At 63.5% G+C, this 229,510-nt stretch carries 204 protein-coding genes, 5 tRNA genes and 3 pseudogenes (1 of these 212 only partly in view); 85 read left to right on the plus strand and 127 right to left on the minus strand.

Going from position 1 to position 229,510, the window contains the following annotated elements:
• Positions 1–191: 191 nt before the first annotated feature.
• The 13 genes from LOY42_RS19025 to mtnA all read right to left on the minus strand — a co-directional run bounded on the left by LOY42_RS19025 (position 192) and on the right by mtnA (position 17,266).
• Positions 192–1,271: a DegT/DnrJ/EryC1/StrS aminotransferase family protein gene (locus LOY42_RS19025; protein WP_258598825.1), complete on the minus strand. Its 1,080-nt coding sequence runs from the start codon at positions 1,269–1,271 to the stop codon at positions 192–194.
• Positions 1,268–1,852 carry a UDP-2-acetamido-3-amino-2,3-dideoxy-D-glucuronate N-acetyltransferase gene (gene wbpD, locus LOY42_RS19030; protein WP_258598827.1) on the minus strand — a complete coding sequence of 195 codons (585 nt, stop codon included), beginning with the start codon at positions 1,850–1,852 and terminating at the stop codon, positions 1,268–1,270. The genes LOY42_RS19025 and wbpD overlap by 4 nt, the downstream gene beginning before the upstream one ends.
• Before the next feature lie 3 nt (positions 1,853–1,855).
• The gene (locus LOY42_RS19035; protein WP_028690818.1) at positions 1,856–2,806 is read right to left on the minus strand and encodes a Gfo/Idh/MocA family protein; all 951 of its coding nucleotides are present in this window, start codon (positions 2,804–2,806) and stop codon (positions 1,856–1,858) included.
• Positions 2,807–2,875: 69 nt separating this feature from the next.
• Positions 2,876–4,189, minus strand: coding sequence for a UDP-N-acetyl-D-glucosamine 6-dehydrogenase (wbpA, locus tag LOY42_RS19040; RefSeq protein ID WP_258598830.1), 1,314 nt, complete (start codon positions 4,187–4,189; stop codon positions 2,876–2,878).
• 953 nt (positions 4,190–5,142) lie between these two features.
• Positions 5,143–5,406: a lipopolysaccharide assembly protein LapA domain-containing protein gene (locus LOY42_RS19045; protein WP_258598832.1), complete on the minus strand. Its 264-nt coding sequence runs from the start codon at positions 5,404–5,406 to the stop codon at positions 5,143–5,145.
• 16 nt (positions 5,407–5,422) lie between these two features.
• Positions 5,423–5,719: an integration host factor subunit beta gene (ihfB, locus tag LOY42_RS19050; protein ID WP_258598833.1), complete on the minus strand. Its 297-nt coding sequence runs from the start codon at positions 5,717–5,719 to the stop codon at positions 5,423–5,425.
• 238 nt (positions 5,720–5,957) lie between these two features.
• Positions 5,958–7,634 carry a 30S ribosomal protein S1 gene (gene rpsA / locus LOY42_RS19055; RefSeq protein ID WP_046856619.1) on the minus strand — a complete coding sequence of 559 codons (1,677 nt, stop codon included), beginning with the start codon at positions 7,632–7,634 and terminating at the stop codon, positions 5,958–5,960.
• Positions 7,635–7,757: 123 nt separating this feature from the next.
• Positions 7,758–8,444: a (d)CMP kinase gene (gene cmk / locus LOY42_RS19060; protein WP_258598834.1), complete on the minus strand. Its 687-nt coding sequence runs from the start codon at positions 8,442–8,444 to the stop codon at positions 7,758–7,760.
• Entirely contained in the window at positions 8,441–10,681 is a 2,241-nt protein-coding gene (locus tag LOY42_RS19065; RefSeq protein ID WP_258598835.1) for a bifunctional prephenate dehydrogenase/3-phosphoshikimate 1-carboxyvinyltransferase, read from the minus strand. Before LOY42_RS19065 ends, cmk begins: the two co-directional genes overlap by 4 nt.
• A gap of 163 nt (positions 10,682–10,844) precedes the next feature.
• Positions 10,845–11,939 (minus strand): prephenate dehydratase, encoded by a 1,095-nt coding sequence (gene pheA / locus LOY42_RS19070; protein ID WP_110698041.1) that lies wholly within the window; start codon positions 11,937–11,939, stop codon positions 10,845–10,847.
• The gene (gene serC, locus LOY42_RS19075; RefSeq protein WP_094010761.1) at positions 11,939–13,024 is read right to left on the minus strand and encodes a 3-phosphoserine/phosphohydroxythreonine transaminase; all 1,086 of its coding nucleotides are present in this window, start codon (positions 13,022–13,024) and stop codon (positions 11,939–11,941) included. Before serC ends, pheA begins: the two co-directional genes overlap by 1 nt.
• A gap of 157 nt (positions 13,025–13,181) precedes the next feature.
• The gene (gyrA, locus tag LOY42_RS19080) at positions 13,182–15,941 is read right to left on the minus strand and encodes a DNA gyrase subunit A (protein ID WP_139672870.1); all 2,760 of its coding nucleotides are present in this window, start codon (positions 15,939–15,941) and stop codon (positions 13,182–13,184) included.
• A 248-nt stretch (positions 15,942–16,189) separates the two neighbouring features.
• On the minus strand, positions 16,190–17,266 hold the full coding sequence (gene mtnA / locus LOY42_RS19085; RefSeq protein WP_139672873.1) for an S-methyl-5-thioribose-1-phosphate isomerase: 1,077 nt from the start codon (positions 17,264–17,266) through the stop codon (positions 16,190–16,192).
• A 111-nt stretch (positions 17,267–17,377) separates the two neighbouring features.
• Between mtnA and LOY42_RS19090 the strand changes: the two genes are divergently transcribed.
• The 4 genes from LOY42_RS19090 to LOY42_RS19105 all read left to right on the plus strand — a co-directional run bounded on the left by LOY42_RS19090 (position 17,378) and on the right by LOY42_RS19105 (position 20,996).
• Complete coding sequence (locus LOY42_RS19090; RefSeq protein ID WP_258598839.1) at positions 17,378–18,703, plus strand: TRZ/ATZ family hydrolase; 1,326 nt, start codon at positions 17,378–17,380, stop codon at positions 18,701–18,703.
• 64 nt (positions 18,704–18,767) lie between these two features.
• Positions 18,768–19,466, plus strand: a complete 699-nt coding sequence (gene ubiG, locus LOY42_RS19095; RefSeq protein WP_139672879.1) for a bifunctional 2-polyprenyl-6-hydroxyphenol methylase/3-demethylubiquinol 3-O-methyltransferase UbiG — start codon at positions 18,768–18,770, stop codon at positions 19,464–19,466.
• A 2-nt stretch (positions 19,467–19,468) separates the two neighbouring features.
• On the plus strand, positions 19,469–20,140 hold the full coding sequence (gene mupP / locus LOY42_RS19100; RefSeq protein WP_102684341.1) for an N-acetylmuramic acid 6-phosphate phosphatase MupP: 672 nt from the start codon (positions 19,469–19,471) through the stop codon (positions 20,138–20,140).
• A 115-nt stretch (positions 20,141–20,255) separates the two neighbouring features.
• On the plus strand, positions 20,256–20,996 hold the full coding sequence (locus tag LOY42_RS19105; protein WP_258598843.1) for a YciK family oxidoreductase: 741 nt from the start codon (positions 20,256–20,258) through the stop codon (positions 20,994–20,996).
• An 89-nt stretch (positions 20,997–21,085) separates the two neighbouring features.
• Here LOY42_RS19105 and LOY42_RS19110 read toward each other — a convergent pair whose 3' ends face one another.
• The 7 genes from LOY42_RS19110 to LOY42_RS19140 form a co-directional block, all read right to left on the minus strand.
• Positions 21,086–21,871: a TenA family transcriptional regulator gene (locus LOY42_RS19110; RefSeq protein ID WP_258598845.1), complete on the minus strand. Its 786-nt coding sequence runs from the start codon at positions 21,869–21,871 to the stop codon at positions 21,086–21,088.
• Positions 21,872–21,909: 38 nt separating this feature from the next.
• On the minus strand, positions 21,910–24,366 hold the full coding sequence (locus tag LOY42_RS19115) for an EAL domain-containing protein (RefSeq protein WP_110698035.1): 2,457 nt from the start codon (positions 24,364–24,366) through the stop codon (positions 21,910–21,912).
• A gap of 159 nt (positions 24,367–24,525) precedes the next feature.
• The gene (locus LOY42_RS19120) at positions 24,526–26,358 is read right to left on the minus strand and encodes an ABC transporter ATP-binding protein (protein ID WP_102684344.1); all 1,833 of its coding nucleotides are present in this window, start codon (positions 26,356–26,358) and stop codon (positions 24,526–24,528) included.
• Positions 26,351–26,983, minus strand: a complete 633-nt coding sequence (locus LOY42_RS19125; protein ID WP_198755262.1) for a DsbA family protein — start codon at positions 26,981–26,983, stop codon at positions 26,351–26,353. The genes LOY42_RS19120 and LOY42_RS19125 overlap by 8 nt, the downstream gene beginning before the upstream one ends.
• Before the next feature lie 3 nt (positions 26,984–26,986).
• On the minus strand, positions 26,987–27,919 hold the full coding sequence (locus LOY42_RS19130) for a rhodanese-related sulfurtransferase (protein WP_139672885.1): 933 nt from the start codon (positions 27,917–27,919) through the stop codon (positions 26,987–26,989).
• A gap of 217 nt (positions 27,920–28,136) precedes the next feature.
• On the minus strand, positions 28,137–28,436 hold the full coding sequence (locus LOY42_RS19135) for a BolA family transcriptional regulator (RefSeq protein WP_102684346.1): 300 nt from the start codon (positions 28,434–28,436) through the stop codon (positions 28,137–28,139).
• A gap of 10 nt (positions 28,437–28,446) precedes the next feature.
• Entirely contained in the window at positions 28,447–28,965 is a 519-nt protein-coding gene (locus tag LOY42_RS19140) for a DUF2059 domain-containing protein (RefSeq protein ID WP_102684347.1), read from the minus strand.
• A gap of 153 nt (positions 28,966–29,118) precedes the next feature.
• Between LOY42_RS19140 and LOY42_RS19145 the strand changes: the two genes are divergently transcribed.
• Positions 29,119–30,513 carry a class II fumarate hydratase gene (locus LOY42_RS19145; RefSeq protein ID WP_102684348.1) on the plus strand — a complete coding sequence of 465 codons (1,395 nt, stop codon included), beginning with the start codon at positions 29,119–29,121 and terminating at the stop codon, positions 30,511–30,513.
• 105 nt (positions 30,514–30,618) lie between these two features.
• Here LOY42_RS19145 and LOY42_RS19150 read toward each other — a convergent pair whose 3' ends face one another.
• From LOY42_RS19150 to pap, 3 genes are all read right to left on the minus strand, one after another.
• Positions 30,619–31,581: a DMT family transporter gene (locus LOY42_RS19150; RefSeq protein ID WP_258598852.1), complete on the minus strand. Its 963-nt coding sequence runs from the start codon at positions 31,579–31,581 to the stop codon at positions 30,619–30,621.
• A 147-nt stretch (positions 31,582–31,728) separates the two neighbouring features.
• On the minus strand, positions 31,729–32,958 hold the full coding sequence (locus LOY42_RS19155) for an alginate lyase family protein (RefSeq protein WP_258598854.1): 1,230 nt from the start codon (positions 32,956–32,958) through the stop codon (positions 31,729–31,731).
• A 122-nt stretch (positions 32,959–33,080) separates the two neighbouring features.
• Positions 33,081–34,571 carry a polyphosphate:AMP phosphotransferase gene (gene pap, locus LOY42_RS19160; protein WP_258598856.1) on the minus strand — a complete coding sequence of 497 codons (1,491 nt, stop codon included), beginning with the start codon at positions 34,569–34,571 and terminating at the stop codon, positions 33,081–33,083.
• A gap of 153 nt (positions 34,572–34,724) precedes the next feature.
• On the opposite strand from pap, the gene mnmC reads away from it, so the two are divergent.
• Entirely contained in the window at positions 34,725–36,695 is a 1,971-nt protein-coding gene (mnmC, locus tag LOY42_RS19165) for a bifunctional tRNA (5-methylaminomethyl-2-thiouridine)(34)-methyltransferase MnmD/FAD-dependent 5-carboxymethylaminomethyl-2-thiouridine(34) oxidoreductase MnmC (RefSeq protein ID WP_139672894.1), read from the plus strand.
• Positions 36,696–36,757: 62 nt separating this feature from the next.
• Here mnmC and LOY42_RS19170 read toward each other — a convergent pair whose 3' ends face one another.
• Complete coding sequence (locus LOY42_RS19170) at positions 36,758–36,886, minus strand: PA1414 family protein (RefSeq protein ID WP_256206021.1); 129 nt, start codon at positions 36,884–36,886, stop codon at positions 36,758–36,760.
• Positions 36,887–37,010: 124 nt separating this feature from the next.
• The gene (ptrR, locus tag LOY42_RS19175) at positions 37,011–37,904 is read right to left on the minus strand and encodes a putrescine utilization regulator PtrR (RefSeq protein WP_110698023.1); all 894 of its coding nucleotides are present in this window, start codon (positions 37,902–37,904) and stop codon (positions 37,011–37,013) included.
• Positions 37,905–38,011: 107 nt separating this feature from the next.
• On the opposite strand from ptrR, the gene LOY42_RS19180 reads away from it, so the two are divergent.
• The gene (locus LOY42_RS19180; protein WP_258598860.1) at positions 38,012–39,172 is read left to right on the plus strand and encodes an MFS transporter; all 1,161 of its coding nucleotides are present in this window, start codon (positions 38,012–38,014) and stop codon (positions 39,170–39,172) included.
• A gap of 67 nt (positions 39,173–39,239) precedes the next feature.
• Here LOY42_RS19180 and LOY42_RS19185 read toward each other — a convergent pair whose 3' ends face one another.
• From LOY42_RS19185 to LOY42_RS19200, 4 genes are all read right to left on the minus strand, one after another.
• Positions 39,240–40,166 (minus strand): DMT family transporter, encoded by a 927-nt coding sequence (locus LOY42_RS19185; RefSeq protein WP_139672900.1) that lies wholly within the window; start codon positions 40,164–40,166, stop codon positions 39,240–39,242.
• 91 nt (positions 40,167–40,257) lie between these two features.
• A complete protein-coding gene (locus tag LOY42_RS19190; protein ID WP_258598862.1) occupies positions 40,258–40,662 on the minus strand; it encodes a transcriptional regulator in 405 nt (134 codons plus the stop codon).
• A 116-nt stretch (positions 40,663–40,778) separates the two neighbouring features.
• Positions 40,779–41,171 carry an SMI1/KNR4 family protein gene (locus LOY42_RS19195; protein ID WP_139672906.1) on the minus strand — a complete coding sequence of 131 codons (393 nt, stop codon included), beginning with the start codon at positions 41,169–41,171 and terminating at the stop codon, positions 40,779–40,781.
• Between the two features lie 19 nt (positions 41,172–41,190).
• A complete protein-coding gene (locus LOY42_RS19200; protein ID WP_258598864.1) occupies positions 41,191–54,987 on the minus strand; it encodes a hemagglutinin repeat-containing protein in 13,797 nt (4,598 codons plus the stop codon).
• A 227-nt stretch (positions 54,988–55,214) separates the two neighbouring features.
• Here LOY42_RS19200 and LOY42_RS19205 point away from each other — a divergent pair, with 227 nt between their 5' ends.
• On the plus strand, positions 55,215–55,484 hold the full coding sequence (locus tag LOY42_RS19205; RefSeq protein WP_139672912.1) for a hypothetical protein: 270 nt from the start codon (positions 55,215–55,217) through the stop codon (positions 55,482–55,484).
• Positions 55,485–55,495: 11 nt separating this feature from the next.
• Here LOY42_RS19205 and LOY42_RS19210 read toward each other — a convergent pair whose 3' ends face one another.
• The 3 genes from LOY42_RS19210 to LOY42_RS19220 form a co-directional block, all read right to left on the minus strand.
• Entirely contained in the window at positions 55,496–55,732 is a 237-nt protein-coding gene (locus LOY42_RS19210) for a BrnA antitoxin family protein (RefSeq protein ID WP_069016961.1), read from the minus strand.
• Positions 55,707–55,988 carry a BrnT family toxin gene (locus LOY42_RS19215; RefSeq protein WP_139673221.1) on the minus strand — a complete coding sequence of 94 codons (282 nt, stop codon included), beginning with the start codon at positions 55,986–55,988 and terminating at the stop codon, positions 55,707–55,709. The genes LOY42_RS19210 and LOY42_RS19215 overlap by 26 nt, the downstream gene beginning before the upstream one ends.
• Positions 55,989–56,173: 185 nt before the next feature.
• A complete protein-coding gene (locus LOY42_RS19220) occupies positions 56,174–57,499 on the minus strand; it encodes a DEAD/DEAH box helicase (protein WP_023631179.1) in 1,326 nt (441 codons plus the stop codon).
• 142 nt (positions 57,500–57,641) lie between these two features.
• Between LOY42_RS19220 and LOY42_RS19225 the strand changes: the two genes are divergently transcribed.
• The 5 genes from LOY42_RS19225 to aepX all read left to right on the plus strand — a co-directional run bounded on the left by LOY42_RS19225 (position 57,642) and on the right by aepX (position 63,464).
• Positions 57,642–58,934 (plus strand): mechanosensitive ion channel family protein, encoded by a 1,293-nt coding sequence (locus LOY42_RS19225; RefSeq protein ID WP_139672915.1) that lies wholly within the window; start codon positions 57,642–57,644, stop codon positions 58,932–58,934.
• Positions 58,935–59,217: 283 nt separating this feature from the next.
• Positions 59,218–60,438 (plus strand): MFS transporter, encoded by a 1,221-nt coding sequence (locus tag LOY42_RS19230; protein ID WP_139672918.1) that lies wholly within the window; start codon positions 59,218–59,220, stop codon positions 60,436–60,438.
• A gap of 43 nt (positions 60,439–60,481) precedes the next feature.
• Positions 60,482–61,684, plus strand: a complete 1,203-nt coding sequence (locus tag LOY42_RS19235) for a pyridoxal phosphate-dependent aminotransferase (RefSeq protein WP_258598868.1) — start codon at positions 60,482–60,484, stop codon at positions 61,682–61,684.
• 33 nt (positions 61,685–61,717) lie between these two features.
• Positions 61,718–62,545 carry a hypothetical protein gene (locus LOY42_RS19240; RefSeq protein WP_139672924.1) on the plus strand — a complete coding sequence of 276 codons (828 nt, stop codon included), beginning with the start codon at positions 61,718–61,720 and terminating at the stop codon, positions 62,543–62,545.
• A gap of 28 nt (positions 62,546–62,573) precedes the next feature.
• Positions 62,574–63,464, plus strand: coding sequence for a phosphoenolpyruvate mutase (aepX, locus tag LOY42_RS19245; protein ID WP_139672927.1), 891 nt, complete (start codon positions 62,574–62,576; stop codon positions 63,462–63,464).
• Positions 63,465–63,507: 43 nt separating this feature from the next.
• Here the strand turns inward: aepX and LOY42_RS19250 are convergent, their stop codons facing one another.
• The 4 genes from LOY42_RS19250 to LOY42_RS19265 all read right to left on the minus strand — a co-directional run bounded on the left by LOY42_RS19250 (position 63,508) and on the right by LOY42_RS19265 (position 66,748).
• Positions 63,508–64,392: a LysR family transcriptional regulator gene (locus LOY42_RS19250; protein ID WP_139672930.1), complete on the minus strand. Its 885-nt coding sequence runs from the start codon at positions 64,390–64,392 to the stop codon at positions 63,508–63,510.
• Between the two features lie 166 nt (positions 64,393–64,558).
• Positions 64,559–65,440 carry a carboxylate/amino acid/amine transporter gene (locus LOY42_RS19255; RefSeq protein WP_139672933.1) on the minus strand — a complete coding sequence of 294 codons (882 nt, stop codon included), beginning with the start codon at positions 65,438–65,440 and terminating at the stop codon, positions 64,559–64,561.
• A 283-nt stretch (positions 65,441–65,723) separates the two neighbouring features.
• A complete protein-coding gene (locus tag LOY42_RS19260; protein ID WP_139672937.1) occupies positions 65,724–66,323 on the minus strand; it encodes an FMN-dependent NADH-azoreductase in 600 nt (199 codons plus the stop codon).
• A 110-nt stretch (positions 66,324–66,433) separates the two neighbouring features.
• Entirely contained in the window at positions 66,434–66,748 is a 315-nt protein-coding gene (locus LOY42_RS19265) for a 3-phosphoglycerate kinase (RefSeq protein WP_139672940.1), read from the minus strand.
• Positions 66,749–66,798: 50 nt separating this feature from the next.
• Here LOY42_RS19265 and LOY42_RS19270 point away from each other — a divergent pair, with 50 nt between their 5' ends.
• The 4 genes from LOY42_RS19270 to LOY42_RS19285 are packed head-to-tail and all read left to right on the plus strand — an operon-like array spanning position 66,799 to position 70,983.
• Positions 66,799–67,722 (plus strand): LysR family transcriptional regulator, encoded by a 924-nt coding sequence (locus tag LOY42_RS19270; RefSeq protein ID WP_028693074.1) that lies wholly within the window; start codon positions 66,799–66,801, stop codon positions 67,720–67,722.
• A 13-nt stretch (positions 67,723–67,735) separates the two neighbouring features.
• A complete protein-coding gene (locus LOY42_RS19275; protein WP_139672943.1) occupies positions 67,736–68,548 on the plus strand; it encodes an alpha/beta fold hydrolase in 813 nt (270 codons plus the stop codon).
• Positions 68,542–69,099 carry a peptidylprolyl isomerase gene (locus LOY42_RS19280; RefSeq protein ID WP_102684413.1) on the plus strand — a complete coding sequence of 186 codons (558 nt, stop codon included), beginning with the start codon at positions 68,542–68,544 and terminating at the stop codon, positions 69,097–69,099. Before LOY42_RS19275 ends, LOY42_RS19280 begins: the two co-directional genes overlap by 7 nt.
• A 51-nt stretch (positions 69,100–69,150) precedes the next feature.
• On the plus strand, positions 69,151–70,983 hold the full coding sequence (locus LOY42_RS19285) for an ABC transporter ATP-binding protein (protein ID WP_139672949.1): 1,833 nt from the start codon (positions 69,151–69,153) through the stop codon (positions 70,981–70,983).
• Positions 70,984–71,111: 128 nt separating this feature from the next.
• On the opposite strand, the gene LOY42_RS19290 is transcribed toward LOY42_RS19285, so the two are convergent.
• Entirely contained in the window at positions 71,112–72,239 is a 1,128-nt protein-coding gene (locus tag LOY42_RS19290) for a GNAT family N-acetyltransferase (protein WP_258598872.1), read from the minus strand.
• 239 nt (positions 72,240–72,478) lie between these two features.
• Between LOY42_RS19290 and LOY42_RS19295 the strand changes: the two genes are divergently transcribed.
• Positions 72,479–73,723: a putative porin gene (locus tag LOY42_RS19295; RefSeq protein WP_139672955.1), complete on the plus strand. Its 1,245-nt coding sequence runs from the start codon at positions 72,479–72,481 to the stop codon at positions 73,721–73,723.
• Between the two features lie 182 nt (positions 73,724–73,905).
• Here LOY42_RS19295 and LOY42_RS19300 read toward each other — a convergent pair whose 3' ends face one another.
• Together LOY42_RS19300 and hrpA are read right to left on the minus strand one after the other, a co-directional pair.
• A complete protein-coding gene (locus tag LOY42_RS19300) occupies positions 73,906–75,027 on the minus strand; it encodes a beta-ketoacyl-ACP synthase III (RefSeq protein WP_102684409.1) in 1,122 nt (373 codons plus the stop codon).
• A gap of 217 nt (positions 75,028–75,244) precedes the next feature.
• The gene (hrpA, locus tag LOY42_RS19305) at positions 75,245–79,150 is read right to left on the minus strand and encodes an ATP-dependent RNA helicase HrpA (RefSeq protein WP_139672958.1); all 3,906 of its coding nucleotides are present in this window, start codon (positions 79,148–79,150) and stop codon (positions 75,245–75,247) included.
• Positions 79,151–79,614: 464 nt separating this feature from the next.
• Here hrpA and LOY42_RS19310 point away from each other — a divergent pair, with 464 nt between their 5' ends.
• Together LOY42_RS19310 and LOY42_RS19315 are read left to right on the plus strand one after the other, a co-directional pair.
• Complete coding sequence (locus tag LOY42_RS19310) at positions 79,615–80,979, plus strand: glutamine synthetase family protein (RefSeq protein WP_258598875.1); 1,365 nt, start codon at positions 79,615–79,617, stop codon at positions 80,977–80,979.
• A gap of 26 nt (positions 80,980–81,005) precedes the next feature.
• Positions 81,006–82,313, plus strand: coding sequence for an FAD-binding oxidoreductase (locus tag LOY42_RS19315; protein WP_258598877.1), 1,308 nt, complete (start codon positions 81,006–81,008; stop codon positions 82,311–82,313).
• 69 nt (positions 82,314–82,382) lie between these two features.
• Here the strand turns inward: LOY42_RS19315 and fadD1 are convergent, their stop codons facing one another.
• Both fadD1 and fadD2 read right to left on the minus strand, forming a co-directional pair.
• A complete protein-coding gene (gene fadD1, locus LOY42_RS19320) occupies positions 82,383–84,080 on the minus strand; it encodes a long-chain-fatty-acid--CoA ligase FadD1 (protein WP_102684403.1) in 1,698 nt (565 codons plus the stop codon).
• A gap of 342 nt (positions 84,081–84,422) precedes the next feature.
• Positions 84,423–86,111: a long-chain-fatty-acid--CoA ligase FadD2 gene (gene fadD2 / locus LOY42_RS19325; protein ID WP_139672967.1), complete on the minus strand. Its 1,689-nt coding sequence runs from the start codon at positions 86,109–86,111 to the stop codon at positions 84,423–84,425.
• Positions 86,112–86,312: 201 nt separating this feature from the next.
• On the opposite strand from fadD2, the gene LOY42_RS19330 reads away from it, so the two are divergent.
• A complete protein-coding gene (locus LOY42_RS19330) occupies positions 86,313–87,257 on the plus strand; it encodes an alpha/beta hydrolase (protein WP_139672970.1) in 945 nt (314 codons plus the stop codon).
• A gap of 34 nt (positions 87,258–87,291) precedes the next feature.
• Positions 87,292–87,762, plus strand: a complete 471-nt coding sequence (locus LOY42_RS19335) for a MaoC family dehydratase (RefSeq protein ID WP_023631542.1) — start codon at positions 87,292–87,294, stop codon at positions 87,760–87,762.
• Between the two features lie 38 nt (positions 87,763–87,800).
• On the opposite strand, the gene LOY42_RS19340 is transcribed toward LOY42_RS19335, so the two are convergent.
• The 5 genes from LOY42_RS19340 to LOY42_RS19360 all read right to left on the minus strand — a co-directional run bounded on the left by LOY42_RS19340 (position 87,801) and on the right by LOY42_RS19360 (position 91,740).
• Complete coding sequence (locus LOY42_RS19340) at positions 87,801–89,039, minus strand: RNA polymerase sigma factor (protein ID WP_139672973.1); 1,239 nt, start codon at positions 89,037–89,039, stop codon at positions 87,801–87,803.
• Between the two features lie 46 nt (positions 89,040–89,085).
• Complete coding sequence (locus LOY42_RS19345; protein WP_023631072.1) at positions 89,086–89,430, minus strand: YciI family protein; 345 nt, start codon at positions 89,428–89,430, stop codon at positions 89,086–89,088.
• 46 nt (positions 89,431–89,476) lie between these two features.
• Complete coding sequence (locus LOY42_RS19350; protein ID WP_139672976.1) at positions 89,477–89,902, minus strand: nuclear transport factor 2 family protein; 426 nt, start codon at positions 89,900–89,902, stop codon at positions 89,477–89,479.
• A gap of 135 nt (positions 89,903–90,037) precedes the next feature.
• The gene (locus LOY42_RS19355; RefSeq protein ID WP_102684399.1) at positions 90,038–90,679 is read right to left on the minus strand and encodes a LysE family translocator; all 642 of its coding nucleotides are present in this window, start codon (positions 90,677–90,679) and stop codon (positions 90,038–90,040) included.
• A 92-nt stretch (positions 90,680–90,771) separates the two neighbouring features.
• On the minus strand, positions 90,772–91,740 hold the full coding sequence (locus tag LOY42_RS19360) for a threonine dehydratase (RefSeq protein ID WP_258598882.1): 969 nt from the start codon (positions 91,738–91,740) through the stop codon (positions 90,772–90,774).
• Between the two features lie 76 nt (positions 91,741–91,816).
• Here LOY42_RS19360 and LOY42_RS19365 point away from each other — a divergent pair, with 76 nt between their 5' ends.
• Complete coding sequence (locus LOY42_RS19365) at positions 91,817–93,184, plus strand: PLP-dependent aminotransferase family protein (RefSeq protein ID WP_258598884.1); 1,368 nt, start codon at positions 91,817–91,819, stop codon at positions 93,182–93,184.
• Between the two features lie 63 nt (positions 93,185–93,247).
• Here LOY42_RS19365 and LOY42_RS19370 read toward each other — a convergent pair whose 3' ends face one another.
• On the minus strand, positions 93,248–93,505 hold the full coding sequence (locus LOY42_RS19370; protein WP_023629531.1) for a DUF2790 domain-containing protein: 258 nt from the start codon (positions 93,503–93,505) through the stop codon (positions 93,248–93,250).
• Positions 93,506–93,768: 263 nt separating this feature from the next.
• Here LOY42_RS19370 and LOY42_RS19375 point away from each other — a divergent pair, with 263 nt between their 5' ends.
• Positions 93,769–94,218 (plus strand): GNAT family N-acetyltransferase, encoded by a 450-nt coding sequence (locus LOY42_RS19375; protein WP_256659325.1) that lies wholly within the window; start codon positions 93,769–93,771, stop codon positions 94,216–94,218.
• Here the strand turns inward: LOY42_RS19375 and def are convergent.
• The 3 genes from def to LOY42_RS19390 form a co-directional block, all read right to left on the minus strand.
• The gene (gene def / locus LOY42_RS19380) at positions 94,173–94,709 is read right to left on the minus strand and encodes a peptide deformylase (RefSeq protein ID WP_139672982.1); all 537 of its coding nucleotides are present in this window, start codon (positions 94,707–94,709) and stop codon (positions 94,173–94,175) included. The two genes, LOY42_RS19375 and def, sit on opposite strands and share 46 nt — an antisense overlap.
• Entirely contained in the window at positions 94,709–95,665 is a 957-nt protein-coding gene (locus tag LOY42_RS19385; protein ID WP_102684395.1) for a YihY/virulence factor BrkB family protein, read from the minus strand. The genes def and LOY42_RS19385 overlap by 1 nt, the downstream gene beginning before the upstream one ends.
• Positions 95,666–95,831: 166 nt before the next feature.
• Positions 95,832–96,011, minus strand: a complete 180-nt coding sequence (locus tag LOY42_RS19390) for a CsbD family protein (protein WP_023629533.1) — start codon at positions 96,009–96,011, stop codon at positions 95,832–95,834.
• Between the two features lie 230 nt (positions 96,012–96,241).
• On the opposite strand from LOY42_RS19390, the gene LOY42_RS19395 reads away from it, so the two are divergent.
• Positions 96,242–96,622, plus strand: a complete 381-nt coding sequence (locus LOY42_RS19395; protein ID WP_102684394.1) for a hypothetical protein — start codon at positions 96,242–96,244, stop codon at positions 96,620–96,622.
• Here the strand turns inward: LOY42_RS19395 and LOY42_RS19400 are convergent, their stop codons facing one another.
• Positions 96,623–97,459: a S1 RNA-binding domain-containing protein gene (locus tag LOY42_RS19400; protein ID WP_139672985.1), complete on the minus strand. Its 837-nt coding sequence runs from the start codon at positions 97,457–97,459 to the stop codon at positions 96,623–96,625.
• A 129-nt stretch (positions 97,460–97,588) separates the two neighbouring features.
• Here LOY42_RS19400 and LOY42_RS19405 point away from each other — a divergent pair, with 129 nt between their 5' ends.
• Positions 97,589–98,449 (plus strand): DUF6279 family lipoprotein, encoded by an 861-nt coding sequence (locus LOY42_RS19405; protein ID WP_258598889.1) that lies wholly within the window; start codon positions 97,589–97,591, stop codon positions 98,447–98,449.
• A gap of 153 nt (positions 98,450–98,602) precedes the next feature.
• Here the strand turns inward: LOY42_RS19405 and aceK are convergent, their stop codons facing one another.
• Positions 98,603–100,318, minus strand: coding sequence for a bifunctional isocitrate dehydrogenase kinase/phosphatase (gene aceK / locus LOY42_RS19410; RefSeq protein WP_139672991.1), 1,716 nt, complete (start codon positions 100,316–100,318; stop codon positions 98,603–98,605).
• A 178-nt stretch (positions 100,319–100,496) separates the two neighbouring features.
• Between aceK and LOY42_RS19415 the strand changes: the two genes are divergently transcribed.
• Positions 100,497–101,372: a DMT family transporter gene (locus LOY42_RS19415; protein ID WP_139672996.1), complete on the plus strand. Its 876-nt coding sequence runs from the start codon at positions 100,497–100,499 to the stop codon at positions 101,370–101,372.
• Between the two features lie 40 nt (positions 101,373–101,412).
• Here LOY42_RS19415 and LOY42_RS19420 read toward each other — a convergent pair whose 3' ends face one another.
• From LOY42_RS19420 to cysK, 3 genes are all read right to left on the minus strand, one after another.
• Positions 101,413–102,294 (minus strand): DMT family transporter, encoded by an 882-nt coding sequence (locus tag LOY42_RS19420; RefSeq protein ID WP_139673000.1) that lies wholly within the window; start codon positions 102,292–102,294, stop codon positions 101,413–101,415.
• 382 nt (positions 102,295–102,676) lie between these two features.
• Positions 102,677–103,612, minus strand: coding sequence for an aspartyl/asparaginyl beta-hydroxylase domain-containing protein (locus LOY42_RS19425; protein WP_046856670.1), 936 nt, complete (start codon positions 103,610–103,612; stop codon positions 102,677–102,679).
• A 156-nt stretch (positions 103,613–103,768) separates the two neighbouring features.
• Positions 103,769–104,743: a cysteine synthase A gene (cysK, locus tag LOY42_RS19430; protein ID WP_258598892.1), complete on the minus strand. Its 975-nt coding sequence runs from the start codon at positions 104,741–104,743 to the stop codon at positions 103,769–103,771.
• A 134-nt stretch (positions 104,744–104,877) separates the two neighbouring features.
• Between cysK and LOY42_RS19435 the strand changes: the two genes are divergently transcribed.
• The 3 genes from LOY42_RS19435 (at position 104,878) to LOY42_RS19445 (ending at position 108,180) form a co-directional block, all read left to right on the plus strand.
• Positions 104,878–105,951, plus strand: coding sequence for a DUF748 domain-containing protein (locus LOY42_RS19435; RefSeq protein WP_139673003.1), 1,074 nt, complete (start codon positions 104,878–104,880; stop codon positions 105,949–105,951).
• A 191-nt stretch (positions 105,952–106,142) separates the two neighbouring features.
• Entirely contained in the window at positions 106,143–106,988 is an 846-nt protein-coding gene (locus tag LOY42_RS19440) for a MoxR family ATPase (RefSeq protein WP_023629931.1), read from the plus strand.
• A 13-nt stretch (positions 106,989–107,001) separates the two neighbouring features.
• Positions 107,002–108,180, plus strand: a complete 1,179-nt coding sequence (locus LOY42_RS19445; RefSeq protein ID WP_139673006.1) for a VWA domain-containing protein — start codon at positions 107,002–107,004, stop codon at positions 108,178–108,180.
• A gap of 106 nt (positions 108,181–108,286) precedes the next feature.
• Here LOY42_RS19445 and LOY42_RS19450 read toward each other — a convergent pair whose 3' ends face one another.
• The 4 genes from LOY42_RS19450 to LOY42_RS19465 are packed head-to-tail and all read right to left on the minus strand — an operon-like array spanning position 108,287 to position 111,990.
• Positions 108,287–109,225, minus strand: a complete 939-nt coding sequence (locus LOY42_RS19450; RefSeq protein WP_139673009.1) for a biotin-dependent carboxyltransferase family protein — start codon at positions 109,223–109,225, stop codon at positions 108,287–108,289.
• Positions 109,222–109,917: a 5-oxoprolinase subunit PxpB gene (gene pxpB, locus LOY42_RS19455; protein ID WP_111531794.1), complete on the minus strand. Its 696-nt coding sequence runs from the start codon at positions 109,915–109,917 to the stop codon at positions 109,222–109,224. Before pxpB ends, LOY42_RS19450 begins: the two co-directional genes overlap by 4 nt.
• Complete coding sequence (locus LOY42_RS19460) at positions 109,914–110,693, minus strand: 5-oxoprolinase subunit PxpA (RefSeq protein WP_110697951.1); 780 nt, start codon at positions 110,691–110,693, stop codon at positions 109,914–109,916. The genes pxpB and LOY42_RS19460 overlap by 4 nt, the downstream gene beginning before the upstream one ends.
• 10 nt (positions 110,694–110,703) lie before the next feature.
• Positions 110,704–111,990 carry an MFS transporter gene (locus tag LOY42_RS19465; protein WP_102684381.1) on the minus strand — a complete coding sequence of 429 codons (1,287 nt, stop codon included), beginning with the start codon at positions 111,988–111,990 and terminating at the stop codon, positions 110,704–110,706.
• A 129-nt stretch (positions 111,991–112,119) separates the two neighbouring features.
• Between LOY42_RS19465 and LOY42_RS19470 the strand changes: the two genes are divergently transcribed.
• Complete coding sequence (locus tag LOY42_RS19470) at positions 112,120–113,031, plus strand: LysR family transcriptional regulator (protein WP_139673012.1); 912 nt, start codon at positions 112,120–112,122, stop codon at positions 113,029–113,031.
• Positions 113,032–113,068: 37 nt separating this feature from the next.
• Here the strand turns inward: LOY42_RS19470 and LOY42_RS19475 are convergent, their stop codons facing one another.
• The 3 genes from LOY42_RS19475 to LOY42_RS19485 are packed head-to-tail and all read right to left on the minus strand — an operon-like array spanning position 113,069 to position 114,899.
• A complete protein-coding gene (locus LOY42_RS19475; protein ID WP_102684379.1) occupies positions 113,069–113,590 on the minus strand; it encodes a DUF2937 family protein in 522 nt (173 codons plus the stop codon).
• A gap of 9 nt (positions 113,591–113,599) precedes the next feature.
• Positions 113,600–114,373 carry a class II glutamine amidotransferase gene (locus LOY42_RS19480; RefSeq protein ID WP_038705609.1) on the minus strand — a complete coding sequence of 258 codons (774 nt, stop codon included), beginning with the start codon at positions 114,371–114,373 and terminating at the stop codon, positions 113,600–113,602.
• Positions 114,374–114,389: 16 nt separating this feature from the next.
• Positions 114,390–114,899, minus strand: a complete 510-nt coding sequence (locus tag LOY42_RS19485) for a hypothetical protein (protein WP_038705608.1) — start codon at positions 114,897–114,899, stop codon at positions 114,390–114,392.
• 185 nt (positions 114,900–115,084) lie between these two features.
• Between LOY42_RS19485 and LOY42_RS19490 the strand changes: the two genes are divergently transcribed.
• Together LOY42_RS19490 and LOY42_RS19495 are read left to right on the plus strand one after the other, a co-directional pair.
• Positions 115,085–117,127: a S9 family peptidase gene (locus LOY42_RS19490; RefSeq protein WP_139673015.1), complete on the plus strand. Its 2,043-nt coding sequence runs from the start codon at positions 115,085–115,087 to the stop codon at positions 117,125–117,127.
• An 85-nt stretch (positions 117,128–117,212) separates the two neighbouring features.
• Positions 117,213–117,686 (plus strand): cyclic nucleotide-binding domain-containing protein, encoded by a 474-nt coding sequence (locus LOY42_RS19495; RefSeq protein WP_102681723.1) that lies wholly within the window; start codon positions 117,213–117,215, stop codon positions 117,684–117,686.
• Here the strand turns inward: LOY42_RS19495 and LOY42_RS19500 are convergent.
• Entirely contained in the window at positions 117,683–117,958 is a 276-nt protein-coding gene (locus LOY42_RS19500; RefSeq protein ID WP_139673018.1) for a hypothetical protein, read from the minus strand. The genes LOY42_RS19495 and LOY42_RS19500 overlap by 4 nt on opposite strands.
• 132 nt (positions 117,959–118,090) lie before the next feature.
• Between LOY42_RS19500 and LOY42_RS19505 the strand changes: the two genes are divergently transcribed.
• The 3 genes from LOY42_RS19505 to LOY42_RS19515 all read left to right on the plus strand — a co-directional run bounded on the left by LOY42_RS19505 (position 118,091) and on the right by LOY42_RS19515 (position 119,416).
• Positions 118,091–118,456 carry a YajD family HNH nuclease gene (locus LOY42_RS19505; protein WP_023632486.1) on the plus strand — a complete coding sequence of 122 codons (366 nt, stop codon included), beginning with the start codon at positions 118,091–118,093 and terminating at the stop codon, positions 118,454–118,456.
• 73 nt (positions 118,457–118,529) lie between these two features.
• Entirely contained in the window at positions 118,530–119,000 is a 471-nt protein-coding gene (locus LOY42_RS19510; RefSeq protein WP_046856681.1) for an RNA methyltransferase, read from the plus strand.
• A 98-nt stretch (positions 119,001–119,098) separates the two neighbouring features.
• On the plus strand, positions 119,099–119,416 hold the full coding sequence (locus LOY42_RS19515; RefSeq protein ID WP_139673021.1) for a YgaP-like transmembrane domain: 318 nt from the start codon (positions 119,099–119,101) through the stop codon (positions 119,414–119,416).
• A gap of 92 nt (positions 119,417–119,508) precedes the next feature.
• On the opposite strand, the gene LOY42_RS19520 is transcribed toward LOY42_RS19515, so the two are convergent.
• Together LOY42_RS19520 and LOY42_RS19525 are read right to left on the minus strand one after the other, a co-directional pair.
• The gene (locus tag LOY42_RS19520; protein WP_139673024.1) at positions 119,509–120,717 is read right to left on the minus strand and encodes a hypothetical protein; all 1,209 of its coding nucleotides are present in this window, start codon (positions 120,715–120,717) and stop codon (positions 119,509–119,511) included.
• A gap of 26 nt (positions 120,718–120,743) precedes the next feature.
• Positions 120,744–121,193 carry a YcgN family cysteine cluster protein gene (locus tag LOY42_RS19525; protein ID WP_110697939.1) on the minus strand — a complete coding sequence of 150 codons (450 nt, stop codon included), beginning with the start codon at positions 121,191–121,193 and terminating at the stop codon, positions 120,744–120,746.
• Positions 121,194–121,338: 145 nt separating this feature from the next.
• Between LOY42_RS19525 and LOY42_RS19530 the strand changes: the two genes are divergently transcribed.
• Positions 121,339–121,932 (plus strand): nitroreductase family protein, encoded by a 594-nt coding sequence (locus LOY42_RS19530; protein ID WP_111531788.1) that lies wholly within the window; start codon positions 121,339–121,341, stop codon positions 121,930–121,932.
• Between the two features lie 111 nt (positions 121,933–122,043).
• Here the strand turns inward: LOY42_RS19530 and LOY42_RS19535 are convergent, their stop codons facing one another.
• The 5 genes from LOY42_RS19535 to LOY42_RS19555 all read right to left on the minus strand — a co-directional run bounded on the left by LOY42_RS19535 (position 122,044) and on the right by LOY42_RS19555 (position 126,743).
• The gene (locus LOY42_RS19535) at positions 122,044–122,976 is read right to left on the minus strand and encodes a D-2-hydroxyacid dehydrogenase (RefSeq protein WP_139673027.1); all 933 of its coding nucleotides are present in this window, start codon (positions 122,974–122,976) and stop codon (positions 122,044–122,046) included.
• A gap of 75 nt (positions 122,977–123,051) precedes the next feature.
• A complete protein-coding gene (locus LOY42_RS19540) occupies positions 123,052–123,345 on the minus strand; it encodes a YcgL domain-containing protein (RefSeq protein WP_102681716.1) in 294 nt (97 codons plus the stop codon).
• The gene (rnd, locus tag LOY42_RS19545) at positions 123,342–124,475 is read right to left on the minus strand and encodes a ribonuclease D (protein ID WP_102681715.1); all 1,134 of its coding nucleotides are present in this window, start codon (positions 124,473–124,475) and stop codon (positions 123,342–123,344) included. Before rnd ends, LOY42_RS19540 begins: the two co-directional genes overlap by 4 nt.
• A gap of 100 nt (positions 124,476–124,575) precedes the next feature.
• The gene (locus LOY42_RS19550; protein ID WP_258598899.1) at positions 124,576–126,213 is read right to left on the minus strand and encodes a phosphoethanolamine transferase; all 1,638 of its coding nucleotides are present in this window, start codon (positions 126,211–126,213) and stop codon (positions 124,576–124,578) included.
• Positions 126,214–126,377: 164 nt separating this feature from the next.
• Positions 126,378–126,743, minus strand: coding sequence for a 5-carboxymethyl-2-hydroxymuconate Delta-isomerase (locus LOY42_RS19555; protein WP_102681713.1), 366 nt, complete (start codon positions 126,741–126,743; stop codon positions 126,378–126,380).
• Positions 126,744–126,860: 117 nt separating this feature from the next.
• On the opposite strand from LOY42_RS19555, the gene LOY42_RS19560 reads away from it, so the two are divergent.
• A complete protein-coding gene (locus tag LOY42_RS19560) occupies positions 126,861–127,100 on the plus strand; it encodes a YdcH family protein (protein ID WP_139673036.1) in 240 nt (79 codons plus the stop codon).
• 78 nt (positions 127,101–127,178) lie between these two features.
• Here the strand turns inward: LOY42_RS19560 and LOY42_RS19565 are convergent, their stop codons facing one another.
• Positions 127,179–128,354, minus strand: a complete 1,176-nt coding sequence (locus LOY42_RS19565) for a PLP-dependent aspartate aminotransferase family protein (RefSeq protein ID WP_139673230.1) — start codon at positions 128,352–128,354, stop codon at positions 127,179–127,181.
• A gap of 152 nt (positions 128,355–128,506) precedes the next feature.
• Between LOY42_RS19565 and LOY42_RS19570 the strand changes: the two genes are divergently transcribed.
• On the plus strand, positions 128,507–128,965 hold the full coding sequence (locus LOY42_RS19570) for an Lrp/AsnC family transcriptional regulator (protein ID WP_046856697.1): 459 nt from the start codon (positions 128,507–128,509) through the stop codon (positions 128,963–128,965).
• A gap of 118 nt (positions 128,966–129,083) precedes the next feature.
• Here LOY42_RS19570 and LOY42_RS19575 read toward each other — a convergent pair whose 3' ends face one another.
• The gene (locus LOY42_RS19575; RefSeq protein ID WP_258598902.1) at positions 129,084–131,411 is read right to left on the minus strand and encodes an FdhF/YdeP family oxidoreductase; all 2,328 of its coding nucleotides are present in this window, start codon (positions 131,409–131,411) and stop codon (positions 129,084–129,086) included.
• A gap of 254 nt (positions 131,412–131,665) precedes the next feature.
• On the opposite strand from LOY42_RS19575, the gene moaA reads away from it, so the two are divergent.
• Both moaA and LOY42_RS19585 read left to right on the plus strand, forming a co-directional pair.
• Positions 131,666–132,670: a GTP 3',8-cyclase MoaA gene (moaA, locus tag LOY42_RS19580; protein WP_102681711.1), complete on the plus strand. Its 1,005-nt coding sequence runs from the start codon at positions 131,666–131,668 to the stop codon at positions 132,668–132,670.
• Positions 132,671–132,691: 21 nt separating this feature from the next.
• Positions 132,692–133,591, plus strand: coding sequence for a bestrophin family protein (locus LOY42_RS19585; protein ID WP_258598904.1), 900 nt, complete (start codon positions 132,692–132,694; stop codon positions 133,589–133,591).
• A 158-nt stretch (positions 133,592–133,749) separates the two neighbouring features.
• Here the strand turns inward: LOY42_RS19585 and moaB are convergent, their stop codons facing one another.
• Positions 133,750–134,289, minus strand: a complete 540-nt coding sequence (gene moaB, locus LOY42_RS19590) for a molybdenum cofactor biosynthesis protein B (RefSeq protein ID WP_139673042.1) — start codon at positions 134,287–134,289, stop codon at positions 133,750–133,752.
• A 193-nt stretch (positions 134,290–134,482) separates the two neighbouring features.
• Here moaB and LOY42_RS19595 point away from each other — a divergent pair, with 193 nt between their 5' ends.
• Positions 134,483–135,370, plus strand: coding sequence for a LysR family transcriptional regulator (locus tag LOY42_RS19595; RefSeq protein ID WP_139673045.1), 888 nt, complete (start codon positions 134,483–134,485; stop codon positions 135,368–135,370).
• On the opposite strand, the gene LOY42_RS19600 is transcribed toward LOY42_RS19595, so the two are convergent.
• Positions 135,358–136,137: an AraC family transcriptional regulator gene (locus LOY42_RS19600; RefSeq protein WP_139673048.1), complete on the minus strand. Its 780-nt coding sequence runs from the start codon at positions 136,135–136,137 to the stop codon at positions 135,358–135,360. The two genes, LOY42_RS19595 and LOY42_RS19600, sit on opposite strands and share 13 nt — an antisense overlap.
• A 245-nt stretch (positions 136,138–136,382) precedes the next feature.
• On the opposite strand from LOY42_RS19600, the gene LOY42_RS19605 reads away from it, so the two are divergent.
• The 5 genes and pseudogenes from LOY42_RS19605 (at position 136,383) to LOY42_RS19625 (ending at position 142,907) form a co-directional block, all read left to right on the plus strand.
• Positions 136,383–137,999, plus strand: a complete 1,617-nt coding sequence (locus LOY42_RS19605; protein WP_111531782.1) for an APC family permease — start codon at positions 136,383–136,385, stop codon at positions 137,997–137,999.
• 23 nt (positions 138,000–138,022) lie between these two features.
• Positions 138,023–138,948 (plus strand): annotated as a pseudogene (locus tag LOY42_RS19610) (4-hydroxyproline epimerase).
• A 41-nt stretch (positions 138,949–138,989) separates the two neighbouring features.
• A complete protein-coding gene (locus LOY42_RS19615; RefSeq protein ID WP_139673056.1) occupies positions 138,990–139,937 on the plus strand; it encodes a dihydrodipicolinate synthase family protein in 948 nt (315 codons plus the stop codon).
• A gap of 144 nt (positions 139,938–140,081) precedes the next feature.
• Positions 140,082–141,659 carry an aldehyde dehydrogenase (NADP(+)) gene (locus tag LOY42_RS19620; RefSeq protein WP_258598908.1) on the plus strand — a complete coding sequence of 526 codons (1,578 nt, stop codon included), beginning with the start codon at positions 140,082–140,084 and terminating at the stop codon, positions 141,657–141,659.
• A 3-nt stretch (positions 141,660–141,662) separates the two neighbouring features.
• On the plus strand, positions 141,663–142,907 hold the full coding sequence (locus LOY42_RS19625) for an FAD-binding oxidoreductase (protein WP_258598910.1): 1,245 nt from the start codon (positions 141,663–141,665) through the stop codon (positions 142,905–142,907).
• A gap of 162 nt (positions 142,908–143,069) precedes the next feature.
• On the opposite strand, the gene xenA is transcribed toward LOY42_RS19625, so the two are convergent.
• Positions 143,070–144,161 carry a xenobiotic reductase XenA gene (gene xenA / locus LOY42_RS19630; RefSeq protein WP_258598912.1) on the minus strand — a complete coding sequence of 364 codons (1,092 nt, stop codon included), beginning with the start codon at positions 144,159–144,161 and terminating at the stop codon, positions 143,070–143,072.
• A 52-nt stretch (positions 144,162–144,213) separates the two neighbouring features.
• Between xenA and LOY42_RS19635 the strand changes: the two genes are divergently transcribed.
• Positions 144,214–144,549 carry a helix-turn-helix transcriptional regulator gene (locus tag LOY42_RS19635; RefSeq protein WP_102681700.1) on the plus strand — a complete coding sequence of 112 codons (336 nt, stop codon included), beginning with the start codon at positions 144,214–144,216 and terminating at the stop codon, positions 144,547–144,549.
• 121 nt (positions 144,550–144,670) lie between these two features.
• On the opposite strand, the gene mqo is transcribed toward LOY42_RS19635, so the two are convergent.
• Together mqo and LOY42_RS19645 are read right to left on the minus strand one after the other, a co-directional pair.
• The gene (gene mqo / locus LOY42_RS19640) at positions 144,671–146,308 is read right to left on the minus strand and encodes a malate dehydrogenase (quinone) (protein ID WP_139673070.1); all 1,638 of its coding nucleotides are present in this window, start codon (positions 146,306–146,308) and stop codon (positions 144,671–144,673) included.
• Positions 146,309–146,635: 327 nt separating this feature from the next.
• Positions 146,636–146,827, minus strand: a complete 192-nt coding sequence (locus tag LOY42_RS19645) for a DUF4223 family protein (RefSeq protein ID WP_023630554.1) — start codon at positions 146,825–146,827, stop codon at positions 146,636–146,638.
• Between the two features lie 435 nt (positions 146,828–147,262).
• Between LOY42_RS19645 and LOY42_RS19650 the strand changes: the two genes are divergently transcribed.
• Positions 147,263–147,496 carry a type II toxin-antitoxin system RelE/ParE family toxin gene (locus LOY42_RS19650; RefSeq protein ID WP_139673073.1) on the plus strand — a complete coding sequence of 78 codons (234 nt, stop codon included), beginning with the start codon at positions 147,263–147,265 and terminating at the stop codon, positions 147,494–147,496.
• A gap of 2 nt (positions 147,497–147,498) precedes the next feature.
• Positions 147,499–147,861, plus strand: coding sequence for an addiction module antidote protein (locus LOY42_RS19655; RefSeq protein WP_139673076.1), 363 nt, complete (start codon positions 147,499–147,501; stop codon positions 147,859–147,861).
• A gap of 180 nt (positions 147,862–148,041) precedes the next feature.
• Here LOY42_RS19655 and LOY42_RS19660 read toward each other — a convergent pair whose 3' ends face one another.
• Both LOY42_RS19660 and LOY42_RS19665 read right to left on the minus strand, forming a co-directional pair.
• Positions 148,042–148,284 (minus strand): hypothetical protein, encoded by a 243-nt coding sequence (locus tag LOY42_RS19660; protein WP_139673079.1) that lies wholly within the window; start codon positions 148,282–148,284, stop codon positions 148,042–148,044.
• Between the two features lie 11 nt (positions 148,285–148,295).
• Positions 148,296–148,775 (minus strand): hypothetical protein, encoded by a 480-nt coding sequence (locus LOY42_RS19665; RefSeq protein WP_028692998.1) that lies wholly within the window; start codon positions 148,773–148,775, stop codon positions 148,296–148,298.
• A 543-nt stretch (positions 148,776–149,318) separates the two neighbouring features.
• On the opposite strand from LOY42_RS19665, the gene LOY42_RS19670 reads away from it, so the two are divergent.
• Positions 149,319–149,543, plus strand: coding sequence for a hypothetical protein (locus LOY42_RS19670; protein ID WP_094010063.1), 225 nt, complete (start codon positions 149,319–149,321; stop codon positions 149,541–149,543).
• 220 nt (positions 149,544–149,763) lie between these two features.
• Here LOY42_RS19670 and LOY42_RS19675 read toward each other — a convergent pair whose 3' ends face one another.
• Positions 149,764–150,108 carry a hypothetical protein gene (locus LOY42_RS19675; protein WP_256591397.1) on the minus strand — a complete coding sequence of 115 codons (345 nt, stop codon included), beginning with the start codon at positions 150,106–150,108 and terminating at the stop codon, positions 149,764–149,766.
• A gap of 206 nt (positions 150,109–150,314) precedes the next feature.
• On the opposite strand from LOY42_RS19675, the gene LOY42_RS19680 reads away from it, so the two are divergent.
• The 9 genes from LOY42_RS19680 to LOY42_RS19720 all read left to right on the plus strand — a co-directional run bounded on the left by LOY42_RS19680 (position 150,315) and on the right by LOY42_RS19720 (position 164,308).
• On the plus strand, positions 150,315–151,025 hold the full coding sequence (locus LOY42_RS19680) for a molecular chaperone (protein ID WP_232968077.1): 711 nt from the start codon (positions 150,315–150,317) through the stop codon (positions 151,023–151,025).
• Between the two features lie 24 nt (positions 151,026–151,049).
• A complete protein-coding gene (locus LOY42_RS19685) occupies positions 151,050–152,039 on the plus strand; it encodes a fimbrial protein (protein ID WP_258598917.1) in 990 nt (329 codons plus the stop codon).
• 57 nt (positions 152,040–152,096) lie between these two features.
• Entirely contained in the window at positions 152,097–154,925 is a 2,829-nt protein-coding gene (locus LOY42_RS19690; RefSeq protein WP_139673087.1) for an ATP-binding protein, read from the plus strand.
• On the plus strand, positions 154,912–156,105 hold the full coding sequence (locus tag LOY42_RS19695; RefSeq protein ID WP_139673090.1) for an EAL domain-containing protein: 1,194 nt from the start codon (positions 154,912–154,914) through the stop codon (positions 156,103–156,105). The genes LOY42_RS19690 and LOY42_RS19695 overlap by 14 nt, the downstream gene beginning before the upstream one ends.
• An 88-nt stretch (positions 156,106–156,193) precedes the next feature.
• Positions 156,194–159,409: a hybrid sensor histidine kinase/response regulator gene (locus LOY42_RS19700; protein ID WP_258598920.1), complete on the plus strand. Its 3,216-nt coding sequence runs from the start codon at positions 156,194–156,196 to the stop codon at positions 159,407–159,409.
• A gap of 68 nt (positions 159,410–159,477) precedes the next feature.
• A complete protein-coding gene (locus tag LOY42_RS19705) occupies positions 159,478–160,125 on the plus strand; it encodes a response regulator (RefSeq protein WP_198754980.1) in 648 nt (215 codons plus the stop codon).
• 115 nt (positions 160,126–160,240) lie between these two features.
• On the plus strand, positions 160,241–160,840 hold the full coding sequence (locus tag LOY42_RS19710; RefSeq protein WP_258598923.1) for a fimbrial protein: 600 nt from the start codon (positions 160,241–160,243) through the stop codon (positions 160,838–160,840).
• 72 nt (positions 160,841–160,912) lie between these two features.
• On the plus strand, positions 160,913–161,665 hold the full coding sequence (locus LOY42_RS19715; protein WP_258601288.1) for a molecular chaperone: 753 nt from the start codon (positions 160,913–160,915) through the stop codon (positions 161,663–161,665).
• Positions 161,666–161,752: 87 nt separating this feature from the next.
• Entirely contained in the window at positions 161,753–164,308 is a 2,556-nt protein-coding gene (locus LOY42_RS19720; RefSeq protein WP_258598925.1) for a fimbria/pilus outer membrane usher protein, read from the plus strand.
• Positions 164,309–164,489: 181 nt separating this feature from the next.
• Here the strand turns inward: LOY42_RS19720 and LOY42_RS19725 are convergent, their stop codons facing one another.
• From LOY42_RS19725 to dapA, 6 genes are all read right to left on the minus strand, one after another.
• Complete coding sequence (locus tag LOY42_RS19725; RefSeq protein ID WP_258598927.1) at positions 164,490–164,783, minus strand: hypothetical protein; 294 nt, start codon at positions 164,781–164,783, stop codon at positions 164,490–164,492.
• A gap of 245 nt (positions 164,784–165,028) precedes the next feature.
• A tRNA-Ser gene (locus tag LOY42_RS19730) sits at positions 165,029–165,118 on the minus strand.
• A gap of 91 nt (positions 165,119–165,209) precedes the next feature.
• Positions 165,210–165,920: a phosphoribosylaminoimidazolesuccinocarboxamide synthase gene (gene purC, locus LOY42_RS19735; protein WP_258598929.1), complete on the minus strand. Its 711-nt coding sequence runs from the start codon at positions 165,918–165,920 to the stop codon at positions 165,210–165,212.
• 29 nt (positions 165,921–165,949) lie between these two features.
• Entirely contained in the window at positions 165,950–166,708 is a 759-nt protein-coding gene (locus tag LOY42_RS19740) for an MBL fold metallo-hydrolase (RefSeq protein WP_046856745.1), read from the minus strand.
• Positions 166,709–167,824, minus strand: a complete 1,116-nt coding sequence (bamC, locus tag LOY42_RS19745; RefSeq protein ID WP_028692996.1) for an outer membrane protein assembly factor BamC — start codon at positions 167,822–167,824, stop codon at positions 166,709–166,711. It abuts the gene before it with no gap.
• A 17-nt stretch (positions 167,825–167,841) separates the two neighbouring features.
• Complete coding sequence (dapA, locus tag LOY42_RS19750) at positions 167,842–168,729, minus strand: 4-hydroxy-tetrahydrodipicolinate synthase (RefSeq protein WP_258598932.1); 888 nt, start codon at positions 168,727–168,729, stop codon at positions 167,842–167,844.
• A gap of 260 nt (positions 168,730–168,989) precedes the next feature.
• Here dapA and LOY42_RS19755 point away from each other — a divergent pair, with 260 nt between their 5' ends.
• Positions 168,990–169,550 carry a glycine cleavage system protein R gene (locus tag LOY42_RS19755; protein ID WP_038705592.1) on the plus strand — a complete coding sequence of 187 codons (561 nt, stop codon included), beginning with the start codon at positions 168,990–168,992 and terminating at the stop codon, positions 169,548–169,550.
• A gap of 10 nt (positions 169,551–169,560) precedes the next feature.
• Positions 169,561–170,034: a peroxiredoxin gene (locus LOY42_RS19760; RefSeq protein ID WP_102681687.1), complete on the plus strand. Its 474-nt coding sequence runs from the start codon at positions 169,561–169,563 to the stop codon at positions 170,032–170,034.
• Between the two features lie 124 nt (positions 170,035–170,158).
• On the opposite strand, the gene LOY42_RS19765 is transcribed toward LOY42_RS19760, so the two are convergent.
• Together LOY42_RS19765 and LOY42_RS19770 are read right to left on the minus strand one after the other, a co-directional pair.
• Positions 170,159–171,229 carry an AI-2E family transporter gene (locus LOY42_RS19765; protein ID WP_102681686.1) on the minus strand — a complete coding sequence of 357 codons (1,071 nt, stop codon included), beginning with the start codon at positions 171,227–171,229 and terminating at the stop codon, positions 170,159–170,161.
• 163 nt (positions 171,230–171,392) lie between these two features.
• Positions 171,393–171,632 (minus strand): sulfurtransferase TusA family protein, encoded by a 240-nt coding sequence (locus LOY42_RS19770; protein WP_023630920.1) that lies wholly within the window; start codon positions 171,630–171,632, stop codon positions 171,393–171,395.
• Positions 171,633–171,738: 106 nt separating this feature from the next.
• Here LOY42_RS19770 and LOY42_RS19775 point away from each other — a divergent pair, with 106 nt between their 5' ends.
• Positions 171,739–173,175, plus strand: coding sequence for a M48 family metalloprotease (locus tag LOY42_RS19775; protein WP_046856749.1), 1,437 nt, complete (start codon positions 171,739–171,741; stop codon positions 173,173–173,175).
• A gap of 53 nt (positions 173,176–173,228) precedes the next feature.
• Here the strand turns inward: LOY42_RS19775 and nadA are convergent, their stop codons facing one another.
• Together nadA and LOY42_RS19785 are read right to left on the minus strand one after the other, a co-directional pair.
• Entirely contained in the window at positions 173,229–174,287 is a 1,059-nt protein-coding gene (gene nadA, locus LOY42_RS19780) for a quinolinate synthase NadA (protein ID WP_046856750.1), read from the minus strand.
• Positions 174,288–174,531: 244 nt separating this feature from the next.
• Positions 174,532–176,043 carry a YdgA family protein gene (locus LOY42_RS19785; protein WP_258598935.1) on the minus strand — a complete coding sequence of 504 codons (1,512 nt, stop codon included), beginning with the start codon at positions 176,041–176,043 and terminating at the stop codon, positions 174,532–174,534.
• Between the two features lie 425 nt (positions 176,044–176,468).
• Here LOY42_RS19785 and LOY42_RS19790 point away from each other — a divergent pair, with 425 nt between their 5' ends.
• The 5 genes and pseudogenes from LOY42_RS19790 to LOY42_RS19805 all read left to right on the plus strand — a co-directional run bounded on the left by LOY42_RS19790 (position 176,469) and on the right by LOY42_RS19805 (position 183,453).
• Positions 176,469–177,821 (plus strand): APC family permease, encoded by a 1,353-nt coding sequence (locus LOY42_RS19790; RefSeq protein ID WP_258598937.1) that lies wholly within the window; start codon positions 176,469–176,471, stop codon positions 177,819–177,821.
• A gap of 275 nt (positions 177,822–178,096) precedes the next feature.
• Positions 178,097–179,098 (plus strand): annotated as a pseudogene (locus LOY42_RS26700) (chemotaxis protein); the annotation flags it as partial.
• Between the two features lie 396 nt (positions 179,099–179,494).
• Positions 179,495–180,004: pseudogene (locus LOY42_RS26705) on the plus strand (methyl-accepting chemotaxis protein); the annotation flags it as partial.
• Positions 180,005–180,559: 555 nt separating this feature from the next.
• Positions 180,560–182,113, plus strand: a complete 1,554-nt coding sequence (locus LOY42_RS19800) for an amino acid permease (RefSeq protein ID WP_139673112.1) — start codon at positions 180,560–180,562, stop codon at positions 182,111–182,113.
• A gap of 53 nt (positions 182,114–182,166) precedes the next feature.
• Positions 182,167–183,453: an FAD-binding oxidoreductase gene (locus LOY42_RS19805; RefSeq protein ID WP_258598942.1), complete on the plus strand. Its 1,287-nt coding sequence runs from the start codon at positions 182,167–182,169 to the stop codon at positions 183,451–183,453.
• A gap of 72 nt (positions 183,454–183,525) precedes the next feature.
• Here LOY42_RS19805 and LOY42_RS19810 read toward each other — a convergent pair.
• From LOY42_RS19810 to LOY42_RS19895, 18 genes are all read right to left on the minus strand, one after another.
• Positions 183,526–183,601: transfer RNA gene (locus LOY42_RS19810), tRNA-Lys, on the minus strand.
• A 61-nt stretch (positions 183,602–183,662) separates the two neighbouring features.
• Positions 183,663–184,337: a 7-cyano-7-deazaguanine synthase QueC gene (queC, locus tag LOY42_RS19815; protein ID WP_050704481.1), complete on the minus strand. Its 675-nt coding sequence runs from the start codon at positions 184,335–184,337 to the stop codon at positions 183,663–183,665.
• Positions 184,338–184,347: 10 nt separating this feature from the next.
• The gene (gene queE / locus LOY42_RS19820) at positions 184,348–184,995 is read right to left on the minus strand and encodes a 7-carboxy-7-deazaguanine synthase QueE (protein WP_139673117.1); all 648 of its coding nucleotides are present in this window, start codon (positions 184,993–184,995) and stop codon (positions 184,348–184,350) included.
• Between the two features lie 160 nt (positions 184,996–185,155).
• A complete protein-coding gene (gene ybgF / locus LOY42_RS19825) occupies positions 185,156–185,965 on the minus strand; it encodes a tol-pal system protein YbgF (RefSeq protein ID WP_110697868.1) in 810 nt (269 codons plus the stop codon).
• 6 nt (positions 185,966–185,971) lie between these two features.
• Positions 185,972–186,469: a peptidoglycan-associated lipoprotein Pal gene (gene pal / locus LOY42_RS19830; protein ID WP_008090230.1), complete on the minus strand. Its 498-nt coding sequence runs from the start codon at positions 186,467–186,469 to the stop codon at positions 185,972–185,974.
• 54 nt (positions 186,470–186,523) lie between these two features.
• Positions 186,524–187,774: a Tol-Pal system beta propeller repeat protein TolB gene (tolB, locus tag LOY42_RS19835; RefSeq protein ID WP_218571129.1), complete on the minus strand. Its 1,251-nt coding sequence runs from the start codon at positions 187,772–187,774 to the stop codon at positions 186,524–186,526.
• Between the two features lie 47 nt (positions 187,775–187,821).
• Positions 187,822–188,898 carry a cell envelope integrity protein TolA gene (gene tolA, locus LOY42_RS19840; protein WP_139673124.1) on the minus strand — a complete coding sequence of 359 codons (1,077 nt, stop codon included), beginning with the start codon at positions 188,896–188,898 and terminating at the stop codon, positions 187,822–187,824.
• Positions 188,898–189,350 (minus strand): protein TolR, encoded by a 453-nt coding sequence (tolR, locus tag LOY42_RS19845; protein ID WP_023628694.1) that lies wholly within the window; start codon positions 189,348–189,350, stop codon positions 188,898–188,900. Before tolR ends, tolA begins: the two co-directional genes overlap by 1 nt.
• A gap of 14 nt (positions 189,351–189,364) precedes the next feature.
• Positions 189,365–190,060, minus strand: coding sequence for a protein TolQ (gene tolQ, locus LOY42_RS19850; protein WP_023628695.1), 696 nt, complete (start codon positions 190,058–190,060; stop codon positions 189,365–189,367).
• 2 nt (positions 190,061–190,062) lie between these two features.
• Positions 190,063–190,515, minus strand: coding sequence for a tol-pal system-associated acyl-CoA thioesterase (gene ybgC / locus LOY42_RS19855; RefSeq protein ID WP_023628696.1), 453 nt, complete (start codon positions 190,513–190,515; stop codon positions 190,063–190,065).
• Between the two features lie 125 nt (positions 190,516–190,640).
• Entirely contained in the window at positions 190,641–191,687 is a 1,047-nt protein-coding gene (gene ruvB / locus LOY42_RS19860; RefSeq protein ID WP_023628697.1) for a Holliday junction branch migration DNA helicase RuvB, read from the minus strand.
• Complete coding sequence (ruvA, locus tag LOY42_RS19865; protein ID WP_102681676.1) at positions 191,684–192,301, minus strand: Holliday junction branch migration protein RuvA; 618 nt, start codon at positions 192,299–192,301, stop codon at positions 191,684–191,686. Before ruvA ends, ruvB begins: the two co-directional genes overlap by 4 nt.
• A 108-nt stretch (positions 192,302–192,409) precedes the next feature.
• Positions 192,410–192,934 (minus strand): crossover junction endodeoxyribonuclease RuvC, encoded by a 525-nt coding sequence (gene ruvC / locus LOY42_RS19870; protein WP_023628699.1) that lies wholly within the window; start codon positions 192,932–192,934, stop codon positions 192,410–192,412.
• 133 nt (positions 192,935–193,067) lie between these two features.
• On the minus strand, positions 193,068–193,820 hold the full coding sequence (locus LOY42_RS19875; RefSeq protein ID WP_023628700.1) for a YebC/PmpR family DNA-binding transcriptional regulator: 753 nt from the start codon (positions 193,818–193,820) through the stop codon (positions 193,068–193,070).
• Positions 193,821–193,913: 93 nt separating this feature from the next.
• On the minus strand, positions 193,914–195,689 hold the full coding sequence (gene aspS / locus LOY42_RS19880) for an aspartate--tRNA ligase (protein ID WP_046856765.1): 1,776 nt from the start codon (positions 195,687–195,689) through the stop codon (positions 193,914–193,916).
• Positions 195,690–195,783: 94 nt separating this feature from the next.
• Complete coding sequence (locus LOY42_RS19885; RefSeq protein WP_046856766.1) at positions 195,784–196,005, minus strand: FmdB family zinc ribbon protein; 222 nt, start codon at positions 196,003–196,005, stop codon at positions 195,784–195,786.
• Between the two features lie 88 nt (positions 196,006–196,093).
• Positions 196,094–196,420: a ribbon-helix-helix domain-containing protein gene (locus tag LOY42_RS19890; protein ID WP_198754995.1), complete on the minus strand. Its 327-nt coding sequence runs from the start codon at positions 196,418–196,420 to the stop codon at positions 196,094–196,096.
• Positions 196,421–196,615: 195 nt separating this feature from the next.
• Entirely contained in the window at positions 196,616–197,089 is a 474-nt protein-coding gene (locus tag LOY42_RS19895; RefSeq protein WP_028690591.1) for a Dps family protein, read from the minus strand.
• A 280-nt stretch (positions 197,090–197,369) separates the two neighbouring features.
• Between LOY42_RS19895 and LOY42_RS26480 the strand changes: the two genes are divergently transcribed.
• Positions 197,370–197,963 (plus strand): cold-shock protein, encoded by a 594-nt coding sequence (locus LOY42_RS26480; RefSeq protein ID WP_139673126.1) that lies wholly within the window; start codon positions 197,370–197,372, stop codon positions 197,961–197,963.
• Between the two features lie 19 nt (positions 197,964–197,982).
• Here the strand turns inward: LOY42_RS26480 and LOY42_RS19905 are convergent, their stop codons facing one another.
• Both LOY42_RS19905 and LOY42_RS19910 read right to left on the minus strand, forming a co-directional pair.
• A complete protein-coding gene (locus tag LOY42_RS19905) occupies positions 197,983–198,195 on the minus strand; it encodes a SlyX family protein (protein ID WP_139673129.1) in 213 nt (70 codons plus the stop codon).
• A 2-nt stretch (positions 198,196–198,197) separates the two neighbouring features.
• A complete protein-coding gene (locus tag LOY42_RS19910) occupies positions 198,198–198,617 on the minus strand; it encodes an HIT domain-containing protein (protein WP_102681675.1) in 420 nt (139 codons plus the stop codon).
• Between the two features lie 761 nt (positions 198,618–199,378).
• Here LOY42_RS19910 and LOY42_RS19915 point away from each other — a divergent pair.
• The 3 genes from LOY42_RS19915 to LOY42_RS19925 all read left to right on the plus strand — a co-directional run bounded on the left by LOY42_RS19915 (position 199,379) and on the right by LOY42_RS19925 (position 203,542).
• On the plus strand, positions 199,379–200,695 hold the full coding sequence (locus LOY42_RS19915; RefSeq protein WP_102681674.1) for an OprD family porin: 1,317 nt from the start codon (positions 199,379–199,381) through the stop codon (positions 200,693–200,695).
• 156 nt (positions 200,696–200,851) lie between these two features.
• Complete coding sequence (locus tag LOY42_RS19920) at positions 200,852–202,567, plus strand: proline--tRNA ligase (protein ID WP_046856771.1); 1,716 nt, start codon at positions 200,852–200,854, stop codon at positions 202,565–202,567.
• Positions 202,568–202,588: 21 nt separating this feature from the next.
• Positions 202,589–203,542 carry a hypothetical protein gene (locus LOY42_RS19925; RefSeq protein ID WP_139673133.1) on the plus strand — a complete coding sequence of 318 codons (954 nt, stop codon included), beginning with the start codon at positions 202,589–202,591 and terminating at the stop codon, positions 203,540–203,542.
• Positions 203,543–203,578: 36 nt separating this feature from the next.
• On the opposite strand, the gene dinB is transcribed toward LOY42_RS19925, so the two are convergent.
• Positions 203,579–204,637, minus strand: coding sequence for a DNA polymerase IV (dinB, locus tag LOY42_RS19930; RefSeq protein ID WP_198754993.1), 1,059 nt, complete (start codon positions 204,635–204,637; stop codon positions 203,579–203,581).
• Between the two features lie 210 nt (positions 204,638–204,847).
• Between dinB and LOY42_RS19935 the strand changes: the two genes are divergently transcribed.
• The 5 genes from LOY42_RS19935 to LOY42_RS19955 all read left to right on the plus strand — a co-directional run bounded on the left by LOY42_RS19935 (position 204,848) and on the right by LOY42_RS19955 (position 209,520).
• A tRNA-Met gene (locus LOY42_RS19935) sits at positions 204,848–204,924 on the plus strand.
• Between the two features lie 136 nt (positions 204,925–205,060).
• Positions 205,061–205,137: transfer RNA gene (locus tag LOY42_RS19940), tRNA-Met, on the plus strand.
• 124 nt (positions 205,138–205,261) lie between these two features.
• A tRNA-Met gene (locus LOY42_RS19945) sits at positions 205,262–205,338 on the plus strand.
• Positions 205,339–205,585: 247 nt separating this feature from the next.
• Positions 205,586–208,228, plus strand: coding sequence for a bifunctional lysylphosphatidylglycerol flippase/synthetase MprF (gene mprF, locus LOY42_RS19950; protein ID WP_198754966.1), 2,643 nt, complete (start codon positions 205,586–205,588; stop codon positions 208,226–208,228).
• On the plus strand, positions 208,228–209,520 hold the full coding sequence (locus LOY42_RS19955) for a virulence factor family protein (RefSeq protein WP_102681670.1): 1,293 nt from the start codon (positions 208,228–208,230) through the stop codon (positions 209,518–209,520). The genes mprF and LOY42_RS19955 overlap by 1 nt, the downstream gene beginning before the upstream one ends.
• 102 nt (positions 209,521–209,622) lie before the next feature.
• Here LOY42_RS19955 and LOY42_RS19960 read toward each other — a convergent pair whose 3' ends face one another.
• On the minus strand, positions 209,623–211,533 hold the full coding sequence (locus LOY42_RS19960; RefSeq protein WP_102681669.1) for a potassium transporter Kup: 1,911 nt from the start codon (positions 211,531–211,533) through the stop codon (positions 209,623–209,625).
• Positions 211,534–211,767: 234 nt separating this feature from the next.
• Between LOY42_RS19960 and rimO the strand changes: the two genes are divergently transcribed.
• From rimO to tsaA, 5 genes are all read left to right on the plus strand, one after another.
• A complete protein-coding gene (gene rimO, locus LOY42_RS19965; RefSeq protein WP_139669622.1) occupies positions 211,768–213,099 on the plus strand; it encodes a 30S ribosomal protein S12 methylthiotransferase RimO in 1,332 nt (443 codons plus the stop codon).
• Positions 213,100–213,187: 88 nt separating this feature from the next.
• Positions 213,188–213,646, plus strand: a complete 459-nt coding sequence (locus tag LOY42_RS19970; RefSeq protein WP_258598952.1) for a GNAT family N-acetyltransferase — start codon at positions 213,188–213,190, stop codon at positions 213,644–213,646.
• Between the two features lie 121 nt (positions 213,647–213,767).
• Complete coding sequence (locus LOY42_RS19975; protein ID WP_139669619.1) at positions 213,768–214,478, plus strand: rRNA pseudouridine synthase; 711 nt, start codon at positions 213,768–213,770, stop codon at positions 214,476–214,478.
• Positions 214,479–214,528: 50 nt separating this feature from the next.
• On the plus strand, positions 214,529–214,990 hold the full coding sequence (locus LOY42_RS19980) for a DUF1456 family protein (RefSeq protein WP_139669617.1): 462 nt from the start codon (positions 214,529–214,531) through the stop codon (positions 214,988–214,990).
• Positions 214,991–214,996: 6 nt separating this feature from the next.
• A complete protein-coding gene (tsaA, locus tag LOY42_RS19985; RefSeq protein ID WP_139669615.1) occupies positions 214,997–215,689 on the plus strand; it encodes a tRNA (N6-threonylcarbamoyladenosine(37)-N6)-methyltransferase TrmO in 693 nt (230 codons plus the stop codon).
• Between the two features lie 129 nt (positions 215,690–215,818).
• Here tsaA and fpr read toward each other — a convergent pair whose 3' ends face one another.
• On the minus strand, positions 215,819–216,598 hold the full coding sequence (gene fpr, locus LOY42_RS19990; protein ID WP_046856781.1) for a ferredoxin-NADP reductase: 780 nt from the start codon (positions 216,596–216,598) through the stop codon (positions 215,819–215,821).
• Between the two features lie 120 nt (positions 216,599–216,718).
• Between fpr and finR the strand changes: the two genes are divergently transcribed.
• Positions 216,719–217,645, plus strand: coding sequence for a LysR family transcriptional regulator FinR (finR, locus tag LOY42_RS19995; RefSeq protein WP_023631043.1), 927 nt, complete (start codon positions 216,719–216,721; stop codon positions 217,643–217,645).
• Positions 217,646–217,648: 3 nt separating this feature from the next.
• Here the strand turns inward: finR and LOY42_RS20000 are convergent, their stop codons facing one another.
• The 3 genes from LOY42_RS20000 to LOY42_RS20010 all read right to left on the minus strand — a co-directional run bounded on the left by LOY42_RS20000 (position 217,649) and on the right by LOY42_RS20010 (position 219,710).
• The gene (locus LOY42_RS20000) at positions 217,649–218,014 is read right to left on the minus strand and encodes a diacylglycerol kinase (RefSeq protein WP_023631044.1); all 366 of its coding nucleotides are present in this window, start codon (positions 218,012–218,014) and stop codon (positions 217,649–217,651) included.
• Positions 218,015–218,091: 77 nt separating this feature from the next.
• Positions 218,092–218,742, minus strand: coding sequence for a response regulator transcription factor ErdR (gene erdR / locus LOY42_RS20005; RefSeq protein ID WP_023631045.1), 651 nt, complete (start codon positions 218,740–218,742; stop codon positions 218,092–218,094).
• A gap of 257 nt (positions 218,743–218,999) precedes the next feature.
• A complete protein-coding gene (locus LOY42_RS20010; protein ID WP_110697832.1) occupies positions 219,000–219,710 on the minus strand; it encodes a tRNA-uridine aminocarboxypropyltransferase in 711 nt (236 codons plus the stop codon).
• 214 nt (positions 219,711–219,924) lie between these two features.
• On the opposite strand from LOY42_RS20010, the gene LOY42_RS20015 reads away from it, so the two are divergent.
• Positions 219,925–220,344 carry a quorum-sensing-regulated virulence factor family protein gene (locus LOY42_RS20015; protein ID WP_046856783.1) on the plus strand — a complete coding sequence of 140 codons (420 nt, stop codon included), beginning with the start codon at positions 219,925–219,927 and terminating at the stop codon, positions 220,342–220,344.
• 1 nt (position 220,345) lies between these two features.
• Here the strand turns inward: LOY42_RS20015 and LOY42_RS20020 are convergent, their stop codons facing one another.
• The gene (locus LOY42_RS20020) at positions 220,346–220,552 is read right to left on the minus strand and encodes a hypothetical protein (protein WP_046857890.1); all 207 of its coding nucleotides are present in this window, start codon (positions 220,550–220,552) and stop codon (positions 220,346–220,348) included.
• Between the two features lie 303 nt (positions 220,553–220,855).
• Here LOY42_RS20020 and LOY42_RS20025 point away from each other — a divergent pair, with 303 nt between their 5' ends.
• Positions 220,856–221,974, plus strand: coding sequence for an LOG family protein (locus LOY42_RS20025; protein WP_094010100.1), 1,119 nt, complete (start codon positions 220,856–220,858; stop codon positions 221,972–221,974).
• Positions 221,975–222,043: 69 nt separating this feature from the next.
• Here LOY42_RS20025 and recX read toward each other — a convergent pair whose 3' ends face one another.
• The 10 genes from recX to LOY42_RS20075 form a co-directional block, all read right to left on the minus strand.
• Positions 222,044–222,514 (minus strand): recombination regulator RecX, encoded by a 471-nt coding sequence (gene recX / locus LOY42_RS20030; RefSeq protein WP_102681663.1) that lies wholly within the window; start codon positions 222,512–222,514, stop codon positions 222,044–222,046.
• Positions 222,515–222,523: 9 nt separating this feature from the next.
• On the minus strand, positions 222,524–223,600 hold the full coding sequence (gene recA / locus LOY42_RS20035; RefSeq protein WP_028690616.1) for a recombinase RecA: 1,077 nt from the start codon (positions 223,598–223,600) through the stop codon (positions 222,524–222,526).
• A gap of 104 nt (positions 223,601–223,704) precedes the next feature.
• The gene (locus tag LOY42_RS20040; RefSeq protein ID WP_139669613.1) at positions 223,705–224,187 is read right to left on the minus strand and encodes a CinA family protein; all 483 of its coding nucleotides are present in this window, start codon (positions 224,185–224,187) and stop codon (positions 223,705–223,707) included.
• 59 nt (positions 224,188–224,246) lie between these two features.
• Positions 224,247–224,708, minus strand: coding sequence for a lysis system i-spanin subunit Rz (locus LOY42_RS20045; RefSeq protein WP_139669634.1), 462 nt, complete (start codon positions 224,706–224,708; stop codon positions 224,247–224,249).
• Positions 224,709–224,740: 32 nt separating this feature from the next.
• Positions 224,741–225,292, minus strand: a complete 552-nt coding sequence (locus tag LOY42_RS20050) for a glycoside hydrolase family 19 protein (protein ID WP_139669611.1) — start codon at positions 225,290–225,292, stop codon at positions 224,741–224,743.
• Positions 225,279–225,488, minus strand: coding sequence for a Com family DNA-binding transcriptional regulator (locus tag LOY42_RS20055; protein WP_258598958.1), 210 nt, complete (start codon positions 225,486–225,488; stop codon positions 225,279–225,281). The genes LOY42_RS20050 and LOY42_RS20055 overlap by 14 nt, the downstream gene beginning before the upstream one ends.
• Before the next feature lie 92 nt (positions 225,489–225,580).
• On the minus strand, positions 225,581–226,615 hold the full coding sequence (locus tag LOY42_RS20060; RefSeq protein ID WP_139669607.1) for a phage late control D family protein: 1,035 nt from the start codon (positions 226,613–226,615) through the stop codon (positions 225,581–225,583).
• 90 nt (positions 226,616–226,705) lie between these two features.
• Positions 226,706–226,912 (minus strand): tail protein X, encoded by a 207-nt coding sequence (locus LOY42_RS20065; RefSeq protein WP_102681658.1) that lies wholly within the window; start codon positions 226,910–226,912, stop codon positions 226,706–226,708.
• Positions 226,887–227,732, minus strand: a complete 846-nt coding sequence (locus tag LOY42_RS20070) for a phage tail protein (protein ID WP_139669605.1) — start codon at positions 227,730–227,732, stop codon at positions 226,887–226,889. Before LOY42_RS20070 ends, LOY42_RS20065 begins: the two co-directional genes overlap by 26 nt.
• Positions 227,733–227,741: 9 nt before the next feature.
• A protein-coding gene (locus LOY42_RS20075; protein WP_139669603.1) for a hypothetical protein crosses the window boundary here: on the minus strand, positions 227,742–229,510 show its 3' portion. Its footprint extends 526 nt past the window's final position; the window shows 1,769 of its 2,295 coding nt (coding positions 527–2,295); its start codon lies beyond the right edge, outside the window; it ends in the stop codon at positions 227,742–227,744.

Consider the following 229,510-nt stretch of genomic DNA (forward strand, 5'->3'; position numbering starts at 1 on the left):
TAGAATGCCCTCAGCGTTACGAGCGCCTGAGAGTCTCGCCGGCTCAGCTTCTCAAGCAGGATGTTGACCATCAGGCACCCCGATATGCCCCCAACGAAGCCACCCGGCAGCCACGCCGGGTTGAAGTGAAAGCATATGACAGCCAGCACCTACGCTTGCTATTGCTCTCGCCATATGCCTTAACTTGAAACTCAACCCAGTGCCCGTACAATCTGGACAATACTTTCCTCGTCCAGATAGGGATGCATCGGAAGACTCATCACCCGCTCTGCAACTGCATCTCCCACAGGCAATACGGCGCTGTCATCCTTCACCGCAGGCTGACGATTCAGCGGAATCGGATAGTGGACAGCCGTCGGTACCCCTGAGACCTTGAGGCGCTCCTGAACCCCCTCGCGATCACTTACCTGAACGGTGTACTGCGCGTAGACACTGGTGTTTTCCGGCTCGACATAAGGCGTAGCACTAAAGCCTGCCGCCGCAAAGTGCATTTGATAATGCTGCGCCACCTTCTGGCGCAACGAAATCTCGTGCTCAAAGATCTCTAGCTTCGGCAGCAGTATCGCAGCCTGCAACGTATCCAGCCGGCTGTTCACACCGACCCGGATGTGATGATAGCGACGATCCTGCCCATGCCGGGCGATCTGCCGCAGCACAACCGCCAGCTCTTCATCATTGGTGAAGATCGCCCCACCATCGCCGTAGCATCCCAGCGGCTTGCTCGGGAAGAAGCTAGTGCAGGAAATCGTGGTCAGGTTGCAGGAGCGCTTCCCTTTGTAGGTTGCGCCAAAACTCTGCGCCGCATCCTCGATCACAGGAATACCGTGCCGGGCGGCAATCGCGTTGATCGCGTCGAAGTCCGCACACTGGCCGTACAGCGACACCGGAATGATGGCCTTGGTGCGCGGCGTTATCGCCGCCTCGAGCAATTGCGGATCCAGGTTGTAGGTGCGCGGATCGACATCCACGTACACCGGCTTGGCCCCCAGCAGTGCGACGGTTTCGGCAGTCGCGATGTAGGTGAAGCCGGGCGTGATCACCTCATCGCCCGGGCCGATCCCCAACGCCATCTGTGCAATCTGCAGCGCGTCGGTACCGTTGGCGACACTGATGCAGTGTTTCGCACCAACGAAAGCAGCCAGCTTTTCTTCAAGTTCCGCCACTTCCGGGCCAAGAATGTACTGGCCGTGCGCAAGTACGCGTGAGATGCCTGCGTCGATCTTCTCGCGAAGCAGCGACTGCTGGGTCTTAAGGTCGATGAACTCGATCACTGCATGCTCTCCTTGCTCAACGTACGGCCATTGAGGACATAGTGCGCCCCTGTGTGAATGCACACCGCGCGACCATTGCCCTCCAGAGGCAACTCCAACTGTTCGCCAAACTCGCTCATCCAGCCGATCTGACGCGCAGGCACACCAACCATCAGGGCATACGCGGGGACATCCTTGTTGATAACGGCGCCGGCACCGACGAAGGCATATTCGCCGATGGTGACACCGCAGACGATGGTGCAGTTGGCACCCAGCGTCGCGCCGCGCTTGACCCGCGTATCGCGGTACTCATCCTTGCGCTCGACCAGCGAGCGCGGGTTGTAGACATTGGTGAACACCATGCTGGGGCCGCAGAACACCCCCTCTTCCAGGGTCACGTTGTCATAGACCGACACGTTGTTCTGAACCTTGCAATGGTCACCAATCACAACTTTGTTGCCGACGAACACGTTCTGTCCGAGCGACACGCCCGCACCGATGCGCGCACCGCTGCAGACGTGAACGAAATGCCAGACACGCGACCCGTCACCAATCTGGGCGCCCTCGTCAACGATGGCACTTGAATGCTGGAAGTAGCTCATGGTTCAACCCAACAGCCGTGCCAGGATGGGATGGCCTTCGCCATTGCTCGCAACCACCGGAGCCATGGTGCGAATGGTCTCTACAGTCTCCACGCAATGGCGGGCGTCCTCGATACCGTAGCCCTTGCCGTCGAGAATGGCCTGGTAGCTGACAGTATGCAGGTCGGTGAAGCCTTCGGAGAACTCGATCTCGGCACCGTCGCAGGTGATCGAGCGATAGGTTGGCTTCTTGCCCTTGACCGAGTCAGGCAGGTCGTTGGCATCGATGGACAGGAACCAACGCACACGGGCGTTTTCATACTCCAGGTAACCGGCCGCCTTGGACTCGTTGGCGAAGTGGACGACATTACGCTGCAGCTTGCCGAAGATGAAATGCAGCATATCGTAGAAATGCACACCGATATTGGTGGCCACACCGAAGGATTTGCGTGGGTCGCCCTTCCAGCTCTCCATGTACCACTTGCCGCGGCTGGTGATGTAGGTGAGTTCGACGTCATGCTTGTGCGGCTGGGCGCTACCCTGTACCTGCTGCTTGAGATCGATGATAGCCTTGTGATGGCGAAGCTGCAGGATATTCCACAGGCGCTTGCCGGTTTCGCGCTCGGTCAGCGCCAGGTCATCGAGCATCGCGGCGCTGGGCACCAGCGGCTTTTCGCAGATCACATCACAACCCAGGCGCAGGCCGGCAGTGATGTGCGGGTGGTGCAGATGGTTGGGCGAGCAGATCGAGACGATGTCCAGCGCTTGCGCCGGATCGCGCTTCAGGCGCCAGGCATGATCGTAGAAGCGCTCGAACTCGGTGAAGAACTCGCTCTGAGGCGACAGACTGTCGATGATGCCAACCGAATCATTGATGTCGTAGGCACTGACCAGTTCGTTACCGGTATCTTTGATGGCGCGCATGTGGCGCGGTGCGATGTAACCCGCAGCACCGACTAAGGCAAAACGTTTCATGGCAGATCTCGAGAAGACGGTTGAGCAGAGCGGAAACGCCCGGCAATCAGCCGGGCGTCCCCAATCGGATTAGGCCTTGATGATGTTCGCCGCCGGCGTACGGTACTTACCGCGGCTGTCGACCAACAGTCGGGCGTTGGCCTGGATCAGGGCGTAGTCGAATTTGTCATGATCGGTGGCCAGTACAACGGCATCGAAGGTGGCGAGATTCTTGGCGGTCAATGCCTCGCTGGACAACTCGAAATGGTGCTCGCGCATTTCCGGGAAGGTAGGCACATGCGGATCGCTATAGGCCACCACAGCGCCTTTAGCTTCGAGCAGCTCCATGATCTCGACCGAAGGCGACTCACGCATGTCGTCTACGTTTTTCTTGTAAGCAATGCCCAAGACCAGCACACGGCTGCCTTTGAGCGCCTTGCCTTGCTCGTTGAGGCCATTCATCAGTTTGCCGACCACATACTCAGGCATGGCCTTGTTGATCTCACCCGACAACTCGATGAAGCGGGTGTGCAAGCCATACTCGCGAGCTTTCCACGTCAAGTAGAATGGATCGATTGGAATGCAGTGGCCGCCCAGCCCTGGCCCTGGATAGTAGGCAGTGAAACCGAAGGGCTTGGTGGCAGCAGCATCGACCACTTCGAAAATGTCGATGCCCATACGGTCGGCAACGATCTTCATTTCGTTGACCAGACCGATATTGACCGCGCGATGAATATTCTCCAACAGCTTGGTGAGCTCGGCTGCCTTGGTGGAGCTCACCTGAACGACCTGGTCGATCGCCTGCTCGTACAACGCGACACCCACGCGCAGGCAATTAGGTGTATGCCCGCCGATGACCTTGGGGATGGTACGCGTTTCAAAATTTGGATTACCCGGATCTTCACGCTCAGGGGAATAGACCAGGAAGATATCTTCACCCACCTTCAGACCGCCCTCTTGCACGCGGGGCAGCAACTCTTCCTCAGTGGTGCCCGGATAGGTCGTGCTTTCCAGGGAAACGATCTGACCAGCGCGCAGATAGGGCTTGAGAGCATTCGTGGTATCGATCACGAAGCTCAAGTCCGGCTCACGATACTTGTTAAGCGGGGTAGGTACGCACAGAATCAGCGCATCGCACTCACTCACCCGAGTAAAGTCGGCAGTCGCCTCGAAGCCGGAAGCACGCGCCTGAGCAACGCTGTCGTGGGAAATATGCTCGATATCACTTTTACCCGCGTTGAGCATATCAACTTTTACGGTATTGATATCAATACCCAACACACGATAACCGATTGCGTTGTAACGCAACATCAGCGGCAGGCCAACATACCCCAGACCCACGATACCAATGATGGCTTCCTTACTTTTGAATCTCTCTATACTGGCTTGGGTCTGATCAAACATGCATGGCTCCGATAATACAGCTTTTACTTTTGCTGCTCGTACCCAAGCTCAGCCTGGGCACAGTTCCTGACATCAGTCGAATAGTAAAGGATCAAGCGTGGCTAGCATAGCCCCGCCTAGCCATCCAAGGCAGGCGATTGACCAGCCGAGCTGTTCGCAGCCCCTTGCCAATCAGCGTGAAAAACAGCAATTCAACCCGCAAATGGGGGGAGCGGACTGATATCTCGCCGTAAATCAGAATGCAACCCAGCACACAATGACATCAAAATGCCACATTCAACCGATGCCTGCAAAAGCGAAAAATCGTAATAGAATCACGAAAATTCCGTTAGCCTGCTAAGTTTTTTCCACAATCAAAATGATTAGACCCACACGCGACCACAGCAACTAAATCACCGCCAAAACAACTTACTCCTCTCGCACTTCCAGATACTCCCCAGCGTTACTTAACGAGACACTCAGCAACAACTCATCCGGCAATTGCCACATTCACTCTCACTAATCCGCCCCACCTGGATAGCTGGCCAGATTTGTTGCTCCAGGTGCGCCGGCGCAGGTCAGCACGCGCATGAGGCTAGTCGAAAATCAGAAACCCCATATACCCAAGTAAACATGGTCGCGAAAACCAAGGCCCACCCATGCTCAACAGCGAAACGAAGTTGATCGAGACTTCAACCGGCGGGCCACAACCACTTCAGAACACAACCGACAAGACGATAGTCAAAACGGCAATATGAAGCAGCGAAACCTGTTGCCAGCACCATCGTCATGCTGAGCAGCAGAGGGGACGGACGAAGACTGTCAGAAGCTAGGCTCTGTACGAAATGTATCTGCACTCGCCCATACTGCGTTGAAACGGGGCTCGGAATGCTCATGCACTTCAGTACACTGCGCTTCCTCCCCCGTTTCGCCTTGTCTGGCCTTCGCGCAGACACATTTCGTACAGACCCTAGTCAGCCCTGGGCAAGCGCCGCATGCCGGGCGGACGCACGAATCCTGCGCTTGCCGCGCATCAACCCATAAGCTCCTAGCAATGGCCCAATCGCGAGCCCAACGACGAGAGCAGCAAGCACCAGCACCGCTACCGGTATCGCAGGCGCGGACCAGCCAAAGATAACCAACGACACCGCCTGCTGGTTTTCCAGGACGAAGAACAACACCACAGCCGCCAGCAGCAGCACGAACAACGCCGCCAGGGCGCGCCTGAGATTACGCATCAGATTACTCCTTCACTCAAGTGTTCTCGTGCTCATCTTCATTGACCCGATCACGCAGCTCCTTGCCAGGCTTGAAGTGCGGCACGTACTTGCCGTCCAGGCTGACCGACTGACCGGTCTTGGGGTTGCGCCCTACACGGGGCGCGCGATAGTGCAGGGAAAAGCTGCCGAAGCCACGGATTTCGATACGATCCCCGGTCGCCAGGCACTGCGACATCTGCTCAAGCATGGTCTTGATGGCCAGCTCGACGTCCTTGGACGAGAGTAGCCCCTGATGGGTGACAATACGTTCGATCAGCTCCGACTTCGTCATATTTTTCCCTTCGTTATCAAGCAGCTAGATCATTGCTTAATCAGTTTGTAGCACGCTCCGAGCGATTTGAACAGGCCGGTTCTTGACTAAACAAAAAAATTCAAGGTAAGGATTTGTTCACAGTCGTGACAAGCCGCCAGGAATCGGGCCAAGGTACGGAGGCTCAACACCTGCCGAGAAATCACAGGCACAAAAAAGGGCGACCCGAGGGTCGCCCTTTTTACCGATCAAACAGAACTCAGTTCTGCTTGGCCATAGCTTCGCGCAGCAGCGCGGCCATGGTGGTGTCGGCAGCCGCTTCCGGAGCGTTTTTCAGGCTCTGGATGGCTTCGCGCTCTTCAGCATCGTCCTTCGACTTGATGGACAGGCTGATGACGCGGGACTTGCGGTCGACGCTGATGATCTTGGCTTCGATCTCTTCGCCTTCCTTCAGCACGTTACGAGCGTCTTCAACGCGGTCACGGCTGATTTCGGAAGCTTTCAGAGTAGCTTCGATGTCGTCGGCCAGGGTCACGATAGCGCCCTTGGCGTCAACTTCCTTGACGATACCCTTGACGATAGCGCCCTTGTCGTTGACAGCAACGAAGTTGGAGAACGGATCGTCTTCCAGCTGCTTGATGCCCAGGGAGATGCGCTCGCGCTCTGGGTCAACCGACAGGATGACGGTTTCCAGCTCGTCGCCCTTCTTGAAGCGACGCACGGCTTCTTCGCCGGCTTCGTTCCAGGAGATGTCGGACAGGTGAACCAGACCGTCGATGCCGCCGTCCAGGCCGATGAAGATACCGAAGTCGGTGATCGACTTGATGGTACCGGTGATCTTGTCACCCTTGTTGAACTGGCCGGAGAAGTCTTCCCATGGGTTGGACTTGCACTGCTTGATGCCCAGGGAGATACGACGACGCTCTTCGTCGATGTCCAGAACCATGACTTCCACTTCGTCGCCAACCTGAACGACTTTCGACGGGTGGATGTTCTTGTTGGTCCAGTCCATTTCGGAAACGTGTACCAGGCCTTCAACGCCTTCTTCCAGCTCAGCGAAGCAGCCGTAGTCGGTCAGGTTGGTAACGCGAGCAGTCACGCGGGTGCTCTCTGGGTAACGGGCTTTGATAGCAACCCATGGGTCTTCGCCCAGTTGCTTCAGGCCCAGCGAAACGCGGTTGCGCTCACGATCGTACTTCAGGACCTTGACGTCGATCTCGTCACCAACGTTGACGATCTCGGACGGGTGCTTGATACGCTTCCAGGCCATGTCGGTGATGTGCAGCAGACCATCGACGCCGCCCAGGTCAACGAACGCACCGTAGTCGGTGAGGTTCTTGACGATACCTTTGACCTGCTGGCCTTCCTGCAGCGATTCCAGCAGAGCTTCGCGCTCGGCGCTGTTTTCGGCTTCCAGGACGCTGCGACGGGAAACGACAACGTTGTTGCGCTTCTGGTCCAGCTTGATGACCTTGAATTCCAGCTCTTTGCCTTCGAGGTGGGTGGTGTCGCGCACTGGGCGGACATCAACCAGGGAGCCCGGCAGGAACGCACGGATGCCGTTAACGTCGACAGTGAAGCCGCCTTTAACCTTACCGTTGATAACGCCCTTGACCACTTCTTCAGCAGCGAAAGCAGCTTCCAGAACAATCCAGCACTCGGCGCGCTTGGCTTTTTCACGGGACAGCTTGGTTTCGCCGAAGCCGTCTTCGACCGCGTCCAGCGCAACGTGAACTTCGTCACCGACCTTGATGGTCAGTTCGCCAGTTTCGTTGTAGAACTGCTCGAGCGGGATGACACCCTCGGACTTCAGGCCAGCGTGTACGGTAACCCAGTCGCCGTCGATGTCGACAACGATACCGGTGATGATTGCACCCGGCTGAAGATTGAGGGTTTTCAGGCTTTCTTCAAAGAGTTCTGCAAAGCTTTCGCTCATTTTAATTCCTGTAGATTCGGGCGAAAAAGACGCCCATAGCCACATTCCAGACAATGTGGGTTTCGTTAAGTTAAGAAGTGCTGGCAGGACGTTGACTGGTGCCCCTGCCGGCCCTCCTCTCCATCAGGCCAGGTCGCGCAGGGCGAGCTCGCTTCTGATGCGTTGCAGCACCTGCTCGATGGACAGCTCCGTGGAATCCAGCTGAATTGCATCGGCCGCCGGCTTGAGCGGGGCCACTGCGCGCTGGGTGTCGCGCTCATCGCGCGCACGGATCTCATCTAGCAGACTCGACAGACTAACATCTTCGCCCTTGCCCTTCAACTGCAGGTAACGGCGACGGGCACGCTCCTCGGCACTGGCGGTAAGGAACACCTTCAACGGCGCGTCCGGGAACACCACGGTCCCCATGTCGCGACCGTCGGCGATCAGCCCAGGGACTTCACGGAACGCACGCTGACGCTGCAGCAGCGCCTCGCGCACCGCCGGCAGCGAGGCAACCATCGAGGCCCCGGCACCGACTGTCTCGGTGCGAATGGCATTGCTGACATCCTCACCTTCGAGAATGATCTGCTGCAGCTTGCCCGGCTCCGCCGCGACGAACTGCACGTCCAGATGCGCGGCCAGCGCCTTGAGCAGCTCTTCGTTGGTCAGGTCGACACCGTGATTGCTGGCATTGAATGCCAACAAGCGGTAGAGGGCGCCAGAGTCGAGCAGGCGCCAGCCCAGCTCACGAGCCAGCAGCCCTGCGACCGTGCCCTTGCCCGAGCCGCTAGGCCCGTCGATAGTGATGACCGGTGCTTGCGAATTCACGACTTGCCCTCTTCGGCGACGCGGATGCCGACTTCCTTGCACAGCGCCAGGAAGTTGGGGAACGACGTGGCGACGTTGGCGCAGTCATGAATGACGATCGGGGCACTGGCGCGCAGCGAAGCGATGCTGAACGCCATGGCGATTCGATGGTCGCCGTGGCCGTGCACTTCGCCGCCGCCGATCTGGCCGCCGTCGATGATGATGCCGTCCGGGGTCGGCTCGCACTTCACGCCCAGGGCAACCAGGCCGTCGGCCATCACCTGGATGCGGTCCGACTCCTTGACCCGCAGCTCTTCGGCGCCACGCAGCACGGTACGCCCTTCGGCGCAGGCGGCGGCGACGAACAGCACCGGGAACTCGTCGATGGCCAGCGGCACCAGCTCTTGCGGGATGTCGATACCCTTGAGCTTGGCGCCACGCACGCGCAGGTCGGCCACCGGCTCACCGCCGACTTCACGCTGGTTTTCCAGGGTGATGTCGCCGCCCATCAGGCGCAGGATGTCGATAACGCCGGTGCGGGTCGGGTTGATGCCGACGTGCTCCAGGACCAGATCAGAACCCTCGGCGATGGACGCCGCCACCAGGAAGAAGGCCGAGGAGGAAATGTCCGCCGGCACTTCGATACGGGTGGCGGTGAGCTTGCCACCGGACTGCAGGGAGGCTACCGGACCGTTCGACTCGACCGCGTAGCCGAAACCGCGCAGCATGCGCTCGGTGTGGTCACGGGTAGGCGCAGGCTCGGTGACGGTGGTGGTGCCTTCGGCGTACAGGCCAGCCAGCAGCAGGCAGGACTTGACCTGGGCACTGGCCATCGGCAGCGTGTAGTTCAGCGCCTTGAGCTTGTGCCCACCACGGATGGTCAGCGGCGGACGACCCTCAGGGCCAGTCTCGACCACGGCACCCATTTCACGCAGCGGGTTGGCCACGCGGTTCATCGGGCGCTTGGACAGCGAGGCGTCGCCGGTCATGGTGGTGTCGAACGACTGCGCTGCCAGCAGGCCGGACAGCAGGCGCATCGAGGTGCCGGAGTTGCCCACGTACAGCGGGCCGGGCGGCGGCTTGAGGCCATGCAGGCCGACGCCATGGATGGTCACGCGACCATGGTGCGGCCCTTCGATGACCACACCCATGTCGCGGAAGGCCTGCAAGGTCGCCAGGGCGTCTTCACCCTCGAGGAAACCTTCGACTTCCGTCGTGCCCTCGGCCAGCGAGCCGAGCATGATCGAGCGATGGGAAATCGATTTGTCGCCAGGTACGCGGATCCGTCCGGACACGCGGCCACCCGGTTGGGCCAGGAAAATCAGATCGTTGGCGTTCATAGCGTCCACATAGGCCCGACGGGCAAGGATTTTACTGAAATGCTCGCGGGCAACCCGGGCGCGGGTGAACACGCCCAGCAGTTGGTGCCCGTCCCCAGCATCGACCGCGTCGCGCAAGGCGTCGAGGTCGCTGCGAAATGTATCGAGAGTGCGCAGGACCGCCTCGCGGTTGGCGAGGAAGATGTCGTGCCACATGATCGGGTCGCTGCCGGCGATTCTCGTGAAATCGCGGAAGCCTCCCGCAGCGTACCGGAAGATCTCCAGGTTTTCATTGCGCTTGGCCAGCGAGTCGACCAGGCCGAAGGCCAACAGGTGAGGCAGGTGGCTGGTGGCGGCCAGCACTTCGTCATGGCGCTCCACCGACATGTGCTCGACATCGGCATCCAGCGCCCGCCAGAGGCGATCGACCAGGGCGAGCGCGCCCGGTTCGGTTTCCGCCAGCGGAGTGAGGATCACCTTGTGCCGGCGGAAAAGCGCCGCATTGGAGGCCTCCACCCCGCTCTGCTCGGACCCGGCGATCGGGTGCCCCGGCACGAAACGCGGCAGGCGCTCGGCGAACGCCTCGCGCGCGGCACGCACCACATTGCCCTTGGCACTGCCCACGTCGGTGATCACCGCATTACCCAGATCGAGCTGGGCCAGGCGAGCCAGGACTTTCTCCATGGCCAGGATCGGCACAGCCAACTGGATGACGTCGGCGCCGACACAAGCGGCCGCAAGGTCTGCCTCGCAGCGATCGACCACGCCCAGCGCCACGGCTTGCTTGCGCGACTCGGCGTCGAGGTCGACGCCGACCACTTCGCGGCACAGGCCGCTTTCGCGCAGGCCCTTGGCGAAGGAGCCGCCGATCAGGCCGAGGCCTACGACCACCAGACGGTCGATGAGCGGAGCGGGATTGTTTGTTACAGCATTAACCACAAGTGCGAACCCTGTTCAAAAACATGCCAGTCGTTGAGACCGCAGGGGGCTGCTGCGCAGCCCATCGCTGGCAAGCCAGCTCCCACATAGGCCAGCGATACACCGCTCCCTGTGGGAGCCGGCTTGCCGGCGATGGGCCGCAAAGCGACCCCAACAAAATCGATCAGAGCACCGCTTTCGGATAAGAGCCCAACACCTTCAGCGCCACAGCCTCCTGGCTGATCTGCTCGAGTACCGCCTTGATCAGCGGATCACGGTGATGGCCGACAAAGTCGATGAAGAACACGTAGGTCCACTTGCCGCTGCGCGACGGACGGGTCTCGATGCGCGTGAGGTCGATGCCGTTCTCGTGAAACGGCACCAGCAGCTCGTGCAGAGCACCCGGCTTGTTGCTCATGGAGACGATGATCGAAGTCTTGTCGTCGCCGGTCGGCGGCACTTCCTGGCTGCCGATCATGAGGAAGCGCGTGGAGTTGTCCGGCCGGTCCTCGATCTTTTCGGCCAGGCGGGTCAGGCCATACAGGTTGGCCGCCATGTCACCGGCAATGGCCGCCGAATTCCACTCACCCTTGACCCGCTTGGCCGCCTCGGCGTTGCTCGACACAGCCACACGCTCGACGTTCGGGTAATGGGCGTCCAGCCACTTGCGGCACTGGGCCAGCGACTGGGCATGGGAGTAGATGCGGGTGATGCTGTCGGTCTTGGTGTTCTCGCCCACCAGCAGGTGATGGTGGATACGCAGCTCGACCTCGCCGCAGATCACCATGTCATGCTCGAGGAAGCTGTCCAGCGTGTGGCTGACAGCGCCTTCGGTGGAGTTCTCCACCGGCACCACGCCGAAATTGACCGCACCCGCCGCCACTTCGCGGAACACTTCGTCGATGGCCGCCATCGGGCGGCTGACCACGGCATGGCCGAAGTGCTTCATGGCTGCGGCCTGGGTGAAGGTCCCTTCAGGGCCGAGGTAGGCCACCTTAAGCGGCTCTTCGAGCGCCAGGCAGGAGGACATGATCTCGCGGAACAACCGCGCCATCTCTTCGTTGTCCAGCGGCCCCTGATTACGCTGCATGACGCGCTTGAGCACCGCGGCCTCGCGCTCGGGACGGTAGAACACCGGCGCCTCGCCTTCTGGCAACGATGCGGTCTTGACCTTGGCCACTTCCTGGGCGCAACGGGCGCGCTCGCTGATCAGCTCGAGGATCTTCTCGTCGAGGCTGTCGATGCGCACGCGCAGGGCCTTGAGCTCCTGATCGGACATCAGCCGTGCTCCTTCTCGAATTCACCCATGTACTGCACCAGCGCCTCGACAGCCTCCAGGCCCAGGGCGTTGTAGATCGAGGCACGCATGCCGCCGACCGAACGATGGCCCTTGAGGTTGAGCAGGCCACGGGCATCGGCGCCGGCCAGGAAGGCCTTGTCCAGACGTTCGTCGGCCAGGCGGAACGGCACGTTCATCCACGAGCGGGCGTTGACACTGATCGGGTTGGTGTAGAACTCGCTGGCATCGATGAAGCCGTACAGGCGCTCTTTCTTGGCGCGGTTGCGCTGCTCCATCGCCTCGACGCCACCCTGCTCCTTGAGCCACTCGAACACCAGGCCCGAGAGGTACCAGGAATAGGTGGCCGGAGTGTTGTACATCGAGCCGTTGTCGGCCGACACCTTGTAGTCGAGCATCGTCGGGCAGCTGCTGCGGGCACGACCCAGCAGGTCTTCGCGCACGATCACCACCACCAGGCCGCTCGGACCGATGTTCTTCTGCGCGCCGGCGTAGATCAGGCCGTACTGCGATACGTCGATCGGGCGCGACAGGATGTCCGAGGACATGTCGACCACCAGCGGGACGTCACCGGTTTCGGGCACCCAGTCGAACTGCAGGCCACCAATGGTCTCGTTGGACGCATAGTGAACGTAGGCGGCATTGCGGGTCAGCTGCCACTCGTTCTGGCCCGGGATGGCCAGGTAGTCGTAGGGCTTGGCGCTGGCAGCAACGTTGACAGTGCCGAAGCGGCGCGCTTCCTCGATGGCCTTCTTCGACCAGATACCGGTCTCGACGTAGTCGGCGGTGCCGTTTTCCGGCAGCAGGTTCAGCGGAATCTCGGCAAACTGCTGGCTGGCACCGCCCTGCAGGAACAGCACCTTGTAGTTGGAGGGGACGGACAGCAGGTCGCGCAGGTCCTGCTCGGCCTTTTCGGCAATGGCCACATAGTCGTCGCTGCGGTGGCTCATTTCCATCACCGACAGACCCTTGCCGCGCCAGTCCAGCATCTCGGCCTGGGCGCGCTGCAGCACGGCATCAGGAAGCGCGGCAGGGCCTGCGCAGAAGTTAAAGGCTCGTTTGCTCACATCCACTCTCGCTCTGCCAAATAGAACAAAATCGTAATTCGCTGCGGACCAGTCAAGACTGTGTCGCCGACATCAGGGCTGCCTCGCAGCGCCAATGCCCCACCTTCATCAGTCAAACGGGGCGACCTTGGTCGCCCCGCTCGGGTTGTTGCATCGATTATTCCTGAGGTGCCTCTTCGGCGCCGGCGTCGTCGCCCACCGCATCGAGCGGGGCGCCCTCCTCGCCCGTCTCGATCAGTTCATCGAGCTCTTCCTCGGAGGGCTCCTGGACGCGTTCAAGCCCCACCAGCGTCTCGTCGGTGGCCAGCTTGATCAGCGTGACACCCTGGGTGTTACGGCCCAGGCTGGACACCTCGCCGACCCGTGTACGCACCAGCGTGCCCTGGTCGGAGATCAGCATGATTTCCTCGCCTTCCTGCACCTGGATGGCGCCGATCAGCAGGCCGTTGCGCCCCTTGGTGCCCATGGCGATCACGCCCTGGCCACCACGGCCGCGGCGCGGGAACTTGGACAGCGGGGTGCGCTTGCCAAAGCCACGTTCGGAAGCGGTGAGGATCTGCGCGCCGGACTCCGGGATCAGCATGGAAATGATCTGCTGGCCCTTGCCCAGCTTCATGCCGCGCACGCCACGGGCCGTACGGCCCATCTCACGCACCACGCTCTCGGCGAAGCGGATCACCTTGCCAGCGTCGGAGAACATCATGACTTCCTTGGCGCCGTCGGTGATGGCGGCAGCGATCAGGGTGTCACCTTCCTTGAGCTTCAAGGCGATCAGGCCGTTGGAACGCGGACGGGCGAACTGCACCAGCGGGGTCTTCTTGACAGTACCGGAGGCGGTCGCCATGAAGATGTAGGCGCCGGTCGGTTCGGCGGCCCACTCTGGGGTGTCGCCGTCTTCCTCGTCGATCTCCTCGGCTTCCACCAGCTCGCCTTCGATTACGCTGTCGTCGCTGTCTTCCAGTTCTTCGTCTGGGTCTGCGTGCTGCTGCAGCGCCTCCAGGTCGATCTGCAGCATGGCGGTGATGCGCTCACCTTCTTCCAGCGGCAGCAGGTTGACCAGCGGGCGGCCGCGGGCGGCGCGGGAGGCCTCGGGAATCTCGTAGGTCTTCTTCCAGTACACTTTGCCCTTGCTGGAGAACAGCAGCAGGGTGGCGTGGCTGTTGGCGACCAGCAGGTGCTCGATGTAGTCCTCGTCCTTGACGCCTGTGGCCGACTTGCCCTTGCCACCACGGCGCTGGGCCTGGTACGCGGACAGTGGCTGGGTCTTGGCGTAGCCACCGTGGGAGATGGTCACCACACGCTCTTCTTCGGGGATCATATCGCCGTAGTTGAGGTCATGGCTGGCATTGAGGATTTCGGTGCGGCGGGCATCGCCGTACTCGGCGCGGATCGCTTCAAGCTCTTCGCGGATCACTTCCATCAGGCGCTCGGCGCTGCTGAGGATGCGGATCAGCTCGCCGATCTGCTCGAGGATCTCCTGGTACTCGGCCAGCAGCTTCTCGTGCTCCAGGCCGGTCAGGCGGTGCAGGCGCAGCTCCAGGATAGCCTGGGCCTGTTCCGGCGACAGGTAGTACTTGCCTTCGCGCAGGCCGTACTGCTCCGGCAGGTCTTCCGGACGGCACGACTCGGCACCGGCGCGCTCGACCATGACTTGCACCGCGCTGGACTCCCAGGCCGTGCTGATCAGCGCTTCCTTGGCTTCGGACGGCGTCGGCGAGGCCTTGATCAGGGCGATGACCGGGTCGATGTTGGACAGCGCGACCGCCTGGCCTTCAAGGATGTGACCCCGCTCGCGGGCCTTGCGCAGCTCGAACACGGTGCGGCGGGTAACCACCTCGCGGCGGTGACGGACGAACGCCTCGAGCAGGTCTTTCAAATTAAGCAGGCGCGGACGACCGTCGATCAGGGCGACGATGTTGATGCCGAATACGCTCTGCAGCTGGGTCTGCTGATAGAGGTTGTTGAGCACCACCTCCGGCACCTCGCCGCGACGCAGCTCGATGACGATGCGCATGCCGTCCTTGTCGGACTCGTCGCGCAGCTCGGTGATGCCTTCGATCTTCTTCTCTTTGACCAGCTCGGCGATTTTCTCGATCAGGCGCGCCTTGTTCAGCTGGTACGGCAGCTCGGTGACCACGATCTGCTGGCGGCCACCGACCTTGTCGATGTCTTCGATCTCGGAGCGGGCACGCATATAGATGCGGCCACGGCCGGTGCGATAGGCCTCGATGATGCCCTGGCGGCCGTTGATCAGGCCCGCTGTCGGGAAGTCCGGCCCCGGGATGAACTGCATCAGCTCATCGACCGTGATGTCGGAGTTGTCGATCAGCGCCAGGCAGCCGTCGATCACTTCGCCGAGGTTGTGCGGCGGAATGTTCGTCGCCATGCCCACGGCGATACCGCTGGAGCCATTGACCAGCAGGTTGGGGATCTTGGTCGGCATGACCGCTGGGATCTGCTCGGTACCGTCGTAGTTCGGCACCCAGTCGACGGTCTCTTTGTGCAGGTCGGCCAGCAGTTCATGGGCCAGCTTGGACATGCGCACTTCGGTGTATCGCATGGCCGCGGCGTTGTCGCCGTCCACCGAACCGAAGTTGCCCTGGCCATCGACCAGCAGGTAGCGCAGCGAGAATGGCTGGGCCATGCGCACGATGGTGTCGTACACGGCGGTGTCGCCGTGCGGGTGGTACTTACCGATCACGTCACCGACCACACGGGCGGATTTCTTGTACGGCTTGTTCCAGTCGTTGCCCAGTTCGCTCATCGCATACAGAACGCGACGATGCACGGGCTTCAAGCCGTCACGCGCATCGGGCAGCGCTCGCCCGACAATAACGCTCATCGCGTAGTCGAGGTAAGACTGTCTCAGTTCGTCTTCGATATTGACCGGGAGGATTTCTTTGGCCAGTTCGCCCATGAGAAGCCTGATTCCTTTTTCTGGTGAAACTTCGCCTGATCCCTCGAAGGACGAACGAAGCTCGCCGCCGCAGCGCAATTGGGGTGCGACGACTTACGACAAATCAATGAGTTGTGCCATGGATCTGCGCAATGAAGGCCGCAGTAAAGAGCGGCCTTGGAAACTGCCGGATGGTATCACAAACGCTGCGCGCATGGGAGATATGGCAGGTTGCCGTACAGCACCATCCGCACGGATGGAAAAACGCCTCAATGGAGGCGTTTGCGGCACATCAACTGGGCGATCTTTGCGGTATCCGGGCGCTCGACAACGCCCTTCTCGGTGACGATCACGTCGATCAGGTCGGCCGGCGTGACATCGACCACCGGGTTGTAGGCTTCGACATCAGCGGTTACCTGGATGCCCGCTACCTCCAGCAGCTCTTCCTCGCCGCGGGTCTCCAGCGGGATATCCTCGCCGGTAGGCAGATTCAGATCAATGCTGGTGCTCGGCGCCACCACCATGAAGCGCAGCCCGTGGTGCATGGCCGCCACCGCCATCTGGTAGGTGCCGATCTTCGCCGCCACATCGCCATTGGCGGCAATGCAGTCGGCGCCGACCACCACCCAGGTGATGCCCTTGGTCTTCATCAGGTGCCCGGCCGCCGCGTCGGCGACCACGGTCACCGGCACTCCGTCAGCGGCCAGCTCCCAGGCGGTCAGGCGCGAACCCTGCAGCCACGGCCGCGACTCGCAGGCATAGACCTGCTCGACCATGCCCTCCAGGGTGGCGGCGCGGATCACCCCCAGGGCGGTGCCGAAGCCGCCGGTGGCCAGGGCCCCGGCGTTGCCGTGGGTGAGCAGGGCCTGCTCGCTGCCCTGGTGCCTGCGGATCTGCTCGACACCGAACTGAGCCATGGTCAGGTTGGCCTCGCGATCACTCTGGTGAATCCCCACCGCCTCGGCCTCCATCACCTTCAGCACGTCTTCATCCGGGCGCAGGCGCTGCAGGCGCTCACGCATGCGATTGAGCGCCCAGAACAGGTTGGCCGGGGTGGGCCGCGCCTCGCCGAGCATCATGAAGTCTTCTTCCAGGCTCTCTTCCCAGCTCTCGCCTTCGGCCAGACGACGGCGCAGCGCCAGCACCAGGCCATAGGCGGCGCAGATGCCGATCGCCGGAGCGCCACGCACGGCCATGTCGCTGATCGCCTCAGCCACCTCGGCCGCCTCGGTGCAAGCCAGCCAGCACTGCTCAAGCGGCAGCAGGCGCTGGTCGAGCAGATGCAGCACGCCGTCGCGCCACTCGATGCCCGTCACCGTCTCCGCCGCCATCAGTTGCTCGCGCATCGCCTCTCCCCGTCGCCCTGGCATCAAAAGCCGGCGATTATAGCGAGCCTGCGTCGCGGACGCTCGGGTATACTGCGCGTTTAGCCGAACCGATCCAGGTATATATCGCGCATGCCCATCGCCACTCCCCTCCTCGACCTGCTGCTTGTGCCGGACTGGCTGGTCCCCGTGGAGCCGGCCGGTGTCGTGCTGGAGGGCCATGCGCTGGGCATCCGCGACGGCCAGATCGCCTGGCTCGGCCCACGCGAGCGGGCACCCCAGGCCCGGAACGTGCGAACGCTGCCCGACTGCCTGTTGACGCCCGGGCTGGTCAACGCCCACGGCCACGCCGCCATGACCCTGTTCCGCGGCCTGGCCGACGACCTGCCACTGATGACCTGGCTGCAGGAACACATCTGGCCTGCCGAGGGTCGCTGGGTGAACGAGGCCTTCGTGGGCGACGGCACCGACCTGGCCATTGCCGAGCAGCTCAAGGGCGGCATCACCTGCTTCGCCGACATGTATTTCTACCCCCGCGAGGCCTGCGACCGCGTGCACCGCAGCGGCATCCGCGCGCAGATCGCCGTGCCGCTGCTGGATTTCCCCATCCCCGGCGCGCGCACCCCGGACGAGGCCCTGCACCTGGCCATCGAACTGTTCGGCGATCTGCGCCACCACCCGCGCATCACCATTGCCCTGGGCCCGCACGCACCCTACACGGTGAGCGACGAGAGCCTGGAGAAGATCCGGGTGATCGCCGACCAGTTGGACGTACCGCTGCACATGCACATCCACGAGACCGCCAGCGAAGTCGAGCAGGCGCTCAAGGACAACGGTGAGCGGCCGCTGGCGCGCCTCGCGCGCCTGGGCCTGCTGGGCCCGAACCTGCAAGCGGTGCACATGACCCAGATCAGCGACGAAGACCTGGCGCTGCTGGTAGAAAGCAACACCAGCGTGGTCCACTGCCCCGAGTCCAACCTCAAGCTGGCCAGTGGGTTCTGCCCGGTAGAGCGCCTGTGGCAGGCCGGAGTGAACGTGGCCGTCGGCACCGACGGCGCCGCCAGCAACAATGACCTCGACCTGCTCGGTGAAACCCGCACCGCTGCGTTGCTGGCCAAGGCCGTGGCCGGCTCGGCCACCGCCTTGGACGCCCACCGGGCGCTGCGCATGGCCACGCTCAATGGCGCCCGGGCCCTCGGGCTGGAGCCGATCACCGGCTCGCTCGAGGTGGGCAAGGCCGCCGACCTGGCAGTCTTCGACCTGTCGGGGCTGGCGCAGCAACCGGTGCACGACCCGGTCTCGCAACTGATCTACGCCACCGGTCGCGATTGCGTGAAGGATGTCTGGGTCGCCGGGCAGCAACTGGTCGAGGACCGCCGCCTGACACGGATGGACGAAGCCGCGCTGGCCGCCAACGCCCGTGCCTGGGGAGCCCGCATCGGCGGGCGCAATGAATGAACGACCGACAGCCACGGCTGCCGGCCCGCGACACTATTTATCGAAGATTCAGAGGACTGTTCCCATGAGCAACGTCGACCACGCCGAAATCGCCAAGTTCGAAGCCCTGGCCCACCGCTGGTGGGACCGCGAGAGCGAGTTCAAGCCGCTGCACGACATCAACCCGCTGCGGGTCAACTGGATCGACGAGCGCGTCGGCCTGGCCGGCAAGAAGGTGCTGGACGTCGGCTGCGGCGGCGGCATCCTCAGCGAGGCGATGGCCCAGCGCGGTGCCACCGTGACCGGCATTGACATGGGCGAGGCGCCGCTGGCGGTGGCCCAACTGCACCAGCTGGAGTCTGGCGTGGCGGTGGAATACCGGCAGATCACCGCCGAGGCCCTGGCCGAAGAGATGCCTGAACAGTTCGACGTGGTCACCTGCCTGGAGATGCTCGAGCACGTCCCCGACCCTTCGTCGGTGATCCGCGCCTGCTACCGCATGGTCAAGCCGGGCGGCCAGGTGTTCTTCTCGACCATCAACCGCAACCCCAAGGCCTACCTGCTGGCGATCATTGGCGCCGAATACGTGCTGAAGATGCTGCCGCGCGGCACCCACGACTTCAAGAAGTTCATCCGCCCCTCCGAGCTGGGCGCCTGGAGCCGTGCCGCAGGCCTGGAGGTCAAGGACATCATCGGCCTGACCTACAACCCGCTGACCAAGCACTACAAGCTGTGCAACGACGTCGACGTCAACTACATGATCCAGACCCTGCGCGAGGAATGAGCATGCGCCTGCGAGCAGTACTCTTCGACATGGACGGCACCCTGCTGGACACGGCGCCGGACTTCATCGCCATCTGCCAGGCGATGCTCGCCGACCGCGGCCTGCCGGCCATCGACGACGCGCGCATCCGCGAGGTGATTTCCGGCGGCGCCCGCGCCATGGTCGCGGCGACCTTTGCCATGGACCCCGAGGCCGACGGCTTCGAAGCCCTGCGCCTGGAGTTTCTCGAGCGCTACCAACGCGATTGCGCGGTGCACAGCAAGCTGTTCGACGGCATGCCGGAGCTGCTGGCCGACATCGAGAAGGGCAACCTGCTGTGGGGCGTGGTCACCAACAAGCCGGTGCGCTTCGCCGAACCGATCATGCAACGCCTGGGCCTGGCCGAGCGCTCAGCGCTGCTGATCTGCCCGGACCACGTGAAGAACAGCAAGCCCGACCCCGAGCCGCTGATCCTGGCATGCAAGACGCTTGACCTGGACCCGGCCAGCGTCCTGTTCGTCGGCGACGACCTGCGCGACATCGAATCCGGCCGCGACGCCGGCACCCGCACCGCAGCGGTGCGCTATGGCTATATTCATCCAGAGGACAACCCCAACAACTGGGGCGCCGACGTGGTGGTGGACCACCCGCTGGAACTGCGCAAGGTGATCGACAGCGCGCTGTGCGGCTGCTGATTTCAAGTCGCAAGCGTCAAGCTTCAAGCCTCAAGAAAGAGCAGCTCCAACACTGATCCGCTTTCTCTTGTAGCTTGCCGCTTATAGCTTGCAGCTCATATTCAAGGACAGACCTATGTTCGACTACACCGCCCGCCCCGACCTGCTCAAGGGCCGGATCATCCTGGTCACCGGTGCCGGCCGCGGAATCGGCGCCGCCGCCGCCAAGGCCTATGCCGCCCTGGGCGCCACCGTGCTGCTGCTGGGCAAGACCGAAGCCAACCTGAACGAGGTCTACGACCAGATCGAAGCCGCGGGCCACCCGCAACCGGTGGTGATCCCGTTCAACCTGGAAACCGCCCTGCCCCACCAGTACGACGAACTGGCGGTGATGATCGAGGACCAGTTCGGCCGCCTCGACGGCCTGCTCAACAACGCCTCGATCATTGGCCCGCGCACGCCGCTGGAGCAGCTGTCGGGCGACAACTTCATGCGCGTGGTGCACATCAACGTCAATGCCACCTTCATGCTGACCAGCACCTTGCTGCCGCTGCTGAAGCTGTCGGAGGACGCCTCGGTGGTGTTCACCTCCAGCAGTGTTGGACGCAAGGGCCGCGCTTACTGGGGTGCCTACGGGGTGTCGAAATTCGCCACCGAGGGCCTGATGCAGACCCTGGCGGATGAACTGGAAGGCGTAGCGCCAGTGCGCTCCAACAGCATCAACCCGGGTGCCACGCGCACGGCGATGCGCGCCCAGGCCTATCCGAGCGAGAACCCGCAGAACAACCCGCTACCCGAGGAGATCATGCCAGTGTACCTGTACCTGATGGGGCCGGACAGCAAGGATGTGAACGGGCAGGCGCTGAACGCACAGTAAATCCGATAAGACTGATCGCGGGGCAAGCCCGCCCCACGCCTTGCTGCGTGGGGCGGCGGTGCGCCGATGCGACTTGCCCCGCGATGCTTTCAGCCCGCCGCCAAGGCCGGGCGCAGACGCCCCTGCTGGCGCCCTTCGAGCTGCATGCAACGCTCCAGGAACAGGAACATGCAGTCGTAGCTCTTGCAGATCGCCCGACGCAACTCGGTGCGCAGCCCCAGGGTCGGGCTCTCGCCCGCCAAGGTACAGATGATTTCCAGCGCTTCCCACGGGTGCGCGTCATCATACTGCGCATGCATCTTCAGCCATTTCATGGCGCGCTTGCGGGTGTCTTCGGGGAAGCCCTGGGCGTAGGTATCCTCGGCGCAGATCACCGCCGACCATTCGCCGGTGGCACCTTCGATGGCGTAGTTGGTGGCCGCCATGGCGATGGCCAGCGACTCGGTGGCGCATACTCGCCAACACCAGTCGTTCAAGCCATTGAGCTCGGGCGGCACTTCCTGGGACTGCAGCTCATGCAGGTGGATGCCATGGGCCTGGCACCAGTGCACCCAGTAGTCGGCATGGTTGAGCTCGACGCGGATGTTGCGCATCAGCCAGCGGCGCGCCATGTCCTCGCCGGGATGCCGGGCGTAACGGGTCTTGGTGAGGTTGTGGGCCATGTAGAGGGAGAACTGCTCGACCACCGGCCAGCCACCGATCAGGTACTGGCGGATGGTCGACTGCTTGAGCTGGCCATCGCGCAGGCGTTGGTAGAACTCATGCTCCACCACTCGGCGCTTGCTTTCGCGGCAATCCTCTATCAGTTGTTGGGCCCACTGCGGATAACTGGCCGGATCCATCAATGGTCCGATCCTTACGAACGCGTCGATCACTGTCAGCTCCTTGATTCCCTGTGATTTCCGGGCGTTGTTCAGCGAAAGGTCCCCGGCGCCCGGTGCAGAAGGGGCCTCGCGGCAATCCGTTGGCGCTGCAGGCTGTCGCAGGTGAACACCTGCGGGCGTTCGATGAGATATCCCTGGGCGTAATCCACGCCGATCTCCTGCAAAGCCTGCTCGATCAGTGGCGTCTCGACGAACTCGGCGATGGTCCGCTTACCCATGACGTGGCCGATGTGATTGATCACTTCAACCATCGCCCGGTTGATCGGGTCATCGAGCATGTCCTTGACGAAACTTCCGTCGATCTTCAGGAAGTCTACAGGCAAATGCTTCAAATAGGCGAATGACGACATTCCGGCGCAGAAGTCGTCCAGCGAGAATTTGCAGCCCAATCCTTTCAATTCATTGATGAAGCGGATTGCGCTGCCTAGATTGGCGATGGCGCTGGTTTCGGTAATTTCAAAACAGATCAGCCGGGGCGGAATGTCGAACTCGCCAAACAGGCGCTGCAGGTACTCGAGGAACTTGTCGTCGCCGATGCTCGAACCCGACAGGTTGATGGCGCACATGGCCAACGGCCCCTCCCGCCCCTCGTCCAGGCACTGGCGAATCACCTGGAACACACTGCGCACCACCCAGCGATCGAGCGCGGTCATCAGGCCGTAGCGCTCGGCTGCGGGAATGAAGCTGTCGGGCAAAATGGTACGTCCACTTTCATCGTGCAGGCGCAGGAGGATTTCGATATGCCCCGGACCTTCATGGGGATGCAGCGGGGCGATTTCCTGGGCGTAGAGGCAGAAGCGATTCTCCTCCAGCGCCACGTGCAGGCGCTGGATCCAGGCCATTTCACCGAAACGCATGGACAGCTCGCTGTCGTCGGCGTGATAGACCTGGACGCGGTTGCGTCCTTTCTCCTTGGCCATGTAGCAGGCCATGTCCGCCGCGCGCAACGACGCCTCCAGGGTGCTGGGCACCTGGGCGATATGCACCAGGCCGATGCTGACCGTGGTGACGAAGGGCCTGCCCTTCCATACAAAGTGCAGGCTCTGCACGGCCTGGCGCAATTGCTCGGCAATGCGCTCGCCCTGTTCAGGGGGGCAGTTCTCGAGCAGCACGCCGAACTCGTCACCACCCAGGCGCGCCAGGGTGTCGCCCTCGCGCAGGCCCGACTGCAGCACCGCGCAGATATGCCGCAACAGCTCGTCGCCAGCGGCATGGCCACAGGTGTCGTTGACCAGCTTGAACTGGTCCAGGTCGAGGAACATCAGCGAATGCCGCCCGGCCTGGCGCGCCAGGCCATTGAGCGCTTGCTCCAGGCGGTACTCGAACTCGCGGCGGTTGGCCAGCCCGGTCAGCGCGTCATGGGTGGCCTGCCACGACAGGTTGGCGATGTACTGGCGCTCCTGGGTCATGTCGTGCAGTACCACCACGATGCCACTGACCTGCCCTTCGGTGAGAATGGGCGAGCCCACCAGGTTGACCGACACCGTGCTGCCATCCAGGCGCTGGATCAACCGGGCGTGCTCGGCGCCGCCCTTGAGGCTGCCGCTGAGCACCTGCTCGACCAGCGTCATGCTATCGCCTTCGGCATTCTCGTCGAGCAGGCTGAACAGCGCCGCCAGCGGCAGGCCTTGGGCCTGCACCGCCTGCCAGTGAGTCAGTTGCTCGGCGGCCGGGTTCATGTAGCTGATGCAACCGTCGACATCGGCGGTAATCACCGCGTCGCCGATCGACTCCAGGGTGATCTGCGCCCGCTCCTTTTCCTCTTGCAACGCACTGGCGAACGCCTGGCGCTGGGCCAGCAGCTTGCTCGAGCGCCGCCAGGCCATGGCGATGAGGAACAGCGCAGTGGCCAGGTTGGTGAGCATCAGCACCTTGAGCAGCATCCGCGAGCCTTCGCCCAGGGCATCGCTGAACGCCTTGGCGGCGGGCGTCACGCCATCATTGATGGCAACGATGCGCGCCTTCCAGTTGGCTACCTGGTGGGCGTCGACCTTGTCGCGGGCAAACCCTTCGCGCATCTGCTGGGCCAGTACGTCGAGCTGGTGCAGGTAGTCGTCACCGATGTCCCAGTAATCGATGGCGGTTTCCATGTAGCTGATATGGCGAAAGTTGCGGTAGAACCAGATGATCCGGGCAACGTCTTCGGGATGGTTGCCGCCCTGCAGCACGCCTTGGCGCGCCGCCTCCAGGTCTGGCTCGGGCCGATCCAGGGCCAGGCGCAGGTTGTGATCCCCCTGGGGCACCAGGATGGCCCGACGATAGCGGGCATAGGTCAGCGGATCACGATCATCGGCATAGAGGTTGAGGTAGTAGATAGCGTCCTTCTGCGCCTTGGACCACAGGCTCTCGCCCGCCACATAGGCACGCACGGCGGACAACGCATAAAGACTCAGACTGCCCAGCAGTACCTGGAAAACCACAACGGCGACGAAGGGCCAGATGATACCCAGCAGCCTTGGCGCTTCGAGAGTCCGATTTCCCTTCATGTAATCCCTGTCATGACGGCAGATAAGGCACGAATCGACCTAGACAAGCACAGCGTAGGCCATTTGCCATGAAGGAGCGACACGCTGCAAGCCCCAAGCGGCAAGAAAAAGTGCGCTGACTTCAACTTGCCGCTTGCAGCTCGAAGCTTGAGGCGGTTTTCAGGTTTGCTGCAGGTGGCCGTAGAGCTTGGCGTACAGGCCGCCTTCGGCGATCAGTTGCTGGTGGTCGCCATCTTCGGCGACATGGCCGCCATCGAACACCAGCACCCGGTCCGCCTGCTTCACCGCCGACAGGCGGTGGGCGATGATCAGCGTGGTGCGCCCGCTGAGGAAGCGCGCCAAGGCCAGGTGCAGGTTGTACTCGGTAGCCGCGTCCAACGCAGAGGTGGCCTCATCGAGGATGACCACCTTGGGTTCGGCCAGCACCATGCGGGCGATCGCCAGGCGCTGGCGCTGGCCACCAGACAGGCGCACGCCGGAACGCCCGACGATGCTGTCCAGGCCCTGGGGCAGCGCGGCGATGGTGGCGTCCAGCTGGGCGATGCGCAGCGCCTGCCAGCAGTCCTCGTCACTGCAGTCACGACCCATGGCCAGGTTGGCACGCACGCTGTCGTTGAACAGCGAGGGGTGCTGCAGCACCACCGCGACATTTTCGCGCAGGGTCTCCAGGCCGATCTCCTGCAGGCTGGCGCCCCCGAAGCGGATGGTCCCGGCCTGGGCGCTGTACAGCCCAAGCAGCAACTGCACCAAGGTACTCTTGCCACCGCCGCTGGCACCGACGATGGCGACCTTCTCGCCCGGGGCGATGGTCAGGTTGAGCTGGTCGAGCACCGGCTCGTCGGCATAGGCGAAGCGCAGGTCGCGCACCTCGATACCAACCGTCTCGCGCCCGGCGAACGGGTCGCCGGCCGCCGGGTACTGCGGCTCGTCGGCCCGCGCCAGCAGCTCGTTCAAGCGACTCAGCGCACCGCCGGCGGCGTAGTAGGCATATTGCAGGTTCAGCAACTGCTCCACCGGCCCGATCATGAACCACAGGTAGCTGAACACCGCCAGCATCTGGCCGATCGACAGGTCGGAGAACAGCACCGTGAGCATGGCAGCGGCACGGAAGATGTCGATGCCGAACTGGAACAACAGGCCACTGGCGCGACCGCTGGCGTCGCTCTTCCACTGCGAGGCCACCGCGTAGTCGCGCACCTCGCGGGCGCGCAGCCCCAAGCGGCCGAGGAAGTAGCCCTGGCGGTTGCTGGCGCGGATTTCCTGGATCGCGTCGAGGGTCTCGGTCAATGCCTGGGTGAAACGTGCGGTGCTGTCGTTCTCGAGCTTCTTCAGGTGCTTGACGCGCTTGCCCAACTGCACGGTGAAATAGATCACCAGCGGGTTGAACAGCAGGATCAGCAGCGCCAGCTGCCAGTGCATCCAGATCAGGATGGCCGCTGTGCCGGTCAGCGTGAGCACGGCCACCAGGAAGCGACTCAGGGTTTCGCCGACGAACTTGTCGAGGGTGTCCAGGTCGGTGACCAGGTGGGTGGTCACCGTGCCGCTGCCCAGGCTTTCGTACTCCTTGAGCGAAATGCGCTTGAGCCGCTCGATCAGGCGGATGCGCAGGCGGTAGACGATGTCCTTGGCCAGGCCGGCGAATAGCTTGGCCTGGACCACGTTGAACACCAGCGCCGCCAGGCGCAGGCCGAGGGTGGCGCACAGCATCAGCCCGATGTAACCCGCGGCCACCTGCCAGCCCGCGGGCAGGAAATTGTTCATCCACTTCAGCGCCGCGTCGCCATGCCCCAGCAACACTTCATCCACCAGCAAAGGCAGCAGCAAGGGAATCGGCACGCTGCACAGGGCGGCAAGCACGGCCACCAGGTTGGCAGTCCACAGGGCTTGCTTGTGGTGCAGGGCCAGACGGCGGATTTCCGCCCAGCTCAGGCGATCGGGCACAGCGGGGGACTTCCCTGGCACAGGGTCTGGCGACCCTGGCAGGTCAAGCACAGGCGGCCTGCTGCAGCCAACGGCCGAGCAAAGGTTGCAGGCTTTCCAGCGACTGATAGCCATTGGTCAGCAGGGCGAGCTGGCCATTGCGCTCGGCCAGCAGCGTGGGGAAGCCAGCGATGCCCAGGTCCTGCACCCAGGCGAAATCGGCACTGGTGGCGACTCGGGTGTCAGGGAGAGTGAAGCGCTGGGAGAACTGTTCACGGTCGAAGCCGGCCTGCTCGGCCAGCTCCACCAGTTGCGGGGCGCGGGTGACATCCACGCCCTGCACGTAGAACGACGCCTGGATCAGTTGCAGCAGGCGCCAGGCCCGCTTGTCGTCCAGCTCGCGTGCCGCCACCAGGGCGCGGCACGCCGGCTCCGTGTCGTAGACGAAACCGTCGGGCATCGCGTTGTCGAAACGGAACGGCTGCCCGGTGGCGTCATGCACCGCCTGCCAATGCTCGAGGATGTACTTGCGGGTCGAGGCGTCCAGGGCGCTGCCGCCGGTGCGCAAGCCGCCCGGCACCAGGCGGGTCTCGACACCCGCCTCAAGGGCCTGGGCGATCAGCGCCTCGGCCACCGGGGCAAAGCCCCAGCACCAGGAGCACATCGGGTCCATCACATAGAGCAGGCGTGCGGACATGCATCAGGCCTCGACTTTGTAGTTGAAACCGATCGGGTGCGGCTGGTTGCGCGCCTTGGCCAGCTCGATCTGCTTTTGGCGGTCGATGGCGCTGCGCCGGGTCTTCTCGCTCAGGCTGTCCCAGCAGTGCGGGCAGCTCACGCCTGGCGAATAGTGCTCCGACTCCCGGTCCTTCACGTCGATCGGGTGGCGGCAGGCATGGCACTGGTCGTACTCGCCCTCGGTCAGGTCGTGACGCACCGTGACCCGGTTGTCGAAGACGAAGCAGTCGCCGTCCCAGAGGCTTTCTTCCTGGGGTACTTCCTCGAAGTATTTCAGGATGCCGCCCTTAAGATGATAGACCGCTTCGTAGCCCTCACCGAGCATGTAGCTGGAGGCCTTCTCGCAGCGGATGCCGCCGGTGCAGAACATGGCGACCTTCTTGTGCTTGCTCGGGTCGAAGTGGGCCTTGATGTAGTCGGGGAACTCGCGGAAGGTCTCGGTCTTCGGGTCGATGGCGCCCTTGAAGGTGCCGATGGCCACTTCATAGTCATTGCGGGTGTCGATCAGCAGCACTTCCGGGTCGCTGATCAGGGCGTTCCAGTCTTTCGGATCGACGTAGGTGCCGACCGCTTTGTTCGGGTCCACACCCGGCACGCCGAGGGTGACGATCTCTTTCTTGAGCTTGACCTTGGTGCGATAGAACGGCTGCTCGTCGCAGTACGACTCTTTATGGTCGACGTCCACCAGGCGTGGGTCGTTGCGCAACCAGGCCAGCAGCGCGTCGATGCCTTCGCGGGTGGCCGAGACGGTGCCGTTGATACCTTCGTTGGCCAGCAGCAGGGTGCCTTTGACGCCGTTGTCGAGCATGGCCTTGAGCAGCGGCTCGCGCAGTTCGACGTAGTCTTCCAGGGTGACGAACTTGTACAGCGCCGCCACGACGATCGGTTGGGTCATTGCGTTGAATCTCCAGGTGGTTGCCCTCGTAAGGGGCGGACCGGGTTTGGCAAAAGCATGGGGCCGCTGCGCAGCCCATCGCCGGCAAGCCGGCTCCCACACGCTCAGCGCAAGACTCGAAATTTGCGCAGGACTTGTGGGAGCCGGCTTGCCGGCGATGGGCCGCAAAGCGGCCCCGAAGGAATAACGCGAATTGTACCAGAACGACGGAAAGGATTCAGTGCTTGCCGCCGCCGGCACACACCGGCGAGGCCGGTGCCACACCGACCGCCGCCCATTCCTCAGGCGTGTAGGTGTGAATCGCCAGGGCGTGGATCTGGCCCATCAGATCACCCATGGTGGCGTAGACCTTCTGGTGGCGCTTGACGCTGTTCAGCCCGGCGAACTGCTCGCTGACCAGCACCGCCTTGTAGTGCGTTTCCTGGCCACGGCTGTGCATGTGGCTTTCGTTGTGCACTTCGAGGTGTTGCGTGCCCAGCGGCGCCAGTTGCTGCTCGATGCGTTGCTGCATGCTCATCGCGTCACGCTCACTTCTTCGCCGGGGCCTTGCCGGCGCTTGGGTCCAGTTCCTTGGTCATGTCTTCGAGCAGCTTGTTGACCACTGGCACGGCCGGTTCCAGGCTCTGCTGGGTCAGCTGGGCGGACTGCTGGGTGACCTTGGGCATTTCCCGCAGGACCTTCTTGCCCAGCGGCGATTCGTAGAACTTGACCAGATCGTTCAGCTCGGCCTCGGTGAAGGTCGCGGTGTACAGGTCGACCATCTTCGGCTTGAGTTTTTTCCAGCCGATGGCGTTGTCCAGGGCGGCGTTGGCCTTGGCCTGGTAGCTGTCGAGCACGGTTTTCTTGGAGGCCGGCGCCTTGGTCTGCTCGAAGCGCTGGGCGAACATCTGCTGGACCTGCATGTACACCGGGGTGCCCAGCTTGTCGGCATTGGCCAGGGTCAGGAATTTCTCGGCGGCAGCGTTGTGGGCTGGAGTGGCGGCGAGTACCTGGCCGCTGGCGCAAACCAGGGCAACGGCGGCACAGAGGACACGGAGACGGGTCATTGCATTTCCTTCAAGAAAGGGAGGCGAGTACCTCAGAGTAGAGCATTCTGCGCTGTGATGGCGAAGTGCTCAAGTGGCACGACGAGCGATGGAACCGCTCTGTCGAATCAGGGCCTAAACTGCGATTTCGAACCACAAAGGAGTGAGCGCAGCATGAGCCGTATCGAGACAGACAGCCTGGGCCCGGTCGAAGTTCCAGAGGGCGCCTACTGGGGTGCGCAAACCCAGCGTTCGCTGATCAACTTCGCCATTGGCAAGGAGCGCATGCCGCTCGCGGTGCTGCACGCCCTGGCGCTGGTCAAGAAAGCCGCTGCCCGGGTCAACGACCGCAACGGCGACCTGCCCGCCGACATCGCCCGCCTGATCGAGCAGGCCGCCGACGAAGTGCTCGACGGCGAACACGACGACCAGTTTCCGCTGGTGGTGTGGCAGACCGGCAGCGGCACCCAGAGCAACATGAACGTCAACGAGGTGATCGCTGGCCGCGCCAACGAGCTGGCCGGCAAGGGACGCGGCGGCAAGGTGCCGGTGCACCCCAACGATCACGTCAACCGCTCGCAGAGCTCCAATGACTGCTTCCCCACCGCCATGCACATCGCCGCGGCCCAGGCGGTGCATGAGAAACTGCTGCCGGCGATCGCCGAACTGTCGGCTGGCCTGGCCGAGCTGTCGGCGCGCCACTCGCACCTGGTGAAAACCGGGCGCACGCACATGATGGACGCCACGCCGATCACCTTCGGCCAGGAGGTCTCGGCCTTCGTCGCCCAGCTCGACTACGCCCAGCGCGCCATCCGCGCGACCTTGCCGGCGGTTTGCGAGCTGGCCCAGGGCGGCACCGCCGTGGGCACCGGGCTCAATGCCCCGCACGGTTTCGCCGAAGCCATCGCCGCGGAGCTGGCGGCCTTGTCCGGCCTGCCATTCGTCACCGCGCCGAACAAGTTCGCCGCCCTGGCCGGCCATGAGCCGCTGACCAGCCTGGCCGGGGCGCTGAAGACCCTCGCCGTGGCCCTGATGAAGATCGCCAACGACCTGCGGCTGCTGGGTTCCGGCCCGCGCGCGGGGATTGCCGAGGTACGCCTGCCAGCCAACGAGCCAGGGAGTTCGATCATGCCCGGCAAGGTCAACCCGACGCAGTGCGAGGCCTTGTCAATGCTGGCCTGCCAGGTGCTGGGCAACGATACGGCAATCGGCTTTGCCGCAAGCCAGGGCCACCTGCAACTGAACGTGTTCAAACCGGTAATCATCCACAACCTGCTGCAGTCGATCGAACTGCTGGCCGATGGTTGCAGCAACTTCCAGCAGCACTGCGTGGCCGGCATCGAGCCGGATGCCGAGCAGATGGCGGCGCACCTGGAGCGTGGATTGATGCTGGTGACAGCGCTGAACCCGCACATTGGCTACGACAAGGCGGCGGAAATCGCCAAGAAAGCCTATGCCGAGGGCAAGACCCTGCGCGAGGCGGCGCTGGAGCTCAAGTACCTGACCAACGAGCAGTTCGACCAGTGGGTGCGACCAGAGAACATGCTGGCACCGGGTGGCAAGGGCTGAGCTCTTTATCGCCGGCAAGCCAGCTCCTACAGGGATCGCACAACATTCAGGCCTGTGGTGATCCTGTGGGAGCTGGCTTGCCGGCGATGGGGCCGGAGCAAGCGATCAATGAACCTGGGCCAACCGCGCCCGCCTCGCACGCCACCCGGCCACCAGCGATGGCCCCAGCGCCACCAGCGCCGAGCCGGACACCACGGTCACCGCCCCTACATAGCCCAGGGCATTAATGTCCTCGGCGTGCACATACTCCGGCCACACCAGTGCCGCCACTGCCACCGCGACAAAGGTCACCAGCGGGGTCAGCGCCAGGGTGGCACTGACCCGCGACGCTTCCCAGTGCGCCAACGCCTCGGCAAACGCGCCATAGGCCACCAGCGTATTCAGGCAACAGGCCAGCAACAGCCAGCCCTGCACCGGGGTCAGCTGCAACGCCTCCAGTGGGTGTACCCAAGGCGTGAGCAGTGCAGCGCAACTGAGGTAAATCACCATCATCACCTGCTGTGAATGCCACACGGTCAACAGTTGCTTCTGGCTGAGGGCATAGAAAACCCAGATGCTGGTGGCCAGCAGAATGGTCAGCACGCCGGTGGTGTAGGTACCCAGTGAGGTCAGCAGCTCTTCGAGGCGCTGGTTGAAGAACAGCCCAAAACCCGCCAGCAGAATCAGCAGGCCCACCCCCTGCCCCAGACTGAAGCGCTCGCGGAACACGAACACGCTGGCCACCAGCAACAGCACCGGGCCGACCTGCACCACCAGTTGCGCGGTACCGGGGCTGAGCAGGTTGAGGCCGATCAGGTACAGCACGTAGTTGCCCATCAGGCCAAGCACAGCCACCACTACCAGGCCTTTGCCCCTGGGTGCCAGCCGTGTGAACGACGGCAAGCGCCGTTTGGCTGCCAGCCAGGCAAACAGCAGGCCACCGGAAACCAGCAGGCGGTACCAGGTGACGGTGATCGGGTCGACCACCTGCAATACCTGCTTGAGCTTGATCGGTAAGATGCCCCAGAGCAGCGCGGTCAGAAGTGCCAGGAACATGCCATAGCTCCAGCGCCCGGAAGTGGTGTGCATAGTGTCCTCGGTCAAGCCCGTGGTGGGGGTGATTGAATTCTACGGGCTTGGAGGGCAGTGACGGGGAAGTGTGCAGAGAAAAGAATTCATCAGGTCATTCCCTCGCGGCATGCGATACTTCAGCCGTTGGGGCCTCCCACGATGGAGTTATTTTTCTACCGACACGGCCCGAACAGGCAGTGCGCCGCACCTGCAGACGACAGAGTCCCCCGTTCGCGGGTAAGCATGCGTCAGGCTTTCCCACATGTAGTGAAAATCGCCTTGAGTTGGTCGATGACGGAGCACGAAGGCTCGGGTTTCAGGCAATTCCAGCCCCATGCGCACGGCATAATGGGTGTAGCCGATTTCAAAAGTCCACTGGGCGCTCGCCTTGATGCCGGGGTAGCCTGTGGCAATGTCAGGCATCAATTTGATGTTTTCATAGCGGCTATGGAACTCCATTGCCTGGATAAGTCGCCTTTGCGCCTGCACGTCCTTATCCGTATAAAGATCAATGCCATGCAACAGCGCCGTTTCAGCGACATTGATGGTCGCCGCCAAGCCATAGGCCGTGTGGGCAAAATCCCGACAACTCTCGACGTTCATCCCTTCAATAAAGCGACGGGGTCCATACCAGACTTCACGAAGCTGGTCTTCTGTCGCAGGCGGCAACCAATTGGGAAGCGTGAGCGGAAACGGCCCATCGGTCTCCAGATAAATAGACGCAACGGTATGGTCTTTCCAAAGGCTTATGCACCTTGAAAACAGCGCGGCATCATCGGTAAATATGGCGATGTAAAAAAGCGCCTCGATGCCGGTAGAACGCCAGTTTCCGGGTCTGGTATTGAGGTTCCAGCCGTCCCGGTGAAACAAACGCTCGATGGTTGGCTTGAACTGCCCCAACAGCATGGTCTTGCACGCTGCAATACCTTGCGCTGACCAGCCTGATTCACAATGGGCGAGGATCTCAGCGGCACAGGTGAAGTTGGCCCCAGCCCACGATGCCTGCAGGCGCGCATTCGAACCATCAAACCCCTCCGTGAACACGGCAGACCAAGCGTCAATGATCCGGATCGCAGCGTCGGCATGCCCTTGATCCCCGGTGACCAGCCAAAGCAACGCCTGCGCGTAGGCGGCCTGACTATCACGCGTCTGATCGGTACAACCGCAATCCGGGTTACTGAAACTGCCGCAGATTACCTGGGTTCTTGGTTTGGCTTGCCACGCCATGGAGCCACGCCCCAAGTAATCATCTCTGACTTTCTCAAAAGCGCTTTTCCATGGTTCCTTATCGCGGTTACTGCGCACGAAAGTGCTGAGGTAATGAACATTGATCTTGATGCCCGGGTGCACGATGGTCACGGGAACATCTGTCCGGGTTGCGGCTAGCGTATTCATTGTCATCTGTCTCCTGATAAAGGGTTCAGGTAGAAGACACTCGTACACGATATCCCGCAACTCACAGAAATGTCAGGTTATCAAGCCATGGGCAAGATCCTTATCGCAAAGGTCTCCCCTGATTATTTCTTGTTCTTGGCAAACGCTGCCTCCAGCGCCTCATTGATCGTGCGCAGCACCTTTACCCGCGCCCAGCGCTTGTCGTTGGCCTCCACCAAGGTCCACGGCGCGATCTCGGTGCTGGTGCGGTCGACCATGTCGCCCACCGCTTCGGAATAGACATCCCACTTGTCGCGGTTGCGCCAGTCTTCCTCGGTGATCTTGTAGCGCTTGAACGGGATCTGCTCGCGCTCCTCGAACCGCTCGAGCTGGGTTTGCTGGTCGATGGCCAGCCAGAACTTGACCAGCACCACGCCAGCATTGCTCAGTTGCTCCTCGAAATCGTTGATCTCGCCGTAGGCGCGCATCCAGTCCGCCGGGCTGCAGAAGCCCTCGACCCGCTCCACCAGCACCCGGCCATACCAGGAGCGGTCGAAGACGGTGAATTTGCCGCGCGCCGGAATGTGCCGCCAGAACCGCCAGAGGTACGGCTGGGCACGCTCTTCCTCGGTGGGCGCGGCAATCGGTACGATGCGGTACTGGCGCGGGTCCAGCGCCGCCGCCACGCGGCGAATGGCCCCGCCCTTGCCGGCAGCGTCGTTACCTTCGAAAACCGCCACCAGCGCATGCCGGCGCATGTGCTTGTTACGCAAAAGCCCCGCCAGGCGTGCCTGCTCGGTGACCAGCTGCTCTTCGTAATCGCGTTTGTCCAGGCGCTTGCTCAGGTCAAGTGCGCCCAGCAGGCTCTTCTGGTCAATGCTGCGCCCCAGCGGTGTCACATTGCCCTGGTGCTTGAGTGGCTTGTTGTCCAGCGCCGCCTGCAGGCTCTCCAACAGAATGCGCCCCACCGCGAGGCTGCGGTAATACGGATCGACGCCCTCGATCACGTGCCAAGGCGCGTAGTCGCGACTGGTACGACGCAGCACCCGCTCGCCGAAGCGCACGAAGCGGTCGTAGGTTTGCGACTGCTGCCAGTCCAGCGGGCTGATGCGCCAGTTGTGCAGCGGGTCTTCCTTGAGCGCCTTGAGCCGCGCCTTCATCTGTTTCTTGGACAAGTGGAACCAGAACTTGATGATCAGCGCGCCCTCGTCGCACAGCATCTGCTCCAGGCGCTCGGCGCCAGCGATGGCCTGGTCGAGCACCGCGTCCTTGAACTGGCCGTGCACCCGCCCTTCGAGCATCTGGCTGTACCAGTTGCCGAAGAACACGCCCATCCGCCCTTTCGGTGGCAGCGCCCGCCAGTAGCGCCAGGCCGGCGGGCGGGCCAGCTCTTCGTCGGTCTGCTGGTCGAAGGTGCGGACCTCGATCAGCCGCGGGTCCATCCATTCATTGAGCAGCTTGACCGTCTCGCCCTTGCCGGCGCCCTCGATGCCGTTGATCAGCACGATCACCGGAAAGCGTGCCTGCTGCTTGAGTTCGTACTGGGCTTCGAGCAGGGCCTCGCGCAGGGCGGGCACTTCGGCTTCGTAGGTGTCCTTGTCGATGCTGTGACCGATTTCGGCGGATTCGAACATGGAGGGCTCCTTCAATGGATAAGCAAGATTAGCGGATCGAGGAGGATTTTTGCGCCCTCTGCGCTCACCATCGCGACACCAGGCCGCTGCCACGAACGACGCAAGCGTCTGCAGATCGCTTAAGATCCCCCCTTTGTTGCAACCGAGCCGACCATGTCCGACACCCTCCCCCCTACACAGGCCCAGATCGACTGGGATGACCAGGGCCGTCCCCACTCCCGGCAATACGATGATGTCTACTTCGCCATCAACGAAGGCATCGACGAGACCCTGCATGTGTTCATCGAGCAGAACCACCTGCGCCAGCGCTTCGCCGAGCTGCAGCCGCATGCCTGCCTGGTGATCGGTGAAACGGGTTTTGGCACCGGCATGAACTTCTTCTGTGCCTGGCAACTGTTCGCGGAGCTTGCGCCCGCCGAGGCGCGACTGCATTTCGTCAGCGTCGAGAAGTACCCGCTGGCCCGCGACGACCTGGCCCGCGCCATGCAACTGTGGCCGGAGCTGGCCGCCTTCACCCAGCCGTTGCTGGAACAGTACGTGGCGATCCACCCAGGCTTCCAGCAATTCAGCCTCGCCGGTGGCCGCGTCACCCTGACCCTGATGATCGGCGACGCGCTGGAACAGTTGCCTCAGCTCGATGCCCGCATCGACGCCTGGTTCCTCGATGGCTTCGCCCCGGCAAAGAACCCCGACATGTGGACGCCGGAACTGTTCGCCCAGCTGGCGCGGCTGTCGCACCCCGGCACTACCCTGGGTACCTTCACCACCACCGGCTGGGTGCGTCGCTCGCTGATCGAGGCCGGCTTTACCATGAAGAAAGTGCCGGGCATCGGCAAGAAGTGGGAAGTGATGCACGGGGTCTACAGCGGTGCGCCGGCCACTGGCGCACCACCCTGGTACGCACACCCGACAGCCGCATCGGGGCCACGCGAAGCGCTGGTGATCGGCGCCGGCCTGGCCGGCAGCGCCACCGCCCAGAGCCTGGCAGCACGGGGCTGGCAGGTCTGCGTGCTGGAGCGCCACGACGGCCCGGCCCGGGAGGCCTCGGGCAATCCACAAGGTGTGCTGTACCTGAAGCTTTCCGCCCACGGCACAGCCCTTTCGCAGATGATCCTCGCCGGCTTCGGCTACACCCGCCGCTGGCTCGAGCACCTGCAGCATGGCCAGGACTGGGAGGCCTGCGGCGTATTGCAACTGGCTTTCGATGACCAGGAGAACGCGCGCCAGGCCAAGCTGGCCGCGGCCTTTGACAACAGCCTGCTACAGCGCCTGGAGCGCGCCCAGGCCGAAGCCATCGCCGGGGTCGCGTTGCCCAGCGGCGGCCTGTACTACCCAGAAGGTGGCTGGGTGCACCCACCTGCGCTGTGCCAGGCCCAACTGGATCACCCGCGTATCCGCCTGCTTACCCACGCCGATGTGCTCGAACTGCGCCGTTCCGATGGACTGTGGCAGGCCTGGGAAGGTGAGCGCCTGTTGGCCAGCGCACCACTGGTGGTGCTGGCCGGCGCCGCCGAGATCCGTAGTTTCCCGGCGTGCGCCGGGCTGCCGCTCAAGCGCATTCGTGGGCAGATCACCCGCCTGCCCGTGACCGAAGGCAGCCGTGCGCTGCGCACCGTGGTCTGTGCCGACGGCTACGTGGCACCCCCGCGAGGGGACGAGCACACCCTTGGCGCCAGCTTCGACTTCAACAGCGAAGACCTGGCACCGACTGTGGCCGAGCATCAGGGTAACCTGGCACTGCTCGATGATATCTCGCCAGACCTCGCCACCCGCCTGTGCACCGCCGAGCTGGACCCGGCACAGTTGCAGGGTCGGGCGGCGTTTCGCTGCACCAGCCCGGATTACCTGCCCATCGTCGGGCCGATGGCCGATGTCGAGGCGTTCAACGAGGCTTACGCCATGCTGGGCAAGGATGCGCGGCAGGTACCGGACGTGGCCTGCCCGTGGCTGGAGGGGTTGTACGTGAACAGTGGGCACGGCTCGCGCGGCCTGATCACAGCGCCGTTGTCTGGTGAGTTGATTGCGGCGTGGGTCACTGGTGAGCCGCTGCCGGTGCCCAGGGCGGTGGCCGAGGCATGTCATCCCAACCGCTTCGCGCTGCGTCGGCTCATACGGGGCAAGTAGCGCGCCCATTGAACGCAAAAGGCCGCCGCATCGATCGGATACGGCGGCCTTTTGCCGAGTGCTCAGCGTCGACGCGGCTGGCGCTTGCGCTGTTCTTCGTCGGTCGGGATCGGCACCGGCTGCAACGGTGGCGGGAGCAGGCCCAGGGCGACAGCGAGGTCATGGAGCCAGTTGTACATGCGTTCGTTCATATTGCCCCCTTGACGGGTCAGCCTCTTGGTCAATCAATCTTGCGATGCGTCATACAGATCATAGTCCGATGTCTTGTATTGCGCATGCCTCTGCTTTTACAGATATGGGCGATTCTGACCCGGATCAAGCGCAGATGGCAGCTTCCGACGGTCGGTCAATCGTTTCGCTTTGTTGCAAATCAATCCAGGCCTGCAGATTGGCCCCGCGTTTGCCCTGGCGCCACATCAACCAGGTCATCGCATGATCGAACGGTGCCTGCAATCGGTGGGCACGCACCTGGTCGCGCCCTGGCAGGCTGTCGAGCATCGACTGCGCCATCAAAGCCACCCCGGCCCCGGCGATCACGCAGGCCAGCATGCTCTGGTAGGACTCGATCTCCATCACCCGGCCCATGGGCGTGTGGGCATGGGCATACCAGGCTTCCAGACGCATACGGTACGAGCAGCCCTGGCGGAAGGTGAACACCGCCTTGCCGGCGACATCCCTGGCGCTGTGCACCACCGGGTGCTCGGGGCTGGTGATCAGTACCAGCGTTTCCTCGCACAGTGGCACGCCATCCAGCCCGGCCAGGTTGAGCGGGCCGTCGACCAACGCCGCGTCCAACCGATGGCTGAGCACGCCTTCGAGCAGTTCGGCACTAGGCGCCGCCTGGACCTGCAGGTTCACTGCTGGATAGGCCTGGTGATAACGCGCCAGTAGCGCTGGCAAGTGGATGGCCGCCGTGCTGTACATGGTGCCCAGCACGAAATCTCCAGCTGGCTGGCCACCCTGCACCGCCGCGAGCGCCTCGTCACGAAGGTTGGACAGGCGTTGAGCATAATCCAGCAGTACCTTGCCAGCCGGCGATAACTGCAAACGCTGGCGCTCGCGCAGGAACAGTTCCACCCCCAGTTGCTCCTCGAGCTGACGCAGGCGTGTCGACAGGTTCGACGGCACCCGGTGCAAGCGTTCGGCGGCGCGGGTCAATGACCCTTCCTCGGCCACGGCCTGGAAGATGCGCAGTTGGCTGAACTCCATGAGATTCTCCAAAACAGAACAACTTAATCATCATTATTCAATTTTATTGAAAGTCAATGCGCCCTACCCTGCCATCCATCGCATCCCCTTCGTGCAGGAGATTTTCCATGTCGCCCTTCGTGCAACTGCTGGCCAGTGCCGTGGCCCTGATGATGGCCATGGGCATCGGCCGCTTCGCCCTGACCCCGCAACTGCCCCGGCTGATCGCCGAGGGCCAGTTCGACCTGACCGCTGGCGGACTGGTCGCCGCCGCCAACTACCTGGGCTACTTCCTCGGCGCGGTGGACGCCATGTTCGCCCGCCAGCCACGCCAGGTCCGCCTGCGCCTGCATGGCGGGCTGTGGCTGTGCGTATTGCTGACCCTGGCGTCGTGGGCGGCCGACGGGTTCTGGAGCCATTGGCTGCTGCGCTTCGGCACCGGCGTGGCCAGCGCCTGGGTGCTGGTGATGATCGCCAGCCTCAGCCAGCAACTGGCCAGTGCCCATGGCCGCCAGCGCCTCGGCGCACTGGTGTTCGCCGGGCCCGGAGTCGGGATTGCGGTGACAGGCTTGCTGGCCTTGGCTGCGCACCTGCTGGAGCTGGATTCGGCGGCCCTGTGGCTGGTTTACGGGGTCGCCGCTCTGGTCATGCTGCTCGCGGTGCTGCCGTGGCTGCCGCGAGCGCTCGAGCCCGTCACCTTGCCCCCTGGCACCGACCGCGGCCCCAACAATGGCATCGGCCGCCTGGGTCTGGTCTACGCGCTATACGGGATCGGCTACATCCTGCCGGCCACCTTCCTGTCGCAGATGGCCAGCCAGCAGTTCCATGGGCAATGGCTGGCCGACCTTTTCTGGCCGGCGTTCGGCCTGGCCTCGGCGCTGGGTGTGATGATCGTCAGCCTGCGCCGCTCGGGCCGCACCTCGACCTGGCTGAGCATCACCCTGTGGCTGCAAGGGCTGGGGGTACTGGCCTGCCTGCTGGGGGGCGGCGTCGGCCTGGCATTGGGCGTGCTGCTGTGCGGCGGGCCGTTCCTGGCCTGCATGCAACTGGTGATGCAGCGCTCGCGGGAGCTGGCGCCTCATGCCACGCAGCGCAATGCCGGGATGTTGACCGCTTGTTTCGCCCTTGGGCAATTGAGTGGACCGCTGCTGGCGGCGTTGAGCAGCCATTTCAGTGGGGGATTACAGCCCGCATTGGTACTGGCTGCGGTAGGGATGGGATTGGCCGGGATGTTGGCCGGGGGCTTCTCGGGTCCACCAACCTGTGCCAGCCTGCGACAGGCAGGCTGACCCTGTGATGAGGCAAGCCCTTATGGGAGCGGACTTGCCTCGCGATAGGGCCGGAACTGCAGACCGCTTACCCCACCAGTTTGCGCAACTGCTGCCGCACCCACGCCTCGGCGCTGACCATGATCACCCCGAGCAGCACCATCACCGCGCCGATCACGAAGTTCAGGCTCAGCGGCTCGTCCAGCAGCAGCACACCGAAGGTCACCCCGAACAGCGGCGTGATGAAGGAAAACACCGCCAGGTTCGAGGCCAGGTACTTGCGCAACAACCAGAACCAGGTCAGGTAACTCACGAACGACACCACGATCCCCTGGAACAGCACGCTGCCCACCGCCAGCGGGGTCAGCGAGAAATCGGCGATCTGCCCGCTCACCAAGGCGATCAGCACCAGCCCGACAAACCCCACAGCCAGCTGGTAGAACAGGGTCAGGGTCGCCGGCGCCTCGGACAACCGCGAGCCGCGCACCACCACCGTGGTCGCGCCCCACGCCAGGCCCGCGAGGATCGCCAGCGCGTCGCCAAGCAGCATGCGCCCATCGAGGTGCTCCAGGGAAACACCGCCCGCGAAGGCCAGGGCAATTCCGCAGAACGCCAGCAGGATCCCCAGCCACTGCAACAGCCGCAGCCGCTCGCTGGGCATCATGAAATGCAGCCCCAGGGCGGTGAAGATCGGCGCGGTGTAGAGGAACACCGACATATGCGCCGCCGAGGTCAGCTTCAGCCCCTCGGCGATGAACAGGAACTCCAGCCCGAACAGCGCGCCGGCCAGCAGCCCGGCACGCCAGGTACTGCCGACCTGGTTCCAGCCACCCCGGAAGCACACCAGCAAGCCGACCAGTACCGCCGCGATGCCATTACGAAACGCCGCCTGCATGACCGGTGCGATATCCACCGCGGCGGATTTGATCAGCACCTGCTGGCAGCCCCAGATCAGGCACAGCCCCAGCATGACCTGGAAAGCAAAAGCGTCGGGGTTCTTGCGGACCGCGGTCATGGGCGGCCCCTCTGCGGGTTGAACGACATGGCAAGGCTCGGCAGTGAGAATGGATCCCGATTATCGGGGGACCGGCCTTGCCGATGCCAGTCTAAATTGACCCGCCAGCGATCTGCGCCTTGGCCGAGACGTGCTCGAAGGTGGCTTCATCCAGGGCATCGGGCTGTTCATCGAGCACCTGGCGTGGGTGTTCGAAGCCCGGAATGCTGCTGTCGATCAGGCTGAGCAGGCGCGAACCGCGCGGGCTGAGGACGAAATTCTCGCCGTTGCCGCCTTCCGCTTCAGGCCGGCTCTCGATGAACCCCCGTTTCAAGAGGATCTTTTCGTACTCGCAGGCCTGGGCCTTGATCTGGTTCAGATCGCCCGGTGCCTCGCCATCAGCGGCCAGCGCGGCGGCATGCTGCTCGGCATAGGGGCGCGGCGTAAAACTGTGACCGGCGCCGTTCTGCACTTCGTGCAGCAAGCGTTCGATCAGGTCCCAGTCGTATGTGCTCATGGGGTAAGCCTCCTGCTGTGGACAAGTAGGTACACAGCGTGGGACTGACAGAGGTTGCCAGGTGTTCCATCAAAACCACGAACCCGCTCATTGCTCTGCGCAGCGCGCCCTGCAGGTTACAAGTCGTTCAGCATTTCACGGATGTATTCGGAAAAACTGTCCGCAACCTGATGAGCCTCACGGCTCACCGGGTCGATATCGACGACCACCCAACCGTTGTTCGTGTCAAACCCTGAACAGTATCCCTGCAGGTCATCCCCGAACAGCAGTATGCCTTCCAGGGCGTTCTCCCCATCCTCATCGTAGACCTGGTCAGGCGTAAGCAGGCCTTCGTACAACATATAGGCCGCCTCACCCACTTCCCCCCATCCAAGCTCCCTGATGAATGCCAGGTAATCAGCCGGCACCTGCGAATGGGCGCCAGCCAGCGCCGAGAGCACCTGCGCTTCGGCGGTCGCCAGTTTGGAAAGGGGGCCGGACACCTTGTCCGGCTGTAGATCGTCATACATTCCCATTCACCCTACCCTCTTATCGTGATGTGAAGATTTCCCTGCCCACACTGTCTTTCCCATGGATGCCACCTTGATGCTGGTCGGGGAAGCGTGCCGGGTGCATGTTCCACCATTCGTTAGGTCCGCCGAACCCACTTTCGATGATGTGGTGCGCATCGTAGGGCTGTCCGGCCTTACGTACCACCTTTGTCCCATCCTTGCTCATCACATTTTCGGTGTAGCGGGGCCACGTCTGGCCTGTCTTGGTTTCCCACTGGCCGATCAGCTCGTCCTTGATCTTGTTGAACTCGCGTCGGTGTTTCTGGGTTTCCTTGGGCGTGAGCTTGGTGTAGTTCTTTTCCCGCAAGGCATTTGCCAGGTTGTCGCGTTGCTCGGCGGTGACTTTCAGGCCCGTGTGCGCCTCCAGCTCATTGAGATAACGCCGTGCCTGGCTGGAAAGCTGGGTGAACGCCGATGACGGCCCCTTGGGCGGCCCCTCGCCGGCAGGAGGCTCGTGCGGCTTGCGGGTGTCCGGCACATCCAGGTGAGAGCCCGGCCCATTGCTTCCTTCATGGTGGGTGCCGCCCTTGCGTCCTGGTATGGCGCCCATGATCACGCTGGTGATCAACTTGCCACCGCCAATCAGGAAGTCGCCGCCTTCCTTCTTGTCGAGGTCGCCCTCTCCCTCCATGCGCTCGGCAATGTACTTGCCAACCTTCGCCACGGCCTCCTCGACCTTAGCATTGAAGTCCTTGCCCAGCTCCGTCTGGTCGATCACCTGGCTGACAGCCATCTGAATGACAGCCTTGGGACCTTGCAGCATGGCAATTGCCACGGTGACCGCCTCGGCCGCATCCGGATGCGCACCCAGGTACTCGTTGATGGTAGAGACGTAGGTCAGTGTCCATTGGACGCTGTCGCGCTCCGCCGTGACATGCGTTGTATCAAGCTCAAGAGCCCCCAGTTTTCGCTCGAGCTCCCGGGTGAAATCCTGCGACTGCTCGAACACATGCTCAAGATTGTTGAGCTGCTGCAATACCTGGGTCTGGAAGTCTTCATTGCCCATCAAGACCATGGCATCGCGTGGCGACATCCCTGCCAGGATCAACGACTCGAGGGTGTTTTCCGCCAGCGCCCGGCCCGCGACCGCGACAGCGCCGCTGTCCATTGGCCGCCCGGTCATCCGCTGGTAACGATTGACCAGAGCGTTGAGGGCATTGCCGGCCTGTTCGAAGTTCTTCAGCGCCGTCTTGTCGTAGTCGAGCAGCCCATCGCTCCACTTCTGTAGCGTCTCCTTGGGATTGAGCACATCGTTCAGCGAGCTGTCGGTCACATAGAGATCGGTGCGCGACTCCTTGTCCCGCGTGATTTCGTAGGCTTTGTCGAGGTCACGGTTCAGCCCGACGGTGGAGTCCTGGCCGCTCTCGGCGTCCTTGCGCACAGTGATATCACCTGCACCCACGGTGGCACGGACGGTCTGCTCACGGTCCTTTTCATACTCCCAGCCGCTGACGCTCCAGCTGGTCTGGTTCTTCGGGCCCTTCTCGTCGTTACCTGCGTCTGCGGTGACCTTGCCGTTGGAAGGATCCTGCTCGGCACTGGCCGAACCCTTCTTCCAGCTGCCACCCACATTCAGGTAGTAACCGTGCTCCTTGTCCTTGCCGGCAATGTCGCTGAAGCCCAGGGTGCCGGTGTCGAGTTTGAGATTGCCGTTGTCGGCGGCGATCAGCGCACCGTCGAGCTGGGTGTGGTTCTCGGTGCGGATATCGACCTTGTCACGCCCGGTGATGCGAGTCTGGTCCTCGACCCACTCGGTCTTGCCGGTGGTCTTGCCATAGCCGACCGACCCACTGACACCGGCGCCCGGGCCCACGGTGACAGTGGCATTGATGTCGAACTCCTTGCCCTTGACCTTGCCAGTGTCGATGGCCGAGGCCACGTTGAGGTCGCCACCGACACGGCCGATCACTTCGTCGCCGCGTACCTGGGCGCCCTTGATGTTGGTGTCCTTGCCGCTGGTGAACTTCAGCTGGTCACCGGCATACACGTAGGCTTGCTGATGACGCTGGGTTTCACGCTCCAGGTCGCCCTTGCCCATGTTGACGCTGGCGTAAACGCCCACACCTTCCGAGCCGAAGGTCAGGCCGACCTCGCCACCGCCGCTATGACGGTTCTGCTCCTGCTGGCTGTCGTTCTTGGCAGCCACGATGTTCAGCTCATTCCCCGCGTTCAACTCCACATCGCGACCGGCCTTGACCTGACTGCCCACGATGTTCAGGTCATTGCTGGCATCGAGCTTGATGTTGCCCCCGGCCTCCAGCTGCGCAGGCGTGGAGGTACCCTGCTGGCTATCGGCACTGGCAGTGCCATGGCTGCCGCCGATGCCGACCTTGAAGCCACCGCTGGTGCCACCATGCACGCCGCCCCAGCTCTGCGACTGGTTGTTTTCCTGGCTGCTGCTGCCCTTGGCGACATCTATGTTGATATCCCGGCCTTTGATGTCGATGTCACGCCCGGCCTGGACCTTGCTGCCCTTGATATTGACGTCGTTGCCAGCCTGCATCTTCACATCGTTGCCGGCGTCCAGCGTCGAAGGCCGATTGCTCTGCTCCACGCTTTGCTGGCTGCTGGTCTGCTTGCTGTTGCCGATCTTGCCGTCACCGGTGGGGCCGGTGAAGAACTGGCCGATGGCATCCACGGTCTGCAAGGTGCTGGAACCCTTGCTGACACCATCCTCGCCCTTGCCGGTATTGCTTATCGCATCCTTGGTACTGCCGGCGTTATGTTTGATCGAGCCGCTGACCCCCTGGCTCTCATACTCGCGCTCCTGCTCCTGAATACGCGTGTCACGGCCGGCATCGATGTTGATGTCTCGTCCGGCGCCAAGGCTGATATCGTGCCCCGCCAGCAAGTCCGAACCGGTCTGGTTGATATCACGTCCAGCATTGATATCCAGGTCCTTGCCAGCCTGGATGCGACTGCCGGCAGCCAACTGCTCGCGCAGGCGGTCCTTGGCTTTCTCTTTTTCAACGCCCGCGAAGAAATTGGTACCGTTGTCGTCGGTGTCCGAATGCAGCCCGACGCTGCTCGACTTGGACCACTGTGTATCGTCACGTTGGTTCTGCGCCGCAGTGATGTTCACGTCACGCCCGGCATTCAGGCTGACATTGCGTCCGGCATTGATGCCGCTACCGAGCACGTTGATATCGCGTTCCGCCTCCAGAGTGGCGTCGCGTACGGCGACCACTTGGCTGCCGACACTGGTGCTGCTGCGCGCTTCATGCCCGGAGGTCTTTGCCGACGCAATCGAGACCGAGGGGATCGAGACGTTTTGCACGCCCGGCAGCATCAGCGCTGTCGGCGACAGCATGTCCTTGACCGAAAGCGAGAGCTTGAGCTTCTGCTTGTACTCCTCGCTGCGGCTATAGGCGGTGTCGTTGGCCGACACCAGGTTGACATCGCCCTCGTCGTCCACCAACCCGGCGCGTAGCTCCACATCGTTGCCGGCATTGGCCTTGCTCGCGCGCAAGCGCACATCGCTGCCAGCCGCCAGGACAATGTCGTTGCCGGCATCGAGCTCGCTGCCCACCTGCGTGGCGCGGGTCTGCAGCTGGCTCTTGCCGCTCTTCGACAGGCCCAGGAAGCCGGACTTGGTCTTCTTGCTGAACTCGCCGTGTTCCTCGACGCCGGACAACACCGCCACATCGCGCGTCGCGCCAATCATGAGGTCGCCGCCGGCCTTGAGCTGGCTGCCGATCACCGTGACATCGCGGCCGCCGTCCAGGGAGATGCCGCCATAGTCCTGCTTACTGACGTTGACGGTGAGATCGCCACCCGCCTCGATCACCGAGGCGACGTTGGTGCTGTGGTAGCTCTCCTTCTGGTTCGAACTCTTGCGACCGAACGACCCCTTGCTCTTCTTGAGGTAATAGGACGCGCTTTCGTTCTGGTCGGAAGCGATGGTCAGGTCGCGCTCGACGTCGATGTCGACATCGCCCTTGCCCTTGACCTGGCTGGCGACGATGGCCATGTCCTGGCCGGCAGACAGCGACACGTCACCCCCGGCCTTGACCGTGGTCGAGACCTGGGTGACCTGGTCCTTGGACTGGGTGACCTTCTTGCTGCGGCTGAAGCTGTGGGCTTCGTTGGCGGCGGAGGTCAGGTTCAGGTCCTCGCCTGCGGCCAGGGAGAGGTTGCGGCCCGCATCGATCTGGCTGGCCACCGCGGTGAGATCACGGCCCGCGCCAATGCTCAGGTCGCGACCGGCGGTAACCGTCGCGCCATGCTGCTGCACGGTGTTGTTGCGCTGGCGGTTGCTGTAGAAGCCTTCGCGCTCCTCGACCGACAGCACGCTGACATCGCGCCCGGCGTTGAGGGACAGGTCGCCGCCACTCTGGATCACGCTGGCGACGTTGTTGATATCCTGGCCGGCCTTGAGGCTGAGGCTGTTCCCGGCTTCGATACGGGCGGCGTTATCCAGGTAGTCCTTGTGCTGGCTGGTGCCGCCGAAATGGGTGACGGCGCGCACCTGGTCACGCTGGTTGAGGATATCGCCATTGACCGCAGTCAGGCTCACGTCGCGCCCGGTGATGATGCCGCCGGCGCTGTTGCTCAGGTTGTTGCCGGCCAGCAGTTCCAGACGCTCTCCGGCCTGGATCAGGCCAGTGTTGACCAGGTTGTTGCCAGCGGTGGCGGACAGGTTGCGGCTGGCCTGCAAGGTCCCGACGTTGGTCAGGTTCTCGCCGGCGATCAGTTGTACGTCCTGGCCGGCGATCAACGCACCGTTGGGGGCCAGGCGGTTGTTGGCCTGGGCCAGGTAAAGCACCGGGACCAGGACCTCTTCGCCGTTGACCTGGTGTTTTTCCATCCACACGATGTCATGGGTCAGCGCCGCCACCTGGGAGGCCGTCAGGCCCACACCCAGGCTCAGCTGGAGCTGGTCCTTGCTGCGGATGGCGTTGTCCATCAGGTACTTGAACAGCTGATCGCCAGAGGTCTGGCCATCGATGAACTGCTGGCCGGTACGGGCCACCACCGCCTGCTGGATCAGGCGCTGCTCGTAGAGTCCATCACCCAGGCGCTTCCAACTCTGGTCCGGGTCGTAGCCCAGGTTGCCGAGCAGATAGTCCGAGCTCATGAACTGCTTGAGGTCGGTGAGGACCGGGTTGGTCTCGATCAGATATTTGTGTGGCTTGCTGGTGTACTGGCTGTCCGGCATACGGGTGACACCCGCAATGTCGGGACGCGCGCTGATCCCCAGGTTGCCGTTGACCGAGGGTTCCCGGGCATCGGCACCGGGATGTCGCGTCGCGCGATTGACGTCGACCGGTGCGCCGTTCGGTGCGTAGACACCGATGGTACTTGCGTTGCCGCCCACGGCACCGCCCTGATGGGCGATGCGGTCGATCTGCTGATGGCTCTGGTTCCCCGCACTGGCATCCACAGCCTGCAGCGCACCAGGCTGGGCGCCTGGGGTCGACACCTGGCGGCCTTGGGTCAAGACTTCAGCACTGCCAAGCGTCCAGCTCGGGGCTGTACCACCTGCGCCACTGCCGCCCTGACCACTCAGGCGGAACAGTCCATTCTGCCCGGTGGGCAAGGTGAAACCACCCAAGGCGAGTGGGTTGACCTGTTGTTGTGCCAGGTCAGGGGGAAGCTGGGCATGAATATTGATGACCGTGCTGCCGGCAGCGCTCGGCAACTTGGGGTCGAACGCCTTGGCTGCCGGGCCACCGACCGTCAGCCCTTCCTGGATGACGCTGTTGATCACGTCCCTGGTGGCGTTGATGCTTACCCGGCCACCCGCCTGTACAACGGCATTCGCCGCACCGACCTGGGTGTCATGCACGATGGTGCGCGGATCGAAGAACGTGACGCCTTGAATCTGCGCGGGCAGCGGCGCTCTCACATCAGGGTTGTATGCCGGCGCGATGTTCAGCGAGCCGATCGAGAATCCGTCAAACCAGCTCTTCCAGCCGATGACCGCGATGGTGTTGTAGTTTGCGGTACCGCCAAGCCGGGTATAGGGCGTGATGCGTGATTCGTTCCAGTTGGCATCCCACATTCGCATCGTGCCTACGACATTCCTGCCGCCGTTACTGGTGTCCCTTTTATATTCCGGGTCATTGGCAGCGTTATAGCGCATCACCGCGGCAAAGTACGGCATGGCGTATTTGACCTTGTCAACGCCTGTCAGGTAGAACGACTTCAGCTCCGAATAGGTGCCCAGTGCCTCGCCCTTGTTGAGGAAGTTCTGCACGTTGACCGTGATATCACGCTGGGCGGTGATCACCGAAGCCGAGTTCTCCAGCCGCCCCCCGAGCACAAACAGGTCGCGGCCAGCACGGATTGCCCCGGCAGGCGAGTCGATCTCGACCTTTCTCTCGTAGTACTCTTCGAGCACCATATGACCGGCGCCCGGCCCAGTCTGACGCATACCGATCGAGCTCCACTTCGGTGTGCCCGTGGTCTTGAAAACCTCCTTCCTGTTCTCGATGGCCTGCGCATTCAGGCGCATGTCCCCGGCACTCTCGAGGCTGCCGGAAATGTTCTCCACCTTGTTCGCCAGACCGCCCGCGGCATTGCCGGCCACCGTCAAGCCACCCAGGCTGTAGACGTCGCCATAGAAGTTGGTCAAGGCGCCGGTATACAGCTGCATGTCCCCGCCACTGAACAACAGGCTGTGATCGTTGCGCAGGCTGCCGGTGGTCACCCGCACCAACTGGTTGCCACCCAAAGTCCCCAGGTTGTTCACGCTACCGGCGTTGACCAGCAGATCCCCCGCCGAGCTCAGCCGCCCCTGGTTGGTCAGCAGGCCCGCCACATTGATTGTGGTGTTGCCCACGCCCGTGATGCTGGCGTTGCTGCCCAGGTTCATCTGCGCTGCGCTCACCCCCAGGGTACCCAGGCTGTTCACCCGCCCATTGGCGCTGCTGTAGGTACCCCCCAGGTTGAGGCTGAGCGCGCCGTCACTGGCGATCAGACCTTCGTTGCTCCAGTTGCCGCCGTTGCCCACCAGGCTGTCGAATGCCAGCAACTGGCCGCCAGCGGTCTGGGTGAGGTTGTTGACATTGACCGTCAGGCGCCCGGCCTGGATGGCGCTGCCGTTGGTCCAGCTGTCGGCGGTCAGGGTCAGGCCGCCGCGGGTGCTGAGGCTGCCGCCGGCACGGGTAAGGTTGGCGGTGTCGATGTCGAACACGCCCTTGCCCACGTGCAGCACCTTGCCACCGACGTTCTGCAGCAGGCCGGCGCCGAGGGTCAGGTCACTGTTGCCGATCTCCACCTGGCCATTGCGGTTGTCGAACAGCCCGCCAATGGCGAACTGGCTCTTGCCGCTGGTGCCCACGGCACGCAATTGCCCGCCTTGGTTGTCCAGAGTGGCAGCTGTAATCGCCAGGGTACTGGCGCTTTCGATGATGCCGGAGCGGTTGTCCAGGGCGCCGCTCAGCCCCAGTTCGATACGCTGGCCGACCATCTCGCCGCGCGCGTCGCCGCCGTTGAGCAGGCTGGCGCCGGTGACCTTGAGCAGGCCACTGGCGGAGATGCCGCCATCGCGGTTGTCCAGCTGCCCGGTGCGGATCACGGTATCACCGCCGAGCGCGGCGATGCGCCCGCCGTGGTTGTCGAGGCTGGCGCTCTGCACGTCCAGGCTCAGCGCCTGGAGGATGCCGCGCTGGCCAGTGGCGTCGCTGCCGTTGCGCAGCACGCCGGTGGTGCGCACGCCCAGCGCCTGCTTGAGGCTGGCGAGGATGCCGCCGCGGTTGTCGAGGGTGTCGGCGGTCACGGTCAACGCGCCATCCTGGGCGATCAGCTTGCCGCCCTGGTTGTCGAGCAGGCCGGTGGCCTGCACGGTGATCGCGCCCTTGGCCTGCACGGTGCCCTTGGCGTTGTTCAGGCTGGCCGCCAGCAGGCCTACGTCGCCCTGCTGGCTGTAGATCAGGCCATCGCCCGAGTTGTTGAGCACCCCGCGGCTGTCGAGCGTGAGCGGGCCATTGGCGGCCAGGGTGCCGCGCTGGCTGTTGTCGACGCTGGCAGCCAGCACCTTGAGCAGGCCCTGGCTGGCGATCTGGCCAGCCTGGTTGTCGACCAGGCCGGCACGCTGGACCAGCAGGTCCTTGCCGGCGAACAGCTTGCCCTGGCGGTTGAGCAGCTCGCCGAGCAGGTCGAGGGTCAGCGCCCCTTGGGCGGCGAGGCTGCCGTCGGTGTTGTTCAGGCTCGCGGCGGTCAGGCCCAGGTCCTGGCGGGTGGCCACGCGGCCGCCGTGGTTGTCGAGAGCACCGGCGCTGATGACCAGTTTTTCCCCGGCATCGATCAGGCCGCCGTCATGGTTGTCCAGTGCCGCCGTGATGGTCAGTTGCTGGCCGCTGCCGCTGGAGAGGATGCCCTTGGCGCTGTTGTCCAGGCTGGCGGCCTTGACGTCCAGGCGTTGCTGGGCGACCAGCGCGCCGCCGTCGCTGTTGCGCAGCGCGCCGGTCACGGTCGCCTGCACGGCACCGGAGCGGCTCGACAGGGTGCCCTGCTGGCGGTTGTCCAGGCTTTGGCCGGTCACGCTCAGGCCCTGCCAGCCCGAGACCAGGCCGTTGCGGTTGTCGATGGCGCCGCTGGTGATGCCCAGCGTCTGTTCGCTGATCAGCTTGCCGTCACGGTTGTCCAGCTCGCTGACGTCCAGCTGCAGGGCCAGGGCGGTGGAGATCTCGCCGCCCTGGTTGTCCAGTTTGGCCAGGTTGACCAGGGTCAGCGGCCCGGCGGTGGTGATCAGGCCCGCGCCGTTGTCCAGGTCGGCGCCGCCCAGGTCCAGCGCGAGGCTGCTGCCGAGCAGCTTGCCGGCGTGGTTATCCAGGCCCTTGCTGGTGAGGGCGAGCGCGTCCTTGGCTTCGATGCGGCCACCGTCGCGGTTGCTCAGCGTACCGGCATGAATCTCCAGCGACTGGGCGCCGATCAGGCCCTTGAGGTTGTCCAGGCGCTGGCTGACCCGCAGCAGCAGGCGCTGGTCGCTGAGCAGGCGGCCGTTGCCGTTGTCCAGTTGCTCGGCAGCGACGGTGAAGGCCTGGGCGCTGGAAAGCTCGCCGCCCTGGTTGGCCACGGTCTTGAGGTTGTCCAGCTGCAGCGACGGCGCATTGATCAGGCCGCCGCGGTTGTCCAGGTGACCATGGCCCAGGTCGAGTTTTACCGAGGTGTCGCTGAACAGCTTGCCGCCCTGCTGGTCGAGGCCGGTCACCGTGGCGGTGAGTGCTTCGCGGCTGCCCACGCGGCCGCCGTCGCGGTTGTCGAGCTGGCCGGCGTGCACGTCGAGGGTGCGGTTGCTGCTGATGCTGCCCTGGCGGCTGTTGTCCAGGTGGCCGGTGCTGAGGGTCAGCTGGCCCTTGCTGGCCAGCGCGCCCTTGTCGGTGTTGTCCAGGCTGGCGCTGGCCAGGGTGATGTCGCTGTCGCTGAGCAGCTCGCCGCCCTGGTTGAGCAGCGCGCCGCCCGTGGTCAGTTTCAGGCGGCCGGCGCTGTCCAGTTTGCCGGTGCTGTTGTCCAGGCTGTGCGCGGCCAGCACCAGCTGGCCCTCGGCGCTGAGCAAGCCGAGGCGGTTGAGCGCCGCGCCGGTCAAGGTCAGGGTCATGTCCCGCTGGCTGGTCAGGCGGCCACCGTCGTTGTCCAGGGTCAGGCCGGTCAGGGTCAGGCCGGTCTGGGCCTCGAGGCGCGCCTTGTTGCGGTTGAGCAGCGATTGCAACGCCAGGGTCATGCCGGTGCCGGCCACCAGCAGGCCGCCGTCGCTGTTGTCCAGCGAGGTGCCGGTGACCGCGACAGCGGCCTTGCCGGTGATCTCGCCGCCACGGTTGTCGATGCGGTCGACCTCCAGGGTCAGCGCGCCATTGCTGCCGAGCAGGCCTGCCTCGCGGTTGTCCAGCTCACCGCCCTTGATCCGCAGTTGCTCGAGGCTGATCAGCGAACCGGCGTTGTTGAGCAGGGTGTCGGCCTGGACCTCGCCCTGGCCTTTGCCGGAGACCTTGCCCTTGCTGTTGTCCAGCGTCCCGGCCACAAGGTTGAGGGCGGTGTCGCCCACCAGGATGCCCTGGCGGTTGTCCAGGCGACCGTCGACGGTCAGCACCAGGCCGGCGCGGCTGCTGACGGTGCCCTCGCGGTTGTCGAGGCTGGCGGCATGCAGGTCCAGGCCCTTGGCCGAGACCAGGCCCTTGGTGTTGTCCAGCGCCTGGGCGATGCGCACCGTCAACGCCTGCTCGCTGAGCAGCTTGCCCTGGCGGTTGTCCAGGCTATTGGCCGCCAGGGTGAAGCCTTGCGGGCTGGTGATTTCGCCGTTCTGGTTGTCGACGCGGCCGAGGTTGTTCAGCACCAGCACCGGGGCCTTGATCAGGCCATGATTGACCAGCGCGCCCTGGCCCAGGTCGAGGGTGATCGAGGCCTTGCTCAGCATCCGGCCGGCCTGTTGGTCGAAACCGCTGGCGGTCAGGTGCATGGCGCCATCGCTGTCGATGCGGCTGTCGCTGCCTGCGTTGTTGACCTGGCCGGCCTTGAGGGTCAGGCGGTCGTTGCCGACCACATGGCCGCTGTCGCGGTTGTCGAGGGTGCCGGTGGCGATGTCCATGGCCCCCTGGGCGCCGACCTCGCCGGCGCGGTTGTCGAGGCTGGCGCTGCGCAGGTCGAGGGCGCCGTCGGCGGTGATCGAGCCACGCTGGTTGTCGACCTTGCCGGTGGTGGCCAGGGTCAGCTTGCCGGCGCTGCTCAGCTCGGCGTCGCTGTTGTCCAGGCTGGCGGCGCCGATGTCGAGGTCACCCTCGCTGGTCAGCAGGCCCTTGCCGTTGTCCAGCGCCTGGCTCAGGCGCAGGCGTGCGCCCTGCTCGGCGGAAACACGCCCGTCGCGGTTGTCCAGGGTCTGGCCGTCGAGGGTCAGTTGGCCCTTGCCGCGCAACAGGCCCTGGGCCTGGTTGATGACCTCGGCCACCGTCAGCGCCAGGTCGGTGTCGGCCAGGACCTGGCCGCCGGTGTTGTCCAGGCGCTGCCCGGTGAGGCTGAGCGCCTTGGCCGCGGACAGCTCGCCGCCGCGGTTGTCGACACTATCCACGGTCAGGTGCATGCCCTGCCCGGCGCCGACCACGGCGCCCTGGCGGTTGACCAGTGTGCTGCCCTTGAGGGTCAGCGTGCCGTCGGCGGACAGCTTGCCGCCCAGCTGCTCCAAGCGCGTGACCTGGCCATCGAGATCGCCGCCGCTGGTCAGGCTGCCGCCGCTGTTGTCCAGGTGTGTGGCGACCAGGTCGAGGTTGCCCTTGGCGCCAAAGATGCCGAGCTGGTTGAGCAATTCGCTGCCGCTGTAGCGGGCCCCGGCCTGGCCGCTGACCAGGCCCTGGTCGCGGTTGTCGAGGTGGTCGATGGTCAGTGTCAGTGCGCCGTCGGCCTCGATCTTGCCGCCGCGGTTGTCCCAGCGCTGGCCTTGCAGGGTCAGCAGGTCCTTGCCCACCAGGCGGCCACCGCGGTTGTCCAGTTGCCCCGCGTCGATATGGGTGGCGCCCACGCCGTTCACCAGGCCCTTGACCTGGTTGTCCAGCAGCCCGCTGACCTTGGCGGTGAGCGTGCCGTCGCTGAGCAGCTTGCCTTGCTCGCGGTTGTCGAGGCTGGCGGCGCTCACCTTCAACGCCTTGTCGGCAGCCAGCACCCCTTGGCGATTGTCCACCGCCTGGGCGATGGCCAACTCCAGCGCCCCGCCAGTGACCGTACCCTCACGGTTGTCTAAGCTGCCTGCCATTACCTGGCCGAGGTCAGCGCTGGAAATCTCGCCGTGGCGGTTGTCGATGGCTGCGCCCGTGACCAATGCCAGGCCCGACTTGCTGGTGACCACGCCGCCCTGGTTGTTCAGGGTCAGGGCGCGGATATCCAGGCCGTCGGCCGACACCAGGCCATCGAGGTTGTCGAGCAACTGGTCGAGGCGCACGGTCAGGGCCTGTTCGCTGTAGAACTTGCCGCCCGTGTTGTCGAGGCTGCGGCCTGCCAGGGTGAAGGCGCCCTTGCCGAAGATCTCGCCACGCTGGTTGTCGATATCGGCGATCTGGCGCAGGTGCAGCTGGTTGGCGGCGATCTTGCCGTCGCGGTTGTCCAGCTGGCCATGGTTCAGGTCCAGGGTCAGCGCGGTGACGCTGCTCAGGTGGCCGCCCTGCTGGTCGAGCCGGCCGACATTGACGCCGACTGCCTGGTTGCCGCTGATATGGCCACCCTGGCCGTTGTTCAGGGCCTGGGCGGTCAGGTCGAGGGTGGCCTGGCTGGCGATCCGGCCGGTGCGGTTGTCGACCAGCCCCTGGCTGGTGACGGTGATGCCGCGGTTGGCCAGGACCTTGCCAGTGCGGTTGTCCAGGCTGCCGAGATTCAGGGCCAGGGTATCGAGACTGGACAGTTCGCCGGCCTGGTTGTCCAGATGGGCCCAGGTGGCGTTCAGCGCGCCCTGGCTGGTGATCTGGCCACGGTCGCCGTTGAGCAGTTGGCCACCGGTGAGGGTCATGCGCCCGTCGGCGAGGACCTTGCCCTGCTGGCGGTTGTCCAGGGTCGCGGCGTTGACGCTGAGGTCGCGCCCGGCGCTGAGGCTGCCGCCCTGGTTGTCCAGGCGGCTGCCGGTGGAGACGCTCAGGTCGCCGCTGGCAATCAGGCGCTGGTGGCGGTTGTCCACGGCACCGGCGCTGATCTTCAGGTCGGCGTCGGCCACGCGCTCGCCATCGGCGTTGATACCCGCCTGGATACCGCCGAGGTTGCTCAGTTGACCAGCCGCGTCTAGTTGTACCGAACCTGCAGCGGTCAGCCCCTGACGGTTGACCAAGTCTGCACGACTGTCCATTCGCAGTTGCTGGCCGGCATGCACCGGCCCCTGCGCATCAATACCAACCGCCTGAATCCGCACATTGCCGTCCGCGCTGGCCTGGGCCATGCGCAACTGGCCATTGGCCTCGAGCTGGATATCGCCACCGCTGGCGATCATCCGCCCATCCAGGCGCACGCCGACCCCGGCCTCGGTGCCCACCAGCCTGACCGCGCCGGCATACATGCCGCCCAAGGCGCTGGAGTCGATAGCCAGGCTCGGCTTGGCACTGCCGTCGTCCTGGCGCGCCGTGGCCGCCAGGGTCCGCGCATCGACATCGTTGCGCCCGGCGACGATGGCCAGGTTGCGCGCCTGGATCTCGGCATTGATTTTCGTGCTGCGGGCAATCAGCTCAAAGCTGTCGACGTTGCTGGCGTTGAGCCCCGCGCCTTCGATGGCGATATGGCCCTGGTCGACCTGGTAACGGCTCAGCTGGCCGTTCTCGAGCACCGGCTTGCCGGTGCTGAGCGTGGCCTGTGGCGTGTTGATGAAGCCGCAGCCATCGCAGGTGATGCCGTGGGGGTTGGCGACGATGACATGTGCCCCGCGCCCGGCCACTTCGGTGTAGCCGCGCAGCTGGCTGGCGTTGGCGCCGTTGACCTCGTTGAGGATGACGTTGGCCGCCGTGCCCTGCAGGTTGGGGTTGCCGAGGATGATGCCACCCAGCTGGGTGGCCTGGGTGCGCTCGGTGGCGTTGTTGAGGATCAGCCCCTGCTGGCCGACGTTGTAGTCGCTGAACTGGTTGTGCGACAGGCCGCTGCCGTTGGGCGCGGCGATGTTGACGATGGGCACGCCGTTGCCCGCCTGCCCCAGGCTGGTGCCCGGCCCGCTGACCACCACGCCTTCGGCGGCCTGTGCCCACAGCGGCTGCCAGAACATGGCGTTGGCCAGCAGGAACGCCAGGCCGCGCTTGGGCAGGCCGCAGAACTGCTCGCGCGGCTGAATTACGGCCGAGCGTTGGCGGGCCAGGAAGGCAAACAGGCGGACGTCCATGTCAGGTCTCGCAAATCAGGCGGTCAGGTGCTCATGCTTGCCAGCACACCGGTAAGCATTAGCGAAAAAGAGCGCGAGATACTATTTCGCCATCATGGAGGCGTCAAATTAATATCGTCAAAAAATAGTAGCCGTATGACGGCACCTGTTCCGCCAGTCGCTCGCGCTGAACTTCCGGCCAGCCAACGACCTCCACCGCAGGAATCGACTGACAAGGGAACCAAAGGATGAAACCGCTACCCTGCATCCTCTGCGCGACAGCTCTGCTCTGCGCGCAGCCCATCTTGGCCTGCACACCGGAAGAGGCCACGCAGAAAAGAGAGCAACTGGCAGGCCTGGTGAGCCAGCTGACCGAGCAGAACGCTCAAAAGGCCAAGGAAATCAATGAAGAGCTTCAGCACATGGACCTCGGCACCGCCAGCAAGGACCTGCCGGACAAGTGCCAGTTGATCGACAAGCGCATCCAGGAACTTAAAGAAGCGGAAAGGAAAACCTGACGGCGCCTGGATCAGCGCCGCTGCTGGGCCTGCATGTACTGACGAAGCAACTGGTTGATGCGGGTCTGGTAGCCGGCGCCCTGCTCCTTGAACCAGGCCAGTACGTCGGCATCCAGGCGGATGGTGACCGTTTGCTTGGCGGGCACCCGCAGTTCGGCACGGCGAAAGAAGTCATCGTCGAGTTCGGGGATGTCCGAGGTATCGACCGGGGCTTGGTCTTGCTCACAGCTTATGGACGGTTTCGACATAGCGCGTTACCTCACGTCGTGTGGCTCTTCTGGCGGAAATGATGCGGATCACATCACCCTGCCGTTCGGTGCAGGCGACCACGCTGACCCACGCATTGATCCAGCCCATGCCGATCCAGCGTGCCTCCGGGTACTCGAATCGCTCATCGCGCAGCGCCAGCATCGGCTGGCGGAACATCTCGGGCACATCGTTGAAGTCGATCCCGTGCTTGCGGATGTTGAGCTGGTTCTTTTCCTCGTCCCATTCAAATCGCACGGGACAATCGTATTTACAGCTGTACATACGCTACTACTCCTTGGCTGCACATGCCAGAGGAGTGTGGCGGTCGGGCGACAAAATGCCCTGGCTGGAACAGGGTTTGGGAAATGGGCTACGCGCCCAGGGGAAAGAGGTGAAGCAACCCGCCACCGTTGCAGTGGCGGGCTCATTGCCGGAGGGGTTTACTCAGCCGCCGGCTTGCGCTTTTTCAGCGGCGCCAGGCCATCGGCGCTGGCCAGCGGCGCGTTGGCCTTCGGCTTGGCGGACGGCTTGCGCTTGGCGGCGCCCTTCTTGTCGGCGCCCGCCTTCTTCTCGGTCTTTTTCTTCTTGGTGCCGGCAGCCTTGCCCGAGGCCTTGACCTTCTTCGGACCGTTATAGGTACCCTTGACCTCCTTGATGACGCGGCGCTCGAACTGCTGCTTGAGGTAGCGTTCGATGCTCGACATCAGGTTCCAGTCGTTGTGGGTGATCAGCGAGATCGCCAGGCCTTCGCCGCCGGCACGGCCGGTGCGGCCAATACGGTGTACGTACTCGTCACCGCTGCGTGGCATGTCGAAGTTGATCACCAGGTCGAGGCCGTCGATGTCCAGGCCGCGGGCCGCGACGTCAGTGGCCACCAGCACCTTGGAGCCACCGTCCTTGAAGCGGTCGATGGCCAGCTTGCGGTCCTTCTGGTCCTTCTCGCCATGCAGGACGAACGCCTTGACCTCCTTGGCCACCAGGTGGCCGTAGATGCGGTCGGCCAGGGCGCGGGTGTTGGTGAAGATGATTGCCTTCTTGTAGGTCTCGTTGGCCAGCAGCCACTGCACGATCTGCTCTTTATGCTGGTCGTGGTCGGCGGTGATGATCTGCTGGCGCGTGCCTTCGGCGAGCTGCGAGACGCTGTTGAGCATCAGGTGCTCAGGGTCTTTGAGCACCTTGCCGATGATGTCACGCAGGGCAGCGCCACCGGTGGTGGCCGAGAACAGCAGGGTCTGCTTGCGGTTTTCGCACTCTTTGCACAGGCGTTCCATGTCTTCGGCAAAGCCCATGTCGAGCATGCGGTCGGCTTCGTCGAGGATCAGCACGTCAACGTGGGACAGGTCGAGGTTGCCGGCATTGAGCTGCTCGAGCAGTCGGCCCGGGGTGCCGATCAGCACGTCCGGCACCTTGCGCAGCATCGCCGCCTGTTCCTTGAAGTCTTCACCGCCGGTGACCAGCCCCGACTTGATATAGGTGAACTGGGAGAACAGTTGCACCTGCTTGAGGGTCTGCTGGGCCAACTCGCGGGTCGGCAGCAGGATCAGCGCACGGATTTCCACGCTTGGGCCGCTGCGGTCGACCAGGCGGTTGAGCAGTGGCAGCACGAAGGCGGCGGTCTTGCCGCTGCCGGTCTGCGCCGTCACCCGCAGGTCACGCCCTTGCAGGGCCAGGGGAATGGCCGCCGCCTGCACCGGGGTCGGCTCGACAAATTTCAGCTCGGCCACGGCTTTGAGCAGGCGTTCGTGCAGGGCGAATTGGGAAAACACGGGGTAACCTCGGGCAAGTGCGAAAAATTCAGTTGCATAGGGTAACGTTTTCCGTGGCCAGAACCGAATTTCTTTTGGCAACTTTGCGCCGATCCACGCTCTAATAACGCTTCGTACCGCAACACAGACCGTTTCCAATCCCATGGACATCCAACGCTTCTGGCGTGACGCCCTCGACCTCTGGGGCACGCTCGACCAACACCCCCTGCTGCACGCCGCCCTCGGCCTGGCCGTGCTGCTGCTCGTCTCGCTGCTGATCGGCCGTCTGGCGCGCTTCCTGATCCTGCACTCCACCCGCCTGCTAGGCCGCCAACAGGCACTCAGATGGCTGGACGATCTGCGCCACAACAAGGTGTTCCATCGTCTGGCCCAGACCACCCCGTCGCTGGTGGTGCAGTTCGGCCTGAAGCTGGTGCCGGAGCTGTCGGCCGCCGCCCAGCATTTTCTCGGCAATGTCGCGCTGGCCGTGACGCTGCTGTTCATGACCCGCGCCCTTTCCTGCCTGCTCGACGCGCTGCTGGACATCTACGCCCGCACCGAACATGCCCGCACCCGCTCGATCAAGGGCTACATGCAGCTGGCCAAGATGATGCTGTGGATCTTTGCCGCCATCGTCATCGTCGCCACCCTGATCGACCGCTCGCCACTGTTGCTGCTGTCCGGTCTGGGCGCCATGTCGGCGGTGCTGCTGTTGGTGTACAAGGACACCCTGCTGTCGTTCGTCGCCAGCGTGCAGCTGACCAGCAACGACATGCTGCATGTCGGCGACTGGATCGAAATGCCCCAGGCCGGCGCCGACGGCGACGTGGTCGACATCACCCTGCACACGGTCAAGGTGCAAAACTTCGACAAGACCATCGTCTCGATCCCCACCTGGCGCCTGATGAGCGAGTCGTTCCGCAATTACCGCGGCATGCAGCAATCCGGCGGGCGGCGGATCAAACGCAGCCTGTTCATCGACGCCGCCGGTGTGCGCTTCCTGAGCCCGGACGAAGAACAGCGCCTGGGACAGGTACGCCTGCTGGGCGACTACCTGGCGCAGAAGCGCCATGAACTGCATCACTGGAACGAAGCCCTGGGCCCGGTGGCGGAACTTTCGGCCAACCGCCGCAAGCTGACCAACATCGGCACCTTCCGCGCCTTCGCCCTGGCCTACCTGAAGAACCACCCCAACGTGCACCCGGACATGACCTGCATGGTCCGTCAGATGCAGACCACCGCCGAAGGTGTGCCGCTGGAGATCTACTGCTTCACTACCACCACGGCGTGGGCCGAATACGAGCGCATCCAGGGCGATATCTTCGACTACCTGCTGGCGGTATTGCCGGAGTTCGGCCTGAGCCTTTACCAGCAGCCGAGCGGCAACGACATGCGCGTGGGGCTGGCGGCCAGGCCGCCTATGGTGACCTCGACGCGGGAATTCGACGAAGCCTGATTCGGGATGCGTAAGAGCCGGCTTGCCCCGCGAAAAGGCTGACACGGCCAATCGCTGGGCAAGCCCGCACCCACTGACCTCGAAAAAAATTTGGGCAGCACACCAGGGTCTTGTGCGCTCACAAAGCACAACGAAACAATTAGTTACAAGTATTTCAGAATTATTAAACGCCTGCCTTCGATAAATACGAATACCCGCCTCACCCCGCTTCTCCTAACCTGCAGCGAACAGGCCGCCCCAATGACAGGCGGCACGGTATCGGACAAAGGACTACGAGCAAGCGATGCGTCAGGACATATCCCTGGAAAAACCACTCGACGAGCCGGACCGCAGCGACCCAGCCAACCGCCGCAAGGCACTGGCCGCCGGCAGCCTGGCCCATGGCGTGCACGATGGCCTTACCGACGTTATCTATGTGTTGCTGCCCATCTGGCAGGCCGCCTTCGGCCTGAGCTATGCCCAGGTCGGCCTGCTGCGCGGCGCCTACGCCGGGATGATGGCCGGCTTCCAGTTGCTGGCCAGCCGCGGTGCGCGCAAATGGGGCCGCGAAACCCTGCTTGTCAGGGGCACCGCCCTTGCGGGCTTCGCCTACCTGCTGGCGGCCCAGGCCACGGACATCAATCTGCTGCTGCTGGCGCTGATGATCGGTGGCCTTGGCGCCAGCACCCAGCACCCGCTGGCTTCGGCGCTGGTGTCCGACGCCTACGAGGGCAGCGGGCGGGTCAAGCAGGCGCTGGCCCAGTACAACTTCGCCGGGGATATCGGCAAGGCGGTCATCCCCGGCCTGACCGGGCTGGTGCTGGTTTACATCTCCTGGCAAACCAACGCCACCCTGCTCGGCGTGCTCGGTATCGCCGCCGCCTTCGCCTTGTGGTGGCTGATGCCGAAGAACCAGGCCCACGAAACCGCCAACAAGAAGACCAAGGTCGCCGACGTGACCGGCACGCCAGCCGGCCTGATGGCGCTGATCGCCACCGGCAGCATCGACAGCGGCGTGCGCATGGGCTTTTTGACCTTCCTGCCGTTCCTGCTGCAGAGCAAGGGCGCCAGCACCGAACACATCGGCCTGGCCCTGGCCCTGCTGTTCATCGGCGGCGCCTTCGGCAAGCTGTTCTGCGGCTACCTTGGCGCGCGCCTGGGGCCGGTACGCACGGTGATCTGCACGGAAGTGCTGACCGCGCTGCTGATCCTGCTGGCACTGGTATTGCCCTATGGCGCCCTGATGCTGGTGATGCCGCTGATCGGCGTGGCGCTCAACGGCACCTCGTCGGTACTTGGCGGCCTGGTTCCGGATTTCGCCCCACGGGACCGACGCGACCGGGTATTCGCCTGGTTCTACACCGGCACCGTGGGCGGCGGCGCCCTCGCCCCGGTGCTGATCGGCGCGATATCCGACCAGGCCGGCGTCACCGAAGGCCTGGTGGTGCTGGCCTGCGTGCTGCTGTTGACCTTGCCGCTGTGCCTGGTGATCTACAACGGCATGAAGGGACTGCCGCGCCGCTGATCCGCAACATCGGTCCAGATCTAGAACAACAAGGACGTCAATCATGAACAACGGACTGTCGCAACGATCCGCGCGTATCAGCGCGCCCGGCACCTCAAGCATGCGCAGCAAGGCCAACGCACTGCGTGATGCTGGTATCAAGGTGATCAACTTCGCCGCCGGCGAGCTGTCCAGCGACGCCGCTCCGGACATGCGCCACGGCGCCATCGCGGCGGTCCACGAACAGTGGAACCGCTACACCCCGCCACTGGGCAATCCGCGGCTGCGCCAGGCCCTGGCCAGCAGCGTCAGCCAGCGCCTGGGCGTCGACTACAGCGCCGATGAGATCGCGGTGTCCAGCGGTGCCAAGCAAGCCCTGTTCAACAGCGCCATGGTGCTGTTCGATCCGGGTGATGAAGTGATCATCCCGCGCCCCTACTGGGAAACCTTTCCCACCCAGGTCGAACTGGCCGGCGCCTGCCCGGTGTTCGTCGACACCAAAGGCGACAACCACAGCCTGCGCGGCGCGGCGGTCAAGGCCGCCGTGTCGCCGCGCAGCAAGGCGATCATCATCAACACCCCCAATAACCCCACCGGGGTGGTCTATGCCCCGCGGGAACTGATCGCCATCGGTGAACTGGCCCTGGAACACAAACTCTGGGTGATCTTCGACGAGTGCTACCGCAGCCTGCTGCGCAACGGCCAGCAGCACCACAACCTGGTCGCGCTGCTGCCCGAGCTCAAGGCCTCGACCATCATCATCGACTCGTTCTCCAAAAGCCAGGCAGTGACCGGCTGGCGCCTGGGCTATGCCTGCGCGCCGAAGGCAGTGGTCGCGGCCATGCACAACCTGCAGGCCCACACCACCTCCAACCCCAGCAGCCTGGCCCAGTATGCGGCGCTCAACGCCCTGGACGGCGATGGCGCGCGGCAGTTCGGTGCCGAGGTCAATGCCCAGCTCGATCGGCAACTGGCTATCGCCACGGCGCTGCTCGGCAAACTCGAGACCATCCGCTTTTCGCCACCGCAGGGCGCGTTCTACCTCTACCTGGATATCACCCGCCTGCTCGGCAAGCGCTACCAGGGCGAGGCGATCCGCGACGCCAGCCACCTCTGCGAGCTGTTGCTGACCGAGGCGCGCATCGCCCTGGTGCCCGGCTGCAGCAATGGCGACCCGTGCGCCGTGCGGCTCTCCTACTCGGTAAGCCCGCAGGACCTCGAGGAGGGCCTGGGCCGCTTCACCGACTTTATCGCAACGCTTGCCTGACCCCGGACTTTCCACCACCCGCGAGAACATGACATGAAGAAAACGGATTTCATGCTGTCATTCGTCGACCAGGCCCTGACCGATGTGCAGGACAAACAGCTGGCCAGCGCCCTGAAAAAAGGCTTCGAGGTGCACGCCGACCTGCTGGAGGAGTACCTCGATACCTACCAGCGCATCACCGCCAAACCCTGGTCACGGGAAAGCCTGTGCACCTTCTTCTGTGGCTGGCGCAGCCCGGACGGTGCCGCCCATGCGGTTTCAAGCATCATCGTGCGCTTGCTTCAGGAGTCCGAGGCCATCGACGATCCCCAGGCTCGACTGCTGTTGCTGGACGCCGCCCGTCACTGCGGCGAGATCATCGTCGAGGACATCGGCCTGGGCGAGATGCACGGCCATCCGCATCACTCCAAACTCTATGCGCGCATGGCCACCGCCATCTGCGGCTCGGACGACTGGCGCCTGCAGGACCGCTACCTGGACCCGGTGACCAAGGAATTCTCCACCTGGGTGGGCAACAAGCGGCCGCTCGCCCCGCAACTGGTAGAGGCCATCGAGATGATGGCGATGACCGAATTGTTCAATACCGGGGAGTACAACGTGATGACGCCCCTGTGGAAGGACTGGCTCAAGGAGGCGCAGGGCAAGACGCCAGGCGAGGCGCATCGCATCGCCTCGTTCCTCAGCGTGCATTGCGGCGCGGTCGAGGCGCAGCATTTCTTCCATGCCACCAGCGCCCTCGAACTCTACTGCCGCGCCACCCGCCAGGCACTGGACCACACACGCATCGAGGCACTGTCCTGCGAATACGTGAAAAGAGCCTGCGAACACCTGAACAAGATGGAGTCGGTGCTCGCCGCCTGACAGATACCTCGCTACAGGGATGAGGCATATGAACGTGATCAAGCGTGACGCGCGCATCGACCTGCGCCAGTTGTTCAGTGAAAAAGCCTGCCTGCGGGTACTCGAGGCACACAGCCCGATCTCGGCCATGCTGGCCAAGAGCGTGCGCCTCGACGCCGGCGACACCAGCCTGGGCTACGATGCCATCTGGTCCAGTTCGCTGACGGACTCGACCCAGCGCTGCCTGCCGGACATCGAGATCCTCTCGCCCAGCGACCGCCTGGAACGGCTGAACGAAATCCTCGCGGTCTGCGACCTGCCGCTGATCTACGACGCCGACACCGGTGGCAAGATCGAGCACTTCGCCATCCATGTGCAGTGGCTGGCCCGAGCCGGGGTGTCGGCGATCGTCATCGAAGACAAATGCGGGCTGAAGAAGAACTCGTTGCTGGGCCTGAGCGTGCACCAGGAGCAGGAAACCGTGGAGCACTTCTGCGACAAGATCAGGGTCGGCACCCACCATCGCCTGGGGGGCTCGATGATGATCTTCGCCCGCTGCGAGAGCCTGATCCTGGAAAAAGGCCTGGATGACGCCCTCGCACGCTGTCGGGCCTACACCGAGGCCGGCGCCGACGGCATCATGATCCACAGCCGCAAGAGCACGGGCGAGGAGATCCTCGAATTCGCCCGCCGCTTCAAGCAGACCCACCCGCACACACCCCTGGTCTGCGTGCCGACCAGCTACCCGCAACTGACCTTCTCGTGCCTGGCCAATGCCGGTTTCAATGCGGTGATCTACGCCAACCACATGCTGCGCGGCGCCTACTCGGCCATGCGTCAGGTCGCCACCAGCATCCTCGAGCACGACCGGGCCTATGAGATCGAGCCGGCCTGCATGCCCATCGATGAAATCCTCAGCCTGGTGCCCGGTACACGATGACCACCCCATAGGGGCCGCTGTGCGGCCCCTTTGCCGGGTTTGCTCAGGCGGCGCCCAGGTAGGAAACCAGTTCGGTGACATGCCGTGGCATGCGTTCGAAATGCCTGACCAGCATCATGTGCTGCTGGCGTGCCCAGGTTTCATCGAGGCGTCGGGCCACCAGGCCACAGCCATCGAGATAAGGCTGTACCGCCGCATCCGGCGCGATACCGATACCGACCCCTTCGGCAATCATCCGGCACAGCGACTCGACCCCCGACACCTTGATCCTGAACTGGGCCGCGACGCCATCGATATCGGCCTGCTGCTCGATCAGACGGCACAGTGCACTGTCGCTCGCCAACCCGACCTGCGGGTGGCGCAGCACTTCGCCCAGGCGCAATGAGGCGCTGGCAGCCAATGCATGATGCCTGGGCAGCACCGCCACATAGTTGAGCACCGGCAGGGCGATCGAGGCGCAACCCTCCACAGGGTCACTGCCGAGCACCACGCCCATGTCAACGGCGCCCTCGCGAATGCCGCGTACGATATCCACGGCCGTGCGTTGCTGCAGGTCGATAGCGACATTGGCGTGATCGGCGAGATAGCGCACCAGCCGGCGCTGGGTCGACTCGAATGCGCTGAAACCTGCGACATACATGCGCATGTTTGCCCCGTCAGCCTCTTCGCGGTGGTCGAATTCGGCCTTGAGCACTTCGAGCTGGCGCAGGATCTTGCGGGCATGGATCAACAACCGCTGACCTGCCAGGGTCAGCACCAGCCCTTTGTGCTGGCGATGGAAAAGCCCCTCGCCAAGCTCGGCTTCCATCGACTTGATGCGCATGCTGGCGGCCCCTGGCGAGAGGCATGCACGCTTGGCACCCTGGGTCAGGCTGGGGGACTCGGCGATCTTGATGAACAGTTTCAGGTCGGTCAGGTCAAGGTTCACGGTCTCTTCCTTGTAGTGTCAGGCAAATCCATTGTCGGAACGGGCGATCTTGAGCCGCCTGCGTCCATCTTGCCTGCCACCGTCGGCCGGGCAAAGCCTGCCTTGGTATTGCCCCCGTGAATGTGACGAAGGCGCCCTGCGGGCGCCTTCTTCTCGTGCAGAGACCTCAGCGCGACGAGGCAGCCCCCGGCAGCCCTGCCCGCAGCCCCCCAAGGCGGCTCAACCAGACCGATGCGAGAATCACCGTACCGCCAATGGCCAGGCGCCCGAGCGGTTCGTCCTGGTTCCAGATCAGCAGGTTGAGCAGCAAGCCCACCGGCACATGCAGGTTGTTCATCACCGCCAGGGTGGCGCCGGAGACCAGGCAAGCGCCCTTGTTCCACCAGTACAACCCCAGCGCCGTCGGGCACAGGCCGAGGAACAACAGCACCAGCCACTGGGTGTCAGTGCTCGGCAGGTGCTGGGTATTGCCGAACAGCAGGAAGGCCGGCAACACCACCAGCAACGCGCCCAGGTAGAAATAGCCGAACCGGCGGTAGTGCGGCAGGTCGCTGGGGTGGCGGGCCACCAGATGACGGTACAGCACCTGGCCGGCGGCGTAGGTGAAATTGGCCAGCTGCAGCAGCAGGAAACCGATGAAGAACTCGCCGGTGACCGTGTCGAAGCGGATCACCGCCGCGCCGGCCACCGCCACCAGGGCGGCGAGCAGCGCCCAGGGGTTGAAGCGCCGGTTCAGGGCATCCTCGATCAAGGTCACATGCAGCGGGGTGAGGATGGTGAACAACAGCACCTCCGGCACCGTCAGCACGCGGAAGCTGAGGTATAGGCAGACATAGGTGATGCCGTACTGCAGCGCACCGATCAGCAGCATCGAGCGCATGAAGCGTGGTTCGACCTGGCGCCAGCGGGTCAGTGGCAGGAACACCAACCCGGCCAGCACCACCCGCATCAGCACGGCGAAGTAGCTGTCGACATGGCCGGCCAGGTATTCGCCGATCAGGTTGAAGGAGTACGCCTGGATCAGCGCGACGATTATCAGGTAGCCCATGGTTGGCCCTCGTGGATCAAGGCGGGGACCTTAGCGGGTTGGGCCTGGGCAGTTCAACCATGGGGATTGTGGGGCTGCTGCGCAGCCCATCGCCGGCAAGCCGGCTCCCACACCGACCGCACAATTCTCAAGGACTGCGCTGTATCCATGAGCTGGCTTGTCGGCGATCAGGCCGGCACAGGATGCGCACTGTCTGTGAGCAAAAAAAGCCCGGCCATCTCTATGGCCGGGCAGGCACACCCAAAGGAGCAACAAGGTGTCAGGGTTGGGAATTCGTCGCGGCTCAGGCCACCGCGGCCAGCTTGGCCTTGGCCTGGTTCAGGCCTTTCTCGTGGAACTCGCCGCTCATGTTCAGCCCCTCGGCATGAATGAAGTCCACGTCATGGATACCGATGAAAGCCATCACCTGGCGCAGGTAGGGTTCCTGGTGATCGCTGCTGGCACCGGCATGGATACCGCCGCGGGCGGTCAGCACGATGGCGCGCTTGCCGTTGAGCAGTCCCTGGGGGCCGGTCGGGGTGTACTTGAAGGTGATGCCGGCGCGCAGCACGTGGTCAAGCCAGGCTTTCAGGGTGCTGGGGATGGTGAAGTTGTACATCGGCGCAGCCATCACCAGTACGTCGGCGGCCAGCAATTCGTCGGTTAGCACGTTGGAGCGCTCAAGTGCCTCACGCTCGGTGGTGCTGCGCTGTTCCTCGGGCTTCATCCAGCCGCCGAGCAAGTTGGCGTCCAGATGCGGCACGGGGTTCACGGCCAGGTCGCGCACCTTGATCTCGTCGGCCGGATGCGCTGCTTGCCATTGCTGGATGAAGTCCTGGGTCAGTTTACGAGAAACGGAATCCTGCTGGCGGGCGCTGCTTTCGATGATCAGAACGTGGGACATGGGAGCCTCCATCGGCGGTAAGGGGTGGCGATTCGATGGAGGTGAGATTAGTGGTTGACCTATCGATAAAAAAGCGTAAAAAGTGGGGTCAACCTATCGATTAATCTGTTTTATTCCGCTTTGCAGTCAAGCACGATGCGCAGCCTGATGATCTGCCGGTTGAACTTGGCGGTGACATCCACGCTCCTGCCGGCGGGCACGTTGACCCGGCGCACCCGTGGCGCCTCGGGGCCGTTGCGGAAAATGACCTTGCACGCCGCCGGCACCTGCCCATAGTTGTTGAGGCTGATCGAGCCGATGTCGTAGGCCGTGTCGTAGGCGGTGTAGTCGACCTTGACCCCGGTCAGGTCCTTCTCCACGTCGATCGGGTAAGCCATGGCCCCGAGGGGCAGGCACAACAGCAAAGCCGCACAACATTTCTTCATACGGGCGCTCTCCTTGGGAAGAGCGCAGCTTAGGACAACAGGAGCCCTGGATGAAAGCACCGCGCGTTACCCTGGATCAGTGGCGGACCTTGCAGGCGGTGGTCGACCACGGCGGGTTCGCCCAGGCCGCCGAGGCCCTGCACCGCTCGCAATCGTCGGTGAGCTACACCGTGGCGCGCATGCAGGAACAACTGGGCGTGCCGCTGCTGCGCATCGATGGGCGCAAGGCGGTGCTGACCGAGGCCGGTAGCGTGCTGCTGCGCCGCTCGCGGCAACTGGTCAAACAGGCCAGCCAACTGGAAGACCTGGCTCATCACATGGAGCAGGGCTGGGAAGCCGAGGTGCGCCTGGTGGTCGACGCCGCCTACCCCAGCGCCCGACTGGTGCGCGCCCTGGCGGCGTTCATGCCGCAGAGCCGCGGTTGCCGGGTGCGCCTGCGTGAAGAGGTGCTGTCCGGGGTCGAGGAAGTGCTGCACGAAGGCATCGCCGACCTTGCCATCAGCAGCTTCAACATCGGCGGTTACCTGGGCACTGAACTGAGCCCGGTGGAGTTCATCGCCGTCGCCCATCCCGAGCATGCCCTGCACCGCATGGGCCGCGAAATCACCTTCCAGGACCTGGAAAGCCAGCTGCAGGTGGTGATCCGCGACTCCGGTCGGGCCCAGCCGCGTGATGTCGGCTGGCTCGGCGCCGAGCAGCGCTGGACGGTGGGCAGCCTGGGTACCGCAGCCACCTTCGTCGGCAGCGGCCTGGGCTTTGCCTGGCTGCCCCGGCACATGATCGAGCGCGAGCTGCGCGAAGGCGTGCTCAAGCCCCTGCCGCTGGATCAGGGTGGCAGCCGCCATCCACTGTTCTACCTTTACTCCAGCAAGGAAAAGACCTTGGGCCCGGCCACGCAGATTCTCATCGAATTGCTGCGCAACTTCGACACCGCGCCGCTGGACGTGCCCTTCGCAGCCCCCCCGCAAGCCTGAGAGGACCGCGCCCATGGCCGTTTTCGAACAGCAAGGATGCCAGTTGCATTACGAGGAACACGGTCAGGGCGAGCCCCTGGTGCTGCTGCACGGGCTGGGTTCGAGCAGCCAGGACTGGGAACTGCAGGTGCCCGAGCTCGCCCGCCAGTACCGGGTGATCCTCATGGACATCCGTGGCCACGGGCAATCGTCCAAGCCTCGCTCGGGCTACCAGATAAAGACTTTCAGCGAGGATCTGCTGGCCTTGCTCCGTCACCTGGACACCGGCCCGGTGCACTTCGTGGGCCTGTCCATGGGCGGCATGGTCGGTTTCCAGTTCGCCGTCGACCACCCCGAGTGGCTGCGTAGCCTGTGCATCGTCAACAGTGCCCCGCAGGTCAAGCGCCGCACCCGCAGCGACTGGATCTGGTGGCTCAAGCGCTGGGGACTGGCGCGCCTGCTCAGCGTCGAGACCGTCGGCAAGGGTCTGGCCGAACGGCTGTTTCCCAAGCCGGAGCAGGCCGAACTGCGGCGCAAGATGGCCGAGCGCTGGGCGCGCAACGACAAGCGTGCGTATCTGAAAAGCTTCGACGCCATCGTCGACTGGGGCGTACAGGAACGCATCGGCCAGATCCGCTGTCCCACCCTGGTGATCGCCGCCGACCACGATTACACACCGATACAACTGAAAGAACGTTACGTCGCCCTGATGCCCAACGCCAGACTGGCGGTCATCGACGATTCGCGGCACGCTACGCCCCTGGACCAACCTGAGGTCTTCAACCAGACCCTGCTGCAGTTCCTCGCAGCCGCTTCCACCTCTCAAGGATCATTGAGCCCATGCTGAAAAAACTTCTGCTCACCGCCTGCTCGGTCGCCTTCGCCACCAGCGTCATGGCCTCCGACAAGACCCCGCACGTTGAGCTGGTCACCAGCTTCGGCAAGATCGAGATCGAGCTGAACGCAGAAAAAGCGCCGATCAGTACCAAGAACTTCCTCCAGTACGTGGACAGCGGCTTCTACAACAACACCATCTTCCACCGTGTGATCCCTGGCTTCATGGTCCAGGGCGGTGGCTTCACCGAGCAGATGGTGCAGAAGCCGACCAAGGATCCGATCCGCAACGAGGCCAGCAACGGCCTGCAGAACACCCGTGGCACCCTGTCCATGGCTCGTACCTCCGACCCGAACTCGGCCACCAGCCAGTTCTTCATCAACGTCGCCGACAACGACTTCCTCAACCCGGGCCGCGACCGTGGCTACGCCGTGTTCGGCAAGGTCACCAAGGGCATGGAGGTGGTCGACCAGATCGTCAACTCGCCGACCACCGTCAAGAAAGGCATGCGCGATGTGCCGGCCGACCCGGTGTACATCAAGTCGGCCAAACGCATCGACTGATCCCGCACCACACAGGGACGTGAGTCGGGTCGAACAGGAGTGTCGTCACCCATGCTGTACCGTCGTTTCGAGCAGTTGATCGACATCTTCCGCGAGGCGCCGAGCGAGGCGCCTCCCGGCAAGGTCTGGCCCTTCTATCTCTATTACCTGCGCCAGGTCTGGCCGAGCTTCCTCGCCCTGCTGATCGTCGGGCTGATCGCCTCATTGATCGAGGTGGCGCTGTTCAGCTACCTGAGCCGGATCATCGACCTGGCCCAGGGCACACCCAACGCCAACTTCTTCAGCGAGCACAGTGGCGAGCTGATCTGGATGCTGGTGGTGGTGCTGGTGCTGCGGCCGGTGTTCTTTGGCCTGCACGACCTGCTGGTGCACCAGACCATCAGCCCGGGCATGACCAGCCTGATCCGCTGGCAAAACCACACCTACGTGCTCAAGCAGAGCCTGAACTTCTTCCAGAGCGACTTTGCCGGGCGCATCGCCCAGCGCATCATGCAGACCGGCAACTCCCTGCGTGATTCAGCGGTGCAGGCGGTAGACGCGCTGTGGCACGTGCTGATCTACGCCATCAGCGCGCTGGTGCTGTTCGCCGAGGCCGACTGGCGGCTGATGCTGCCGTTGCTGGTGTGGATCGCCTGCTATATCGGCGCGCTGTACTACTTCGTGCCAAGGGTCAAGGAACGCTCGGTGATCTCCTCCGACGCACGCTCCAAACTGATGGGGCGCATTGTCGACGGCTACACCAACATCGCCACCCTCAAGCTGTTCGCCCACACCGACTACGAGCAGCAGTACGCTCGCGAGGCGATCAGCGAGCAGACCGAGAAGACCCAGCTGGCCTCGCGGGTGATCACCAGCATGGACGTGGTCATCACCTCGCTGAACGGCCTGCTGGTGGTCGCAACCACGGGCCTTGCCCTGTGGCTGTGGAGCCAGTCGCTGATCAGCGTCGGCGCCATCGCCCTGGCCACCGGCCTGGTGATCCGCATCGTCAACATGTCCGGCTGGATCATGTGGGTGGTCAACGGCATCTTCGAGAACATCGGCATGGTCCAGGACGGCCTGCAGACCATCGCCCAGCCGGTCACCGTCAGCGACAAGCCCCACGCGCCGGCACTCAAGGTCAGCCGCGGCGCGGTGCGCTTCGACCATGTCGACTTCCACTACGGCAAGGGCGGCAAGGTGATCGATGCCTTGAACCTGGATATCCGCCCCGGCGAGAAGATCGGCCTGATCGGCCCGTCCGGCGCCGGCAAGTCGACCCTGGTCAACCTGCTGCTGCGCCTGTACGACATCGACAGCGGGCGCATCCTCATCGACGGCCAGGATATCGCCGAGGTCAACCAGGCCAGCCTGCGCGCGCAGATCGGCATGATCACCCAGGACACTTCGCTGCTGCACCGCTCGATCCGCGACAACCTGCTGTACGGCCGCCCCGATGCCAGTGACGAGGAAGTCTGGGAGGCTGTCCGCCGGGCACGGGCCGACGAGTTCATCCCGCAGTTGTCCGATGCCCAGGGCCGCACCGGCTTCGACGCCCATGTCGGCGAGCGCGGCGTGAAGCTCTCCGGCGGCCAGCGCCAGCGCATCGCCATCGCCCGGGTGCTGCTGAAGAACGCGCCGATCCTGATCATGGACGAGGCGACCTCGGCGCTGGACTCGGAGGTCGAAGCGGCTATCCAGGAGAGCCTGGAGACGCTGATGCAGGGCAAGACGGTGATCGCCATCGCCCACCGCCTGTCGACCATCGCCCGCATGGACCGGCTGATCGTGCTGGACAAGGGGCATATCGTCGAGAGTGGCAGCCACACCGAGCTGTTGGCGCAACGTGGGTTGTATGCGCGGCTGTGGCATCACCAGACGGGTGGGTTCGTCGGGGTGGATTGATACAGAAAACGGCATGGGAAAATCGGAGTGGGAGCGGGCTTGCCCCGCGATGGCGTCAGATCAGGCGACACGACAGCTTGATCTGACGCCATCGCGGGGCAAGCCCGCTCCCACGTGCCCCTTGATCTTCATGCCTGGCGATACGGCAGCATCCCGCGCGCCTCTTCGGCATACGCCCTCACCCCCGCCCGCTCCTGCAGCAGAAAATCCTCCACCGCCCGGCGCAATCCCGGATGCAGCAGGTAATGCCACGACCGCGTGATCACCGGCTCGAAGCCGCGAATCAACTTGTGTTCACCCTGGGCCCCGGCATCGAAACGCTGCAGCCCTTCGCCAATGGCGAAATCCATGCCCTGGTAGAAACAGGTCTCGAAATGCAGACGGTCGAATTCGTCCAGGCACCCCCAATACCGTCCATACAGGCTGTCACCCCCGATCAGGCTGAGCGCCATGGCCACCTCGCGCCCCTGCTGGCGGGCGATGACCACACGGATGGCCTCGGGCATGCGCTCGGCGATCAGGCTGAAGAATTCACGGGTCAAGTAGGGCGCGCGCCGGCGCACGGCGTAGGTGTTGGCGTAACACAGGTAGACAAAATCCCACTGCGCCTCGCTCAGCTCGTCGCCCCGGTACCAGGCGAAGTCGATCCCCTGCCCCGCCACCTGTTCGCGCTCCTTGCGCATCTGCTTGCGCTTGCGTGAGCTGAGGCTGTCGAGAAAGTCCTGGAAGTCGCGATAACCCCGATTACGCCAATGGAACTGGCAACCCAGGCGTTCCATCCAGCCTGGCAGACCGGTGAGCGCCTCATCCAGCGCAGTATCGGTGAAGTTGATATGCGCGCCCGACAGCCCGCCCTTGCCCAGGTACTCGGGGATGGCCTGCAACAGCAACAGGCCATCACTCGGGTCAGCGGCCAACAGGCGTGGGCCGCTTACCGGACTGAACGGCACGGCACCCAGCAGCTTGGGGTAGTAGGCAATACCTGCGCGCTCGCAGGCATCGGCCCAGCCATGGTCGAACACGTACTCGCCGAACGAATGCCACTTGCGGTACGCCGGCAGCAGCGCCCGGACCTCACCGTCGCGCTCCAGCACCAGGTGCTCGGCGGCCCAGCCAGTGTCAGGCACCACGCTGCCACTGTCCTCCATGGCCGTGAAGAAGGCATGGCGCAGGAACGGCTGGCCGTCGGGCACCAGTGCGTCCCAGGTGGTCGCCGGCAGGTCGCGCAGGTGGGCAAGGCTATGAAGGCTGATCACGGATGCAACTCGCTATGAACAAGGAGCCAGTATTGCCAAACCAGCCGTGACACTCAAATGACCCCTTGCTGACTTAACACCAGTGCCACTATTCGGACATTATTCTGTCATTCGCCCCCGCAATACTTGCGCCTGTTTTCCGGAACCCCAGAACCTGTCTAGTCAGGCCCTTTCCGAAGACATGCCAACTTGGGGGCGGGCGCTTGAGCCTCCCCACTTTTTCCAACAGGGAGAACCTTATGCGTCTTGTTTCTACACTTACCGGAATGAGCCTCACCGGCATGATGCTGGCTCTGAGTACTCCGGCCAGTGCTGCTGTCGACGCCAAGCTGCTCGAAATGCTCCGCGCCAATGGCTCGATCAACCAGGCGCAGTACAACGAACTGCAGGGCGACCTGGCAAAGGAAACCAAGGAAAAGGCCGACCAGAAAGCCCAGTCCGAACGCATGAGCTCGTTCGAACAGAAAGTGGCGTGGGCCGCCAAGACCCAGATCAAGGGTGATGTGCGCCTGCGTTACGAAGACGTCAACGTCGACAACCCGATCTCGCGCAGTGGCAACCAGGACCGTGAGCGCGTCCGCGCCCGTGTCGGCTTCTACAGCGAGATCAACCCGCAAGTGGACGCCGGCGTGCGTGTGGCCACCGGCAGCAGCGCCGATGCCCGCTCGACCAACCAAAGCCTGGACAACTACTTCGAGAAGAAATCGCTGTGGGTCGACCTGGCCTACCTCGACTGGCACCCGACCGCCATCCCCAACCTGCACCTGATCGGCGGCAAGATGGCTCAGCCATGGGTGAGCATGGGCGACATCATCTGGGACAGCGATATCAACCCCGAAGGCGTGGCGGTCACTTACAAGACCAACCTGGGCGCCACCGAACTGTTCGGCAGTGCCGGCCACTACACCCTCAAGGACAACGTCGACGGCGACGGCGTGCAGTTCAAGCACGACGCACAGCTGTACCACGGCCAGCTGGGTGCCAAGTTCAACGCGGCCGACACCCTCAAGTTCACCGTGGGCGGCAGCATCTACGGCTACGACAACGACAAGGAGTCGACCGTCCTGCGTGCCCTGGGTAACACCACCAACGAGTTCAACCTGGTGGAAGGCTTCGGCCAGGTGGACTTCACCGGCTTTGCCATCCCACTCTCGGCCTATGGCCAGTTCGTCAAGAACACCGAAAGTACCGACGGCAAGGACAAGGCCTGGCTGGCCGGCCTGAAAACCAAGGTCGGCGCCTGGAGCCTGGACTACAACTACCGCGACGTGCAGCGTAACGCGGTGGTCAGCGCCTTCACCGACTCCGACTTCGGCAACGGCTTCACCGGGTCGCGTGGCCACAAGTTCAAGGTCGGCTACGAGATCGACAAGAACTTCTCACTGGGCGCGGCCTACCTGATGGCCAAGACCGACTTCTCCAACCTGCCGAACAGCGATGCTGACGTAGATACGCTGCAGGTGGACCTGGAAGCGAAGTTCTAAGCGCCAGGCTCCTTTGCTCCACCCTGAAGCGGGAAATGCTGACCCCATCCAGCATTTCCCGCTTTTTTTGCTCTGTCAGAAATGCTCCGGCCCTATCGCCGGCAAGCTGACTCCCAAGAGAAATATGCACCACTGTGGGAGCCGGCTTGCCGGCGATAGGGCCGGAGCAGGCGAAACGGGTATCAGCGCTTGCGCAGGATCACGCTACCAATCGAATAACCCGCACCGAACGAGCTCAGCACACCCAACGCCCCCTTGGCCAGGTCATCCTGGTACAGGTGGAAGGCAATCACCGAGCCTGCCGAGCTGGTGTTGGCATAACGGTCGAGAATCACCGGTGCCTCTTGCTCGTCCACTTCCCGACCCAGCAGCTTCTTGACGATCAGGTGGTTCATGCTCAGGTTGGCCTGGTGCAGCCAGAAACGCTGGACATCGCTCGGCTGCTGGCCGTTTTCATCCAGGTGCTGGCCGATCAGTTCGGCGACCTTCGGGCAGACTTCCTTGAATACCTTGCGGCCTTCCTGCACGAACAGCTTGTCCCGCGAGCCGATACCCTCTTCCGCGGCGCGGTTGAGGAAGCCGAAGTTGTTGCGGATGTTGTTGGAAAACGCGGTCCACAGCTTGGTGCTGACAATATCGAACTGGTGCGCGGAGGTGGCCAGGTCAGCACGCTCGATCAGTACCGCGGTGGCGGCGTCACCGAAAATGAAGTGGCTGTCGCGGTCACGGAAGTTCAAGTGGCCGGTGCAGATTTCCGGGCTGACCACCAGCACCGCGCGGGCCTGGCCCAACTGCACGCTGTTGGCTGCCGTCTGGATGCCGAAGGTGGCCGACGAGCAGGCGACGTTCATGTCGAAGGCGAAGCCCTCGATACCGAGCGCCTGCTGCACTTCGATGGCGATGGCCGGGTACGGGCGCTGCAGGTTGGAGCAGGCGACAATCACCCCGTCGACATCGGCGGCAGTGCGCCCGGCACGTTCCAGCGCCTGACGCGCAGCGGCAACGCCCATTTCGCAGAGAATCGACTGTTCGTCGTTGGAACGCTCCGGCAGGCGCGGCTTCATGCGCTGCGGGTCGAGGATGCCAGCCTTGTCCATGACAAAGCGGCTCTTGATGCCCGAGGCCTTTTCGATGAAGGCGGCATCGGACAGCGGCGCCGCCTCGACTTCGCCACGCTCGATGGCGGCGGCATTGTCACGGTTGAAGCGCTGTGCCCAAGTGTTGAAGGACTCCACCAGTTCTTCGTTGGAAATGCTCTGGGCCGGGGTATACAGGCCGGTGCCGCTGATGACGACGTTGTGCACGGTCGTTCCTCTGGTCAAAGGCCATCGCCATGCGGCGCAGGCCGGGAAAAGGGCAACATAATGGCACCTTGGTACCAATTCATGGACGAGGGCTGCGCCCTCGATCGCTGGCAAGCCAGCTCCCACAGTTCAATACGTCCCCTGTGGGAGCTGGCTTGCCAGCGATGGGCCGCAAAACGACCCAAAATTCCGTCAAGTTTGCCACAAGTTGCAACGGTTAGGCTTCCACCTGACTCCACTGCTTGCTCAGTCGCTTGTCGGAAACCGGCACCTTGGTACCCAATTGCTGGGCAAACAACGACACCCGGTACTCCTCCAGCAGCCAGCGGTACAAGGTCAGTTGCTCATCGCGCTTGCCTTCCTGGGCATGCTTGTCGGCACGGGCCTGGTATTGCGCCCAGCAATTGGCCAGCTCGCCACTCCACACCCGGTCCTTCTGTACCTGCGACCCCAGCTTCTCCAGGCGCAGTTCCACTGCCTTGAGATACCGCGGCAATTCCTTGAACCAGGCCCCCGGCGTCTCGCGCACGAAGCCCGGATACACCAGGTTGGCCAGTTGCTGCTTGATATCGTTGAGCGCCACCGCCTGGCTCAGGTCGATCTTGCCCTTGAAGCGCTTCTGCAAGCCATGCCACAGCTTGAGCACCTCCAAGGTCAGGCGCGCCAGGCGCTCGGCATGCTCGCTCCAATTGCCACGCTTGCGTTCGGCCAGCGAGGCCAGGGCCGCGCCATCACGGGGCAGCGGGTCTTCGCCTTCGAGCACGCAACTGTCGAGACTGGCCAACAGGATATCCTCCACCAGTGCCTCGACCCGGCCCAATTCGCGATACAACAAGCCCAATTCGGTCAGCCCCGGCAGCTTGCCGCGCAGGAACTTGGCCGGCTCGGCCAGCTGTTGCAGCAGCAGGCGCTGCAGGGCACGTCGGTGCTGGAACTCGGCCTCAGCCTGGGTCGAGAACCTCCCCTCGCGCACCGTGCCGTTGTCCTCGACCAGTGCCGGGTACACGGTCATCGACAGCCCGGCAATCTTCTGCTGGGCGGTCTGCGCCACTTGCTCGAATACCTTGGCCTGCACCGGCTGCTCGGCCTTGTCGTTGCGCGGCAAGGCCAGGGCGGCCTGGCTGGCGGCGGCAAAACGGGCAGTCAGTTCGGCCAGGTCGCGGCCCTCGCCGAGGAACTTGCCCTGGGCATCGACCACTTCGATGTTCATGCGCAGATGGCCCTCGACCAGCCCGGTCGCTTCCGCCCAGGCCTCGTCGGACACCCGCGCCCCGGTCATGCGCAGCAGCTCATGGCCCAGTGCCTGGGGCAACGCGCCCTGGCCGAAGACCATGCGCGACAGTGCCGCCTTGACGAAGTCCGGCACCGGCACGAAGTTCTTGCGCAGGGCCTTGGGCAGGTTGCGCACCAGGGCGATGCACTTGGCCTCGAGCAGGCCCGGCACCAGCCATTCCAGGCGTTCGCCCGGCAGGTTGGGCAGCAACGGCGCCGGCACCCGTACGGTGACGCCGTCACGGGGGTGGTTCGGTTCGAAGTGGTAGCTCAGCGACAGGCGCAATTCGCCCACCTGCAGATGGTCGGGGTACTGCGCTGCGGTGACCTCGCTGGCCTCGCGGGCCAGTACGTCCTCCTCGCGCATGATCAGCAAGTTGGCGTCCTTCTGGCTGGTCATCCGGTACCAGGCATCGAAGGTCGCGGTCTGGTGGATCTCCGCGGGCAGGCGCGCTTCGTAGAAGGCGTACAGGGTTTCTTCGTCAGCCAGAATGTCGCGCCGGCGGGCCTTGGCCTCCAGTTCGTCGAGCTGCTCCAGCAGGCGCTTGTTGGCCGCCAGGCACTTGGCCCGGGACTGGATCTCGCCGCCGACCAGGCCATCGCGGATGAACAGCTCGCGGGAAGTGACGGGGTCGATCGGACCGAAATGCACCGGGCGGCGTCCGACCAGGATCAACCCGTACAAGGTGATCTGCTCGTAGGCCACCACCTGGCCGCGCTTCTTCTCCCAGTGCGGTTCGAAGTGGTTCTTCTTGATCAGGTGGGTGGCCAGCGGCTCGATCCAGTCCGGCTCGATCTTGGCCACCATGCGCGCATACAGCTTGGTGGTTTCCACCAGTTCGGCGGCCATCACCCACTGCGGCCGCTTGCGGCCAATGCCCGACGACGGGTGAATCCAGAACCGCCGCTGGCGTGCGCCCTGGTAGTCGCCCTCCTCGGTCTTCTGGCCGATCTGGCTGAGCAGGCCGCTGAGAATCGCCTTGTGCATGCGCTGGTAGTCGCAGGCATCCTTGTTCACCGTCAATTGCAGGTCGCGACAGATCAGCGCCAGCTGGCGGTGGGCGTCGCGCCACTCGCGCAGGCGCAAGTAGTTGAGGAAGTTCTTGCGGCACCAGTTGCGCAGCGGGTTGGCGGTCAGCGCCTGGCGCTGCTCCTCGAAGCCGCGCCACAGGTTGACCAGCGCGGCGAAGTCGGAATCGACATCCTTCCACTGGGCGTGGGCCTGGTCGGCGGCCTGCTGACGCTCCGGTGGGCGTTCGCGAGGGTCCTGCACCGACAATGCGCTGGCGACGATCAGCACTTCCTGCAGGCTGCCCTGACGGGCGCCTTCGAGCAGCATGCGGCCCAACCGTGGATCGATCGGCAGACGCGCCAGCTGGCGGCCCAGCGGCGTCAGCTGGTTCTCGCGATTGACCGCCGACAGCTCCTGCAACAGGTTGAAGCCGTCACTGATGGCCTTGCCATCCGGCGGCTCGATGAACGGGAAGGCGTCGATGGCGCCGAGGCGCAGGTGCAGCATCTGCAGGATCACCGCCGCCAGGTTGGTGCGCAGGATCTCCGGATCGGTGAACGCCGGCCGGCCGTTGAAGTCGTCCTCGCTGTACAAGCGGATGCAGATGCCCGGCTCGACCCGGCCGCAACGGCCTTTACGCTGGTTGGCGCTGGCCTGGGACACCGCCTCAATGGGCAGGCGCTGGACCTTTGCGCGGTAGCTGTAGCGGCTGATGCGCGCGGTGCCGCTGTCTATCACGTAGCGGATGCCCGGCACGGTCAGCGAGGTTTCGGCGACGTTGGTCGCCAGCACCACGCGCCGGCCGCTGTGGGACTGGAAGATCCGCTGCTGCTCGGCTGGCGACAGCCGCGCATACAGCGGCAAAATCTCGGTGTGGCGCAACTGCGCCTTGCGCAGGATCTCGGCGGCGTCGCGGATCTCGCGCTCGCCGGGCAGGAACACCAGTACATCGCCCGGGCCCTTGCCCTGGCTGCGCTCGTACTGGGCGATCTCGTCGAGGCTGGCAAGGATCGCCTGGTCAACGGAAAGGTCGTCCTCGACCTGGTTGCCCTCCTCATCCTGTTCGCTGGTCAGCGGGCGGTACCAGGTTTCCACAGGGTAGGTACGGCCGGACACCTCGATGATCGGCGCGCCGTCGAAGTGCTTGGAGAAGCGCTCCAGGTCGATAGTCGCCGAGGTGATGATCAGCTTCAGGTCAGGGCGGCGGTGCAGCAAGGTCTTGAGGTAGCCGAGCAGGAAATCGATGTTCAGGCTGCGCTCGTGAGCCTCGTCGACGATGATCGTGTCATAGCGTTCGAGGAAGCGGTCGTGCTGGGTCTCGGCCAGCAGGATACCGTCGGTCATCAGCTTGACCAGCGTATTCGAATCGCTCTGGTCTTCGAAGCGCACCTGGTAGCCCACCAGCGCCCCCAACGGCGTGCCCAGCTCCTCCGCGACCCGCGCCGCGACGCTGCGCGCGGCGATTCGCCGAGGCTGGGTGTGGGCGATCAGGCCGTGGCTGCCACGGCCCAACTCCAGGCAGATCTTCGGCAACTGGGTGGTCTTGCCCGAACCTGTCTCGCCGGCGATGACCAACACCTGGTGCTCGGCCAGGGCCTTCTTGATCTCGTCGCGCTTGGCGGCGATGGGCAGGTTGTCGTCGTAGCGAATGCTCGGCACGCTCTGCTGGCGCGCGGTGACCTGGGCGCAGGAGGCCTGTACCTTTTCCACCCACTGCGCGAGCTTGCCCTCGTCGGGGCGCTTGCGCAGCTCGTGCAATTGCCGGCGCAACCGATGGCGGTCGGCGATCATGGCGTGGTCGAGGTTCTTCAGCAGTTGGTCGATGGCGTGGTCTGTCATGGGGCTTTTTAATGATGCAGGCGAGTGCTGCTTTTTCATGATCGGCAGGCGTAAGAGGCGCGATTGTCGCAGATTTGCCCGCGGGATGCTGCCTGTTGCGGCTCTGGCGCAGGTCAAGCCCGACACGGGCCCTGCACGAATGTTTAGCTCCCACCGGAATGAACGTCGCCATTCACTGATTTAATCAACCTTACCGGCCATGTGAGTATCGAGAGATGCTTCCCACCCCGATGATCGCCCGCCCGCTGCCCCATCCTTCGCTGCCGAAGGCCAGGGCCTGTGTCGGAGAAAATCCGCTGGTGCACATCATCCTCGCCTTCTGGGCCCTGTGGCACTGCCGCCACGCGCGCCCACCGGACACTTCGCTTACGCACCCCTGACCCGACCCGGCCACCCTTGGCCGATTGACTCAGCCTGACCGCTCGCCTGCGCGGCGGTCCTGCGTGCCCCAGAGCGAATCCACCATGCACTTTGCCCCCGCAGAGCAAGCCAGGCGTTTCCTGGCCGACAACCCCGATATCGACCTGATCGAACTGTTCATCCTCGACGCCAACGGCGTACCCCGCGGCAAGCTGCTGCACCGCGAGGAACTGCTGGCCGTGTTCGACAGCGGCCGCCCGCTGCCCAGCACCATCCTCGGCCTGACCCTCAACGGCGATGATGTGGAAGACTCCGGCCTGGTCTGGGACGTCGGCGACATCGACTGCCGCGCCTACCCGCTGGATGGCAGCCTGGTGCGCCTGCCCTGGCGCCGGGTGCCGACCGCCGCCGTGCAGGTCAGCATGCACCCCAGCGAAGGCCTGCCGGCCAGCGTGGCGGATCCACGTCATGTGCTGCTGCGGGTGATCGACGCCCTCAAGGCCGATGGCCTTCACCCGGTGATGGCCTGCGAGCTGGAGTTCTACCTGCTCGACCAGCAGCGCGACGCCCAAGGCCGGCCGCAGCCGGCGCTGGACAGCGACGGCGGCCGCCCGCGCGAGACCCAGGTCTATGGCTTGCGTGAGCTGGAGCAGATCGAACCGTTCCTTGCCGACCTGTATGCTGCCTGCAAGGCCCAAGGCATCCCTGTGCGCACAGCGATCTCCGAGTACGCCCCGGGGCAGGTGGAAATTACCCTGGAGCACGGCGATGCGCTCCAGGCCATGGACCAGGCCGTGCGCTACAAGCGTCTGGTCAAGGGCATTGCCAATGCCCATGGCATGCAGGCCTGCTTCATGGCCAAGCCGTTCGCGCAACTGGCCGGCACCGGCATGCACATGCACCTGAGCCTGGCGGACGCCGCTGGCAACAACCTGTTCGCCAGCGAAGACAAGGCCGGCACCCCACTGTTGCGCCAGGCGGTGGCCGGCATGCTGCGCCACCTGCGTGAGTCGCTGCTGTTGTTCTGCCCCAACGCCAACTCGTTCCGCCGCTTCCAGGCCAACAGCTATGCCCCGCTGGCGCCGACCTGGGGCGTGGACAACCGCACCGTCAGCCTGCGCGTGCCCGGCGGCCCGGCCAACAGCCGGCATGTGGAGCACCGCATCTGCGGCGCCGACGCCAACCCCTACCTGGCCGCCGCCGCGATACTTGCTGCCACGCACCAGGGCATCCGCGAACAGCTCGATCCCGGCGCGCCAGTCGAAGGCAACGGCTATGCCCAGGCCAGCGAGTACCTGCCCACCGACTGGCTGACTGCCCTGGAAGCCCTGGAGCAGTCGGCCTGGGCACGGGAGGCGCTGGGCGAGGCCTTCCTCGGCGTGTACCTGAAGGTCAAGCGTGCCGAGTACCGCCAGTTCATGGCCGAGGTCGGCGAACAGGACTGGCGCTGGTACCTGCATCAGGCCTGACAGACGAACTACAACAAGGAACACCCATGAACGCAGCACTGAACAACGGGCCGGCCCAACGCGCGCCGTCCTACTACAGCGCCACCCTCAATGACGCGACCGAATACCCCACACTCAAGGGCACGGTGCAGGTGGACGTGGCGATCATCGGCGGCGGCTTCACCGGCATGGCCACTGCGGTGGAGCTGGCCGAACGTGGCCTGAAGGTAGCCATCGTCGAGACCAACCGCATCGGCTGGGGCGCCAGTGGGCGCAACGGTGGCCAGGTCACCGGCAGCCTGTCGGGCGACGAGGCCATGCGCACGCAGATGCGCGACCGTCTGGGCGCCGAGGTGGACGACTTCATCTGGCACCTGCGCTGGCGCGGCCACCAGATCATCGAACAGCGCGTCGAACGCTACGGCATCCAGTGCGACCTCAAGCACGGCCACCTGCACGCGGCGATGAAACCTTCGCACATGACCGAACTGCGCGCCTTCGAGGCCGAAGCCCAACGCCGCGGCATGGGCGACCTGGTGCAGTTGCTCGACAGCGAAGCCATGCAACAGCACCTGCAGAGCCCGCTGTACCTCGGCGCGTTGAAGAACCGCCGCAACCTGCACCTGCATCCGCTCAACCTGTGCCTGGGCGAGGCCCGCGCCGCCCATGGCCTCGGCGCGCTGGTGTTCGAGAATTCCGAAGTGCTGGAGATCATCCACGGCCCTCGTCCGGCCGTGGTCACGGCGCAGGGACGGATCGAGGCACGCCAGGTAATGCTGGCCGGCGACGTCTACCACAAACTGGAAAAACGCCAGCTCAAGGGCAAGATCTTCCCGGCCATGGGCGGCATCGTCACCACCGCGCCACTGGGCGACCTGGCCGACCAGATCAACCCGCAGGACCTGGCGGTGTACGACTGCCGCTTCGTTCTCGACTACTACCGCCTGACCGCCGACAAACGCCTGCTGTTCGGCGGCGGCGCCAACTACTCCGGGCGCGACTCACGAGATATCGAAGACGAACTGCGTCCGTGCATCGAGCGTACCTTCCCGGCGCTCAAGGGTGTGCCGATCGAATTCCAATGGAGCTGCGCGATGGGCATCGTGGTCAACCGCATCCCGCAGCTGGGCAAGCTGTCGGACAACGTCTGGTACTGCCAGGGGTACTCCGGGCACGGCATCGCTACCAGCCACATCATGGGCGAGATCATGGCCGAGGCACTGACGGGGACGCTGGGGAAATTCGATACCTTTGCGGCGTGCAAGCACATCAAGGTGCCGATGGGAGACTTACTGGGGAATCCGCTGCTGGCGGCGGGGATGTGGTACTACCAGATGCTGGAAAAGTTGCGCTGAATTTCATATCGCCAACGTGGGAGCGGGCTTGCCCCGCTCCCACGCCTCAATCCCAGAGCAGACTGCGGATCAGGCGATCTTCTTCAGGCCCTGCTTTTTCAGCTCTTCGTCACGCAACTCGCGGCGCAGGATCTTGCCAACGTTGGTAGTCGGCAGCGCATCGCGGAACTCGATGGCCTTGGGCACCTTGTAGCCGGTGACGTTGGCACGCATGTGCTCCATGACCTGTTCCTTGGTCAGTGTCATGCCAGGCTTGACCACGATGAACACCTTGATTACCTCGCCAGACTTCTCGTCCGGGACACCGATGGCCGCGCACTGCAACACACCTGGCAGCGTGGCAAGCACATCTTCGAGCTCGTTGGGGTACACGTTGAAGCCGGACACCAGGATCATGTCCTTCTTGCGATCGACGATGCGCATGTAGCCATCAGGCTGGATCAAGGCAATGTCACCGGTTTTCAACCAGCCATTGCTGTCGATGATCTCGGCGGTGGCATCGTCCCGCTGCCAGTAGCCCTTCATCACCTGCGGCCCCTTGATACACAGCTCGCCCACCTCGCCCAGGGGTAGTTCCTGGCCGTTGTCGTCGATGATCTTGCACAGGGTGGACGGCACCGGGATACCGATGGTGCCCACCTGGTTGGCCGAGGTCGGGTTGACTGCCGCCACCGGGCTGGTCTCGGTCATCCCGTAACCTTCGCAGATGGCACAACCAGTCACCGCCTTCCAGCGCTCGGCCACGCTCATCTGCAGCGCCATGCCACCGGACAAGGTGATCTTCAGCGCCGAGAAATCGAGGTTGCGGAAAGTCTCGTTGTTGCACAGGGCGACAAACAGCGTGTTGAGGCCGATGAAGCCGCTGAACTTCCACTTGCCCAGTTCCTTGACCATCGCCGGCAGGTCACGCGGGTTGCTGATCAGCACGTTGTGGTTGCCGATCAGCATCATGGCCATGCAATGGAAGGTAAAGGCGTAGATGTGGTACAGCGGCAGCGGAGTGATGAGGATCTCGCAACCTTCGTGCAGGTTCGAGCCCATCAGCGCACGGCACTGCAGCATGTTGGCCACCAGGTTGCGATGGGTGAGCATCGCGCCCTTGGCCACGCCGGTGGTACCGCCGGTGTACTGCAGCACGGCGACGTCGCCGGGCTGCGGGTTGGCCTCGGTGACCGCGCCGCCCTTGCCCAGCGCCAGCGCGTCATTGAAGCGCACCGCGCCCGGCAGGTGGTAGGCCGGCACCATTTTCTTCACGTACTTGATGACGCTGTTGATCAGCAGGCGCTTGAGTGGTGGCAACAGGTCGGCCACTTCGGTGACAATGACGTGTTTGACCTGGGTCTTGGGCACCACCTTTTCCGCCAGGTGCGCCATGTTGGCCAGGCACACCAACGCCTTGGCGCCGGAGTCGTTGAACTGGTGCTCCAGCTCCCGCGCAGTGTACAGCGGGTTGGTGTTGACCACGATCAGCCCGGCACGCATGGCGCCGAAGACGGCGACAGGGTACTGCAGGACATTGGGCAACTGGACCGCGATGCGGTCACCCGGCTTCAGGTCGGTATGCTGCTGCAGCCAGGCGGCGAAGGCACCGGACAACGTGTACAGCTCGCCGTAGGTGATGGTCTTGCCCAGGTTGCTAAAGGCAGGTTTGTCGGCAAAGCGTTGGCAGGATTGCTTGAGTACCGCCTGGATATTGGGGAATTCGTCAGGATTGATGTCCGCCGTGACCCCGGCTGGGTACTTATCCTTCCAAAAATGTTCGATCATGGAAGCCCGCTCCTTCAGCAACAGCGAATTCGGTACGCGTCGATGCGCTTATTATTGATATGAGAGGACGGCTCATTGCAAACCGGATCCTCTGAAAGCGCGCCGAGAGTAACAGCTTTGCAAGGGGTCGCCTAGAGGCCGGAATGGGCCGGCAGGCCACAAAAATGACTCAATGAACAATACAGGTCATTTTTAGAGTAATTATACAAAATGTCGCGAAAGCGCCTGAAAATCTCGATCTAGACAGGTTTTACAGGCGCTGGCTTGCCCCTTGATGGCGTCTTGCCTGGCAATGGCCTTCACCCAGGCTCACGCGATCATGGGACAAACCCGCTCCTGCTATCAGGCAATATCACGCAATTCCCGACGCAGGATCTTGCCCACCGGTGTCATCGGCAGCGAATCGCGCAGCACGATGTGCTTGGGCACCTTGTAACCGGTGAAATTGCTCTTGCAGAACGCCTTGAGCTCATCGACGCTCACCCCGCCCGCACGCGGCACCACGAACAGCTTCACCGCTTCGCCGGTGCGCTCGTCCGGCACGCCGATCACCGCGCAGCTGGCCACCTGCGGATGGCCCATCACCACGTCCTCGATCTCGTTGGGATACACGTTGAAGCCCGAGACGATGATCATGTCTTTCTTGCGGTCGACGATCCGCGTGTAGCCGTCCGGGTCGATGATCGCGATGTCGCCGGTCTTCAGCCAGCCTTCGCTGTCCAGCACCTGGGCGGTAGCCTCCGGCTGCTGCCAATAGCCCTTCATCACCTGCGGCCCCTTGATGCACAACTCGCCACGCTCGCCCAACGGTTGTTCGTGACCGTCATCGTCGATCACCTTGAACCCCGTGCCAGGTACCGGGATCCCCACCGTTCCCAGGCGCGCCAGCTGGCCATAGGGGTTGGTGCTGGCCGCTGGCGAGGTCTCGGTCAGGCCGTAGCCTTCGACGATGCGGCAACCCGTGAGCGCCTCCCAGCGCTCGGCGGTGGCCTTGACCAGCGCGGTGCCGCCGGAATTGGTGATCTTCAGCGCGGAGAAATCCAGCGACTTGAACCCCGGGTTGTCCATCAGCGCGACGAACAGGGTATTCAGGCCTACCAGCGCCGAGAACCGCCACTTGCCCAGTTCCTTGATGAACCCCGGAATGTCGCGGGGGTTGGTGATCAGCACGTTGTGATTGCCGGTTACCATCATGCACATGCAGTTCGCGGTAAAGGCATAGATGTGGTACAGCGGCAGCGGCGCGATCATCACCTCCTGCCCTTGCTTGATCAGCGGCTGGCCATCGGGCCCGTGCTGGCCGAAACAGGCCAGGACCTGAAGCATGTTGGCCACCAGGTTGCCATGGGTGAGCATGGCCCCCTTGGCCAGGCCCGTGGTCCCGCCGGTGTACTGCAGCACCGCGACATCGTCGAGCGTCTGCGCCACTGGTTGGTGGTTGAGCCGTTGCCCCTGGCGCAGGACGTGCTTGAACGAGACCGCCTGGGGCAGCTGATAGGCGGGGACCATCTTCTTCAGCTTGTCGACCACGGTGTTGATCAGCCAACCCTTGGCCGCCGGCAGCAAGTCGCCCATCTTCGCTTCGATCAGGTACTCGATGCCGGTGTCGGGCAACACCTCCTGCACGCGCTTGCCGAACATGTTCAGGTACACCAACGCGCGGGCGCCGGAGTCCTTGAACTGATGGCGCATCTCGCGCTCGGTGTACAACGGGTTGGTGTTGACCACCACCAGCCCGGCGCGCAAGGCGCCGAACACGGCGATCGGGTATTGCAGGACGTTGGGCATCTGCACCGCGATGCGGTCGCCCGGCGCCAGGTCGGTGTGCTGCTGCAACCAGGCGGCGAAAGCCGCCGAGTAGCGTTCGAGGTCCGCGTAGCTCAGGGTGACGCCAAGGTTGCTGTATGCCGGCCGGTCGGCGAAGCGCTTGCAGGAGCGTTCGAACACGTCGACCACGGAGGTATAGGCATTCATGTCAATGGTGGAAGGCACGCCCGCCGGGCGCTTGTCGTTCCAGAAATCGGCTTGCATTTATTGTTGTTCCTCTACCGGGACGTCCCTGACCTGATCGCCTGATGGCAAAAAGGTGTTCAGCCGACGTTAGCAGCTCTGTCGAGGGTGGCAAATACGCCAAGTGCCGCCATTAACATTGTGAATCTCTTTTCTACCCTTCCTGCAATCGAGCGCTTTGCGCATACACTGTTGGCGAACCTTCGCGCGCAAGGACCCGCCATGCCCCATGACGCCTTCTGGCTCCCCGCCAGCGAGCATTGCAGTCTTTATGTTCATCAATGGCTGCCCGCCACGCCGGTCAAGGCCGTGGTGTTGCTGGCCCACGGCATGGCCGAGCATGCCGGGCGCTACCAGCGCCTGGGCCATGCCCTCAATGCAGCTGGCTACGGGCTGCTCGCCCCCGACCTGCGCGGCCATGGCCGTACCGCCGAACTGGGCAGCCTGGGCTTGTTCGCCCGCCATAATGGCTGGAATGCCGTGGTCAACGACCTGGGCCTGTTGGCACAGCACGTCGGCCAGCAGTTCCCGGGCACCCCGCTGTTCCTGTTCGGCCACAGCATGGGCAGCTACATCGCCCAGGCTTACCTGCTGCACCACAGCGCCAGCCTGCAAGGCGCGATCCTCAGCGGTTCGAACTTCCAGCCGGTGGCACTGTACCGGTCCGCGCGCCTGATCGCCCGGTTCGAAGCCTGGCGCCAAGGCCCCCTGGGCAAGAGCGCGCTGATCGACTGGCTGTCGTTCGGCTCGTTCAACAAGGCCTTCAAACCCAACCGCACGGCATTTGACTGGCTCAGCCGCGATGCCGGGGAAGTGGACAAGTACATCGCCGACCCGTTGTGCGGCTTCCGTTGCAGCAACCAGCTGTGGCTCGACCTGCTGCAGGGGCTGGCACAGATCAGCCAGCCCAGGCACCTAGGGCAGATCGACCCAAACCTGCCTATTTTGGTGATCGGCGGCGAATGTGATCCGGTGAGTGCCGGCAAGCGTCTCACCCATCTGGCCGACGCCCTGCGCGCGACCGGCAACCGTCATGTACAGTTGCGCATCTACCCCGGCGCACGCCACGAAGTGCTCAACGAAACCCATCGCGACGAGGTCACCGCCGAGATCATCGGCTGGCTGGACCAGGCGCTGGCCCTTGGCCGCCCTGCCCGCAGTGAATGATCGGCCACCTCGCGCGCCCTACAAGGAAGCCTCGATGACCCAGGTCACCAACACCCCTTACGAAGCCCTCGAAGTCGGCCAGAAAGCTGAGTACAAGAAGTCTGTCGAAGAGCGCGACATCCAGCTGTTCGCCGCCATGTCCGGCGACCACAACCCGGTGCACCTGGACGCCGAGTTCGCCGCCAAGAGCATGTTCCGCGAGCGCATCGCCCATGGCATGTTCAGTGGCGCGCTGATCAGCGCCGCGGTGGCCTGCACCTTGCCTGGCCCGGGCACCATCTACCTGGGCCAGCAGATGAGCTTCCAGAAGCCGGTGAAGATCGGGGACGAATTGACCGTGCGCCTGGAAATTCTCGAGAAGCTGCCCAAGTTCAAGGTGCGCATCGCCACCAATGTCTACAACCAGAACGATGAGCTGGTCGTCAGTGGCGAGGCCGAGATCCTCGCGCCGCGCAAGCAGCAGACGGTCGAGCTGGTCAGCCCGCCGAACTTTGTCGCCAGCTGATTCACCACGCCGGCCATCGCGGGCACGCTGGCGATAGCTCAGCCCAGTTCGCGTAACCGCCGTTCGATATGCCGCCGTTCCGGCCCCTGGCGGGTGAGCCTCAGCGCTTGCTGCCAGGCATCCCGGGCCTGATCGAGGTTGCCCAGCTGCCGGTGCAGTTCGGCGCGCGCGGCATGGGCCAGGTGATAATCACCCAGCTCGCCCCGCTGCAGGATTGCCTCCACCGCCTGCAACCCCACCTGGGCGCCGTCCCGCCTGGCCAGCGCCGCCGCCCGGTTCAGCTCCACCACCGCTGATGGCCAGTGACGCTGCAGCACATCGTACAGGCCGATGATCTCGTCCCAATCCGTGGCCTCGGCGCTGGGCGCTTCGGCATGCACCGCGGCTATGGCCGCCTGCACGGTATACGGCCCGAGGTCGCGACTGCGCAGTGCCTGCTGGACCAGTTGGCTGCCCTCGTCGATCTGCCCGCGATCCCACAAGCTGCGATCCTGCTCATCCAGCAGCACCAGCTCACCATGGGCATCGCTGCGAGCCCGCTGCCGCGATGCCTGCAGCAGCATCAACGCCAAGAGCCCGTGCACTTCGGCATCGGGCAGCAACTGGGCCACCAGACGCCCCAGGCGGATCGCCTCATCGGTCAGCTCGCGGGTGGTGACATCTTCGCCCGCCGAGGCCGAATAGCCTTCGTTGAATACCAGGTAGATGACCCGCAGCACGCTTTCCAGGCGCTCGGGCAGCTCGCTCAGCTCCGGCACCTGATAGGGAATCTTCGCATCACGGATCTTGGCCTTGGCACGCACGATGCGTTGGGCGATGGTGGCCGGGCTTTGCAGGAAGGCACGGGCGATCTGCTCGGTGGTCAGGTCACACACCTCGCGCAGGGTCAACGGCACCTGGGCGTCGGAAGCCAGCGCCGGGTGACAGCAGGTGAAGATCAGCCGCAGTCGGTCATCGGCCAGCAACGTCTGCTCGCCCGGATCGTCCGCTTCGCGTTCGAGCAACATGATCAGGTCGGCCTGGGAGCGGTCGAAGCGGGCACGCCGGCGCAGGGCATCGATGGCCTTGAAGCGGCCGACAGACACCAGCCAAGCCCGCGGGTTGTCCGGGATACCATCACGCTGCCAGCGTTGGACGGCAATGAAGAAGGCATCGTGCATGGCCTCCTCGGCCAGGTCGAAGTCCCCCAGCAGGCGGATGAGGGTCGCCAGGATCCGCCGCGAATCGCGGCGGTAGACAGCCTCCACCTCCTGGCGGACTTGCGCTTCCCCCACCATCAATCGGGCTTTCCCTGCTGACTCATGCGGCTTTTCTCCCGTTGCGTCAGGGTTGCAGTTCACGCACCGGCCGAACCTCGACGCTGCCCACCCGGGCTGCCGGGATGCCCTTGGCGATGTTCAGCGCCTCGTTGAGGTCACGGGCGTCGACCAGGTAGAAACCGGCCAGTTGCTCCTTGGTTTCGGCGAACGGGCCATCGGTCAGGCTCATCCGCCCGGCGCGTACACGTACCGTGGTGGCCGTCTGCACAGGCTTGAGCGCCTCGGCGGCGAGCATGCGCCCGCTGCCCTGGATGGATTCGGCGTAGGCCATGCATTCGGCGTCTTCGGGGCTGTCGGGCAGGCTGTGCAACAGCGCTTCATCACAATAGACCAGGCACAGGTATTTCATGATCGTCTCCAGCAGGTCGGCTCGGTGCGGTGGGCGATGAGCGGTATCAGGGCTTGAGGTCGAACAAGGCTTTTTGCGTTTCCATGTCGAACGGCGCCGACCAATGCTCGTGGATCACTTGCCATTGGCCGCCGCTGCGCCGATAGCCGACCGTGGCGCGCATGAAGCCGCACTGGCTTTCGTCGTCGCCCGGGCCACAGCGGTTGAGCCAATGAGCCAGGGCCAGGTCGCCGTCGGCGTATACCTTCAGCTCCGCCAGTTCGAAGACCATCGGCCCCGTGCACATGCCCATGCACACTTCCCAGTGTGCGCGGTAGGCGGCCTTGCCCTTGAACTGCAGGGCCTGGATGGCATCGAAGGCGAGAATGTCGTCGGCATAGGGTGCCACGATACGGTCCACGTCGCGCTCGCGCACGGCCTGCATCCACTGCTCGATCAGTTGACGAAGTTCAGTCTCGGCTGCGCTGTTCATCGGTGCTTCCTCCCAGCGTTCAACAATGATTGGCGCCGGTCCATTCCGGCGCCTTCACCCATGGTCGAACGGGAAAATGGAGAATCGACAATCCGATGAGAAAAAACAGTCAGCGGCACAGAACAGCCCGAATGATCAGGCCGGTACTGCCAGGATGAATTCGCGGTAACCGGAGAGCACCACGTAACCTGCGAAATAGCAGAAGATCGCCGCCGACAACAGGTACGACCAGGTCAGCAGGCGATCACCAAGCAGCCGCCCGCCATGACTGGCGATACCGCACAACGAGACACACCAGAGTAGCCCTGCGGCAAAGAAGCCACCGAGGAACAGGCCCGCATCCAGCGCGCTGCCGGCGCCGGAGCGGGAGATCAGTACGCCGCCGACTGCGGCGAACCAGAGAATCGCGCTGGGCGATGACATGGCCAGGAAGATACCGCGCAGGAATTCGCGCCAGCCCGATTCGATCACTACCTGGCCACGCGACTCCAGGTGCCCGCCGCGCCACGCCGCCAGCAGCATCTTCACCGCGAACCACGCCAATAACGCGGAGCCCCCCAGCCACAACGTCCAGCGCACGCTTTCGAACTGCAGCAAAACGGTCATGCCGGCCAGGGCCGCAATGGCGTAGATGAGATCGCCGACGCAGGTCCCCAGCCCAAGCCAGAAGCCCTGAAGAAACCCCCGCTGCATGGCCAGGGTAATCATGGCGATGTTGGCCACGCCGATGTCCAGGCACAGGGACAAGCTGAGGAGGAAACCATTTGAAAAGGGCATGGCAGGCTCGACCGCGGACGAAAGTCAGCGATTGAACCTGAATGCCCCCTGGCGGTACAGGAGGAATTTGCAGGTCAGGCCATCGCAGCCTTTCATACAGGATCTTTCGTCCCCATCAACACCTGCGCATAGCGCCCGCGATCCACGTTCGCGCCACTGAGCACCACCGCCAACCGCTTGCCCGCCTGACGCCCACACTCCTGCATCAGTGCAGCCAGGGCGGCGGCACCGGCACCTTCGGCGGTGTTGTGGGTGGTTTCGTGGTAGAGGCGCATGGCTTCAGCGATCTCCTCATCGCTCACCCGCACGATGCGCGCGGCATTCTCGCGTACCATCGCAAAGGCGTCGGGATGTGGCATGCGGCAGGCCATGCCGTCGGCGAAGGTATCGGCGCTGGCGGTGGTGACGATGCGGCCCTGCTCGAAGCTCTGGGCATAAGCGTCTGCCACAGTGGATACCACGCCGATGATCTCGGTGGACAACCCAAGCAGGTTGCGCGCCTGGATCAGCCCACAGATGCCCGACCCCATGCCGATCGGCACGTACACACAATCCAGGTCGGCCACCGCCTCGAACAGCTCCAGAGCATAGGTGGCCACGCCACGCACCAGCTCCGGATCGAACGAGGGAACCATGGCAAAGCCCCGCGCCTCGGCCAGGCGCGCCGCCTCTTCCCGGGCCACGTCGAAGTCCACGCCATGCTCCACCAGCTCCGCACCCAAGGCGCGCATGGCGGCATTCTTCTCCCGCGAATTGCCTTCCGGCACCACGATCACCAGCGGCAAACCGGCCTGGCGCGCCGCCAGGGCCATGCTCTGGCCATGATTGCCACGGGTGGCGGTAACCAGGCCACGGGGGACTGCACCACTGGCCAACAGCGAGCGGACATAGACCAGCCCGCCGCGCACCTTGAAGGCCCCCGTGGGGGCATGGTTCTCGTGCTTGACCCACAGCTGGCAACCCAGCCGCTCGGCCAGCAGCGGCCAGGCGTGCTGTGGAGTCGGCGGCACGTGCTGGTGAACGAAAGCGGCGGCTTCGCGCAGGGCGGGCAAGTCGAACATGGCAAACGTCCTTCATCGGTATGGGCTTGAACCGATCCTAAGCGCCGGGCATTGTATGGGTCCAAATAAATATTGCATGGGTAGCAATTTCGTGTGGATTCCGAACCTCCCGGCCAACGACCAGCCGCGCTACCTGGCACTGGTCGAGGCCATCGCCAACGCCATCGAACAGGGTGAACTGAAGGTCGGTGAACGCCTGCCCCCGCAACGCCGCCTCGCCTGGGCCCTGGGCCTGAACCCGAGCACCACGCAGCAGGCCTACCGTGAAGCAGCGGCGCGGCACCTGGTGTCCGGGGAGGTGGGACGCGGCACCTATGTGCTGGCCAGCAGCAAGGAAGCGACGCTGTTTCGCCTCAAACAACCCGGCCGCCAGCACTCAGTGATCGACCTGTCGACCAATGTGCCGGTGGCCGATCCCTGCAATCTCGACCTTGAGCACAGCCTGCGCAGATTGCTAGAACAGGGCGATACCACCCTGCTCGACCATTACCTGGGGCCCGAGCAGTTACTGCTGGGGCGGATCGAGGGCGCGCGTTGGCTGAGCAACCGCGGCCTGGACCTCACGCCGGAAGACGTGCTGCTTTGCGGGGGCGCCCAGCAGGCGCTGACCCTCGTGCTGCAGTCGTTGTGCCAGGCGGGCGAGCCGGTGATGGTCGAGGCGTTGACCGCCCCAGGCATCAAGGCGGCCTGTCGCCAGTTGCGCCTGCCTGTGCACGGAGTGGCCCTGGACGAGCAAGGCCTGCTCCCGGACGAACTGGACCGAGTGGTCCGCGCGAGCGGCGCGCGGGTGTTGGTCACCACGCCCACCCTGCACAACCCGACCGGAGCGTGCATGGGCGAGGCCCGGCGCCTGGCGCTGGCACAAGTCGCCAGGCGCCACGAACTGCTGGTCATCGAGGATGACGTGTATGGCGCCTTGACCGACCGGCCACCACTCTACCCCTTGCTCGAGGGCCGTGGCGTGCTGATCAGCAGCTTGTCCAAGACCGTGGCCGCCGGCTTGCGCCTGGGCTGGATCGTGGCCCGGCCAGCATTGCTGGAACAGATCGATCCCTATGCCCAGGCCACCCACTGGTCGGTGTCACCGCTGAACCTGCGCATCGCCTGCCAATGGATCGCGGATGGCACTGCCACCCGGCGGCTGGCCTGGCAACGGGAGGAACTGGGAGAACGTTGGCGGCTGGCGCGGGCGGTGCTGGGCGAGGCGCTGCCCGCCGAGGGCGTGCCGTCGCCGCACATCTGGCTGGCCACGCCTGGAGACGCCCAGGCGCTGGTCGCGCGGTGTCGGGAACACGGTGTCGAGATCGTGCCGGCCAGCGTATTCGCGGTAGGCACCGACAGTGTCAGGGCAGTGCGGATCAGCCTGTCGGCGGCGCACAGCCGGGCACAGTTGAAGCAAGGACTGGAACTGGTGGGAGCGGGCCTGACCCGCGATTGCACTTGATACTCGGCTGAACGCCATCGCGGGGCAAGCCCGCTCCCACGAGCCTTGTCTCGGCCACGCGGCTCAATTGAGCCGGCAACCCTCACCCAATGCACGGTACTGAAGAGTATGGACCTGCCCTTGATGATCCTCGTAGGTCATGGTGGCGGGCACCACTTCGCAGACGTTGGGGATCGTCGACAGGCTGATCACGCGCTTGATGTCGAGGTTGGTGGAATAATCGTACTGCTCGACCACAGGCTGGGTGTCTGCGGTCTTGGCCTGGTCCGCGAAGGCGAACGGGGACATACCGACCAATGCAAGAATCAGTAAGGCTTTCATGGGTGTCGACCTTGATGGCTATCAAGCTGATCGCGTGACTTCTGACGCCGTCAATGGCCCGGAGAAGTTGTCATCAACTGCGAAGATGACACGAAGTACCGATCCCGCTTTATCGTACTGCCGGAGGGATGAGTGAAAGTCTACTCCGCGCCTGAAATAGTTGAACCCCGGAGTCGGACATTCACCCTTGCCGTATTTGCAACAATCTGCGACAAAGCACCGATGAATTCCTGCCTGAGATAGCCACACCGCGTGAACCAAGCATGCTCCCCCTGACCTGCACTCGCCTTCCCCCAACCCAGCGCCGCCTGCTGGACCACTTCTATCGCCAGCACGGCTCGCGCATGCGCGCCGCCGGTGAAGGCGAGCAATGGGTGGCGCGTGCCGTAGAAATCATCGGTGGGATGAACCTGACGCCCATCAGTGGCGATCACTGGCTGACCGGCTTGTTCGTCGCCCCGCAGTGGCGCGGCCAGCAGATCGCATCCCGACTGATAGACGCGGCGCTGGCCGAAAGCAACACGGCTACCTGGCTTTTTTGCCACCCGGACCTGGCGCCTTTCTACCAGCGCCTGGCCTTCACACCGACAACCACCCTGCCCGAGGCCCTGGCCTCACGCCTGGCCCGCTACCAGCGCAGCAAGGCCCTGCTGGCGATGAGGCGGGGTCAGTCGTCAGCCACGTCGAGCCCGGGGAACAGCACGTCGGTATAGCCGAACTTGTTGAAGTCCTGGATGCGCGAAGGATACAAACGACCGATCAGGTGGTCGCACTCATGCTGCACCACCCGGGCGTGGAAGCCATCGGCAAAGCGGTTGATCGGGTTGCCCTGCGGATCGATGCCCGAATAACTGATGTGCTTGTAGCGCGGCACCACGCCACGCAGGCCGGGCACCGACAGGCAACCCTCCCAGCCGTCCTCGACCTCCATGGCCAGCGGCGTGATCACCGGGTTGAGCAGGATGGTGCGTGGCACCGGCTCGGCGTCCGGGTAACGCTCGCTGCGCTCGAAGCCGAAGATCACCAGTTGCAGGTCGATGCCAATCTGCGGCGCGGCCAGGCCGACACCGCCCACATGAGCCATGGTCTCGAACATGTCGTCGATCAGTTGCGCAAGCTCCGGGCTGCCGATCATGTGCTCGGGAACCGGCGGGGCGATGCGCAGCAGGCGTTCATCGCCCATCTTGAGAATGTCGCGGATCATCAGGTATTCGGCTCGCGGGTCTGGGGTTCGGGTGTCACCGGGTGCTCATGGCCGAGCACGGTGATGGTCTGTTGCGGGTTGTCCTGCTCGAATTCCTTTTCGCCTGGGTTCTTGCCCTCGGCCGACATGTGCTCGATCACCGCGTTCATCTCGGCGCCCAGCAGCAGCACCGCGGCAGAGATGTAGAAGTACAGCAACAGCACGATGATCGCCCCGATACTGCCATACATGGCGTTGTAGTCGGCAAAGGTCTTCACGTAGTAGGCAAAGCCCAGCGAGGCGACGATCCATACCACCACCGCCAGCACCGAACCTGGGGTGATGAAACGAAATTTCTGCTTCACATCGGGCATCACGTAGTAGATCAGCGCCACCGCCACCATCATCAGAATGATGATCGCCGGCCAGCGCAGGATGGTCCAGACGATGACGACCGCCTCCTCGAGCCCAACCTGCGAAGCGATCCACTCCATGACCTGCGGCCCCAGGACCATCAGGGCCGCCGCTGCCAGGAGCATGCCGGCGATGCCGACGGTATAGATGACCGACAGCGGAATGCGTTTCCATACAGGCCGCCCCTCGGGCACGTCGTAGGCCGCGTTCATCGCGCTCATCATCAGGCGCACGCCCGCCGAGGCAGTCCACAAGGCAATCACGATACCCACCGACAGCAGCCCGCCCTTGGACTGCTGCAACTGGTCGATTACCGGGTTGACTTGCTCCAGGGCCTGGGGCGGTAGCACCAGCTCCGACTGCAGGCGCAGCCAGGAAAAAAAGTCCGGCAAATGCAAAAAACCGATCAGTGCGATGAGGAACAGCAAGAAGGGGAACAGCGAGAACAGCATCTGGTAGGCCAGCGCGGAGGCATAGGTGGACATCTCGTCATCGAGGAACTCCTTGACGGTGCGCACCAACACGCGGTGCAGGGGCAGGCCGCGCAGGTCGGGGAAAATCATAGCGTCTCCTTTCGCCGCTTGATCGGAATGGCAATGCTGCAAGTCTAATAGACCAGGCGGCGGGCGTGCTGTTCGCTTGTACCTTGCGCACAGTCCAAAGCAAGCGCGGGGCAAGCCCGCCCCCATCTTGCGGGAGCGGGCATGCCCCGCGGCCAGGCTGCGGCGATCAAGGTTTCTTCACGGCATCCTTGACCTTGCCCACGGCCTGTTGCGCCTCGCCTTTCAGTTCCTGGGCCTTGCCCTCGGCGCGCAGCTTGTCATTGTCGGTCACCTTGCCGACGCCCTGCTTGATATTGCCCACGGCCTCGTTGGCCAGGCCCTTCGCTTTGTCCTTGGTGCCACTCATGGGATGTCTCCTCGGGGGAAAGACACGGGAAATCGTGTCGACACCTGATCGACCCAAGGCCATTGGCCAGAGTTTCAATTCTTTTGCACCCTGTCAGCCAAACGGCAATTGGCTGGGCTCGATACGCTTGCACGGTTCAGGTTCGGTGATTTCGGGGAAGCGGGCTTGCCCCGCGATAAGCCCCACCCCACAATGTCAGGCCTTACTCGCGTCAACCCGCAGGAACCTGCATGAAACTCGACAAACCCACCGCCATCGCTCGCCGTAACGAGGCGCTGGCCAAGCCGGTACTCACCAGTGCCAACACCCTGTTCGCCATTCTCGACACCAAGCGCAACCTGTGGTGGTTCGAAGTGCCGGTCGCACTGCTGCGCAAGGGCCAGCCCGACTGGGTCAACCTGCTGCTGCACACCCCCGAGAACGACGGGCTGCAGCATCTGAAGGTGCCCACCAACTTCCTCAAGGCTCATCAGGAACAGATGGAAGTACGCAACCCCGGCAAGCGCCGTTCGACCATCAGCCTGGCCCTGAGCGCCGACCGCGACTCACTGCTGCGCGACACCCGCCCAGGTGGCGAGCAGCTGGACTTCAGCGCCTTCGTGCAGGCCTGATCAGGCCCGCTCGATCCGATCGTCATGGATGACGATGCGACCCTGCTTGAACAACGCGCCGATGGCTTTCTTGAAGTTGCCCTTGCTCACGTTGAACATCTGGCTGATCAGCGCCGGGTCGCTCTTGTCACACACCGGCAGCACACCGCCATTGGCCTCAAGGCGCTGCATGATCTGCTCGTGCAGACTGTCGGCCAAGGCCTGGCCCACCGGCTGCAGGCTCAGGGCGATCTTGCCATCACCCCGTACTTCCTTGATGAAGCCCTTCTCGTGCATCCCCGAACGCAGGAACTTGAATACCTCGTTCTTGTGGATCAGGCCCCAGTGGCGGTTGTTGATGATCGCCTTGAAGCCCATCGGCGTCTCGCCGGCCACCAGCAGTTCGACCGGCTGGCCGACGCTGTAGTCCACCGGGGTGCGGTCCAGGTAACGGTCCAGCTTGGCAGTGGCGGTGATGCGCCGGGTACGCTTGTCCAGGTAGGCATGGACCACGCAGTAATCGCCGATCTTCAGTTGCCGCGACTCTTCCGAGTAGGGCATCAACAGGTCCTTGGACAGGCCCCAGTCAAGGAAGATGCCCGCGCCGTTGATGTCCTTGACCTTGAGGCTGGCGAATTCGCCCACCTGCATTTTCGGCTTTTCGGTGGTGGCGATCAGCTGGTCTTCGCTGTCCAGGTAGATGAACACGTTGAGCCAATCGTCCAGCTCCAGCTCGGCATCCTTGGGGAAGTAGCGCCGCGGCAGGAGGATTTCGCCATCGGCGCCGCCGTCCAGGTACAGGCCGAACTCCACGTGTTTCACGATTTGCAAACTGTTGTAACGCCCAAGCAGAGCCATTTCCGAAGATCCTCAAGACAAGGCGGCTATTCTAACACCTGACCCGCCCGGCCGCCCGAGCGCACATTCGCCGGAACCGTCGGCCCCACCATGCGTCTACCGCCTGGCCAGCCCAGCAAGGATTCGCTCATGCCCCTTCGCCTGCCCAAAGCCCTGCTCCTGCTCATCGGCTTCGCCCTGGCACTGGCGGCCTGCAGCCGCATCGACCTGGCCTACCGCAACCTCGATCGCCTGGTGCCGTGGTCGCTGGGCGACTACCTGGACATGAACCGCGAGCAGAAGCAGTTGCTCGACGAACGGCTCAAGGCGCATCTGGCCTGGCACTGCAAGACCCAACTGCCCGGCTACCTCGACTGGCTCGACCGGGTGCAACTGATGGTCGCCAACGACGCGGTCACCGATGAAAACCTGCGCCAACGCACGGTCGAGGCGCGCCAGGCCATTGGCCGGGTCACCGAAGCGATAACCCCCTCTGCCGCGGAACTGCTCAAGGGCATGAATGACAGCCAGGTAGCGGAAATGCGCGAGGCTTTTCGCAAGGACATCGACAAACGCCAGAAGGAATACGTCGACACGCCACTGGCCAAACAGGTCGAGAACCGTGCCGCACGCATGCGCAAGCGCCTCGAGCCCTGGTTGGGCGAGCTCGACGCCGAGCAACGGCTGCGGGTGATGAGCTGGTCGCAGGCCCTGGGTGACCAGAACCAGCAGTGGATCGCCAACCGCGCCCACTGGCAGCAGCAACTGCTGCTGGCGATGGACCAGCGCGCCAGCCCGAGCTTCGAGCCCCGGCTGGCGCAGTTGCTGCAGCGCAAGGAAAGCCTGTGGACGCCGGAGTACCGCCAGGCATTCCAGAACACCGAGCGCCAGGCACGCAGCCTGCTGGTGGATCTGCTGAAACAGAGCAGCCCGGCCCAGCGGCAATTCCTGCAGCAGCGGCTGAGCAAGGTGCGCGCGGACTTCAGCGAGCTCAAGTGCCTCAAAGGGTAAAAAGCTAGGCTCTGTACGAAAAGTCTTGAGACGCAGGTCAGGCAAGGCGAAAACAGCCGAGGAAGCGCAGTGTACTGGAGTACATGAGCATTCCGAGGCTGTTTTCAACGCAGCATGAACAAGTATCAAGGCTTTTCGTACAGAGCCTAAGGCCTAACGCCCCTTGCGCCGATAAGGGAACACATCGATCACCTTCCCCGCCCGGATCGCCTCCTGCAGGCCTTTCCAGTAATCGGCGTCGTACAGTTCGCCGTGCAAGCGGCTGAACAAGCGGCGCTGGCCGATGTCGGCGAACAGGAATGGCGGAAACTCTTCGGGGAACACGTCGTGCGGCCCGATCGAGTACCACGGCTCGCCGGACATCTCGTCCTCCGGATAGCGCGGCGGCGGGATGTGACGGAAGTTGACCTCGGTGAGGTAGCTGATCTCGTCGTAGTCGTAGAACACCACCCGGCCATGACGGGTGACGCCGAAGTTCTTCAGCAGCATGTCGCCGGGGAAGATGTTCGCCGCCGCCAATTGCTTGATCGCCAGCCCATAGTCTTCCAGCGCCTCCAGCACCTGGGCTTCGCTGGCCTGCTCGAGGTACAGGTTGAGCGGGGTCATGCGCCGTTCGGTCCAGCAATGGCGGATCAGCACTGTGTCGCCCTCAAGCGCTACGGTGGAGGGGGCCACCTCTAGCAGTTCCGCCAGGCAGTCGGGATCGAACTTGCCCTGGGGAAAGCGAAAATCGGCGAACTCCTGGGTATCGGCCATGCGCCCGACGCGGTCGACGCTTTTCACCAGGCGGTATTTCTCGATCACCGTTGCTCGGTCGACAGTCTTGGACGGCGAAAAGCGGTCCTTGATGATCTTGAACACGGTGTTGAAGCCCGGCAGGGTGAACACGCTCATGACCATGCCGCGCACGCCCGGAGCCATGACAAAGCGGTCGTCGCTGTTGGCCAGGTGGTTGATCAGCGCCCGGTAGAACTCCGACTTGCCATGTTTGTAGAACCCGATCGAGGTGTACAGCTCGGCGATGTGCTTGCCCGGCAGGATGCGCTTGAGGAAGTTGACGAACTCCGCCGGCACCGGCACATCGACCATGAAATACGATCGGGTGAAGGAGAAGATGATCGACACCTCCGCCTCGTCGGTAATCAACGCGTCGGCCTCGATGCCATGCCCCTCGCGATGCAGCAGCGGGATCACCAGTGGCCACTGCTCGTCGGGGGTGTACAAGCGACCGACCAGGTAGGCGCCCTTGTTGCGGTAGAGCACCGGGGTGAACAGCTCCACGGTCAGGGCCGGATCCTTGCACACCCAGTCGGGCAGGCATTCGCGCAATTGATCCTCCAGGCGCGCGATGTCGCCTTCCCGGTCGCCATACGGCACGTCGAACGCATAATCGGCAAAGATCGCTCGCAACAAGCCTTTGAGACCGTCCTGCAGCGTATAGGTGCGCGTCTGCGCCGCCCGCTCATGGCCGCGCATCGACGGCCGGGTGGTGTGGATGAACATGCAGCCGTCGCTGATCAGGTCATGGCTGAACAGGCTGCAGAACAACGAGTTGTACCAGGTCTCGGACAGCTCGTCGTCCAGCCGGGGGTCGATCAGACGGATATAGGCGTTCTTGACCAGCGGCCACTGCTCGACGTCCAGCAGCACCGCGGTGTCGAAGCGCTGGCGCAGCCAACCGTTGACCTCGGCGACCTTCTCTTCATACAGGTTGATGCGCGCCGCCGCGGCGTGCTGGATATCCTGCCAGCGCGCCTGTTCGAAGCGCTCGCGGGCGCCGAGGGTGATACGGCGAAAGTGCTCGCGGTAGTCGTCGAAGCCATCGAGGATCATCCGGGCGATGTCGACGGCGGGCCAGGCTGGGGTCATGCGCGTGCCTCTATGCAATGGTCACCGAGAGAGCTTAGTCGGATACGAGCCCTGTGGGAGCCGGCTTGCCGGCGATGAAGCCCGTGAGGCGGCCCCGGATTCACACAGCAAGAAAGCACAAGAATCCCTCGCTCGCCCTGACGTACACTCGCGCCCTGCCCTACCGCCGGAGACCACCGTGAGCCCCATCGCCCTCGCCCGCCTGCTGACCCTTGCCGCTGTCTGGGGCGCCAGCTTCCTGTTCATGCGCATCATTGCCCCCGAGCTGGGCACGGTGCCGACCGCCTTCTTCCGCGTGTCGATCGCCTGCCTGGGACTGATCGCCATCCTCGCCGCCGCCCGCGTGCGCTGGGACTTCGAGGGCAAGCTGGGCGCCTGCCTGGTGCTGGGCATGATCAACTCCGGCATTCCGGCCACGTTCTATTCCGTGGCGGCGCAGGTGCTGCCGGCCGGCTATTCGGCGATCTTCAACGCCACCACGCCGCTGATGGGCGTGCTGATCGGCGCCTTGTTCTTCCGCGAAGCCATGACCCTGCCCAAGCTCTGCGGGATCTTCCTCGGGCTGTTCGGTGTCGGTATCCTCAGCGGTGCCGGCCCGGTGGCGCTGGACATGGCCCTGGCGCAAGGCGCACTGGCCTGCCTGGCCGCCACCACCTGCTACGGCTTCGCGGGCTTCCTGGCAAGGCGCTGGGTCGGCACGCTGGACAGCCGTCTGTCGGCGCTGGGCAGCATGCTCGGCGCCACCTTGCTGCTCAGCCCGCTGTTCGCCTGGAGCGCGCTGACCCAGCCGCCGGCCAGCTGGGGCGGCTGGCAGGTATGGCTGTCGCTCCTGGGCCTGGGGCTGCTGTGCACGGCGTTCGCCTACATCCTGTACTTCCGCCTGCTGAACGAAATCGGGCCGGTCAAGGCCAGTACCGTGACCTTCCTGATCCCGGTGTTCGGCGTGCTGTGGGGGGCGTGGCTGCTGGATGAGCCGCTGTCGATGGCGCACCTGTATGGCGGTCTGCTGATTGGTGCGGCGCTATGGTTGGTGCTGCGCCCGGCACGGCGCTGAAAAAAGGAGCGGGCTTGCCCCGCTCCCAACGCTAGTTGACTCAGGCCTCGGCCGTGCGCAAGGCAGGTTTACGGAACACGAACAGCAAGCCGATCACGATCAGTCCCATCCCCAGCAGACTGAGGGGCGCCAGGCGGTTGCCGAAGATGATGAAATCCATCACCGCCGTGACCGCCGGCACCAGGTAGAACAGGCTGGTGACATTGACCAGGTTGCCCCTTGCGATCAGCCGGTACAGCAGCAGCGTGGCCAGCAGCGAAACCACCAGCCCCATCCACAGCAGCGCCGCGAGGAAACTGGCGTTCCACTGGACGTGCAGCGGCTGCAACGGCGCGAACACCGCGCACATTGCAAAGCCCGCCATGTATTGCAAGGGCAAGGTGCCCATGGGGTTGTCGGTAATGCGTTTCTGCAGGATCGAGCCCAAGGTCATGCTGGCCAGCGCCAGCAGGGCGAACAGCATCCCGGCGAGAGATACCCCACCCAGGTTGATACCCTGGTAGACCACCATCACCAGGCCGCCCAGGCCAAGCCCCAGGCCGAACAATCGGCTCCAGGACCGCTGACGCTCCATCAGCACCACGGTCAGGATCGGTTGCACGCCCATGACCGTGGCCATGACGCCGGGAGTAACGTGGGTGTTCAGCGCCAGCAGGTAGAAGATCTGGTAGGCACCGAGCAATACGCAGCCGGTCCCCAGGGCGCGAACAATGCCGCCCCGGGTACGTGGCCAACGTAATCCGAGCAACGGACCGATCAACAGCAGACCGAACAGCGCCAGGGCCGAACGCAGCAGCAGGAAGGCGAAGGGGCTGGCCTGGGCCAGGCCAAGCTTGGAGACGATCGCCCCGCTGCTCCACAGCAGGACGAACAGGCTGGTCGTGGCCGCCGAGGCCACGGATGCTTTGTTGAGGACAGACATGTATTGCCACCTGTATACGGGCAAATGAGCCGTACGGAGGGCCTATCGCGACTTGCGGGGATAGCCGACCGTGTTCAGTAGGTTGCGAGTGCGGTGGGGAGCGGCCAGCGGCCGGTCAGCCCAGCACCACGACTGCGCAAGGAGGCGGAGCTACGCCGCCTACCACGCCACTGACAGGTGGTGGATAGTGACTGATCATGGCCGGCTGCTGGCTGCCACGCACGACCACGCCCGCGACAGGCGCGAGAACGTAAGCGGTGGTGGAAGGGATGGCTGGCATGAACAGGTCTTCGGGGAAGAGAGTGTTTCGGAATATAGCGGGGGAATCATCGCGGGGCAAGCCTGCTTGCACAAGGTGCGAAAGCAGGCCTGCTCAACCGGATCAGAACAACCAGTGGTACAGGGCGTAGGCGACGACAACCGCCAGTACCGGACGCAGCACGCGGTAGGCCTTGGGGTTGGCACGCTTGAACTGCTTGACCCGGGTGCTGATGACATTGCTGAAGCGCTTGCTCCAGGCATAGGCCTGGTTGATCCCGCCGACACGCTCGTCATCGGTGTTCTGCGGCGCGGTGGCGCGGCCGAGGAAGGCACTGACCTTGCGGTTGATGCGGGTCATCAGCGGGCTGTTGAGCGGGCGCTCGACGTCGCAGAACAGGATCACGCGGGTGACCTCGGTCTCGTTCTTGACCCAGTGCACGAAGGTCTCGTCGAACATCACGTCCTCGCCGTCGCGCCAGGCGTAGGGCTGGCCATCAACGTAGATGCGGCAGTTGTCGGAGTTCGGCGTGGACAGCCCGAGGTGATAGCGCAGGGAGCCGGCAAACGGGTCGCGGTGCGGGTTCAGGTGGCTGCCGCCGGGCAACAGGGCGAACATCGCGCCCTTGACGTTGGGGATGCTGCTGACCAGCTCTACGGTCTTCGGGCACAGCGCTTCGGCCGAAGGCAGCGGTTTGTCGTACCACTTCAGGTAGAAGCGCTTCCAGCCCTTCTTGAAGAACGAACCGAAGCCGGCGTCGTTGTCTTTTTCCGCCGCGCGGATGTAACCCTCGTCGAACAGGCGCATGGCCTCTTCGCGGATCACCTCCCAGTTGTCCTTGAGCACATCCAGCTCGGGGAAGCGCTGGCGGTCCAGGTACGGCTTGGAGGGTACGCCGGAAAACAGGTACATCAGGCTGTTGTAAGGGGCGAACAGCGCCGAATGGTTGACGAACTGGCGCAGCACCGGCAGGCGTGCCTTGCCGCGCAGGTGCACGAACAGCACACTGCCGAAGAACACCAGCAGGACACCGGCCTTGGCGACGAAGGAAAAGGTCATGCAACACTCCTTGGAGGGGAAATCAGGCCATCCCCAGATAGCCGGACATCATAAACCCATCAGGAGCAGCTGCAAGCCAGAAGCTGCACGCGGCAAGCCCAAGCTGATCCGCGTCAATACGGACATGCCCTCGACTTGCGGCGTGCAGCGTGTCGCTTACTGCTGGTTTTCCTGCTCGGTGAACAGATCGCTGAACAGCATGCTCGACAGGTAACGCTCGCCCGAATCCGGCAGGATCACCACGATGGTCTTGCCCTGCATCTCCGGCTTCTCGGCCAGGCGCACCGCCGCCGCCATGGCCGCGCCGCAAGAGATGCCGCAGAGGATGCCCTCCTCCTGCATCAGGCGGATGGCCATGGCCTTGGACTCGTCCTCGGTCACCGTCTCGACCTGGTCGACGATCGACAGGTCGAGGTTCTTCGGCACGAAGCCGGCACCGATGCCCTGGATCTTGTGCGGGGTGGGCTTGAGCTCCTCGCCGGCCAGGGTCTGGCTGATCAGCGGCGAGTTCACCGGCTCCACCGCCACCGACAGGATCGGCTTGCCCTGGGTGTGCTTGATGTAGCGCGACACCCCGGTGATGGTGCCACCAGTGCCGACCCCGGCCACCAGCACATCGACCGCGCCATCGGTGTCGATCCAGATTTCCGGGCCGGTGGTCTTCTCGTGAATGGCCGGGTTGGCCGGGTTGTCGAACTGGCCCGGCAGGAAGTGCTGCGCCGGGTCGGAAGCGACGATTTCGTTGGCCTTCTCGATGGCGCCCTTCATGCCCTTGGCCTTGTCCGTCAGCACCAGCTCGGCGCCCAGCGCCTTCAACACCTTGCGCCGCTCCAGGCTCATCGAGTCGGGCATGGTCAGCACCAGGCGGTAGCCACGGGCGGCGGCGACGAAGGCCAGGCCGATACCGGTGTTACCCGAGGTGGGTTCGACGATGGTCATGCCTGGCTTGAGCTTGCCGCTGTCCTCGGCGTCCCAGATCATGCTCGCGCCGATCCGGCACTTCACCGAGTAGCCCGGGTTGCGTCCTTCGATCTTGGCCAGGATGGTCACCCCGCGCGGGGCGATGCGGTTGATCTGCACCAGCGGCGTGTTGCCGATGGAATGGGCGTTGTCGGCGTAGATACGGCTCATGGCGGCGGTCCTTGAACAGGAAAAAAGTGCAGGGAAAACCCTGAGGGTAAGCCTGCAATCGGTGAGCGTAAAGCCCGTTCGAACTCGACGAAACGGCCTGCGGTCAACCGCACATGCTCCCGTGGAGAAACCCGATGAAAGCGCGCTACCGCTGGCCACTGCTCGGCTTCGCCAGCCTGGTCGCACTGCTGGTGGCCCTGCACCTGGCCTTGCCTTACCTGGTGCGTGACTACCTCAACGACAAACTGGCAGACATGGGCGACTACCGCGGCCAGGTCCGCGACGTCGACCTGGCGTGGTGGCGTGGCGCCTATCAGATCAACGGCCTGAAGATCGTCAAGGTCAGCGGCAAGGTGCCGGTGCCGCTGCTCGAAGCGCCGCTGATCGACCTGTCGGTGAGCTGGCACTCGCTTTGGTACGACCGTGCCGTGGTCGCCGAAGTGGCCTTCGTACGCCCTGAACTCAATTTCGTCGACGGCGGCAACAAACAGAACTCTCAGACCGGCCAAGGCACCGACTGGCGCCAGCAACTGGAAAAGCTGCTGCCGATCACCCTGAACGATGTGCGCATCGAACAAGGCACCCTCACCTTCCGCAACTTCAATTCCAGACCGCCGGTGGACCTCAAGGCCACCCGGCTGGACGCAAGCATCCGCAACCTGACCAACGTGCGCGACGAAAAGGGCCGGCGCGATGCCCGCTTCGACGGGACGGCGCTGCTGCTGGGCGATGCCAAGGTGGAAAGCCGCGCTACCTTCGACCCTTTCAGCGACTTCGACGACTTCCAGCTCCGCCTGCGCGCCACCGGCATCGAGCTGCGCCGGCTGAACGACTTCGCCAGTGCCTACGGCAAGTTCGACTTCAATGCCGGGCATGGCGATGTGGTGATCGAGGCCGAGGCCGAGAACGGCCGGCTCAAGGGCTACATCAAGCCGCTGTTGCGCGATGTCGATGTGTTCAATTGGCAGCAGGACGTGGAAGACAAGGACAAGGGCTTCCTGCGCTCGGTGTGGGAGGCACTGGTGGGGGCTACCGAGACCGTGCTCAAGAACCAGCCGAAGAACCAGTTCGCCACTCGCGTGGAACTCAGCGGCAGCGTGCACCAGCAGGACATCAGCGCCTTCGAGGCATTTCTGCAGATCCTGCGCAACGGCTTCATCCAGGCGTTCAACGCACGCTACGAGCAGCCCGCGCCCAAATCCGACTGATCCCTGGGTGACGGACCATTCAGGGACTGAATACCCGGTCTCCGTTTTCACGCGTCGGGCGTGGCGTTATAGTCGCTGACACATCAATAAACATGTATTGCCTGGGCCGGCCCTATCGCCGGCAAGCCAGCTCCCACAGGGAGTGGGTCTGCCCGCAATGACGCCAGCCAGCCACCCCAGAGGATCGGTTCATGAAGTTCGAAGGCACCCGCGACTACGTCGCCACAGATGACCTCAAGCTGGCGGTCAACGCGGCCATCACCCTGGAGCGCCCGTTGCTGGTCAAGGGCGAGCCGGGTACCGGCAAGACCATGCTCGCCGAACAGCTGGCCGCCTCCTTCGGCGCACGCCTGATCACCTGGCACATCAAGTCGACCACCAAGGCCCACCAGGGCCTGTATGAATACGACGCGGTCAGCCGCCTGCGCGATTCGCAGCTTGGCGTGGACAAGGTCCACGATGTGCGCAACTACCTGAAAAAAGGCAAGCTGTGGGAGGCCTTCGAGGCCGACGAGCGGGTAATCCTGCTGATCGACGAAATCGACAAGGCCGACATCGAGTTCCCCAACGACCTGTTGCAGGAACTCGACAAGATGGAGTTCTACGTCTACGAAATCGACGAGACCATCAAGGCCAAGCAGCGCCCGATCATCATCATCACCTCCAACAATGAAAAGGAGCTGCCTGACGCCTTCCTGCGCCGCTGCTTCTTCCATTACATCGCCTTCCCCGACCGCGCCACCCTGCAACAGATCGTCGATGTGCACTACCCCAACATCAGCCAGTCGCTGGTCAGCGAGGCACTGGACGTGTTCTTCGACGTGCGCAAGGTGCCGGGCCTGAAGAAAAAGCCTTCCACCTCCGAGCTGGTCGACTGGCTCAAGCTGCTGATGGCCGACAACATCGGCGAGGCGGTGCTGCGCGAACGCGACCCGACCAAGGCCATCCCGCCGCTGGCCGGTGCCCTGGTGAAGAACGAACAGGACGTGACGCTGCTCGAGCGCCTGGCCTTCATGAGCCGGCGCGGCAACCGCTGACGGGAGCCGGGCCATGTTGCTCAACCTGTTCAATGAAATGCGCGCGGCCAAGGTACCCGTATCGGTACGCGAACTGCTCGACCTGCACCATGCCCTGCAGAAGGGCGTGGTGTTCGCCGACATGGACGCCTTCTACTACCTGGCCCGCGCCATCCTGGTGAAGGACGAGCGGCACTTCGACAAGTTCGACCGCGCCTTTGCCGCCTACTTCAAGGGCCTGGAAAACCTCGACCGGCATATCGAGGCGTTGATCCCCGACGAGTGGCTGCGCAAGGAGTTCGAACGCTCGCTCACCGACGAGGAGCGCGCGCAGATCCAGTCCCTGGGCGGGCTGGACAAGCTGATCGAGGAATTCAAGAAGCGCCTCGAGGAGCAAAGGGAACGCCACGCCGGCGGCAACAAGTGGATCGGCACGGGCGGTACCAGCCCGTTCGGTTCCGGCGGTTTCAACCCCGAGGGCATCCGCGTCGGCGAGGCCGGCAAGCGCCAGGGCAAGGCGGTGAAGGTCTGGGACCAGCGCGAGTACAAGAACCTTGACGACCAGGTCGAGCTGGGCACTCGCAACATCAAGCTGGCCCTGCGCCGGCTGCGCAAGTTCGCCCGCGAAGGCGCCGCCGAGGAGCTGGACATCGACGGCACCATCGATCACACCGCCCGTGACGCCGGCCTGCTGAACATCCAGATGCGCCCCGAACGGCGCAACACGGTGAAGCTGCTGTTGCTGTTCGACATCGGCGGCTCGATGGACGCCCACGTCAAGGTCTGCGAGGAACTGTTCTCGGCCTGCAAGACCGAGTTCAAGCACCTGGAGTACTACTACTTCCACAACGTCGTCTACGAGTCGGTGTGGAAGAACAACCTGCGCCGCACCTCGGAGCGCTTTTCCACCTTCGACCTGCTGCACAAGTACGGCGACGACTACAAAGTGATCTTCGTCGGCGACGCGGCCATGGCACCCTACGAGATCACCCAGCCCGGCGGCAGCGTCGAGCACTGGAACGAAGAGGCCGGGTACGTGTGGATGCAGCGCTTCATGGAGAAATTCAGGAAGATTATCTGGATCAACCCGTATCCGAAGCAGGCCTGGGACTACACCGCCTCGACCCATCTGGTGCGGGACCTGATCGAGGACAAGATGTACCCGCTGACGCTGCAGGGGTTGGAAGACGGGATGCGTTACCTGTCCAAGTAATCTATTGACCGAACTGGCCTCATCGCGGGGCAAGCCCGCTCCCACCACTTGCGCATTTGCAGGTCTGGCGTGGGAGCGGGCTTGCCCCGCGATGGTGCCGGCAGACTCAACCCCAGCAGCGCAAGCATGCCTGCTGCTCGCGCCACGCCTCGTCCTGCACCACCGCCCTGAACCGTATCGTCGCGCCCGGCATGCACTGCGCCAATTGCGCCAGCGCCAGCGGTGTCAGCGCCCCCAGCCGTGGATACCCACCAATGGTCTGCCGGTCGTTGAGCAGGACGATCGGCTGCCCGTCCGGCGGCACCTGCACGGCGCCGAGCGGGATTCCCTCGGAGATCATCGGCGCGCCCTGGTAGACCAGTTGCGGCCCGAGCAGGCGAATGCCCATGCGGTCGGCACGGTTGTCCAGCGTCCAGTCACGGTTGAACGCCTCGAACAGGCTGGTGCCGCCGAAGTTACCGATCTGCGCGCCCATCACCAGATCCAATACCGGCTTCTCGGCATACACCGGCCGCAACGTTTCGGGCACATGGGAGCGGCGATTCGGCGCCCCGACTTGCCCCGCGATGGCTTCAGCCGCATGCAGTAACTCCCCTTTCACCAGCGCCCGGCCCTGGCCGTCAACCCCGCCCAGCGCTTCCCGAACCACCGTGGCACAACTCCCCAGCACCGACTCGCCCACGAACCCGCCAGGCGCGGCCAGATAAGCACGTACCCCTTGGCGAGGCTGACGCAGCGTCAGCTGCTGGCCCTTGCCGAGGTTGAAGCTGGTCCAGGGCGCCACGGCCTGCCCGTCGACTTGCGCATCCAGGTCGGCCCCGGCCAGCGCCAGCACGCAGTCCTGCTCGGCAACCACACTGAAGCCGCCAAGCGCAATCTCCACCACGGCGCTGTCCAGGGCATTGCCCAGCAGCCAGTTGGCCCAGCGCATCGCCACCCAGTCCAGCGCGCCGCCCTGGGTCACCCCCAGGTGACGCACGCCGAACCGCCCGGCGTCCTGCAATTGGCACAGCGCGGTGCTGGCCTCGATCCTCAACTCGCTCATGCCTGGGCCTCCAGCGGGCTGTCATCACCGCCCAGGTTGATGAACTCGGCGTGCCCGACCGCCACGAAACGCACCCGGTCGCCCGGTTGCAGCAGGCTGTAGCCATCCCTTTCACGATCGAACAGGCGCACCGGCGTGCGGCCGATCAGGTTCCAGCCGCCCGGCGACACCGCCGGATACGCGGCGGTCTGGCGTTCGGCGATGCCGACACTGCCCGCTGCCACACGCTTGCGCGGGGTGCTCAGGCGCGGTGTGGCCAGGCGCTCGTCGACCAGCCCCATGAAGCCGAAACCCGGAGCGAACCCCAGCGCGAACACCGGGTAATCACGGCCACAGTGCACCTCGATCACTTCGGCTTCGCTCAGTCCACTGCGCGCAGCCAGCACCGGCAACTCGGGACCGACGCTGGCGTGGTACCACACCGGGATCTCATGCCGCCGCCCGCTATTGCCGGCATCGGGCCGCAGGCCCTCCAGTGCGTGCAGGATGCGCTGGCGCCCTTCGCCCGGCGCCAGGTCGAACTGCACCATCAGCGTGGTGTAGGACGGTACCAGGTCGATCAACTGTTGGCCGAAAGCGTCCCGCAAGCGCTGGCTGGCGGCAAGGATCCACGGCATGTTGCCTTCATCGATGGCATCGAACAGCCGCACCATCAGGCTGTCGACGGCCACCACTTCGATTCGTGGGGTCATGCCTGCTCCAGCGCGTCGAGAGCCTGGCGGATCTGGCGTACCGCGGCCACGGAGCCATCGTTGTCGCCATGCACGCAAAGGGTGCTGGCGTTCAACCGCACTTCGCTGCCGTCGTCGGCCACCAGGGCCTCGCCCTTGGCCAGGCGCAAGGCCTGCTCGACCACCAGCGCCGGGTCATGGTGCACCGCGTCCGGCAGGCGTCGCGACATCAGGTGCCCGCTGGCGGTGTAGCCACGGTCGGCAAAGGCTTCGAACCACAATGGCACGCCGATCTCGTCGCCCAGGGCCTGGGCGGCACTGTCGTCGGCGGTGGCCATGAGCATCAGCGGCAGGCCGCTGTCGAACGCCGCCACGGCCTCGAGCACTGTACGCAGGATGGCCGGGTTGGCCATCATGTCGTTGTACAGCGCGCCATGGGGCTTGACGTAGGCCACCCGTGCGCCGAGCACCTTGCAGATGCCGTCCAGGGCACCGATCTGGTAGTGCAGCAGGTCGCGGATCTCGTCGCTGCTGCAGGCCATGGAGCGGCGGCCGAAGCCTGCCAGGTCCGGGTAGGCCGGGTGCGCGCCGATGGCCACCCGGTGCTCCAGGGCCAGGGCCACGGTGCGGCGCATGGTGCCGGGGTCGCCGGCGTGATAGCCGCAGGCGATATTGGCGCAGTCGATGAACGGCATGACCTTGGCATCCTGGCCCATGCGCCAGTTGCCGAAGCTCTCGCCCATGTCGCAATTGAGTAGCAGGCGTTTCACCTGGCGGACCTCCGTATCAATGTTCATGATGCCTACCTTAGCGTGCCTGGAGCGCTTTGCCGCGGGTTTCCGGCAGGCTCAGCGCGGCCACGATCACCACACCGTAGGACACCGCGGCGAAGGCACCAATCCCCAGGCCCAACGGTACTTTCTCGCCGAGCAGGCCGATCAGCAAAGGGAACATGGCCGCGATGACCTTGCCGATGTTGTAGCAGAAGCCTTGTCCCGATCCACGGATACGGGTGGGGAACAACTCGGTGAGGAACGAACCCATGCCGCTGAAGATGCCCGAGGCGAAAAAGCCCAGCGGGAAGCCCAGCCACAGCATCACGTTGTCGCTGACCGGTAGCTGCGTGTAGAGCAGGACGATGACGAACGAGCCCACGGCGAACAGGATGAAGTTCTTCCGGCGCCCCAGCAGGTCGCAGAGGTAGGCGCTGACCACATAGCCGATGTAGGAGCCGACGATGACCATCGCCAGGTAGCCGCCGGTACCCAGCACGCTCAGGCCGCGCTCGTTCTTGAGGAAGGTCGGCAGCCACGAGGTGATGGCGTAGTAGCCGCCCAGGGCACCAGTAGTCAGCAGCGAAGCGCGAATCGTGGTCCACAGCATGCCGGGTGCGAAGATCTCGTAGAAGTGTGAGGGCGCCGCGACCGTCTCGGCGGCCTTGGCCTCGCGGTAGACCTCCGGATCCTTGACCAGGCGCCGCACGAAGATCACGAAGATCGCTGGCAGCAGCCCGAGCAGGAACAGCGCGCGCCAGGCCTGCTCGGCCGGCAGCCAGGAGAACAGCAGCGCGTAGAGGATGGCGGTCAGGCCCCAGCCGATGGCCCAGCCCGACTGCACCATGCCTACCGCCTTGCCGCGATCCTGGGCGCGGATCACCTCGCCGATCAGCACCGCGCCGGCGGTCCATTCCCCGCCGAAACCGAAGCCCATCAGCGTGCGGGCGATCAGCAGCTGCTCATAGCTTTGCGCGAAGCCACAGAGGAAGGTGAAAAAAGCAAACCACAGCACCGTCAACTGCAGAGTGCGTACCCGGCCGATACGGTCGGAGAGGATGCCGGCAATCCAGCCGCCCAAGGCCGAAGCGATCAGTGTGCTGGTATGGATCAATCCGGCTTCGGCGGTGCTGATGCCCCACAGCATGATCAGTGTGGGGATGACGAAGCTCAGCATCTGGGTGTCCATGCCGTCCAGGCCGTAGCCGATCTTGCAGCTCCAGAAGGTGCGTCGTTGCTGGGAGTCGATGTCGCGGTACCAGGCGAAAGGGCCGCTCGAGGTTCGGGCGGGGGCCTGCTGCTGCACGCCGGTCGGGTTCATGGTTGCCTCGGCTTGTTGGTATTGTTCTATGGGCGACGTCGGGCGTCGCGGCCTGGACACCATGTTCAGAGGCCGCGCCCGGCACGTCCAACGAGAAAATCCGCCGGTCTGGAACAAGAAAAACTGATCATGAACCTTCGTTTCCTCGAAACCTTCGTCTGGGTCGCCCGGCTCAAGAGCTTCCGCCTTACCGCCGAGAAGCTGTTCACCACCCAGGCCTCGGTGTCCAGCCGCATCGCCGCGCTGGAGGCCGACCTGGGCGTGAAACTGCTGCTGCGCGATTCGCGCGGGGTCAGCCTGACCCCCGAGGGCGCCAAGGTGCTGGAATATGCCGAACGCATGCTCGACACCGCCAAGGCCATGAAGCAGTCGCTGGACAGCGACCGCGCCAAGACCGGGCGCATTCGCCTGGGGGTCATGGACACCGTCATCCATACCTGGATGAGCGCGCTGGTGGCAGAGCTGGGCGAGCGCTACCCGCAGGTGGAGATCGAGCTGGTGGCCGATACCGCGCTGAACCTGCGCGAACAGCTGCAAAAAGGCTTTCTCGACGTGATCCTGCAGACCGACCTGCTGCGCGAGCAGTCGATCCGCAGCCAGGACCTGGCGCGCTACCCGATGGGCTGGATCGTCGCCGCAGGCTCCCCGCACCACCGCACCTACGCCTCGCTGGCGGAGCTGGCCCGCGAACGCATCGTCACCTTCTCGAAAAATTCACGACCGCACCAGGAAGTGCTCAGCCTGTTGCAGTCAGCCGGGGCCGAGGCGCCACGCCTGAACTGCGTGAACTCGGTGGCGGCGATCACCCGCCTGCTGCGCGACGGTTTCGGCATCGGCGCGCTGCCACCGGCACTGGTCGATGGCGAACTGAGCCGGGGCGAGCTGGTGTTGCTGGACGGCTTGCAGCCACCGCCGAGCCTGGAGCTGGTGGTAGCCTGGCAGACCGGCGTGGCGTTGGTGGGCGAGATCGTCGATGTGTGCCGGCAAGTGCTGGAGCGCTATGCGCGGGATGTGGGCGGGCAACGGATCGTGCTGGTCTGAACGGTCGCCTTTGCCGACGATCAGGGCAGCAACAGCATCACCGCCAGCTTTCCTTCACCACTTTGCGCCGCCCACCGAGGATCACCCAGCCAATCACCAGCAACAGGCTCTCGACCACGAACGCCAGCACGAACCCGCTGCCGATCCCCCAACCGATCGCCTCGGGCACCAGCAGGATCTGGTAGCTGTAGCCCTTGAGCGTCTCCTCGCGCAATGTCGGCTCCGGCTGCACCAGCACATGCCAGGTGCGGCTCACCCACGAGCCCTGCAGGGCCTGCCATTCATGCTCCAGCGCCTGGTTGCGGATCAGCAGGCTTTCGATGCTGTTGGCATCGCTGTTGAACACCGGATCGTCGCTGCCGCGGTAATGCCGCACCAGCGCCTGCAGGTCGCCGTTGAAGAAGCGCTGCGCGGTCTGGCGGAAGCCGTCCAGGGCCTGGCGCGATTCGAGCAGGTGCGCCTCGACACGCTGGCTGTAGTCCTTGACCAGCCCGGGCACCTGGAGACCGGCCAGCAGGCCGAAGGTGAACAACAGCAAACGCAGGTAACTTCTGAACATGGAGCGTCCTTAGCTCTGGCCGTGGGCGACGCACTCGCCGTGGCGCCACAGCCCCCATTGACCCGGCTCGTAGCGGTTCCAGGTCTCGTTCTCGGTCAAGGCCTCGGTGGCGATCACCGTGACCACGTCGTTGGGGGTGGTTTGCGTGTGGAAGTCGACGATCAGGTCGACATCCTTCAGCCGCGCCGCGCCGAACGGTGCGCGGCGGGTGATGTGCACCAGTTTGGTCGAGCAGAAGCAGAACAGCCAGTCGCCGTCGCTGAGCAGGCAGTTGAACACGCCCTTGCCGCGGTACTCGGCGCAGGCTTCGACCAGCACCGGCAGCAACTGCTCGGCTTCCACCGGTTCGGGGAAGGCCTCGCGGATACGATTGAGCAAGTCGCAGAAGGCGGCCTCGCTGTCGGTATCGCCGATCGGTCGGTAGAACGTGCGCTGGCCGGCGAAGTCACCCAGCTGGCCGTTGTGCGCGAAGCACCAGTTGCGGCCCCACAGCTCGCGCACGAACGGGTGGGTGTTGGACAGGCAGACCTTGCCGACATTGGCCTGGCGGATATGGCCGATGACCACTTCGCTCTTGATCGGGTAGCGCTGCACCAGGTTGGCCACCTCGGACTCGCTGCTCGCCGCCGGGTCCTGGAACAGGCGCAGGCCGCGCCCCTCGTAGAAACCGATGCCCCAGCCATCGCGGTGCGGGCCGGTGCGCCCGCCGCGCTGCATCAGGCCGGTGAAGCTGAAGACGATATCGGTGGGGACATTGGCGCTCATGCCCAGCAGTTCGCACATGTTCGCGGCTCCTGGCTTACAGACGGGGTTCGACGCGGCCCTGCCCGGGGCCGGAGCGGCGCACGGGGGCCGGTGGCGGATCGTCGCGGTAGCGGTCGTGACGATTGGCGGCCAGGGAAGCGTCAGCCACGACCTCTTCCTCTTCCTTGGCCTGGCGCTGGGCGGCGGCCTCACGCTGGGCGCGGCGTTCGCGGGCACGCTTTTCCAGCGGCCAGCGGATCAGCACGAAGACAAAGTACAGGGCAAAGGCGATCATCCCGTACATGGCAAGGTCCGAGGCTGCGCGCCAGGCGTTGTTGCCGACCTTGAAGGCGAGGTCCAGCGCGGTGATGGCGATGGCCGGGGCGAAGCTTTCCTTGACCGGGTCGACGATGGTCGGGGCGAACAGCAGCACGGCGATGATCACCCGCAGCGGCTCGCGCAGCCAGCGCCACATCCAGCCGGTCAGCTTGAAACCCACCAGCAGGCAGCCCAGGGCGGCAACGGCGTACAGGCCCCAGGCCAGCGTATAGTCGTGTTCGGTCATGGTGTTGGTGCAAGCCAGGCAAAGAGACGCCTATGATAAACACTTTTACCGGCGCAGGCTGCCCCCGCACCGCAAGGGACCTGCAGCGGCCCTTCGCGGGGCAAGCCCGCTCCCACGTTCAGACCTCGATCAGGCGTGGGAGCGGGCTTGCCCCGCGATGGGGTCCACAATCGATGAGATCACCCATGCCCCTGACCCTTCCCGCCCCTATCGCCCGTCAAGCCGACGGCAACGACCCCTACGCCTGGCTGCAGGACCGCGACACGCCCGAGGTGCTGGCCTACCTGGCCGAGGAAAACGCCTACCAGGAAGCCTGCCTGGCCGGCCAGGCGCCGCTGCGCGAGCAACTGTTCGAAGAGATCAAGAGCCGCATCCTCGAGACCGACCTGTCGCTGCCCTCGCCCTGGGGCCCGTACCTCTACTACACCCGCACCACCGCCGGCGACGAGTACCCGCGCCACTACCGCTGCCCGCGCCCGGCTGACGACAGCAATACGGTGGATGAAAGCCGCGAGGAACTGCTGCTCGACCCCAATGCGCTGGCGAACGGCGGTTTCCTCTCCCTCGGCGCCTTCAGCATCAGCCCCGACCACCGGCTGCTGGCCTACAGCCTGGATACCAGCGGCGACGAGGTCTACACCCTGTACGTCAAGGACCTGGCCAGCGGCGCGCTGAGCGCCCTGCCCTTCGACGACTGCGACGGCAGCATGACCTGGGCCAACGACAGCCAGACGCTGTTCTTTGCCGAGCTCGACGACACCCACCGCCCCTGGCGCCTGCGTCGCCACACCCTGGGCGAGGCCGCGGCCACCACCGTATTCGAAGAGCCCGACGGACGTTTCTTCCTGCACTGCTACCGCGCCAGCTCCGAACGCCAACTGGTGCTGCTGCTCAACAGCAAGACCACCAGCGAAGCCTGGGTGCTCGATGCGGCCACGCCGCATGCCGACTTCACCTGCCTGGCGCCACGGGTCGAAGGCCATGAATACTTCCCCGACCATGGCCAGCTCGACGGTCAATGGCGCTGGTTCATCCGCAGCAACCAGGACGGTATCAACTTCGCCCTGTTCCATGCGCCGGCAGACAGCGTGCCGGCCCGTGCGCAATGGCAGGTGCTGGTGCCACACCGCGACGACATCATGCTCGAAGGCGTCAGCCTCAATGCCTCGGCGCTGTCCCTGAGCCTGCGCGAAGGCGGCCTGCCGATCATCGAAGTGCGCCCGCAAGGCCTGCCGGCCTACCGCGTCGAACTGCCGGATGCCGCCTACAGCCTCTACGTGCAGGACAGCCTGGAATTCGCCAGCTCGCGCATCCGCCTGCGCTACGAAGCCCTCAACCGCCCGGCCCAGGTGCGTCAACTGGAGCTGGCCACAGGCATCCAGCAGGTGCTCAAGCAGACCCCGGTGCTCGGCGCGTTCGACGCCGACGACTACGTCAGCCAGCGCCTGTGGGCGGTAGCCAAGGATGGCACGCAGGTACCGATCAGCCTGGTGCGTCGCCGCGCCGACGAAGGCAAGACAGTGCCCCTCTATCTTTACGGCTATGGTGCCTACGGCGAGAGCCTCGATCCGTGGTTCTCCCATGCCCGCCTAAGCCTGCTGGAGCGTGGCGTGGCCTTCGCCATCGCCCATGTGCGCGGTGGCGGCGAGCTGGGTGAAGCCTGGTACCGGGCCGGCAAGCAGGAACACAAGCACAACAGCTTCGACGATTTCATCGCCTGCGCCGAACACCTGATCGCTGAAGGCGTGACCCGCCGTGAATGCCTGGCCATCAGTGGCGGCAGTGCCGGCGGCCTGCTCATGGGCGCAGTGCTCAACCTGCGCCCCGAACTGTTCCGCTGCGCCATCGCCGAAGTGCCGTTCGTCGATGTGCTCAACACCATGCTCGACCCCGAGCTGCCGCTGACCGTTACCGAGTACGACGAATGGGGCAACCCCGAGGAGCCGGAGGTATATGCGCGGATCAAGGCCTACGCGCCGTACGAGAACGTCAAGGCCCAGGCGTACCCGGCCATGCTGGTGATCGCCGGCTACAACGACAGCCGTGTGCAGTACTGGGAGGCGGCCAAGTGGGTGGCGCGCCTGCGCACGCGCAAGACCGACGCCAACCTGCTGCTGCTCAAGACCGAGATGGGCGCCGGCCACGGCGGCATGAGCGGCCGCTACCAGGGGCTGCGCGACGTGGCATTGGAGTATGCGTTCGTCTTCAATGAGCTGGGCGTGGCGTAAAACGCGATTTTCGTTGTCTCACAAGCGCCACGGCCACTGATTGTGCGACCGCGGCGCTTTCCAGACATTCGAAGAAGAACAACACATGCCCGACACCCAGCACCTGAACGCCGAAATCCGCGACATGCTCATGGACTGCGGCCTGTTCGACACCCTGCAACCCAGCGATTTCGTCACCGCCGCCGGCTATTTCAGCCTCACCGCCGTCAGCGAAGGCCAGACCCTGTTCAGCGAAGGCGACGCCGGTACCTTCATGTGTATCCTCCACCGTGGCGTGGTCTCGGTGCGCAAGACCGACGGCAACGGGGCCGAGGTGGAAATCGCTACCCTGCGCAAGGGCCGAGCCTTCGGCGAGATGGCCGTGCTCGACGGCGAGCGCCGCTCGGCCACCTGCGTGGCCGCCAGCGACTGCCAGTTGCTGACCCTGGGCAAGGACTCGCTGGAGAAGATGCTCGCCGACGCGCCGCGCATTGCCGCCCGGATCATTCGCGCCCTGGCCGTGGCGCTTTCACGGCGCTTGCGGATGCAGGATGGCCAGCGCCTGGCACAGCAGGTCTAATCGCGCTTGGGCGGCGGTTTTGGCGGATCCTGGTTCAACCCCGGCAACGGTTGGTCCTTCGGCGGCCCCGGCACCGGCATGGGCGGCAGCAGCGGCGCGCCGGGCCGGTTGGCGCCGGCCTTGGGCGGCGTGCTCGGGGTGATCTGCGGGTAGGGTGTCGGCGTCGGCGTCCCCGGTGCCCCCGGGGCGGTCGTGAGCGGCCGCTGCTGACCTGCAGCGTCGGCCAACGGCACTGCGCCAAGCAACAATGCGGCGAGGATCGCATGCAACATCTGCAGCCTCCTGTCAGAAACCTTCCTACAGGCTATGCCCAACGGCGCATTTTTGCCTGTCCGCCCGCCCGACTGGCGCGCTAGACTCAAGAACATAACCGTCATTGCCCTGATTAGAAGAAAGGTAACACCATGAGTTCCACCTCCGACGCCACCGCCCGCCTCGACCGTATCCTCGCCGACGCCAAGCGCGACAAGGAAATGGGCTATCGCGACAAGGCCCTGAAGATGTACCCCCACGTCTGTGGTCGCTGCACCCGCGAGTTCTCCGGCAAACGCCTGTCGGAACTGACCGTGCATCACCGCGACCATAACCACGACAACAACCCCCAGGACGGCTCCAACTGGGAGCTGCTGTGCCTGTACTGCCACGACAACGAGCACGCCCGCTACACCGATCAACAGTACTTCAGCGAAGGTTCGCTGAGCACGCCGAAAGTCGCCGTGGCCACCCACAACCCGTTTGCCGGCCTGGCCGCGCTGATGAAGAAGGACTGACCGTCGATTCCCGCCCCGCCGTGTCGGCGAGCCCGTATAATCGCGTTCTTTTTTTTGCGAAGGGCCCCGACACGTGGCGAACAAACGGTACAGCTGCATCGGCCTGTTCAACCCCAAATCCGCCGAAAACGTCGGTTCGGTCATGCGCGCGGCCGGCTGCTATGGGGTCAATTCGGTGTTCTACACCGGCAAGCGCTATGAGCGCGCCCGGGATTTCGTCACCGATACCAAGCGCGTGCACTACGACATCCCGCTGATCGGCATCGACGACCTGCAGCGCATCATCCCCCTGGGCTGTACGCCGGTGGCGGTGGAACTGGTGGACGGTGCGCGTCCCCTGCCCGAATACACCCACCCGGACCGGGCGATCTACATCTTCGGACCAGAGGATGGCTCGCTGAGCGAAGACGTGCGCGGTTGGTGCGAAGAGACCATCTACATTCCGACCCAGGGCTGCATGAACCTGGCGGCGACGGTGAATGTGGTGCTGTATGACCGCATGGCCAAGGGGTTGAATACGCGGTCGGGGCCCAAGTTCAAATAAGTCGATCCGGATTTGTAGCAAACGCCTGGGTAATTTCACTGAACGCAGCCATTGCACATGGAGTCTGCTGGTTATCAACGACCAGAGGAGACTGCCCGATGCTCGATTTCCATTCGCCCCACCACGAACACAACGTCCATGGCCTGGAGCGCGCCAGCTCCCTGGCTGGGGGCGCGTTGATGATCAGCAAGGGGCTGCGCCACGGTGGCCTGCTGGGGATGTTGCAGGTTGCTGTCGGCGGCCTGGCGCTGGCACGTGGCGTGAGCGGCCATTGTTCGACCAAGGCGTGGTGGCTGCGGCATCGCGCCGAGTACCTGCGCCTGCATCGCGATATAGAACGAGGGGCTGCCGAGCTCAAGGCGCTGAAGGCCAGCGCCGAGGCGGCAACCCGCACCGCGACGGTGACCGGCGGTTGAAAGCATCGCGGGGCAAGCCCGCTCCCACGAGCCGGCGTTCAAAATGATGTCCGGGGTCGTGGCAACGGGCTTGCCCGCGACAAATCCTGCGCCTAGCGCAGTACCTTGCTTTGCAATACTTCAGACTGCCGCCCCAGGACGTTCTCGCTGATCTGCACGAACTCTTCGGTGCTGACGCTCGACAGGCGCATCAGGGCCCGGGCGACATCGTCCAGCGAGCGCTTGTCGTGGTTGTGCAGGCGGATCTCGCGATCCAGCGCCTGCAACAGCAGCACGCCGCGGGCCACCTGGGCCGGGCTGGCCTTGGCACCCTTGAGATGATTCACTTTGTCGCCTAGCTTGTGCAAGCGCGCCTGCAATGCCTCGTAACGGTCGTCGCTCATGCCACCAGCACGCCGCAGCAGCTCGCTAGCGTAATAGTCGGCCAGGCTCTCGCCGAGCCAGTCGCTGCCATCGCGGTCGTTGATCTGGGCGAACAATTGCACAAGTTCGCGCAACAGCGGGCTGTTGCCGTTCTCGCTGATCAGCGGCCGGCCACTGTGCAAGTACAAGGAATTGTTGGCTGGCAGCACGCCACGCCACATCTCGTCGCGGGCACCGACCAGCAGCAACTTGGGCGGGTTGCGTGGAAACACCGCCTGCAACTGGGGCCAGACGAAGGTCAACAGGGTCAAGGTGTCCATGCGGCGCATGCCCTGCCCTTGCGGCGCGGCGACGGTCACTTCGGTGTCGCCAAGGCGCGCACGGCGGCTGCCCAGGCTGCCGGCGAGCACCCAACCGGTGGGGCGGTCGAACAGGCGCGACACGTCATCGATTCGGAATTTCTGCCGACCGATGCGCGGCCAGGCGGTCTCGACACTCTTCCAGCCGGCCGGCAGGTCGAAGGTCAGACGCGACACCAGCTCGGTGCCGTCCTGCTGGTCGAGGCGCGCCGGCGGCACCAACTGATCGCCACGGAACAGCGCCCAGTGCGCGGTCATGCGGGTTTCATGCACACCCCCCTTCGGTTGCTGGTCGAGCAGCACGCGGTAACTGAGGCTGGTCTTGCCTGACGCCGGGTGCCAGACACCGCGCCCGTTCTGCAACTGCCACTGGCCATCAGCGAGAAAGTCGCTGTAGACACCAGCCTTGCCCAGGTCGAAGTCCAGGCTGCGCACCACGCTGCCGTCGGCAAGTGTCAGGCGCACCTCGGCCTGGCCGCTCTGCGGCAACAGGCGGACCTGATAATCCAGATCGACTTTCCTGGCCAGCGCCTGAGTGCTGAGCAGCAGGCCAAGCGCCATCAACAGCGGGCGACGCATAACGAAACTCCTTGTAGCCGCGCGGCTCAACCCGCGCGAAAAATCAGGTGGTCTTCCCAGTCGTCTTCATCCACATCGTTCTCGCTGAGCATCCGTCCAGACCGGGAAATGCGTTGCTCATGCACTTGTCCGCGATCACCGCAGACCAAGTGGTGCCACGACGGCAAGTCCTGGCCTTCACTGACCAGGCGATAACCGCAGGTAGGCGGCAGCCACTTGAACTGGTCGGCCTTGCCCGGAGTCAGCTGGATGCAATCGGGCACGTAGCGGAAGCGATTGGGGTAGTCGCTGCACTGGCAGGTCTGCAGGTCGAGCAACTTGCAGGCGATGCTCGTGTAGTAGACGCTGTTGTCCTCTTCGTCCTCGAGCTTCTGCAGGCAGCACAGGCCGCAGCCATCGCAGAGCGACTCCCACTCCTGCGCATCGAGCTGGTCGAGGGTCTTGCGCCGCCAGAAGGGCGCGGTATCGGCGATCATCACACGTGTTCCTGCAGTCAACGTCAATCCGCGGCGCGCGGCGGCGCCAGTCTAGAGGCAGTCCGGCGGCAACGCCAGACCGCTTGTCAGTGCTCGCCGGACGCAGTAGCGTGCGGTCTTTGTCCCAGCCCTTGCAGGAGCAGCCATGAGCGCCACCCCACGTATCGCCGACTACGCCATCAACGAGCAGTTCATCAATCGCTGGTCGCCCCGCGCCTTCACCAATGAGCCGATCAGTCAGGAAACCCTGCTGAGCTTCCTGGAAGCCGCGCGCTGGGCGCCGTCGGCCTACAATTCGCAGCCATGGCGTTTCCTCTATGCCCGTCGCGACACGCCGAGCTGGTCGCGCTACCTGGACATCCTCAACGAGTTCAACCGCAGCTGGGCGCAGCATGCCTCGGCGCTGGTGCTGATCATCTCCAAGACCACCTTCGCCGCCCCTGGCTCCGATGAAGAGAAACCGGCCCTGTGGCACACCTTCGACACCGGCTCGGCCTGGGGCCATCTGGCGTTGCAGGCCAGCATCAGCGGCTGGCACACCCACGGCATGGCCGGCTTCGATCAGGACCTGGCCCGGCGCGAGCTGAAGATCCCCGAGGGCTACGCGCTGCACGCCATGGTGGCAATCGGCAAGCTGGGCGACAAGGCGACCCTGGCCGAAGGCCTGCAGGCCCGTGAAGTGCCGAGCCCACGCCGGCCGTTGAGCGAGCTGGCGGCCGAAGGCGACTTCAGCCTGTAAGCCTTCCATCGATAGCACCGGCCCATCGCCGGCAAGCCGGCTCCCACAAGGTTGCGCGGCCTCCTGTGGGAGCCGGCTTGCCGGCGATGGGCCGGAACGGCCGGACTACGATCAATACCCCCGCGCGAAATCCACCTCGCCCCGCAACCCCTGCCCCGCCGCATACGCCTGCGCATTCCCGACGAACAACCGCACCATCGCCGCCGGCGAGGTCGGCGCCGAGCTGTGCCCGGTCAGCAGCAGCCCCCAGGCAGTCCAGAACGGGTGGCGCTGGGGCAACGGCTCCTGGCGGCAGACATCGATCACCGCGCCGGCCAGGTGCCCTTGCTTGAGCGCCTCGACCAGGTCGGCATCGACCACCGCCACGCCGCGCCCGGCATTGATGAACAAAGCACTGGAACGGAAGCACTTGAACAGCGCCGCATCGTACAGGTCGTGGGTGACGGGCGTGTCGGGCAACAGGTTGAGCACGTAATCGGCCTCGCCGACCAGGCGAGGCAACTGGTCGAGCCCCGCCACCTCGACGAATGGCGCCTGCTCACGGGCACTGCTTGCCACTCCGTACAAGGTGACACCAAACGGCACGAGGAACTCGGCGACTTGCTGGCCGATATCTCCGGTGCCGACGATCAGCACCCGACGCCCTTCCAGGGTCCGCCCTGGCCGATCGTCCCAGCGTCGCTCGACCTGGCTGACCAGGCGCGACAGCACATCACGCTCATGGCCAAGCATGTAGGTGAGCATGTACTCGGCCATCACCTGGCCAAAGATCCCCACCGCCCGGGTCAGGCGGTAGTCGCGCGGCAGGCCGTCGGCCAGCAACGGCGTGATGCCGGCCCAGGTCGATTGCATCCACAGGGGTTTGTGACCCTGGCGCAACAGGCTGGCCAGCAGGTCGGGCTGGCCCAGCCATACCGGGCATTCGGGCGCCAGGCGGGCCAGTTCGGCGGAATCGCCACTGGTCAGGACCTCCAGGTCCGGCGCCGCCTCACCCAGAAGACGGGCATAGTTGGCATGATCCTGTTCAGCGATCAGAACGCGCATGTGACACACAACCTTGACAAACAACGGAAGCGGCCCGCCAGGCGGGCCGCAGACAGAGAGGAGGCCGCGCCCGGATCAGGCCGGGTCGTTGCGGCGCAGCAGTTCTTCGGGCAGGTGCTCGATGTAGTCGTCGTCCGGCGGCGGCATCTGCAGGTGGTAGCCCTGGCTGTCGAGGTTCTCCAGTACCTTGGCGATGTCCTCGCGGGCCAGCTTGCGCTCGGGGCTGAGCACCAGGTCGAAGGCGTGCACGGGCGTGCCGAAGAAAGGCAGCAGCCCCTCGGGCACACGCTCCAGGCCCTCGGCCTTGAGCACATACAGGTACATCTCGTTCTTGCGGGGGCTCTTGTAGATCGAGCAGATACGTTTCATCGGGAATCTCCGGCACCGGCCAGGTCGTCCAGCAGGGCCTGGCCCATGCGCTCGCGACGCCAGCCGCGCAGTGCATCGGGCAGTTGATAGGGACCGTCGGGGTAGCCGCTCTTGAGCAGGGCTTCGAGGGCTTTCTTGCGCAGCATCAGCTCCGGGGCGATGCCCAGCCGCTCACCTTCGGCCTGGCCGATGGCGCGCAGGCGCTTGAGAATGCCGGCGGCTTCGATCGGCAGCGGCTCGGGCAGCGGCGCGGGCCATTGCTCCTGCGGCAGGCTGGCGGCGCGCTTGATCAGCTGGATCAGCGCCTCGCCGTCCTGGCGGATGGTGCGCGGGTGCATCTCGTCGATTTTCGCCAGCGCCGACGGGCTGTCGGGCTGGCTCTTGGCCATGGGCCACAACGAGTGTTCCTTGAGGATGCGATTGCGCGGCACATCGCGGCTGCGGGCCTCACGCTCGCGCCAGGCGCACAGCTCGCGCAGCACGGCCAATTGCTGGCGGCCCAGTTTCCAGGCCAGCTTGACATCACGGTAGAGGGTCTCGGGCTCGACTTCACGGCGCAGCGCGGCGACCAGCTCGGCACCGTCCTCGAGCACCCAGGCGTACTTGTCGTCCGACAGCCGCGGGCGCAGGGCGGTGAACAGCTCGGCCAGATGCACGGCGTCTTCGGCGGCGTAGCTGACCTGGGTCTCCGAGAGCGGGCGCTGCAGCCAGTCGGAGCGGGTCTCGCCCTTGGGCAGCTCGAGCCCCAGCACATCTTGCACCAGACGCGAATAGCCCATCGAGAAGCCGATGTTCAGGTAGCCGGCGGCGAGCTGGGTGTCGAACAGTGGCTGCGGCAGCTTGCCGGTCAGGCGCAGCAGGACCTCCAGGTCTTCGCTGCAGGCGTGCAGCACCTTGACCACGCCATTGTCTTCGAGCAACTCGGCCAGCGGCTGCCAGTCGCGAATCAGCAAAGGGTCGATGAGGAAGGCACGCTTGCCGTCACCGATCTGGATCAACCCGGCTTTCGGGTAGAAGGTGTCGACCCGCATGAATTCGGTGTCGAGGGCCACAAACGGCAGCTCACGCCAGCTTCGGCAGTGCTGGGCCAGGGTCTGGTCGTCACGGATCCAGTGAATTTCGATGGCCACGAGGCTCTCCCACTAACATTGGCGCGCAGTATATACGGCGCGGGCGCAATGGGTGAAACCTCGCAAGCCACGCCATCCTTGGTGCTGATCGTCGGTACGCTCAGCGACCGGCCGCCAGCCAGGGCCGGCAGCCGGCAAACAGGTCCAGCGAGCGCTGGTAGACCTCGGTGCGCACCTGCAACAGGCCGAGCATCGAGTGGAACAGGTTGTCCTGCGACAACGGCACATCGCGCAGCTTGCCCAGGCATTCGGTGTCCACGCCGAAGTCCTCGCGGTAGCTGTCGGAGAACCAGGCCAGCAGCGGTACGTGCTTCTGCTGCTCCGGCGCGATCATGTAGGGCGTGCCGTGCAGGAACAGGTTGTACTCGCCCAGCGACTCGCCATGGTCTGAAAGATAGATCATCGCGGTGTCGACCGTGTCCTGCTTGCTGCGCAAGGTATCGATCAAGGTCGCCAGCACCTTGTCGGTGTAGGCCAGGGTGTTGTCGTAGCCGTTGACGATCTCTTGCTGGCTGCACTGGTTCAGGGCGTTGCTGCGGCACACCGGGGTGAAGGGTTCGCTGCCGGCCGGGTAGCGCTTGAAGTATTCCGGGCCATGGCTGCCCATCTGGTGCAGCACCAGCACGGTGTCCTGGTCGAGGTTGTCCAGCAACTCGCCCAGGCCCTGCAGCAGGATCTCGTCATGGCACTCGCCACTGGCGCACAGGCTCGGGTCCTGCAGGTTGCTCACGTCGATGAACTGCACCCGGTCACAGGTGCCCTTGCAGCCGGACTGGTTGTCGCGCCACTGCACTGCCAACCCCGCGCGCTGGAGGATGTCGAGCAGCCCTTCGCGGTTCTTCGCCACGCGGGCGTCGTAGTCCTTGCGCGGCATGCCGGAAAACATGCAGGGCACCGACACGGCGGTCTCGGTGCCGCAGGAGTGGACGTCGGTAAAGCTCAGCAGGCCCTGCTCCTTGCTCAATTGTGGGGTGGTGTCGCGGGCATAGTCGAGCAGGCCGAAGTTTTCCGCCCGGGCACTCTCGCCGACCACCAGCACGGTCAGCGACTTGCGCTGGTGCTGCTGCCAGGCCGCATCGCGACGGGCATCCTCGCCATAGCGCTGGAAGGACTGGGTGGCCGTGCCCACCTGCTCGCTGACATAGCCGATGGAGGCCCCCACGATATTGCTCGGCGTAAGCATCAGGCGCAGTTCATGGTGGTTGCGAAACAACGACGCCAAGCCCTGGTAGTTGACCAGCGCCACCGAGCCCAGGGCCGCGACGCAGGCCCCACTGACCACCAGCTTGCCCAGCAGTTCGCGGTGCCAGGGGCGATAGGCGATCCTGGCCTTCCACACCAGCAGCGAGGGCAGCACACCCAACAGCAGGATATATACGGCGAACTTCAGCGAAAGCAGGTCGCGCACTTCCGCAACATTGGTTTCAGCCACATTGCGGAACATGCCAGCGTCAATAAGTACGCCATATTGATTCATGAAGTAAGCGACACTTGCACCGCTGATGAACAATACAATCAATACTGGTTTCAATACATAACGAAACGCCAGCAAGGTGAGGATGAGATTGAAGGCGAACAGCATCAGCACGGCGAACGCCAGGCTCAACCACAGCCCCACCATGCCCGGCGGCACGATGGACTCCAGGTGTTCCCAAAGCAAGGTGTTGAAGCCGATCAACAGGTACAGGCTGGCCAGCAACGTGACCCATTCGGTGCGCAGGGATTTGAGTTTCAGCATGGCGTTCGCAACAAGAGTTCATCAGCGGCCAACACGCCCGGACGGGCAGATTGGAAAGTTGGCCGAACTCTAGAAAGCCTAGCATCAATTTTTTGTGAAAAAGACGCCAACAATTGGTGGGCCGGCGTCTTTCATGAATTAAACAACTTTCATTCAGCTGCCATTCAGCCAGGCAGGCGAAGTTTGGCGTACGGCTCGCGGTCGATATCCAGGACTTCCACGCACAGCTGAATGTCCAGCCCAGGCTGGGCCGGAATCGCCTCGCGCAACACCTCGAGCAGGCTGTTCGACAACTGCTGTTTCACCTGCTGCGTGCGCCCGCTGAGAATCGCCAGACGCACATGGGCGAAGGCCCGCTCGCCAGGGGCGGTGCCCACCCGGTACTGGGCAAAGGCCTGTGCGCGGCTCTTGATGTCCAGCTCTTCGGCAAACTGGCCACTACCGACCAGGGCGTGGTTCAGGCGCAGCAGCAGCACATCGACATTGAGATCGCGCAGGTTGTCGCTGTATTCCAGGTTCAGGTGAGGCATGGCGCAGGTTCCGTTCACGCAGGGGGATGCGACAGCCTAACCCAGTCCCGCAATACGGCAAAGGCGACTATCCTCTTGGTTCAGGCTCGTTTACCAACCCTGAAGAGAGGTGAAGAAATGCCAGTTCCGCACAATCTTTTTGAAGACCTAGGCGTTAAGGAGGACGACTTCAATGCGCTTGCGAAGGAGAAACACGAACTCCTTGAGCTGAGGAAGCGCTACGCCGAAAAGGACAATGAAGTGGTGAGCGTTGAAAAAACCGGCATCACCACGGATGACAACCTCAACCGGCTTCGCAAGCAACGCGCACTGATCAAAGAAGAAATCGAACGGATAATCCATCCGCCCAAATCCTGACTCCCTCACTGAGGTTATCGCGGGGCAAGTCGCATCGGTGCGCGGACGCGACTTTCCCCGCGATAACGTCGGCGTCCGCTACGCAGAAGCCTTCAGCGCCGCATCCAGGTCCTCGATCAGGTCCCGGTAGTCTTCAATCCCGATCGACAGCCGCAGCAGGTTCTCACTGATCCCCATCACGCCCTTCTGCTCCGGGCTCAAGGAGTTGTGCGACATGCTCCAGGAGTGGTTGATCATGCTCTCCACACCGCCCAGCGAGTCGGCCAGGACGAAGATCGACAGCGCCTCGACCAGGCGGTTGACCGCGGCCCGGTCACCCTTGATGCGCAACGCCACCACCGCGCCGCCCGTGCGCATCTGGCGTTTGCACAGGTCATGCTGCGGGTGGCTTTCCAGGCCCGGGTAGTAGACCTGCTCGACCTGCGGATGCTGTTCGAGGAACTGCGCCACACGCAGGGCGTTGGCGCTCTGGCGCTCCATGCGCACATCGAGGGTCTTGAGCCCACGCAATGCCAGGTAGCAGTCGAACGGCCCCTGGATCGCGCCAACCGCCATGCTGATCTTGCGCAGGCGCCCCAGCAACTCGTGGTTGGCCGCCACCACCACACCGCCGGTCAGGTCGGAATGGCCGCCGATGTACTTGCTCGCCGAGTGCATCACAAGGTCCACGCCCAGGGTGATCGGCTGCTGGTTCCACGGCGAGCAGAAGGTGTTGTCGATGCAGGTCATCACCCCCCGATCACGGGCCAGCTCGCAGACCGCCTTGATGTCCACCAGGTGCAGCAGCGGGTTGGTCGGCGACTCGATCCAGATCAGTTGGGTCTCGGGGCGGATCGCCGCGGCCACCGCCTCGACGTCGTTGAGGTCGACGTAGGTGGTGGTCAGGCCCGAGGTGCGCCCACGGTAGTCTTCCAGCAGGCGGAAGGTGCCGCCGTAGACACCGTTCATCACCACCACATGGGCATCCTTGGAGAGCAGCTCGAGCACCGTGGCGGTGGCGCTGACGCCCGAGGCGCAGGCGACCGCGCCGACGCCCTCCTCCAGTGCGGCCACGCAGGTCTCGTAGGCGTGCCGGGTCGGGTTGCTGACACGGCTGTAGGCGTATTCGGGGTTGTCGTCCAGGCCGCGCTTGATGAACGAGCTGGAAGTGACGATTGCCGGGAAGATGGCATTGTCGGCGACGCTGGATTGCTCACCGGCGTGGATGGTGCGGGTGGCGAAATTGCGCGGTTTGTCGGACATGGTCGGGTCCATTGCCTGAGGGTGGAAAACCACCACTATCTCATATCCACCACCCCCAGGCGCCAGCAGAACATTTCTGTCGATGCAGCGGCCGAAACAGTTCCAACGTTCCCTGCGAGCGGCTACTCTCGAAAAACTTTTCCCCTAATCGGCGACACGACGTCATGGACAGTTTCGACCAGCACATCCTCACCCTGCTCCAGCGCGACGCCTCGCTGTCCCTCAAGGACCTGGCCGAAGCGGTCAACCTCTCCACCACGCCGTGCTGGAAACGGGTCAAGCGCCTGGAAGAGGAAGGCTACATTCGCGGCCGCGTTGCCCTGCTCGACCCCGAGCGCCTGGGCCTGGGCCTGACGGTGTTCGTCCAGCTCAAGACCCAGCGCCACGACAGCGCCTGGCTGGCGCAGTTCGCCGCCACGGTGACGGCGTTCGAGGAAGTGATGGAGGTGTATCGCATGTCCGGCGACTGGGACTACATGCTGCGGGTGGTGGTGGGCGACATCGCCGCCTACGACCGCTTCTACAAGAAGCTGATCACCAGCACCGACGGGTTGTCGAACATCACCTCGAGTTTTGCCATGGAGCAGATGAAGTACACCACGGCGTATCCGGTGGGGCGCTGAAATGATCTCTGGCAGGACCGGCCTCATCGACGGCAAGCCGGCTCCCCCCGACGGCGTCGACCTCAAGCCAAACGACATCCCTGTGGGGGCTGGCTTGCCAGCGATGAGGCCGGCCCTGTCAGTCAGCCAGGGTAGCCTCGATCCGATTCCCCGCCCTCGCCTTCTCCAACTTGATCGCCACGAACTTCGAGGTTGGTGTGTAGGTCCCCTCGCCGTAGCTTTCCAGCGGCACCAACGGATTGGTCTCCGGGTAATACGCCGCCGCCTGCCCTTCAGGCACGTCATAGGCCACCAGGCGGAAGCCCGACACTCGCCGCTCGAGGCCATCCTCCCACAACGACACGATATCCACGTGCTCGCCCGGCTCGAAGCCCAGGCGGCGGATATCGGCCTCGTTGACGAACACCACCTCGCGCAGCCCGAACACGCCACGGTAACGGTCATCGAGCCCATACAGCGTAGTGTTGTACTGGTCGTGGGAGCGCAAGGTCTGCAGGATCAGGTCCGGCTTGTCACCGCGGGCCAGCACAGCCGCGTTGACCAGTTGCTCCGGCAACTGGCTCGGGATGAAGCGCGCCTTGCCGGTGGCCGTGCGGAAGTTGCGGTCCGCAGCGTGGTTGCCAAGGTGGAAGCCGCCCGGATGCTGCAGGCGTGCATTGAAGTCGGCGAAGCCGGGAATCACGTCGGCGATCATGCTGCGGATACGGCCATAGTCGGCAATCGCATAGTCCCAGTCGATGGGCCGATTGCCCAGGGTAGCCTTGGCCATGCCGGCGACGATGGCCGGCTCCGAACGCAGCTGCGCTGAACGCGGCTTCAGCTGGCCGTGGGAGATATGCACCATGCTGAAGGTGTCCTCCACGGTGACGCCCTGCGGCCCTTCGGCCTGGATGTCGATCTCGGTGCGGCCCAGGCACGGCAGGATCAGCGCATCACGCCCGGTGACCAGGTGCGAGCGGTTGAGCTTGGTGGAAATCTGCACGGTCAGCTCACAGTTGCGCAGCGCCGCGTGGGTACGCGGGGTGTCCGGAGTCGCCTGGGCGAAGTTGCCGCCCAGGGCGACGAACACCTTGGCCCGCCCTTCTTCCATTGCCTGGATCGCCAGCACGGCGTTATGGCCGTGCTCGCGGGGCACCTTGAACTGGAAGCGTTTCTCGATGGCGTCGAGCAGCGCCGCCTTGGGCTTCTCGTCGATGCCCATGGTGCGGTCGCCCTGCACGTTGCTGTGGCCACGCACCGGCGACAGGCCGGCGCCGGGTTTGCCGACGTTGCCGCGCAGCAGCTGCAGGTTGACGATTTCCTGCACGGTGGGCACCGAATGGCGGTGCTGGGTGATGCCCATGGCCCAGCACATGATCACCCGCTCGGCCTTGCGGTACATGCGCGCGGCCAGCTCGATCTCGGCCTTGTTCAGGCCCGACTGCTCGACGATATGTTCCCAGGGTGTGGCGTCCACTACGGCCAGGTAGGCCTCGACGCCACTGGTGTGCTCGGCGATGAACGCGTGGTCGAACACAGGTGGCTCGTCGTTCAGTTGCGCCTCGCGCTCCCACTGCAGAAGGAACTTGGCGATGCCGCGCATGGCCGCCATGTCGCCACCCAGCGCCGGGCGGAAGTATGCGGTGTTGGTCGGCTCGGAGCCGTTGCTGAGCATCTCGAACGGGTGCTGCGGGTGCTGGAAGCGCTCGAGCCCGCGTTCCTTGAGCGGGTTGAAACAGACCACCTGGGCACCACGCTTGACCGCCTCGCGCAGCGGTTCGAGCATGCGTGGGTGGTTGGTGCCGGGGTTCTGGCCAATGACGAAGATCGCATCGGCCAGCTCCAGGTCATGAAACACCACGGTGCCCTTGCCCACGCCGAGGGTTTCGGCCATGCCCACGCCGCTGGCCTCGTGGCACATGTTCGAGCAGTCGGGGAAATTGTTGGTGCCGTAGGCGCGCACGAACAACTGGTAGAGGAACGCCGCCTCGTTGCTGGCCCGGCCCGAGGTATAGAACTCGGCCTCATCCGGCGACGCGAGACCGTTCAGGTGCCGGGCGACCAGGGCGAACGCTTCGTCCCAGCTGATCTCGACGTAATGATCGGTGGCCGCGTCGTAGCGCATAGGGTGGGTGATGCGGCCCTGGTACTCAAGCCAGTAGTCGGTCTGCTCGAGCAGCGCACTGACGCTGTAGCGGGCGAAGAACGCCGGATCCACCGAGCGGCCGGTGGCCTCCCAGTTGACCGCCTTGGCGCCGTTCTCGCAGAACTTGACCATGTCGCTTTCCGGCGATTCGCCCCAGGCGCAACCCGGGCAGTCGAAGCCACCGTTCTGGTTGGTCTTGAGCATGGCCCGCAGGTTCTTGAAGGCGTTCTCGCTGCCCAGCCAGCTCTTGGTCACGCTCTTGAGCGCGCCCCAGCCGGCGGCCGGCCCCTTGTAGTCCCTGATGTGTTCGTCCTGGCTCATGCTGCGCTTCTCCGCACGGTGTTTTTTCCAGCCTAAGAAGCGCCCCCTACTGCGTCCAATCGAAATAAATGACGGCGTGATAAACCGTTTCGATCACCGACCACAGCCCTTGGCCGGCACGGCCTTCAGCCGTGATAGAGGAGACTGATCGAATGGTCGGGGAAAGCAATTTGACGCCAATGGGCGCAGGTTATAGCTTGAACCTTATCTGCGGCCTTTCGCCGCCCCCTGCCACTTCAATGTCGAGCGCGAACGTGGAAAAGAACCCCCAGGCCCTGATCGACGGTTTCAACCGCAAAGTCGATTACCTGCGGATGTCGGTCACCGACCGCTGCGACTTTCGCTGCGTCTATTGCATGGCCGAAGACATGCAGTTCCTGCCGCGCCAGCAGATTCTCAGCCTCGAAGAGCTGTACCAGGTCGCCGAGCGCTTCGTCGCCCTTGGCACCCGCAAGATCCGCCTGACCGGCGGCGAGCCGCTGGTACGCCAGGGCATCGTCGAGCTCTGCGGACGCATCGCCGCCCTGCCCGGCCTGCGCGAACTGTGCCTGACCAGCAATGGCTCGCAGCTCGGCCGCCTGGCCCAGCCGCTGTTCGACGCCGGCGTGTCGCGCCTGAACATCAGCCTCGACAGCCTCGACCCCGAGCGCTTCCGCGCCCTCACCCGCACCGGCGACCTCCAGCAGGTAATCGCCGGCATCGACGCCGCGCGCGCCGCGGGCTTTCGCCGCACCAAGCTCAATGCGGTGGTGCTCAAGGGCCGCAACGACCACGAGATCGTCGACCTGGTACGTTTCGCCATCGACCGTGAACTGGATATCTCGTTCATCGAAGAGATGCCCCTGGGCGTGATCAGCGAGCACGAGCGCGGCGAGTCATTCTGTTCCAGCGACGACGTGCGCGCGCGCCTGGCCGAACATTTCACCCTGGTCGAGTCGGCCGAGTCGTCCCAGGGGCCGGCGCGCTACTGGCGCCTGGCCGAGGCGCCCAACACCCGGGTCGGCTTCATCTCGCCCCACAGCCACAACTTCTGCGCCACTTGCAACCGCGTGCGCCTGACCGTCGAAGGCCGCCTGTTGCTGTGCCTGGGCAACGAACATTCGGTGGACCTCAAGCAGGTCATGCGCCAGCACCCCGGCGACACTGCACGCCTGGAAAAAGCCATTCGCGACGCCATGCAGCTCAAGCCCTACCGTCACCACTTCGAAGTGGGCGGCGAGGTGCAGATCCTGCGCTTCATGAACATGACCGGCGGCTGATCGGCCGCCTCTGGAACCGCCTTGATCGTCCACTCACGCCCCGACATGCTGCGCGTGCTATTCACCCTCAAAGGCTCGATCGTCCAGCGCATCGCCCTGCGCTGCCTGGCGGTGACCTTGCTCGCGGCGCTGATCGTGCTGGTCGAGCGACACTACCCGGCGCTGTTCTACCCGGTCAGCGCCACGCCCTTCACCCTGTTGGGGCTGTCGCTGTCGATCTTCATGAGCTTTCGCAACAACGCCTGCTACGACCGCTGGTGGGAAGGCCGCAAGGCCTGGGGGCGGATGATTATCGAGGTACGTTCATTCGTGCGCGAAAGTGTGCTGATCAAGGACGCGGCGCTGCGCGAGGAACTGCTGCGCAGCCTCTGTGCTTTCGCCCATGCCCTCAATGCCCGGCTGCGCAACGAAGACGAGCTGGGCGCCGCCCGACCCTGGCTGGGCGAGCAGGCGCAGATCGTGCCGCACAATGTCTGCGACGGCATCCTGCGCGAGGTGGGCGGAAACTGTTCGCGGCTGGCGGAGCGCGGGGAGATCAGCGAGTTTCGCTACACCCTCCTGGCGCAGCGCCTGGCCGGCCTGTCGGACGTGCAGGCCACCTGCGAACGGATCAAGGGCACGCCACTGCCGTTCCCGTACACCCTGCTGCTGCACCGCACCATCTACATCTTCTGCCTGCTGCTGCCGTTTGCCCTGGCCGAACCGCTGGGCTGGCTGGCGCCGCTGTTCACCACCATCGTCAGCTACACCTTCTTCGGGCTGGATGCGATCGGCAACGAGCTGGAAGACCCGTTCGGGCGCGACGAGAACGACCTGCCGACCGATGCCCTGGTGCGCACCCTGGAGCGCGATGTGCTGTCGGCGCTGGGGCATGAGCCACTGCCACCGGCTCTGGTGCCGGTGGATCATGTGTTGAGCTGACATTGCCGGGGCTGCTGCGCAGCCCTATCGCCGGCAAGCCGGCTCCCACAAGGCAAAGTGCCCCCTGTGGGAGCCGGCTTGCCGGCGATAGGGCCGTACCGGCTACAACTGTGTTCAGGTAATGCGTGGGAACGAACTTGCTCCGCGATAGAGTCAGATCAACCGCGGCTTTCGCAGGCCCCGATCGGCTTCAGGTGCGGGACGAAGTTGCACGGCCGGTGCCGCGCATCCAGCTGCTCGGCCAGGATCCCCTCCCATGCCGTGCGGCAGGCGCCGGTCGAGCCCGGCAGGCAGCACACCAGGGTGCCGTTGGCCATGCCGGCCAAGGCCCGGCTCTGTACAGTCGAGGTACCGATATCGAGGATCGACAATGCGCGGAACAGCTCGCCGAACCCGTCGATGCGCTTGTCCAGCAGGCAGTCCACCGCCTCCGGCGTGCTGTCACGGCCAGTGAAACCGGTGCCGCCGGTGATCAGCACCACCTGCACCTGTTCATCGGCGATCCAGGTGGCGACCTGGGCGCGGATCTTGTACAGGTCGTCCTTTAGCAGCTCGCGCGCCACCAGGCGGTGGCCCACGCCGACGGCACGGCTGGCCAGCAGCTCGCCAGACGTGTCGGTCTCGAAGGTACGGGTGTCGCTGACGGTCAGCACCGCGATGTTCAGCGGTACGAACACCGCGTCCGGTTTCACGCTCATGGCCTTTGCTCCAGGATTGGCTTGGCGGCCACGTTAGAGAGAAGCCCTGGTAGCGTCCAATCGATAGCGCGTACCGGGTGATCGACGGTTTCTATCGCGTGCCCCGCGACAGGCCGGCGAATTTGTCAGCAATGATTAGCCAGGTGCTTCACTCTTGGTTAAGGTCTACCCACCACGCAACCCAGGCCGCACCATGGACATCAAACAGCTCAAGTTCCTCATCGCCCTCGACCAGACCCGCCACTTCGGCCAGGCCGCGGCGCTGTGCCATATCACCCAGCCGACCCTGTCCATGCGCCTGCGCAACCTCGAAGACGAACTCGACCTGGTGCTGGTCAAGCGCGGCCAGCGCTTCGAAGGCTTCACCGAAGCCGGCGAACGCATCCTGGCCTGGGCCCGTACCCTGCTCGCCGCCCATGATGGCTTGCAGGCCGAGGCCGCCAGTTGCCGGGGCCAGGTGGTCGGCAGCCTGCGCCTGGGTACCGTGCCGCTGGCCAGCTTCAACCCCATGCAGCTGCTGATGCCGCTGCGCGCGAAGTACCCCGAGCTGCACTTCCAGCTGTCGTCGCTGAGCTCCGAGCAGGTGATCGATGGCCTGAGCCGCAACCAGCTCGACCTGGGCATCTGCTACCTCGACCAGGTCAACACCAGCTTCTTCGATGTGATCGAGCTGAGCACCACCACCATGGGCCTGCTGCACGACACCCGGCACTTCCGGTTCGAGGCCGACAACCTGCGCTGGGATGATCTCGGCGAGCTGCCGCTGGGCCTGCTGAGCAAAGGCATGCACTACCGCCAATCCCTCGACCTGAGCTTCCGCAGCCGGGGTCTCACGCCCAATGCCGTGCTCGAGAGCGACTCGACCTTCCAGCTGATCCAGGCGATCAATACCGGCGTGTGCTGCGCGATCATGCCGCTGGACTGCGGCCTGGAAGACCTCAGCCAGCACATGCGCATCATCCCGGTGCAGGAGGCCAGCATCCACAGCCCGGTCGGGCTATTGCTACGCCGTAGCGAGCCACGCTCGGCCATCGCCGAGCAGTGCTTCGACGAGGCCCGTGCCCTTTTTCAAGCTTCCTGAGCCGTCGCCTGGCGGTACTGGCGCGGGGTAAACCCAGTCAGTTGCCTGAACTGCCGGCTGAACGCGCTGTGGTCGGTGTAGCCACAGCGCAGCGCCACCTCGATGATCGGCAGGTCGCTGTGCAGCAACTGGTGCGCATGTTCCAGGCGGGCCTTGTGGATCATCTGCCGGGGGGTGAGGTGGAACACCCGCTTGCAGTAGCGCTCCAACTGCGCCACCGAGATGCCGGCGATGCGCGTCAGCTCGCCCATGCTGATCGGCTGGTGGAAATGCGCGCGGATATGCGCATCCACCGCCGCCAGGCGCTGGTAGGCCGGGTGGGTGTCGGCGGCTGACTGCAGGTCGACCGAAATGCCCACCAGGCCGATGATCGCCCCCGTCGCGTCGTACAGCGGGCGCTTGTGGGTCAGGCACCAGCCCGGTTCGCGGCTGCCGTACAGGTGCAGCTCCAGCTGGTCCTCCAGCACCTGGCCCTGCTCCAGCACCCGGCGATCCTGCTCGGTGTAGCCGGGGCCCAGGCGCGCCGGGAACACCTCGGCGCTGGTCTTGCCCAGCAGCGGTTGCAGGTGCTTCAAACCGCAGCGCTGGACCAGCGTGCGGTTGGCCAGCACATAGCGGGCCTGGTCGTCCTTGATGAAGATCGCCGCATTGGCGATGACATCGAGCATCGGCAGCAGCCAGACCACACCGGTGAGCAAGGCTTCGAGAGATTCAGGGCGGTGCTGGTCGAGGTGCTGGTACAGCGCAGTCAACGGTTGCTCGGGCATGCGGTTATCTCTAGTGATTCTCGCGGCCCTGCAAGCCTAGTCAGCAGCCCCCACCGGGCGCCAGCACTTGCTCTCGACTATGCCGATTTCGTCACCCACCTTGCAGAAAACCATCAAGAACCGAGCCCCCGATCGGTCCACTCTATGCCCCACGCAAGCCGCCCCATGACCTACAAGAACGCGGCGCATGCCGCCGCATCGTGACATCAGACCTGCCTATCCAAAACCTACAAGAAGGCGCACCCATGTCAGGCAAATTCAAGAAACAGCTGTCACTGCTGGACCTCACCTTCATCGGCCTCGGTGCCATCTTCGGCTCGGGCTGGCTGTTCGCCGCCAGCCACGTCTCGGCCATCGCCGGGCCGGCCGGCATCCTCTCCTGGTTCCTCGGCGGTTTCGCCGTGCTGCTGCTGGGCATCGTCTACTGCGAGCTCGGCGCCGCCCTGCCACGGGCCGGCGGCGTGGTGCGCTACCCGGTGTACTCCCACGGCCCGCTGCTCGGCTACCTGATGGGTTTCATCACCCTGATCGCCTTCTCGAGCCTGATCGCCATCGAGGTGGTCGCCTCGCGCCAGTACGCCGCGGCCTGGTTCCCAGCGCTGACCAAGAGCGGCTCCAGCGACCCGACGGTGCTCGGCTGGCTGGTGCAGTTCGCCCTGCTGGGGCTGTTCTTCGTGCTCAACTACCGCAGCGTGAAGACCTTCGCCAAGGCCAACAACCTGGTCAGTGTGTTCAAGTTCATCGTGCCGCTGCTGGTGATCGGCGTGCTGTTCACCTTCTTCAAGCCGGAAAACTTCGAGGTCCAGGGCTTCGCCCCGTTCGGCCTGTCCGGGGTGGAGATGGCGGTGTCGGCCGGCGGCATCATCTTCGCCTACCTGGGCCTGACCCCGATCATCTCGGTGGCTAGCGAGGTAAAGAACCCGCAGCGCACCATCCCCATCGCGCTGATTCTCTCGGTGCTGCTGTCCACCGCGATCTATGCCCTGCTGCAACTGGCGTTCCTCGGCAGCGTGCCGACCGAGATGATTGCCAACGGCTGGGCCGGGGTGACCAAGGAACTGGCCCTGCCCTACCGTGACATCGCCCTGGCCCTGGGCGTCGGCTGGCTGGCCTACCTGGTGGTGGCCGACGCGGTGATCTCGCCCAGCGGCTGCGGCAACATCTACATGAACGCCACCCCGCGAGTGATCTACGGCTGGGCGCAGACCGGCACCTTCTTCAAGTACTTCACCCGCATCGACGAGCAGTCCGGCATTCCGCGCCCGGCGCTGTGGCTGACCTTCGCCCTGGCAGTGTTCTGGACCCTGCCTTTCCCGTCGTGGGAAGCGCTGATCAACGTGGTCTCCGCCGCGCTGGTGCTGAGCTATGCCGTAGCCCCGGTGTCCGTGGCCGCCCTGCGCCGCAGCGCCCCGGACATGGCCCGGCCGTTCCGGGTCAAGGGCATGGGCGTGCTCGGCCCGCTGTCGTTCATCATCGCTGCGCTGATCGTCTACTGGTCGGGGTGGAACACCGTGTCCTGGCTGCTGGCGCTGCAGATCGTGATGTTCGTGCTGTACCTGCTGTGCCGCCGCTTCGTGCCTACCGAACACCTGTCGCTGGGCCAGCAGGTGCGCTCGTCGGCCTGGCTGATCGGCTTCTACGCCGTGACCATTTTCCTCTCCTGGCTTGGCAGCTTCGGTGGCCTGGGCGTGATCGGCCACCCGCTGGATACCGTGGTCGTGGCTGCCAGTGCCTTGGGCATCTACTACTGGGGCGCCGCCACCGGTGTGCCGGCGCGGCTGGTGCGCCTCGATGGCGACGACGAAAGCGAAGCCAGCAGCGAACCCCATGCTGGCCAGCAGCCCGCCGCTGTCGCCTCCTGACCCACTACAGATTGGACACGCTGATGAAACAGGTTCATGTCATCGACTCCCATACCGGCGGCGAACCGACCCGCCTGGTGATGAAGGGCTTCCCCCATTGCACGGCCATAGCATGGCCGAGCAGCGCGACGAGCTGCGCGAGCTGCACGACCACTGGCGCCGCGCCTGCCTGCTGGAGCCACGTGGCAACGATGTGCTGGTGGGCGCGCTGTACTGCCCGCCGGTCTCTGCGGATGCCACCTGCGGGGTGATCTTCTTCAACAACGCCGGCTACCTGAACATGTGCGGCCACGGCACCATCGGCCTGGTGGCTTCGCTGCACCACCTCGGCCTGATCGAACCTGGCGTGCACAAGATCGACACACCGGTCGGCCAGGTCAGTGCCACTTTGCATGACGACGGTTCCGTCACCGTCGGCAACGTGCCGTCCTACCGCTATCGCCGTCAGGTAGCGGTGCAAGTGCCTGGGCATGGCCAGGTGCGTGGCGACATCGCCTGGGGCGGCAACTGGTTCTTCCTGGTCTGCGACCACGGCCAGCATATCGAGCTGGACAACCGCGAAGCCCTCACCGACTACACCTGGGCCCTGCTCAAGGCACTCGAAGCCCAAGGCATCACAGGCGAGGACGGCACCCCGATCGACCATGTCGAGCTGTTCGCCGACGACACCAACGCCGACAGCCGCAACTTCGTCATGTGCCCCGGCAAGGCCTACGACCGCTCGCCCTGCGGCACCGGCACCAGCGCCAAGCTGGCGTGCCTGGCCGCTGACGGCAAGCTCGCCGAAGGCCAGACCTGGGTCCAGGCCAGCATCACCGGCAGCCAGTTCCAGGGCCGCTACGAACGCGACGGCGAACGCATTCGCCCGTTCATCACCGGCCGCGCCCACATGACCGCCGACAGCACCCTGCTGATCGACGAACAGGATCCCTTCGCCTGGGGCATCTGACCCCGTTCATTTCCCACTGAATACCGCCAGGAGTGACAACAATGACCGACAACATCTTCACCGGCACCATGCCCGCCCTGATGACCCCCTGCACCGTCGAGCGCAAGCCGGACTTCGACGCCCTGGTGCGCAAGGGCCGCGAACTGATCGACGCCGGCATGAGCGCGGTGGTGTACTGCGGTTCGATGGGCGACTGGCCGCTGCTGACCGAGGCCGAGCGCCAGGAAGGCGTGGCGCGCCTGGTGGCCGCCGGCATCCCGACCATAGTCGGCACCGGCGCGGTGAACACCCGCGAAGCCGTATCCCATGCCGCCCACGCCGCCAAGGTCGGCGCCGCCGGCCTGATGGTCATCCCCCGCGTACTGTCCCGCGGCGCCTCGCTGATCGCCCAGAAGCACCACTTCTCGGCAATCCTCGCCGCCGCGCCGAAGCTGCCGGCGGTGATCTACAACAGCCCCTACTACGGCTTCGCCACCCGCGCCGACCTGTTCTTCGAACTGCGCCGCGAGTACCCGAACCTGATCGGCTTCAAGGAGTTCGGTGGCGGCACCGACCTGCGCTATGCCGCCGAGCACATCACCTCCCAGGACGATGCCGTGACGCTGATGGTGGGGGTCGACACGCAAGTGGTGCATGGTTTCGTCAACTGCAACGCCACCGGCGCCATCACCGGCATCGGCAATGCGCTGCCCCGTGAAGTGCTGCAACTGGTCAGCCTGAGCAAGCGTGCCGCCAAGGGCGATGCCAAGGCCCGACGCCAGGCCCGGGAGCTGGAGTCGGCGCTGGCAGTGCTGTCATCTTTCGATGAAGGCTGCGACCTGGTGCTGTACTACAAGCACCTGATGGTGCTCAACGGCGACACCGAGTACCGCCTGCACTTCAACGAAACCGATGCCCTCAGCGACGCCCAGCGCAACTATGCCGAGCAGCAGTACGCGCTGTTCCGTAGCTGGTACGCCAGCTGGTCGGCCGAGCAGAACCAGGCCTGATTCCAGGAGCCGCCTCGCACCCCATCGCCAGCAAACCAGCGCCCACAAGCTGCAAGCCTTGTGCAGTACCTGTGGGAGCCGACTTGCCGGCGATGGGCCGCACAGCGGCCCGTTTTCCCCAAACTCAATCCCAAAGGACGCCCCATGACCCTGACAGGCAACCTGCTGATCGGCCAGCGTGCCGTGCGCGGCAACCGCGAAGCAATCCGCGCCATCGACCCGAGCAGCAACCAGGCCCTGGAACCCGCTTATGCCGGCGCCAGCGGCGAACAGCTGGCTCAGGCCTGCGCCCTGGCCTGGGCGGCATTCGATACCTACCGCGAAACGCCCCTCGAACAACGCGCCCGTTTTCTCGAAACCATCGCCGAACAGATCGAAGCACTGGGCGATGCGCTGATCGACCGCGCCCACACCGAGACCAGCCTGCCCAAGGCCCGCCTGCTGGGTGAGCGTGGCCGCACCTGCGCCCAGCTGCGCACCTTCGCCCGGGTGGTACGCGCCGGTGAGTGGCTGGATGTGCGCGTGGACAATGCCCTGCCCGAGCGCCAGCCGCTGGCCCGCCCGGACCTGCGCCAACGCCAAGTGGCCCTTGGCCCGGTGGCGGTGTTCGGCGCCAGCAACTTCCCACTGGCGTTCTCGGTGGCCGGCGGCGACACCGCCTCGGCACTGGCCGCAGGCTGCCCGGTGGTGGTCAAGGCCCACGGCGCCCACCCCGGCACCAGCGAGCTGGTTGGCCAGGCCATGGCCCGGGCGGTCGCGCAGTGCGAACTGCCCGAAGGCGTGTTTTCCCTGTTATACGGCGCGGGCCGTGAAGTGGGCATCGGCCTGGTCACTGATCCACGCATCAAGGCGGTCGGTTTCACCGGTTCACGCAGCGGAGGCCTCGCCCTTTGCCAGGCGGCCCTGGCGCGCCCGGAGCCGATCCCCGTCTATGCCGAAATGAGCGCTATCAACCCTGTATTCCTGTTCGACGCCGCCTTGCGCTCGCGCAGTGAAGCCCTGGCGCAAGGCTTTGTCACTTCGCTGACCCAAGGTGCCGGCCAGTTCTGCACCAATCCCGGGCTGGTGATCGCCCGACAGGGCCCGGCCCTCCAGCACTTCCTGGTTGCCGCCAGCACCCATGTTCGCCAAGCGGCAGCGCAGACCATGCTCACTCCGGGTATCGCCAGTGCTTACGTCGGCGGCGTGGCAGCACTGAGCGAAAACCAAAACGCCCGGTGCGCGGCGAGCGGCCTGCCGGCGCAGGGGCCGAACCAGTGCCAGGCTCAATTGTTCGTCACCACCGCGCAGGCGTTTCTTGCCGACCCTACGCTGCAAGCCGAAGTGTTCGGCGCCGCCTCGCTGGTGGTGGCATGCGACAACGATGAGCAAATCCGCCAGGTGGCCGAGCATCTGGAAGGCCAACTGACCGCCACCCTGCACCTGGACGAGGCCGATCTGCACAGCGCCCGCCGCCTGCTGCCGACCCTCGAACGCAAGGCGGGGCGGGTCCTGGTCAATGGCTGGCCGACCGGGGTCGAGGTCAGCGATGCCATGGTCCATGGCGGCCCGTTCCCGGCCACCTCGGACGCCCGCAGTACCTCGGTGGGCACTGCGGCGATCCTGCGCTTCCTGCGCCCGGTGTGCTACCAGGACTTCCCCGACGCCCTGCTGCCCGGTGCATTGCAGCAGGCCAATCCGCTGCACTTGCGGCGGCTGCTCGATGGCCAGCGGGAAGTCTGAACGATGACCGCCACTGACACGGACATCGCCGTGGTCGGCGCCGGCATCGTCGGCGTCGCCTGCGCCCTGCAGCTGGCACGCCAGGGCCGCCGGGTGCTGCTGATCGATCGCCAGGCACCGGGCCACGGCGCTTCGTATGGCAACGCCGGGCACCTGGCCACCGAGCAGGTGTTTCCCATCGCCGACCTGTCGATTCTCAAGCGCCTGCCGGCGATGTTGCTGGACCCGATGGGCCCGCTGCGCCTGGACTGGAAGTACCTGCCCCGCGCCCTGCCCTGGTTCACCCGGCTGCTGCTGAACCTGCGCCCGGCGCCGTTCCAGCGCAGCGTGGCGGGCATTCGGACGTTGAATGAAAACAGCCTTGGCGCCTGGCAACGGCTGCTCGCCTCCATCGACCGCAGCCCCTTGCTCAAGGAAGACGGGTCGCTGCTGGTGTTCGAACGCCATGAATCGCGCCAGGCCCTCGCGGCGTTGCGCGCCCGCATGCAGGCACAGGGCGTACCCGTGGACCTGTGGTCGGCACAGGCGGTGAGCGAGGCGGCGCCGCAGTTGAGCCCATCGATCCTGGGTGGCCTGTTCTTCCCGCGTACCGGTCACTTCCTCGACCCCTATCAAGTGGTCTGCGAACTGTTCAGCGCCGCCAGGGCCAGTGGCGTACGCTTTCTGCGCGCCGAGGTCAGTGGCGGCCGGGTGCATGGCCAGGGCGTCAGCCTTGCCAGCAACCACGGCCCCCTTGAGGCCAGCCAGGTGTTGATCAGCGCCGGCGCCCACTCGGCCAAGCTCACCGCCACCCTGACCGGCAAGCGGGTGCCCCTAGATACCGAGCGCGGCTACCACCTGATGCTGCCGGCGGAGCAGCAGCGCCTGCCGTTCGCCGTCACCTCGCTGGAGCGCAAGTTCATCATGACGCCCATGGCCGACGGCCTGCGCCTGGCCGGCACGGTGGAGTTCGCCGGGCTCGAGGCGCCGCCGAGCATGCAGCGGGCGTGGCAACTGCACAGGTTGAGCAAGGGTTTGTTTCGGCGCGAGCTGGATGCCGAGGGGGCGACCCCGTGGATGGGGTTCCGGCCTTCGCTGCCGGATTCGCTGCCGGTGATCGACCGGGTGGCCGATGGCAAGGTGTTGCTGGCGTTCGGGCACCAGCATTTGGGGTTGACCCAGGCGGCGGTGACGGCGGAATGGATGGGGCAGTTGGTAAATGGCGAAGACTGCCCGCAAATCGGGGCCTATCGATTGAGCCGATTTTGAAAGGGGGGCCGCGTCGCGGCCCATTCGCCGCAGTTCGTCGCCACGACAAGCCGGCTCCCACAGGGTGCTGGGCTCAGTCAGACGGTGTTCTCGCTGGATGGCGCCGATCACTGTGGGAGCCGGCTTGCCGGCGAAAGGGCTGCAAAGCAGCCCCTGCCTCACTCAGCGATAACGCTCGAGCCAGTGCGCATAAGGCGCTGGCAAGGTCCACGAAGCCTTTTCCACGCCCAGGGCCTTGGCAGCGGCATACGGCCAGTGCGGGTCAGCCAGGTGCGCACGCCCCACCGACACCAGGTCCAGCTGGTTGGCCTGCAACGCGCCTTCGGCCAACTCTGGGGTACCGAAGCCCCAGGCCGAGGTCACCGGCAGCTTGGCCTCGCGACGCACACGTTCGGCGATCGGGCCCATGAACGCCGGCCCCCATGGGATGTTGGTCTCAGGAATGGTGAAGCCAACGCTGACGCTCAGCAGGTCCAGGCCACCGGCCTTGAACCGGCGCGCCAGTTCGATGGATTCCTGCAGGGTCTGCTCGTCACGGCCGTCATACTCCAGCACGCCAAAGCGGGCGGTCAGCGGCAGGTTCTCCGGCCACACCTCACGCACGGCGGCCAGGGTTTCCAAAAGGAAGCGCGTGCGGTTGTCGAAGCTGCCGCCGTAGGCATCGGTGCGCTGGTTGGAATGCTCGGAGAAGAAGCTCTGGCCCAGATAGCCGTGGGCAAAGTGCAGTTCGATCCATTCGAAGCCGGCATCGCGGGCGCGGCGTGCGGCATCGACGAAGTCCTGCTTGACCCGGGCGATATCGTCCAGGGTCATGGCCTTCGGCACTTTCGGCAGGTGGGTGCCGAAGGCGATGGCGGACGGGGCGATGGTGTCCCAGCCACGGGCATCGTCGGCGGCGATGTGGTCGTCACCTTCCCAGGGGCGGTTGGCGCTGGCCTTGCGCCCGGCGTGGGCGATCTGGATGCCCGGCACGGAACCGGCGGCCTTGATCGCCTTGACCACCGGCACGAACGCCTGGGCCTGGGTGTCGTTCCAGATCCCGGCGCAGCCAGGGGTGATGCGCCCTTCCGGGGACACCGCGGTGGCCTCGACCACCACCAGGCCGGCGCCACCACGGGCCAGCCCGGCCAGGTGCACGTGGTGCCAATCGTTGATCAGGCCATCCTCGGCCATGTACTGGCACATCGGCGGAATGGCGATGCGGTTGCGCAGGGTGACGTCTTTGAGGGTATAGGGTTCGAACAATGCGGCCATGAGCTAACTCCAGGGATGGGGTTGGATACGATTGTTCGATCATATTCGAACTATGGCAATTTGTGAAACCCCCGTTATCATGTTGGCCATGCGAGCCTATACCCACCCCAACCCCGAAGACCTGACGCTGGAGCGCCTGCTCTACGCCTTGAGCGACCCTGTGCGCATGGAAATCGTGCGCCGCCTGGCGGGCGTCGCCGAAGCCAGCTGCGGCGAGCTGGACGGCGGCCGGCCCAAGTCGAGCATGTCCCATCACTTCCGTGTACTGCGTGACTCGGGGCTGGTGTACACCCGCAATGTCGGTACCACGCACATGAACTCGTTGCGCAGCGATGAGCTCGAAAGCCGTTTTCCAGGGTTGCTGGGCAGCATTCTCGAGCAGCGTTGAACCCCGGCCTGCCAGCGGCGGGAGCCGTTCCTATCGATAGTCCAGGCACAAAAAAACCACGAGGCCGCCAAGGGCGATCCTCGTGGTTAGTGTTGCCGGGCAAGCCCGGCAAGCATGGGCCTTACAGCGCCATGTCGTTCGCAGGCTTGCTCTCGACCGGTGCGCCTGGGACGGCGGTGGTCTTGACGCTCTGATCGAGCACCGGCGGCTTCTCCAGCTGCAGCACTTCGGCGGTGTAGTCCCACTCTTTCTGGGTGGCAGCGGCCGAGTCGTTCAGCTTGGTACCGTAGCTCGGCACGATTTCCTTGATCTTGGCCTGCCACTCAGGGGTGGCGACCTTCTCCTTGAACACGGTTTCGAGCACGTTGAGCATGATCGGCGCGGCGGTCGAGGCACCTGGCGAGGCGCCCAGCAGGCCGGCGATGGTGCGGTCCTGGGAAGCCACGACCTCGGTGCCCAGCTTCAGCACGCCGCCCTTCTCTTCGTCACGCTTGATGATCTGCACACGCTGGCCGGCCTGCCACAGCTTCCAGTCTTCCTTCTTGGCGTTCGGGAAGTAGGTCTGCAGGGCTGCGAAACGGTCGTCGTCAGACTGCATCAGCTGGCCGGCGAGGTATTCCACCAACGGGTACTGGTCGATACCCACGCGAGCCATCGGCCAGACGTTGTGGGTGGTGGCGCTGCTCAGCAGGTCCAGATACGAGCCGTTCTTAAGGAACTTGGTCGAGAAGGTGGCGAATGGCCCGAACAGGATCACGCGCTTGCCGTCCAGCACGCGGGTGTCCAGGTGCGGTACCGACATGGGTGGCGCGCCGGTCGAGGCGATGCCGTAGGCCTTGGCCATGTGCTGCATGGCAACGGTCGGGTTCTCGGTCACCAGGAACGAGCCACCTACCGGGAAGCCTGCGTATTCCTTGGCCTCGGGGATGCCCGACTTCTGCAGCAGCTTCAGTGCGCCGCCACCGGCGCCGATGAACAGGAACTTGGCGTCGGTGGCCGATTCGGTACCGTCCTTCAGGTTCTTGTACTCGACGTGCCAGGAGCCGTCTTCGTTGCGGGTGATGTCCTGCACTTCGGTGGAGAGCTTCAGGTCGAAGTTCTCTTTGGTCTGCAGGCTGCCAACAAACTGGCGGGTGATCTCGCCGAAGTTGACGTCGGTGCCGATCGGGGTCCAGGTGACCGCCAGCTTCTGGTTCGGGTCACGGCCTTCCATCATCAGCGGGACCCACTTGGCGATCTGCGCGTGGTCCTCGGAGTACTGCATCGGGCGGAACAGCGGGCTGGCCTGCAGGGCGTCGTAGCGCTTCTTCAGGAACTTGATGTTGTCATCGCCCCAGACGAAGCTCATGTGCGGGGTGGTGTTGATGAACGAGTGCGGGTTCTTCAGCACGCCCTGGCGTACCTGCCAGGCCCAGAACTGGCGGGAGATCTGGAACGACTCGTTGATCTCGATGGCCTTGGTGATGTTGACGTTGCCGTCTTTGTCTTCCGGGGTGTAGTTCAGCTCGGCCAGCGCGGAGTGGCCGGTACCGGCGTTATTCCAGCCGTTGGAGCTTTCTTCGGCGACGCCGTCCAGGCGCTCGACCATCTCCATCGACCAGCTTGGCTCCAGCTCGTTGAGCCAGACAGCCAGGGTGGAGCTCATGATGCCGCCGCCAACCAGCAGCACGTCGACTTTCTTGGTGTCGGCAGCGTGCGCTTGCATGAAGCTCGCCGCGACAGCCAGACCCAGCAAGGTCTTGCCAGCTTTCTTGAACATTGATCGATTCCAGTCAGTAGAACGGAGGGTGGGCCTGTGGCTGGCCCAGGTATTCCATGTTCTTCAGCGCAGGCTTGTTGTGATCATTGTTCAGCAGCCAGAGAGACATTGGACGTGCCAGCCTTTGGTCGGATTGACCGACAAGGCTGAAACGATTGACGGATTGTAACCGAATTGCCAGCACAAACAAACGCGGGCCGGGACGTCAATACGACAGGTTGCCACGCGACAAGCCACCACGCCCCGGACAACAAAAACCCCCGGCCACATCCATGGTCGGGGGTCTTGGATCAGGCCGTGAACGGCCGGATCAGGGTAATCCCAAGATTACTGCTGCTGAGGCAGTTTATCGATCGGGCCGCAGCCGCCGATGATCTTGGAGATGGAAACCGATGGGTGGAACAGGTAGTCGTACGAGCAGTTCTTAGGCTGGTTGTAGACCTGGCCGGTGCAGCCGGACAGCAGGGCAACGCCCGAAACGACAGCAACAGCGACAGTAGCTTTGATCAGCTTTTTCATAAAAATCCTTTAGTCCATGATCCACCATCAAACGGATGGCGCGCGGATCATACGGGAAATGGCGGTGAGAATGAAAGGCACTAGTACAGGTGCCCTCGTTGACGAGGGTCAACTAACAAGTTGTTGGCACGGCAACTAAGTGAGTTGAACCACTTGCTAAAACGTTACAGGTTGGCGTGGTTCGCACAGATCGCCCTTACCGGAAATAGCTTGATTCCCTGGGACTGATGCGTGTCCGGACTGAAAAGCATGGACTTCCCTCTGCCCGTAGTCCTTTTCCGAGTCGAATGTCCCCTTCCTTCAAAGCGTTGCAACCGAGCGAATCGCTCTCTAGCCTCAGGCCGTCACTGCGCTTAATCAAGCGTCGTCCGGCTTGGCGCCTGATCCGAAAATCCCCCACATGGACAAGGAGTAGCCAGTAGGCTACTTTCATGCATGAGCAACCTGATCGACACAACGCCAGAATTCGAATCCTGGCTCGATAGCATCAAGGACCCCGTCGGCAACGGTGTCAGCGAAATGCGCGTGTTCATCGGGCCTGGTTACCGCATCTACTATGTGCGCACAGGCATGGTGCGCTATTTGATGCTCTACGGTAGTGACAAAACTGATCAAGGCAGAGGCATCAAGCGAGCGAAGGAAATTCTCGATGCCCTGCGAGGTAAATGAAGATGAATAGAAAAGCCGAGTCTGGCGATATGCCAATCCTTGACCTGGAACTGAGCAACACAACCCGCTTCGAGGCCTCCCGCTTCCTCGACAACCCCGAAACCATTGCCGCCTTCCTTGCAGAAGCCTTGCACAGCAACGATGCCCAGACGCTGATGCAGGCCATCGGTGAAGTCGCCAAGGCCATCGGTGTAAATCAGTTTGCCCAGGATGCAGGTGTTAACCGCGAGTCGCTCTATAAAACGCTCAAGGGAGGGGACAAGACACGCTTCGCTACCGTCCAGAAGCTGATGCTTGCACTAGGGGTGGAGTTGACGGTCAGGCCGCTCGAGACCGCCAACGCCTGCAACAAGGGAATCCAATAAACAGGCAAGGGCATGAACTGAAAACGGAGTTGCCTGAAAAGAGTCGAACCGGCATGGCCAAAGCACTGTCGCAAGATGTCTCCCACGCAGTAACCAACAGCCCCGCTGTTTGATGCATAAAGCCCCGTAGCGCGAACTACGGGGCTTTATGCAAAGATATCGGTAAAGACCTTTATCGCATCAACCGACCTGCTCGAATCGCCGTCGCCTCACGAACAGGCCTACGCCCAACCCCGTGGCAAGGACCGACAGCAATCCCAGGTCCAACCCAAACAAACGGGCTTGGCTGACAACAATGCAACCGGCGAAACCCACGACCACCAGCGCCACCCCCAGCCACTTGCGCAGCGGGTAGGGCCTGAGGAACCGATCCAGCAGCCCATAAAGCACCAGGGCGATGACCGCATAGGTAATTTCGGACACAGGCGCCTCCCTCAGGTCTTGATGATCAGGGTCGAAGTGGAGTGCTGCGGACCGATGCCGCCATTGACCTGCGCCTCGATGCTGACCAACACATCGCCGGCATGGTAGGTGGGCAGGACGTCATTGGCATAGGCACGCACCCCAGCGCCCACCGGCACGCCAACATACGGCGATGCTACAGAACTGGCGGCGGCGGCAAACGCCGAGGCGGCAAGGTTGGCGACCTTGGTGCGCTGGGCATTGAGGGTATCGCCCTGCTGTCGGGTCAGCGGCTTGGAGATGCCGATTTTCATCACGCATGGCAACCCCTTGGCCAGCATCCTGTCGTACGTCTCGACGACCTTGCTGTTGACCTCGTAGTGGGCGCTTTTAGCTTCGCCGAAATGCAGCTCGCGCAAACGCCCGCGCTCGCTGTCGGTCAGGGTGATCTGCGAGACGTTGAAGACGATCCCGTGATTGCCCATGTATTGGAAAGTCCCTTCGAACTTCATTGCACGCATCCTTACGAAAACAAAGGTCGCGATTCTCTACGACAGGTGGTGCGGCCGCAAATCGTGGCAGGTTGCCATCAGCGATTTTCCTGCTGCCTCCAGCCCTTTGCGCGCTCAATGCCCAGACGCCAATACCGGCTATTGACGAAGTCGTTGCAAAAAAGAGGAACAATGAAAAAAGCCCCGAGACGTTAATCTCGGGGCTTTCTCATGTATGGCGGAGAGATAGGGATTTGAACCCTAGGTACTGTTGCCAGTACAACGGATTTCGAATCCGTTTTCGTCCCTAAATAAATTCTATTGATTTACGAAAAATCCAATAAAATTAATATCTTAAACGCATAGCCACACAACAGCACTCCACATGATTTGGGGGATCCATTCCCCAAAATTCCCCCAAGATCGAGACATTCCTGATACGTGGGCTGCTTAAACCATCAAAATTCAGACCTGTCTTATTGGACGGAGGCCTGCCAAAAGATAAAACGGTCTCGAGCCAGACAGACTGGCCTTCCCTGCCACGTCGCACCAAAAGGTAGATCCATGAACTCCATACATAGTATCCAGTCCCTGCAGTTGCGTCTGATCGAGTCAGCATCGGTGAGCGAAAGCTGTGCCAGCGATCTGCTGATGATTTTACGTAAGCTCAGCACAGCCGAGGCCACCAGTGTTGTCGGCATCATAAGTCTGCTTCACAGTGAGGCAGGGGCGTTGAGAAAGATATCCAAGGACATCACGCAGCGTTACGCAGCTTTGTCGGCCTGCTGAGGTCGACGAACGCTGTGTCAAAACTTCCTGACGCTTTCAGATCAACAGGAACGCCCGCCAGGTACGAAGAAAGGTAACTGCTTGGAAGCGAGGTACATTGCCGGGAGCGCACCTCATCCCAAACCCAGCTGTTAGCAATTCGCATAATGACTTGGTAAGACCAGTCCGCAGCGCTCGAACCACACGCTGCCTGCAATCTCCCGGGCAAAACCGCAGGGTGTCAAGGCGACGTCAGAATGACCACATAATTACCTTGTGAGAGCTGTTTACCGCCGGCATCAACCAGCGTGTAACGCTGAGTGGTACGGTCAAGTGCGCCAGCGCTGATCACCTGTACAGCCCCCCCTTCGCTTTCCACGCCCTGGACATCGATGTGGCTGCCAAGAGTCCCTGATGGACACTCATCCAGCCGAACCCCCCAATCCCCCGCAGTCCCACGACAGGAAGGCTCAACGATGCTGCCAGTGAACTGCAGCACCCCCGAACTTATATCGCTTTTTGCGTGCACCTGCGCTACCGCCCCCAAGCAGCTCATTGCGCATACTGCAAAGATCTTTATGTTCATTGCTTCACTCCCCAGTGAACCCACTTGCCCTCAGCCTATCCGATAAGTGGTGACAAGCACCGACCAAGGTGTGAGCCCGCTCACAAAGCGGATAACGAAAAGTGGATGCACATCGAGACCTTTTAAGAAACGTCTCAAAGCCGACAGGACTATCAGCTTCTAGCATGGCTCCTGACTACCCCAGTCAGCCTCACCGGAGCCGTTACTTGCCTACACCGCAGCGCTTCCCCTTGTTTTCGCTCAAGGCCGTCCAGGCACTACTCGCCTCCCTATGCCTGGCGAGTAGTGCCTGGGCGCAGCTCAAGGTCGAAGGCACCCGCTTGATCTACCTTGGACAGGACAGGGAAGCCAGCATCAACGTTGTCAATCGCAGTGGCGAGGAGACCGTCATGCAGAGCTGGGTCAGCGACCCGCAAGGCGGTGACGATATCCCATTCGCTATTGTCCAGCCTCTGACCTTGTTACCCCCGCAAGGCCACCAAATGTTGCGCGTGCTCTATGCCGGTCAGGGCCTGCCCACCGATCGGGAGTCGATGTTCTGGCTGAACATCCTCGAAATTCCGCGCAAGCCCGAACACGCTGACAGCATGCAGTTCGCAATTCGACAACGACTCAAGCTGTTCTATCGCCCTACAGGGCTGCAGGGCTCGACCAGTGATGCAGTGCGAGATTTGCAATGGCATCGGCATTCACAGCGTATCGAAATTAGTAACCGAAGTGCCTTTCACCTCTCGCTGGTGGATCTTGCACTCGAAGGCCCAGGCCTTCATCAGCCCCTAACAGACTACGTGCTGCTCCAACCGGGCGCATCAATTACCCTCGACACGCACTCCCCCGTACCTGCCGGCAGCCGTGTCGCATTCACCGAAATCGCCGACAGCGGCCTGCTGCAGAGCCACAGCGCGTCGCTGCCGTAATGACACCTCCACAGGATGCTCCCCATGCCACCGATCAGGAAACACCTGCTGGGCCTACTACTAATTGCCGCTGCATGTCCCACCACCAGCTACGCGCTGTCGTGCAAACTCGACCCCTCCAAGACAGCCGTTTTTAAGGAGGCACTGGGCACCACGCTAGCTGTGCCAGCCGACGCGCCCGACAGAACAATCATCTGGGAGTCGAGCGAACGCGCGTTGCCGGTGATCTGTGCGGATGATTACGAGATGGGTCTGGATGAAACCGTCTATTTCTACATCAACCCTGCCAAGGTGAGTGTCGGCCAGGGGATACGAGTGGGTATTCGCTACAGATCACAGGTGATCACCCAAGCCTCGGGGACTATTAGCACGGGCTACAGCTCGTTTTACGGGTGCAACTGGGCCAACTGCACAGGGTGGGACAAAGCAAGATTCACCCTGAACTTTAGTGTCTTCATTGAAAAATTCGGCAAAACGCCAGCCAACGGACAGGCCAGTACCGCAAGCGAGTACCGGGTTTTTCAACTGGACGGCAAGGGTGGCCTGAACCCAAAGCCTGACAGCAACCTGAACTATGTCATCACCGGCATGAACAACATCCGCTTCGTTCCCTGCTCACCTGAACTGACCATCACACCGTCCGTGGTCAACTTCCGCCGAGCCCTGACCAGTTCGGCGCAAGTTGGCCAAGTTGCCAGTTCAGCCAACTTCAGCCTCGACCTGATCAGAAACTGCGATACCCCCTATGCGGTCAACGCCCGCTTCGCACCCGTCGCCGGTACGGCAAGTGTCATCGACAAATTACTAGTACCGACCCAGAACACCTCCGTAGGTATCGCTCTGACGCGCCAGGACAGCAATCAGCCGGTCCCCTTCGGAGACTGGTTCAAGCTCAGCGACCTAACGACGCCAGGGTTGATCCGGAACGAATTCCGCGCCGACCTTGTCTGGCGTGCCCCGGCAACCCCTGGAGCGTTCGAAGCCTCGGCCCTTGTCGATCTGTTTTTCAAGTAGCCACGGTTTAAGGATCGTCTGATGTCGTACTGCCACCTCCGTATCTAAAGTCGCTTCATGCGACTGAAAACCTACCTGCAGCAGATCAACCCACTGTTCTCCAACCCGGAAGCCGCTCGCCACCTGCTTCGCTTGTTGGCGCTTGTACTGTCGGCGGGCATTCTCGGTGGTGCCTATAGCTTTCTGCTGCTCAGCTTCAATACCGAAATATCCCAGCGCCGCGGCTACATGAGCAGTGCGATTGCCGAGGCGCACACCTTCTTCACCAACCGTGAAGCGCTGCTAGAAAGCCTGAGCCTCTCGGCGATTACTCGAACGGCACCAGGCGTAACGCACATGACGCAGACACCCAGCGAGGAGGTGCACCTGCTACTGGGCAACAAGCCGGGCCAACAATGGAGCCTGTGGCTGAGTCAACGTATGTGCGACTACCTTCGCGCCAAGCAGGTCAACCTGCTGTACGTCGGCGCTGGCCCTCAGGCCCAGGCGCGCTGGCTGTACAGCACCATTGCGCACGCGCATACCCCGTCCACGGCGCTGCTGGAGCGCTTGCAAACCGAGCAAAGGCGTCTGCCAGCCACGGTCAATGAGCTATGGCTGGCCGACAAAGATGAGCAGCATACGCACCTCTACATTTTCCAGCGCCTGGACCAGCGCGACCCAGAATCCGGTTGGCTGGGCCTGGAGATTGATAGCCGTGAAGTATCCCCGACCCTGGATGACGCGAGTTCGGGCAAGTTCATGATGTACAACGCCGATGGCATGCTGGTCTTCAGCAACAGCTCCGACCAGGCGCTGAGCCAGATGTTGAGAGCCCACCAGGGCAGTGACTTTTTCGGTTTCATCGGCCAGGGGTTGTTACCGGAGTACCTGGTCATCAACAAACCGTTGATGTCGTCAGATTGGCAGCTGGTATATGGGATCGACCTGCTTTCCATTCTCTCGGAGCTCTGGGTACAGCTGCTGGGCGCCCTGCTATTCTGCCTGCTCAGCATCAGCCTGATGCTGTTGCTGATCCGCCGCTTCGAACAACGGTTCATCACCCCGACGGTGCAACGCATACGGGCATTGGTTGAGAGCGAACTGTTCAACCGTGACGTGATTGAGACCGCGCCGGTCGCCCTGTGCGTGCTGCGTCGCAGCGACGGCCAGGTGGTGCTGGAAAATCACCTGGCCCAGCAGTGGCTAGGCGAAGCCCGCGAATCACGCAGCGCAGCGTGGATTGATCAGGCGTTCGCCGTGCCAAATATCGCGGGTAGCGATTACTTCGAAACCAGTGATGGCCGGCATCTCTACCTCAGCTGTGCGCCAACCCGCTACAAAGGCGAGGACGTCGTTCTCTGCGTCTTCAGCGATATCAGTGCACGCAAGCGGATCGAAGCCGCTCTGGAAGATGCCCGACGCTCGGCCGACAGTGCCAATGAAGCCAAGACCCAATTCCTTGCCACCATGAGTCACGAGATCCGCACGCCCCTGTACGGTGTGCTCGGCACTTTGGAACTGCTGTCACGCACCGCGCTCGATGGGCAACAGCGCGACTACCTACAAGCAATCGAAGGCTCGTCGGCGACACTGCTGCAACTGATCTGCGATGTACTCGACGTATCGAAGATCGAGGCCGGCCAATTGGCTTTGGAGCACAGCGAGTTCTGCGTGCCGGAGCTGGCCATGGAAGTGATCCAGAGTTACAGCGCGGCGGCAAGGAACAAAGGCTTACAGTTGTATGGCTGCCTGGATCCGCACCTACCCGAACGTTTGCTAGGCGACGTCAACCGGATCCGCCAGATACTTAACAATCTTCTAAGCAATGCTGTGAAATTTACCGATTGTGGACGGGTGGTGCTGCGGGCGAGGCTGCTTCATCGCGAGGGCGAGCGTTCGTCCATACTGTGGCAGGTCGCAGACACTGGCAAAGGTATTGCCGAGCAGGATCACGCATCAATTTTCGACCCCTTCTACCAAAGTGGCGGTCACACACAGCTAGTTCCCGGTACAGGTCTGGGACTCGCCATCTGCCAGCGCCTGACGCAATTGATGAATGGCCAGTTGCGCCTTGTCAGCGAATTGGGCCTGGGCAGCAGTTTCAGCCTGACCTTGCCGCTGGAGGTGGTATCCGCGGGTGCCGCCTCGACCCTTGCCCCCTTCAACCTGCTGGCGGAACGCATCCAGGTGGTCTCGCCAATCCACGAATTAGCCGAAACCTTCGCAGGTTGGTTGTGCCGCTGGGGCGCACGCGCCCAAATCGGCGTGGCGTCTACCGGCAGCCATGCCCCTGCCGGACTGCTTCTGGAGCTGCATCCCGGCAGTTTCGATCAGTGGCTGGTGGCAGACTGGGACGGTCCGCGTATCGTGGCAAGTGCATTTGGCGGCTGGGAGGCCCGTAATGATGCCGGCCAATGGCAGGTCAACATAAACGATCTGGGCGCGCTTCATCACGCTATCAGTCAGGCCCAGGGCCTGCATCGCCCCCGCAGCGCCCTCTCGACGAGCACGGACGCGCCGGAACCACTCGGGCTACATGTGCTGGTTGCCGAAGATAATGTCATCAACCAATTGATCTTACGCGATCAGCTCCAAGAGCTGGGCTGCAGTGTGACCTTGACCTGCAATGGCGATGAGGCACTGCAGAGCTGGCAGCGTGAGCCATTCGACTTGGTTCTGACCGACGTCAACATGCCGATCATGAACGGCTATGACCTTGCCCGATCCCTGCGCAGGCAAGGTTGCAGTCTGCCCATCATCGGTGCCACCGCCAACGCACTGCGCGGTGAGGAAGAGCTGTGTCTGGCTGCCGGCATGGACCACTGCTTGATCAAACCTTTCAACCTACAAGCTCTGTTTAACTGCCTGGCCGCGTATAGAGGTAGCCGTTTTGAAGCCCTTTAACATCCTGATCGTCGAAGACCACCCGTTCCAGCATATGTACCTGCAGCACCTGTTCAACGAACTGGGCGCTTTCAAGCTGGAGGCGGCACGTGATGGCCAGGAAGCGCTGGAGCGCCTGCGTCAACAGAATTTCGACTTGGTGTTGACCGACCTATTGATGCCGGGCATGGATGGCGTGCAGTTCATCCAGCACCTAACCGGCCTGCCGCACAAACCAGGCCTAGCGATCATGAGTGCTGCTTCGCGGCGCATGCTCATGGCCGCGAGCCTCGTGGCCAAAAACCTCGGAGTAGACGTTCTCGGGTTGATCTCCAAACCAGTCGAGCCCGCTGCTTTGCGCAGCCTCATCGATCAACTACTGCTGCGACAGCAAGCTACCGTGCAAGCTAAGCCCACCACGCTTGAGTTCAACCGGCAGACATTAGTTGATGCCCTGAACAACCACGCGTTTCAGGCGTGGTTCCAGCCCAAGAAATCCTTACACAATGGCCGTATTGTGGCGGCCGAGGCGCTGGTGCGCTGGATGCACCCGGAGCAAGGTGTGCTTTTGCCCAGCGCCTTTCTCCCCACCCTCAACGCCTTCGGCCTGGAGGAGCGCCTGTTGTGGGTAATGCTCAAACAGGCCATGGATGCGCAGACGCGTTGGCGCGAGCAAGGTTACGATATCCCAGTTTCAATCAATCTACCGACCCATCTACTGAACAGCCACGACCTGGCCGACCGACTTCTGGAATTCGTCCTGCATCACCAGGGGGTGCCCGGTAAGCTGTGCTTCGAACTGATGGAGTGTTCGGTTCCAGAGGACCTTAGCAACTTCTACGCAGGCGCATGCCGCCTGCGAATGAAAGGTTTCGGTCTCTCTCAGGATGACTTTGGTAAGGGCTATAGCTCATACATGAGTCTCGTATCGACGCCTTTCACTGAACTCAAGATTGACCGGGCGCTGGTGCAACGCTGCGATGAAAGCGAAAGTTTGTCCTCGGCGCTAGCCAGCATCGTCGCCCTCGGCCGCAAACTCGGCCTCACGGTGGTCGCCGAAGGCGTCGAGACCCCTCAAGAGCTTGAGTTGCTGCGCAAGGTCGACTGCAATCAGGTACAAGGCTTCCTAATCTCCCATGCCGTATCGGCGGAACAGTTCCAGCGCCTACTGCGCAGCGACGGCCCTCCCTTGACTTTTTAACCTATAGCGACCCGCTGTGGAGGCCGAGCATCGGAGGTAGTATCCATTTGATATCGACGCCCTCCAGGTCTTGTGGATCCCGTTCTCCATGAAAAAGTACAACGCGTTGTTGGACAACCTAGCCCGCAGCTCATTACGCCTGAACAAAGGCATGACCGCGCTGCTGGGGCTGGCTCTACTATTGATTGCTTTCGGCATCTGGTCACTCCAGCGCCTGGTCGACGAACACAACGACACGGTGAACATTCACTTCGCCAGGCTGATGGAGAACATCCGCGAGCAGGAGTACTTCCTGAGGACCCTGGTACGGCAAAGCGTCGAAGGTCAGTTGCTTGAACGCCACCGCCCATTGGATGCAGCGTTAACGCCGTTGCCCGAAGAAGGACAGGGGATTTTCCAGGGGCAGGCGTTCCCGTTTACCCTGCCGTTCAGCGTCAAGCTTGACTCAGAGCGGGTCAATAGCAGCGAAATGCCGCGCATCTTCAGCCAGGGCGCAAACCTAGCGGCCTTCTACAGTAGCTTCTGGTCTGCTGCCCATTACCGCTCACCCCAGGTGTTCCTGTTTTCGCCGAGCATGCACTACGATATTGCAGTGCCTGCAGCCGGCCGTGGTCGGGGTCAAACAATAAGTGGCAACGAGCCATTCTTGGAGGTGGTCGAGCAAGTGGCCATGCGAATGCCCGAAGAGAGCGCGTGGTCGCAGAATGACGCAGTAATCTGGCGCAGCTACGTCCCCCATCCCGACCATGCGTCCCCAGCGCGGTTACTGGCGTATACGAGTGTTCCCTTGGGCCCGACCCGCGCAGGCGCTGGCAGGTTCCAAATAGCATCGCTGGTCGACCTAGCCCAGATCAACGACTTCGAACGCATCATGGCCTGGACCGTGTATGACCGTTTTACCTTGATCACTCCGTCCGGCAGGACGCTCATTGGCGACGCCTTGTCACTAGCTGACCTGCACGAAGGCTTGAATTTCAAGGCCAATGGCCTGGTGTTCCGCCTGTATGAACACGCAGGCGGCGGGTGGAGCGCGGTTTACACCGTGACCTACCAGCATTTCTTCCGCTATGCCTTCTGGTCGCTAGTCAGCCTGGCCGTAATCTTCCTCGTCATATTCGGACTGGGCCGGCTGGCCATCCGCTGGTACCAGTGGCGGGTCATCATTCCTGCGCGCGCCGCACACGCAACCATTACCGAGAGCGAAGCCTTCAGCCGTGTGGTCATAGACACTGCCCCGACCGGACTTTGCGTAGTGCGTAATGCCGACCATACCTTGCTGCTGGAAAACCAGCGTGCCCAAAAATGGAACAGCACCAGTGATCTGATCAAAACGCTTGCACCTCAGCTGGGCAACATATCCAGCGGAGAAGATCACGTGCAAATCGAAGGTCGCCATTTCAAAGTCGGCTTTGTCTCGACTCGTTATCATGGTGAGGACGTCAAGCTGCTGGCCTTCAACGATGTCACTCACCACATCGAAGACGCCCAGGCGCTAGAAGATGCCCGCCGCGCCGCCGACGCTGCTAACCAGGCTAAGACTTTGTTCCTAGCGACCATGAGCCATGAAATCCGCACCCCATTATACGGCGTACTGGGTACACTCGAGCTGCTCGGACTGACACAACTGGATAGCCGTCAGCAAGGTTACCTGCATACCATTCAGCGCTCCTCGGCAACCTTGTTTCAGCTGATCAGCGACGTGCTTGATGTGTCCAAAATCGAGTCTGGCCAGATGGCCTTGGAGCCCTTGGCATTCTGCCCACTCGACATGCTTGAGGACACCCTGCGCACCTATTGCGCTTTTGCCAAGCGTAAAGGCCTTCTGCTTTATGCATGCACCGATGCCCGCCTGCCTGCCCAAGTAGTGGGCGATCCGATACGCATCCGGCAGATTCTCAACAACCTGCTGAGCAACGCTATCAAGTTCACTGATACTGGTCGGGTAGTGCTACGTACTCGCGTACTGGCGATCGATGCCGCCCAGGTCAGCCTAGAATGGCAGGTGACCGACAGCGGTATCGGTATCTCCGAAGCCCAACAAGCCCGCCTCTTTGAGTTGTTCTATCAAGTCATGGATGCAACCAGCGAAGGTGGAGCAGGCCTAGGCCTGCCTATCTGTGGCTGGCTGGCGGACATGATGGGTGGACAAATCAAGGTGGTGAGCGAACCGGGCCTGGGCAGTAGCTTCTCACTGAAGGTCAGCTTGCCATTGGCACAGGGTGTACTGGGCGACTTCTCGTCACTGGTGCCCGAGCCGACCCCAGTGTATGTCCGTGCGCCAATACCCGAGTTGGCACAGCATTGCGTCGACTGGCTCCAGCGGCTGGGCATCGCCGCGACCCTGACGATCCCCTCACAGGAGCAGGACAACGCCCAGGCCTTGGTGGTAGACATGCTCGACTGCACGAACAGTGAACCTTGGCAAGGCCAGCGGATCTGCGCCAGTAGCGACGGCCCCGTGCCCGCCGAATTCAAGAACGGCCGATGGCATGTGAACATGCACGACGTTCGCGCAATCGCCCGAGTCATAGACCAGGTCCGCCACGGCGATACGACAGAAAACCATGTGATAGTGCAGCAACAACGTACCGCCCTAAACTTGCATGTGCTCGTGGCAGAGGACAACCCGATCAACCAAGCGATCCTGAAAGAACAGCTTGAAGCACTAGGCTGCAGCGCGGTCGTTGCTGCCAACGGCGAGCAAGCCATGCAGCAGTGGCAACCTGGCCTGTTCGATGTGGTGTTGACCGACGTGAACATGCCCTTGATGAACGGCTACGAACTAGCCAGGACATTGCGTCAACTCGACACACAGATATCGATCATCGGTGTTACCGCCAATGCGCTTCGCGAAGAAGGCCAGCGCTGTCTCGAAATGGGCATGAATGCTTGGATGGTCAAGCCGTTGAGCCTGCAAGCACTGCGCACCCACCTAGTGCAAGTGTGCCGACCGGACTCGCTGACCGTCAGTGGCAACGTCAGTGACGAGCACAAGCCCATTGGCGCCCCCGCGCCCGCCGACACCGTGCAACTATCTCCGGCGATGCGCACGCTATTCATCAGCACCATGCAGGAGGACATGAATCACCTGCTCCAAGCCCTGGAGCAGCGCAACAGCCAGCACCTCATCGAACGCTTGCACAGCATTTCAGGCGCACTGGGCGCAGTCCAAGCCCGAGCCCTTGCCGAACAGTGCTGCGCCCTGGAGAACGCACTGCTCGGCGCACCGATAGATGCCTCTCTGGTCGAGCGCGTGGACGAGGTGTTGACCAGGTTGACAGCAATCCTCGCCTCACTCGAATAGAATCCACCTTGGCACCGAACACAAATGGAATACCCCTCCCATTCGCACCGGCTAACGGGTCGTTTTTAATGGAAAAACTCAAGGTCATCATCGCTGACGATCATCCCATCGTGCTGCTCGGCGTGCGCGAACTGGTCGAGCGTGACCCGCGTTTCTGCGTGGTCGGTGAAGCGGTTGGCTCGCAAGGGCTTATCGAACTGCTCGAACGCCAGGCGGTGGACGTAGTCATTTCCGACTACAACATGCCGGCCGACTCGCCATATGGTGACGGCCTGAAACTGATCGACTACCTCAAGCGCCACTACCCAGCGGTACGCATCCTGGTACTGACCATGATTTCCAACCCGCTGATTCTGACACGACTGCATGAGCTCGGGGTCGAGGGTGTCATCCAAAAGAGCCAGTTGCACAGTGAAATAGAAAAAGCCCTTAACGCAATCGCGCGAAATAATACGTACCGCTCACAGGAGGCCACGAGAAACTCGGTCATAGCCTGTACTACCGCGATCGATCAACGGGTGGAGAGCCTGTCCCCGAAAGAATTCGAAATATTGCGCCTGTTCGTCGCCGGGCAAAGTGTGAGTGAAATTGCCCGCAGTCAAAACCGCAGCACAAAGACCATCAGCGCGCAAAAAGTCTCCGCCATGCGTAAACTGGACGTTACCAGCGACCAGGAACTATTAGCCTATTGTCTAGCCGGTAATATTTTTAATTGAACAAGTGGCATCAGGCTATCATTAAGATTCGTCTGATGTCCCCGTAACGCCATGCGACCTATCGTAAGCGTGCATTTTACATGCAGCACTTACTCATAATCGCATGGACATCAACATGAAAAAGTTTTCCTTGGCCGCATTGACCCTGTCGCTGATCACCGCCTCCGCCGGCGCCTTTGCCGCAGAACCTGCAGGCCCGGTCAAAGGTGGTAGCGGCAAGATTTCCTTCACCGGCGTAATCAACAATGACGCTTGTTCGGTCGATGGCGCCAATGCCGACCGCGTAATCGCCGTGGATATGGGTACCGTCTCGATCAAGGACATGGGCACCGCCGAAAACCCGGCATCGGGCCGCGTCACTGGCAAGGATTTCAACCTCAATGTCAACTGCAACGTGGGCACCAAGGTATCCATGGTCTTCGACGCCAACAGCGGCGGTTCGGGCCTGGTAACTGGTAAAAAGGTCCTGGCTCTGACCAAGGGTACCGGTACGGCCGCCAACGTCGGCATCGCCCTGCTCGACCCCGCCGGCAACCTGATCGACCTGAGCTCGACCGCCACCGCGAAGATCCAGAGCGACGTGCACGGTACCGGCGCACAGGGTGGGGATGCAACTCTGAGCTTCTCCGCAGCCTACGTGACCACCGGCGCCGCCGGTACTGCCACCGCCGGTCGTGGTGACGCCACCCTGCCCTTCATCCTGCAATACGAGTAATCACCTAGCAGGTGTTCCATGCGCGAGGCCGAACAGGCCTCGCCATTTCTTCATACCGCAAGGTGCCCCGCCATGCTGTTTCGTTCTGTTTGTTCCGTTCTCGGGTTGCTGGGCATGCTCATCGCCGCCCAGGCAACTGCAAGCATTTCCCTGAGCGCCACTCGCGTCGTGTTCGACGGTGCGCATAAAGAAGCAAACGTCACTGTGCGCAACGGCAACCAGGAAGTCCTGGTGCAATCCTGGGTAGATAGCGGCGACAGTGAGCTGGCACAAGTGCCATTCGCCATTACCCCGCCGCTGGCCAGGGTATTGCCCAAGCAAGAGCAACTACTGCGCATTCTTTATGAAGGCCAAGGCCTGCCGACTGATCGCGAATCGGTGGTCTGGCTGAACGTCCAGGAAATTCCACAAGCCAGTGGCCAGGCCAACACCCTGCAACTAGCCGTACGCCAGCGTATCAAGATTTTTTTCCGCCCCGCAAATTTGCCTGGCAATGCCCTACTGGCGCCGGAACAATTGGTCTGGCAAATAACCCCGATTGGGGATAAAGCGCAACTGACAGTTAAAAATCCCAGCCTCTATCACGTATCCATGGCTGATATCGAGGTTAAGTCAGGTAAACAAACTATCTTCACCGCCGACTCGACAATGATCGCGCCCGGCACTCAGAAAACTTTCACGTCAGCACTTTCGCCTGCGCAAAGCACGATGACACTTACATTTAAGAACATTAACGACTATGGCGCCCAACACAAATACTCAGTGCAACTGAGCACTACCCAAGCCGCTAACGCCAAACCCGCAGAAACCACTATCGCCTTCTGAAAATTATCGCGCCCTACCTCGTGCCGCCGGTTTGCGTGCGGCCTCCCTGCGCCCAGTCCGTGCCGGGACATGAAATAGGTTCCTCGTATGTCTCTGTCCATCGCAGCTCGCCCCGTACGCGGCGCCGACGCAGGCGCGCGCGCGTTCAATCGCAGCACACCTCGCCCGACCTGGCAGCGCAACGCCCTGTCTCTGGTCATATGCACCGCCCTGCCCGGACTGGCTGCCGCCGACGCCGACATACAAATGCAAGGTTTCAACACCACCTTCCTGCAAGGCGCACAATCCGCTGTCGACCTGCAACTGCTGCTGTCGGCCAACAGCGTACTGCCGGGCAGCTATCGAGTGGACTTGTACAGCAACGAGGTGCTGGTGGGCCGACGTGACATCGATTTCAATCGCAATGAGCAGACGGGGCGCGTTGAGCCGTGCCTGACCCTTGAGCTGCTTGAGCAATTGGGCATCGACATGGACAAGCTCAAGGCACAGGGGCGCCTGAACACCGAGCAAGCCTGCCATGACTTGCCGACACTCATCGACCAGGCCAGCCTGAGCTACGACTCGAACCGCCTGCGCCTGGCCGCGAGCATCCCGCAAGTTGCGATGAAGCACGGTCTGCGCGGCTACGTCGACCCGCAACTGTGGGATGCCGGAGTGTCCGCAGCGTTCGTCAACTACCAATTCAACACCAGCCGCAGCGCCAGCGACGACCAGACCCGCACCGCCAACAACCTGAGCCTGCGCAATGGCCTCAACCTGGGCGGATGGCGGCTGCGAAACGAGTCGAACTTCAGCAGCGGCACCGGCCGGCCGGATACGTTCAAAAGCAACCGCAGTTACCTGCAACACGACGTGACCGCGCTGAAGGGCCAGTTCAGCGCCGGCGAAATATTCACCGACTCCGACCTGTTCGACAGCGTGCGCTACCGGGGCCTGAAACTGGCCTCGGACGAAGGCATGCGGGCCGACAGTGAACGCGGTTATGCACCAGTGGTACGAGGCGTGGCACAGACCAGCGCCACGGTCGAGATCCGCCAGAACAACTACGTGCTGTATACCACCAACGTGCCGCCCGGGCCTTTCGAGATCAGCGACATCTACCCCAGCGGCTCGAATGGTGACCTCGAAATCACCATCATCGAGGCCGATGGTCGTCGGCGGACCAGCGTTCAGGCGTTCTCCAGCCTGCCTCTGATGGTGCGCAGCGGCCAGGTCAAGTACAGCCTGTCCGCAGGGCGCTACAACAGCAACAGCGAAGGCTTGGCCACACCGCAGATGCTCAGCACTACGCTGGCCTACGGCCTGTCCAACACCTTAACCGGCGTCATCGGCCTGCAAGCCACCGATGACTATAAGGCACTGGCCGTAGGCAGCGGCCTGAACACCCTGTTGGGCGCATTTTCCCTCGACATCACTCACTCCTCAAGCAAAGCCCAGGGCGAGACCACCCAAGGCAACAGCCTTCGGGCGCTGTACGCCAAGACCTTCACAGGTACCGACACCAACTTCACCCTGGCCGCCTACCGCTACTCCACCGAGGGCTTTCGCAGCATCACCAATCACATCGAGGACATCAGCACCGATGTGCGCAAGCGCAGCGGCAACTCCAAAACCCGTACCGACCTGACCGTCAACCAGAGTCTGGGGCGCAATCGCGAGTTCGGCAGCCTGTACCTGACCGCCATCGATCAGCGCTACTGGAACCGAGGCGGCTCACAGAGCCTTTCGGCCGGCTACAGTAACAACTGGGGAGATGTGACATACAACATCGACGTTAGCCGAACCAAGGACCTGGGCCCCTCCGGTCCATCAAGCGACGACACCCAGTTCAATCTTTCGGTGTCGTTCCCGTTGGGCAGTCGAGTGCGAGCACCGCGTGCGTTCGTCACCACAAGCACTCAGAAGGGTAACTCCACCACCCAGGCGGGCATCAATGGCTACCTGTCTGAAAACAGCGACACTTTCTACTCGATCCAGGGCGGCCACAGCCGCACCAGCGGTAGCTCCGCCTCGGCCAACCTGAATACTCGCACCTCGGTGGCCGATATCAGCCTGGGCTACAGCCAAGGACGCGGTTACGATTCGCAGAACCTGAACCTCGCCGGTGCGGTGGTGGCCCACCGAGGCGGCATAAACCTCGGCCAGACCGTAAGTGAGACATTCGCCTTGGTAGAAGTGCCCGGCGTGACGGGCGCAAAAGTCAGCAGCTACAGCGGTGTTGAAACCGGGCGCAACGGCTATGCGGTGATCCCCAATGCACAACCGTACCGGGTCAACTGGATCAGCCTAGACACCCGCGACCTTGGCGGCGACATCGAGATCGACAACGCCACCCAGCAGCTAGTACCGCGCCGCGGCGCCGTGGTGGTTGCCCGCTATACCGGTAAAAGCGGACGCCGCGTTCAGTTCGAGTTATTCGACAGTGTCGGCGAACGAATGCCGTTTGGTGCTTCGGTGGAGGATGGCGAGGGCAAACAACTGGCAATTGCCGACCCGAGCGGCAAGGCGTTGGTGCTGGTGGAGCAGGATCAGGGCAATCTGATCATTAAGTGGGGCGAGAAAGAGTGCACGGCGCCCTACCAGTTGCCGGCGCGCGACAAGGCGGTGAACTATGAGCGCCAGCGCCTGGTATGCCAGCCGTGATAGCAGAGTCCATGGGCAAAGGGTCAATCAGCAATAGTGCGGTGCTGTCGAGACCTATGGGAAGCTCATGAAGTCTGTTGGTGACCAAGCCTCGATAGAGCTGCACCGTCAGTTCGGGAAGTTGTTTAAGTAACCTGATATTCAAATTTGCATCCTCCATCGGGATGGATCCTGAAAACCGTCACAGCCCGCGTCGGCACTGGCGTCGGCGGGCGGTGGTGGGGTTTCCTGTCTCGCCTATGTCTCTGGCGTGCAGCGCGGCGAAACCGTGCTGATCGAGCTGCCAGACCTCCAGCGCGCAGCGCTTCAGGGCCTCGGCGGTGGTGTGGATGTAGGTGGCGTTGAGGTCCTTCAGGGCGTGGTTGAGCAGCAGCTCACCGACCATGTAGTCCACGCCGAGGTCGATCCAGGCGGTGCACGCCACCTTGCACAGGTCGTGGCCCGACCATGCGCCTTGGGCGAGCTCGGTGAACAAGGTGTTGGCCTTACTGGGACTCAGGGGGCGCCGTGGCTGCCGGTGCACAGCAGCGGACCGGTGTAGCACTGGGCCGCCTGGAGGCGCCGGTAGCAGCGCACAGGTCTGAGCAGTCAGCGGCAGCGTGTGCTCGGCCTTGGTTGGATGACAGCGGACGCTTGAGGGAATATCACCCTCCCCCAATTCCCCCAAAATTCCAAAACGAAAAAGCCCCGAGGGCTATACAGCGCTCGGGGCCTTTAATATGGCGGAGAGATAGGGATTTGAACCCTAGGTACTGTTGCCAGTACAACGGATTTCGAATCCGTCCCGTTCGACCACTCCGGCATCTCTCCAATGGCGCGCATCATACCAGCGATTTCGTTTCTGGCAAACCTTTTTTGAAAAAAATTCGCGTGGTATCAGGCGCTTGCGTTAACGCGCCGCTTACAGCGGCACGCCCAGGCGCTTGGCAACTTCTTCGTAGGCTTCGATCACGTCGCCCAGGCCCTGGCGGAAGCGGTCCTTGTCCATCTTCTTGCGGGTCTCTTTGTCCCACAGGCGGCAGCCGTCCGGGCTGAATTCGTCGCCCAGGACGATCTGGCCGTGGAACACGCCGAACTCCAGCTTGAAGTCGACCAGCAAGAGGCCTGCGTCATCGAACAGCTTGCTCAGCACTTCGTTGACTCTCAGCGACAGCTTCTTCATCTCGACCAACTGCTCGGCGGTGCCCCAACCGAAGGCGACGACGTGGGATTCGTTGATGAAGGGGTCGCCCTTCTCGTCGTTCTTCAGGAACAGCTCGAAGGTGGACGGCTCCAGCTTGATGCCCTCCTCCACGCCCAGGCGTTTGACCAGGCTACCGGCGGCGTAGTTACGCACCACACATTCGACCGGGATCATGTCGAGCTTCTTCACCAGGCACTCGTTGTCGCCCAGCAGCTTGTCGAACTGCGTCGGCACGCCGGCTTCTTCGAGTTTCTGCATGATGAAGGCGTTGAACTTGTTGTTCACCATGCCCTTGCGGTCGAGTTGTTCGATGCGCTTGCCGTCGAACGCCGAGGTGTCGTTACGGAACAGCAGGATCAAGCGGTCGGCGTCGTCGGTCTTGTAAACCGATTTGGCCTTGCCGCGGTAGAGTTCGTCGCGTTTTTCCATGATGGGCTCCGCTTGCTTGAGTAGGTGGGCTAGGCGATTTGGCGCCAGTCGAGCCCTTGATCCTGATTCGCCACCTGGAGCCAGTCCGGATCGCACCCGAGGGCGTCGACGAAGCACTGGCGGGCCAGATGTGGCAGGTTGTTCTTGCTGCTGAGGTGGGCCAGCACCAGGTGCTGCAGGTTTTGCCAGCCCAACTCGGCCACCAGGCTCGCGGCCTGGTGGTTGTTCAAATGTCCCTGGCTGCCGCCGACCCGCAGCTTGAGAAAGCGCGGGTAATGCCCACGAGCCAGCAGGTCGCGGCAATGGTTGGCTTCGATCAGCAGGGCATCAAGCCCCTGATAGCGCTCCAACAACTGCGCGTCGTAGCTGCCCAGGTCGGTAAGCATGCCGAAGCGGCGGCGACCGTCGCTGATCACGTACTGCAAGGGTTCGTAGGCATCATGCTCGACCCGTGCCGCGCTGACCTGCAGATCGCCGATCTGCACGACATCGCCGCAACCGAGAAAACCGGCCACCTCCACCGGCTTGCGCATGCCGCGCAAGGTGCCCTGGCTGAGGTAGACCGGTACATTGTAGCGCCGTGACAGCAACCCCACCCCATGCACGTGGTCGGCATGTTCATGGGTCACCAGCACCGCGCTCAACTGCGTGGCCGAAACCCCGAGCAGCGCCAGGCGCCGCTCGGTCTCGCGCAGGGAAAAGCCGCAATCGACCAGGATGACCGTGTCACCACTGGCGATGAGCGTGCCGTTTCCCTGGCTGCCGCTTCCCAGAACCGCGAAGCGCACTTAGCCCAGGTGGTCCTGGATGGCGCTCAGCACGCGGCGGGCCACATCGGCCGGGGCCACGGTGTTGATGTTCTTCTCGACGGTCACCTGGACGTTTTCACCCACCTTGCTCAGGCGTACCTGATAGCGCTCGGCGCGGGCTTCACGCTCTTCCTTGCTCGGCTCGCTGCCGAACAGGCGGCTGAAGAAGCCAGGCTCCTTCTGCTTGTCGTCAGGCTTCTCGGACAGGTTGATGTAGTACAGGCCCAGGCTGCGGTTGATGTCCTCGACGCGCCACTCGCCTTGCTCCAGGGCACGGCCGACGCCAGACCAGGCGCGGTCCAGGTCGGACCCCAGGAACAGCACCGGGTTGCCGCTGCCGTCCTCGCTCAGGCTGACCTGGCTCGGGGCATCGAAGTCGCGCGCGGCCAGCAGCGAGACCGACCCGCCCTTCTCGGCGCTGCGGTTCATGCTGGCGAGCATTTCGTCGACCAGCAGAGCGTCGGTGCCGGTGTTGCTGGAGGCGGACGGGAAGTCAGGCTCGGCAGTGCTGCCGGCCGGGCGCTCGACGCTGACCACATACACCTCGGAGGTGTTGCGCTGCACGCCGGGCTCCATGCGCACCCGCACACGTACTTCGCTGTCCGGGCTGCTGGAGGTACTGGCCAGGCGCTGGCCGAGGGAAGCCGACAGCTCGTCAAAACGCTGCCAGGTGGTGTTGAATTCGCCGGTCTGCGGGCGCTCTTCAGCGATGCGAAAACCGTTGTCCTCGAAGAACTGGCGGGTCACCGGCCAGACTTCGGCGGGCGAGCGCTGGGCCAGCACCCAACGGCTGTTGCCGCTGCGCTGCAGGCTGAAATCGCTGATGTCGGCGGTGGCCGACAGCGGCTGTGGACGGGGTACCTCGAACTCGCCAGTGGCGCGATCGTCGGCCACGTTGCGCGGGATCGGCAGCAGCGGATCCAGGCGCTTGACGTTGCTGGCGTCCGGCGGCAGCTGCATCGGCGCGGTAGGCTGCGCCTGCAGGTAGTCGCTGCCACGGTCGCGGAAATAGCCATCCTCGCCCCACAGCCAACCGCACCCACTGGTGCTGGAAATGATCAGGGCGAGAGCGGAAAGACCAGCCAGTCGCTTCATGCGGTGTACTTCCTCGATTAAACCAGTACGCCGGACTGGCGCAAGGCAGTACGGACTTTTTCGTGACAGCCTTCGCTCAGCCAGGTCAGCGGCAGGCGGATACCTTGTTGCATCAGGCCCATTTCAACCAGCGCCCATTTCACCGGGATCGGGTTGGCTTCGCAGAACAGGTCCTTGTGCAGCGGCATGAGTTTTTCGTTGATTGCGCGGGCCTTCTCGGCATTGCCCTCAAGGGCGGCCTCGCACAGGTCGGCCATTTCGCGCGGGGCGACGTTGGCGGTGACGGAGATGTTGCCCTTGCCACCCATCAGGATCAGTTCGACAGCGGTTGGATCGTCGCCGGACAGGACGATGAAGTCCTTGTCGACGCCGTCCAGGATCTGCTTGGCACGGACCAGGTCGCCGGTGGCTTCCTTGATGCCGATGATGTTCTTGACCTTCGACAGGCGGATCACGGTCTCGGCCTGCATGTCGCAGGAGGTGCGGCCGGGTACGTTGTACAGGATCTGCGGGATGTCGACGGCTTCGGCGATGTGCTTGAAGTGCTGGTACAGGCCTTCCTGGGTCGGCTTGTTGTAGTAAGGCACGACGAGCAGGCAGGCGTCGGCGCCGGCATTCTTGGCATTCTGGGTCAGGTGCACGGCTTCGGCAGTGGAGTTGGCACCGGTACCGGCGATCACCGGCACGCGGTGGTTGCTGCGCTTGACGCGCTCGACCACATGCTTGATGACCAGGATGTGCTCTTCGACATCGAGCGTGGCGGATTCACCGGTGGTACCGACAGCTACGATCGCGTGAGTGCCATTTTCCAGGTGGAAGTCTACAAGTTTGTCGAGGCTGCCCCAGTCCAGACGCCCTTGTGCATCCATGGGTGTGACCAACGCCACCATACTGCCCGCAATCATGTAATTGCTCCTGCCGGAAAAAGAGAGCGGTAATGGTACTGGCGCCATCGGCCTTGCACAAGCGAAGCAGGCGGGCGGAGCATTCCCCTTCGCGCCGCTTTTCGCTACCCTTGATCCTTTGATCGGTACAGCGCGGCCCGCCGGGCCGTCGACAGTGCTCCTCGCCTGCGTCCACAGCCGCCCAAACCGGCCGGGGCCCTGCTGGAAAAGGAGGCTTGCCCCCGTCCTGTACCGACCGCTCATCGCTTTAGGAATGCTGCATGTCCACCCCCACCGTTCGCGAACAATTCCTCGTCATCAGCGCCCTGGGCCCCAACCCCATGGAGCTGGCCAACGTCCTCAGCCGCGCGGCCTTCGACAATCGCTGCGCGGTGGTCACCTCGCGCCTGTCGCGCCACGGCGAAACCAGCGCCCTGGTGCTGCAGGTCGGCGGCAGCTGGGATGCCCTGGCCCGCCTCGAGGCCACCCTGCCAGGCCTGGGCAAGAAGCACGGCCTGACGCTGGACGTGGTCCGCAGCGCCGACCAAGAGGTGCGCCCGCAGGCCCTGCCTTACGTGGCCTACGTCAGCGCCGCCTATCGCCCGGACATCATCAACGAGCTGTGCCAGTTCTTCCTCGACCACCGCGTCGAGCTCGAAGCCATGACCTGCGACACCTACCTCGCTCCGCAGACCGGCAGCAGCATGCTCAACGCCCAGTTCACCGTGATCCTGCCAGCCGGCACCCAGATCAGCTGGCTGCGCGACCAGTTCCTCGACTTCGCCGACGCGCTGAACCTGGACGCGCTGATCGAACCGTGGCGCCCACAGAACCCTGTCTAAGGAAGCTCCCATGGCCGTAGCAATCGACCAACCCGTCGCCGATTTCCAGGTGCAGGCCACCAGCGGCCAGAGCGTCAGCCTGGCTGAACTGAAAGGCCAGCAAGTGGTGCTGTACTTCTACCCCAAGGACAGCACCCCGGGCTGCACCACCGAAGGCCAGGGTTTCCGCGACCAGCACGCGGCGTTCCAGGCCGCCAACACCGTGGTGTTCGGCGTATCGCGCGATGGCATCAAGTCGCATGAGAACTTCAAGGCCAAGCAGGCCTTTCCCTTCGAGCTGATCAGCGACAAGGACGAGGCCCTGTGCCAGCTGTTCGACGTGATCAAGCTGAAGAAGCTGTATGGCAAGGAATACCTGGGCGTGGACCGCAGCACCTTCCTGATCGACAAGGACGGTGTGCTGCGCCAGGAATGGCGTGGGGTGAAGGTGCCCGGGCATGTGGATGCGGTACTGGCTGCGGCCGAGGCCTTGAACAAGGCTTAAGGACGCATGGGGCTGCTACGCAGCCCTTCGCCGCGGTTCGTCGCCACGACAAGCCGGCTCCCACAGGTAAAGCGATCCATGTGGGAGGCTTGCAGGCGAAAGGGCCGCAAAGCGGCCCCAGCAATTACAGCATCGGCGCCACAGACGTTTCCTGCCGCGGCCAGGCATCCAGCACCGCCTTGAACAGCGTCGCCAGCGGGATCGCGAAGAAGATCCCCCAGAACCCCCACAGCCCGCCGAAAAGCAGCACCGCGCAGATGATCGCCACCGGGTGCAGGCTCACCGCCTCGGAGAACAGCAGCGGCACCAGCACGTTGCCATCGAGCGCCTGGATGATCGCGTACACCGCCATCAGGTAGATGAACTGATCGCCCCAGCCCCACTGGAACAGCGCGATCAGGGTCACCGGCACCGTCACCACCACCGCGCCGACATACGGCACCACCACCGACAACCCCACCAGCAGCGCCAGCAAGGCGGCATAGTTGAGGCCCAGGCTGATGAAGGCGATATAGGTGGCAATCCCGCAGATCAGGATCTCGATGCCCTTGCCGCGGATATAGTTGGCGATCTGCCGGTTCATCTCGTCGCCCACCCGGTTGAGCAACGTGCGCTCACGCGGCAGGTAGCCACTGACCCAGCGCCCGATCAGCTCGCGATCCTTGAGGAAGAAGAACACCAGGATCGGCACCAGCACCAGGTAGATCATGGCATTGACCAGCAGCGGCAGGCTCGACAAGGAGAAGGTCAATGCCCATTGGCCGAACTTGCCGATTTCGCCGCGCACCGACTCGATGGCGCGCAGCACTTGCTCATCCGACACCAGGTGCGGGTAGCGCTCGGGCAACAGCAGCAACAGCGACTGCCACTTGCCGAGCATGCCGGGCAGCTCGTTGAACAAGGTGATCAGCTGATGCCAGAGCAGCGGCACCAGCACCAGCATGAACACCGCCAGCGCGCCCATGAACAGCGCGAACACCAGCCAGACGGCCAGCCGTGTGGGTACCCTCAGGCGCTCCAGGGCATTGACCAGCCCCTGCATGAGAAACGCCAGGACCATGCCCGCCAGCACCGGCGCGAGCATGCCGCCCAGGGTCAGCACCACGGTGAAGGCCAGGAACAGCAGGACCGCCAGCACCACCGCCTCCTCGTCGGAGAAGTAGCGCTGCATCCAGTCGCGAAGCACTTTGAACATTGACGATCCTAGGTTCTGTACGAAAAGCCTTGAGACGCAGGTCAGGCAAGGCGAAAACAGCCGAGGAAGCGGAGTGTACTAGAGTACATGAGCATTCCGAGGCTGTTTTCAACGCAGCATGAACAAGTATCAAGGCTTTTCGTATAGAGCCTAATGAAGGGAATCAGGCCTTGCGCAGCCAGTAGGTATAGACCCCGGCCTCGGCCGTTTCATGCAGCAGCGTATGACCGGCCAGTTGAGCAAATGTGCGGAAGTCGCGTTGCGAGCCGGCATCGGTGGCGAGCACCTTGAGCACCGCGCCGCTGGCAAGGCGATTGAGCTCCATCTTCGCCTTGAGCAGCGGCAATGGACAGTTGAGACCGCTGGCATCGAGCTCGGCGTCACAAGTCGGGGTGTCACTCATCGGGCAGCGCTCCAGGACCGCATGGGGAAGGCCGCTAGGATACCGCCACTGGTCGGCATCGCGCGACCCGGCTACAGTAAGGCTTTTGACCGACGCGAGCTTCTGCATGAATCTACTGCGCCCCACCCTGTTGACGCTGGCCTGCCTGCTGGCCCTGCCCGGCCACGCCGACGACCTGCCGTCACTGGGCGACGCCAGCTCCGCGATCGTCTCGCCACAACAGGAACACCAGCTCGGCCGCGCCTGGCTGAGCCTGTTGCGCGGCCAGGTGAACCAGCTCAACGACCCACAGCTCAAGGACTTCGTCGAGACCAGCGTGTACAAGCTGGCCGAGACCAGCCAACTGCAGGACCGGCGCCTGGAGTTCATCCTTATCGACAGCAAGGAACTCAACGCCTTTGCCGCACCCGGTGGCATCGTCGGGGTCAACGGCGGCCTGTTCCTCAATGCCCAGACCGAAGGCGAGTACGCCTCGGTATTGGCCCACGAACTGGCGCACTTGTCGCAACGCCACTTCGCCCGCGGCGTCGAGGCCCAGCAACGCATGCAACTGCCGATGATGGCGGCCTTGCTGGCCGGTATCGTGCTGGCGGCGGGCGGCGGCGGCGATGCCGGCATTGGCGTGATCGCCGGCACACAGGCCGCGGCAATCCAGGAGCAGCGGCGCTTTTCCCGGCAGAACGAACAGGAAGCCGACCGTTTCGGCATCCTCAACCTGGAAAAGGCCGGCTACGATCCGCGCAACATGCCCAGCATGTTCGAGCGCCTGGCCCGCCAGTACCGCTACGATGCCAAGCCGCCGGAATTCCTGCTGACCCACCCGGTTACCGAATCGCGTATCGCCGACACCCGCAACCGCGCCGAACAGGCGCCCAAGGGCGGCGTGGAAGACAGCCTGCGCTACCAGTTGATCCGCGCCCGCGTGCAGCTCACCTACGAAGGCACGCCGGGCATGGCCGCCAAGCGTTTCCGCGCCCAGCTCGACGAAACCCCGAACATGGATGCCGCCCGCTACGGACTGGCCCTGGCGCAGATCAAGGGCGGCCAGCTCAACGAAGCGCGGGAGAACCTCAAGCCGCTGCTGGCCAAGGCGCCCAACGACATCACCTACAACCTGGCGCAGATCGACCTGGACATCACCAACAACCGCCTGGCCGACGCCCAGCAGCGCGCCCAGCGCATGCAGGCGCTGTACCCGGGCAACTACCCGTTGAAACAGGTGCGCGCCGACCTGCTGGTCAAGCAGAACAAGCCAGCCGAAGCGGAAAAGGTGCTGGATGACCTGGTCAAGAACCGTCCGGACGATCCAGACGTGTGGTACGACGTGGCCGAAGTGCGCGGGCTGTCGGGCAACACTATCGGCCTGCACCGCGCGCGCGCCGAATACTTCACCCTGGTCGGCGACTTCGACCAGGCGATCCAGCAGCTCGACTACGCCAAGCGCCGCTCGGGCAGCAACTTCCCGCTGGCTTCGCAGATCGACCAGCGCCAGCGCGAGATCATGGAGCAGCAGCGCATGGTCAAGGAGATGATGGGGCGCTGATACACAGCCAGAAACCATCGCGGGGCTTGCCCCGCGATAGTTTGTGCAACCGGTCAGGCGTTACCGGACAACTTCAACCGCGCCGCCTGGGTGAAGTCGAGCATGCGGTTCAACGGCTTGATCGCCTTGGGAATCAGCGCCGGCTCGACGAAGATCTCGTTGCTGCCATTGCGCAGACAGTCCAGCACCCGCTCCAGGGTGTTCATGGCCATCCACGGGCAGTGCGCGCAGCTGCGGCAGGCCGCGCCGTTGCCAGCGGTCGGCGCCTCGACGAATTCCTTGTCCGGGCACAGCTGCTGCATCTTGTAGAAGATGCCGCGGTCGGTGGCGACGATGAAGGTCTTGTTCGGCAAGGTCTGCGCCGCCTTGATCAGCTGGCTGGTGGAACCTACCGCGTCTGCCAGCTCGATCACCGCTTCCGGCGACTCGGGGTGCACCAGGATCGCGGCGTCCGGGTACAGCGCCTTCATGTCGGCCAGCTGGCGCGACTTGAACTCTTCATGAACGATGCAGGCGCCATCCCACAGCAGCATGTCGGCACCAGTCTGCTTCTGGATGTAGCGACCCAGGTGCTGGTCCGGGCCCCAGATGATGGTCTCGCCGTTGTCCATCAGGCTTTCGACGATTTCCAGCGCGCAGCTGGAGGTCACCACCCAGTCGGCGCGGGCTTTCACTGCCGCGGAAGTATTGGCGTAGACCACCACGGTGCGCTCGGGATGCTGGTCGCAGAAATCCGAGAATTCCTTGACCGGGCACCCCAGGTCGAGGGAACAGGTCGCTTCCAGGGTCGGCATCAGCACGCGTTTTTCCGGGGTGAGGATCTTCGCCGTCTCGCCCATGAAGCGCACCCCTGCCACCACCACGGTCTCGGCGGGGTGATTCTTGCCGAAGCGCGCCATTTCCAGCGAGTCGGACACGCAGCCGCCGGTTTCCTCGGCCAGGGCCTGGATCACCGGATCGCAATAGTAGTGGGCCACCAGCACGGCGTTCTGCTTCTTCAGCTCGGCAGCGATGGCCGCACGGTAATCGGCCTCCTGCGCGGGCGTCAGTGGGTTGGGCTGCTTGGCATCGAGGTGCGCCTGGACCAACAGGCGTTCGGAAATCTGGGTCATGATCGCTGGACCTGCAGGGCGCTTGAGCGCGTCAGTCGAGTGTATCACCCGGCCCTGGCAGATCGGCTAGCGGTGCCGGACGGCCAGCGTCTCGGCCCCTCTGCGGGCGCGGATTATTATCGGACGCGAAGGCTACAGGCAATCGGAAGGATGCAAAAGGGGTTTTTGCAGCCCTCCGTCGCGGGGCAAGTCGGGTCGCCGCATCGCCGCTCCCACGATGATGGGAGCGGGTCTGCCCGAGGGCTCAGCCCTGCGGCTGCAGCGCCGCCAGGTGGCCGCTGATCAGCATGGCGAACTCTTCGACGGTCATCTTCTTGCCGTTGAAGTCGACCATGCCATCGGCATACTGCAGGCTCGATACCACATCGGTGCCCTCTACCGTGGCCATGCCGCTCTGCAGCGCCATCATGCCGAGCATCTCGCCAGCCTGGCTGGACTGCTGGGCAATGGCCTGGGCGTCGGTCTCGCCGTCGAGCAGCGCCTGCAACGTGGCCAGGTCACCGACCATCGGCTTGGAGACACTGAGCTTGGCCTTCAGCTGGGTCAGCAGCTGCTTGCCCAGCTGGTCAGGCGGCAGGTCGAACGAGCTGGGGCTGGCGAAGTCCATCGCCAGGTTGAAGTGGCTCTCGCCATTGGCGGTCTTGAACGCCAGCTTCTCCACCGCCACCTGCGGCTTGGCTACCAGCAGCTTGTGCAGGTCGCCCTGGACCTTGGCCTGTTCCTCGGGGGTCATTTCCAGCGACGGGGCCTCGCCCTCGGCCGCCGCCTGCTGCATCTGCGGCAGCTGGGTCTGGTACCACTCCATCAACGCCTGCATGGCCGCGATGTCGATGGACTTCATGGTCAGGACCATTTCCGCGCTACCGACCTTGCGCCCGCCGTAGCTGATGTCGGCGACCTTGTATTCCAGGCGCCCGGCCAGCTTGTCCTTGGCCTCGCCCTCGGCGTTGTACAGGTTGTTCTGCTGCAGGCCCTTGAGCACCAGCACTTCCTGCTTCGGCCCGAAGGTCACCTGGGTGTCGGCCAGGGCCAGGTCGAAGTTGCCGACGTAGACCATGTCGTGAGCGGTTTCGTGGAGCTTGCCGCCGGCCTTGAAGCCGTTGAGCAGGATCTTCACCGGCGCGTGTTGCTCATCGACGAAGTTCAACTCCAGGTGCTCGGCATTGCCGTGGATCTCCACCGCCTTGCCGTCGCGGTCACCGCGCAGTTGCAGCTGCAGGCCGGAGAAGTCCAGGACGTTGCCGCCGTCTTCCTTGAGCGTCACCGGCGCCAGGCGGATATCGCTGTCGACGCTGCCGTTGTAGCCGAGGCTGACCTGGGCGGTGACCGGTGCCTTGTCGCCGGCGGCGGTGAACCAGCCTGCGGTGAAGTCATCCTTGTCCAAAGCACTGTTGCTGGTGGCCATGACCGGCATCAGCTTGAACGCCTTGACCCGCGACCAGGGGAACGGGCCGTGCTCGATCTGGTCGGTCACGCCAACCTGGAAGTTCAGCGCCTCGGCCTCGCCGAGCTGCACGTTCTCGGCCTTCAGGCGGTAGTGCGCGGTGCTGGTGAAGAAGTGCTGCTCCAGCGAGACCAGCTCGATGGTCATGCTGCCGCCGTTGCCGACCAGGGCTTTCTTCAGCTCTTCGTTGCCGCGGGCAACGGAGCGTTCCAGCTCCGCGGGCAGTTGCTTGCCGGTGTACCAGGCGCCAGCGGTGGTTGCGACGGCGATGGCGACCGCCAGGCCGGAAAGGATGCCTACTGATTTCTTCATGAATAGAACCGATTGCTGTCCATAGGGAGGGCGATTGGGCGGACCACGGAAACGAGGGCACGCGGGGTGGCAAGAATACCATCGGCGCCCGGCCGGCGCGGTAATGCTTGCTGTATTTCGTTTATCGGCACCTCAAGGACAGCCTGCCTTGGCCAACAGCAATGTCAATTTTTACGAACATCAAAATCGACTTACGATCCGTTCAATCGGCCAATAACAGTGCATAACGGCCAAAAAAACCGATTCACCTTCCATTCAATTGACTACCTGTCACGTTTAACTTGACACTCAAACGACCATCGTTGTTTATTTCGCGCACCCTGCAGCTCCAACATAAAAGGTGAATAACATGGAGCCCATCCGCTCGACCTTGTCGTGCCCGTCACTCGCCGTGCCCGTTGTTTCGACACAGGAGCAGCGCCCGCATGCAGCCTGACCACAGCGCTTCCGGCGATCCCCAGTTCCACAAGTCCCTGCGCCTCTGGCACGTGGTGATCATCGGCCTGGCCTACCTCACCCCGATGACCGTGTTCGATACCTTCGGCATCGTCTCCGGCATCACTGCAGGGCATGTGCCCAGCGCCTACATCCTGGCCCTGGCCGGCATCCTGTTCACTGCCGTGAGCTACGGCACGCTGGTGCGGCGCTTCCCGCAGTCGGGCTCGGCGTACACCTACACCCAGCGCGCCATCAACCCGCACGTGGGCTTCCTGGTCGGCTGGTCGTCGCTGCTGGACTACCTGCTGCTGCCCATGGTCAACGCGCTGCTGGCCAAGCTCTACCTGTCGGCAATGTTTCCCGAAGTGCCGGCCTGGGTATGGGTGGCCAGCTTCGTCACCCTGATCAGCCTGATCAACATGCGCAGCATCAACCTGGTGGCGCACTTCAACCTGCTGTTCGTCGCCGTGCAGGTGGCGATCATCTCGGTGTTCATCTACCTGTGCTGGCGCGGCTTGGGCCACGGCGAGGGACTGGGCACCGCCTGGAGCCTGCTGCCGTTCGCCGATGACCAGACCCAGTTCGCCGCGCTGGCCGCGGGCGCGACCATCCTGTGCTTCTCGTTCCTGGGCTTCGATGCAGTGACCTGCCTGTCGGAGGAGACCCGCGACCCGGGCAAGACCATCCCCCGGGCGATCTTCCTGACCGCCCTGATCGGCGGCGTGGTGTTCATCGGGGTGTCGTACTTTATCCAGGCCTACTTCCCGACCATGCAGCGCTTCCACGACCAGGAAGCAGCCCTGCCGGAAATCGCCCTGTACGTCGGCGGCAAGCTGTTCCAGTCGGTGTTCATCGCCTGCACGGTGATCAACACCATCGCCTCGGGCCTGGCCTCGCAGACCAGCGTGTCGCGCCTGCTGTACGTGATGGGCCGCGACAACGTGATCCCGGCCGGGGTGTTCGCCCGCCTGCACCCGCGCTACAAGACCCCGGTGCTGAACATCGCCGTGGTCGGCCTGATTTCGCTGTCGGCGATCTTCTTCGACCTGGTCACCGCCACTTCGGTGATCAACTTCGGCGCGCTGGTGGCGTTCAGCTTCGTCAACCTCTCGGTGATCAACCACTGCTATATCCGTGAGAGACAGAACAAGGGCCTGACGAACAACCTCAAGTATCTGGTGGCGCCGACGATAGGCTTCTGCATCATCGTCTCGCTGTGGCTGGACCTGAACGAACACTCCTTGCTGTTCGGCGGTGTCTGGGCCCTGCTTGGCGTGCTCTACCTGGCTTGGCTGACCAAGGCCTTCAGGGTTGCGCCACCGAACTGCATCGCCGAATGACCCCACCGACGCCCGCCTGACCGCGGGCGTTGTGTTTGCCCGAGAAGGAAAAGCCCATGTCGCAGCGCCGTCTCTCCATCCAGTGGAAGATCACCCTGCTCGCCGGCCTGTGCCTGCTGGCCATCGTCGCCCTGCTGGTGGCCACCTCGCTCACCCAGGCCCGGCGCAGCGCCGAGCAGGTATTCCAGGCCAACACCGAACTGCTCGACCACAGTGCCCGCTTGCGCCTGCAGGCCCACGGCGAAACCCAGGCCTTGCGCATCCAGCGCTACTTCATGGAGGCCTACCAGTACGGCAACGGTTTCGCCCGCCTGGTGCAGGCGCTCAAGGCCCGTGGCGGTGCCGAACTGCGCGGTGAGCTGAGCCGAGAAGCCCGCGCCGCACTGGCCGGCAATACCGACCTGATCGGCCTGTACCTGGTGTTCCAACCCAACGCCCTGGACCAGCAGGACGCGCGCTTCGTAGGCCAGGCCGACAACGGCAGCAACGACAGCGGGCGTTTTTCGCTGTACTGGTCGCAGCCCGGCACTGGCAACCTCGAAGCGGAGGCCATGCCCGAATCGATGCTCGCCGATACCAGCATCGGCGCCAACGGTTCGCCCTACAACCGCTGGCTGACCTGCCCGCTGGAAACCGCCAAGGCGTGCGTGCTAGACCCGTATTTCGACGAGGTCAACGGTCATCAGGTACTGATGACCAGCATTGCCCTGCCGCTGCTGGAAAACGGCAAGGTGGTGGGCGTGGTCGGCCTGGACATCGGCCTGGACAACCTGCAGCAACTGAGCCTGGCCGGCCGCCAGGAGCTGTTCGACGGCCAGGGCCAGGTCAGCATCGTCAGCCCTGCGGGCCTGCTCGCCGGCCACAGTCAGGATGCCGGCCAGTTGAGCAAGACCGTGCAGCAGGCCTTCGGTGCCAGCGCGGCGGCCCTGGCCGCACCACTGCGCGCCGGCCAGGCCGTCGAGCGCCTGGACCAAGGCACCATGCGTATTTCCCGACCCTTTGCGCCAATTCCCGGGGCGGCACCGTGGCAGGTGCTGCTCGAACTGCCCGAGCAGGTACTGCAAGCCCCCGCCGTCACCCTCAACCAGCGCCTGGACAGCCAGAACCAGCAGGCCAACCTCGTCAGCCTGCTGGTCGGCCTGGGCGCCGCCGTGCTGGGGCTGCTGCTGGTGTGGCTGACCGCCCGCGGCGTGACCCGGCCAATCCTGGCCGTGGCCGCCCGCCTGGAGGACATCGCCAGCGGTGAAGGCGACCTGACCCGGCGCCTGGACTACGCCCGCGACGACGAACTGGGCCAGCTCACCGGTTGGTTCAACCGCTTCCTCGACAAACTGCAACCGGTGATCGCCCAGCTCAAGGGTTCGCTGCAGGAAGCCCGCGGCACTGCCGACCAGTCGGCGCTGATCGCCCGCCAGACCAGCGACGGCATGCAGCAACAGCACCGCGAAATCGAACAGGTGGCCACGGCGGCCAACGAGATGAGCGCCACTGCCCATGACGTTGCCCACAACGCCGCACAGGCCGCCCAGGCTGCACGCGGTGCCGACCAGGCAACCCGCGATGGCTTGGCGCGGGTGGGCGCCACCCGCGAAGCTATCGCCCAACTTGCCGGCGGCATGGATGCGGCCATGGATGAAGCCCGCGCCCTGGAAAGCCGTGGCGAACAGATCGGCTCGGTACTTGAAGTGATCCGCGCCATCGCCGAGCAGACCAACCTGCTGGCCCTCAACGCCGCCATCGAAGCGGCCCGCGCCGGCGAAGCCGGGCGAGGCTTTGCGGTGGTCGCCGACGAAGTACGCAACCTGGCGCAGCGCACTCAAGTGTCGGTCGAGGAGATCCGCCAGGTAATCGAAGGCTTGCAGCAAGGCACCCAGGACGTGGTCGAGGCAATGCAGGCCGGCCAGCGCCAGGCCCAGGACAGTGCCGCGCAGATGGAACAGACCTTGCCAGCACTGCAGCGTATCGGCGAGGCGGTGACGGTGATCACCGACATGAATCTGCAGATCGCCTCGGCCGCCGAGGAACAGAGCGCAGTGGCCGAAGAGGTGAACCGCAACGTGGCGGGCATCCGCGACGTGACCGAATCGCTGTCGGGGCAGGCCGACGAATCGGCGCACATCAGCCAGGCGTTGAACCGGCTGGCCAACCAGCAGCAGGCACTGATGGCGCAGTTCCGGGTTTGAATCCGCCCCCGGATGAAACAGCAACAGCGGACTGCCAGTAGCTGCACGGTCCGCCGTGACAAAGGCTGACAGCTCACGACAAGGCTGCCCCTCCATCAATCCCTCCACTTGAAGGGATATGACCCTCCGAAACCGATATCTGGCCACGCCAGGTATCGGTTTTTTGTTGCATCAATGATGAATAAATTTCCGCCATATTGTTTCGTACATTTCATGACAGTTACAAAACGACCATTTCACACTCCACAATGACGTCGACGCATCTCAGTAAATATGGGCAATCCAGATGAATGCGTGCAAATTTCAACTTTGCCACACGATCAAAACGACGAAACCAAGCATTCCAAAATGGAATGATATAGCAACTAATTGTCGTTTGTTGCGAACACCTTTCAACGCCAATACTGATTTCAATCAATGCAATCGCCACCGCCGCAGCACTGGAGAAGCTGCTGGCAGACCAGCGCCCCATCCGCGCTCGTCACCTGCAACTGGAAGTGGTCAGTTCACAACAAAAACAACAACTCACCCGAATGCAGATCCAATAGGTTGCCCATGACCCATTCGAACAACAACGGAAGTTTGACTGCCGCAGCCCCACCTTCCGGACACCTCAAGCGCACCCTCACCAGCCGTCACCTGAACATGATCGCCATCGGCGGCTCCATCGGCACCGGCCTGTTCGTCTCCTCCGGCGCCACCATTGCCCAGTCTGGCCCCGGCGGCGCACTGCTGGCCTTCGCGGTGATTGGCCTGATGGTCTACTTCCTGATGACCAGCCTCGGCGAAATGGCCGCGTGCATGCCGGTCAGCGGCTCGTTCTCCACCTATGCCTCGCGCTACGTCGAAGAAAGCTTCGGCTTCGCCCTGGGCTGGAACTACTGGTACTCCTGGGCAGTGACCATCGCCGTGGACCTGGTGGCCGTACAGATCATCATGCTCTACTGGTTCCCGGACACCCCCGGGGTGATCTGGAGCGCGGCCTTCCTGGTGCTGCTGTTCGCCCTCAATGTCGCCTCGGTGCGCTTCTTCGGCGAGGCGGAGTTCTGGTTCGCCCTGATCAAGGTCATCACCATCATCATCTTCATCGCCGTGGGTGTGCTGATGCTGCTGGGCATCCTCGAAGGCGGCCAGGACGGTGGCGCCCACCTCTGGCAGATCGGCGACGCGCCCATTGCCGGCGGCCTGCCGGCGCTGATCGGCGTGGCGATGATCGTCGGTTTCTCGTTCCAGGGCACCGAATTCGTGGGCATCGCCGCTGGCGAAACGGAAAACCCGGGACGCAACATTCCCAAGGCCGTGCGCCAGATCTTCTGGCGCATCCTGCTGTTCTACGTACTCACCATTGTCGTGATCGGCCTGCTGATCCCCTACACCGACCCGCGCCTGCTCAAAGACGGCCTGTCGGATGTCACCATTAGTCCGTTCACCCTGATCTTTACCAAGGCTGACATGCTCGCCGCCGCCGCCGTGATGAACGCAGTGATCCTGACCTCGGTGCTGTCCGCCGGCAACTCAGGCATGTATGCCTCGTCGCGCATGCTCTACAGCCTGGCGCTGGAGCGCAAGGCGCCGGCCATCTTCGCCCGGGTGACCCGCAGTGGCACGCCGGTCTGGGCGCTGCTGGCCACCGCCGCGGTCGCGGGTCTGTGCCTGCTGAGCTTCCTGTTCAGCCCCGGCAAGCTCTACCTGTGGCTGCTGAACACCTCCGGCATGCTCGGTTTCATCGCCTGGCTGGGCATCGCCATCAGCCATTACCGCTTCCGCCGCGGCTACCTGCTCAATGGCAATGACCTCGCGAAACTGCCGTATGTGTCGAAATACTTCCCGTTCGGCCCGCTGTTCGCCTTCGGCCTGTGCATGGTGGTCATGCTCGGGCAGAACTACCAAGCGTTCATCGGCGGGCAGATCGACTGGGTCGGTGCCTTTGCCACCTACGTCGGCCTGGTGCTGTTCGTGGTGGTCTGGTTCGGCCACAAGCTGGTCACAGGCTCCAAGGTGGTGCGCTACAGGGAAATGGACTTCTCCAGTATCGAGATTCGCAAAGCCGAACGCAGCAAGGCAGAGCCCACAGGTGATGCGCTCGCGGCCAGCCAGCAACCCGCCTGAACTCTCCATTGGCGGACCCGCCCCGGTCCGCCCACCACTGCTCCGGGACCCTGATGAACAGCACCTTCGACTCCTACTACGAAGCCACCGCCAGCAGAACCTTCTACCCTGCCCAGAGCGGGCGCACCGATACCCGCGTCTGCATCCTCGGTGGTGGCCTGGCCGGCCTGTCGACCGCAATAGGGCTTGCCGAGCGCGGGGTGAGCGATGTGACACTCCTCGAGTCGCAACGCGTCGGTCATGGCGCCTCGGGACGCAACGGCGGCTTCGTCTTCGGCGGCTACAGCCTCGGCAACGCCGATCTGCTGGCGGCGTTGGGCGCCAACGAGGCACGCAAGCTGTATCGATTGACACTCGACGCCGTCGACCTGATCCGCGAACGTACCCGCAAATACACCATCGATTGCGACCTGGTCGACCAGGGTGTGATCCTCGCCAACTGGTTCAACGACCCGTCGCGCCTTGAGAAACCGCGCCAGCTGATGAAGCAGGCTTATGGCGTCGACTGGGAATACATCGCCCCCGGGGAACTTAAGGAACAGCTCAGGACCGAGCGCTATTACGGCGGGTTGCTGGAGCGCAACGCATTCCACTTCCACCCGCTCAAGTATGTCTGCGGCATCGCCCAGGCAGCCGCACAGGCTGGGGTGACGATCTACGAACAGTCGCCGGTGACCAGTATCGAGAAGAAGGCTGGCGGCTACATCGTGCGCACCGGCCAGGGCGAAGTCCATGCCGAGCAGGTGGTGTTCAGCGCAGGGGGCTATGCCCGCGGCGTCTACGCCCTGATCGAACGCGCCGTGCTGCCGATCGCCACCTACGTGGTGACCACTGCGCCACTGGGCGCACGCCTGCAGGACGCCATCGACTGCCAGTCGGCCATCTACGATACACGCTTCGCCTTCGATTATTATCGCCCGCTGAAAGACAGCCGGATCCTCTGGGGCGGACGCATCTCCATTCTCGATCGCGGGCCGCAGGCCATCGCCAGGCTGCTCAAGGCCGACCTGGCGAGCGTCTACCCGCAATTCGAGGACGTGGAACTGGAGTACTCCTGGGGCGGCCTGATGAGCTACGGACGCCACCAGATGGCGCAGATCGGCCAGGACCACAACGGCATCTGGCACGCGGTCGGTTTCGGCGGCCATGGCATGGCCCCGACCACGGTCGCCGGCGAAGTCCTGGCGGACGCCATCGCCCACCGCCTGCCGATCCCGAGCGGTTTCAGTCGGTTCGGCCTCGATCGCACCTTCGGCCTTGCTGGCCTGGTGGCTGCGCAGGCCACCTACACCGCCTACCAGGCACGCGATGCGTTCGATGCACGGCGCCTGAATCGTTGACAGTGGGTCAGGCCACTTTTTCGACAGGCATGAAAAAGCCCGCCATGAAGGCGGGCTTTTTCGTACTGCATATGGTGGGTCGTGTAGGATTCGAACCTACGACCAATTGGTTAAAAGCCAACTGCTCTACCAACTGAGCTAACGACCCGTTGGATGGCGCGTATACTACTGATTTCTCAGAAGAATTCAACACCCCATCGCAAATTTTTTCAAAAATACCGAGTGGGGTCCTCTACACCGGCGGCCTTGAAGCCATCAGCGCGCAGGCGGCAGCTGTCGCATTTGCCGCAGGCACGCCCGTCGTCGTCGGCCTGGTAGCAAGAAACGGTCAGGCTGTAGTCCACGCCACGGGCGATGCCCGCCTGGACAATCTGCGCCTTGCTCAGGTTCTGCAGCGGCGCCTGGATGCGGAAGCCCTGCCCTTCCACGCCTGCCTTGGTAGCCAGGTTGGCCATGCGCTCGAAGGCTTCGACGAACTCCGGGCGGCAGTCCGGGTAGCCGGAGTAGTCCACGGCGTTGACACCAATGAAGATGTCACGGGCTTCGAGCACCTCCGCCCAGCCCAGGGCCAGGGACAGGAACACGGTGTTGCGAGCCGGCACGTAGGTGACCGGAATCCCCTCGCTCGGCGCCTCGGGCACATCGATGCTGCTGTCGGTCAGGGCCGAGCCACCGATGCCATCGAGATTCAGGCCGATCACCTTGTGCTCGACCACGCCCAGGTCACGGGCTACCCGTGCCGCGGCGTTGAGCTCGGCGCGATGGCGCTGACCATAGTCGAAGCTCATGGTGTAGCACTGGTAGCCGTCGGCCTTGGCCATGGCTACCACGGTGGCCGAATCCAGGCCACCGGACAGCAGGATTACCGCGCGTTTGTCAGTCATGTCTTTCTCCTCAGCGTCCGGGTTCGTCGTTCCACAGCAGCTTGTGCAGCTGCAGCTGGAAGCGTACGGGCAGGTTGTCGGCGACGATCCAGTCGGCCAGGTCGGTGGCGCTCACCTGGTGGTGGCTGGGCGAAAACAGCACTTCACCGGCGCGCTCGGCCAGGTTGTACTGGATCAGCTTGGAAACCGCCCAATCGTAGTCCTCGCGGGAACAGATGACGAACTTGACCTGGTCGTTGCCGGTCAGCAGCTCTATATTCTCGTAGCGATTGCGGTGAGACTCCTCGGAGCCTGGGGTCTTGAGATCGACCACGCGGCTGACCCGGGTGTCGACGCCACTGATGTCGAGAGCGCCACTGGTTTCCAGCGACACGTCGTAACCGGCGTCGCACAGGCGTTGCAACAAAGGCAGCGCGTTGGGCTGGGCCAGAGGCTCGCCACCGGTCACGCAGACGTAGCGCGGCTTGAAGCCGGCCACCTGCTCAACAATGGAGTCGAGGGTGCGGATAGTGCCGCCACTGAAGGCATAGGCACTGTCGCAGTACTGGCAGCGCAGGGGGCAACCGGTCAGGCGCACGAAAACCGTGGGCAGCCCGGCCGTTCGCGTTTCACCCTGCAACGAGTAAAACACTTCGGTGATGCGTAATGTGTCTTGCATGATCGCCACGGGCGTGACAGCTGAACAGGCTGTCCGCCTCCGTCAGGCACTGTCGCGGACTCGACAAAGCGTTATCCGCGGCAGCGTGTTTACGAAAAAAGGGCCGTGATTCTAACGAAAAAACCCGCGACAAGCGCGGGTTTCTTCTTCAACGGGTCGTTCAGAGCTTTTGCAGGTCGCGTTGCGCCAGTTGCGCGGCGGAAGTGCCGGGGTACTGGGTGATGACCTGCTGCAGGATGCCCTTGACCTTGTCGGTGTGGCCCATGCGGCGCTCGACATCGGCCAGCTTGTACAGCGAATCCGGCACCTTGCTGTGTTTCGGGTACTTCTGACCGACCTCGGCGAACGCCTGGCTGGCACCTTGCAGGTCGCCCTTGGCCAGGTTGACCTCGCCGAGCCAGTACTGGGCATTGCCGGCGTACTGGCTGTTGGGGTACTTGCGCAGGAAGGCGTTGAAGGCCTGGCTGGCCTTGTCGAAGTCCTTCTGCTTGATCAGGTCGAAAGCGGCGTCGTAATACAGCTTCTCTTTCGCCGGATCGCCCGGCTCGCTGCTCGCGGCCGGTGGCTGCGCGGCATTGGTGCCGGCGGCCGCACCCGTGGCTGCGCTGTTCGCGCCACCGGTGGAAGAATTGTCTGGAGTCGCGGCAGGCGCGGCACCGCTGCTGATGCGGCGGTCGAGATCCTGGTAGCGCTCGAGGTTTTCCTGCTTCATGCGCGACACATCGTTCTGCAGCTCTTCGATGATGCCTTGCTGGCGGGAAATCTGGTCCTGCATCTGCTGCAGCTGCATGAACAGCTGGCCATTTGCAGAAGCAGGGGCCGAAGCCCCTGCTCCGGCATAGGCGCCGCTCGTGCCATAACCCGCAGGTGGATAGCCACCCGCGTTGTCATCTACTACGGGAACCGCAGCCCACGCCGAAAGGGGCAGGCTGAGTGCGAGGACGGTTACAGCACGACGGCACATACGCATAGGAACTTACTTACGCAGTTCTACGCGACGGTTCTGGGCCCAGGACTGCTCGTCGTTGCCGGTGGCAACTGGACGCTCTTCGCCGTAGGAAACCAGTTCCAGCTGAGCAGGGGAAACGCCCTGCAGAACCAGGTAGCGCTGAACGGCCTTGGCACGACGCTCACCCAGAGCCATGTTGTACTCGCGAGTGCCGCGCTCGTCGGTGTTGCCTTCCAGGACAACGCGGTTGCCGTTGGACTTCAGGTCCTTGGCGTGAACGTCCAGAGCGCGCATGGCTTCTGGCTTCAGGTCCGAGCTGTCGTATTCGAAGTAGAAGGTGGTGATTGCGCGCAGGGCGGCTTCTTCGCTCAGGGAGCCGTCGACAGCGCCAGTGTTGGCACCGTAGCCAGCGTTCGGATCAACAGCGCCTTCACCAGCGTTGTCGCCGCCTTTCGAGGAGCAACCTACAGCTACAGCCATGGCCAGAGCCAGCGCAGCGAATTTACCAAACTTCAGCATTTCCATCGTGAAACTCCTAATGAAACCCCAGTGTGTTAAGCAAAACGTGTTACGCCGCAATCAGTTCAGGTAAGGGGACCAGGACGGTTCTCTGACTTCGCCTTGAGCGGTAGGAAGCGGGAGCCTCACGCGGCCGTTAAGCGACACGAGCATCAAGACTCCCCGGCCCTGCTGGCGGGTGGCGTAGATTAGCATGGTGCCGTTTGGCGCAACAGTGGGAGACTCATCAAGACTGGTCTCGGAGAGAATCTTTACACTTCCACGTTGCAGGTCCTGCGCGGCCACCTTGAAGTTGGTGAATCCTTGCTGGCGATGGATCATCACCAGAGTCTTTTCGTCCGCCGACAATTTCGGGTTGGCGTTGTAGTTACCCACGAACGTCACGCGCTCGGCACCACCGCCACCAACCGACTGCTTGTAGATCTGCGGCTTGCCGCCACGGTCGGAGGTGAAGTACAGGGTGTTGCCATCCTTGCCCCAGAACGGCTCGGTATTGATGCCTGGGCCTGCGGTGACACGGGTGATCTGGCGCGAAGCCACGTTCATCACATAGATGTCCGGGTTGCCGTCCTTCGACAGCACGAATGCCAGGCGCGAGCCGTCAGGCGACCAGGCAGGCGCGCCGTTCAGGCCTTCGAAGTTGGTGATCTGCTCGCGGCGACCGGTGTCGATGTGCTGGATGAAGATGCGCGGGCGCTTCTGCTCGAACGAGACATAGGCGATACGCTTGCCATCGGGTGCGAAGCGCGGCGACAGGATCGGCTCACGCGACTGCAGCAGGGTTACTGCACGGGCACCGTCGTAGTCCGAACGCTGCAGGGTGTAACGGGTGTTGTTGGTGGAGAAACGCTCAGCGGTCACGTACAGCATGCGCGTGGAAAACGCACCCTTGATACCGGTGAGCTTTTCGAACGACTGGTCGGCAATGTAGTGCGACATGTCGCGCAACTGGTCGACGCCACCGGCGACGCTGCCGGTCAGGACCTGCTGTTCGGTGGCAACGTTGAACAGGGCGTACTGCACCTGCAGGCGACCGCCGGACGGCACGATACTGCCGACCATGACGTACTGGGCACCCAACGCTTTCCAGTCACGGAAGATCACTTCGCTGGCCTGGGTCGGCTGGCTGATCATGTTCTGCCGCGGGATCGGCGCGTAGTAGCCGGAGTTGCGCAGGTCGTTGCCGATGATATCGGCCATGTCTTCCGGCAGTACGCTGCCACCCTGCAGACCGAACGGCACTACCGCGATGGGGGTCGCCCGGTCGCTACCGCTGGTGACCAGGATGTTCTTTTCCTCTGCCATGGCCATGCCTGCCACGCAGCAGAGCAAGACCAGCAGTCCTCTCAGACGTTTAATCACAACGCTAGATCCTCAGGTGTAAATGTCATCTTGAATGAACGATACGGATTGAACTCGTTCGGCTTCAAGCCCTGCATTTCGGTCAACCGACCAATGTTCTTCACCGCGGCCACGGCCGAGCTGTCGAACGGACCGTCGCCACTGGACTTGGCCACACTCACATTGGTGAGGGTGCCGTCCGGCAGCATGTTGATCTGCAGAACTACCGTCATGCCCTTGCGCGCGGATGGCGGACGCGCCCAACCTTCGGCCGCGCGCATGCGGATCAGGTCGTCGAAGTCGCCGGCCACCTGGTCACCCTGCTCGTCGGCCAGCGCCTGCTGCCGTTCGGTGGTGTCGGACAACAGCTCGGCAAGTGCCTGGGCCTTTTTGTCTTCCGCCGCCTTGCGGGCCGCTTCCTGTGCCTTTTTCTTCTGGGCGTCTGCAGCGGCCTTTTTCTTGGCCTCTTCAGCTGCCTTCTTCTTCGCGTCCTCGGCCGCCGCTTTCTTCTTGGCGTCCTCGGCTGCTTTTTTCTTCGCGTCTTCGGCGGCTTTCTTCTTCGCCTCTTCCGCAGCCTGTTTCTTGGCTTCTTCCTCGGCCTTCTTCTTCGCTTCTTCCTCAGCCTTCTTCTTGGCGATGTCGGCCTGCTGCTTCTCGGCAGCCTTCTTCGCTTCCTCGGCTTTCTTGGCCTCGGCGGCTTTCTTCTGCTCGGCGGCCTTGGCGGCGTCGTCTGCTTTCTTCGCCTCGGCGGCTTCGCGAGCCTCCTCGGCCTTTTGAGCGGCGTCGGCTTTCTTTTGTTCCGCGGCCTTCACGGCCTCCTGCTCGACCTTCTTCTGCTCCAGCTGTTCGACCTCGGTCTGGCGTGAGGCAGTCTTCTTCGCCTCCCCGGCAATCTTCTGATTGGTCTGGGTGGTCGCCTGGCTCTTGGACTTGAGCTGGTACAGCGTGGCCTGGACGATAGGCTTGGAGGGCGGCAGCTCGGGCGTCATGGCGAAGCTGACGAACAGCATGCCGAACACCAGCACGTGCAGCGCAATGGCCCAGACACTGGGCCAGAAGTAGCTTTCCGAGGCGGATGGCTCTCGCTGTTGCATCAGGGCGCCTCGGTAATCAGGCCAACGTTACCGACACCGGCCTTCTGCAACCCGCCCATGGCGCCCATGACCGCACCGTAGTCGACAGCCTTGTCGCCACGGATGAAGACCTGGGTCTGCTTGCCCTGGTCACGGCCGGCGGCGATGATCTTGGTCACCGCGCTGGTCATTTCCGGCAAGGTCATGGCCTTGTCCATCTGTTTGTCGGTGTCGACTTCGCTGCCGAGGTTCCAGTAGTAGGTCTTGTCGGCCTTGATCGAGATGGTCAGGACCTGGACGTTGTTGTCCTGCGGCAGGGCTTCGCTGGAAACCTTGGGCAGATCCACCTTCACGCCCTGGTTGAGCATCGGGGCGGTCACCATGAAGATAACCAGTAGCACCAGCATCACGTCGATGTAGGGCACCACGTTCATCTCGGCGACCGGCTTGCGTTTGTGGCGAACTCGGGCCATGGGTTTCTACCTGATCACTCTTCGCTGGTGTGTACTTTGCGGTGCAGGATCGCCTGGAACTCATCGGCGAACGTGTAGTAGCGCCCGATCAGCACTTCACTGCGCGCGGCAAAACGGTTGTAGGCGATCACAGCCGGGATCGCGGCGAACAGGCCGATCGCAGTGGCGATCAGCGCCTCGGCGATGCCCGGGGCCACGGTGGCCAGGGTGGCCTGCTGGGCGCTGGCCAGGCCGCGGAAGGAGTTCATGATGCCCCACACGGTACCGAACAGGCCGATGTACGGGCTGGTGGAACCGACGGTGGCCAGGAACGGCAGGCTCTGCTCGAGCTTTTCTTCCTCGCGGGAGATGGCCACGCGCATGGCACGCCCCACCCCTTCCATGACCGCGTCCGGGTCGACACCCGGTTGCTGGCGCAGGCGCGAGAATTCCTTGAAGCCGGCACGGAAGACCTGCTCGACCCCCGAGTCCGGGTCTGGGTTGCTGCCCGCCTGGCGGTACAGCTTGGACAGGTCGATGCCCGACCAGAAGCGCTCTTCGAAAGCGTCCAGTGCACGACGACCGGCGCGCAGCATGGTGCTGCGCTGGAAGATCATGATCCAAGAGGTCACCGAGGCTGCCACGAGGGTCAGCATCACCAGCTGAACCACGACACTGGCATTGGCGACCAGGCTCCACATGGAGGTATGGTCGACGACGTTTGCTTCCACGCTTATTCTCCTGCGTTCGATTGAGTACCCGTGCCGTCCGCCAGGAAGGCGTCGCGCAGTTCTGGGGGAATGGCCCGGGGTTTGAAAGTGTCGGCGCGCACGGCGGCCACCAGGAACTGCCCTTCGCAGAGCAGCACTTCATCCTTTGCTCGCCACACCTGCTGCACGAAGCGCAGGCTGGCACGATTCAATTCAAGTACTTGCGCGGTTACCCGCAACTCGTCGTCCAGGCGGGCCGGCGCGTGGTAGCGCGCCTCGCTGGAATGGACCACGAACAACAGGTTGTCCTGCGCCAGCTGGGCCTGGGAGAACCCCAGGTGACGTAGCCGCTCGGTGCGTGCGCGCTCCATGAATTTGAGGTAGTTGACGTAATACACCACGCCACCGGCGTCGGTATCCTCGTAATAGACGCGACAGCGGTGTGCGAACGGTTCCAGCCCATTTTGCGCGCGCATACTCTAGTGCTTACTCCTGTGCTTGCCAATCCGCTGCGGCAACTGTTTTTGCATCGATAATGTCGTATTGCCAGCGAAGCCAGGGCATGCCAGCGGTAGGACCGCAAAAATGCCGATTCGATCTGTCATTCGTCGTCTTGCGCCGCATATTCCCCACCCTCGCAGAAACGCCCGGGAATGTTCAGGCCGAAATGCAGGTAGGCGTGCCGGGTGACCACGCGCCCACGGGGGGTACGCATGATATAGCCCTGCTGGATGAGGTAGGGCTCGAGCACGTCCTCGATGGTGTGGCGCTCCTCGCCGATCGCCGCGGCGATATTGTCGAGCCCCACCGGACCACCGTCGAACTTCTCGATCATGGTCAGCAGCAGACGCCGGTCGGAGTGATCGAAGCCACGCTCGTCGACATCCAGCAGGTTCAGCGCCATGTCCGCGACCGCCTTGGTGATCTCACCCTTGCCGCGCACTTCGGCAAAGTCGCGCACCCGCCGCAGCAGGCGATTGGCGATCCGTGGCGTGCCACGGGCCCGGCGGGCGATCTCGAATGCGCCCTTGTCGTCCATGGGCAAGCCGAGGATGCCGGCCGAACGGCTGACGATGGTCGCCAGGTCCCTGTCGCTGTAGAACTCCAGGCGCTGGACGATACCGAAGCGATCACGCAGCGGGTTGGTCAGCATGCCGGCACGCGTGGTGGCGCCGACCAGGGTGAACGGCGGCAGGTCGAGCTTGATCGAGCGCGCGGCCGGGCCCTCGCCGATCATGATGTCCAGCTGGAAGTCTTCCATCGCCGGATAGAGCACTTCCTCGACCACCGGTGACAAGCGGTGGATCTCGTCGATGAACAGCACGTCGTGCGGCTCGAGATTGGTCAGCATCGCCGCCAGGTCGCCGGGCCGCTCGAGAATCGGGCCGGAGGTGCTCTTCACCGACACGCCCATCTCGTGGGCGATGATGTTGGCCAACGTGGTCTTGCCCAAGCCCGGCGGACCAAAGATCAGGGTGTGGTCGAGTGACTCGCTGCGCCCGCGCGCGGCCTGGATGAACAGCGACATCTGCTCGCGCACCACCGGCTGGCCGATGTATTCGTCCAGACTCAGCGGGCGGATCGCACGATCCTGGACCTCTTCGCGGTCGCGTCCGGAGGCGGCGATCAGGCGGTCGGTCTCGATCACTTGGTAATCATCCCTTTGAGGCTGCGACGGATCAGCTCCTCACTGCTGAGGTTGGCCTTGCCCTCGATGGCGGCAATGGCCTTGCTGGCCTCTTGCGGCTTGTAGCCCAGCGACACCAGGGCGCTGACCGCGTCGGCCTCGGCATTGGAGGCACTGGCCACCGGCACCGGGCCATCGGACACCAGGGTGAACATGGCGGGCGAGGTTTCCCAGGCCTTGAAGCGATCCTTGAGCTCGACCAGCAGGCGCTCGGCGGTCTTCTTGCCAACACCGGGCACACGCACCAACGCCGAGGCATCCTGGGCCTGGACGCAGCGCACCAGTTCGTCGGCCTCGAGCCCCGACATCAGCGCCAGCGCCAGTTTCGGGCCAACGCCGTTGAGGCGGATCAGCTCGCGGAACAGCTCGCGTTCGCGCTTTTCGAAGAAGCCGTACAACAGATGGGCGTCTTCACGCACCACCAGATGGGTGTGCAGGGTGACGGTCTCGCCCAGCTTGGGCAGACGGTACAGCGTGGTCATCGGCACTTCGAGCTCATAGCCCAGGCCGTTGATGTCGACAATCAGGTGCGGCGGCTGTTTTTCCGCCAGGGTGCCACGCAAACGTCCAATCACGTTCCGATCCTTCCTCTGGGGTGCCGGTCGAAAACCGGTCCACCCTATCAGCAAATGCGCCGGGAAAGTGCTTCACCCGGACAAAATGTGTATCACCGCATGAAGCGGTTACAGACGCAAGCGTCCGCCACGACGCCGAGCCGTCGCCAACCCGTGGGGGATGAGGCTGGAGCGGGTATGGGCATGGCACAGGGCGATGGCCAGGGCGTCGGAGGCATCGATCTGCGGTTTCTGGGTCAGCTTGAGCAGGTGCATGACCATCATCATCACCTGCTCCTTGTTGGCGCCGCCGGTACCGGCCACGGCCTGCTTGACCTGGCTCGCGGTGTATTCGGCGATCTCCAGGCCGGCCTCGGCGGCGGCGACGATGGCTGCCCCCCGGGCCTGGCCAAGCTTGAGCGCCGAATCGGCGTTGCGCGCCATGAACACCCGCTCGATGCCCATGGTCACCGGCTCATGTTGGCGGATGATCTCGCTGACACCGCGAAAGACGATCTGCAGACGCTCGTGCAGCTCACCGCCGCCAGTGCGTATACAGCCCGACGCCACGTACTCGCAGCCACGGGCAGTCTGGCGGACCACGCCAAAACCGGTGATGCGCGAGCCGGGGTCGATACCAAGAATGAGAGTCATAGCGCCTACAAAGGTGTGCGAATTTGCCGGCCTTATCGCGGGACAAGCCCGCTCCCACAAAGGCTACACCGCAATCTGGCGCAGGCCTTGTGGAAGCGGGCTTGCCCCGCGCTACAGCCGATAGCCGAAACGATCAGCCCAGCGTTTCCATGATCTCATCGGAGATCTGTGCGTTGGAGTAGACGTTCTGCACGTCATCCAGGTCCTCGAGCATGTCGATCAGCTTGAGCACCTTCTCCGCACCGTCCTGGTCCAGCTCGGCGCTGGTGGTCGGCTGCATCACGATCTCGGCGTCGGACGCCTTGAAGCCGGCCTCTTCCAGGGCATTGCGCACGGCATAGAAGCTGTTGAACGAGGTAAACACGTCAAAGGAGCCGTCGTCGTTGACCACCACATCGTCGGCATCGGCCTCCATCGCGGCTTCCATCAGCGCATCCTCGTCCACGTTCAGCTCGGCGGCGAAGCTGATCTGCCCCTTGCGCTCGAACAGGTAGGCCACCGAACCGTCGGTACCGAGGTTGCCGCCGCACTTGGTGAAGGCATGCCGCACGGCCGCGGCAGTACGGTTACGGTTGTCGGTCATGGCTTCGACCATGATCGCCACGCCGCCCGGGCCGTAACCCTCGTAGCTGAGCTCTTCGACGTTGTCGCTTTCGTTGGTGCCGGCACCGCGGGCCACGGCGCGGTCGATGATGTCGCGGCTCATGTTGGCACCCAGGGCCTTGTCCAGCGCCAGGCGCAGGCGCGGGTTGGACGCCGGATCACCACCACCTTGCTTGGCAGCGACGGTCAGTTCGCGGATCCACTTGGTGAAGATCTTGCCTCTCTTGGCATCCTGGCGTTCTTTGCGGTGCTTGATGTTCGCCCACTTGGAATGACCGGCCATAACGACTCCAAATCCTTGAAACAGAAACAGGTTCCGCCCCGAAGGGCGGAACGCATGAATACGTGGGCGCAACACGTGCGCCCGTAGTCGAGGTTACTCGACCTTGGTCTGCTCGCGCAGACGGATGTGCAGCTCGCGCAGGGCCTTGGCGTCGACCATGCCCGGGGCCTGGGTCATGACGCACGCGGCGCTCTGGGTTTTCGGGAAGGCGATCACTTCACGGATCGACTGCGCGCCGGTCATCAGCATGACCAGGCGGTCCAGGCCGAAGGCCAGGCCACCGTGAGGCGGTGCGCCGAACTTCAGGGCGTCGAGCAGGAAGCCGAACTTCTCTTCCTGTTCCGCCGCCTCGATACCCAGCAGGCGGAATACCGCCTGTTGCATTTCCTTGCGGTGGATACGGATCGAACCGCCACCCAGCTCGGTGCCGTTGAGCACCATGTCGTAGGCACGCGACAGCGCGGTGGCCGGATTGGCCTCCAGCTCCTCGGGGGTGCACTTCGGCGCGGTGAACGGGTGGTGCAGCGCGGTGAAGCTGCCGTCTTCGTTCTCTTCGAACATCGGGAAGTCGACGACCCACATCGGCGCCCACTGGCAGGTCAGCAGCTCGAAGTCATGACCCAGGCGGATACGCAGCGCACCCAGGGCTTCGCTGACGATCTTGGCCTTGTCGGCGCCGAAGAACACGATGTCGCCATCGACCGCGCCAACGCGGTCGAGGATGGTGTTGAGGTTGGCCTCGGGGATGTTCTTGACGATCGGCGACTGCAGACCCTCGACACCCTTGGCGCGCTCGTTGACCTTGATGTAGGCCAGGCCCTTGGCACCGTAGATGCCGACGAACTTGGTGTACTCGTCGATCTTGCTGCGCGGCATGCTGGCGCCGCCCGGCAGACGCAGGGCTGTGACGCGGCACTTCGGATCGTTGGCGGGGCCGGCGAAGACCTTGAAGTCGACATCCTTGAGCTGGTCGGCAACGTCGATCAGTTCCAGCGGGATACGCAGGTCTGGCTTGTCGGAGCCATAGCGGCGCATGGCCTCTTCGTAGGTCATGTGCGGGAAGTCACCGAACTCCAGGTCCAGGACTTCCTTGAACAGCTTGCGGATCATGCTCTCGGTGAGGCCCATGATCTCGGACTCGTCGAGGAAACTGGTCTCGATGTCGATCTGGGTGAATTCCGGCTGGCGGTCGGCACGCAGGTCTTCGTCGCGGAAGCACTTGGCGATCTGGTAGTAGCGGTCGAAGCCAGCGACCATCAGCAACTGCTTGAACAGCTGTGGCGACTGCGGCAAGGCAAAGAAGCTGCCAGCGTGGGTACGGCTCGGTACCAGGTAGTCACGGGCGCCTTCCGGCGTGGCACGGGTGAGGATCGGCGTCTCGACGTCGAGGAAGCCGTTCTCGTCGAGGAAGCGACGGATGCTGCTGGTGATGCGCGAACGCAGGCGCAGCTTGTCGGCCATCTCCGGGCGACGCAGGTCGATGAAGCGGTAGCGCAGGCGGGTTTCCTCGCCCACGTCGGAGTATTCGTTCAGCGGGAACGGCGGCGTTTCGGCCTCGTTGAGCACGGTCAGCTGGTAACCGAGGATCTCGATGGCGCCGGAGGCCATGTTGGCGTTCACTGCGCCATCCGGGCGCTTGCGTACCTTGCCGGTGATCTGCACGACGTATTCGCTGCGCACGCGGTCGGCGGCGGCGAAGGTTTCGGCGCGATCCGGATCGAACACGACCTGGGCCATGCCTTCGCGGTCACGGATATCGAGGAAAATCACCCCGCCGTGGTCGCGGCGACGATGGACCCAGCCGCAAAGGGTGACTTCCTGGCCGTCCAGGGACTCGTTCAGTTGGCCGCAATAATGGCTGCGCATCATGGTCGTGGTTTCGCTTCTCGTGATTCGTATGTTCGGTGGAGGTCTTGGCCGCCCAAGGGGCTAATACTGCAAGACCTGGTCGGTGCAATTCAACTCAGTCGGCCTTGTCGCCGCCTGCCAGATTCTTTTTCGCCCCGGTCTTGAAGTCGGTCTCGTACCAGCCGTTGCCGCTCAGGCGGAAGCCGGGGACCGACAGCTGCTTCTTCAATGCCGGCGCCTGGCATGCCGGGCAATCGGTCAGCGGCGCGGCACTGATCTTCTGCAACACCTCCATGCGGTGTTCGCAGGATGCACATTGATAGTCGTAAAGGGGCATGGCGTCTCTCGTCAACCACATCGCACGCTGCCCAAGGCAGCAAAAAGCGGGATTATATATGGTTAAGGAGTGCTGTGCAGCCCGGCGATCAGTGTACGTCCCGCGCTTCCTGCAACCAGGTGACGCAGATCACCCGGACCAGCCCGCTGAAATTCCTCACCCCGCCATGGCGCAGGTGCACCTCGCGGTCCACATAGGACAGCACCGCGCTCACCGAGCAGCGGTTGGCCTGGGCGATGCGCTCCAGGATGCGCCAATAGACTACCTCCAGACGCAGGCAGGTGGCGAAACCGTTGAGCCGTACCGAGCGTGATACAGGCCCCGCCTGAGCCATGTCGAAGTCCCGCCTGAACGGATCGATCCGCGGGCTGCCCGCGCCCTGCCTGTGCCTCGCATTGCCGTCGATACCACGCATCGGATTGTCCACCGCACCGCTCCATCATCTCGAAACCACACCCCGCCCGCCCTGCGAACGGATCCATGTGTTTCATGAAGCGCCACCCGGTCATGCCGATAGCAGCGGCAAAGCCTTCCCCGCAAACGTGCAGGCCCGACACCGGGGAAGGCATCGGGCCTGGCTTGGCTGGATCAAACGACGGTCAAGCGGCAATCAGTTCCCGTCGAGCAAGACACGCAGCATCCATGCTGTTTTTTCGTGCACCTGCATGCGTTGGGTCAGCAAGTCGGCAGTCGGCTCGTCGCTGACCTTGTCCACCACCGGGAAGATGCTGCGAGCGGTGCGCACAACGGCCTCCTGCCCCTGAACCAGCTGGCGAATCATCTCTTCGGCAGGCGGCACGCCCTCCTCTTCCTTGATCGAGGAGTGGCGGGCATAAAAGGCATAGGAACCCGGCGCCGGGAAGCCCAGGGCACGGATGCGCTCGGCAATCGAGTCGACCGCCAGGGCCAGTTCGTTGTATTGCTCCTCGAACATCAGGTGCAGGGTGCGGAACGACGGACCGGTGACGTTCCAATGGAAGTTATGGGTTTTCAGATACAGCACATAGGTATCCGACAACAGGCGGGACAACCCATCGACGATGGACTTGCGATCTTCTTCACTGATACCGATATCGATTGCCATGAAGCTCCCCTTTCCATAAGGCTTGATCATCAAGCGGGCAGCAACCACTCTAACAAGAGTTGCCCGCCGGCGCATGCGGCACAAGGCTGCATGGACAGCCGTCGGCGCCAATCGGTTTGAGAAGCCCCCGTCTTTGCTGTTAAATAGGCAGTGTGCCACCCGTGCGGATTGTCAGTGCCGGGTGCATAGGCTGGCCCGTCACGTTTTCGCGCCTACAGTTCACGCGCACCGTGCGACCAGCTCATCCTGTGATCGGCCTTATCAACGTGAGCCAAACCCAATGTTCAAGATCGTCCATCTGGTGACGGGCGTGGCGGCTTTGCTGCTATCGCTCATACCCACCTTGAAAACTGACGCAACACCCTTCCTGCAGCAACCCGAGGCTGTCTACCTGGCGCTGCTCGGCCTGCTCAACCTGGTGATTGCCCCCGTACTGCCGCAGTACTACAAAGGCATGCGCCAACAGCTGCAACACGCCACCAGTATCCTGCTGGTCGTGGCCGTGGTCCTGCAGACCCTCACCCTGCTGGCCCGCCCGGAGCTTGGCAACCTGCCAGCACTGGCCTGCGCCTTCCTCGCCAGCGTGCTGCACCTGGTGGCCGGCTTCGTTCGCGGCACGCGAAAGGCCCGCGCCAGCCAGGGCAACCCCACGGAGGCCGGCCAGCGCGATACCGGTACCGTGAAGTGGTTCAACACCTCCAAGGGCTTCGGATTCATCTCCCGCGACTCCGGTGAGGATATCTTCGTGCACTTTCGCGCCATCCGCGGCGAAGGCCACCGGGTGCTGGTCGAAGGCCAGCGCGTGGAGTTCTCGGTGATGCACCGCGACAAAGGCCTGCAGGCCGAAGACGTGGTCGCCGTCGCGCGCCGCTGAACCTGTACCGCCGCCGTGCTCAATAGTGAGGCGGCGGCGCTTCCTCTTCCCCGCCGCCCTGCTGGCCGGCCACCTCTTCGTAGCGCTTGATCAGCTCCGCCATCTGCAATTGCAGGCGTTCGATCACTCGGCTCTGCTCGACAACCACATCATTGAGCGCCTGCAAGCTGTCATCCTGAAACGCCTGGCGGGTCTCCAGCTCGATAATGCGCATTTCCAGTTCCTGCGACATCCTCAAGCCTCCTTGAAGCTCTCACCCAGCAGCGCACGCACTTGCTGGCGAATACCATCGAGCTGCTCCTGGGTGTAGCCGATGGCCGCCACCTTGCCCCAGACCGGGGCGGGCCAGGCGGCATCACCACGCTGACGCACGATCACATGCATGTGCAGCTGGCTAACCACATTGCCCAAGGCCGCGACGTTCATCTTGTCGGCGGCAAAGGCATCCTTCAACGCCTCGGCCAGGGCGCTCGTCTCGACCCACAACTGCTGCTGGTCCGCTTCCTCGAGCTCGAACACTTCAGTGATATCGGCGCGACGCGGCACCAGGATGAACCACGGGTAGTTGGCATCCTTGCTCAGCAGCAGGCGGCACAGCGGCAGGTCGCCCAATACCAGGGAATCCTCCTGCAGACGCGAATCGAGGGTGAACACGGCAAACCTCCTTTCTAGCAATACAGCCCTTCCAACCGGCCGGGCACAGGGGCGCAAGGATACTCTGCTTCGGCATTTGCCACACCCGCCGACGTCGATTCGAGCCATTTGTAGCACGCGGATGACAACATCGACGCCCCGCTTCGGTAACACAGCGCTACTTTTCGCACCAAAATGATGCCGCTCGTCAGACCTCGACCACACATCCGTCACATAAAACAGCCAGGATAAACAATCGTCGGTAACACCTTGACTTGGAAGGCAGCTTCACGCGCACACGCCAGAGTTCACCGTGAACCGCCGCCAAACCGGTCGCAGCCCGTGTTTTCGGAGGTTTTCCGGCTACAGGCAGGGCCTTTGTGAAAATTTCATCAAAGGTTCGTGATTTTGAGCATGCTTGTTGCATTCGTTACTCGCCAAGTCGGCACGCTCCCTGCACTGCAGGGTGAATGCGACAAATAACAACAGCGGCATCGGATAACCAGGGAGTTTCACAAGCCGTACTTTGTATTTATACAAAAATGACGGTTTCGAGACAGCGCTGGCGTTGTACGCCTTTATATGACAGGCGTGATTTGCGACATGGAGACAACTGACAGCGACATGGCCATAAAGTTACCGAAAGGTTGTTTCTGCCCATATCGCCAAGAATAGTCCGCGTGATATACATTTTCGCCGACATAACAAGAAAGAGCCGGCCCTATAACTAAAACACTTGGGTGCGGCGGTACTCTTCCTAAAAACCAAAGGAGCAAATCACGATGCGCGTGATGAAGTGGAGCATGATCGCCCTGGCCGTAGCGGCAGGGACTTCGCAGATGGCTGTCGCCTCTTCGCAGGATGAATCCAAGGGCTTCGTCGAAGACAGCAAGCTCAGCGTCAAGACCCGGATGCTGTATTTCAGCCGTGACTTCCGTAATGCCCCCGCCGGCGACCAGAGCCGCGTAGAAGAAACAGGCCTGGGCTTCCACGGCACCTTCGAATCCGGCTTTACCCAAGGCACCGTCGGCGTCGGCGTCGACGCCATCGGCCTGTTGGGCGTCAAGGTCGACAGCGGCAAGGGCCGTGCCGGCACCGGCCTGTTCCCCACCGGCTCTGACGGCCGTTCGCAAGACGATTACTCCAAGGGCTACGGCGCGGTCAAATTCCGTATTTCCGACACTGTCCTGAAATACGGCGGCCAGTACACCGCCATGCCGGTCTTTGCCACCGACGACAGCCGCCTGCTGCCTGAAGTTGCCGAAGGTTTCCTGCTGACCAGCAAGGAAATCAAGGGCCTGGAGCTGAACGCCGGTCACTTCACCCGTCTCGATGCTCAGGCGGCAAGCTACAAGGACAGCATCGGCGGCCTCAACGATGCGCGCGAGAAGCGCCCGGGCCTGACCGAAGCAAACGTCTTCGGTGGCACCTACGCGATTACCGACAGCCTGAGTACCACCCTCTACTATTCTCGCGTCGAGGATCACTTCCGCAAGTGGTACGGCAACGTCAACTGGGCATTGCCGATCAGCGACAAGCAAGGCCTGGTGTTCGACTTCAACATCTATGACACCAAGTCCATTGGTGAAAACCGCACCGGCGCCTTCGTAACGAAATCGGATGGCACCAACGAGCTCGACAACATCGCCGCCAGCCTCTCGGCCGCCTACAACATCGGCGCCCACACCTTCACCCTGGCCTACCAGAAAGTCAGCGGCGACGGTGACTACGCCTATGGCGTCGACGGTGGCGGCACCGTGTTCCTGGCCAACTCCATCGCCCGTTCCGACTTCAACGCCGAAGACGAGAAATCCTGGCAGGCCCGTTACGACCTGAACTTCGCCGAGTATGGCATCCCAGGCCTGACCTTCATGACCCGTTACGCTCGTGGTACCGGTGCTACCACCCGCACCACCGACAACGGCAAGGAATGGGAACGCGACATCGACGTCAAGTACGTCCTGCAAAGCGGCCCGGCCAAGGACCTGAGCCTGCGCGTGCGTCAAGCTACCTACCGCTCCGCAGACGGCGTGTACTACGGTTCCAACTCCATCGACGAACTGCGCCTGATTGTCGAGTACCCGCTGAGCATCCTGTAAACCCAGGTTTGCGACGCCCAAAGATGAAGAAGCCCGGCGATCGCCGGGCTTTTTCTTGGCTGACAGAACCGCGCCAGTGCTGCATTCTGTACGCTTTCGTTTCGCCCCCGTACAATGCGGGGTCATTTCACATTCAGGCAATCGACACGGCTCACCATGCGCACCAGTCAATATTTGCTCGCCACCCAGAAAGAAACCCCGGCCGATGCAGTGGTCATCAGCCACCAGCTCATGCTGCGTGCCGGCATGATCCGCAAGCTGGCCTCCGGCCTGTACACCTGGCTGCCGATGGGCCTGCGGGTGATGCGCAAGGTCGAAGCCGTGGTGCGCGAGGAAATGACCGCCGCCGGCGCCCTCGAGGTGCTGATGCCGAGCATCCAGCCGGCTGAACTGTGGCAGGAATCCGGCCGCTGGGAGCAGTACGGCCCCGAGCTGCTGCGCCTGAAAGACCGCCACCAGCGCGAATTCTGCGTCGGCCCGACCCACGAAGAGGTCATCACCGACCTGGCGCGCAACGAGCTGTCCAGCTACAAGCAGCTGCCGCTGAACATGTTCCAGATCCAGACCAAGTTCCGCGACGAGATCCGCCCGCGCTTCGGCCTGATGCGCGGCCGCGAGTTCATCATGAAGGACGCCTACTCCTTCCATGCCGACCAGGCTTCCCTGCAGGAAACCTACGACCGCATGCACCTGGCGTACTCCAACATCTTCACCCGCCTGGGCCTGGACTTCCGTCCAGTGCAGGCCGACACCGGCTCGATCGGTGGTAGCTATTCCCACGAATTCCACGTGCTCGCCTCCTCCGGCGAAGACGACGTGATCTTCAGCGACAGCTCCGATTACGCCGCCAACATCGAGAAGGCCGAGGCCATTCCGCGCGAAACCGTGCGTCCGGCGCCGACCGAAGAGCTGCGCCTGGTCGATACCCCGGACGCCAAGACCATCGCGCAACTGGTGGAAAACTTCGGCCTGGCGATCGAGAAGACCGTCAAGACCCTGATCGTGCATGGCGCCGAGGAAGGCAAGCTGGTCGCGCTGATCGTACGTGGCGACCACGAGCTCAACGAAATCAAGGCCACCAAGCTGGAGCAGGTCGCCGACCCGCTGGTGATGGCCACCGACGCCGAACTGCGTGCCGCCATCGGTGCCGGCGCAGGCTCCCTCGGCCCGCTGAATCTGCCGCTGGAGTGCATTATCGACCGCTCGGTCGCCCTGATGAGCGACTTCGGCATCGGTGCCAACATCGACGACAAGCACTACTTCGGCGTGAACTGGGAACGCGACCTGCCGGTTCCGCAGGTCGCCGACCTGCGCAACGTGGTCGAGGGCGACCCGAGCCCGGACGGCCAGGGTACCCTGGTCATCAAGCGCGGCATCGAAGTAGGCCACATCTTCCAGCTCGGCACCAAGTACAGCGAAGCGCTCAAGTGCCAGGTGCTGGGTGAGAACGGCAAGCCTGTAGTCCTGTCGATGGGCTGCTACGGTATCGGCGTGTCCCGTGTGGTCGCCGCCGCCATCGAGCAGAACCACGACGACAAGGGCATCATCTGGAACGACGCCCTGGCCCCGTTCCAGATCGCCCTGGTGCCGCTGCGCTACGAAACCGATGTGGTCCGTGAAGCTACCGACAAGCTGTACGCCGAACTGACCGCCGCCGGTTTCGAAGTCCTGCTGGACGACCGCGACAAGAAGACCAGCCCCGGCATCAAGTTCGCCGACATGGAGCTGATCGGCATCCCCCACCGCATCGTCGTCAGCGACCGCGGCCTGGCCGATGGCAACCTGGAATACAAGCACCGCACCGAGTCGGAGGCCCAGGCACTGCCGCTCAATGAAGTGCTGACCTTCCTGCAGGCCCGCATCCGCCGCTGATAACCCGTTACGCGAGTGATCATGTCCAAGCGAAGTACCTACACCCTGGGGGGCGCCGCACTGTGCGGCGCCCTGTTCCTCGGCGGCTGCGCCAACCAGATGTCCCAGCGCAGCGACCATGAGGAGCGCGTCGAGCGCAAACTGCTCGAGCACAGTCTGCAGATCGATGTCGGCGAGCCGAAGGTGATGGAGCTTCCGCAGCGACGCGTGCGCATTCATGAGCTCAAGCGTTTCGAGGTCACCGAGTTCGAAGTGACCCGCCGCTACGACCGCTACACCCCCTACCAACCCTGGCGGGAGGTCTACGAGATCCCGCTGGGCGCGGTGGCCGTGGTGGCAGGCATCGGCGCCAATGTGGCCAATGTGTTCGCCTTGGGCAACCTGCCGGACAGCATCACCCACGACTGGCTGAGCTATGGCGTGGCGGGCGTCAACCCGTTCATGAACGTACCGTCCAACGGCCGTGCCCAGCAGAACCTGGCGGGCATCGACGAGGTCGAGAAGGGCAAGCGCGAAGAGTCCATCAGCCTGCCCTGGAACGAGCGCCTGGTCGAGGTCAAGGCCGGCAAGATGACCCACGAGCTGACTACCGACAAGCATGGCGTACTGCGCCTGAACTTGCTCGACAGCCCGTTCTCCGAGCAGAACCTCAACCATATCGGCACCCTGCACCTGCAGGTGGTGGATGAGGAAAACCAGGTACGAGGCGATGCCAGCCTGCTGGTCAGCGGCAATTTGCGCGGCAAGTTGCTCGAGGCCCACGAGCTGATTTTCGATGACCTCGAGGACGACGATGTCGGCCAGTGGGTACATCGGGTCAAGCGCCTGTCGGAGCTGGGCCTGGAAGAAGAAGCCAGCGAACTCGAACAGAGCCTGATCGAACTGACGCGCAACGATCCGGAGCTGCAGCAGGAATTTCTGCAGGCACTGACCAAGGCCACCGGGAGACTGGTTGCCGATCCGGGCGTGCAGTAAAACCAAAAGGAGGGGCCATCTGTGGCCCCTTCTTCTTTATATGTCCCGAAACAACTCCAACTGCTCATGCGCCCCGCGCAGATCCCGCAGTCTCACCCCCACCCCCAGCAACCGCACCGGCTTGCCACCCCGGGCAAACGCCTGGCTGAGCAACTGCCGGTAACTCTCCAGGTCCCGCCCCGCCCCCGCCTGCTCCAGCGTGGTCTGGCTGAAGTCATGGAACTTGACCTTGACGAAAGGCTTGTCGGGCCGATAGCTGCTATCCATGCGCGCAATCCGCTCATTCAGACTGGCGAGCAGGTCAGGCAGCTTCTCCAGGCAACTGCTCAGGTCGGGCAAATCATGATCGTAGGTGTTCTCGACGCTGACCGACTGCCGCCGACTGTCGTTGTGCACCGCACGCTCGTCGATCCCCCGCGCCAGCCCCCACAAGCGCTCGCCGAAGCTGCCGAACTCGCGAACCAATGCCAACCGCGGCCAATCACGCAGCGACAGGCATGTGTCGATTCCCAACCGCGAGAGCTTATCCGCAGTCACCTTGCCAACCCCATGCAAGCGCGCCACCGGTAGCTGCGCAACGAATTCCTCCACCTGATCCGGGGTAATGACGAACAAACCATTGGGCTTGCGCCAATCGCTGGCGATCTTGGCCAGGAACTTGTTCGGCGCCACACCTGCGGACACCGTGATATGCAGTTGCTGGGCGACCCGTCGGCGAATGTCCTCGGCAATCCGCGTGGCGCTGCCGGCAAACCATTGGCTGTCACTGACATCCAGGTAAGCCTCGTCCAGCGACAGCGGTTCGATCAGCTCGGTGTAGTCGCGAAAGATCGCGTGAATCTCCCGGGACGCCTCACGGTAAGCCTCGAAACGCGGCTTGACGATTTCCAGGTCGGGGCACAGCTTCATCGCATGCCCCGATGCCATAGCCGACCGCACGCCGTAGGCACGCGCCTCGTAGTTACAGGTAGCGATCACGCCACGCTGACCTGGCTGCCCACCCACGGCCATGGGGCGACCGACCAGGCGTGGGTCATCGCGCATCTCGATGGCGGCGTAGAAGCAGTCACAATCAATGTGGATGATCTTGCGCAAGGACATGGATGACAGCCACTACTGTAAATTCATACAGATATTACCGTATGGCCAACGGACGAGACAGCCTGGACCGGACAATCGGCCTGCAAGCCCCGTCGCCACTGAGCTGCGGCGCGATCTGGCACGCTAAGGGTTTGAACGAAAAAGGATTTTCTTGAGGAAATGCTTGACAGCCAAAGGAAAATCCGTAGAATTCGATCTCACAGGCGCGGGATGGAGCAGCCTGGTAGCTCGTCGGGCTCATAACCCGAAGGTCGTCGGTTCAAATCCGGCTCCCGCAACCAGATTCAAGAAAAGGCCACTGTTTACGCAGTGGCCTTTTTTATTGCCTCTAAATTTCCAACGAAAGAAAAACCTACGAAAAATCAAGCAGTAACGCTTGACAGCGGTTGGGAAATCCGTACAATTCGATTCCACAGGCGCGGGATGGAGCAGCCTGGTAGCTCGTCGGGCTCATAACCCGAAGGTCGTCGGTTCAAATCCGGCTCCCGCAACCAGATTCAAGAAAAGGCCACTGTTCACGCAGTGGCCTTTTTTATTGGCCGCTGTTTTTCCAATCGCAACCAATGGCATATCAAGCCTTGACAAGCCATGGCAAATGCGTAGAATGCGCCCCTCTGACGCGGGATGGAGCAGCCTGGTAGCTCGTCGGGCTCATAACCCGAAGGTCGTCGGTTCAAATCCGGCTCCCGCAACCATATTCGTCAGAACAAACCCCGCCTGTCGCAAGACAGTGCGGGGTTTGTTGCATTCAGCCCTACCCTTTCGACTCCTCCTCGCCAAGCCCTGGTTCCAGCCCTTGCAGACGGCTGAATGAACTATCTTTAACTATCCTGAAACAGATTAAGCCGCCGGCGCGGAGTAATATTCGGATACGTTTTTCCAAAGGGACTTTCACTTGGCCGCACCTTGCCTTTACCTCGCGCGCTGCGCACGAGGCACTCCATGACCGCCCCCACTCCTGAGCCCCAGGCACCGTTGACCACGGCCTTGCCGGCGGCGGCGCAGCGCCTGCCCTGGCTGGAACGCCTGAGCAAGTACCGTCAGCCGCTGGGGTTGGCGTTGACATTGCTGCTGTTCGCCATGGGCCTGATTGCCTGCCGCCATCTGTTGAGCGAACTGGATATCTACGCCCTGCATGATGCGATGCTCAGCGTGCCGACCCAGTCGCTGCTCGGCGCGCTGCTGGCCACGTTGGCCGGCTTCGTGATCCTGCTGGGTTACGAATGGTCGGCCAGCCGCTACGCCGCCGTGCAACTGCCACCCCGTACGTTGGTGCTCGGGGGCTTCAGTGCCTTCGCCATTGGCAACGCAATAGGCTTGTCGATGCTGTCGGGCGGCTCGGTGCGTTATCGCCTCTATGCCCGGCAAGGCCTGGGCGCCGCGGAAGTCGCGCGCATGACAGTGTTCGCCAGCCTCTCGCTGGGCTGCGCGCTGCCGCCGCTGGCTGCACTGGCCACCCTGAGCGATCTGCCGGCAGCGGCAACGGCGCTGCGTTTGCCTGCACCGCTGCTGGGCGGCATCGCCATCGCCGTGCTGGGCGCGGCGGTAGCCCTGGTCGTGGGCCTGTACCGCCGTCGCCTGCCTGAACAGCCGTTGGCCGACAACCTGCTGGTGCAGTTCGGGCGCCGCACCCTGCGCCTGCCAGGCGCGCGCCTGACTGCGTTGCAACTGCTGATCACCGCCCTGGATGTCGCCGCTGCTGCCACGGTGCTCTATTTGCTGCTGCCCGAAGCCCCACCCTTTGGCGCGTTCGTGCTGGTCTACCTGCTCGCCCTCGCCGCCGGGGTGCTAAGCCATGTGCCGGGTGGCGTCGGGGTGTTCGAGGCGATCCTGCTGGCCGCCTTCGCCAACCAGCTGGGCGCGGCGCCACTGGCGGCCGCCCTGCTGCTGTACCGGCTGATCTACGTGGTGCTGCCGTTGCTGGTGGCCTGCGTGCTGCTGCTGGCCAATGAAGCCCGCCGGCTGATGGTCACCCAGCAGGCGATCCGCGCAGCCTCGGGCCTGGCCGCGCCGGTGCTGGCGATCCTGGTGTTCCTTTCCGGGGTGGTGCTGCTGTTCTCCGGCGCCACCCCGGAGATCGATAGCCGTCTGGAGCACATGGGCTTCCTGATCCCACACCGCCTGATCGATGCCTCGCACTTCGGCGCCAGTCTGATCGGCGTGCTCTGCCTGCTGCTCGCCCAGGGCCTGCGACGGCGCCTGTCGGCCGCCTGGCTGCTGACCACCGTGCTGCTGCTGGTGGGCGCGGTACTGTCGTTGCTCAAGGGCTTCGACTGGGAAGAAGCCAGCCTGATGTGCTTTACCGCCGCCCTGCTCGCCCTGTTCCGCCGCTCGTTCTACCGCCCCAGCCGCCTGCTGGAGCTGCCGTTCTCGCCGGTGTACCTGGTGGCCAGCGCCTGCGTGGTCGGCGCCTCGGTATGGCTGCTGCTGTTCGCCTACCAGGACGTGCCTTACACCCATAAGTTGTGGTGGCAGTTCACCCTTGATGCCGATGCGCCTCGGGGTTTGCGCGCCGCGCTGGGCAGCGCCGTACTGCTGGTGATCGTCGCCCTGACCTGGCTGCTGCGCACCGCCCGGCCAGTGATCCATCTGCCCAGCGAAGACGAACTGCAGCGCGCCAACCGCATCCTGCTCGCCTCCGACCAGCCCGATGGCGGGCTGGCCCTGACCGGTGACAAGGCGCTGCTGTTCCACCCCAACGACAACGCCTTCCTGATGTATGCCCGTCGCGGCCGCAGCTTGGTAGCCCTGTACGACCCGATTGGCCCGGCGCAGGAACGCGCCGAAATGATCTGGCAGTTCCGCGACCTGTGCGACTTGCACCATGCCCGCCCGGTGTTCTACCAGGTGCGGGCGGAGAACCTGCCGTTCTACATGGACATCGGCCTGACCGCGATCAAGCTCGGCGAGGAAGCGCGGGTCGACCTGCGCCGCTTCGATATCGACGCCAAGGGCAAGGAGATGAAGGACCTGCGCTACACCTGGAACCGCGGCGGCCGCGACGGCCTGGCCCTGGAGATCCATGAGCCTGGCCACGCCCCGCTGGAGGCACTCAAGGAGATCTCCGACGCCTGGCTCAGCGGCAAGAACGTGCGCGAAAAAGGCTTCTCCCTCGGCCGCTTCAGCCCCGAGTACCTGCAGCATTTCCGCATCGCGCTGATCCGCTTCCAGGGCCGCCCGGTGGCCTTCGCCAACCTGCTGGAGACCCACAGCAACGAGCTGGCCAGCCTTGACCTGATGCGCGCGCATCCAGAAGCACCGAAGCTGACCATGGAGTTCATGATGGTCGGTCTGATCCTGCACTACAAAAGCCACGACTACGGCCGCTTCAGCCTGGGCATGGTCCCCCTTTCCGGCTTGCAGCCGCGGCGTGGCGCCCCCTTGACCCAGCGCCTGGGCTCGATGGTGTTCCAGCGCGGTGAACAGCTCTACAACTTCCAGGGCCTGCGGCGCTTCAAGGACAAGTTCCAGCCGGACTGGGAACCCCGCTACATGGCCGTGCCGGCCGGGCTCGACCCGCTGGTTGCACTGGCTGACACCGCCGCCCTGATCGCTGGCGGCCTGACTGGATTGGTGAAACGTTGATGATCCGACGCTATTGGCTGTACGTACTGATTCCCCTGTTGCTCGCCGTACTGGCCGGCGGTGCGGCCTTCTGGCTGTGGACCCGCCCGGCCCCCGAGGCACGCCTGGAGCACCTCACGCTCGACGACGGCAGCGCCCTGACCCGCGCCACGCCCGGCGTGCATGCCAAGGCCCGAGTGGCCATCGGCGTGCCACAGGACCAAGCCCTGACCGACAAGCAACTGCTCGACCTGAGCCAGGCCGGCGAGGCGCAACTGGTGCAGGTGATCCTGCCACCGGCCGACTGCGCCAAGCAGCAGGTCGCGATGGACCAGGCCCTGACTCGACTGGCCGACAAACCGACCCTGGTTGCCGGTATCGGCCCGGGCGCTGCCCAGGCCTGGCGCTGGCTGGCCGCACAAAGCGACGACAGGGCGCGAGCCATCTCGGTGGATTTCACCGTCGAGCAGCCCGGCTGCCAGGCCGCCCTGCCCAAGTCCGCCGCCCACGGCCACTGGAACGTGGCCTGGAACGACAACCCGGATGACGCCAGTGCCGCCTTCGTGCGCGACCAGGCCAACGCCGAAACCAGCATCGCCGACTACGACATTCACCTGCCCCAGGTACTCAAGGCGCAATTGACCCAGGCCCTGGTCGGCCACGATGGCAACGCCCTGGCCATCCCGGTGGTGGAAGTCCCGGCCGGGCAGACCACCGACACCGTCACCCTGTTCCTTTCCGGCGACGGCGGCTGGCGCGACCTGGACCGCGATGTGGCCGGCGAGATGGCCAAGCTTGGCTACCCGGTGGTCGGCATCGACACCCTGCGCTACTACTGGCAGCACAAGACCCCGGAGCAGAGCGCCGCCGACCTCTCCGAGCTGATGCAGCACTACCGCCAGAAATGGGGCACCAAGCGCTTCGTGCTGACCGGCTACTCGTTCGGCGCCGACGTACTGCCGGCTATCTATAACCGCCTGTCCGCAGACGACCAGAAGCGCATCGATGCGGTGATCCTGCTGGCGTTCGCCCGCAGCGGCAGTTTCGAGATCGAGGTGGAGGGCTGGCTCGGCAAGGAAGGCCAGGAAGCCCCGACCGGACCGGAGATGGCCAGGTTGCCGGCGGCGAAGGTGGTGTGCATCTATGGTGTGGAAGAGACCGACGAAAGCGGCTGCACCGACAAGACCGCCGTGGGTGAGCGCATGAAGCTGCCCGGCGGCCACCACTTCGACGAAAACTACCCGGCGCTGGCCAAGCGCCTGATCGGTGAGATCGAGACCCGCCAGGGAAAGGCCAACGTCGCTGAGAAATGATAGGGAAAGGGGTCGCTTTGCGGCCCATCGCGGGGCAAGCCCGCTCCCACAAGGATCACACAGGCCTTGTGGGAGCGGGCTTGCCCCACGATGTTTGTGCCCTCAGATCTCGACCTGCGTCCCCAACTCGATCACCCGATTGAGCGGCAGGTTGAAGAACCGCAGGTTGCCGTTGGCATTCTTCAGCAGGAACGCGAACAGGTTCCCGCGCCAGCGCGACATCCCCTCCAGGCGGGAGGCGATCACCGTCTCCCGACTCAGGAAGTAGGTGGTGCGCATCGGGCTGAAGTCCAGTTCGTCCAAGTGGCAAAGCTTCAGCGCCGCCGGTACGTCCGGCTCGTCCATGAAGCCGAAGTGCAGCAGCACCCGGAAGAACCCGTCACCATAGGCTTCCACCTCGAAGCGCTCATGCTCCGGCACCCGCGGCCGGTCCTCGCTGACCACCGTCAGCAGCACCACCTGGCTGTGCAGCACCTGGTTATGCAGCATGTTGTGCAGCAGCGCGTGCGGTACGGCATCGGAGCGCGCGGTCAGGAACACCGCGGTGCCCTCGACCCGATGCGGCGGCTGCACGCGGATGCTGCTGATGAACAGCGGCAGCGGCAACGCGCCTTCATCGATACGATCGACCAGGATCTGCTTGCCACGCTTCCAGGTACTCATCAACACGAACAGCACGATACCCGCCAGCACCGGGAAAGCACCGCCCTGCACGATCTTCGGCACGTTGGCGGCGAAGAACAGCCCGTCTACGAACAGGAAGCCCAGCAGCAGCGGCACAGCCAATACCGGCGGCCACTTCCACAACAGCAGCATGACCGCCGAGACCAGGATGGTGGTCATCAGCATGGTGCCGGTCACTGCCACGCCGTAGGCCGCCGCCAGGGCGCCGGAGGATTCGAAGCCGATCACCAGCAGCACCACGCCGACCATCAACGCCCAGTTCACTGCGCCGATATAGATCTGCCCCTGCTCGTCGCTGGAGGTGTGCTGGATCTGCATGCGCGGCACATAGCCCAGCTGGATGGCCTGGCGAGTCAGCGAGAAGGCCCCCGAGATCACCGCCTGGGAGGCGATCACCGTGGCCATCGTGGCCAGCCCCACCAGCGGCAGCAAAGCCCAGGACGGCGCCAAGAGGTAGAACGGGTTGCGCGCCGCCTCGGGATTCTGCAGCAGCATGGCGCCCTGGCCGAAGTAGTTGAGCACAAGCGCCGGCAGCACCAGGGCGAACCAGGCACGGGCAATGGGTTTGCGGCCGAAATGGCCCATATCGGCGTACAGGGCCTCGGCACCGGTCAGCGCCAGCACCACGGCACCAAGAATGGCCACGCCCATGCCGGGGTGGACGATGAAGAAGTTCAAGGCCCAGCCCGGGTTGAACGCCTTCAGCACCTCTGGGCTCTGCAAGATGCCATGGACACCGAGCGCCGCCAGCGCAAGGAACCAGGCAACCATGATCGGGCCAAACGCCTTGCCGATCTTCTCGGTGCCATGCTTCTGCACCAGGAACAGCGCCACCAGCACCACCAGTGCAATCGGCACCACCCAGTGGTCGATACCCTCGAACGCCAGGCCCATGCCCTCCACCGCCGACAGCACCGACACCGCCGGGGTGATCATGCTGTCGCCGTAGAACAGCGAGGCGCCAATCAGGCCGCAACCGACCATCAGCATGCGCAACCGCGGATACTGCGCCGTGGCCCGCCGCGCCAGCGCGGTCAGGGCCATGGTGCCGCCCTCGCCCTGGTTGTCGGCGCGCAGGATGAACATCACGTACTTGAACGAAACCACCCACAGCAGCGACCAGAGGATCAACGACAGGATGCCCAGCACTCCATCATGGTTGACCTGTACGCCATAACCACCGGTAAAGACCTCTTTGAGGGTATACAGCGGGCTGGTGCCAATATCGCCATAGACCACCCCAACGGCCGCCACGAGCAGGCCCAGCGGCCGTGCTGCCCCCTGCTTCCCCGCGTGCCCGCCTTCGGCATGACTGCTTGCCTGAACCATCACCACTCCCGCAGACGGCCTATTAGACCGGTTGAATGCCTACCCGCGCCGGGCCCTCCCGGATACCCCGGCGCAACGGCGCGAAGCATAGCGCAGCGTTCGTCGTATTTCTGCTGGTAAAGCGACCTTGTGCTCGCTAGAATTGCGCACTTTTTGATCAGAGGCGCCGAAAGCGCCCGCCAGGATCGCCCCCGTTACCGGCCGGGCGACCTGTATTCAATACCGAGGTTAGCCATGTCCACCACTCCCGCCACCCCAAAGGTCGGCTTCGTCTCCCTGGGTTGCCCCAAGGCCCTGGTCGATTCCGAGCGCATCCTGACCCAGCTGCGCATGGAAGGCTATGAAGTCGTGCCTACCTACGAGGATGCCGACGTGGTGGTGGTCAACACCTGCGGCTTCATCGACAGCGCCAAGGCCGAGTCGCTGGAAGTGATCGGCGAAGCCATCAAGGAGAACGGCAAGGTCATCGTCACCGGCTGCATGGGTGTCGAAGAAGGCAGCATCCGTGACGTGCACCCGAGCGTGTTGTCGGTCACCGGCCCGCAGCAGTACGAGCAGGTGGTCAATGCCGTGCACGAAGTGGTGCCACCGCGCCAGGACCACAACCCGCTGATCGACCTGGTGCCGCCCCAGGGCGTCAAGCTGACCCCGCGCCACTACGCCTACCTGAAGATTTCCGAAGGCTGCAACCACAGCTGCAGCTTCTGCATCATCCCGTCGATGCGCGGCAAGCTGGTCAGCCGCCCGGTCGGCGAAGTCCTGAGCGAGGCCGAGCGCCTGGTCAAGGCCGGCGTCAAGGAGATCCTGGTGATCTCCCAGGACACCAGCGCCTACGGCGTGGACGTCAAGTACAAGACCGATTTCTGGAACGGCCGCCCGGTCAAGACCCGCATGCTCGAGCTGTGCGAGGCGCTGAGCAGCCTGGGCGCCTGGGTGCGTCTGCACTATGTCTACCCGTACCCGAACGTCGACGACGTGATTCCGCTGATGGCCGCCGGCAAGATCCTGCCGTACCTGGACATCCCGTTCCAGCACGCCAGCCCCAAGGTGCTCAAGTCGATGAAGCGCCCGGCCTTCGAAGACCGCACCCTTGCGCGCATCAAGAACTGGCGCGAACAGTGCCCGGAACTGGTGATCCGCTCGACTTTCATCGTCGGCTTCCCCGGCGAAACCGAAGAAGACTTCCAGTACCTGCTCGACTGGCTGACCGAAGCCCAGCTCGACCGCGTCGGCTGCTTCCAGTACTCGCCGGTCGAAGGCGCCCCGGCCAACGACCTGGGCCTGGATGAGGTGCCGGACGACGTCAAGCAGGACCGCTGGGACCGCTTCATGGCACACCAGCAGGCGATCAGCGCCGCGCGCCTGCAACAGCGCATCGGCAAGGAAATCGAGGTCTTGATCGACGAAGTCGAGGAACAGGGCTCGGTGGGCCGCAGCTTCTTCGACGCGCCGGAGATCGACGGCAGCGTGTTCATCGACGGCGACCACGGCTTCAAGCCGGGCGACAAGGTCCGCTGCCGCATCGTCGACGCCGACGAGTACGACATGTGGGCCGAGCCCATCTGAGCGAAACCCGCCTGAAAATACCCCGCCCGCTGGCGGGGTATTTTTTTGCATCTATGTTTTCCTCAATGGCCTCCCGGAGGATCACAGGATGTCGCCCGCCGTCACGCTGCACACACCTCATCTGAGCGATTATCCCGAGCTGGTCCGGGTGTGGGAGGCGTCGGTTCGCGCCACCCACGATTTCCTGCCCGAGGGTTACATTCTGCTGCTGCGCGAGCACGTGCTGCGCAAATACCTCGATGCCGTGATGCTGGTCTGCTGCAAGGACAGCAAGCGGCACATCCTTGGCTTTGCCGGGGTGGCAAACGGCCGGGTCGACATGCTCTTCGTCGCGCCCGAACACCGTGGCCAGGGCATCGGACGGCGCCTGCTGCGCCACGCGGTGCACGAATTGAACGCCGAGCGCCTGGACGTCAACGAACAGAACCCGCAAGCCCTGGGTTTCTACCTGCATGAAGGCTTCGAGATCTATGGCCGTTCGGAAACCGACGGCCTAGGGCAGCCCTATCCCCTACTACATATGAGGCTTGTTCGTACAGCGTCCTAGTACGCAAGCTCAGGAAACCACTACCCCGCTCCGAAATGGCGCAAATGACATCGATTTGCAGCCGCTACCTCGCCCAGGCAGGTACAATGAAGGCTTTCCCTACCGCGTGATGCCCGTGTCCATGTCCGAACCCATTCGTCTCTCCAAACGCCTCATCGAACAGCTTGGCTGCTCCCGCCGCGAGGCCGAACTGTACATCGAGGGTGGCTGGGTCACGGTCGATGGCGTGGTGGTCGAACAACCCCAGTTCAAAATCACCGAACAGCAAGTCGAGCTGCTCCCGGGCGCTCGTGCCGACTCACTCGAACCGGTCACCCTGCTGCTCAACCAGCAGGCCGGCCAAAACACCGCAGCCGCCCTGGCCAGCATCAGCATGGCCAGCCTCAGCGAAGCGCACCGCGAGGGCGTGCGCCCGTTGCATGGGCATTTCGCCCGCCAGGCCTGCATCGTCCCGCTGCTGCCCGGCGCCAGTGGCCTGCAGCTGTTCACCCAGGACTGGCGGGTAACCCGCAAGCTGGAGGCCGACCTGCGCCGCATGGAGCAGGAATACATCGTCCAGGTCAGTGGTGAAGCCAAACCCGGCGCCCTCGAGCGACTGGCCCGCGGCGTGGAACGCAAGGGCGTCGAACTGCCGAAGGCCAAGGCCAGCTGGCAGAACGAGCAACACCTGCGCATCGTGCTGAAGAACCCGCAACCGGGGTTGATCGAACAGCTTTGCGAAACCGCTGGCCTCAAGGTCCTGGCGATGCGCCGCATTCGCCTTGGCGGGGTGTCGATGGGCAAACTGCCGCTGGGCCAGTGGCGCTACGTGGCCGCTACAGAACGCTTCTAGCATTACCGCCGCGCAATGACTGACGCGGCAACAGAACAGGATTCGCCGCAATGAACCACAACGATGTACTGCGCAGCCTGCGCTACATGCTCAAGGCCAACGACCAGAAAATGGCCGAGATCATCAAGCTCTCGGGCCTCGAGGTTTCCGCCGAGGCCATCGCCACCTATGTAAAAAAGGAAGAGGAACCCGGCTTCGTCCGCTGCCCGGAGAAGGTCATGGCGCATTTCCTCGACGGCCTGGTGATTCACCGTCGCGGCCGCGACGACAGCCGCCCGCCGCAGCAGATCGAAGTGCCGGTGACCAACAACACCGTGCTCAAGAAGCTGCGGGTGGCCTTCGAGCTGAAGGAGGACGACCTGCATGCGGTACTCAAGTCCGTCGACTTCCCGGTGTCCAAACCAGAGCTGAGCGCGCTGTTCCGCAAGGTTGGCCACGACAACTACCGCCCCTGCGGCGACCAGTTGCTGCGCAACTTCCTCAAGGGCCTGACCCTTCGCGTGCGCGGCTGAGCCAAGATGCAGCATACCGTCTCGCCGGTCGGCATCGTTCGCTCCTGCTTCAAGGAGAAGTTCGCCATCCCGCGCCAGCCCCAGCTGGCGCCGGCTGCCCGTGGCGTGCTGGAGCTGCTGCCGCCCTTTGACCAGGGCGATGCCGTCGAAGGCCTGGAACAGGTCAGCCATGTGTGGTTGCTGTTCCTGTTCCACCAGGCACTGGAAGACAAGCCACGCCTGAAGGTACGCCCACCGCGCCTGGGCGGCAACAAGAGCATGGGGGTGTTCGCCACCCGGGCAACCCATCGGCCCAACGGCATCGGCCAGTCGGTGGTACGCCTGGAAGGCGTCGAACCGGGGCGCCTGCTGCTGTCAGGGATCGATCTGCTGGACGGCACCCCGGTGCTGGATATCAAGCCTTATGTGCCGTATGCGGACAGCGTCGCCGAGGCATCGAACCTGATGGCCAGTGATGCACCAGAGCCGATCAGCGTGCAATGGAGCGAGGGCGCACTGCCTCAGGCCCGCACCCACGCACTGCGCCTGGGCGAACCGCTGGTCGAGCTGATCGACCAGTGCCTGGCCCAGGACCCACGCCCAGCCTACCAGGTGCCGCCGCCCGAGCGGGTCTATGGGGTGAAGTTCTGGGATGTGCAGGTGCGCTGGCATTATCCGCAACCGGATGTGATCCGGGTGCTGGAGGTGGCGCCGGAGTGATCCGGTCTGGTTGCGGGCCCTATCGCGGGGCAAGTCGCTTGCCCCGCGACAGGACCGACACGGCAAACCTTTTCTCCGAGCATAAAAAAACGCAGGCAAAGCCTGCGTTTTTCATTCATGCCGCTGGCCTTACTTCTCGACGAACGCTCGCTCGATCAGGTAATCGCCCGGCTCACGCATACGTGCAGAGATCTTCAGGCCAAAGCTGTCCAGCACTTCACTGGTTTCATCGAGCATGCTCGGGCTGCCGCAGATCATCGCCCGGTCGTCCTGCGGGTTGATCGGTGGCAGGCCGATATCGCTGAACAGCTTGCCGCTGCGCATCAGGTCGGTCAGGCGCCCCTGGTTTTCGAAAGGCTCGCGGGTCACGGTCGGGTAGTAGATCAGTTTGTCGCGCACAGACTCACCGAAGAACTCGTTCTGCGGTAGGTGCTCGGTGATGAACTCGCGGTAGGCTACTTCGTTCACGTAGCGAACGCCGTGTACCAGGATCACTTTCTCGAAGCGCTCGTAGGTCTCCGGGTCCTGGATGACGCTCATGAACGGCGCAAGGCCGGTACCGGTGCTCAGCAGGTACAGGTGCTTGCCTGGGTTCAGGTCGTCCAGCACCAGGGTGCCGGTGGGCTTCTTGCTGATGATGATCTCGTCGCCTTCCTTCAGGTGCTGCAGCTGGGAGGTCAGCGGACCATCCGGCACCTTGATGCTGAAGAACTCCAAGTGCTCTTCCCAGTTCGGCGAGGCGATGGAGTAGGCGCGCATGAGCGGACGGCCGCTGTCCTGCTGCAGGCCGATCATCACGAACTGACCGTTCTCGAAGCGCAGGCCCGGATCACGGGTGCACTTGAAGCTGAACAGAGTGTCGTTCCAGTGGTGCACACTGAGGACACGTTCGTGGTTCATGTTGCTCATCGATGGGGCTCCTGAAGGAAAACGCGGCGCGCGCAAGACGCGCAGTTGCGCGATAGTTTAGGGGCAGCGACAATATCTGTTAACTGAATTATCAAGATATGTGTTATCGGTTATATAGATATGCGATTCACACTTCGTCAGCTCCAGGTCTTTGTCGCCGTCGCCCAGCACCAGAGTGTGTCCAGGGCCGCGGGCGTACTGGCCTTGTCGCAATCTGCGGCAAGCACCTCGATCACCGAACTGGAGCGCCAGTCCAGCTGCCAGCTGTTCGACCGTGCCGGTAAACGCCTGAGCCTCAACGCCCTGGGCCATCAACTGTTGCCCCAGGCCGTGGCGCTGCTCGACCAGGCCAAGGAAATCGAAGACCTGCTCAACGGCAAGTCGGGGTTCGGCTCGCTGGCCGTCGGCGCCACCCTGACCATCGGCAACTACCTGGCCACCTTGCTGATCGGCAGCTTCATGCAGGTGCATCCGGAAAGCCAGGTCAAACTGCACGTGCAGAACACTGCGCATATCGTGCAACAGGTTGCCCATTACGAAATTGACCTGGGTCTAATCGAAGGCGACTGCAACCACCCCGATCTGGAGGTGCAGCCCTGGGTGGAGGATGAACTGGTGGTGTTCTGCGCGCCGCAGCATCCGCTGGCCAAAGCCGGCCATGCCGATATCGAGCAGCTGTCCCATGAAGCCTGGATCCTGCGCGAACAAGGCTCGGGCACCCGCCTGACCTTCGACCAGGCCATGCGTCATCATCGCGCCAACCTGAACATCCGCCTTGAGCTGGAACATACCGAAGCAATCAAACGGGCCGTGGAGTCGGGGCTGGGTATCGGCTGCATCTCGCGCCTGGCCCTGCGCGACGCTTTCCGCCGCGGCAGCCTGGTACCGGTGGAAACTCCGGCACTGGACCTGTCGCGGCAGTTCTACTTCATCTGGCACAAGCAGAAGTACCAGACTTCGGCCATGCGCGAGTTCCTCGAGCTGTGCCGCAGTTTCACCGCTGGCGTGCAGCGCAGCGACGAGATCGTGCTGCCGCCGATCGCCTGAACGTCAGCCGAGCAGGATCACGCCCCAGACCAGCGCGACCATGCTCATGGCCACCAGTTGCGCGGCACTGCCCATGTCCTTGGCGTTCTTCGACAAGGGGTGACGGTCGAGGGAGATACGATCGATCGCCGCCTCCACCGCCGAATTGAGCAGCTCGACGATCAGCCCCAGCAAGCAAACGGCGATAAGGATCGCCCGTTCGGCGCGGCTCACCGGCAGCCAGAAGGCTGTGGGGATCAACAGCACGTTGACCAGCACCAGCTGGCGAAACGCGGCCTCACCCTTGAACGCGGCACGCAGGCCGTCCAGCGAGTAGCCGGCGGCATTGAAGATACGTTTGAGGCCGGTCTGGCCCTTGAATGGCGACATGTGTGTCAGTCACTTCACCGAAAAAAGGCCAGCAGGCTAGTTCAACCGCAGTCAAAAAAGCGTGAAGGCGCAGGGATTTAGCTGGCCGAAACCGATTCAAGTTGTTGCAACAACAGCGCGGCCTGGGTCCGGGTACGAACGCCCAGCTTGCGGAAGATCGCCGTAACGTGAGCCTTGATGGTTGCTTCCGAGACACTCAGCTCATAGGCGATCTGCTTGTTCAGCAACCCTTCGCAGACCATGGTCAGCACGCGGAACTGCTGCGGGGTGAGACTGGCCAGCCCTTCGCTGGCGGCCTTGGCCTCGGCAGACACGTCAACCTTCTCGAACGCCTGCGGCGGCCACCAGACATCGCCGTCGAGCACATTGCGCACGGCTTCCTGGATCTTGCTCAGCTCGCTGGACTTGGGGATGAAACCGCTGGCGCCAAATTCGCGGGACTTCACCACGACGGCCGCCTCTTCCTGGGCCGAGACCATCACCACCGGGATCTGCGGGTATTGGCCACGCAGCAGCACCAGCCCGGAGAAACCATAGGCACCGGGCATGTTCAGGTCCAGCAGGACCAGGTCCCAGTCGGCTTTTTCGGTCAGGCTGGTTTCCAGTTCGGCGATGCTCGCCACCTCGACCAGGCGCACATCCGGGCCCAGGCCGAGGGTAACGGCCTGGCGCAGTGCGCTACGGAACAGTGGGTGGTCATCGGCAATCAGGATTTCGTATGTGGCCATCGATCTAGGGATCCTGTTCTGTACCAGGCGCAGGGGGTACGGGAGACGCCTGGCGGGTAACTCATGGCGCGAACGGCAGGGCCGCCGGCCGGGATGGCACGGCGAAGTCCGGGGGAACAGCAGCTTCGTCGTGCCCGAAGCGGCGCCAAGGATGCCGAGCACGCCCCGGGTGGTCAAGCCAATTGCCCGGTCGTCCCCGCCTACCCTGGCTGCCAGCCCCGACAGTATGTACCAATCCGCCGCGCCTGCCCCTTGGACTATAGGAAGGTATGCAAACGCTGGTGGACCTCGTCCTGCTCATCCAGCGCCAGGCGCCGCTTGCCGCTGAGGTAGTGCAAGCTGAACACATCCAGGTAGGCATCCAGGGCCTGCGAGGCCTGGCTGTCGCCGGCCAGCTCCAGACACATGGCGGCGACTTCGGCGGTACAGAAGTGGTCGTCACGCTTGGAGCGGCGCAGGCGGTAGCGCGACATCTGCTCGGCCTGCAGGCTCAGCACCGGGAAACGGTCGAGATAAGGGCTCTTGCGGAACATCTTGCGCGCCTCGGTCCAGGTGGCGTCGAGCAGGATGAACAGCGGGCGCTTGCCCGGTTCGCGCAGCACCTCGCTGACCACACGGTCCTCTTTGACGAACTCGCCGGGGAAGACGATGTAAGGCTGCCAGCGCGGATCGTCCAGCAACGCCAGCAGGCCTTCGTCCACCGAGGTACGCAGCCAGCCGAAGGCGGAGGTATCCTCGATCACGTCGGCAATCAGCCACCCCGTGTTGGTCGGCTTCAGTGGCTCGGTGTCATGCATCAGCAGGCACATGCCGGCGTCTGCCGGCACCCGCGGTTTCCACGCGCACAGGCAGTGCGTGGCGATCACCCGGCAATCCGGGCAGCGCTCGGCTCGCGAGCCGCGGGCGACAAAGGGTTTGATGCTGCGCGCCAGGCGCTCGGCGCGCAGCCGCGCTACCGCGTGGCTCATGGCTGCAGGCCTTGGCAGGAAGATGGAAGGGGCACGACGACGACTCGGTAAAAACAAAACGCGAGTCTACCAGAGCACGCGTCATTTGCCGTGCAGCCCTTACGGCCGCTCCTTTATAATCAGCGGCTCAGGCGGCCGGGGAACCCCAGCAGTTTCATGGAACGCCGCCCGCCGGCGCAGGTCAAAGCGCCAGTCATCGAACCAGGAGAGATTCATGCTGCGTCTTATCGTCCCGACCCTGAGCCTGTTGCTCGCCCTGCCCCTGGCCGCCCAGGCTGCCTCCAAGCAGGAATACGAGCTGACCCAGATGCTGCAGAAGGTCGCCAAGGAAAGCAGCGTCGGTACCCCCCGGGCCATCAACGAAGACATCCTCGACCAGGGCTATACCGTCGAAGGCAAGGCGCTGGTCAATCACCTGAGCGTGCGCCAGGAGCATGCGCAAGGCATGCAGGCCAACCCCGCGCAGGTGCGCAGCCAGCTGGGTGACAGCGTTTGCCGTAACAATGGTTACCGTCAGCTGATGTCCAAGGGCGCGGTGATGGTCTACCGCTTCACCGTGTACAAGACCAACCAACCGGTCATGGACCAGGCATTCGACGCTGCCAGCTGCGCGGCTGGCAACAAGAAGAAGTGACTCAGGCCAGCTGATCGCTGTCTCTGGCGCGCCGCTGCTCATCATCGGCGCGCAACTCGGCCAACAGGGCCAGCAGGTAAGGCGAGTGCCCCTCGCCCCCCTGCAGCCGACGCAAGCACTCCCCCTCCAGGCTCAGGTGATGAACCTTCGCCTCGCGCTCGAGCAACTGCAACAGTTGCCCGTCCACCTCGATCACCAGCCGGTGCATACCGCCACCTCGCTGCATCACTCTTCCGCCTCCAGTTAACCAAAGCGCTGCCATCATCGGATCCAGTCTGACAGGCGGTATTGCACGCCTGTGGCGGCACGAGTGCGCCCCAGCGTCTAGATTGATAACGAGTACCCATAACAACGACAACGCGATGGAACTGCCACTGCAACAATGGCCTTGAAGGCCTACTGCAACGCTCGGGGGCACACTCGAGCCACAGCAGCCAGCGACACACGCAGTGTCGCGGCCGGGACCTGCCATCGACCCGGTCAGAGGTTTTGCTGCAGAAGGAGACGTTGAATGCCTTACCAATCGAACGAGCTGCTGTTTAACCACTTCAGGGACCACGGCATCGACCTGAGCAAGATCGACGAGCAACTGCAACTGGTTGCCCCGAACAGCCCCAACCTGCCGCTGTACCGCGACATGCTGCTGACCGTGCTGCGCATGGCCCACGACGACCGCAACCGCTGGAACGCCAAGATCACCCTGCAGGCCCTGCGTGAGCTCGACCATTCGTTCCGCACCCTCGAGCATTACAAGGGGCGGCGCAAAGTCACCGTGTTCGGCTCGGCACGAACGCCGTTGGAGCACCCCATGTATGCGCTGGCCCGGGAGCTGGGCGCAACGCTGGCACGTTCCGACCTGATGGTGATCACCGGCGCCGGAGGCGGCATCATGGCCGCCGCCCACGAAGGCGCCGGCAGCGATCACAGCCTGGGTTTCAACATCACCTTGCCCTTCGAGCAACATGCCAATGCCACCGTCAATGGCACCGACAAGCTGCTGCCGTTCCATTTCTTTTTCATTCGCAAGCTGTTCTTCGTCAAGGAGGCCGATGCGCTGGTGCTCTGCCCGGGAGGCTTCGGCACCCTTGATGAGGCGCTGGAAGTACTCACCCTGATCCAGACCGGCAAGAGCCCGTTGGTTCCGGTGGTGCTGCTCGACTCGCCCGGCGGTAGTTTCTGGCAGGATGCCCTGGCCTTCATCAGCCGCCAACTGGAAGAGAACCGCTACATCCTGCCCAGCGACCTCAAGCTGGTACGCCTGGTGCACAGTGCCGACGAGGCGGTGGAGGAAATCAACCAGTTCTACAGCAACTACCACTCCAGCCGATGGCTGAAGAACCAGTTCGTCATCCGCATGCACCACCCCTTGAGCGAGGCCGCGCTGCATGACGTGGAGGAAGGTTTTGCCGACCTGCGCCTGAGCGGCAGGTATCACCAGCAGCCTGACAGTGGCGCGGAGCACGAAGAAGGCAACTTCAGCCACCTGACACGCCTGACCTTTGCCTTCAACGGCCGTGACCAGGGTCGCCTGCGCGAACTGGTGGACTTCATCAACCTGTCGGAGAACTGGGCCAAACCCCAGCCAATGCACACCACCCAACGAGCCCGGGAAGCCCTGCGGGTGAACTGAACGCAAAATGGCCCACATGGCTGGCCCCAGTCGGGGTCAGCCATGTGGGCCATCAATGCTGGTCACGCTTCAATAATCGTCAAGATCGCGCCCGCTGAGCAGCCGACCGATCATTTCCATGGAAAACCCACGGTAGGCGAGAAAGCGCGTTTGCTGTGCGCGGCTGCGCGGGTCATGGGGGAGTTGCCCAGAGAACTTGCGCTGCCACACCTCTTTCAACCGCACCGCCCAGTCCACTTCGCTGTCACGCAGTGCCTGGTCGATATCGCCTCGGTCCAGACCTCGCTGGCCAAGCTCCTCACGGATACGCCCAGGGCCATAGCCTGAGCCGGAACGATAGCGTATGAAGCTTTCAAGGTAGCGGGCCTCGCTGAGCAGCCCCTCCTCGGCAAGCCGATCAAGCGCGGGCTCGATCAACTCATCGGTAGCACCGCGTTGACGCAGCTTGCGGGTCAGCTCCACGCGACCATGCTCGCGGCGTGCGAGCAGGTCCATGGCTGTCCGCCGAACGGCGACGGGGGTGTCGAGTACGACGGACATGGAGGCAGATCAATAACCGGCGTCGGCGTCAGCCAGATCATCGGCATCGGCTTCGGCGGCACCGGCCTTGGCGGCCGCTGCTGCAGCGGCGGCGGCACCGGCGGTCAGCAGCTTGTCGCGAATCTGCTTCTCGATCTCGCTACCAATGGCCGGGTTCTCTTGCAGGTACTTGGCGGCGTTGGCCTTGCCCTGACCGATCTTGTTGCCCTGGTAGCTGTACCAGGCACCGGATTTTTCAACCAGGCCTTGGGAAACACCCAGGTCGATGATTTCGCCGTTGCGGTAGATGCCCTTGCCGTAGAGGATCTGGAACTCGGCCTGGCGGAACGGCGGCGAGACCTTGTTCTTGACGATCTTGACGCGAGTTTCGCTACCGACCACCTCATCACCTTCCTTGACCGCGCCGGTACGGCGAATGTCCAGGCGCACGGAGGCGTAGAACTTCAAGGCGTTACCGCCGGTGGTGGTTTCCGGGCTACCGAACATCACGCCGATCTTCATACGGATCTGGTTGATGAAGATGACCAGGCAGTTGGCGTTCTTGATGTTACCAGTGATCTTGCGCAGCGCCTGGGACATCAGACGGGCCTGCAGGCCGACGTGCATGTCGCCCATCTCGCCTTCGATCTCGGCCTTGGGAACCAGCGCGGCCACGGAGTCGACGATGATCACGTCGACGGCGTTGGAGCGCACCAGCATGTCGGTGATTTCCAGGGCCTGCTCGCCGGTGTCTGGCTGCGAGACCAGCAGGTCGTCGACGTTGACGCCCAGCTTGCCGGCGTATTCAGGGTCGAGGGCGTGTTCGGCGTCGACGAAAGCGCAGGTGGCGCCGTTTTTCTGGGCTTCGGCGATGACCGACAGGGTCAGCGTGGTTTTACCCGAAGACTCCGGACCGTAGATCTCGACGATACGGCCTTTCGGCAGGCCGCCAATGCCCAGGGCGATGTCCAGGCCCAGCGAACCGGTGGAGATGGCGGGGATCGCCTGGCGCTCGTGGTCGCCCATGCGCATGACCGCGCCTTTGCCGAATTGGCGTTCGATCTGACCCAGGGCCGCAGCCAAGGCGCGCTTCTTGTTGTCGTCCATTGAAATCCTCACGTGTTCGACGTGGCCCTGACGGCCGAAATAACTGTATAAGTAGCCAGTATTATTCCACAGGGATTCGTTTCCGCAAACCCCCGTCGGGCGAATTACTCCGCACCAAGCTGTAACAAGCCGTCTAACGCGGCGATCACCGTCTGTCGGCGCACCGCTTCGCGGTCACCATCGAAGTGTCGGCGCTCGCTGCTCACGTGGTCGCCGTCGGCCCAGGCCAGCCACACCGTGCCCACCGGCTTGGCGGCTGAACCGCCGTCGGGGCCTGCCACGCCACTGACCGCGACCGCAAAGCGCGCGCCGCTGGCGGCCTGGGCGCCGCGTACCATGGCCTCGACCACCTCCTGGCTGACCGCGCCCACCTCGGCGAACAACACCCCGGGTACACCAAGCTGGCGGGTTTTCTGGGCATTCGAGTAGGTGACGTAGCCGGCCTCGAACCAGGCCGAACTGCCGGGGATGCGGGTGATGGCCTCGGCGATGCCGCCGCCGGTGCACGACTCGGCAGTGGTCACCTGGGCATTGAAGCGCCGCAGGTGTTCGCCCAGGCGGGTGGAGAGAATAGTGATCGGGTCCATGATGGGCTCCTGGCAAGACTGCGCCCTACCCTACCACTCCCGCCCCTTCTGGCAAGCGCTCAGGGGGCCAGGGCACGGATATAGGCCTGGCACGCCCGCAAGGCGATCAGTCCGCGGTCGCCGTCGTCGGTGATGGCGATAATTCGTCGAGCATGCGCCGGGTCAAGTCGGGCGCGTACGGAGCCATGATCCACCCTGGCGGCGCCGGTGGCGGCAGGCACTGGGGCACAGGCGGTGTCGCGCTCGACCAGGACCGACAGGCGCAGATCGGTAGTAGCAAGGCGGTCACGCAGGCGAGCCTGAGTGTGCTGGGCATCGGTCAACTCCTGGAAATGTTTGGTTTCGCTGTCGTGCAGGCGTTGTTCGAGGCCCTGGCGCTGCTCGCGCTCGGCCAGCAGCATGCCGTGCAGCGCCTCGGCCTGGTCCAGGCGCTGCTGCACCAGCGCTTGTTCCTGTGCTGCCAGCTGGCGACCAAGGCGCCAGCCCTGCGCCTGCCAGGCCACGGCAGCGGACAACACCATCAACCCAATGCACACCGCCAGTTGCAGGCGGCTCAGCACAGCAGCTCCCGCGCCCGCGCCCACAGTTCGAGGCGCTCGGACAAGCCGTTCAAGCCACCGTTGATATGCCGGGTGATGCGGTTGAACTCGCCCTGGTCGGCCAGGGCGTTGAGCCCACGCGAGTGCCAGAACCAGGCCGCCGATTCGCACGCCCAACGCGGCTGTTCGAGCATCTGCGGTTGCGCCAGCAGGCGCTCGTCACCGAACAATGCACGGCTGCAGGCCTGGTAGTTGTTACGCCCGGTCACCTGGATCAGGCCACGGCCGCAATAGCGCTGGCCGTCACCGTCGGCTTCGGGCGTGTTGCCCAGGCGCAGGGCCAGGGTGCCGGTGTCGTAGCGGGCCAGGTACTTGTCGTTGCCCAGCTCCTTCACATAGCGCAATTGACCCGACTCATGGCCGACCTGGGCCAGGAACGCGGCAACGCGCTTGGGGTGGTCGATCTCCCAGTTGGCCATGGCCGTGTTCAGCACCGGCAGAAACGCGGCGACGCGTTGGCCGGCGAGCGGGTAGATCTGCTTGAGTTGCTGTTCAGTGAGCGGCATCGGCGCATTCTCCATTGCGATCGGATCTAACGGCGGCCAGTGCCGCCGGTGGCTCGCTCATGGGCGATGGCTCGAAGCGCGCGGCTTTCACATGATTCAAGGTACGGCAGCGGACGCACTTGATCTGGAGCTCGGAAACCGGGGTGATGCGGGCCAGCAGCTTGCGGCACTGCCCACAGCGAAGGTCGATGAACATATGAGGGTGATCCTGAAGCGAATTGAGTAGCAAGAAGCGACTATAGGAAGCGCGTTTGCCCGCAGGCACCGGGAAACCGTCTCCACCCTGCCTCAGGCCTTGAGCGTCCCCGCCCGCCTGGGCGCGGAGCCCTTGGCCCTGGCCTTGCCCTGGCGCCCGCCATTGCATTGCACGGTGGTGCGCCAGCCACTGCTGGTGAACACCTGCTCGACCGACTCGACCAGGTAGAGACCATCGAGCCCGGCGAGGAAGCCCTGGACATCGATGGTGCGCTCGGCGAACAGGTCGGTGCGCCCGGGCATGTCCAGGCGCACGCTGGCGGTGTCGCGGTTGAAGCTGGCCAGGCGGGCACGGGCGGCCTGCTCCGCTGCGGCTCGGTTGGGGTAGAGGTGGCGGTCGGTGTACACCGGCTGCAGCCCGTCCGGAGCATCGCCATTGTCCAGTTCCACCGCCTGCAGGCACCCGCTGGCGCTGTCCTGGTGGCGGGTCCTGACGGCCTTGTGGATGCTCTTGTCGGCCAGGCGGAACTGCCACTGGCTGACCTGGTTGCGTGTAATGCCCACCACGTCCAGAGGCTTGCCGCTGGCGCTATGTCCGCCCTGGCGCGGCAGCACCAGCAGTTGCCCATTGGCGAGCTTGGCGGTGCAGTCGTGCTGGCGCGCCAGGCGGGTGACGAAGTTGAAGTCCGACTCGCTGTACTGGTCTACCCGCGGCACCTGCACGGCCACCGGGCACACCGCCTGCCATCCGTTGCGGGCGCCGATCTCGGCGACGATGCGCTGCAGCGTCGTGTTCTCCCAGCTGCCGCTGCGGATGGTCTTGCCGCTGCCGCGCAGGTCACTGGCCTTGCCGCGGATCACCAGGGTGTCTGGCGGGCCCGACAGCTCGACCTCATCGACGGTGTAGCGGCCCAGGCGGCTCAAAGGCTGGCCGGCGTAGCCCAGGTGCACCTCCAGCAACGCGCCCCTGGCCGGCAGCGCCACGTTGCCGTCACGGGCATCGATGCGCAGTTCGAATTCGTCCGACTCGAGGCCAGGTTTATCGGTGGTGCGCAGCAGCAGCAGACGGTCGTTGATCAGGTTGGTGATGTCGTTGCCGTCGGCGGTGATACGGAATTGGGGTTGCATGGTTGAAGCTCCAAACCTGTAGTTTCGCGGCAGCGCCCGAGCTGGGCCATCGCGGGGCAAGCCCGCTCCCACAACAGAACGTGCATCCCGTCAGTCCCACAGTTGCAAGGTTTCGCTGGTCGTCATCGGCAGTTCCGGTAACAGGATCCTCACCCCGGCGCGAAACGGCTGCGCCTCGTCCGCCAGCCCTTGGTTGGCATCCAGCACGGCCTCGACCGTGCCGGTCAGGTGGCCGTAATAGTGCTGGCAGAGGGTGTCGAGCAGGTCGCCCTCAGACGTTGTGCAGGTCTTGGCCATAGCTCACGAACTCCAGTGAAAACCCTTGTTTGCGCGGAATGCCGCCGGCCAGCAGGACACTCTGCTCTTCCTCGATGCTGGTCAGGCACCAAGTGCCGAGCACCTCGCCGTAGCCAGTGGTCAACGACAGCGGCAGCAACTGGCGGCCAATGCTGCGCAGCGTCTGCAACTGGCCGAGGCCACCCTTGAAACCCGGGAAGATCGCCCCGCGAATGCTGATGGTCTCTTCACCCAGGCTCACAGCCTGCTGCGCGGTGTCGCGGCTTAGCCGCTCCTGGCCGGCCCAGCGGAAGCGGGTCTGCCGGCGCAACTGGTCGAAGGCAGCGGTATCGAGGTTGAAGTAGTACGGCGCTGAACCGGCCTTGAGTGGTTGCATCACCAACAGGTGGGGGAATGGCTTGACCGCTTCGGCGGCTGGCGTCGCCTCGGGCGCGAAGCCCAGCGTCGACAGCACGCCCTTGACGGTCGAACGCACCTCCCCCACCACACGGCGGATCGCTGCCCCGGCCTTGGCGGCATGGGCGGCGAAGCCGTCGATGCGATCACGCACCTGACGTACCACCGCCACCGCCTGGTCATACTTGGCTACCACCTTGGCGACCCTGACCTGGGCATTGTCGATCGCACGCATCGTGCGCTGGAGCTTGGCACCGATGACCGGACCAACCACCGGCAAACCTTCCAGTTCACCCACGGCGCCTTGTATATGGCCGATCGCGTCGTTCATCGGATCGAGCATGGCGTCGGCACGCCGACGCCCTGCCTCTCCCGCCTTGACCAGGGCGTGCAGCGTGGCTTGCAGCTGCTCCAGATAGGTCATGGATCCTCCTTAAAGTGCGATATGTGGGGTGTCGGCCAACTGCGCCGATCGGGCCTGGCGCATCAGCTCTTCCAGCTGACGACGGGCGATGGCCTCCAACTGTTGCAGCACGGAAGGGTCATCGAGGCTGTTGCTGAAGGTGACCGGCATGTTGGCGGTGAAGGTGAACTGCTGGTTGATTGGCGCGGGTGGTACCGCAGGCGTTGCCGTCGCTACCGGCGGCGCGGGTAGCGGCGGCTGTGCTGCAGGGCTATCCATTGCCCGTACGGCCTCCCCCAGGCTCGGCTTGGCGGCAGGCTCTTCCTTGCCCGAACCCAGCGCCTTGCCCAACCAGCCGCCAATGCTTTCACCTCCCATGCTGCCCAGCACGCCACCGATCAGGCCACCGATCGCGGTGCCAATCACCGGTACCACCGAGCCGATGGCAGCACCTGCCGCAGCACCGGCCAAACCGCCTCCCAGGCCGCCAGCGGCGGTGCCATAACCCTCGAGTTTCTGCTCGGGCGAGGCATCGCTGTTGTAGGTGTCGGCAAGTTGCAGGCCGGTATCGAGCAAGGCGGCACCTGGGATGCGCCTGAACACTCGCCTTGCCACCGAGGCGCTGGCATTGCCGGCCCCTGCCCTGCCCGTCAGGCCGGCGAACGCAGTACCGGCGAGCCCGACCGCGCTGGCTGGCGATGCAGTGGCTGGAGGACTGTCCGGGACAGCTTCCTGGGCCTCGAAGAAGGCTGCCTCGTCCTCACCTTCGTCGACCTCTTCTTCCTCCTCCTCTTCCTCCGGTTCCTCGACATCGTCACTGGCTTTAGGCATGCGAGTGACAGCAGCAGGAATCTTGGTCTTATCGGCAGGAGCATCGTTGGCGGCTGGCTTGTCGGAGAACAAGCCATGGAGCGTCTTGCCAGCCAGGCCGCCGAGACCTTCGCCGATCATCTCGCCGATCTCACCGCCGTACTTCTGGATCTGCTTGTTCTTGGTCACGCCTCCGAGCAGTTCCGCCCCAAGGCTCCCCAGCACACTCCCGAAAGCAGCACCCACCGCCTCGGCCTGGTCCTCGCTCTTGTCCTTGAGCATGGCCAGGCCAAGCTTGGTGGCGCCCTTGGCCGCCGCCTTGCCACCGTTCTCCCGCAGACCGCTAGTGATCTCGGTGCGTCGTTCGGGAGATTGCCCTTGGTAGGTCCGCGCGCCCCAGGCGGCAAACGCGGTACCACCCAGCGCACCTGCCGCGATCAATCCGCCCTTCATGATCTCCCGAGCACCATTGGCGGGGCCCTCGGAGGGGAGCTCTTGAGCTGCAGCAGCGCTCTCGAGTGCGGCGCTTCGGGCCTCTCCTCGCGGCGTGGCGGTACCCTCGGGCGCATCGACAGAACGTTGCGCTGAAGCATCAGCCGCAGCCTTGTCCGTGCCTGAGGCATCGTTGGCGGCGGGCGTATCGGAAAACCAGCCGAAAACCGTCTTGCCGATCAACCCACCGACGCCTTCGCCGATCATTTCGCCGATCTCACCGCCGTACTTCTGGATCTGCTTGTTCCTGGTCAGGCCGCCCAGGAGCTCCGCTCCCAGATTGCCGAGTACGCCTCCAAGGGCTGCACCTGCGGCCTCGGCCTTGTCCTCGCCCTTATCCTTGAGCATGGCCAAGCCAAGCTTGGTGACGCCCTTGGCCGCCGCCTTGCCACCGTTCTCCTTCAGGCCCTTGGTGATCTCGCTGCGTCTTTCCGGCGTTCGACTTTGATAATACGAACGTGCTCCCCAGGCAGCGCCAGCGGCGACACCGACAGTAC

Origin of the sequence: Pseudomonas sp. B21-023, from assembly GCF_024749165.1 — a bacterium.
Classification (GTDB): domain Bacteria; phylum Pseudomonadota; class Gammaproteobacteria; order Pseudomonadales; family Pseudomonadaceae; genus Aquipseudomonas.

Bases quoted from the DNA above. Each gene is read 5' to 3' on its own strand.
- LOY42_RS19975 (WP_139669619.1), top strand. From the start codon at position 213,768: ATGTCCGAACCCATTCGTCTCTCCAAACGCCTCATCGAACAGCTTGGC.
- LOY42_RS19225 (WP_139672915.1), top strand. From the start codon at position 57,642: ATGGACATCCAACGCTTCTGGCGTGACGCCCTCGACCTCTGGGGCACG.
- LOY42_RS19135 (WP_102684346.1), bottom strand. From the start codon at position 28,436: ATGAGCATGCAGCAACGCATCGAGCAGCAACTGGCGCCGCTGGGCACG.
- tsaA (WP_139669615.1), top strand. From the start codon at position 214,997: ATGCAGCATACCGTCTCGCCGGTCGGCATCGTTCGCTCCTGCTTCAAG.
- mqo (WP_139673070.1), bottom strand. From the start codon at position 146,308: ATGTTCAAGAAAGCTGGCAAGACCTTGCTGGGTCTGGCTGTCGCGGCG.
- LOY42_RS19045 (WP_258598832.1), bottom strand. From the start codon at position 5,406: ATGCGTAATCTCAGGCGCGCCCTGGCGGCGTTGTTCGTGCTGCTGCTG.
- LOY42_RS19350 (WP_139672976.1), bottom strand. From the start codon at position 89,902: ATGAACAGCGCAGCCGAGACTGAACTTCGTCAACTGATCGAGCAGTGG.
- pal (WP_008090230.1), bottom strand. From the start codon at position 186,469: ATGGAAATGCTGAAGTTTGGTAAATTCGCTGCGCTGGCTCTGGCCATG.
- LOY42_RS19345 (WP_023631072.1), bottom strand. From the start codon at position 89,430: ATGAAATACCTGTGCCTGGTCTATTGTGATGAAGCGCTGTTGCACAGC.
- LOY42_RS19405 (WP_258598889.1), top strand. From the start codon at position 97,589: ATGCCCCTTCGCCTGCCCAAAGCCCTGCTCCTGCTCATCGGCTTCGCC.
- LOY42_RS19185 (WP_139672900.1), bottom strand. From the start codon at position 40,166: ATGACCGCGGTCCGCAAGAACCCCGACGCTTTTGCTTTCCAGGTCATG.
- LOY42_RS19915 (WP_102681674.1), top strand. From the start codon at position 199,379: ATGCGCGTGATGAAGTGGAGCATGATCGCCCTGGCCGTAGCGGCAGGG.
- LOY42_RS20045 (WP_139669634.1), bottom strand. From the start codon at position 224,708: ATGGTGTTGTCCGCTGCCGTGGCCTGGCAGGCGCAGGGCTGGCGCCTT.
- LOY42_RS19315 (WP_258598877.1), top strand. From the start codon at position 81,006: ATGAACGCAGCACTGAACAACGGGCCGGCCCAACGCGCGCCGTCCTAC.
- LOY42_RS19670 (WP_094010063.1), top strand. From the start codon at position 149,319: ATGAACTCCATACATAGTATCCAGTCCCTGCAGTTGCGTCTGATCGAG.
- LOY42_RS19615 (WP_139673056.1), top strand. From the start codon at position 138,990: ATGACCGACAACATCTTCACCGGCACCATGCCCGCCCTGATGACCCCC.
- LOY42_RS19445 (WP_139673006.1), top strand. From the start codon at position 107,002: ATGTTGCTCAACCTGTTCAATGAAATGCGCGCGGCCAAGGTACCCGTA.
- LOY42_RS19390 (WP_023629533.1), bottom strand. From the start codon at position 96,011: ATGAGTGGCACCAAGGACAAAGCGAAGGGCCTGGCCAACGAGGCCGTG.
- queC (WP_050704481.1), bottom strand. From the start codon at position 184,337: ATGACTGACAAACGCGCGGTAATCCTGCTGTCCGGTGGCCTGGATTCG.
- LOY42_RS19705 (WP_198754980.1), top strand. From the start codon at position 159,478: ATGGAAAAACTCAAGGTCATCATCGCTGACGATCATCCCATCGTGCTG.
- LOY42_RS19925 (WP_139673133.1), top strand. From the start codon at position 202,589: ATGTCCAAGCGAAGTACCTACACCCTGGGGGGCGCCGCACTGTGCGGC.
- LOY42_RS19530 (WP_111531788.1), top strand. From the start codon at position 121,339: ATGAGCGCCACCCCACGTATCGCCGACTACGCCATCAACGAGCAGTTC.
- mtnA (WP_139672873.1), bottom strand. From the start codon at position 17,266: ATGCGCGAGCAACTGATGGCGGCGGAGACGGTGACGGGCATCGAGTGG.
- LOY42_RS19115 (WP_110698035.1), bottom strand. From the start codon at position 24,366: ATGAAGGGAAATCGGACTCTCGAAGCGCCAAGGCTGCTGGGTATCATC.
- LOY42_RS19980 (WP_139669617.1), top strand. From the start codon at position 214,529: ATGAACCACAACGATGTACTGCGCAGCCTGCGCTACATGCTCAAGGCC.
- LOY42_RS19035 (WP_028690818.1), bottom strand. From the start codon at position 2,806: ATGAAACGTTTTGCCTTAGTCGGTGCTGCGGGTTACATCGCACCGCGC.
- LOY42_RS19360 (WP_258598882.1), bottom strand. From the start codon at position 91,740: ATGTTCGACTTGCCCGCCCTGCGCGAAGCCGCCGCTTTCGTTCACCAG.
- LOY42_RS19770 (WP_023630920.1), bottom strand. From the start codon at position 171,632: ATGAGTGACACCCCGACTTGTGACGCCGAGCTCGATGCCAGCGGTCTC.
- purC (WP_258598929.1), bottom strand. From the start codon at position 165,920: ATGGAAAAACGCGACGAACTCTACCGCGGCAAGGCCAAATCGGTTTAC.
- LOY42_RS19685 (WP_258598917.1), top strand. From the start codon at position 151,050: ATGCCACCGATCAGGAAACACCTGCTGGGCCTACTACTAATTGCCGCT.
- LOY42_RS19715 (WP_258601288.1), top strand. From the start codon at position 160,913: ATGCTGTTTCGTTCTGTTTGTTCCGTTCTCGGGTTGCTGGGCATGCTC.
- LOY42_RS19955 (WP_102681670.1), top strand. From the start codon at position 208,228: ATGATCCGACGCTATTGGCTGTACGTACTGATTCCCCTGTTGCTCGCC.
- LOY42_RS19765 (WP_102681686.1), bottom strand. From the start codon at position 171,229: ATGTTCAAAGTGCTTCGCGACTGGATGCAGCGCTACTTCTCCGACGAG.
- ubiG (WP_139672879.1), top strand. From the start codon at position 18,768: ATGAGCAACGTCGACCACGCCGAAATCGCCAAGTTCGAAGCCCTGGCC.
- fadD1 (WP_102684403.1), bottom strand. From the start codon at position 84,080: ATGATCGAACATTTTTGGAAGGATAAGTACCCAGCCGGGGTCACGGCG.
- mupP (WP_102684341.1), top strand. From the start codon at position 19,469: ATGCGCCTGCGAGCAGTACTCTTCGACATGGACGGCACCCTGCTGGAC.
- LOY42_RS19890 (WP_198754995.1), bottom strand. From the start codon at position 196,420: ATGCGTGGTATCGACGGCAATGCGAGGCACAGGCAGGGCGCGGGCAGC.
- LOY42_RS19140 (WP_102684347.1), bottom strand. From the start codon at position 28,965: ATGACCCGTCTCCGTGTCCTCTGTGCCGCCGTTGCCCTGGTTTGCGCC.
- LOY42_RS19435 (WP_139673003.1), top strand. From the start codon at position 104,878: ATGAAAGCGCGCTACCGCTGGCCACTGCTCGGCTTCGCCAGCCTGGTC.
- LOY42_RS19420 (WP_139673000.1), bottom strand. From the start codon at position 102,294: ATGTCTGTCCTCAACAAAGCATCCGTGGCCTCGGCGGCCACGACCAGC.
- LOY42_RS19440 (WP_023629931.1), top strand. From the start codon at position 106,143: ATGAAGTTCGAAGGCACCCGCGACTACGTCGCCACAGATGACCTCAAG.
- LOY42_RS19480 (WP_038705609.1), bottom strand. From the start codon at position 114,373: ATGTGCGAACTGCTGGGCATGAGCGCCAATGTCCCCACCGATATCGTC.
- LOY42_RS19460 (WP_110697951.1), bottom strand. From the start codon at position 110,693: ATGAACATTGATACGGAGGTCCGCCAGGTGAAACGCCTGCTACTCAAT.
- LOY42_RS19465 (WP_102684381.1), bottom strand. From the start codon at position 111,990: ATGAACCCGACCGGCGTGCAGCAGCAGGCCCCCGCCCGAACCTCGAGC.
- LOY42_RS20050 (WP_139669611.1), bottom strand. From the start codon at position 225,292: ATGCCGCTCACTGAACAGCAACTCAAGCAGATCTACCCGCTCGCCGGC.
- LOY42_RS19620 (WP_258598908.1), top strand. From the start codon at position 140,082: ATGACCCTGACAGGCAACCTGCTGATCGGCCAGCGTGCCGTGCGCGGC.
- LOY42_RS19495 (WP_102681723.1), top strand. From the start codon at position 117,213: ATGCCCGACACCCAGCACCTGAACGCCGAAATCCGCGACATGCTCATG.
- mnmC (WP_139672894.1), top strand. From the start codon at position 34,725: ATGTCCGACACCCTCCCCCCTACACAGGCCCAGATCGACTGGGATGAC.
- LOY42_RS19720 (WP_258598925.1), top strand. From the start codon at position 161,753: ATGTCTCTGTCCATCGCAGCTCGCCCCGTACGCGGCGCCGACGCAGGC.
- LOY42_RS20070 (WP_139669605.1), bottom strand. From the start codon at position 227,732: ATGACCTATCTGGAGCAGCTGCAAGCCACGCTGCACGCCCTGGTCAAG.
- ptrR (WP_110698023.1), bottom strand. From the start codon at position 37,904: ATGGAGTTCAGCCAACTGCGCATCTTCCAGGCCGTGGCCGAGGAAGGG.
- mprF (WP_198754966.1), top strand. From the start codon at position 205,586: ATGACCGCCCCCACTCCTGAGCCCCAGGCACCGTTGACCACGGCCTTG.
- LOY42_RS19550 (WP_258598899.1), bottom strand. From the start codon at position 126,213: ATGCTGAAACTCAAATCCCTGCGCACCGAATGGGTCACGTTGCTGGCC.
- LOY42_RS19555 (WP_102681713.1), bottom strand. From the start codon at position 126,743: ATGCCTCACCTGAACCTGGAATACAGCGACAACCTGCGCGATCTCAAT.
- LOY42_RS20055 (WP_258598958.1), bottom strand. From the start codon at position 225,488: ATGTTCATCGACCTTCGCTGTGGGCAGTGCCGCAAGCTGCTGGCCCGC.
- LOY42_RS19655 (WP_139673076.1), top strand. From the start codon at position 147,499: ATGAATAGAAAAGCCGAGTCTGGCGATATGCCAATCCTTGACCTGGAA.
- queE (WP_139673117.1), bottom strand. From the start codon at position 184,995: ATGCAAGACACATTACGCATCACCGAAGTGTTTTACTCGTTGCAGGGT.
- finR (WP_023631043.1), top strand. From the start codon at position 216,719: ATGCGATTCACACTTCGTCAGCTCCAGGTCTTTGTCGCCGTCGCCCAG.
- LOY42_RS19960 (WP_102681669.1), bottom strand. From the start codon at position 211,533: ATGGTTCAGGCAAGCAGTCATGCCGAAGGCGGGCACGCGGGGAAGCAG.
- pxpB (WP_111531794.1), bottom strand. From the start codon at position 109,917: ATGACCCCACGAATCGAAGTGGTGGCCGTCGACAGCCTGATGGTGCGG.
- LOY42_RS19090 (WP_258598839.1), top strand. From the start codon at position 17,378: ATGCCCATCGCCACTCCCCTCCTCGACCTGCTGCTTGTGCCGGACTGG.
- LOY42_RS19295 (WP_139672955.1), top strand. From the start codon at position 72,479: ATGCGTCTTGTTTCTACACTTACCGGAATGAGCCTCACCGGCATGATG.
- LOY42_RS19475 (WP_102684379.1), bottom strand. From the start codon at position 113,590: ATGTTCAGAAGTTACCTGCGTTTGCTGTTGTTCACCTTCGGCCTGCTG.
- LOY42_RS19525 (WP_110697939.1), bottom strand. From the start codon at position 121,193: ATGATCGCCGATACCGCGCCCTTCTGGCGGCGCAAGACCCTCGACCAG.
- LOY42_RS26480 (WP_139673126.1), top strand. From the start codon at position 197,370: ATGTTCAAGATCGTCCATCTGGTGACGGGCGTGGCGGCTTTGCTGCTA.
- LOY42_RS19275 (WP_139672943.1), top strand. From the start codon at position 67,736: ATGGCCGTTTTCGAACAGCAAGGATGCCAGTTGCATTACGAGGAACAC.
- LOY42_RS19665 (WP_028692998.1), bottom strand. From the start codon at position 148,775: ATGAAGTTCGAAGGGACTTTCCAATACATGGGCAATCACGGGATCGTC.
- LOY42_RS19205 (WP_139672912.1), top strand. From the start codon at position 55,215: ATGAAACCGCTACCCTGCATCCTCTGCGCGACAGCTCTGCTCTGCGCG.
- erdR (WP_023631045.1), bottom strand. From the start codon at position 218,742: ATGGCCACATACGAAATCCTGATTGCCGATGACCACCCACTGTTCCGT.
- LOY42_RS19690 (WP_139673087.1), top strand. From the start codon at position 152,097: ATGCGACTGAAAACCTACCTGCAGCAGATCAACCCACTGTTCTCCAAC.
- recA (WP_028690616.1), bottom strand. From the start codon at position 223,600: ATGGACGACAACAAGAAGCGCGCCTTGGCTGCGGCCCTGGGTCAGATC.
- LOY42_RS19400 (WP_139672985.1), bottom strand. From the start codon at position 97,459: ATGGCTCTGCTTGGGCGTTACAACAGTTTGCAAATCGTGAAACACGTG.
- LOY42_RS19485 (WP_038705608.1), bottom strand. From the start codon at position 114,899: ATGACCGAACACGACTATACGCTGGCCTGGGGCCTGTACGCCGTTGCC.
- ybgF (WP_110697868.1), bottom strand. From the start codon at position 185,965: ATGCGTATGTGCCGTCGTGCTGTAACCGTCCTCGCACTCAGCCTGCCC.
- LOY42_RS19335 (WP_023631542.1), top strand. From the start codon at position 87,292: ATGACCCAGGTCACCAACACCCCTTACGAAGCCCTCGAAGTCGGCCAG.
- LOY42_RS19560 (WP_139673036.1), top strand. From the start codon at position 126,861: ATGCCAGTTCCGCACAATCTTTTTGAAGACCTAGGCGTTAAGGAGGAC.
- LOY42_RS19200 (WP_258598864.1), bottom strand. From the start codon at position 54,987: ATGGACGTCCGCCTGTTTGCCTTCCTGGCCCGCCAACGCTCGGCCGTA.
- fpr (WP_046856781.1), bottom strand. From the start codon at position 216,598: ATGAGCAACATGAACCACGAACGTGTCCTCAGTGTGCACCACTGGAAC.
- LOY42_RS19700 (WP_258598920.1), top strand. From the start codon at position 156,194: ATGAAAAAGTACAACGCGTTGTTGGACAACCTAGCCCGCAGCTCATTA.
- dapA (WP_258598932.1), bottom strand. From the start codon at position 168,729: ATGATTGCGGGCAGTATGGTGGCGTTGGTCACACCCATGGATGCACAA.
- pap (WP_258598856.1), bottom strand. From the start codon at position 34,571: ATGTTCGAATCCGCCGAAATCGGTCACAGCATCGACAAGGACACCTAC.
- wbpA (WP_258598830.1), bottom strand. From the start codon at position 4,189: ATGTTTGATCAGACCCAAGCCAGTATAGAGAGATTCAAAAGTAAGGAA.
- LOY42_RS19635 (WP_102681700.1), top strand. From the start codon at position 144,214: ATGGCAATTTGTGAAACCCCCGTTATCATGTTGGCCATGCGAGCCTAT.
- LOY42_RS19500 (WP_139673018.1), bottom strand. From the start codon at position 117,958: ATGTTGCATGCGATCCTCGCCGCATTGTTGCTTGGCGCAGTGCCGTTG.
- LOY42_RS19805 (WP_258598942.1), top strand. From the start codon at position 182,167: ATGAACAGCACCTTCGACTCCTACTACGAAGCCACCGCCAGCAGAACC.
- LOY42_RS19600 (WP_139673048.1), bottom strand. From the start codon at position 136,137: ATGCCCGAGCAACCGTTGACTGCGCTGTACCAGCACCTCGACCAGCAC.
- LOY42_RS19625 (WP_258598910.1), top strand. From the start codon at position 141,663: ATGACCGCCACTGACACGGACATCGCCGTGGTCGGCGCCGGCATCGTC.
- LOY42_RS19540 (WP_102681716.1), bottom strand. From the start codon at position 123,345: ATGAAACGTATCTGCTCGATCTACAAGAGCCCCCGCAAGAACGAGATG.
- LOY42_RS19710 (WP_258598923.1), top strand. From the start codon at position 160,241: ATGAAAAAGTTTTCCTTGGCCGCATTGACCCTGTCGCTGATCACCGCC.
- fadD2 (WP_139672967.1), bottom strand. From the start codon at position 86,111: ATGCAAGCCGATTTCTGGAACGACAAGCGCCCGGCGGGCGTGCCTTCC.
- LOY42_RS19385 (WP_102684395.1), bottom strand. From the start codon at position 95,665: ATGATTTTCCCCGACCTGCGCGGCCTGCCCCTGCACCGCGTGTTGGTG.
- rpsA (WP_046856619.1), bottom strand. From the start codon at position 7,634: ATGAGCGAAAGCTTTGCAGAACTCTTTGAAGAAAGCCTGAAAACCCTC.
- LOY42_RS19675 (WP_256591397.1), bottom strand. From the start codon at position 150,108: ATGAACATAAAGATCTTTGCAGTATGCGCAATGAGCTGCTTGGGGGCG.
- LOY42_RS19570 (WP_046856697.1), top strand. From the start codon at position 128,507: ATGGACAGTTTCGACCAGCACATCCTCACCCTGCTCCAGCGCGACGCC.
- LOY42_RS19265 (WP_139672940.1), bottom strand. From the start codon at position 66,748: ATGAAGAAATGTTGTGCGGCTTTGCTGTTGTGCCTGCCCCTCGGGGCC.
- ybgC (WP_023628696.1), bottom strand. From the start codon at position 190,515: ATGCGCGCGCAAAATGGGCTGGAACCGTTCGCACACCGCTGTCGCGTC.
- LOY42_RS19260 (WP_139672937.1), bottom strand. From the start codon at position 66,323: ATGTCCCACGTTCTGATCATCGAAAGCAGCGCCCGCCAGCAGGATTCC.
- moaB (WP_139673042.1), bottom strand. From the start codon at position 134,289: ATGAGCGTGAAACCGGACGCGGTGTTCGTACCGCTGAACATCGCGGTG.
- LOY42_RS19920 (WP_046856771.1), top strand. From the start codon at position 200,852: ATGCGCACCAGTCAATATTTGCTCGCCACCCAGAAAGAAACCCCGGCC.
- aepX (WP_139672927.1), top strand. From the start codon at position 62,574: ATGAACGTGATCAAGCGTGACGCGCGCATCGACCTGCGCCAGTTGTTC.
- LOY42_RS19270 (WP_028693074.1), top strand. From the start codon at position 66,799: ATGAAAGCACCGCGCGTTACCCTGGATCAGTGGCGGACCTTGCAGGCG.
- LOY42_RS19490 (WP_139673015.1), top strand. From the start codon at position 115,085: ATGCCCCTGACCCTTCCCGCCCCTATCGCCCGTCAAGCCGACGGCAAC.
- ruvC (WP_023628699.1), bottom strand. From the start codon at position 192,934: ATGACTCTCATTCTTGGTATCGACCCCGGCTCGCGCATCACCGGTTTT.
- aspS (WP_046856765.1), bottom strand. From the start codon at position 195,689: ATGATGCGCAGCCATTATTGCGGCCAACTGAACGAGTCCCTGGACGGC.
- LOY42_RS19285 (WP_139672949.1), top strand. From the start codon at position 69,151: ATGCTGTACCGTCGTTTCGAGCAGTTGATCGACATCTTCCGCGAGGCG.
- LOY42_RS19190 (WP_258598862.1), bottom strand. From the start codon at position 40,662: ATGAGCACATACGACTGGGACCTGATCGAACGCTTGCTGCACGAAGTG.
- LOY42_RS19970 (WP_258598952.1), top strand. From the start codon at position 213,188: ATGTCGCCCGCCGTCACGCTGCACACACCTCATCTGAGCGATTATCCC.
- LOY42_RS19105 (WP_258598843.1), top strand. From the start codon at position 20,256: ATGTTCGACTACACCGCCCGCCCCGACCTGCTCAAGGGCCGGATCATC.
- LOY42_RS19790 (WP_258598937.1), top strand. From the start codon at position 176,469: ATGCAGCCTGACCACAGCGCTTCCGGCGATCCCCAGTTCCACAAGTCC.
- LOY42_RS19775 (WP_046856749.1), top strand. From the start codon at position 171,739: ATGAATCTACTGCGCCCCACCCTGTTGACGCTGGCCTGCCTGCTGGCC.
- LOY42_RS19340 (WP_139672973.1), bottom strand. From the start codon at position 89,039: ATGGTGGGGGAAGCGCAAGTCCGCCAGGAGGTGGAGGCTGTCTACCGC.
- LOY42_RS19235 (WP_258598868.1), top strand. From the start codon at position 60,482: ATGAACAACGGACTGTCGCAACGATCCGCGCGTATCAGCGCGCCCGGC.
- LOY42_RS19240 (WP_139672924.1), top strand. From the start codon at position 61,718: ATGAAGAAAACGGATTTCATGCTGTCATTCGTCGACCAGGCCCTGACC.
- LOY42_RS19895 (WP_028690591.1), bottom strand. From the start codon at position 197,089: ATGGCAATCGATATCGGTATCAGTGAAGAAGATCGCAAGTCCATCGTC.
- LOY42_RS19535 (WP_139673027.1), bottom strand. From the start codon at position 122,976: ATGCGCGTTCTGATCGCTGAACAGGATCATGCCAACTATGCCCGTCTT.
- LOY42_RS19515 (WP_139673021.1), top strand. From the start codon at position 119,099: ATGCTCGATTTCCATTCGCCCCACCACGAACACAACGTCCATGGCCTG.
- def (WP_139672982.1), bottom strand. From the start codon at position 94,709: ATGATCCGCGACATTCTCAAGATGGGCGATGAACGCCTGCTGCGCATC.
- tolR (WP_023628694.1), bottom strand. From the start codon at position 189,350: ATGGCCCGAGTTCGCCACAAACGCAAGCCGGTCGCCGAGATGAACGTG.
- LOY42_RS19395 (WP_102684394.1), top strand. From the start codon at position 96,242: ATGAAACTCGACAAACCCACCGCCATCGCTCGCCGTAACGAGGCGCTG.
- LOY42_RS19195 (WP_139672906.1), bottom strand. From the start codon at position 41,171: ATGTATGACGATCTACAGCCGGACAAGGTGTCCGGCCCCCTTTCCAAA.
- LOY42_RS19130 (WP_139672885.1), bottom strand. From the start codon at position 27,919: ATGACCCAACCGATCGTCGTGGCGGCGCTGTACAAGTTCGTCACCCTG.
- gyrA (WP_139672870.1), bottom strand. From the start codon at position 15,941: ATGGGCGAACTGGCCAAAGAAATCCTCCCGGTCAATATCGAAGACGAA.
- LOY42_RS20025 (WP_094010100.1), top strand. From the start codon at position 220,856: ATGCCTTACCAATCGAACGAGCTGCTGTTTAACCACTTCAGGGACCAC.
- LOY42_RS19800 (WP_139673112.1), top strand. From the start codon at position 180,560: ATGACCCATTCGAACAACAACGGAAGTTTGACTGCCGCAGCCCCACCT.
- LOY42_RS19885 (WP_046856766.1), bottom strand. From the start codon at position 196,005: ATGCCCCTTTACGACTATCAATGTGCATCCTGCGAACACCGCATGGAG.
- LOY42_RS19310 (WP_258598875.1), top strand. From the start codon at position 79,615: ATGCACTTTGCCCCCGCAGAGCAAGCCAGGCGTTTCCTGGCCGACAAC.
- LOY42_RS19450 (WP_139673009.1), bottom strand. From the start codon at position 109,225: ATGAGCGAGTTGAGGATCGAGGCCAGCACCGCGCTGTGCCAATTGCAG.
- LOY42_RS19230 (WP_139672918.1), top strand. From the start codon at position 59,218: ATGCGTCAGGACATATCCCTGGAAAAACCACTCGACGAGCCGGACCGC.
- LOY42_RS20010 (WP_110697832.1), bottom strand. From the start codon at position 219,710: ATGAGCCACGCGGTAGCGCGGCTGCGCGCCGAGCGCCTGGCGCGCAGC.
- hrpA (WP_139672958.1), bottom strand. From the start codon at position 79,150: ATGACAGACCACGCCATCGACCAACTGCTGAAGAACCTCGACCACGCC.
- LOY42_RS19755 (WP_038705592.1), top strand. From the start codon at position 168,990: ATGTCCACCCCCACCGTTCGCGAACAATTCCTCGTCATCAGCGCCCTG.
- LOY42_RS19155 (WP_258598854.1), bottom strand. From the start codon at position 32,958: ATGAATACGCTAGCCGCAACCCGGACAGATGTTCCCGTGACCATCGTG.
- LOY42_RS20015 (WP_046856783.1), top strand. From the start codon at position 219,925: ATGCTGCGTCTTATCGTCCCGACCCTGAGCCTGTTGCTCGCCCTGCCC.
- wbpD (WP_258598827.1), bottom strand. From the start codon at position 1,852: ATGAGCTACTTCCAGCATTCAAGTGCCATCGTTGACGAGGGCGCCCAG.
- tolB (WP_218571129.1), bottom strand. From the start codon at position 187,774: ATGGCCATGGCAGAGGAAAAGAACATCCTGGTCACCAGCGGTAGCGAC.
- LOY42_RS19605 (WP_111531782.1), top strand. From the start codon at position 136,383: ATGTCAGGCAAATTCAAGAAACAGCTGTCACTGCTGGACCTCACCTTC.
- cysK (WP_258598892.1), bottom strand. From the start codon at position 104,743: ATGAGCCGTATCTACGCCGACAACGCCCATTCCATCGGCAACACGCCG.
- nadA (WP_046856750.1), bottom strand. From the start codon at position 174,287: ATGACCCAGATTTCCGAACGCCTGTTGGTCCAGGCGCACCTCGATGCC.
- LOY42_RS20065 (WP_102681658.1), bottom strand. From the start codon at position 226,912: ATGGCCAAGACCTGCACAACGTCTGAGGGCGACCTGCTCGACACCCTC.
- LOY42_RS19905 (WP_139673129.1), bottom strand. From the start codon at position 198,195: ATGTCGCAGGAACTGGAAATGCGCATTATCGAGCTGGAGACCCGCCAG.
- LOY42_RS19760 (WP_102681687.1), top strand. From the start codon at position 169,561: ATGGCCGTAGCAATCGACCAACCCGTCGCCGATTTCCAGGTGCAGGCC.
- LOY42_RS19520 (WP_139673024.1), bottom strand. From the start codon at position 120,717: ATGCGTCGCCCGCTGTTGATGGCGCTTGGCCTGCTGCTCAGCACTCAG.
- LOY42_RS19595 (WP_139673045.1), top strand. From the start codon at position 134,483: ATGGACATCAAACAGCTCAAGTTCCTCATCGCCCTCGACCAGACCCGC.
- LOY42_RS19785 (WP_258598935.1), bottom strand. From the start codon at position 176,043: ATGAAGAAATCAGTAGGCATCCTTTCCGGCCTGGCGGTCGCCATCGCC.
- LOY42_RS19125 (WP_198755262.1), bottom strand. From the start codon at position 26,983: ATGTCCGCACGCCTGCTCTATGTGATGGACCCGATGTGCTCCTGGTGC.
- xenA (WP_258598912.1), bottom strand. From the start codon at position 144,161: ATGGCCGCATTGTTCGAACCCTATACCCTCAAAGACGTCACCCTGCGC.
- LOY42_RS19355 (WP_102684399.1), bottom strand. From the start codon at position 90,679: ATGCCCTTTTCAAATGGTTTCCTCCTCAGCTTGTCCCTGTGCCTGGAC.
- LOY42_RS19150 (WP_258598852.1), bottom strand. From the start codon at position 31,581: ATGCACACCACTTCCGGGCGCTGGAGCTATGGCATGTTCCTGGCACTT.
- LOY42_RS19210 (WP_069016961.1), bottom strand. From the start codon at position 55,732: ATGTCGAAACCGTCCATAAGCTGTGAGCAAGACCAAGCCCCGGTCGAT.
- LOY42_RS19375 (WP_256659325.1), top strand. From the start codon at position 93,769: ATGCTCCCCCTGACCTGCACTCGCCTTCCCCCAACCCAGCGCCGCCTG.
- LOY42_RS19575 (WP_258598902.1), bottom strand. From the start codon at position 131,411: ATGAGCCAGGACGAACACATCAGGGACTACAAGGGGCCGGCCGCCGGC.
- LOY42_RS19645 (WP_023630554.1), bottom strand. From the start codon at position 146,827: ATGAAAAAGCTGATCAAAGCTACTGTCGCTGTTGCTGTCGTTTCGGGC.
- LOY42_RS19565 (WP_139673230.1), bottom strand. From the start codon at position 128,354: ATGGACCCGACCATGTCCGACAAACCGCGCAATTTCGCCACCCGCACC.
- tolA (WP_139673124.1), bottom strand. From the start codon at position 188,898: ATGCAACAGCGAGAGCCATCCGCCTCGGAAAGCTACTTCTGGCCCAGT.
- LOY42_RS19145 (WP_102684348.1), top strand. From the start codon at position 29,119: ATGAGCCGTATCGAGACAGACAGCCTGGGCCCGGTCGAAGTTCCAGAG.
- LOY42_RS19470 (WP_139673012.1), top strand. From the start codon at position 112,120: ATGAACCTTCGTTTCCTCGAAACCTTCGTCTGGGTCGCCCGGCTCAAG.
- LOY42_RS19365 (WP_258598884.1), top strand. From the start codon at position 91,817: ATGGGTAGCAATTTCGTGTGGATTCCGAACCTCCCGGCCAACGACCAG.
- LOY42_RS19875 (WP_023628700.1), bottom strand. From the start codon at position 193,820: ATGGCCGGTCATTCCAAGTGGGCGAACATCAAGCACCGCAAAGAACGC.
- LOY42_RS19425 (WP_046856670.1), bottom strand. From the start codon at position 103,612: ATGACCTTTTCCTTCGTCGCCAAGGCCGGTGTCCTGCTGGTGTTCTTC.
- LOY42_RS20060 (WP_139669607.1), bottom strand. From the start codon at position 226,615: ATGCAACCCCAATTCCGTATCACCGCCGACGGCAACGACATCACCAAC.
- recX (WP_102681663.1), bottom strand. From the start codon at position 222,514: ATGTCCGTCGTACTCGACACCCCCGTCGCCGTTCGGCGGACAGCCATG.
- LOY42_RS20000 (WP_023631044.1), bottom strand. From the start codon at position 218,014: ATGTCGCCATTCAAGGGCCAGACCGGCCTCAAACGTATCTTCAATGCC.
- pheA (WP_110698041.1), bottom strand. From the start codon at position 11,939: ATGTCCGATCAGGAGCTCAAGGCCCTGCGCGTGCGCATCGACAGCCTC.
- aceK (WP_139672991.1), bottom strand. From the start codon at position 100,318: ATGACCCCAGCCTGGCCCGCCGTCGACATCGCCCGGATGATCCTCGAT.
- LOY42_RS20020 (WP_046857890.1), bottom strand. From the start codon at position 220,552: ATGCACCGGCTGGTGATCGAGGTGGACGGGCAACTGTTGCAGTTGCTC.
- LOY42_RS19650 (WP_139673073.1), top strand. From the start codon at position 147,263: ATGAGCAACCTGATCGACACAACGCCAGAATTCGAATCCTGGCTCGAT.
- LOY42_RS20040 (WP_139669613.1), bottom strand. From the start codon at position 224,187: ATGGACCCGATCACTATTCTCTCCACCCGCCTGGGCGAACACCTGCGG.
- LOY42_RS19180 (WP_258598860.1), top strand. From the start codon at position 38,012: ATGTCGCCCTTCGTGCAACTGCTGGCCAGTGCCGTGGCCCTGATGATG.
- LOY42_RS19255 (WP_139672933.1), bottom strand. From the start codon at position 65,440: ATGGGCTACCTGATAATCGTCGCGCTGATCCAGGCGTACTCCTTCAAC.
- LOY42_RS19170 (WP_256206021.1), bottom strand. From the start codon at position 36,886: ATGAACGAACGCATGTACAACTGGCTCCATGACCTCGCTGTCGCCCTG.
- LOY42_RS19370 (WP_023629531.1), bottom strand. From the start codon at position 93,505: ATGAAAGCCTTACTGATTCTTGCATTGGTCGGTATGTCCCCGTTCGCC.
- bamC (WP_028692996.1), bottom strand. From the start codon at position 167,824: ATGAAGCGACTGGCTGGTCTTTCCGCTCTCGCCCTGATCATTTCCAGC.
- rimO (WP_139669622.1), top strand. From the start codon at position 211,768: ATGTCCACCACTCCCGCCACCCCAAAGGTCGGCTTCGTCTCCCTGGGT.
- ihfB (WP_258598833.1), bottom strand. From the start codon at position 5,719: ATGACGAAGTCGGAGCTGATCGAACGTATTGTCACCCATCAGGGGCTA.
- LOY42_RS19505 (WP_023632486.1), top strand. From the start codon at position 118,091: ATGAGTTCCACCTCCGACGCCACCGCCCGCCTCGACCGTATCCTCGCC.
- LOY42_RS19330 (WP_139672970.1), top strand. From the start codon at position 86,313: ATGCCCCATGACGCCTTCTGGCTCCCCGCCAGCGAGCATTGCAGTCTT.
- LOY42_RS19280 (WP_102684413.1), top strand. From the start codon at position 68,542: ATGCTGAAAAAACTTCTGCTCACCGCCTGCTCGGTCGCCTTCGCCACC.